This window comes from Virgibacillus ainsalahensis (assembly GCF_055380755.1).
On record NZ_AP043943.1, the window covers coordinates 1,499,454 to 1,730,139 of the forward strand.

The 230,686-nt window shown below is 37.1% G+C and carries 237 protein-coding genes, 1 other RNA gene and 1 riboswitch (1 of these 239 running past the window's edge); of the genes, 157 read left to right on the top strand and 81 right to left on the bottom strand.

All coding sequences use genetic code 11. The annotated features are described in order from the left end of the window. Window positions 1-137 precede the first annotated feature (137 nt). The 97 genes from rplS to ACZ427_RS07590 all read left to right on the top strand — a co-directional run bounded on the left by rplS (window position 138) and on the right by ACZ427_RS07590 (window position 95,252). Window positions 138-482, top strand: a complete 345-nt coding sequence (gene rplS / locus ACZ427_RS07110) for a 50S ribosomal protein L19 (protein WP_461179671.1) — start codon at window positions 138-140, stop codon at window positions 480-482. A gap of 149 nt (window positions 483-631) precedes the next feature. After that, complete coding sequence (gene lepB / locus ACZ427_RS07115; RefSeq protein ID WP_461179670.1) at window positions 632-1,189, top strand: signal peptidase I; 558 nt, start codon at window positions 632-634, stop codon at window positions 1,187-1,189. 150 nt (window positions 1,190-1,339) lie between these two features. After that, window positions 1,340-2,188, top strand: coding sequence for a ribosome biogenesis GTPase YlqF (gene ylqF / locus ACZ427_RS07120; protein ID WP_461179669.1), 849 nt, complete (start codon window positions 1,340-1,342; stop codon window positions 2,186-2,188). A gap of 77 nt (window positions 2,189-2,265) precedes the next feature. Beyond that, window positions 2,266-3,045, top strand: a complete 780-nt coding sequence (locus ACZ427_RS07125) for a ribonuclease HII (protein ID WP_461179668.1) — start codon at window positions 2,266-2,268, stop codon at window positions 3,043-3,045. 14 nt (window positions 3,046-3,059) lie between these two features. Continuing rightward, a complete protein-coding gene (locus ACZ427_RS07130) occupies window positions 3,060-4,865 on the top strand; it encodes a hypothetical protein (protein ID WP_461179667.1) in 1,806 nt (601 codons plus the stop codon). Then, the gene (locus tag ACZ427_RS07135) at window positions 4,862-5,161 is read left to right on the top strand and encodes an EscU/YscU/HrcU family type III secretion system export apparatus switch protein (protein WP_461179666.1); all 300 of its coding nucleotides are present in this window, start codon (window positions 4,862-4,864) and stop codon (window positions 5,159-5,161) included. Before ACZ427_RS07130 ends, ACZ427_RS07135 begins: the two co-directional genes overlap by 4 nt. A gap of 76 nt (window positions 5,162-5,237) precedes the next feature. Continuing rightward, window positions 5,238-6,398 carry an ADP-forming succinate--CoA ligase subunit beta gene (sucC, locus tag ACZ427_RS07140; RefSeq protein WP_461179665.1) on the top strand — a complete coding sequence of 387 codons (1,161 nt, stop codon included), beginning with the start codon at window positions 5,238-5,240 and terminating at the stop codon, window positions 6,396-6,398. Between the two features lie 77 nt (window positions 6,399-6,475). Further along, a complete protein-coding gene (gene sucD, locus ACZ427_RS07145; protein ID WP_461179664.1) occupies window positions 6,476-7,378 on the top strand; it encodes a succinate--CoA ligase subunit alpha in 903 nt (300 codons plus the stop codon). Between the two features lie 81 nt (window positions 7,379-7,459). Then, entirely contained in the window at window positions 7,460-8,356 is an 897-nt protein-coding gene (gene dprA / locus ACZ427_RS07150; protein ID WP_461179663.1) for a DNA-processing protein DprA, read from the top strand. A 212-nt stretch (window positions 8,357-8,568) separates the two neighbouring features. Beyond that, the gene (gene topA, locus ACZ427_RS07155) at window positions 8,569-10,647 is read left to right on the top strand and encodes a type I DNA topoisomerase (protein ID WP_461179662.1); all 2,079 of its coding nucleotides are present in this window, start codon (window positions 8,569-8,571) and stop codon (window positions 10,645-10,647) included. Between the two features lie 103 nt (window positions 10,648-10,750). Next, window positions 10,751-11,065, top strand: a complete 315-nt coding sequence (locus ACZ427_RS07160; RefSeq protein WP_461179661.1) for a hypothetical protein — start codon at window positions 10,751-10,753, stop codon at window positions 11,063-11,065. A 260-nt stretch (window positions 11,066-11,325) separates the two neighbouring features. Next, window positions 11,326-12,240, top strand: coding sequence for a tyrosine recombinase XerC (gene xerC, locus ACZ427_RS07165; protein WP_461179660.1), 915 nt, complete (start codon window positions 11,326-11,328; stop codon window positions 12,238-12,240). A 17-nt stretch (window positions 12,241-12,257) separates the two neighbouring features. Beyond that, window positions 12,258-12,803 (top strand): ATP-dependent protease subunit HslV, encoded by a 546-nt coding sequence (gene hslV, locus ACZ427_RS07170; protein ID WP_461179659.1) that lies wholly within the window; start codon window positions 12,258-12,260, stop codon window positions 12,801-12,803. A 19-nt stretch (window positions 12,804-12,822) separates the two neighbouring features. Beyond that, window positions 12,823-14,217, top strand: coding sequence for an HslU--HslV peptidase ATPase subunit (gene hslU / locus ACZ427_RS07175; RefSeq protein ID WP_461179658.1), 1,395 nt, complete (start codon window positions 12,823-12,825; stop codon window positions 14,215-14,217). Between the two features lie 27 nt (window positions 14,218-14,244). Continuing rightward, window positions 14,245-15,024, top strand: a complete 780-nt coding sequence (codY, locus tag ACZ427_RS07180) for a GTP-sensing pleiotropic transcriptional regulator CodY (RefSeq protein WP_461179657.1) — start codon at window positions 14,245-14,247, stop codon at window positions 15,022-15,024. Between the two features lie 339 nt (window positions 15,025-15,363). Further along, window positions 15,364-15,765 (top strand): flagellar basal body rod protein FlgB, encoded by a 402-nt coding sequence (flgB, locus tag ACZ427_RS07185; RefSeq protein WP_461179656.1) that lies wholly within the window; start codon window positions 15,364-15,366, stop codon window positions 15,763-15,765. 2 nt (window positions 15,766-15,767) lie between these two features. Further along, on the top strand, window positions 15,768-16,220 hold the full coding sequence (gene flgC / locus ACZ427_RS07190) for a flagellar basal body rod protein FlgC (RefSeq protein ID WP_461179655.1): 453 nt from the start codon (window positions 15,768-15,770) through the stop codon (window positions 16,218-16,220). Window positions 16,221-16,241: 21 nt separating this feature from the next. Then, window positions 16,242-16,550 carry a flagellar hook-basal body complex protein FliE gene (fliE, locus tag ACZ427_RS07195; RefSeq protein ID WP_461179654.1) on the top strand — a complete coding sequence of 103 codons (309 nt, stop codon included), beginning with the start codon at window positions 16,242-16,244 and terminating at the stop codon, window positions 16,548-16,550. A 176-nt stretch (window positions 16,551-16,726) separates the two neighbouring features. Next, window positions 16,727-18,319 carry a flagellar basal-body MS-ring/collar protein FliF gene (gene fliF, locus ACZ427_RS07200; RefSeq protein ID WP_461179653.1) on the top strand — a complete coding sequence of 531 codons (1,593 nt, stop codon included), beginning with the start codon at window positions 16,727-16,729 and terminating at the stop codon, window positions 18,317-18,319. Between the two features lie 12 nt (window positions 18,320-18,331). Further along, a complete protein-coding gene (fliG, locus tag ACZ427_RS07205; protein ID WP_461179652.1) occupies window positions 18,332-19,345 on the top strand; it encodes a flagellar motor switch protein FliG in 1,014 nt (337 codons plus the stop codon). Next, on the top strand, window positions 19,338-20,069 hold the full coding sequence (gene fliH, locus ACZ427_RS07210; protein ID WP_461179651.1) for a flagellar assembly protein FliH: 732 nt from the start codon (window positions 19,338-19,340) through the stop codon (window positions 20,067-20,069). Before fliG ends, fliH begins: the two co-directional genes overlap by 8 nt. After that, window positions 20,066-21,391: a flagellar protein export ATPase FliI gene (gene fliI, locus ACZ427_RS07215; RefSeq protein WP_461179650.1), complete on the top strand. Its 1,326-nt coding sequence runs from the start codon at window positions 20,066-20,068 to the stop codon at window positions 21,389-21,391. Before fliH ends, fliI begins: the two co-directional genes overlap by 4 nt. Continuing rightward, on the top strand, window positions 21,384-21,830 hold the full coding sequence (gene fliJ / locus ACZ427_RS07220) for a flagellar export protein FliJ (RefSeq protein ID WP_461179649.1): 447 nt from the start codon (window positions 21,384-21,386) through the stop codon (window positions 21,828-21,830). The genes fliI and fliJ overlap by 8 nt, the downstream gene beginning before the upstream one ends. Before the next feature lie 5 nt (window positions 21,831-21,835). Further along, window positions 21,836-22,417 carry a MotE family protein gene (locus ACZ427_RS07225; RefSeq protein WP_461179648.1) on the top strand — a complete coding sequence of 194 codons (582 nt, stop codon included), beginning with the start codon at window positions 21,836-21,838 and terminating at the stop codon, window positions 22,415-22,417. A gap of 29 nt (window positions 22,418-22,446) precedes the next feature. After that, entirely contained in the window at window positions 22,447-23,766 is a 1,320-nt protein-coding gene (locus tag ACZ427_RS07230) for a flagellar hook-length control protein FliK (RefSeq protein ID WP_461179647.1), read from the top strand. A gap of 9 nt (window positions 23,767-23,775) precedes the next feature. Continuing rightward, entirely contained in the window at window positions 23,776-24,243 is a 468-nt protein-coding gene (gene flgD, locus ACZ427_RS07235) for a flagellar hook assembly protein FlgD (RefSeq protein WP_461179646.1), read from the top strand. Between the two features lie 18 nt (window positions 24,244-24,261). After that, the gene (locus tag ACZ427_RS07240) at window positions 24,262-24,639 is read left to right on the top strand and encodes a TIGR02530 family flagellar biosynthesis protein (protein ID WP_461179645.1); all 378 of its coding nucleotides are present in this window, start codon (window positions 24,262-24,264) and stop codon (window positions 24,637-24,639) included. 90 nt (window positions 24,640-24,729) lie between these two features. Beyond that, on the top strand, window positions 24,730-25,521 hold the full coding sequence (gene flgG / locus ACZ427_RS07245) for a flagellar basal body rod protein FlgG (protein WP_461179644.1): 792 nt from the start codon (window positions 24,730-24,732) through the stop codon (window positions 25,519-25,521). Window positions 25,522-25,566: 45 nt separating this feature from the next. After that, complete coding sequence (locus tag ACZ427_RS07250; protein ID WP_461179643.1) at window positions 25,567-25,785, top strand: flagellar FlbD family protein; 219 nt, start codon at window positions 25,567-25,569, stop codon at window positions 25,783-25,785. Continuing rightward, on the top strand, window positions 25,772-26,197 hold the full coding sequence (gene fliL / locus ACZ427_RS07255) for a flagellar basal body-associated protein FliL (RefSeq protein WP_464883548.1): 426 nt from the start codon (window positions 25,772-25,774) through the stop codon (window positions 26,195-26,197). Before ACZ427_RS07250 ends, fliL begins: the two co-directional genes overlap by 14 nt. Before the next feature lie 38 nt (window positions 26,198-26,235). Further along, on the top strand, window positions 26,236-27,234 hold the full coding sequence (fliM, locus tag ACZ427_RS07260) for a flagellar motor switch protein FliM (RefSeq protein WP_461179642.1): 999 nt from the start codon (window positions 26,236-26,238) through the stop codon (window positions 27,232-27,234). Next, complete coding sequence (fliY, locus tag ACZ427_RS07265) at window positions 27,224-28,372, top strand: flagellar motor switch phosphatase FliY (RefSeq protein WP_461179641.1); 1,149 nt, start codon at window positions 27,224-27,226, stop codon at window positions 28,370-28,372. Before fliM ends, fliY begins: the two co-directional genes overlap by 11 nt. A gap of 24 nt (window positions 28,373-28,396) precedes the next feature. Then, a complete protein-coding gene (locus ACZ427_RS07270; RefSeq protein WP_461179640.1) occupies window positions 28,397-28,759 on the top strand; it encodes a response regulator in 363 nt (120 codons plus the stop codon). Window positions 28,760-28,810: 51 nt separating this feature from the next. Next, window positions 28,811-29,446: a flagellar biosynthetic protein FliO gene (locus tag ACZ427_RS07275; RefSeq protein ID WP_461179639.1), complete on the top strand. Its 636-nt coding sequence runs from the start codon at window positions 28,811-28,813 to the stop codon at window positions 29,444-29,446. Further along, the gene (gene fliP, locus ACZ427_RS07280; protein WP_461179638.1) at window positions 29,439-30,104 is read left to right on the top strand and encodes a flagellar type III secretion system pore protein FliP; all 666 of its coding nucleotides are present in this window, start codon (window positions 29,439-29,441) and stop codon (window positions 30,102-30,104) included. The genes ACZ427_RS07275 and fliP overlap by 8 nt, the downstream gene beginning before the upstream one ends. A gap of 31 nt (window positions 30,105-30,135) precedes the next feature. After that, window positions 30,136-30,405, top strand: a complete 270-nt coding sequence (gene fliQ, locus ACZ427_RS07285) for a flagellar biosynthesis protein FliQ (protein WP_461179637.1) — start codon at window positions 30,136-30,138, stop codon at window positions 30,403-30,405. 3 nt (window positions 30,406-30,408) lie between these two features. Next, window positions 30,409-31,188, top strand: a complete 780-nt coding sequence (gene fliR, locus ACZ427_RS07290; protein ID WP_461179636.1) for a flagellar biosynthetic protein FliR — start codon at window positions 30,409-30,411, stop codon at window positions 31,186-31,188. A 1-nt stretch (window position 31,189) separates the two neighbouring features. Continuing rightward, the gene (gene flhB, locus ACZ427_RS07295; protein WP_461179635.1) at window positions 31,190-32,269 is read left to right on the top strand and encodes a flagellar biosynthesis protein FlhB; all 1,080 of its coding nucleotides are present in this window, start codon (window positions 31,190-31,192) and stop codon (window positions 32,267-32,269) included. A gap of 17 nt (window positions 32,270-32,286) precedes the next feature. Continuing rightward, complete coding sequence (flhA, locus tag ACZ427_RS07300) at window positions 32,287-34,320, top strand: flagellar biosynthesis protein FlhA (protein WP_461179634.1); 2,034 nt, start codon at window positions 32,287-32,289, stop codon at window positions 34,318-34,320. Next, window positions 34,317-35,438 carry a flagellar biosynthesis protein FlhF gene (gene flhF, locus ACZ427_RS07305; RefSeq protein WP_461179633.1) on the top strand — a complete coding sequence of 374 codons (1,122 nt, stop codon included), beginning with the start codon at window positions 34,317-34,319 and terminating at the stop codon, window positions 35,436-35,438. Before flhA ends, flhF begins: the two co-directional genes overlap by 4 nt. After that, the gene (locus ACZ427_RS07310) at window positions 35,428-36,330 is read left to right on the top strand and encodes a MinD/ParA family protein (protein WP_461179632.1); all 903 of its coding nucleotides are present in this window, start codon (window positions 35,428-35,430) and stop codon (window positions 36,328-36,330) included. The genes flhF and ACZ427_RS07310 overlap by 11 nt, the downstream gene beginning before the upstream one ends. Then, entirely contained in the window at window positions 36,302-37,348 is a 1,047-nt protein-coding gene (locus ACZ427_RS07315) for a protein-glutamate methylesterase/protein-glutamine glutaminase (protein WP_461179631.1), read from the top strand. The genes ACZ427_RS07310 and ACZ427_RS07315 overlap by 29 nt, the downstream gene beginning before the upstream one ends. A 49-nt stretch (window positions 37,349-37,397) precedes the next feature. Continuing rightward, window positions 37,398-37,853, top strand: coding sequence for a chemotaxis protein CheW (locus ACZ427_RS07320; protein WP_461179820.1), 456 nt, complete (start codon window positions 37,398-37,400; stop codon window positions 37,851-37,853). A 4-nt stretch (window positions 37,854-37,857) separates the two neighbouring features. Then, window positions 37,858-38,493, top strand: coding sequence for a chemotaxis protein CheC (locus tag ACZ427_RS07325; RefSeq protein ID WP_461179630.1), 636 nt, complete (start codon window positions 37,858-37,860; stop codon window positions 38,491-38,493). Next, on the top strand, window positions 38,486-38,983 hold the full coding sequence (locus ACZ427_RS07330; protein ID WP_461179629.1) for a chemotaxis protein CheD: 498 nt from the start codon (window positions 38,486-38,488) through the stop codon (window positions 38,981-38,983). The genes ACZ427_RS07325 and ACZ427_RS07330 overlap by 8 nt, the downstream gene beginning before the upstream one ends. Before the next feature lie 35 nt (window positions 38,984-39,018). Beyond that, complete coding sequence (locus tag ACZ427_RS07335; RefSeq protein ID WP_461179628.1) at window positions 39,019-39,798, top strand: FliA/WhiG family RNA polymerase sigma factor; 780 nt, start codon at window positions 39,019-39,021, stop codon at window positions 39,796-39,798. Window positions 39,799-39,955: 157 nt separating this feature from the next. Then, window positions 39,956-40,294 (top strand): DUF6115 domain-containing protein, encoded by a 339-nt coding sequence (locus ACZ427_RS07340; RefSeq protein ID WP_464883549.1) that lies wholly within the window; start codon window positions 39,956-39,958, stop codon window positions 40,292-40,294. A 197-nt stretch (window positions 40,295-40,491) separates the two neighbouring features. Next, complete coding sequence (rpsB, locus tag ACZ427_RS07345) at window positions 40,492-41,256, top strand: 30S ribosomal protein S2 (RefSeq protein ID WP_461179626.1); 765 nt, start codon at window positions 40,492-40,494, stop codon at window positions 41,254-41,256. 95 nt (window positions 41,257-41,351) lie between these two features. Next, window positions 41,352-42,236, top strand: a complete 885-nt coding sequence (gene tsf / locus ACZ427_RS07350) for a translation elongation factor Ts (RefSeq protein ID WP_461179625.1) — start codon at window positions 41,352-41,354, stop codon at window positions 42,234-42,236. Between the two features lie 253 nt (window positions 42,237-42,489). Beyond that, the gene (gene pyrH, locus ACZ427_RS07355) at window positions 42,490-43,212 is read left to right on the top strand and encodes a UMP kinase (protein ID WP_461179624.1); all 723 of its coding nucleotides are present in this window, start codon (window positions 42,490-42,492) and stop codon (window positions 43,210-43,212) included. Window positions 43,213-43,214: 2 nt separating this feature from the next. Then, window positions 43,215-43,772: a ribosome recycling factor gene (frr, locus tag ACZ427_RS07360; protein WP_461179623.1), complete on the top strand. Its 558-nt coding sequence runs from the start codon at window positions 43,215-43,217 to the stop codon at window positions 43,770-43,772. 214 nt (window positions 43,773-43,986) lie between these two features. Continuing rightward, window positions 43,987-44,748 carry an isoprenyl transferase gene (locus tag ACZ427_RS07365; RefSeq protein WP_461179622.1) on the top strand — a complete coding sequence of 254 codons (762 nt, stop codon included), beginning with the start codon at window positions 43,987-43,989 and terminating at the stop codon, window positions 44,746-44,748. A gap of 15 nt (window positions 44,749-44,763) precedes the next feature. Continuing rightward, a complete protein-coding gene (locus tag ACZ427_RS07370; RefSeq protein WP_461179621.1) occupies window positions 44,764-45,561 on the top strand; it encodes a phosphatidate cytidylyltransferase in 798 nt (265 codons plus the stop codon). A gap of 109 nt (window positions 45,562-45,670) precedes the next feature. Further along, window positions 45,671-46,930: an RIP metalloprotease RseP gene (rseP, locus tag ACZ427_RS07375; protein ID WP_461179620.1), complete on the top strand. Its 1,260-nt coding sequence runs from the start codon at window positions 45,671-45,673 to the stop codon at window positions 46,928-46,930. Window positions 46,931-47,036: 106 nt separating this feature from the next. After that, on the top strand, window positions 47,037-51,326 hold the full coding sequence (locus tag ACZ427_RS07380; RefSeq protein WP_461179619.1) for a PolC-type DNA polymerase III: 4,290 nt from the start codon (window positions 47,037-47,039) through the stop codon (window positions 51,324-51,326). 188 nt (window positions 51,327-51,514) lie between these two features. Further along, window positions 51,515-52,381 (top strand): STAS domain-containing protein, encoded by an 867-nt coding sequence (locus ACZ427_RS07385; protein ID WP_461179618.1) that lies wholly within the window; start codon window positions 51,515-51,517, stop codon window positions 52,379-52,381. Between the two features lie 273 nt (window positions 52,382-52,654). Then, window positions 52,655-53,125, top strand: coding sequence for a ribosome maturation factor RimP (rimP, locus tag ACZ427_RS07390; protein ID WP_461179617.1), 471 nt, complete (start codon window positions 52,655-52,657; stop codon window positions 53,123-53,125). Window positions 53,126-53,141: 16 nt separating this feature from the next. Beyond that, the gene (gene nusA, locus ACZ427_RS07395) at window positions 53,142-54,239 is read left to right on the top strand and encodes a transcription termination factor NusA (RefSeq protein WP_461179616.1); all 1,098 of its coding nucleotides are present in this window, start codon (window positions 53,142-53,144) and stop codon (window positions 54,237-54,239) included. Window positions 54,240-54,244: 5 nt separating this feature from the next. Further along, the gene (gene rnpM, locus ACZ427_RS07400; RefSeq protein WP_461179615.1) at window positions 54,245-54,535 is read left to right on the top strand and encodes an RNase P modulator RnpM; all 291 of its coding nucleotides are present in this window, start codon (window positions 54,245-54,247) and stop codon (window positions 54,533-54,535) included. Further along, window positions 54,525-54,824, top strand: a complete 300-nt coding sequence (locus ACZ427_RS07405) for a L7Ae/L30e/S12e/Gadd45 family ribosomal protein (RefSeq protein WP_461179614.1) — start codon at window positions 54,525-54,527, stop codon at window positions 54,822-54,824. The genes rnpM and ACZ427_RS07405 overlap by 11 nt, the downstream gene beginning before the upstream one ends. 20 nt (window positions 54,825-54,844) lie before the next feature. Beyond that, complete coding sequence (infB, locus tag ACZ427_RS07410; RefSeq protein ID WP_461179613.1) at window positions 54,845-57,007, top strand: translation initiation factor IF-2; 2,163 nt, start codon at window positions 54,845-54,847, stop codon at window positions 57,005-57,007. Continuing rightward, window positions 57,004-57,282 carry a DUF503 domain-containing protein gene (locus ACZ427_RS07415; RefSeq protein ID WP_461179612.1) on the top strand — a complete coding sequence of 93 codons (279 nt, stop codon included), beginning with the start codon at window positions 57,004-57,006 and terminating at the stop codon, window positions 57,280-57,282. Before infB ends, ACZ427_RS07415 begins: the two co-directional genes overlap by 4 nt. A gap of 47 nt (window positions 57,283-57,329) precedes the next feature. Then, window positions 57,330-57,671 (top strand): 30S ribosome-binding factor RbfA, encoded by a 342-nt coding sequence (gene rbfA / locus ACZ427_RS07420; RefSeq protein WP_461179611.1) that lies wholly within the window; start codon window positions 57,330-57,332, stop codon window positions 57,669-57,671. An 80-nt stretch (window positions 57,672-57,751) separates the two neighbouring features. Continuing rightward, a complete protein-coding gene (truB, locus tag ACZ427_RS07425; RefSeq protein ID WP_461179610.1) occupies window positions 57,752-58,648 on the top strand; it encodes a tRNA pseudouridine(55) synthase TruB in 897 nt (298 codons plus the stop codon). Between the two features lie 22 nt (window positions 58,649-58,670). After that, window positions 58,671-59,618: a bifunctional riboflavin kinase/FAD synthetase gene (locus ACZ427_RS07430; protein WP_461179609.1), complete on the top strand. Its 948-nt coding sequence runs from the start codon at window positions 58,671-58,673 to the stop codon at window positions 59,616-59,618. Between the two features lie 129 nt (window positions 59,619-59,747). Continuing rightward, a complete protein-coding gene (gene rpsO / locus ACZ427_RS07435) occupies window positions 59,748-60,017 on the top strand; it encodes a 30S ribosomal protein S15 (RefSeq protein ID WP_461179608.1) in 270 nt (89 codons plus the stop codon). A gap of 168 nt (window positions 60,018-60,185) precedes the next feature. Further along, window positions 60,186-62,303 carry a polyribonucleotide nucleotidyltransferase gene (locus ACZ427_RS07440; protein ID WP_461179607.1) on the top strand — a complete coding sequence of 706 codons (2,118 nt, stop codon included), beginning with the start codon at window positions 60,186-60,188 and terminating at the stop codon, window positions 62,301-62,303. A gap of 256 nt (window positions 62,304-62,559) precedes the next feature. Further along, window positions 62,560-63,504, top strand: a complete 945-nt coding sequence (locus ACZ427_RS07445; protein ID WP_461179606.1) for a polysaccharide deacetylase family protein — start codon at window positions 62,560-62,562, stop codon at window positions 63,502-63,504. A gap of 30 nt (window positions 63,505-63,534) precedes the next feature. Continuing rightward, complete coding sequence (locus ACZ427_RS07450; RefSeq protein WP_461179605.1) at window positions 63,535-64,758, top strand: M16 family metallopeptidase; 1,224 nt, start codon at window positions 63,535-63,537, stop codon at window positions 64,756-64,758. 70 nt (window positions 64,759-64,828) lie between these two features. Next, window positions 64,829-65,062: a YlmC/YmxH family sporulation protein gene (locus ACZ427_RS07455; protein ID WP_461179604.1), complete on the top strand. Its 234-nt coding sequence runs from the start codon at window positions 64,829-64,831 to the stop codon at window positions 65,060-65,062. Between the two features lie 171 nt (window positions 65,063-65,233). Beyond that, the gene (gene dpaA, locus ACZ427_RS07460; protein WP_461179603.1) at window positions 65,234-66,106 is read left to right on the top strand and encodes a dipicolinic acid synthetase subunit A; all 873 of its coding nucleotides are present in this window, start codon (window positions 65,234-65,236) and stop codon (window positions 66,104-66,106) included. A gap of 1 nt (window position 66,107) precedes the next feature. Continuing rightward, window positions 66,108-66,698, top strand: coding sequence for a dipicolinate synthase subunit B (dpaB, locus tag ACZ427_RS07465; RefSeq protein ID WP_461179602.1), 591 nt, complete (start codon window positions 66,108-66,110; stop codon window positions 66,696-66,698). A gap of 60 nt (window positions 66,699-66,758) precedes the next feature. Then, window positions 66,759-67,805 (top strand): aspartate-semialdehyde dehydrogenase, encoded by a 1,047-nt coding sequence (asd, locus tag ACZ427_RS07470; RefSeq protein ID WP_461179601.1) that lies wholly within the window; start codon window positions 66,759-66,761, stop codon window positions 67,803-67,805. Between the two features lie 12 nt (window positions 67,806-67,817). Beyond that, a complete protein-coding gene (gene dapG, locus ACZ427_RS07475; protein ID WP_461179600.1) occupies window positions 67,818-69,059 on the top strand; it encodes an aspartate kinase in 1,242 nt (413 codons plus the stop codon). Between the two features lie 6 nt (window positions 69,060-69,065). After that, window positions 69,066-69,932, top strand: a complete 867-nt coding sequence (dapA, locus tag ACZ427_RS07480; protein ID WP_461179599.1) for a 4-hydroxy-tetrahydrodipicolinate synthase — start codon at window positions 69,066-69,068, stop codon at window positions 69,930-69,932. Between the two features lie 144 nt (window positions 69,933-70,076). Continuing rightward, window positions 70,077-70,811, top strand: a complete 735-nt coding sequence (locus ACZ427_RS07485; protein WP_461179598.1) for a ClpP family protease — start codon at window positions 70,077-70,079, stop codon at window positions 70,809-70,811. Continuing rightward, window positions 70,808-71,026 carry a YlzJ-like family protein gene (locus tag ACZ427_RS07490; RefSeq protein ID WP_461179597.1) on the top strand — a complete coding sequence of 73 codons (219 nt, stop codon included), beginning with the start codon at window positions 70,808-70,810 and terminating at the stop codon, window positions 71,024-71,026. The genes ACZ427_RS07485 and ACZ427_RS07490 overlap by 4 nt, the downstream gene beginning before the upstream one ends. 315 nt (window positions 71,027-71,341) lie before the next feature. Next, window positions 71,342-73,633 (top strand): DNA translocase FtsK, encoded by a 2,292-nt coding sequence (locus tag ACZ427_RS07495; RefSeq protein WP_461179596.1) that lies wholly within the window; start codon window positions 71,342-71,344, stop codon window positions 73,631-73,633. 216 nt (window positions 73,634-73,849) lie between these two features. Beyond that, the gene (locus ACZ427_RS07500; protein ID WP_461179595.1) at window positions 73,850-74,575 is read left to right on the top strand and encodes a GntR family transcriptional regulator; all 726 of its coding nucleotides are present in this window, start codon (window positions 73,850-73,852) and stop codon (window positions 74,573-74,575) included. Between the two features lie 190 nt (window positions 74,576-74,765). After that, entirely contained in the window at window positions 74,766-76,052 is a 1,287-nt protein-coding gene (gene yfmF / locus ACZ427_RS07505; protein WP_461179594.1) for an EF-P 5-aminopentanol modification-associated protein YfmF, read from the top strand. Next, window positions 76,045-77,328 carry an EF-P 5-aminopentanol modification-associated protein YfmH gene (gene yfmH, locus ACZ427_RS07510; protein WP_461179593.1) on the top strand — a complete coding sequence of 428 codons (1,284 nt, stop codon included), beginning with the start codon at window positions 76,045-76,047 and terminating at the stop codon, window positions 77,326-77,328. The genes yfmF and yfmH overlap by 8 nt, the downstream gene beginning before the upstream one ends. Window positions 77,329-77,336: 8 nt before the next feature. Next, on the top strand, window positions 77,337-78,053 hold the full coding sequence (ymfI, locus tag ACZ427_RS07515) for an elongation factor P 5-aminopentanone reductase (RefSeq protein ID WP_461179592.1): 717 nt from the start codon (window positions 77,337-77,339) through the stop codon (window positions 78,051-78,053). Between the two features lie 80 nt (window positions 78,054-78,133). Beyond that, entirely contained in the window at window positions 78,134-78,394 is a 261-nt protein-coding gene (locus tag ACZ427_RS07520; RefSeq protein ID WP_461179591.1) for a DUF3243 domain-containing protein, read from the top strand. A 187-nt stretch (window positions 78,395-78,581) separates the two neighbouring features. Beyond that, complete coding sequence (locus ACZ427_RS07525) at window positions 78,582-79,373, top strand: DUF3388 domain-containing protein (protein ID WP_461179590.1); 792 nt, start codon at window positions 78,582-78,584, stop codon at window positions 79,371-79,373. Between the two features lie 96 nt (window positions 79,374-79,469). After that, a complete protein-coding gene (locus ACZ427_RS07530) occupies window positions 79,470-80,384 on the top strand; it encodes a RodZ domain-containing protein (protein WP_461179589.1) in 915 nt (304 codons plus the stop codon). 64 nt (window positions 80,385-80,448) lie between these two features. After that, window positions 80,449-81,027, top strand: coding sequence for a CDP-diacylglycerol--glycerol-3-phosphate 3-phosphatidyltransferase (pgsA, locus tag ACZ427_RS07535; RefSeq protein WP_461179588.1), 579 nt, complete (start codon window positions 80,449-80,451; stop codon window positions 81,025-81,027). Then, window positions 81,027-82,271: a competence/damage-inducible protein A gene (locus tag ACZ427_RS07540; RefSeq protein ID WP_461179587.1), complete on the top strand. Its 1,245-nt coding sequence runs from the start codon at window positions 81,027-81,029 to the stop codon at window positions 82,269-82,271. The genes pgsA and ACZ427_RS07540 overlap by 1 nt, the downstream gene beginning before the upstream one ends. Window positions 82,272-82,447: 176 nt before the next feature. After that, window positions 82,448-83,485 carry a recombinase RecA gene (recA, locus tag ACZ427_RS07545; RefSeq protein ID WP_461179586.1) on the top strand — a complete coding sequence of 346 codons (1,038 nt, stop codon included), beginning with the start codon at window positions 82,448-82,450 and terminating at the stop codon, window positions 83,483-83,485. A 303-nt stretch (window positions 83,486-83,788) separates the two neighbouring features. After that, complete coding sequence (rny, locus tag ACZ427_RS07550; RefSeq protein WP_461179585.1) at window positions 83,789-85,351, top strand: ribonuclease Y; 1,563 nt, start codon at window positions 83,789-83,791, stop codon at window positions 85,349-85,351. 533 nt (window positions 85,352-85,884) lie between these two features. Beyond that, window positions 85,885-86,682, top strand: a complete 798-nt coding sequence (locus ACZ427_RS07555) for a TIGR00282 family metallophosphoesterase (RefSeq protein WP_461179584.1) — start codon at window positions 85,885-85,887, stop codon at window positions 86,680-86,682. 105 nt (window positions 86,683-86,787) lie between these two features. Further along, entirely contained in the window at window positions 86,788-87,048 is a 261-nt protein-coding gene (locus tag ACZ427_RS07560) for a stage V sporulation protein S (protein ID WP_461179583.1), read from the top strand. A gap of 151 nt (window positions 87,049-87,199) precedes the next feature. Continuing rightward, window positions 87,200-88,756, top strand: coding sequence for a tRNA (N6-isopentenyl adenosine(37)-C2)-methylthiotransferase MiaB (gene miaB, locus ACZ427_RS07565; RefSeq protein WP_461179582.1), 1,557 nt, complete (start codon window positions 87,200-87,202; stop codon window positions 88,754-88,756). Between the two features lies 1 nt (window position 88,757). Then, window positions 88,758-89,186 carry a YlbF/YmcA family competence regulator gene (locus tag ACZ427_RS07570; RefSeq protein WP_461179581.1) on the top strand — a complete coding sequence of 143 codons (429 nt, stop codon included), beginning with the start codon at window positions 88,758-88,760 and terminating at the stop codon, window positions 89,184-89,186. Between the two features lie 362 nt (window positions 89,187-89,548). Continuing rightward, window positions 89,549-90,106: an outer spore coat protein CotE gene (locus tag ACZ427_RS07575; protein WP_461179580.1), complete on the top strand. Its 558-nt coding sequence runs from the start codon at window positions 89,549-89,551 to the stop codon at window positions 90,104-90,106. A gap of 169 nt (window positions 90,107-90,275) precedes the next feature. After that, on the top strand, window positions 90,276-92,852 hold the full coding sequence (gene mutS / locus ACZ427_RS07580; protein ID WP_461179579.1) for a DNA mismatch repair protein MutS: 2,577 nt from the start codon (window positions 90,276-90,278) through the stop codon (window positions 92,850-92,852). Window positions 92,853-92,903: 51 nt separating this feature from the next. After that, on the top strand, window positions 92,904-94,754 hold the full coding sequence (gene mutL / locus ACZ427_RS07585; protein WP_461179578.1) for a DNA mismatch repair endonuclease MutL: 1,851 nt from the start codon (window positions 92,904-92,906) through the stop codon (window positions 94,752-94,754). A gap of 261 nt (window positions 94,755-95,015) precedes the next feature. After that, window positions 95,016-95,252 (top strand): recombinase family protein, encoded by a 237-nt coding sequence (locus ACZ427_RS07590; protein WP_461179577.1) that lies wholly within the window; start codon window positions 95,016-95,018, stop codon window positions 95,250-95,252. Window positions 95,253-95,496: 244 nt separating this feature from the next. Here ACZ427_RS07590 and ftsZ read toward each other — a convergent pair whose 3' ends face one another. Then, complete coding sequence (gene ftsZ / locus ACZ427_RS07595; RefSeq protein WP_461179576.1) at window positions 95,497-96,645, bottom strand: cell division protein FtsZ; 1,149 nt, start codon at window positions 96,643-96,645, stop codon at window positions 95,497-95,499. A gap of 380 nt (window positions 96,646-97,025) precedes the next feature. Between ftsZ and ACZ427_RS07600 the strand changes: the two genes are divergently transcribed. The 15 genes from ACZ427_RS07600 (at window position 97,026) to ACZ427_RS07670 (ending at window position 111,800) form a co-directional block, all read left to right on the top strand. Next, the gene (locus tag ACZ427_RS07600; RefSeq protein ID WP_461179575.1) at window positions 97,026-97,181 is read left to right on the top strand and encodes a hypothetical protein; all 156 of its coding nucleotides are present in this window, start codon (window positions 97,026-97,028) and stop codon (window positions 97,179-97,181) included. A 185-nt stretch (window positions 97,182-97,366) separates the two neighbouring features. Beyond that, window positions 97,367-97,915 carry a DUF420 domain-containing protein gene (locus ACZ427_RS07605; protein WP_461179574.1) on the top strand — a complete coding sequence of 183 codons (549 nt, stop codon included), beginning with the start codon at window positions 97,367-97,369 and terminating at the stop codon, window positions 97,913-97,915. Between the two features lie 240 nt (window positions 97,916-98,155). Further along, on the top strand, window positions 98,156-98,332 hold the full coding sequence (locus tag ACZ427_RS07610; protein WP_461179573.1) for a hypothetical protein: 177 nt from the start codon (window positions 98,156-98,158) through the stop codon (window positions 98,330-98,332). A 1,329-nt stretch (window positions 98,333-99,661) separates the two neighbouring features. Then, window positions 99,662-100,111, top strand: coding sequence for a Dps family protein (locus ACZ427_RS07615; RefSeq protein WP_461179572.1), 450 nt, complete (start codon window positions 99,662-99,664; stop codon window positions 100,109-100,111). A gap of 25 nt (window positions 100,112-100,136) precedes the next feature. Continuing rightward, complete coding sequence (gene miaA, locus ACZ427_RS07620; RefSeq protein WP_461179571.1) at window positions 100,137-101,072, top strand: tRNA (adenosine(37)-N6)-dimethylallyltransferase MiaA; 936 nt, start codon at window positions 100,137-100,139, stop codon at window positions 101,070-101,072. Between the two features lie 36 nt (window positions 101,073-101,108). Further along, a complete protein-coding gene (gene hfq / locus ACZ427_RS07625) occupies window positions 101,109-101,333 on the top strand; it encodes an RNA chaperone Hfq (RefSeq protein ID WP_461179570.1) in 225 nt (74 codons plus the stop codon). A gap of 113 nt (window positions 101,334-101,446) precedes the next feature. Beyond that, window positions 101,447-102,370 carry a stage V sporulation protein K gene (gene spoVK, locus ACZ427_RS07630; RefSeq protein ID WP_461179569.1) on the top strand — a complete coding sequence of 308 codons (924 nt, stop codon included), beginning with the start codon at window positions 101,447-101,449 and terminating at the stop codon, window positions 102,368-102,370. A 120-nt stretch (window positions 102,371-102,490) separates the two neighbouring features. Further along, on the top strand, window positions 102,491-103,732 hold the full coding sequence (gene hflX / locus ACZ427_RS07635; RefSeq protein ID WP_461179568.1) for a GTPase HflX: 1,242 nt from the start codon (window positions 102,491-102,493) through the stop codon (window positions 103,730-103,732). A gap of 5 nt (window positions 103,733-103,737) precedes the next feature. Beyond that, window positions 103,738-104,979 (top strand): methionine gamma-lyase family protein, encoded by a 1,242-nt coding sequence (locus ACZ427_RS07640; protein ID WP_461179567.1) that lies wholly within the window; start codon window positions 103,738-103,740, stop codon window positions 104,977-104,979. Between the two features lie 119 nt (window positions 104,980-105,098). Beyond that, window positions 105,099-105,488 (top strand): MerR family transcriptional regulator, encoded by a 390-nt coding sequence (locus ACZ427_RS07645; protein WP_461179566.1) that lies wholly within the window; start codon window positions 105,099-105,101, stop codon window positions 105,486-105,488. 99 nt (window positions 105,489-105,587) lie between these two features. Then, window positions 105,588-106,925, top strand: coding sequence for a type I glutamate--ammonia ligase (gene glnA / locus ACZ427_RS07650; protein WP_461179565.1), 1,338 nt, complete (start codon window positions 105,588-105,590; stop codon window positions 106,923-106,925). 40 nt (window positions 106,926-106,965) lie between these two features. Beyond that, a riboswitch (TPP riboswitch) is annotated at window positions 106,966-107,062 on the top strand. Window positions 107,063-107,151: 89 nt separating this feature from the next. Then, window positions 107,152-108,471 carry a solute carrier family 23 protein gene (locus ACZ427_RS07655; RefSeq protein WP_461179564.1) on the top strand — a complete coding sequence of 440 codons (1,320 nt, stop codon included), beginning with the start codon at window positions 107,152-107,154 and terminating at the stop codon, window positions 108,469-108,471. Next, the gene (locus tag ACZ427_RS07660) at window positions 108,471-109,556 is read left to right on the top strand and encodes a LuxE/PaaK family acyltransferase (protein WP_461179563.1); all 1,086 of its coding nucleotides are present in this window, start codon (window positions 108,471-108,473) and stop codon (window positions 109,554-109,556) included. Before ACZ427_RS07655 ends, ACZ427_RS07660 begins: the two co-directional genes overlap by 1 nt. A gap of 9 nt (window positions 109,557-109,565) precedes the next feature. After that, window positions 109,566-111,017, top strand: a complete 1,452-nt coding sequence (locus tag ACZ427_RS07665; protein ID WP_461179562.1) for an acyl-CoA reductase — start codon at window positions 109,566-109,568, stop codon at window positions 111,015-111,017. Window positions 111,018-111,032: 15 nt separating this feature from the next. Continuing rightward, window positions 111,033-111,800 (top strand): 3-oxoacyl-ACP reductase, encoded by a 768-nt coding sequence (locus ACZ427_RS07670; protein WP_461179561.1) that lies wholly within the window; start codon window positions 111,033-111,035, stop codon window positions 111,798-111,800. A 272-nt stretch (window positions 111,801-112,072) separates the two neighbouring features. On the opposite strand, the gene ACZ427_RS07675 is transcribed toward ACZ427_RS07670, so the two are convergent. From ACZ427_RS07675 to ACZ427_RS07685, 3 genes are all read right to left on the bottom strand, one after another. Then, window positions 112,073-112,246: a hypothetical protein gene (locus ACZ427_RS07675; protein ID WP_461179560.1), complete on the bottom strand. Its 174-nt coding sequence runs from the start codon at window positions 112,244-112,246 to the stop codon at window positions 112,073-112,075. Between the two features lie 206 nt (window positions 112,247-112,452). Further along, complete coding sequence (locus tag ACZ427_RS07680) at window positions 112,453-112,659, bottom strand: DUF1657 domain-containing protein (RefSeq protein WP_461179559.1); 207 nt, start codon at window positions 112,657-112,659, stop codon at window positions 112,453-112,455. A gap of 212 nt (window positions 112,660-112,871) precedes the next feature. Further along, the gene (locus ACZ427_RS07685; protein ID WP_461179558.1) at window positions 112,872-114,056 is read right to left on the bottom strand and encodes an NADH-dependent flavin oxidoreductase; all 1,185 of its coding nucleotides are present in this window, start codon (window positions 114,054-114,056) and stop codon (window positions 112,872-112,874) included. Between the two features lie 260 nt (window positions 114,057-114,316). On the opposite strand from ACZ427_RS07685, the gene ACZ427_RS07690 reads away from it, so the two are divergent. The 5 genes from ACZ427_RS07690 (at window position 114,317) to ACZ427_RS07710 (ending at window position 118,522) form a co-directional block, all read left to right on the top strand. Then, on the top strand, window positions 114,317-114,649 hold the full coding sequence (locus ACZ427_RS07690; RefSeq protein ID WP_461179557.1) for a glycine cleavage system H family protein: 333 nt from the start codon (window positions 114,317-114,319) through the stop codon (window positions 114,647-114,649). Between the two features lie 101 nt (window positions 114,650-114,750). Then, complete coding sequence (locus ACZ427_RS07695) at window positions 114,751-115,545, top strand: protein-ADP-ribose hydrolase (RefSeq protein ID WP_461179556.1); 795 nt, start codon at window positions 114,751-114,753, stop codon at window positions 115,543-115,545. A gap of 9 nt (window positions 115,546-115,554) precedes the next feature. Further along, on the top strand, window positions 115,555-116,439 hold the full coding sequence (locus tag ACZ427_RS07700; protein ID WP_461179555.1) for an SIR2 family NAD-dependent protein deacylase: 885 nt from the start codon (window positions 115,555-115,557) through the stop codon (window positions 116,437-116,439). 13 nt (window positions 116,440-116,452) lie between these two features. After that, window positions 116,453-117,484: a lipoate--protein ligase gene (locus ACZ427_RS07705; RefSeq protein WP_461179554.1), complete on the top strand. Its 1,032-nt coding sequence runs from the start codon at window positions 116,453-116,455 to the stop codon at window positions 117,482-117,484. 24 nt (window positions 117,485-117,508) lie between these two features. Next, entirely contained in the window at window positions 117,509-118,522 is a 1,014-nt protein-coding gene (locus ACZ427_RS07710) for an LLM class flavin-dependent oxidoreductase (RefSeq protein ID WP_461179553.1), read from the top strand. Between the two features lie 505 nt (window positions 118,523-119,027). Here ACZ427_RS07710 and ACZ427_RS07715 read toward each other — a convergent pair. Together ACZ427_RS07715 and ACZ427_RS07720 are read right to left on the bottom strand one after the other, a co-directional pair. After that, on the bottom strand, window positions 119,028-119,633 hold the full coding sequence (locus ACZ427_RS07715; RefSeq protein WP_461179552.1) for a spore germination protein: 606 nt from the start codon (window positions 119,631-119,633) through the stop codon (window positions 119,028-119,030). Between the two features lie 58 nt (window positions 119,634-119,691). Further along, window positions 119,692-119,994 carry a hypothetical protein gene (locus ACZ427_RS07720; RefSeq protein WP_461179551.1) on the bottom strand — a complete coding sequence of 101 codons (303 nt, stop codon included), beginning with the start codon at window positions 119,992-119,994 and terminating at the stop codon, window positions 119,692-119,694. 815 nt (window positions 119,995-120,809) lie between these two features. Between ACZ427_RS07720 and ACZ427_RS07725 the strand changes: the two genes are divergently transcribed. Next, complete coding sequence (locus ACZ427_RS07725; protein WP_461179550.1) at window positions 120,810-121,763, top strand: ketopantoate reductase family protein; 954 nt, start codon at window positions 120,810-120,812, stop codon at window positions 121,761-121,763. 181 nt (window positions 121,764-121,944) lie between these two features. Here ACZ427_RS07725 and lexA read toward each other — a convergent pair whose 3' ends face one another. After that, on the bottom strand, window positions 121,945-122,568 hold the full coding sequence (gene lexA / locus ACZ427_RS07730) for a transcriptional repressor LexA (RefSeq protein ID WP_461179549.1): 624 nt from the start codon (window positions 122,566-122,568) through the stop codon (window positions 121,945-121,947). A 283-nt stretch (window positions 122,569-122,851) separates the two neighbouring features. On the opposite strand from lexA, the gene ACZ427_RS07735 reads away from it, so the two are divergent. The 8 genes from ACZ427_RS07735 (at window position 122,852) to ACZ427_RS07770 (ending at window position 129,183) form a co-directional block, all read left to right on the top strand. Then, window positions 122,852-123,490, top strand: a complete 639-nt coding sequence (locus ACZ427_RS07735) for a YneB family resolvase-like protein (protein ID WP_461179548.1) — start codon at window positions 122,852-122,854, stop codon at window positions 123,488-123,490. A gap of 105 nt (window positions 123,491-123,595) precedes the next feature. Continuing rightward, complete coding sequence (locus ACZ427_RS07740) at window positions 123,596-123,829, top strand: DUF896 domain-containing protein (RefSeq protein ID WP_461179547.1); 234 nt, start codon at window positions 123,596-123,598, stop codon at window positions 123,827-123,829. A gap of 136 nt (window positions 123,830-123,965) precedes the next feature. Further along, window positions 123,966-125,969, top strand: coding sequence for a transketolase (gene tkt / locus ACZ427_RS07745; protein WP_461179546.1), 2,004 nt, complete (start codon window positions 123,966-123,968; stop codon window positions 125,967-125,969). Between the two features lie 404 nt (window positions 125,970-126,373). Continuing rightward, window positions 126,374-126,832 (top strand): sporulation inhibitor of replication protein SirA, encoded by a 459-nt coding sequence (sirA, locus tag ACZ427_RS07750; RefSeq protein WP_461179545.1) that lies wholly within the window; start codon window positions 126,374-126,376, stop codon window positions 126,830-126,832. A 45-nt stretch (window positions 126,833-126,877) separates the two neighbouring features. Continuing rightward, on the top strand, window positions 126,878-127,105 hold the full coding sequence (locus tag ACZ427_RS07755) for a YneF family protein (RefSeq protein ID WP_461179544.1): 228 nt from the start codon (window positions 126,878-126,880) through the stop codon (window positions 127,103-127,105). A 260-nt stretch (window positions 127,106-127,365) separates the two neighbouring features. Continuing rightward, a complete protein-coding gene (locus ACZ427_RS07760; RefSeq protein WP_461179543.1) occupies window positions 127,366-128,070 on the top strand; it encodes a cytochrome c biogenesis CcdA family protein in 705 nt (234 codons plus the stop codon). Between the two features lie 66 nt (window positions 128,071-128,136). After that, window positions 128,137-128,565 (top strand): Na(+)/H(+) antiporter subunit B, encoded by a 429-nt coding sequence (locus tag ACZ427_RS07765; protein ID WP_461179542.1) that lies wholly within the window; start codon window positions 128,137-128,139, stop codon window positions 128,563-128,565. 141 nt (window positions 128,566-128,706) lie between these two features. Further along, complete coding sequence (locus ACZ427_RS07770) at window positions 128,707-129,183, top strand: CcdC family protein (protein ID WP_461179541.1); 477 nt, start codon at window positions 128,707-128,709, stop codon at window positions 129,181-129,183. Between the two features lie 87 nt (window positions 129,184-129,270). Here the strand turns inward: ACZ427_RS07770 and ACZ427_RS07775 are convergent, their stop codons facing one another. Beyond that, window positions 129,271-129,747: a DUF2621 family protein gene (locus tag ACZ427_RS07775; protein WP_464883550.1), complete on the bottom strand. Its 477-nt coding sequence runs from the start codon at window positions 129,745-129,747 to the stop codon at window positions 129,271-129,273. A 294-nt stretch (window positions 129,748-130,041) separates the two neighbouring features. Between ACZ427_RS07775 and ACZ427_RS07780 the strand changes: the two genes are divergently transcribed. The 7 genes from ACZ427_RS07780 to ACZ427_RS07810 all read left to right on the top strand — a co-directional run bounded on the left by ACZ427_RS07780 (window position 130,042) and on the right by ACZ427_RS07810 (window position 136,417). Beyond that, entirely contained in the window at window positions 130,042-131,163 is a 1,122-nt protein-coding gene (locus tag ACZ427_RS07780; protein WP_461179539.1) for an ATP-binding protein, read from the top strand. A 268-nt stretch (window positions 131,164-131,431) separates the two neighbouring features. Further along, entirely contained in the window at window positions 131,432-134,140 is a 2,709-nt protein-coding gene (acnA, locus tag ACZ427_RS07785; RefSeq protein ID WP_461179538.1) for an aconitate hydratase AcnA, read from the top strand. Window positions 134,141-134,414: 274 nt separating this feature from the next. After that, window positions 134,415-135,017 (top strand): TlpA family protein disulfide reductase, encoded by a 603-nt coding sequence (locus tag ACZ427_RS07790; protein WP_461179537.1) that lies wholly within the window; start codon window positions 134,415-134,417, stop codon window positions 135,015-135,017. Between the two features lie 73 nt (window positions 135,018-135,090). Continuing rightward, a complete protein-coding gene (locus ACZ427_RS07795) occupies window positions 135,091-135,219 on the top strand; it encodes an FbpB family small basic protein (protein ID WP_461179536.1) in 129 nt (42 codons plus the stop codon). Window positions 135,220-135,335: 116 nt separating this feature from the next. Further along, window positions 135,336-135,566, top strand: coding sequence for a small acid-soluble spore protein Tlp (gene tlp, locus ACZ427_RS07800; protein ID WP_461179535.1), 231 nt, complete (start codon window positions 135,336-135,338; stop codon window positions 135,564-135,566). A 123-nt stretch (window positions 135,567-135,689) separates the two neighbouring features. Then, window positions 135,690-136,112: an acyl-CoA thioesterase gene (locus ACZ427_RS07805; protein ID WP_461179534.1), complete on the top strand. Its 423-nt coding sequence runs from the start codon at window positions 135,690-135,692 to the stop codon at window positions 136,110-136,112. A gap of 2 nt (window positions 136,113-136,114) precedes the next feature. Continuing rightward, window positions 136,115-136,417 (top strand): hypothetical protein, encoded by a 303-nt coding sequence (locus ACZ427_RS07810; RefSeq protein WP_461179533.1) that lies wholly within the window; start codon window positions 136,115-136,117, stop codon window positions 136,415-136,417. Window positions 136,418-136,452: 35 nt separating this feature from the next. Here ACZ427_RS07810 and ACZ427_RS07815 read toward each other — a convergent pair whose 3' ends face one another. The 3 genes from ACZ427_RS07815 to plsY all read right to left on the bottom strand — a co-directional run bounded on the left by ACZ427_RS07815 (window position 136,453) and on the right by plsY (window position 137,934). Further along, the gene (locus ACZ427_RS07815; protein ID WP_461179532.1) at window positions 136,453-136,740 is read right to left on the bottom strand and encodes a HesB/YadR/YfhF family protein; all 288 of its coding nucleotides are present in this window, start codon (window positions 136,738-136,740) and stop codon (window positions 136,453-136,455) included. 267 nt (window positions 136,741-137,007) lie between these two features. Then, window positions 137,008-137,229, bottom strand: a complete 222-nt coding sequence (gene yidD, locus ACZ427_RS07820; RefSeq protein ID WP_461179531.1) for a membrane protein insertion efficiency factor YidD — start codon at window positions 137,227-137,229, stop codon at window positions 137,008-137,010. A 123-nt stretch (window positions 137,230-137,352) separates the two neighbouring features. Beyond that, window positions 137,353-137,934 (bottom strand): glycerol-3-phosphate 1-O-acyltransferase PlsY, encoded by a 582-nt coding sequence (gene plsY / locus ACZ427_RS07825; protein WP_461179530.1) that lies wholly within the window; start codon window positions 137,932-137,934, stop codon window positions 137,353-137,355. Between the two features lie 226 nt (window positions 137,935-138,160). On the opposite strand from plsY, the gene ACZ427_RS07830 reads away from it, so the two are divergent. The 17 genes from ACZ427_RS07830 (at window position 138,161) to cysK (ending at window position 160,885) form a co-directional block, all read left to right on the top strand. Continuing rightward, window positions 138,161-139,231, top strand: coding sequence for an ABC transporter ATP-binding protein (locus ACZ427_RS07830; RefSeq protein WP_461179529.1), 1,071 nt, complete (start codon window positions 138,161-138,163; stop codon window positions 139,229-139,231). Then, entirely contained in the window at window positions 139,224-140,750 is a 1,527-nt protein-coding gene (locus ACZ427_RS07835) for an ABC transporter permease/substrate-binding protein (protein ID WP_461179528.1), read from the top strand. Before ACZ427_RS07830 ends, ACZ427_RS07835 begins: the two co-directional genes overlap by 8 nt. A 13-nt stretch (window positions 140,751-140,763) precedes the next feature. Then, the gene (locus ACZ427_RS07840; protein ID WP_461179527.1) at window positions 140,764-141,180 is read left to right on the top strand and encodes a CoA-binding protein; all 417 of its coding nucleotides are present in this window, start codon (window positions 140,764-140,766) and stop codon (window positions 141,178-141,180) included. Window positions 141,181-141,468: 288 nt separating this feature from the next. Next, the gene (gene parE / locus ACZ427_RS07845; RefSeq protein WP_461179526.1) at window positions 141,469-143,424 is read left to right on the top strand and encodes a DNA topoisomerase IV subunit B; all 1,956 of its coding nucleotides are present in this window, start codon (window positions 141,469-141,471) and stop codon (window positions 143,422-143,424) included. Between the two features lie 63 nt (window positions 143,425-143,487). Continuing rightward, entirely contained in the window at window positions 143,488-145,941 is a 2,454-nt protein-coding gene (parC, locus tag ACZ427_RS07850; RefSeq protein ID WP_461179525.1) for a DNA topoisomerase IV subunit A, read from the top strand. Window positions 145,942-146,038: 97 nt separating this feature from the next. Beyond that, window positions 146,039-146,686, top strand: a complete 648-nt coding sequence (locus ACZ427_RS07855) for a TetR/AcrR family transcriptional regulator (protein ID WP_461179524.1) — start codon at window positions 146,039-146,041, stop codon at window positions 146,684-146,686. Between the two features lie 77 nt (window positions 146,687-146,763). Next, a complete protein-coding gene (locus ACZ427_RS07860) occupies window positions 146,764-147,906 on the top strand; it encodes an acyl-CoA dehydrogenase family protein (protein ID WP_461179523.1) in 1,143 nt (380 codons plus the stop codon). A 23-nt stretch (window positions 147,907-147,929) separates the two neighbouring features. After that, a complete protein-coding gene (locus tag ACZ427_RS07865; protein WP_461179522.1) occupies window positions 147,930-149,621 on the top strand; it encodes an AMP-binding protein in 1,692 nt (563 codons plus the stop codon). A gap of 11 nt (window positions 149,622-149,632) precedes the next feature. Further along, window positions 149,633-150,988: an acetyl-CoA carboxylase biotin carboxylase subunit gene (locus ACZ427_RS07870; RefSeq protein ID WP_461179521.1), complete on the top strand. Its 1,356-nt coding sequence runs from the start codon at window positions 149,633-149,635 to the stop codon at window positions 150,986-150,988. 12 nt (window positions 150,989-151,000) lie between these two features. Further along, the gene (locus tag ACZ427_RS07875) at window positions 151,001-151,213 is read left to right on the top strand and encodes an acetyl-CoA carboxylase biotin carboxyl carrier protein subunit (RefSeq protein WP_461179520.1); all 213 of its coding nucleotides are present in this window, start codon (window positions 151,001-151,003) and stop codon (window positions 151,211-151,213) included. A gap of 141 nt (window positions 151,214-151,354) precedes the next feature. Further along, the gene (locus ACZ427_RS07880; protein ID WP_461179519.1) at window positions 151,355-152,884 is read left to right on the top strand and encodes an acyl-CoA carboxylase subunit beta; all 1,530 of its coding nucleotides are present in this window, start codon (window positions 151,355-151,357) and stop codon (window positions 152,882-152,884) included. A 128-nt stretch (window positions 152,885-153,012) separates the two neighbouring features. Beyond that, entirely contained in the window at window positions 153,013-153,483 is a 471-nt protein-coding gene (locus ACZ427_RS07885) for a CBS domain-containing protein (protein ID WP_461179518.1), read from the top strand. A gap of 152 nt (window positions 153,484-153,635) precedes the next feature. Beyond that, on the top strand, window positions 153,636-157,217 hold the full coding sequence (locus tag ACZ427_RS07890) for a dynamin family protein (protein ID WP_461179517.1): 3,582 nt from the start codon (window positions 153,636-153,638) through the stop codon (window positions 157,215-157,217). After that, on the top strand, window positions 157,218-158,081 hold the full coding sequence (locus ACZ427_RS07895) for a 5'-3' exonuclease (RefSeq protein WP_461179516.1): 864 nt from the start codon (window positions 157,218-157,220) through the stop codon (window positions 158,079-158,081). It begins immediately after the preceding gene. Between the two features lie 405 nt (window positions 158,082-158,486). After that, window positions 158,487-159,317 (top strand): gamma-glutamylcyclotransferase family protein, encoded by an 831-nt coding sequence (locus ACZ427_RS07900; protein WP_461179515.1) that lies wholly within the window; start codon window positions 158,487-158,489, stop codon window positions 159,315-159,317. A 188-nt stretch (window positions 159,318-159,505) separates the two neighbouring features. Then, window positions 159,506-159,952 (top strand): PH domain-containing protein, encoded by a 447-nt coding sequence (locus ACZ427_RS07905; RefSeq protein ID WP_461179514.1) that lies wholly within the window; start codon window positions 159,506-159,508, stop codon window positions 159,950-159,952. Window positions 159,953-159,961: 9 nt separating this feature from the next. Next, the gene (gene cysK, locus ACZ427_RS07910; protein WP_461179513.1) at window positions 159,962-160,885 is read left to right on the top strand and encodes a cysteine synthase A; all 924 of its coding nucleotides are present in this window, start codon (window positions 159,962-159,964) and stop codon (window positions 160,883-160,885) included. A gap of 531 nt (window positions 160,886-161,416) precedes the next feature. Here the strand turns inward: cysK and ACZ427_RS07915 are convergent. Continuing rightward, on the bottom strand, window positions 161,417-162,943 hold the full coding sequence (locus ACZ427_RS07915) for an FAD-dependent oxidoreductase (protein WP_461179512.1): 1,527 nt from the start codon (window positions 162,941-162,943) through the stop codon (window positions 161,417-161,419). Window positions 162,944-163,088: 145 nt separating this feature from the next. Here ACZ427_RS07915 and ACZ427_RS07920 point away from each other — a divergent pair, with 145 nt between their 5' ends. Then, the gene (locus ACZ427_RS07920) at window positions 163,089-163,358 is read left to right on the top strand and encodes an acylphosphatase (protein ID WP_461179511.1); all 270 of its coding nucleotides are present in this window, start codon (window positions 163,089-163,091) and stop codon (window positions 163,356-163,358) included. 115 nt (window positions 163,359-163,473) lie between these two features. On the opposite strand, the gene ACZ427_RS07925 is transcribed toward ACZ427_RS07920, so the two are convergent. The 13 genes from ACZ427_RS07925 to ACZ427_RS07985 all read right to left on the bottom strand — a co-directional run bounded on the left by ACZ427_RS07925 (window position 163,474) and on the right by ACZ427_RS07985 (window position 172,523). After that, window positions 163,474-163,713 (bottom strand): indolepyruvate ferredoxin oxidoreductase subunit alpha, encoded by a 240-nt coding sequence (locus tag ACZ427_RS07925; RefSeq protein ID WP_461179510.1) that lies wholly within the window; start codon window positions 163,711-163,713, stop codon window positions 163,474-163,476. Between the two features lie 430 nt (window positions 163,714-164,143). Then, the gene (locus tag ACZ427_RS07930; RefSeq protein WP_461179509.1) at window positions 164,144-164,695 is read right to left on the bottom strand and encodes a histidine phosphatase family protein; all 552 of its coding nucleotides are present in this window, start codon (window positions 164,693-164,695) and stop codon (window positions 164,144-164,146) included. A 129-nt stretch (window positions 164,696-164,824) separates the two neighbouring features. Continuing rightward, on the bottom strand, window positions 164,825-165,031 hold the full coding sequence (locus tag ACZ427_RS07935; RefSeq protein ID WP_461179508.1) for a DUF6501 family protein: 207 nt from the start codon (window positions 165,029-165,031) through the stop codon (window positions 164,825-164,827). A gap of 63 nt (window positions 165,032-165,094) precedes the next feature. Then, the gene (gene msrA / locus ACZ427_RS07940) at window positions 165,095-166,057 is read right to left on the bottom strand and encodes a peptide-methionine (S)-S-oxide reductase MsrA (protein WP_461179507.1); all 963 of its coding nucleotides are present in this window, start codon (window positions 166,055-166,057) and stop codon (window positions 165,095-165,097) included. A gap of 81 nt (window positions 166,058-166,138) precedes the next feature. Beyond that, a complete protein-coding gene (vrrA, locus tag ACZ427_RS07945) occupies window positions 166,139-166,591 on the bottom strand; it encodes a VrrA/YqfQ family protein (RefSeq protein ID WP_461179506.1) in 453 nt (150 codons plus the stop codon). A 466-nt stretch (window positions 166,592-167,057) separates the two neighbouring features. Further along, window positions 167,058-167,252, bottom strand: coding sequence for a YozE family protein (locus tag ACZ427_RS07950; protein WP_464883580.1), 195 nt, complete (start codon window positions 167,250-167,252; stop codon window positions 167,058-167,060). Between the two features lie 37 nt (window positions 167,253-167,289). Continuing rightward, window positions 167,290-168,054: a twin-arginine translocase subunit TatC gene (gene tatC, locus ACZ427_RS07955; protein WP_461179504.1), complete on the bottom strand. Its 765-nt coding sequence runs from the start codon at window positions 168,052-168,054 to the stop codon at window positions 167,290-167,292. Window positions 168,055-168,124: 70 nt separating this feature from the next. Continuing rightward, on the bottom strand, window positions 168,125-168,322 hold the full coding sequence (locus ACZ427_RS07960; protein WP_461179503.1) for a twin-arginine translocase TatA/TatE family subunit: 198 nt from the start codon (window positions 168,320-168,322) through the stop codon (window positions 168,125-168,127). Between the two features lie 21 nt (window positions 168,323-168,343). Beyond that, window positions 168,344-168,550, bottom strand: coding sequence for a twin-arginine translocase TatA/TatE family subunit (locus ACZ427_RS07965; protein WP_461179502.1), 207 nt, complete (start codon window positions 168,548-168,550; stop codon window positions 168,344-168,346). A gap of 151 nt (window positions 168,551-168,701) precedes the next feature. Then, window positions 168,702-169,190 (bottom strand): dihydrofolate reductase, encoded by a 489-nt coding sequence (locus ACZ427_RS07970; RefSeq protein WP_461179501.1) that lies wholly within the window; start codon window positions 169,188-169,190, stop codon window positions 168,702-168,704. 30 nt (window positions 169,191-169,220) lie between these two features. Beyond that, on the bottom strand, window positions 169,221-170,174 hold the full coding sequence (locus ACZ427_RS07975) for a thymidylate synthase (RefSeq protein WP_461179500.1): 954 nt from the start codon (window positions 170,172-170,174) through the stop codon (window positions 169,221-169,223). A gap of 91 nt (window positions 170,175-170,265) precedes the next feature. Then, entirely contained in the window at window positions 170,266-170,853 is a 588-nt protein-coding gene (locus tag ACZ427_RS07980; RefSeq protein ID WP_464883551.1) for an HD domain-containing protein, read from the bottom strand. Continuing rightward, complete coding sequence (locus tag ACZ427_RS07985; RefSeq protein ID WP_461179498.1) at window positions 170,853-172,523, bottom strand: formate--tetrahydrofolate ligase; 1,671 nt, start codon at window positions 172,521-172,523, stop codon at window positions 170,853-170,855. The genes ACZ427_RS07980 and ACZ427_RS07985 overlap by 1 nt, the downstream gene beginning before the upstream one ends. Before the next feature lie 337 nt (window positions 172,524-172,860). Here ACZ427_RS07985 and ACZ427_RS07990 point away from each other — a divergent pair, with 337 nt between their 5' ends. Next, a complete protein-coding gene (locus ACZ427_RS07990; RefSeq protein ID WP_375053123.1) occupies window positions 172,861-173,061 on the top strand; it encodes a cold-shock protein in 201 nt (66 codons plus the stop codon). A 20-nt stretch (window positions 173,062-173,081) separates the two neighbouring features. On the opposite strand, the gene ACZ427_RS07995 is transcribed toward ACZ427_RS07990, so the two are convergent. The 9 genes from ACZ427_RS07995 to ACZ427_RS08035 form a co-directional block, all read right to left on the bottom strand. After that, window positions 173,082-173,438, bottom strand: a complete 357-nt coding sequence (locus ACZ427_RS07995) for an isoprenylcysteine carboxylmethyltransferase family protein (RefSeq protein WP_461179497.1) — start codon at window positions 173,436-173,438, stop codon at window positions 173,082-173,084. Between the two features lie 169 nt (window positions 173,439-173,607). Further along, a complete protein-coding gene (locus ACZ427_RS08000) occupies window positions 173,608-174,693 on the bottom strand; it encodes a type III polyketide synthase (protein WP_461179496.1) in 1,086 nt (361 codons plus the stop codon). A 58-nt stretch (window positions 174,694-174,751) separates the two neighbouring features. Then, a complete protein-coding gene (locus ACZ427_RS08005) occupies window positions 174,752-176,251 on the bottom strand; it encodes a carboxypeptidase M32 (protein ID WP_461179495.1) in 1,500 nt (499 codons plus the stop codon). A gap of 2 nt (window positions 176,252-176,253) precedes the next feature. Continuing rightward, entirely contained in the window at window positions 176,254-177,390 is a 1,137-nt protein-coding gene (locus tag ACZ427_RS08010; protein WP_461179494.1) for a THUMP domain-containing class I SAM-dependent RNA methyltransferase, read from the bottom strand. A gap of 224 nt (window positions 177,391-177,614) precedes the next feature. Continuing rightward, window positions 177,615-177,990, bottom strand: an RNA gene (rnpB, locus tag ACZ427_RS08015) — RNase P RNA component class B. 77 nt (window positions 177,991-178,067) lie between these two features. Further along, window positions 178,068-178,388: a cell division regulator GpsB gene (gene gpsB, locus ACZ427_RS08020; RefSeq protein WP_461179493.1), complete on the bottom strand. Its 321-nt coding sequence runs from the start codon at window positions 178,386-178,388 to the stop codon at window positions 178,068-178,070. Between the two features lie 182 nt (window positions 178,389-178,570). Then, window positions 178,571-178,972, bottom strand: coding sequence for a cytidine deaminase (locus ACZ427_RS08025; RefSeq protein ID WP_464883552.1), 402 nt, complete (start codon window positions 178,970-178,972; stop codon window positions 178,571-178,573). 64 nt (window positions 178,973-179,036) lie between these two features. Continuing rightward, the gene (locus ACZ427_RS08030) at window positions 179,037-179,396 is read right to left on the bottom strand and encodes a DUF1798 family protein (protein WP_461179492.1); all 360 of its coding nucleotides are present in this window, start codon (window positions 179,394-179,396) and stop codon (window positions 179,037-179,039) included. A gap of 35 nt (window positions 179,397-179,431) precedes the next feature. After that, a complete protein-coding gene (locus ACZ427_RS08035; RefSeq protein WP_461179491.1) occupies window positions 179,432-179,713 on the bottom strand; it encodes a hypothetical protein in 282 nt (93 codons plus the stop codon). Between the two features lie 568 nt (window positions 179,714-180,281). On the opposite strand from ACZ427_RS08035, the gene recU reads away from it, so the two are divergent. Beyond that, entirely contained in the window at window positions 180,282-180,872 is a 591-nt protein-coding gene (recU, locus tag ACZ427_RS08040; RefSeq protein WP_461179818.1) for a Holliday junction resolvase RecU, read from the top strand. A gap of 18 nt (window positions 180,873-180,890) precedes the next feature. Further along, window positions 180,891-183,719, top strand: coding sequence for a PBP1A family penicillin-binding protein (locus ACZ427_RS08045; protein WP_461179490.1), 2,829 nt, complete (start codon window positions 180,891-180,893; stop codon window positions 183,717-183,719). Between the two features lie 233 nt (window positions 183,720-183,952). On the opposite strand, the gene nth is transcribed toward ACZ427_RS08045, so the two are convergent. The 13 genes from nth to ACZ427_RS08110 all read right to left on the bottom strand — a co-directional run bounded on the left by nth (window position 183,953) and on the right by ACZ427_RS08110 (window position 197,112). Further along, window positions 183,953-184,606 carry an endonuclease III gene (nth, locus tag ACZ427_RS08050; protein WP_461179489.1) on the bottom strand — a complete coding sequence of 218 codons (654 nt, stop codon included), beginning with the start codon at window positions 184,604-184,606 and terminating at the stop codon, window positions 183,953-183,955. A gap of 4 nt (window positions 184,607-184,610) precedes the next feature. Next, window positions 184,611-185,300 carry a DnaD domain-containing protein gene (locus ACZ427_RS08055; RefSeq protein WP_461179488.1) on the bottom strand — a complete coding sequence of 230 codons (690 nt, stop codon included), beginning with the start codon at window positions 185,298-185,300 and terminating at the stop codon, window positions 184,611-184,613. A gap of 200 nt (window positions 185,301-185,500) precedes the next feature. After that, window positions 185,501-186,793, bottom strand: coding sequence for an asparagine--tRNA ligase (gene asnS / locus ACZ427_RS08060; protein ID WP_461179487.1), 1,293 nt, complete (start codon window positions 186,791-186,793; stop codon window positions 185,501-185,503). 41 nt (window positions 186,794-186,834) lie between these two features. After that, window positions 186,835-187,359, bottom strand: coding sequence for a cell wall elongation regulator TseB-like domain-containing protein (locus tag ACZ427_RS08065; protein ID WP_461179486.1), 525 nt, complete (start codon window positions 187,357-187,359; stop codon window positions 186,835-186,837). A 333-nt stretch (window positions 187,360-187,692) separates the two neighbouring features. Then, on the bottom strand, window positions 187,693-190,500 hold the full coding sequence (dinG, locus tag ACZ427_RS08070) for an ATP-dependent DNA helicase DinG (RefSeq protein WP_461179485.1): 2,808 nt from the start codon (window positions 190,498-190,500) through the stop codon (window positions 187,693-187,695). A 104-nt stretch (window positions 190,501-190,604) separates the two neighbouring features. Further along, a complete protein-coding gene (gene panD, locus ACZ427_RS08075) occupies window positions 190,605-190,988 on the bottom strand; it encodes an aspartate 1-decarboxylase (RefSeq protein ID WP_461179484.1) in 384 nt (127 codons plus the stop codon). A 13-nt stretch (window positions 190,989-191,001) separates the two neighbouring features. Beyond that, a complete protein-coding gene (panC, locus tag ACZ427_RS08080) occupies window positions 191,002-191,871 on the bottom strand; it encodes a pantoate--beta-alanine ligase (RefSeq protein WP_461179483.1) in 870 nt (289 codons plus the stop codon). Between the two features lie 14 nt (window positions 191,872-191,885). After that, complete coding sequence (gene panB / locus ACZ427_RS08085) at window positions 191,886-192,713, bottom strand: 3-methyl-2-oxobutanoate hydroxymethyltransferase (protein ID WP_461179482.1); 828 nt, start codon at window positions 192,711-192,713, stop codon at window positions 191,886-191,888. Continuing rightward, window positions 192,703-193,707 carry a biotin--[acetyl-CoA-carboxylase] ligase gene (locus ACZ427_RS08090; protein WP_461179481.1) on the bottom strand — a complete coding sequence of 335 codons (1,005 nt, stop codon included), beginning with the start codon at window positions 193,705-193,707 and terminating at the stop codon, window positions 192,703-192,705. The genes panB and ACZ427_RS08090 overlap by 11 nt, the downstream gene beginning before the upstream one ends. Continuing rightward, entirely contained in the window at window positions 193,683-194,885 is a 1,203-nt protein-coding gene (locus ACZ427_RS08095) for a CCA tRNA nucleotidyltransferase (protein WP_464883553.1), read from the bottom strand. The genes ACZ427_RS08090 and ACZ427_RS08095 overlap by 25 nt, the downstream gene beginning before the upstream one ends. A gap of 16 nt (window positions 194,886-194,901) precedes the next feature. Continuing rightward, a complete protein-coding gene (gene bshA / locus ACZ427_RS08100) occupies window positions 194,902-196,026 on the bottom strand; it encodes an N-acetyl-alpha-D-glucosaminyl L-malate synthase BshA (RefSeq protein ID WP_461179479.1) in 1,125 nt (374 codons plus the stop codon). 12 nt (window positions 196,027-196,038) lie between these two features. Then, window positions 196,039-196,833 (bottom strand): 4-hydroxy-tetrahydrodipicolinate reductase, encoded by a 795-nt coding sequence (dapB, locus tag ACZ427_RS08105; RefSeq protein WP_461179478.1) that lies wholly within the window; start codon window positions 196,831-196,833, stop codon window positions 196,039-196,041. A 42-nt stretch (window positions 196,834-196,875) separates the two neighbouring features. Continuing rightward, window positions 196,876-197,112: a MazG nucleotide pyrophosphohydrolase domain-containing protein gene (locus ACZ427_RS08110; protein WP_464883554.1), complete on the bottom strand. Its 237-nt coding sequence runs from the start codon at window positions 197,110-197,112 to the stop codon at window positions 196,876-196,878. Between the two features lie 244 nt (window positions 197,113-197,356). On the opposite strand from ACZ427_RS08110, the gene ACZ427_RS08115 reads away from it, so the two are divergent. Continuing rightward, window positions 197,357-198,229 carry a YitT family protein gene (locus ACZ427_RS08115; RefSeq protein ID WP_461179477.1) on the top strand — a complete coding sequence of 291 codons (873 nt, stop codon included), beginning with the start codon at window positions 197,357-197,359 and terminating at the stop codon, window positions 198,227-198,229. A 31-nt stretch (window positions 198,230-198,260) separates the two neighbouring features. On the opposite strand, the gene ACZ427_RS08120 is transcribed toward ACZ427_RS08115, so the two are convergent. The 21 genes from ACZ427_RS08120 to ACZ427_RS08220 all read right to left on the bottom strand — a co-directional run bounded on the left by ACZ427_RS08120 (window position 198,261) and on the right by ACZ427_RS08220 (window position 216,426). Then, window positions 198,261-198,941, bottom strand: a complete 681-nt coding sequence (locus ACZ427_RS08120; protein ID WP_461179476.1) for a zinc metallopeptidase — start codon at window positions 198,939-198,941, stop codon at window positions 198,261-198,263. 66 nt (window positions 198,942-199,007) lie between these two features. Next, window positions 199,008-199,277 (bottom strand): sporulation protein YpjB, encoded by a 270-nt coding sequence (locus ACZ427_RS08125; protein ID WP_461179475.1) that lies wholly within the window; start codon window positions 199,275-199,277, stop codon window positions 199,008-199,010. A gap of 73 nt (window positions 199,278-199,350) precedes the next feature. Next, window positions 199,351-199,926, bottom strand: a complete 576-nt coding sequence (gene lhaT, locus ACZ427_RS08130) for a lipoprotein heptaprenylglyceryl N-acetyltransferase LhaT (RefSeq protein WP_461179474.1) — start codon at window positions 199,924-199,926, stop codon at window positions 199,351-199,353. 262 nt (window positions 199,927-200,188) lie between these two features. Further along, entirely contained in the window at window positions 200,189-200,968 is a 780-nt protein-coding gene (locus ACZ427_RS08135; RefSeq protein WP_461179473.1) for a c-type cytochrome, read from the bottom strand. A 15-nt stretch (window positions 200,969-200,983) separates the two neighbouring features. Continuing rightward, window positions 200,984-201,658 carry a menaquinol-cytochrome c reductase cytochrome b subunit gene (gene qcrB / locus ACZ427_RS08140; RefSeq protein WP_461179472.1) on the bottom strand — a complete coding sequence of 225 codons (675 nt, stop codon included), beginning with the start codon at window positions 201,656-201,658 and terminating at the stop codon, window positions 200,984-200,986. Window positions 201,659-201,664: 6 nt separating this feature from the next. Beyond that, window positions 201,665-202,177, bottom strand: a complete 513-nt coding sequence (locus tag ACZ427_RS08145) for a QcrA and Rieske domain-containing protein (protein WP_461179471.1) — start codon at window positions 202,175-202,177, stop codon at window positions 201,665-201,667. A 167-nt stretch (window positions 202,178-202,344) separates the two neighbouring features. Continuing rightward, complete coding sequence (locus tag ACZ427_RS08150) at window positions 202,345-202,803, bottom strand: YpiF family protein (protein ID WP_461179470.1); 459 nt, start codon at window positions 202,801-202,803, stop codon at window positions 202,345-202,347. Window positions 202,804-202,895: 92 nt separating this feature from the next. Then, complete coding sequence (locus ACZ427_RS08155) at window positions 202,896-203,471, bottom strand: ReoY family proteolytic degradation factor (protein ID WP_461179469.1); 576 nt, start codon at window positions 203,469-203,471, stop codon at window positions 202,896-202,898. A 51-nt stretch (window positions 203,472-203,522) separates the two neighbouring features. Further along, on the bottom strand, window positions 203,523-204,773 hold the full coding sequence (locus ACZ427_RS08160; RefSeq protein WP_461179468.1) for a tetratricopeptide repeat protein: 1,251 nt from the start codon (window positions 204,771-204,773) through the stop codon (window positions 203,523-203,525). A gap of 131 nt (window positions 204,774-204,904) precedes the next feature. Continuing rightward, the gene (gene aroA, locus ACZ427_RS08165) at window positions 204,905-206,194 is read right to left on the bottom strand and encodes a 3-phosphoshikimate 1-carboxyvinyltransferase (RefSeq protein ID WP_461179467.1); all 1,290 of its coding nucleotides are present in this window, start codon (window positions 206,192-206,194) and stop codon (window positions 204,905-204,907) included. Window positions 206,195-206,250: 56 nt separating this feature from the next. Continuing rightward, window positions 206,251-207,348: a prephenate dehydrogenase gene (locus ACZ427_RS08170; protein ID WP_464883555.1), complete on the bottom strand. Its 1,098-nt coding sequence runs from the start codon at window positions 207,346-207,348 to the stop codon at window positions 206,251-206,253. Window positions 207,349-207,406: 58 nt separating this feature from the next. Continuing rightward, on the bottom strand, window positions 207,407-207,784 hold the full coding sequence (gene aroH / locus ACZ427_RS08175; protein ID WP_461179465.1) for a chorismate mutase: 378 nt from the start codon (window positions 207,782-207,784) through the stop codon (window positions 207,407-207,409). Window positions 207,785-207,786: 2 nt separating this feature from the next. After that, a complete protein-coding gene (gene aroB, locus ACZ427_RS08180) occupies window positions 207,787-208,854 on the bottom strand; it encodes a 3-dehydroquinate synthase (RefSeq protein ID WP_461179464.1) in 1,068 nt (355 codons plus the stop codon). Continuing rightward, window positions 208,854-210,023, bottom strand: coding sequence for a chorismate synthase (aroC, locus tag ACZ427_RS08185; protein WP_461179463.1), 1,170 nt, complete (start codon window positions 210,021-210,023; stop codon window positions 208,854-208,856). The genes aroB and aroC overlap by 1 nt, the downstream gene beginning before the upstream one ends. A 1,050-nt stretch (window positions 210,024-211,073) precedes the next feature. Beyond that, the gene (locus tag ACZ427_RS08190) at window positions 211,074-211,847 is read right to left on the bottom strand and encodes a CheR family methyltransferase (RefSeq protein ID WP_461179462.1); all 774 of its coding nucleotides are present in this window, start codon (window positions 211,845-211,847) and stop codon (window positions 211,074-211,076) included. Between the two features lie 290 nt (window positions 211,848-212,137). Then, complete coding sequence (gene ndk / locus ACZ427_RS08195) at window positions 212,138-212,584, bottom strand: nucleoside-diphosphate kinase (protein WP_461179461.1); 447 nt, start codon at window positions 212,582-212,584, stop codon at window positions 212,138-212,140. 427 nt (window positions 212,585-213,011) lie between these two features. Further along, the gene (hepT, locus tag ACZ427_RS08200; protein ID WP_461179460.1) at window positions 213,012-213,983 is read right to left on the bottom strand and encodes a heptaprenyl diphosphate synthase component II; all 972 of its coding nucleotides are present in this window, start codon (window positions 213,981-213,983) and stop codon (window positions 213,012-213,014) included. Between the two features lie 99 nt (window positions 213,984-214,082). Further along, the gene (locus ACZ427_RS08205) at window positions 214,083-214,790 is read right to left on the bottom strand and encodes a demethylmenaquinone methyltransferase (RefSeq protein WP_461179459.1); all 708 of its coding nucleotides are present in this window, start codon (window positions 214,788-214,790) and stop codon (window positions 214,083-214,085) included. Between the two features lie 3 nt (window positions 214,791-214,793). Continuing rightward, window positions 214,794-215,594, bottom strand: a complete 801-nt coding sequence (locus tag ACZ427_RS08210; RefSeq protein ID WP_461179458.1) for a heptaprenyl diphosphate synthase component 1 — start codon at window positions 215,592-215,594, stop codon at window positions 214,794-214,796. Between the two features lie 120 nt (window positions 215,595-215,714). Continuing rightward, a complete protein-coding gene (mtrB, locus tag ACZ427_RS08215) occupies window positions 215,715-215,939 on the bottom strand; it encodes a trp RNA-binding attenuation protein MtrB (RefSeq protein WP_461179457.1) in 225 nt (74 codons plus the stop codon). 214 nt (window positions 215,940-216,153) lie between these two features. Continuing rightward, on the bottom strand, window positions 216,154-216,426 hold the full coding sequence (locus tag ACZ427_RS08220) for an HU family DNA-binding protein (protein ID WP_235794597.1): 273 nt from the start codon (window positions 216,424-216,426) through the stop codon (window positions 216,154-216,156). A 439-nt stretch (window positions 216,427-216,865) separates the two neighbouring features. Here ACZ427_RS08220 and istA point away from each other — a divergent pair, with 439 nt between their 5' ends. Further along, window positions 216,866-218,434 (top strand): IS21 family transposase, encoded by a 1,569-nt coding sequence (gene istA, locus ACZ427_RS08225; protein WP_461180033.1) that lies wholly within the window; start codon window positions 216,866-216,868, stop codon window positions 218,432-218,434. Then, the gene (istB, locus tag ACZ427_RS08230) at window positions 218,431-219,195 is read left to right on the top strand and encodes an IS21-like element helper ATPase IstB (RefSeq protein WP_464883432.1); all 765 of its coding nucleotides are present in this window, start codon (window positions 218,431-218,433) and stop codon (window positions 219,193-219,195) included. Before istA ends, istB begins: the two co-directional genes overlap by 4 nt. Before the next feature lie 167 nt (window positions 219,196-219,362). On the opposite strand, the gene spoIVA is transcribed toward istB, so the two are convergent. From spoIVA to ypeB, 13 genes are all read right to left on the bottom strand, one after another. Beyond that, on the bottom strand, window positions 219,363-220,841 hold the full coding sequence (gene spoIVA / locus ACZ427_RS08235) for a stage IV sporulation protein A (protein ID WP_461177860.1): 1,479 nt from the start codon (window positions 220,839-220,841) through the stop codon (window positions 219,363-219,365). A gap of 242 nt (window positions 220,842-221,083) precedes the next feature. Beyond that, complete coding sequence (locus ACZ427_RS08240; protein ID WP_461177859.1) at window positions 221,084-221,815, bottom strand: hypothetical protein; 732 nt, start codon at window positions 221,813-221,815, stop codon at window positions 221,084-221,086. 19 nt (window positions 221,816-221,834) lie between these two features. Next, entirely contained in the window at window positions 221,835-222,020 is a 186-nt protein-coding gene (locus ACZ427_RS08245) for a DUF2768 domain-containing protein (RefSeq protein ID WP_461177874.1), read from the bottom strand. A gap of 259 nt (window positions 222,021-222,279) precedes the next feature. Next, window positions 222,280-222,540: a stage VI sporulation protein F gene (locus ACZ427_RS08250; RefSeq protein WP_461177858.1), complete on the bottom strand. Its 261-nt coding sequence runs from the start codon at window positions 222,538-222,540 to the stop codon at window positions 222,280-222,282. A gap of 58 nt (window positions 222,541-222,598) precedes the next feature. Further along, window positions 222,599-223,636 (bottom strand): NAD(P)H-dependent glycerol-3-phosphate dehydrogenase, encoded by a 1,038-nt coding sequence (locus ACZ427_RS08255; RefSeq protein ID WP_461177857.1) that lies wholly within the window; start codon window positions 223,634-223,636, stop codon window positions 222,599-222,601. Between the two features lie 15 nt (window positions 223,637-223,651). Beyond that, the gene (gene der / locus ACZ427_RS08260) at window positions 223,652-224,962 is read right to left on the bottom strand and encodes a ribosome biogenesis GTPase Der (protein WP_461177856.1); all 1,311 of its coding nucleotides are present in this window, start codon (window positions 224,960-224,962) and stop codon (window positions 223,652-223,654) included. An 82-nt stretch (window positions 224,963-225,044) separates the two neighbouring features. After that, a complete protein-coding gene (locus ACZ427_RS08265) occupies window positions 225,045-225,227 on the bottom strand; it encodes a capping complex subunit for YIEGIA (protein ID WP_461177873.1) in 183 nt (60 codons plus the stop codon). Then, window positions 225,227-226,123, bottom strand: coding sequence for a YIEGIA family protein (locus tag ACZ427_RS08270; protein WP_461177855.1), 897 nt, complete (start codon window positions 226,121-226,123; stop codon window positions 225,227-225,229). The genes ACZ427_RS08265 and ACZ427_RS08270 overlap by 1 nt, the downstream gene beginning before the upstream one ends. Before the next feature lie 91 nt (window positions 226,124-226,214). Next, window positions 226,215-226,736: a YphA family membrane protein gene (locus ACZ427_RS08275; RefSeq protein ID WP_464883556.1), complete on the bottom strand. Its 522-nt coding sequence runs from the start codon at window positions 226,734-226,736 to the stop codon at window positions 226,215-226,217. 80 nt (window positions 226,737-226,816) lie between these two features. Then, on the bottom strand, window positions 226,817-227,947 hold the full coding sequence (rpsA, locus tag ACZ427_RS08280) for a 30S ribosomal protein S1 (protein ID WP_461177853.1): 1,131 nt from the start codon (window positions 227,945-227,947) through the stop codon (window positions 226,817-226,819). Between the two features lie 153 nt (window positions 227,948-228,100). Next, window positions 228,101-228,685, bottom strand: coding sequence for a lysophospholipid acyltransferase family protein (locus ACZ427_RS08285; RefSeq protein ID WP_461177852.1), 585 nt, complete (start codon window positions 228,683-228,685; stop codon window positions 228,101-228,103). Window positions 228,686-228,714: 29 nt separating this feature from the next. After that, entirely contained in the window at window positions 228,715-229,395 is a 681-nt protein-coding gene (gene cmk / locus ACZ427_RS08290) for a (d)CMP kinase (RefSeq protein WP_461177851.1), read from the bottom strand. 358 nt (window positions 229,396-229,753) lie between these two features. Then, a protein-coding gene (gene ypeB / locus ACZ427_RS08295; protein ID WP_461177850.1) for a germination protein YpeB crosses the window boundary here: on the bottom strand, window positions 229,754-230,686 show its 3' portion. The gene runs 402 nt beyond the window's last position; the window shows 933 of its 1,335 coding nt (coding positions 403-1,335); the start codon falls outside the window, past its right edge; its stop codon occupies window positions 229,754-229,756.

A 230,686-nucleotide genomic window follows, 5' to 3' on the forward strand; every position in this document is an offset into this window, starting at 1 on the left:
CATAAAATTTAGTTGAACTCTATTAATCATTATGTTATATTAATTATTGTGCTTAAAGATTGCCTTTAAGTCGTATAAACGATGTTCCGCTGTTCCTTAGTGAAGGATGAACATTGGTTTGGAAGGAGTGAAGTAGAATGCAAAATATTATTGCTGACATCACAAAAGATCAACTTCGTACGGACCATCCTGATTTCCGGCCTGGTGACACTTTGAAAGTTCACGTGAAGGTTGTTGAGGGAACCCGCGAACGTATCCAGGTGTTCGAAGGTGTTGTAATCAAACGTCAAAATGGTGGAATTAGTGAAACATTTACAGTAAGAAAGATTTCTTACGGTGTAGGTATTGAACGAACATTCCCTTTACATTCCCCTCGTATTGATAAAATCGAAGTTTCTCGTCGGGGTATTGTACGTCGTGCGAAATTGTATTATCTTCGTAACCTGCGTGGAAAAGCTGCTCGTATTAAAGAACGTCGCTAGTCCATGTAACCTTATAAAAATGATGCTGGAAAGGAGCTTGTCAATTTGCACAAGCTCCTTTTTGTATTATTTCTTAAAAGTTGAATGATAGCTCAAAACTCGACTACAATAATTAGTAGACATACAATGTAAATGTCGGAGGGGAATACATGGCAAATAAAAAGAGTGGAAAAAGTGACTGGTTTGATTGGGTAAAGGCACTGTTAATTGCGTTTGGTTTGGCATTTGCTGTTCGAATGTTCTTTTTTGCACCAATTGTAGTGGATGGTCCCTCGATGTTACCAACCTTAGAGGACAGGGATCAAATGATTGTTAATAAATTCATATATCGAATCAGTGAACCGGAACGTTTCGATATCGTAGTTTTTCATGCTTCTGCACAACAGGATTTCATTAAAAGGGTAATTGGATTGCCTGGTGAACATGTTGCTTATGAAGACGACGTGCTATACATTGATGGAAAAGCAGTAGAAGAACCATTTTTAAGTAAGCAAAATGATAACCAGGGAGTTTTCACCAATGATTTTTCACTGGAACACTTACCTGGTGGATATGAAACAATTCCTGAAGGCCATTTACTTGTGCTAGGGGATAATCGTGAAAATTCAACAGATAGTCGCATGTTGGGGGTTATCCCAGAGGATGAAATTGTAGGAAAAACAGGTTTAATCTATTGGCCGTTGGAACGAGTGCAAATTGTAGAATAAGATTGGGGTGGAATAACCGGGTAATTCAGGACCCCATAGCTTTTTTGTACACATGTATAAAGGGATGCCTAAGAACAAAAATCAGACGAACATAGAAATTTCAGGATGTTTTTGAAGGAAATTCAAACACCCTTTGAGGAGTAGGTAATAATGACGATACAATGGTTTCCTGGGCATATGGCAAAAGCCAGACGGGAAGTTGAGGAGAAATTGAAGCTTGTAGATTTTGTCATGGAGCTTGTGGATGCTAGAGCGCCATTATCCTCTCAAAATCCTATGCTACAACAAGTTTTGCAGAATAAACCGAAAATGGTTGTTTTGATGAAAAAAGACTTGGCCGATCATCGGGAAACGGAGAAGTGGATAGCTCATTTTAATGAAGAGAATATCCAGGCAATAGCTATAGATGTTAATGATAAAACAGATATTAAATACGTCATCCAACTGGCAAAAGAGCTCGGTCAGGAAAAAATGGATAAGTTAATGAAAAAAGGTATTCAACCACGTCCTGCCAGAGCAATGATTGTTGGAATACCAAATGTAGGAAAGTCAACGTTGATTAACCGTCTGGCAAATAAAAAAATTGCCAAGACTGGAGACAGACCAGGGGTTACAAAACAACAGCTTTGGATTAAAATAAAAAAAGATTTTGAACTACTGGATACACCAGGAATTTTATGGCCGAAATTTGAAGATGAAATCGTGGGTTATCGACTTGCTGCCATCGGAACAATTAAGGATCAATTGCTTTCACTTCAAGATATTGTTGCTTTCGTGATTCAATACATGCAGGAAAATTATCCGGATTTTCTTGAAAAGCGTTATGATGTAAGTCGTGACATGCAAGATATGTGGGAGATTTTTGTAGCTATTGGAAAACAGCGGGGAGCGTTGGAAAGTGGTGGTAATGTTAACTTTGACAAGGTTTCAGACATTGTACTACGCGATCTTCGTACAGGAAAACTCGGTAATGTTACATTGGAATCAGCTAAGGATTAAATGGCATGTATCTTTAAGGTGCATGCCTGTATTTTACATACTTATAAAATGAGCCGATATAAGATAGGGAGACAGGTATGAATAAAGTGAAAAATTCAATCGCAGAATTAAAAGAATTATTGGAAAATGATCATGCAGATGATGAGTTAATTAGCCGTTTACAGATGGATGAACGTAAGGGAGTTCATCAGTTAATTAAAACCTATGAAAAAAAGAAAATAAAGAAAGAAGCATTGGAGAAAAAATATTTGGAAATGTGCAGATATGAAAAACGCAGTATTGCAAATGGTTGTGAGTTTATAGTTGGAGTTGATGAAGCTGGAAGGGGACCGTTAGCTGGACCGGTTGTTGCTGCAGCTGTTATTTTACCACATGAATTTAAATTAATTGGTTTGAATGACTCAAAGCAGTTAAATGAAGCAACCAGAAATGAATTCTATACAATAATTAAAGAACAGGCTATCAGTTACGGAATTTCGGTTATCAGTAATCATATCATTGATGAAATAAATATCTATGAGGCTACCAAACAGGCAATGCGGGAAGCTATAAATCAATTAAATCCCGAGCCTGATCATGTATTAATAGATGCAGTTGAATTAAATGGATTGCCGTACAGTACGGAAGCAATTATAAAAGGGGATAGCAAAAGTGTTTCAATTGCTGCTGCCAGTGTGTTAGCTAAGGTGACACGTGATAATATGATGAAGGAGATACATAAGAAGTATCCTGCTTATGATTTTTCATCAAATATGGGTTATGGGACGAAGCATCATATGAAAAGCTTGGTAGAACACGGTACTACACCGTACCACCGGAAATCATTCGCACCGGTAAGAAATGTTGCTCATCAGTAAATAGGGGGGGTATCTTGAGCATTTCTCAGATAATCGGAAACAAATCTTCAAAAATAACTCAACCGCAACAACCATTGAGTCCCGGACAGATTATTCGAGGAAAAGTTTTAAAACTGTATCCTGATAATAAGGCACAGATACAGCTTAATGGACAGAATTTAATTGCTCAAATAGAGGCATCGTTATCTACTGATAGTAGGTATTATTTCCAGGTGCAAACAACAAAAGACGTTTTACATCTTAAAGTGTTAGGTGAGCATTTGAAAAATCAGGAGAGGAATAATGCTATAAAGCTTATGGGGCAAATGGGCTTGCAAGCCTCCAAATCCAGCCTGACTTTCGTGCAGACATTGATAAATGAGGAAATTCCTTTTGAAAAAAATCAACTTGTACAAGCGTTTCAATTACTGGACGGCGCAAAAAATAAAACACAAGGGCAACTTATTTTGAAAGAGATAGTCAAAAACAAAATGCCGCTTACTGCTTCAGTTTTCCAAGCGTTGCTTATCAAGCATTCGCATCATTTATCAGATCAAATGGAGTCCTCCCTGTACCAGTTGAAAAAGGATGCAAGTCAGACACAGCTAACACATCGGTTGAGCCAATTGATTGAACCTCCGTTAGCGTTCAAATCCACAATAGTTCAACGAATTATCACGGAGGTAACCGATAACAACCAGCAACTTTTTAATACGTTAAAAATTGCTGGTGCGGTAGAATCAGACATGGACTTTGAATTATGGAAGTCAAAATGGCAGTCATTGCCTATGATACAGCAAAAACAATTGAACAATCCGCAGAATTCCTACATTGAACTGCAGGTAAAAATTGACGAAAATAATATGATTGACTACTTTGAACAGATGAAGAAAAATAAATCTGCTTTGTTAAATCAATCACAGGAAATAATCCACACATATGGACATAAAATGATGGAAGCAAATGCAACAAACATGCCGTTATCTGCCCTTGACTATGCTCAACTAAAACAGCAGATTTCACAATCACTAATGCCTCTATTTACGAGTGACCAACAGCAGCAGCTGACAAATCTATTACAAAATAGACCTTCTCAATTACAGCAGCTTTTTTCAATGCTGCAAACATTAAATTCGAAACAAACATATGCGATGGCAGAGCAGTTTCTCGCAACTATTTATGAGAATAGACTGTTTCTGGCTGCTACTCCTCGTGATCAATTTTTAATACAGGTAAATAATACACTCCTATTTACTGGACTATCTTACGAGAATAATATAGCAAATGATAACTTTCAACAACAATCCATTACGGTGAAAGGGATGCTCATAAAATTACTACATCAAATTGGTAGTGGGAATCAAAACAATATTGCATATGACAGCTCCCGTCAGCTTCTGCACTTTATTAACGGATTGCAGCTGCAATCCGTTAATGAATCCAATCATTTCATTCAGGCGAATCTGCAAATACCTGCTGAAAGAATCGGTTTAATAAAGGATTTGGAGCTTGAATTTGAGGGGGCTAAGACAGAGAATGGAGAAATCAACAGTGATTTTTGTCGTATATTGTTTTACTTAAATCTTAAGAACCTAAAGGAAACCGTGATTGATATGAACATCCAACAGAGGGCTGTGGCTGTTACGATTTTTAATGATACAAATCTGGTAAAAGAGATGGCACAAACATTAAAACCGATATTAAAGTCAGGTTTGGAAGCTTTAAATTATCAGCTTTCAAATGTTTCATTTAAACCATTAGATCAGGTAGATGAGCATAGATTGCATAAACCTGAAAAATATACACATCTCTCTTATAAAGGAGTTGATTTTCGCATATGACCGAAAGAAGGAAGAAGGCTGCTGCACTTCGGTATGATCAAAACCGTGAAAATGCACCTGTGGTTGCGGCAGCGGGAAAAGGAAATTTGGCTGAAAGTATTCTGGAAAAAGCAAAAGCGAATAATATACCAGTATTGGAAGACGCTTCTCTTGTTGAACTTTTAGCTGAGCTAAATATAAATGAAACAATCCCGGAAGAACTATACAAGGCAGTGGCTGAAGTGTTTGCTTTTGTTTATCGGACAGATCAGCGACTGACTTCAAAAAATATTAACGAACAATTTAGTGACAAATAATTTCTTAATAAGTTGTGAAATTTGTAGATTTTTAATACAATAGGAATGCGAGAGAACATTGATGGGAGGATAAAGGATGAATATTCATGAGTATCAAGGCAAGGAGATTTTGCGTAACTATGGTGTAAACGTTCCCAACGGTAGTGTTGCATATACAGTTGATGAAGCTGTTCAAGCCGCAGAAAAGCTGGGGAGCGATGTTACAGTAGTTAAGGCACAAATCCATGCTGGTGGCCGGGGAAAAGCCGGTGGAGTAAAGATTGCAAAAAACATAGAAGATGTTCGTACATATGCGGATGAAATCTTAGGTAAAACATTAGTTACACATCAGACAGGGCCAGAAGGTAAGGAAGTTAAACGTCTATTTATCGAAGAAGGCTGTGATATTAAGAAAGAATATTATGTCGGTGTAGTTCTGGATCGCGTAACTTCCCGTGTAGTCATGATGGCTTCTGAAGAAGGTGGCACAGAAATTGAAGAAGTTGCTGCTGAGACACCGGAGAAGATTTTCCAGGAAGTTATTGATCCGGTAGTTGGTCTATTACCTTATCAAGCTCGCAGACTGGCATTCAATATTAATATTCCAGATGAATTACTAGGTCAGGCTGTTAAATTTATGACAAGCCTTTACAATGCGTTTGTGGACAAGGATTGTTCTATTGCGGAAATTAATCCACTTGTAACTACAGGTGATGGACAAGTTCTTGCACTGGATGCAAAACTGAACTTTGACGATAACGCGATGTTCCGTCAGAAAGACGTATTGGAATTGCGTGATCTGGAAGAAGAAGATGAAAAAGAAATAGAAGCTTCTAAATATGACCTAAGTTACATTTCCCTGGATGGAAATATTGGGTGTATGGTTAACGGTGCAGGGCTTGCTATGTCTACAATGGATATTATCAAGCATTATGGCGGTGACCCTGCTAACTTCCTGGATGTTGGGGGCGGTGCTACTGCTGAAAAAGTTACGGAAGCATTCAAAATCATTTTGTCCGATTCCAATGTAAAAGGAATTTTTGTTAACATTTTCGGTGGAATTATGAAATGTGATGTGATTGCTGAAGGTGTTGTGGAAGCAACGAAGCAAGTAGGGTTGGAAATCCCGCTGGTCGTACGTTTAGAAGGTACAAATGTTGAATTGGGTAAGAAAATTCTGGATGAATCCGGCCTGAATATTACATCAGCTGGTTCCATGGCTGATGGTGCAGAGAAAATTGTTTCCATGGTTAAATAGGAATAAAAAACCATTAATGTTGATTGTATCAGAAGTTTGATGAATTCGTACAGAACATGCAGAAAGGACGGACGAAAATGAGTGTATATGTAAATAAAGATACAAAAGTAATTGTTCAAGGGATTACTGGCGGAACAGCCAAATTTCATACAAAACAAATGCTTGAATATGGCACAAAAATCGTTGGTGGTGTGACACCGAAAAAAGGTGGTACAGAAGTGGAAGGGGTTCCTGTGTTTAACACGGTACAGGAAGCTGTTGAACAGACAGGTGCCACCGCATCTGTAATCTATGTACCCGCACCATTTGCAGCAGATGCAATAATTGAAGCGGCAGATGCAGAGATGGATCTTGCTATCTGTATAACAGAACATATTCCAGTTATGGATATGGTTAAAGTGAAACGATATCTGGAAGGGAAGAAAACCCGTTTAATTGGACCTAACTGCCCAGGTGTCATTACAGCAGATGAAAGTAAAATCGGTATTATGCCGGGATATATTCATAAAAAAGGTCACATCGGGGTAGTTTCACGTTCCGGAACGTTAACCTATGAAGCAGTTCATCAACTGTCAGAAGCTGGATATGGACAGACATCAGCTGTTGGAATAGGTGGAGACCCTGTAAATGGGACAAATTTTATTGATGTACTTGATGCGTTCAATGAAGACCCTGAAACAGAAGCTGTTGTTATGATTGGTGAAATCGGTGGTACCGCAGAGGAGGAAGCCGCTGAATGGGTGAAAGCAAATATGAAAAAGCCTGTGGTCGGCTTTATCGGTGGTGCAACGGCTCCTCCGGGCAAACGTATGGGACATGCCGGAGCAATCATTTCCGGCGGAAAAGGTACAGCGGATGAAAAAATCCGGGTCATGAATGAATGTGGTATTAAAGTTGCCAATACTCCTGCGGTAATCGGAGAAACTATGATTAGTGCCTTAGAGGAAAATGGTTTAAAAGAGAAATGTAAAACACATTAATAATATAACTACTATAGATAAGGATTCCAAATGTCTATATTTGGGTCCTTATCTAATATTTTAATAAAAGGGTGTGAGTATTTGAAATTGCTTCGAAACAGGTTGATTCATTTACAGCGTTGCCGGGGGATCACCCGAAGAGTCGTTCGAAAAATTCTCCAGCGAGATCCGACATTAGATCAGATTTATTCATTAACCCCCTCCCAGATTAATCAACTTTATTTTCTTCCTCCCAAAAATGCATCATTATTCTATTCAGATATTCATAATGACAACTTAAAACGGCAAATTTACCATGATTTGAATAAATATCCTGTCATCACAATAGTTGACGGAAACTATCCACATGTGATAAAAACAATAAAAGACCCGCCACTTGTTCTATATGCTATAGGAAACACTTCCTTATTATCACACACTCCATCCTTAAGTGTGATTGGTACAAGAAAACCTTCACACGAAGCAATGAGGAAAATGGAATACACAATACAGCCATTAATTGAAAAAGACTGGCTAATTGTAAGCGGTATGGCGAAAGGAATTGACAGCTACGCTCATATACTGGCATTAAGAAATCAGATGAAAACGATTGCTGTATTAGGTGGCGGATTTCACCATATTTATCCAAAACAGAATATGTCATTGTTTAATCAAATAGCGGAAAAAGGATTAGTGTTATCTGAATACCCTCCAGATACCCCTCCAAAAAAGTATCATTTTCCCGAGAGAAATCGTATTATAAGTGGATTAGGTTTTGGAACATTGGTTATTGAAGCAACTGAAAAAAGTGGAACACTAATCACTGTAGATCAGGCGCTGGATCAGGGAAGAGAGGTATATGCCATACCGGGGTCGCCACTCATTCCTCAGACGAAAGGATGCCACCGGATGATTCAGGATGGTGCTAAGCTTGTCATAGATTCTGATGATATTCTGGAAGATTGGGTAAGCTTTGGAAAACATTTATTTTATTCCTGAAAGACGTAGAGAGAAACGCATTCAGTTTTAAAACACATTTGTCACATATGTTTGACAAATATGTCGTATGTATTTAATATTAGTGACGATTTCGAAATTTTTTATTAGCAATTAGACAAGTATAAACTTACCCACTGCATAATTTCGGGCTAAGGTGCACACCTTGATGAAACTTTAAGTTTTCTAAGAACCTCATTTTGGGAGGAAATAGCATGTCAGATTATCTAGTAATCGTAGAATCGCCTGCAAAAGCGAAAACGATTGAACGTTATTTAGGAAAGAAATATAAGGTAAAAGCTTCGATGGGACACGTACGTGATTTACCAAAAAGTCAAATGGCTATAGATGTAGAAAATGAATATAAACCAAAATATATTACCGTCCGCGGCAAAGGTGATATAATGAAAGAACTTCGAACTGCCGCAAAAAAAGCGAAGAAAATATATCTTGCAGCTGACCCCGATAGAGAAGGGGAGGCTATCGCATGGCATTTGGCCCATGTTTTGAATGTCGATGAAAATTCCAAATGCCGTGTGGTTTTTAATGAGATTACAAAGGATGCCATCAAAGAATCTTTTAAAAACCCAAGAACCATAGATCAAGATTTAGTTGATGCCCAACAAGCAAGACGTATTCTTGATCGTTTGGTTGGTTATAACATCAGCCCATTATTATGGAAAAAAGTGAAAAGGGGCTTAAGTGCCGGCAGAGTTCAGTCTGTAGCTTTAAAAATGATTATTGATCGGGAAAAAGAAATAGAAAACTTTAAACCGGAAGAGTACTGGTCAATTGAAGCAAATTTTCAAAAAGATAAAGATGTTTTTGAAGGTGCTTTTTATGGGATCGATGGGAAGAAGCAGGAATTGAAGACAGAAAATGACGTGAAAAATATATTAAACCTGCTAAAAGAAAAGAAATTTAATGTAGATAAAGTGAATAAGCGGGAGAGAAAGCGAAATCCAGCTCAACCGTTTATTACATCTTCACTTCAACAAGAGGCAGCCAGAAAGCTTAACTTTCGTGCGAAAAAAACAATGATGGTTGCACAACAATTATATGAAGGAATTGACCTGGGAAAGAAAGCAGGCGGGATAACCGGCTTGATTACTTATATGCGTACAGATTCCACACGGATTTCTGAAACTGCAAAGCAGGAAGCAAAAACCTATATTGAAGAACAATACGGGAAAGAATTTCTTGGGAAGAGCAAAGCCGGTAAGAAGACAGAAGGTGCCCAGGACGCCCATGAAGCGGTTCGTCCGACTTCAGCATTAAGGGATCCGAAATCTTTAAAAGATATTCTATCCAGAGACCAGTATCGACTGTATAAACTAGTTTGGGAACGGTTTTTGGCAAGTCAAATGGCTCCAGCAGTAATGGATACAATGACAGTTCATTTATTAAATAATGGCATAGAATTTCGGGCGACCGGTTCAAAAATAAAATTCAAGGGATTTATGAAGGTCTATGTAGAAGGAACTGACGATAACAAAAAAGTAGAAAATAAATTATTGCCGGACTTAAAAGAAGGTATGGAGGTGGAGGCCAAAGAGATAAATCCAAATCAGCATTTTACCCAGCCACCACCAAGATATACAGAAGCAAGACTTGTAAAGACAATGGAAGAATTAGGTATTGGCCGCCCTTCTACTTATGCCCCTACACTTGATACAATCCAGCGAAGGGGATATGTGAGTATTGATAATAAACGATTTATCCCTACAGAGCTTGGAGGGATTGTGGGCGAACTGGTGAAGGAATTTTTCCCTGAAATCATCGATGTTGAATTCACAATGAAAATGGAAGATGACCTGGACTCCATTGAAAAAGGGAAAAACGAATGGATAAAAGTTATTGATAATTTTTATCAAGGTTTCAGTAAGCGATTAGACACAGCTGAAAAAGAAATGGAAAAAATCGAGATTAGAGACGAGCCTGCAGGCATTGACTGTGAAAATTGTGGCCATGAAATGGTATATAAAATGGGGCGTTACGGTAAATTCCTTGCTTGTTCAAACTTTCCAGAATGTCGAAATACTAAACCAATCCTGAAAGAAATTGGTGTCAAATGTCCGAAATGTAAGGAAGGAAATGTTGTGGAAAGAAAATCCAAAAAGCGCAGAAAATTTTATGGATGTGATCGCTTTCCAGAATGTGATTTCGTATCATGGGATAAGCCGATCCCCAGGCCTTGTCCAAAATGTGAATCTTTACTGGTTGAAAAGAAGACTAAAAAAGAAACCCAAATACAATGCACAAACTGTGAATATAAGGAAAGTGCACAAAATTAATAAACAGCTGTCCGGATAAAGCGGGCAGCTGTTATTTCTGTTCGTATTGAATTAGTTTCAAGTATAGAAAAAAGGGAAAACATTTTCTAAGGAGGTTTTACACGTGACACATAAAAAAAGCTATTTTGTTACAGTAGATACACAAGAGATTCGGGAAATATCCATTCCTGACAGTGGAATTGAATTTGAAATCAAAGCTAATGAGGAAGAGAAAGAAGAATTGGAAGCATTATTTATGAAAAAAAATAAAAATGCAGTAGATGCTGCCAATTATATACACAAACCATTTGATGAATGGGGAGCAGATGAAGAAAGAGATGCATATGATCAGCATATGATAGAGATTTATCGTATTGTTTATAAATTAGGTACTGAAAAAACAAAAGCAAAAATTAATGAATTAGGAATAATAAATTGAAAACGTGGAAATACCTTTATTAATGGTATTTCACAAACTTTTCACAGAAAATAATTTTCTAAAATAATTGAATAGTATTTTGTTGACTATTTATTTTGGGAAAGATATAATTGCCCATTGGTAAGATCATTTACTTGACAGCTATTATTTTAGAATATAGTAGATGTGGAGTTGATTCAGAATTTTGTTGCAATTTTGTTAAATTTATTGCAATCAGAAAATTTATGTGATATGATTTATTCGCTTGTCGAGGTGAGGCATTGAGTAATTTTGCAGATGATTGTGAAAGATTCGTTGAATATTTACAAATAGAAAAAAATGCATCTCCTTATACTGTGAAGTATTATCTGAATGATCTGAAAACGTTTTTTACTTTTTTAAAAGAAGAAGATATAAAGGATTTAGATATGATTGACCATAGGGTTGTCAGATTGTTTTTGACAAGACTGTATGACCGTCAATTAAGCAGGAGATCTGTTTCACGTAAAATTTCTTCATTAAGAAGCTTTTATAAGCTTCTGGAACGTGAACAGCTTGTTGATGCAAATCCTTTTATCCATATTGCCTTACCAAATACCAGTAAACCGATTCCCGGATTTTTATACATGGAAGAATTAGAACAACTTTTTGAAGTAAATGATTTAACCGAACCAATGGGCCAACGTAATCAAGCGCTTCTGGAGACATTGTACGCAACAGGAATAAGGGTGAGCGAATGTCAGGGGCTTACGCTTTCGGACGTTGATTTCTCAATTGGTACAATACTTGTAAAGGGTAAAGGCAGGAAAGAACGTTACATTCCATTTGGAAGTTTTGCTTCGGCTGCATTAGACCGCTACATAAAGGATGGAAGGGATAAATTGTTAAAAAAAACAAAAAACCCCTCCGATTTTATTTTTCTAAATGCCAGAGGGAATCCGTTGACTACAAGAGGTATACGGATGATTTTGAATAAAATAGTGGAAAAAGCAGCCTTAACCGTTCATGTGCACCCACATAAATTACGACATACCTTTGCTACACATATGTTGAATGAGGGAGCTGATTTACGGACAGTGCAGGAATTGCTTGGACATGAAAATTTATCCTCTACACAAATTTATACACATGTTACGAAGAGTCATTTGCGGGATGTGTACATGAGTAGCCATCCAAGGGCAAAAGATGAAACATGAGTAAAGGAGTGATGAAATTGGCGAATGAAATGCATGCTACGACGATATTTGCCGTTATGCATAAAGGCCAGTGTGCTATGTGCGGAGATGGTCAGGTTACACTTGGAAATTCTGTAGTAATGAAGCATAAAGCAAAAAAAGTACGTACATTATACAATGGCCAAGTATTAGCGGGGTTTGCAGGCTCTGTTGCTGATGCGTTTACTTTATTTGAAAAATTTGAAGCTAAATTGGAAACCTTCAACGGCAACTTGACTCGTGCTTCTGTGGAACTTGCAAAGGAATGGCGCAGTGATAAGGTATTACGAAAACTTGAAGCAATGCTGATTGTGATGAATAAAGAGAATATGTTTTTGGTATCCGGAACCGGGGAAGTGATTGAACCGGATGATGGTATTTTAGCGATTGGTTCCGGTGGAAATTTTGCCCTTAGCGCAGGGAGGGCATTAACTCGCTACTCTGAACAATTATCAGCCAAAGAAATTGCTCAGTCAGCTCTTGAAATTGCAGGGGAAATTTGCGTATTTACGAATGACCATATTACATTAGAAGTGCTTGATTGATAAGGAGGCCTTTCGAAACATGGGGATAAATTACACTCCAAAACAGATTGTGGGGCAATTGGATAACTATATCATAGGACAGAAAAACGCAAAAAAATCTGTAGCTGTTGCATTGCGAAACCGTTATAGAAGAATACATCTTGATGATTCAATAAAAGATGAGATTGTCCCTAAAAATATTTTGATGATTGGTCCTACAGGAGTAGGTAAAACGGAAATCGCACGAAGATTGGCCAAATTAGTTGGTGCGCCCTTTGTAAAGGTGGAAGCAACAAAATACACCGAGGTGGGCTATGTAGGACGAGATGTCGAATCCATGGTCCGCGATTTGGTGGAAATGTCAATGAGAATGGTAAAAGAAGAGAAAATGGCGAAGGTAAGAGACAGAGCGGAAATTGAAGCAAACAAGAAGCTTGTAGAACTGCTGGTACCTCAGGCCAAAAAGCAAAGCAACATAAAAAATCCATTTGAAATGCTGTTTGCCGGTCAGGATGACGAGGAAGACAGCGATGGGGATAATGACAAAAACGAAGATATACGAAATAAACGTAAGCGGGTCGAACATCAATTGGCCTTAGGTGAACTGGAAGATCATATCGTTACAGTGGAAATAGAAGAATTACCTCCTTCAATGTTTGACATGCTCCAAGGATCGGGTATGGAACAGATGGGAATGAACATGCAGGATGCGCTCGGCCAATTTATGCCGAAAAAATCAAAGAAACGTAAACTTGCAGTGAGTGAGGCAAGGAAAGTATTAACACAGCAGGAAGCTGGAAAGCTTGTTGATATGGAGGAAGTTGCCCAGGAAGCAATAAAACGTGCGGAACAGTCCGGGATTCTGTTCATTGATGAAATCGATAAAGTTGCTGTTAAACAAGATAATTCAGCAAGTGTTTCAAGGGAAGGTGTTCAGCGGGATATTCTTCCAATAGTTGAAGGATCTACAGTTGTTACAAAACACGGACCTGTGAAAACAGACCATATGTTATTTATAGCGGCTGGAGCATTCCATATGGCAAAACCATCCGATTTAATCCCTGAATTACAGGGAAGGTTTCCGATAAGGGTTGAATTGGAAAAATTGACAGTCGAGGACTTCAAGAAAATTTTAAGAGAACCATCAAATGCTTTATTGAAACAATATCAGGCATTGTTAAAAACAGAAGGTATAAATGTTATTTTTACAGACGAAGCTATAGTAAGACTTGCTGAAATAGCATTTGAAGTGAACCAGGACACAGACAATATCGGAGCAAGAAGGCTACACACTATACTGGAAAAACTATTAGAAGACCTATCATTTGAAGCACCGGATATAAACATGGAGAAAATTGAAATCACCCCGGCTTATGTTGATGAAAAATTAAGTACTATTGTAAAAAATAAGGATTTAAGTCAATTTATACTATAACGTTAACTAATGAAATGGAGGATTATAATGGAATTATTACAGAGAGCAAGAAAAATTAACGCAATGCTGCAGAAGGCTACAGGGAAATCAGTAAACTTTAATGATATGTCTGCTTCTTTACGAGATGTAATTACAGGTAATGTCTACATTGTAAGCAGAAGAGGAAAGCTGTTAGGATTTGCAATCAATCAGGAAATTGAAAACGAACGTATGAAAGGTATGCTTGAAGACAGAAGATTTCCGGAAGAATACATTCAAGGTCTATCCAACATTCATGAAACGACTGCCAACCTTGATATTGAAAGTCCGCAAACAGTGTTTCCTGTTGAAAACCGTGAATTGTTCAAAAATGGTTTAACTACCATCGTACCAATAATTGGTGGTGGTGAAAGACTTGGAACACTGGTATTAGGTCGAATTAATGACAGTTTCAATGATGATGACCTGTTGCTTGCCGAATATGGAGCAACTGTAGTAGGTATGGAAATATTACATGAAAAAACAGAAGAAATAGAAATGGAAGCAAGAAGCAAAGCAGTCGTACAAATGGCAATCAGTTCTCTTTCTTATAGCGAACTTGAAGCTATCGATCATATTTTTGAAGAATTAAATGGCAACGAAGGTTTGCTTGTTGCAAGTAAAATTGCAGACAGAGTCGGCATAACAAGATCCGTTATTGTAAATGCACTTAGAAAACTTGAAAGTGCTGGGGTAATCGAGTCACGTTCCTTAGGGATGAAAGGAACATATATTAAAGTTCTTAACAATAAATTCCTGGTAGAGCTCGAAAAATTACGTTCGAGATAATAAGTAAAAAAGCTAGAGGATTCTAGCTTTTTTTTATGAAACAAAGTAGGTCTTAATATATGGATATTTTCTACTAATGTTTTTTGTAAGGCTTAACAAATATATGCCATGTTTCAACAAAAAACGCTTTTAATTATTAGGGTTTTAAAGATATGGTTTAATAATATATAAATATTGAATTCTTTGTGACGTTTTATATGGGTATTTTTACCTGTAAAACTTTCTTTTTATGAAAAATGTCGAAAACGGATAGACTTTATCCCAAAGATAAATTAAAATATTCGTAGATATCATTACTTTTATGACCGTATATTTAAAAATGATTAAGGAGGAAGCACAGTGGACTTATTCGGAGGGACAATCCGTACATTAGAGAATTCACTTGATTATGCAACAGCAAAGAACCGAATAATTTCCGGGAACATTGCAAATGTCGATACACCTAACTATAAAGCAAAAGATGTGTCTTTTAAAAATGTATTAAATGATGTCAAGTCCAGTTCTTTCCAAGCAAAGAAGACTCATTCTGAACATCTATCTTTTATACAAAATCCTCAAACACAAACACCTTACAAAATAACAACCAATAATAATACAGTGTATAGTCATAATGGAAATAATGTTGATATTGATAAAGAAATGACTGAATTAGCAAAAAATCAAATCTACTACCAAGGTTTAGTGGATCGAATGAATGGTAAATTGGGTAGTCTCCAGACCGTTATCAGAGGAGGTAATTAACGATGTCAATTTTTAATTCGATTAATGCAAGTGCAAGTGCTTTAACAGCACAACGTCTGCGGATGGATGTTGTTTCTTCTAACATTGCAAATGCAAAGACAACCCGTGCCTCAATAAATGATAATGGTGACTACGAACCTTATCGGAGAAAAATGGTCACAGTGGAACCACAGGATAACAGCTTTCGATCTTTTTTACATAAAGCAACGAATACAGGTGACGCTTCTGAAGGTGTAAAAGTCACGGGTATTATTGAAGATGATGAACCGTTTAAACTCTCCTATAATCCTGTGCATCCAGATGCAAACGAAGATGGATATGTCGCTTTGCCGAATGTTGATCCCTTAAAAGAAATGGTTGATCTGATGAGTGCCACCAGGTCTTATGAAGCGAATATTACCAGCTTGAACGCTAGTAAAAATATGTTAATGAAAGCATTGGAAATTGGTAAATAATGAAATGAGGAGAATTGTTGAATGAATGATCTACTTATAAACCGCGCTGCGCAAACTGCGATACCTTATTCCTCCGCTAACAAACCGGATATAACACCAGGAGAAGCTCAGGCTAATTTTGCCGACACATTAAAATCTGCTATCGATAGTGTTAATAATACTCAAATCAAGTCAGATGAGAAGACGAACGCACTGGCCCAGGGCAATATTGAAAATTTGCATGATGTGATGATTACTGCCCAAAAATCAAGTGTTGCATTGGAAACAACTGTACAGGTGCAAAAAAAAGTTGTTGATGCATATAACGAAGTGATGAGAATGTCAATATAATATTCCATGAACAAACAGTAAACGTCCAGATCATAAAGTTTATTCACTTGGAATGACTTGATTATTTTTCACTTTGTACGTAAAATTCATCGGTTTAAGTATAACAGAATCTATGCTTTCGCCACCCATATTCGGTGTTAAGCTAAGATTTTCTAAGCAATTTGGCGGGGGAATATATGAAAGAGAAAATTACACAATGGAAAGAAACAGTGCAGACATTTTGGACAAAGCGAGATAGAAGCCAAAAAGGGATATTCATAGGATCCATACTTATTGTTCTTTTAATTATAGCAGGGGTAACCTTATTCACATCAAGCACAAACCTTGTTCCTTTATATAACAATTTGTCTCTACAGGAGGTAGGTCAAATCAAAACGGAGTTGGATGCAAGGGGAGTTCCTTATGAATTAGAAGACGGCGGAACAACCGTAACTGTCCCCAATGAGCAGATTGATAATCTGCTAGTGGACCTTGCCGCTCAGGGAATCCCGAACAATGGTAACATTGATTATTCTTTTTTTAGTGAGAATACATCCTGGGGAATAACGGATAATGAATTTAATATAATGAAGCTTGATGCAATGCAGTCAGAACTGGCTAATTTAATCCAGGGGATAGAAGGTATTAACGATGCTCAAGTAATGATTAATATGCCCGAAGATCCGGTGTTTGTGGATGAATCGGTGCAGGAGGCAAGTGCATCCATTGTTTTAAATACACAGCCGGGTTATCAGTTCGAGGGCAATCAGGTCAACACATTATACCACTTAGTTTCAAAAGCGGTACCACATTTGCCGTCGGACAATATCGTTATTATGAATCAATATTTTGAGTACTTTGACCGTCATTCACAAACTGCAAATGGGACGCAGGATGTTCATACATATCAACAGACGGTGAAGCAGGATATTGAACGTGATATTCAACGGAGATTGCAACAGATGCTTGGTGCAATGGTTGGCATGGAAAATGTAATTGTTTCCGTAACCTCAGATATTGATTTTACTCAGGAAAATCGAACGGAAGAGCTTGTTGAACCTGTTGACATTGAAAATATGGAAGGACTTCCAGTAAGTATAGAATCAATCCAGGAATCATATTCAGGTAATCCTCCTGTAGGCGGTATAGAAGGAACAGGGGATGAGGATATTGCAAATTACCAGGGTACTGAAGAAGGGGATAATGGAGAGTATGATTTAGAAAGAGAAACAATTAATAATGAATTTAATCGTATCCGAAAAGATATTGTAGAAAGCCCTTATAAAATCCGTGATTTGGGGATTCAGGTAGCTGTTGATAAGGTAGCAGATTCCAGTGGGAATGATGTTCAATATTTAACACAAGAAGATCAGAATACTGTAGAGGCAGGAATCACCTCTATATTAGATTCAATTATCAGTACATCGATTGATGGTGAAATTGAAGAAATTGTCCCAGAAGAAAAATTCTCTATTGTTTTTCAGGAGTTCACTGGTAATACATCATCACCGGAGGCGGAAAACCCTGTTATTCCTGCATGGTTATATATAACAGGAGCTATTTTACTGGCCATCGTTATTATATTAGCTCTTTTTCTGCTGCGTAATAAAAAAGAAGAAGAGGAAATTATTGAAGAAACTCACACAAAAGAACCATCTGTTGAAGTTCCTGAAATAGAAGAAGAACAGGAATCTGAATCAGTTGTCCGCAGAAAACAGCTGGAAAAAATTGCAAAAGATAAACCGGAAGATTTTGCAAAGCTATTAAGAAGCTGGATTGGAGAAGATTAGGGGGATAGTGAAATGGCAAGACAAAAAGAAGCATTAACAGGAAAACAAAAAGCAGCAATTCTTTTAATCTCCTTAGGTCCGGATGCCTCAGCTCAAGTGTATAAACATTTAACAGAAGAAGAAATTGAGAAATTAAGTTTGGAGATATCATCTGTAAAGAAGGTGGATTCAACCTTAAAGGAAGATGTTCTAAAACAGTTTCATCAAATCACCCTCGCTCAAGATTATATTTCACAAGGTGGGATTGGCTATGCAAAAACGGTACTGGAAAAAGCATTTGGTTCACAGGAAGCTTCCAATATCATCAATCGTCTTACGTCTTCCCTTCAGGTAAGGCCGTTTGAATTTGCAAGAAAAGCTGATCCACAACAGCTGTTAAATTTTATTCAAAGTGAACATCCGCAAACAATTGCACTTGTGCTCTCCTATCTTGATTCGGAACAGGCAGGGCAAATTTTATCAGAATTACCACAGGAAATGCAGGCCGATATTGCAAGACGGATTGCCACAATGGATTCCACCTCTCCAGAAATTATCAGTCAAGTGGAACAGGTTTTGGAGCGAAATATTTCATCCTCTCTGACAGAAGACTATACACAAACTGGAGGCATTGAGTCAGTTGTTGAAGTTTTAAATTGTGTGGACAGAAGTACGGAGCGTACTATACTTGACGCACTGGATGTACAGTCTCCTGAATTAGCGGATGAAATAAAAAAACGCATGTTTGTCTTTGAAGATATTGTCATATTGGACAATAGGTCTATCCAGCGTGTTATACGTGAAGTGGAAAATGAGGATTTACGACTTTCTCTAAAAATTTCCAGTGATGAAGTGAAAGATATTATTTTCAAAAACATGTCACGGCGTATGGCGGAAACTTTTAAAGAAGAAATGGATTACATGGGGCCTGTCAGATTAAGGGATGTTGAAGATGCTCAGTCCAGAATTGTAGCAACTATACGCAGACTTGAAGATATTGGAGAAATCGTTATTGCTCGAGGTGGAGGAGACGATATCATTGTCTAGGGAACAACATCTTCAAAATAAAATTATTAAGATTAAGCCAATTGAACTACCGGTAGAAACATCTCGAAATCGGCAGGAACAAGAGGAAATCATTGAAATACAGAATGAATTGCAGAATAGTCAGGAGCAGCTCCTATCCATACAGCATCAAAAAGAAAAACTTGTAAATGAAATGGAAAATGAAAAAAAACAATGGGGAAGAAAGAAACAGCAATTAATGGAGGAAGCGAAACAAGAAGGTTATCGTGCAGGTTTTTCTGAGGGGAGAGAAGAGAGTCTGGCCAAATATAAAAAATTGCTGGACAAGGCAAATTCTATAACGAATGAAGCAATCAAGGATTATCATTCAACGATTGATAAGAGTGAAGAAGCAATTTTGGATTTGTCTGTAAATGCAGCTGAAAAGATTATGAAACAACAAATGACCAACGTTCCAGAATCATTTCTTTCAATTGTAAAAGCGGCAATTGAGACAGTTAAAGATCAGTCGGTTATATCGATTAATTTGAACCCTGCCAATTATGAACATGTATTAAAGCAAAAAGATGAATTAGTACGCATTTTGGAAGGTGAAACAAAACTAGCTATCTATGTAACGGAAGAAATTAGTGAGAATGGTTGTCTGATCAGGCATCCATTCGGTGAAATAGATGCAAGTATTGATACACAATTGCAGCAAATCCGGGCTGTTTTGCATGAGATAGCAATGGAGAATAAAGAATGAATATAAAACCTTTTCTTACCGCAATGGAACAAGCGGATACATATAAGTACTTTGGGAAAGTTTTGCGTGTTGTAGGATTGATGATTGAGTCTCAGGGTCCTGAGGCAAATATTGGTGAAGTATGTTATATCCATACAGCCGATAGCAATAAGGCACCAATATTGTCAGAAGTTGTCGGTTTTAATAGAGAAAAAATAATTCTCATGCCCTATGCAGAAGTGGCAGAAATAGGACCAGGCTGTCTTGTGGAATCCACCGGTAAAGCATTACGAGTAAAAATAGGACGTGGATTGATAGGTAAAACCGTAGATTCAATAGGCAAAACACTAGATCATTCTATATTGCCTAAAGGATTGTCTAGTCATCCAACAGAACAGTCTCCACCAAATCCGATGCTGCGGCCGCCAATTACGGAACCAATACAAGTAGGAGTGAAGGTGATTGATGCGTTGCTGACAGTAGGTAAAGGGCAGCGAATAGGAATCTTTGCTGGTAGTGGCGTAGGAAAAAGTACATTACTTGGAATGATTGCCCGAAATAGTAATGCAGATATTAATGTCATTGCATTGATTGGTGAACGCGGAAGAGAAGTTCGGGAGTTTATTGAGAAAGATCTTGGCGAAGAAGGACTTCAAAAATCGATTGTTGTTGTTGCAACCTCTGATCAGCCCGCTTTGATGCGTATTAAAGGAGCTTATACTGCTACAGCAATCAGTGAATATTTCCGGAACCTGGGATATCACGTAAATTTAATGATGGACTCTGTTACCAGGGTTGCTATGGCACAAAGAGAGGTTGGTCTGGCTACAGGTGAGCCGCCAACTACCAAAGGGTATCCCCCTTCTGTGTTTGCAACCCTACCTAAACTTTTGGAACGTACCGGAACAAATCAGTATGGGACAATAACTGCTTTTTATACGGTTCTGGTGGATGGTGATGATATGAATGAACCAATAGCAGATACGGTCAGAGGTATTCTGGATGGGCACTTTGTAATGGATCGTAAACTCGCCGAACGTGGTCAATTTCCTGCTATAAATGTACTGAAATCAGTAAGCCGTGTAATGGGTCAAATTGTAGATGAAGAGCATAAGGAAATCGCACAGCAAATCCGTTCATTAATGGCTACTTATGAAGAAAATAGTGAACTGATTCATATCGGAGCATACAAACGTGGAACTGATCAGAGTATTGACAAGGCGATTACTTATTATCCCAAAATACAATCCTTGCTAAAACAGGATGTTTTTGAACCTCAAACACTGGCACAATCGATAGAAATGATGAAAACACTGCTACGTGGAGGTGTGGACAATGGCTGAAACTGCAACATTATCAAAAATATTGAATCTGCGTGAAAATGAAAAGAACAATGCACAAAAGATCTATCACCAGTCATTGGATGTGTTTGAAAAGGTAGCGACTCAACTATATAAACTGCTTAAAAAGAAGGAAGAAGCTGAAGTAACCTACGAAGCATATTTACATCAGACAACTTCATTGGAAATATTGAGAGAGCAAGTAGCTTATATTGAATGGTTGAATAATCAGATTATGAATCTTCAACATGAAGTACAGCATGCACGAACTGACATGGAATCAAAACAGCTTCAATTGACAAACGCGTATGTTGAAGTAAAGAAATTTGAAAAGATCATTGAAATTCGCAATCAATCGGAAAAAAACAAAGAACTAAAACTTGAAAAAGCCAGTATGGACGAAATTGCAATCCAACAATACTTAAGCTATAAAAACAGGTGAATGGTATGGCAAAACAAAAATCAGATGATAAAAAAACGAATCCAGTTCTATGGTTTCTCTTTGCTGTCCTAATCCCAATCATCGTCACAATAATGGTGGCATTTATTGTCGCCGCTGTTGCGGGTGTTAATGTTATTGACTGGGCAAAGGAAAAAGGGAATAATATCCCGGTTCTATCTTCATTCGTCACAACAGCGGAAGAAGAAAACCTGCAGCAGGAAGAGGAAGAAGAAGCAGTAATTGCAGATAAAGACACCGAAATACATCAATTAGAACAAAATGTAAGTGACCTCGAATCTACTATAGAACAATTGGAAGGAGAAATTCTCAGGTTGGAAAACAATAGCAATAATGCTGAAGGTGCGCAGGAGGAACAGAAAGAACCAGGTACGCTTCAGGAAATTTCAGGGTCTTTCAAGGATATGGATAATGAACAGGCCGCATTAATTATAGGGAACCTGGAAACAGAAATCTCGGTTTCCATTTTATATGAGCTTTCCAATGGTGTACGTGGTGAAATACTGGAAGCGATGGATCCTGAGATGGCTGCAGAGTTAACGCAACAATTCATTAATAGCGAAGAATAATAGCTATAGGCCTGAGAGGAGGTGAAGAGATGAAAGCGATTGGTATGCTGTTTCCACAAGTACAAGTACCAACAACATCTTCTAAAAACCAAACAACAAAAGGTGGTGATTCATCAGTATTTCAAACCTTATTAAACAATGAGACAATGCCGGGTACCTCATTAATACCACTGTTACCGGAAAATGATAAAGCATTAGCAGAAGAGAAAGTATCAAGCGAGTTCTCAGATGACAACAAGAACGACGAAGATATTTTAAGGAACCCAACAGCAAACAATGATGATATGTCAGTTAACGTAGAAGAAACAACTGCAGAAATGCAATTACAGTTGTTGAACATGGTTATTGATGCCAAACGACATGTTGCATCTGGTCAATCTGCAAATGGGGAAATTAATAATCAATTTAACTTAAACCAATTTATCCAGTTCGTTGGATCCAATGGAAAAATGCGCGCTGGTAATACGGACCAAACTCAAGCCTATAAGCTGATGTCAAAGATGGTTACAAGAATCGAAACATTGGTTTCACAACTGAATAATCAGCAGAATATCCAAAAGGATGCCCCTGAAATACTGGAGCTGTTACAAAAGTGGACAACGTTAGAGAAGAAGAGTAATAATAATCAGATGAATTACCTATCTTCTTTGAAACAAGAACGAACATACGCAGAGACATTTTTGTTGGACCTGTTGCAGTCTTTTCAAAAAAGAGAGGGGTTAGCTGATCGCCAACAATATAGTAGTGATGCAAGGGTAACCAGTACAGATGTGGCAAAATGGATAAGTAATACGTTGGAAAGTCATAATCATACAGCCATGGACAAAGCTGCAGGATCTCAAGTCCCTTCCGGATCTGTAATTCCCATGTCCAAGGTTGAACAATATGTGATTCATGTTAATCAGAGCCAGGGATCCCGGGAAATTGACAAACAGCTACTCGACCAATTTCAAAATATAATAAAGTCAAGCAAATTTATGGCTTTACCAAATGGAGCAAATCAATTATCCATTACATTGAGACCGGAAAATTTAGGTGACATGAGGGTACAAATTATACAGATTCAAGGAGAAATGACCGTTAAAATACTTGTTTCAACTCAAGCTGCAAAAGAAATGCTTGAATCCAATATCCATCAACTGCGTACGATGTTTTCACCACAGCAAGTAGTTGTAGAAAAACAGGAACAGAATACGCAGCAAGGTCAGGATATTCAGAAAGAATCAAATGAGGAGCAATCCACAGACCATGAGCAAGGGCAATCTCAGCAGTCACAACAGGATGAAAAACAGAACCAGGATGATGATTTTGAAACCCAGTTTTATGAATTGTTAAACGAGAAAGTGTAGGTGTGTAAATTGACAACAATTGATCCAAATTTATATTTGCATAATCAGACAACAGAGCGGACGCCGAGTCTGGAACTGGGGAAGGATGCCTTTCTTAAGATTCTAATGACACAAATACAAAATCAGGATCCGACAAACCCAATGGATGACCGGGAATTCATTTCCCAAATGGCAAGTTTCTCCTCGTTGGAACAGGTGATGAACATGAGCAATTCCATTGATAGACTGGTACAAAGCCAGATGGTTTCGCCAGTCATTCAATATAGTCATATGATTGGCAAGGAAGTTTCATACGAATCCTTTGATGAGGAAACAGGAGAAAAACTGGATGTTTTATCAAGTGAAGTCATTGCTGTCAGTCAACAGGAAGGATGGGCAATACTCGAACTTGAGAATGGTGAAAAGGTATATGCAGAAGCTATTTTAGAAATCAGTGAACCTGATTCTAAAGGTAATGATAAAGGAGAGGTTTCATAAAAAAGGAAGTGAATAAAAATGGATCATCGTATCCATCAAGTACCACATCAACAAGCATTACAGTTTCCTAATGTACAAAAAACAAAAAGCAAGCCACAAGCTTCTACAGATTTTAAAGATATTCTAATTGAACAGCAGAAACTGAAAGTCAGTAAGCATGCAGCAGAACGTTTGGATAAAAGAAATATACAAATAGATGATAGTCAATGGCAAATGATTAGTGAAAAAATACAGGAAGCAAAACAAAAAGGCATCACAGATTCATTAGTGGTTTTGGACCATGCTGCATTACTTGTCAGTGCAAAAAATAATACCATTGTGACGGCGATGGACCGAGAAGAGGCAACAAGCAGGATTTTCACGAATATTAATGGTACCATTTTGATCGACGAATAGGCTGGACCATAACGGAGGCCTTTAACAGCTGTTGACTGATTGATACAGCTTTAATGCTACATACAAAAAACGATAAAGGGGAGAAAAGATATGCTACGTTCCATGTATGCAGGAATTTCAGGTATGAAAGGATTTCAAACAAAATTAGATGTAGTCGGGAATAATATTTCCAATGTGAATACATCAGGATTTAAAAAAGGACGGGTTACTTTTCAGGACATGATGAGTCAAACAACATCAGGTGCACAAGGGCCAACAGGTACACGTGGTGGAGTGAACCCGGCACAGGTAGGACTTGGCTCGCAGGTAGGTACGATAGATAATATTCATACACAGGGCTTCCTTCAAACAACCAACAACCCGCTGGATTTGGCGATTGAGGGTGATGGAATGTTCGAATTGGAAGGTGATGGTACTACTTATTACACACGTTCGGGGAATTTTTATTTGGATGATGCCGGAAATATTGTGAATTCAGATGGCTATTATTTAGTAGGGACTGGCGAATCCCCTATTACTATTCCGGATGATGTCCAAAGTTTCAGTGTTCAACCGGATGGTACCGTTAATATTATTAACGCTGACGGATCCCCGAATACTGCTGGACAAATAGCACTGACCGTTTTTTCTAACCCTGCTGGACTTGAAAAAGCCGGCAGCAATTTGTTTCTCGATTCACAGAATGCTGGTATGGGTGATTCAGTTGCTCCTGGAGAGGATGGTACGGGTTCATTAGTAAGCGGATCTTTGGAAATGTCTAATGTAGACCTGGCCGAAGAATTCACAGAAATGATTACAGCACAACGCGGTTTTCAGGCGAACACCAGAATTATTACAACATCAGATGAAATCTTGCAGGAACTTGTGAATCTAAAACGATGATAGGAGGTAGGGAATGCTCTTATTAAGGGCATTCCCGCCAATAGTATGATTCAGCTGACACGTCTAAATGGAGAGGTATTTACATTAAATGCCATCATGATTGAACAAATTCAATCATTACCCGATACAACAATTACGTTAACCAACGGCAAAAAAATTGTTGTGAAAAATCCGGAATCAGAACTAATAACACGTATAACATCATTCTATCAAACAATCGGGATACAAATTGCTATGAAAGAACCAGGTGATGAAAGTGAGTAAAATGATGAAAGCAATGACTACTTCTATTGCAATTCTATTAATAGGTGGCGCAATTGCTGCAGTAGTTGTTTTAAACACGACAGAAGAGTCCAATGAGGGACAGGCGGAGTCAATTGATGACATGATCAAGTATTCCTATGAGTCTCCTGAAATAACAACTGACTTGGAAGATGGCAGTTTTGTAAGGGTTCAATTTCAAATTTTAACCGATAGTGATAAGGCAAAAGAGGAAATAGGCAAACGTGAATTTCAATTAAAAAATATTTTGATTAAAGAACTGGCAACAACGACAGAAGAGGATTTCAAATCAGGACTTTCCGAATTGGAGGATACCATCCGAACTAGACTTAATGAATTAATGGTCGAAGGGAAAATAACGGATGTTTATACAATACATAAAATTTTGCAGTAAGATTACTTGGACAACTCCACGATGGGGGGTGAGGGATTTTGGTAGATGAAGTTCTTTCACAAAATGAAATTGATGCTCTTTTATCTGCTATAACATCCGGTGAAATGGATGCAGAAGAATTGAAAAAAGAAGAACAGGAAAAAAAAGTTCGTGTTTATGATTTCAAACGGGCATTACGGTTTTCAAAAGATCAAATTCGAGGCATTACCAGAATTCATGAAAATTACGCACGTTTGTTGACAACTTTTTTCTCCGCACAATTGAGAACGTACGCCAATATTTCCGTTTCATCGGTAGATCAGATTCCATATGAAGAGTTTATCAGGTCAATTCCTAAGGAGACTGTATTAAATTTATACAACGTCTCACCACTTGACGGTAGGCTGATTATGGAGGTGAACCCAAATATTGCCTATGCCATGCTTGATCGTATTCTCGGAGGGAAAGGAAGTAGCATCAATAAAATTGATAACCTGACAGAAATAGAGAAACTGCTAATATCCCAGTTATTCGATAAAGCCGTAGTAAATCTTCAAGAGGCGTGGTCATCCATCATAGCCATTGAACCAGTCTTGGAAGATTTTGAGGTGAATCCGCAATTTCTGCAGTTGGTATCGCCTAATGAGACGGTAGTTGTTGTTTCGATGAATACAGAAATTGGAGAAACCAGTGGAATGATTAATATTTGCATTCCTCATATTCTTTTGGAACCTATCATCTCTAAACTTTCTGTTCATTACTGGATGCAGACAACGACAAAGAAAAGAGATACAGAAGCATTTGAAAAGATCTCAAACAATATTCAACATGCTCAAATTGATGCGAAGGCAATATTAGGGGAGACAGAAATGAATATACAACAATTTTTAAATTTGAACAGGGATGATGTAATTGCCTTAAATCAACAAATTGATCAGCCACTAACATTGACTGTCAATGATAAACCGAAATTTTATGTACAACCCGGTAAATTTAAAAATAAACTTTCTGTTCAGATACTGGAAGAAATGGAAGGGGTGGATGAAAATGATGAATGATGGAAAGCTTTCCCAGGATGAAATAGACGCTCTCTTAAAAGTAACTGCAGATGAAGAAATGGATGGTAATCAAATAGATAAACAAATAGAGCAATTATCCGAAAGTGAACAAGATGCCCTCGGTGAGATTGGCAATATCTCATTCGGCAGTTCTGCAACTACATTGTCGACATTGTTGAATCAAAGAGTAGAGATAACAACTCCTAGAGTTGCGGTTATCCAAAAAGAAGATTTAGAGAAGGAATTTACATATGAACCAGTAAGTATTGAAGTTAATTATACAGATGGATTCTCGGGTAAAAACATATTTGTAATAAAAACCCAAGATGCAGCAGTTATCTCTGACATCATGCTTGGTGGAGATGGTACGTCACCTGATAAAGAATTGATGGACATTCATTTAAGTGCCGTGCAGGAAGCGATGAACCAGATGATGGGTGCAGCGGCAACCAGCATGTCCACTGTTTTTAATAAAAAAGTGGATATCTCTCCACCAATTATTAAAAATGAGAGTAGTACAAGAAGTGTTCTGGATGAAGGAGCCTATGTAAAGATATTTTTTAATTTAAGAGTTGGCAGTTTAATAGATTCCAATATGATACAAATGATACCTTTTACATTTGCAAAACAAATGGCAGATCATTTATTAATTGACTCAAAAAGTGATGAATTAACTGCAAATGAAACAGCAGCTTCGATAGATGAACCAATTGAAACAACCAGAACCAGAATTGAAAAGCAACAGGAGAATGAACAGGAAAAAGATGAGCAAACAACTGAAGCACAACATCTGGGGGATATGTTTGACAAAAATGAAGCAACCATCCAACAGGCGACTTTTTCTGAATTTGAACAATTAGAATTAAATAAGGCGAAACAGCGTAATTTGGATATGCTTCTGGATATACCATTAAAGGTTTCCGTAGAACTTGGAAGAACGAAGCAAACAATTAAAGAAATTTTGGACTTGTCCTCTGGTTCGATTATTGAATTAGATAAACTGGCGGGAGAGCCAGTGGACATTCTGGTAAATGAAAAATTAATTGCCAGAGGCGAAGTGGTAGTAATTGATGAGAACTTTGGAGTAAGGGTGTCCGACATAGTAAGTCAAAGCGATCGCTTAATGAAATTGAAATAAAGATGATTACGAGGAGGAAGTTGTATGGCTGAACGTATATTAATTGTAGATGACGCGGCATTTATGCGGATGATGATAAAAGATATTTTAACTAAAAATGGTTATATAGTAGCAGGGGAAGCTCAGGATGGTGCTGAAGCAGTTGAGAAATATAAAGAACTCACACCGGATTTGGTAACAATGGATATAACAATGCCTGAAGTTGATGGAATTACTGCTTTGAAACAAATTAGAGAGCTTAACGCTGAAGCAAAGATAATTATGTGCTCAGCGATGGGACAGCAGGCAATGGTGATTGAAGCCATTCAAGCTGGAGCAAAGGATTTTATTGTTAAACCATTTCAATCAGATCGGGTAATTGAGGCCATACAAAAAGCGTTAAGTTAGAAACGAGTGAGTGTTTTGAGAAAAAAATTATGTATTAGCTTCTGTCTTGTCATGCTTTTTTTTGCAATCGGAGCGTTAAATACGATCCATGCAAGTCCAAATAATGTGTTGGAATGCATAGAGAATAATTTAGATTGTGAGGAAGAGCTGGAAGGACCACAAAATGAGCAAGAATCCAATCTTACAGAAGATTCAACAGTTTCGGCTGGCAACGGTTCAATGCTTTTCGAATTGGTGAAAATGTTCTTTGCTCTTGTTTTAGTCCTCGCACTTATTTATCTACTACTTAAGTTTTTAAGTAAACGTAATAAGATGGGGAATAAGGTGAAGGCCTTGGAGAATATGGGTGGCATATCACTAGGGCAGAATAAATCTGTCCAGATTATGCGAATTGGTTCAAGGTTATACCTGCTAGGTGTAGGAGAAAATGTGGAACTGCTTGAAGAAATAACCGATGAAGAAGTAATTAAAGACATATTACATCATGAAGAAAATGAAACAAATGATTTTTCAGCAAATACAATGTTAACTTCACTTCTACCATCAAAAACGGAGAAAGAAAAAAATTCTACAAACCAAACCGATAATCGCTTTAACAGCTTGTTTTCAAATGAACTGGAAAAACTCAAACAAACCAGAAAGAATCTAATAAACCAGCAAGCGAAAAAGGAAGATAGACATGAATGAATTCATTGATATGTTCTCCAGTTCAGATCCTGTTGCTGTTTCGACATCAATAAAATTATTATTGCTATTAACTGTTTTATCACTGGCACCAGGTATTTTAATCTTAATGACAAGTTTTACAAGAATTATTATTGTGCTCTCCTTTGTCAGGACATCACTTGCCACACAGCAAATGCCGCCAAATCAGGTACTGATAGGCCTTGCACTATTTTTAACATTTTTTATTATGGCACCAACGTTTGGACAGGTTTATGATGAAGCATTGCAGCCGCTCTTTGATGAGGAAATTACATTGGATGAAGCCTACGAAACTGCGAGTAGTCCAATCAAGGAATTTATGGCCGGGCATACAAGACAAAAGGATCTTATTTTATTTATGGATTATGCGCAGCTGGAAAGACCGGATAGTGTTCAGGATATACCACTGACAACCCTTGTTCCCGCATTTGCCATCAGTGAATTAAAAACGGCATTTCAGATGGGATTTATGATTTTTGTGCCATTCTTGATTATTGATATGGCTGTAGCAAGTGTTTTGATGTCGATGGGGATGATGATGTTGCCTCCAGTAATGATATCATTACCATTTAAAATTTTATTATTTGTTTTAGTTGACGGATGGTATTTGATAACACATTCCTTATTGGAGGGCTTCTAGTGCTGATGAGTAGGAAAGGAAGGTTTCTCTGATGACGAGTGAGTTTGTTTTAACCTTGGCAGAACGGGGTATCTATACGGTTTTGCTTGTTACTGGTCCCTTACTTATATTAGCACTGGCTGTTGGACTTTTAGTAAGTATTTTTCAGGCAACAACCCAAATACAGGAACAGACCCTTGCATTTATTCCAAAAATCGTAGCTGTTTTGGTAGGTTTAATTTTCTTCGGGCCGTGGATGTTGACAACTATGGTTGAGTTTACCGTAGATATATTTCAAAATTTGAATCAGTTTGTAGGGTAGATTATGTTTGAATTGATTGATATAAATAGTCTTCCTGTTTTTTTACTTATTCTTGTAAGGGTGGCAGCATTTTTTGTAACATTGCCACTATTTTCCTATAGGAATGTACCGGCTCCATTTAAAATTGGATTTAGTTTTTTTCTGGCATTCATTATATTTTATACCGTAGATGCAACTGTATTTACCATCGATGAAATGTATATATTTCTCATTGTAAAAGAAGTACTTGTCGGTTTATTAATCGGCTTGATTGCTTTTATTATTATTTCTGCTGTACAAGTTGCAGGAGGTTTTATCGACTTTCAAATGGGCTTTGCAATCGCAAATGTGATGGATCCACAAACCGGAGCCCAAAGCCCTTTAACAGGGCAGTATTTTTATATTTTTGCACTATTATTTTTATTATCGGTTAATGGGCATCATTTATTAATCGACGGGATTGTTAACAGCTATAATTATATACCAATTTCTAGGTTCATACCGTTTGAAAGTGAATCGATTGCTGATTTTATCATTGATGCATTCGGTAATATGTTTTTAATTGCATTTCAAATTTCCATACCAATTGTCGGTTGCTTATTTCTGGTGGATGTCGCACTTGGCATAATAGCGAGGACAGTGCCACAATTGAATGTATTTGTTGTTGGACTACCATTAAAAATTTTGGTGAGTTTTGCTGCTATATTGGTCTTCTTGAGTCTTTATATTGTATTGGCAAAAAATTTATTTGAAACAATGTTTGAGACAATGCGTGGACTCATGCAATTATTCGGAGGTGCTTAACTTGCATTTAAAACTGGATTTGCAATTTTTTGCAGGTGAGAAAACAGAAAAAGCAACGCCGAAAAAAAGACAGGATGAGCGAAAAAAAGGAAAGGTTGCTAAAAGTCAGGATGTAAACACAGCAATACTACTTTTATTTTCCTTTATTATTTTATTCGTTTTTGGAGGCTTCATGCTAACGAATATGATGACATTGTATGAGCATACATTCACTGAATTTATACATTGGGAGTTGACGGAAAACACCGTACATCAAATTTTTTCCGGTGCTGCTGTGGAAATGGCAAAAATGCTTGCACCAGCTATGCTGGTAGCTGTTATAGCAGGGTTAGTATCAAACTTAATGCAGATCGGATTCTTATTCACTAGCAAACCATTGCAATTTGATTTGAAGAAAATTGACCCGATTCAAGGGGCGAAGCGAATATTTTCGATGCGTGCATTAGTGGAACTATTAAAATCACTATTAAAAATCATTTGTATCGGTGCCATCACATTTACGGTTATCTGGATCTATAAAGATGAAATGATGATGACCGCTTTTACAAATGCCGAAAATGCTCTTGCTTTTTTTTCAAGAGTCACGATAACTATGGGGATTGCAGCAACAATTGCATTGCTTCTTCTTTCCATTATTGATTATACATACCAACGCTATGATTTTGAAAAAAATATGAAAATGTCAAAACAGGATATTAAAGATGAGTACAAGAATGTCGAAGGTGATCCGCTTATCAAATCCAAGATTAAAGAAAAACAGCGGAATATGGCCGCTCAGCGTATGATGAGTGAAGTGCCCAATGCAGATGTTGTAATTACCAATCCTACCCATTATGCAATAGCTATCAAGTATGACGAAGAAAAGGCTGCAGCACCATATATTTTAGCTAAAGGAACCGATCAAATCGCTCTAAAAATAAAAGAAATAGCTAAAAAAAATAATGTTGTTACCGTAGAAAACAGACCACTGGCCCGTTCATTATACAGTGCCCTTGAAATTGGTGATATAATCCCGGAACAGTTTTATCAGGCGGTTGCTGAAATATTGGCATATGTTTACCGAATAGAGAACAAAGTTTAAGCATGAGGGAGATTCCTATGAAAGCAAGTGATTTATCCGTATTAATCGGTGTTATTGTAATAATTATTATGTTGGTAATTCCATTACCGGGATGGATGCTAAGTATTTTCATTTTAATCAATATTACGTTATCACTTATCGTTATTTTAGTAGCAATGAATACACAGGAAGCCTTACAGTTTTCAGTTTTTCCTACGCTTATATTGTTATTGACGTTATTTCGGCTAGGATTGAACGTATCAACGACACGTTCAATCTTATCTGATGCCAATGCTGGCGGGGTTGTAGATACATTCGGGTCCTTTGTGATCGGTAATAATCCCCTTGTTGGATTTGTAGTATTTGTCATACTTGTCATTATCAATTTCCTGGTAATCACAAAAGGTTCAGAACGTGTATCTGAAGTTGCTGCTCGTTTCTCTTTGGATGCGATGCCTGGAAAACAAATGAGTGTTGATGCTGATTTGAATGCCGGTTTAATTTCTGAAAAACAGGCAAAAGAAAGACGACATAAAATCGAAAGTGAAGCAGATTTCCATGGTTCAATGGACGGTGCAAGCAAGTTTGTTAAGGGTGATGCGATTGCAGGTATTATCATCGTTTTAATTAATATCATCTTTGGACTTATTATAGGCATTATTCAACTTGGGATGCCTTTTGAGGAGGCAATTAATACATTTATGCGGTTAACGGTAGGGGATGGATTAGTCAGTCAAATCCCTGCATTATTAGTATCTACTGCAACCGGTATTGTTGTCACAAGGGCTACTAGTGAGGGCAACTTAAGTAATGAAGTGACAAAGCAGCTTACCCAATACCCAAAATTGCTTTTTATAGCTGCTGGTACGATTTTCCTGCTTGGATTAACGCCGATTAACTTTTTACTTACCACTGCCATTGCGGCCGTATTAACTCTCAGCGGTTATCTATTATTACAACATTACAAAAACCCTGAATCTCCGGAAGAAGATGAAGAGATTCAAGCAGAAAGTCAGGAAATGAAGGCACCTGAAAATGTTGTTACCCTGTTAAATATGGATCCTATCGAATTTGAATTCGGCTATGCTCTAATTCCATTGGCTGATACAAATCAGGGTGGAGATTTATTAGATCGTATTATAATGATACGCAGGCAACTGGCCATCGAATTGGGACTTGTTATTCCAGTTGTTCGAATACGGGATAATATACAGTTAAATCCGAATGAATATCGATTAAAAATAAAAGGCAATGAAGTTGCAAAAGGTGAGCTGCTACTTGACCACTATCTTGCTATGGCACCTGATATGGATGATGATCATATTGATGGAATCGATACAAAGGAACCTGCTTTTGGACTACCTGCAAAATGGATAATTGAGGAAGTGAAAGATGAGGCTGAATTGTCTGGTTATACGGTGGTAGATCCACCATCCGTCGTATCCACACATATTACCGAGGTAATCAAACAACAGGCACATACATTACTGGGAAGACAAGAAACAAAGCAGTTGATCGATCATTTGAAAGAAAACTATCCGATATTGGTTGAAGAAGTTTCACCAGAACCATTGGCGGTTGGTGATATTCAAAAAGTACTGGCAAAACTATTAAGAGAAAATATTTCTATAAGAAATTTACCGGTGATTTTTGAGACGTTGGCTGACTTTGCGAAAATGACAAATGATACCGACTTATTGGCTGAATATGCCAGACAGTCGCTATCATCTCAAATCACAAAACAGTATGTACAGGAAGACTTGTCCTTAAGGGTAATAACTGTATCAGGAAAAGTAGAGAAAATGATTGCAGAAAATATCCAGCAGACAGAACATGGCAATTTTTTATCGTTAGATCCAGAGTCACAACAGGTAATTATTAAAACAGTACATGAGGAAGTCGAAAAAATAACGTTACAGGAAGAAACTCCAGTAATACTATGCTCACCAGCAATACGAATGTATCTAAAACAGTTGCTGGATCGTTTCTTACCACAAGTAGTCGTATTATCCTATAATGAATTAGAACCAACTGTACAGGTTCAAAGTGTTGGGGTGGTGAATGTAGCATGAAGGTGAAAAAATATGTGGCGCCAACAATGCCGGAAGTGATGAACCAAGTCCGAAAAGATCTTGGTTCAGAAGCAGTAATATTAAATTCTAAGGAAATTCGGCGTGGCGGTATATTTGGTTTTTTTAAAAAGAAAAATATTGAAGTAATTGCTGGATTGGATCCACAGCCTGCGACACAACCCAAAAGATATGTGGACGTTAGGGAAAAGCTTCCGACTATAGATAAAGACATATCTAAAACTACCAATAATGAAATTATCAATGAGATAAAACACTTGAAAAAAATTTTTGAGCAGCAATCTTCAGAGCATAAAAACAGATATCAGTCTGACTATATGCTTGTTTATCAGCATTTGCTGGATCAGGAGGTAAATAAGGAACTGGCAATACAAATTTCGGATAAGGTGATAGAAGATCGTAATTATCCAGAGAAAAAACTGAACCTGGATGAAATAATGAATGTTACGGCAATGGAGATAAAGGAAAGGCTAAGTAATCTGTCATTCAATGGTATAATGTATGATAAAAAAATTGTGCAATTTGTTGGTCCGACAGGGGTTGGAAAAACGACAACGCTGGCAAAAGTAGCTGCAAAAAGTATATTAACAGATAAAAAGAAGGTTGCCTTTATTACCGCTGACACTTATCGAATTGCTGCCATCGAACAATTAAAAACATATGCACAAATACTGAATGTTCCAATTGAAGTTGCCTACACCATAGATGATTATAAAGCCGCGATCGAAAAGTTTGAATCCTACGATTTAATACTCGTTGATACTGCCGGCCGGAATTTCCGCAATGAAACATATATAAAGGAATTGCAAAAAACCATTGACTTAAGTTTGGATATGGCTAGTTATCTAGTATTATCCTTAACATCAAAACCTAAAGATTTAATGGAAATCTTTGATCAGTTTTATCATATCCCCATTAAGGAAGTAATTTTCACTAAAATTGATGAGACTAGACAGTATGGCAGCTTGCTAAACATTGCGCTGGAGAAAGAAATCGGTATTGCATATTTAACAAACGGGCAGGATGTCCCGGATGATCTAATCCCTGGAACCCCTGGGATAGTCGCCGATTATATTGCAGGTGATTATTATGGTACTTGACCAAGCTTCGAGCCTCAGAAGACAATTACAAGTGTTCGGCCAGCAGAAACAGGCAAAAACGCTATCTGTCATTAGTGGAAAAGGTGGAGTTGGTAAGTCGAACATAGCTTTAAATTTTTCATTAGAACTCATAAACAAGCAAAAAAAAGTTTTATTATTTGATTTGGATGTCGGTATGGGAAATATCGATATAATGATGGGATTACATGCAGCAAAGTCAATAACTGATATGTTTTCTGAACACTTATCAATCCATGATATTATCGAAAGAGGTCCGAATAATTTAGCATATATTGCAGGTGGTTCCGGGCTAAGTGATGTTTTTATAATGAACCAGGAAAAAAGAAACTATTTTTTACAACAATATCAAGAACTCGTACAAATGTATGATTACATTATATTTGATATGGGGGCAGGTGCTACAAAAGACAGTATCTTTTTCATACTTGCATCAGATGAATGTATTGTGGTGACAACACCAGAGCCAACATCTATTACAGATGCTTATAGTATCATAAAACATGTTGTAAACAGTAAAGCGAATATGCCAATATATGTAATCATAAATCGTTCATTTTCCCAAAAAGTTGGGTTAGAGTCATTGGAAAGATTCGGACAGGTTGTTCTCCAATTTTTACATATTAATATTCACAAAATGGGTATTCTTCCTGAGGATAAGGCTGTGTCCGAAGCAGTTTTAAATCAAATTCCATACATTCTATACAATGAAAAATCAGCTGTCTCAAAAGCAATGAAAGAAGTAACCGACAATTATGTTAGAAATTCGGGAGAAATAAATAAAATTGCTGCTCCCTCATTTATTCAAAAAATAAAACTACTTATAATGAAAGAGGTAAGAAAAGATGCATTCAATCAAAGTAGTAGTGATTGATGATTCACCATTTATGCGGAAAGTAATTTCAAATATTTTGGAAAGTGATAATCGAATACAGGTTATTGCCACCGCAAGAAATGGAGAAGAAGGAATAAATAAAATCAGATCTCTGAAGCCGGATGTAGTTACATTAGATGTTTACATGCCTGTAATGGATGGGATGGAGACATTACAACATGTCATGAAAACAAATCCGGTGCCCGTGATTATGCTTTCGAGTATTACGAAAGCAGGCACCAAAGATACAATTCAAGCCATATCAAATGGTGCAGTTGATTTCATAACAAAACCTTCTAGGGCAATTTCGCTGGATATCCATACAATTGGGCAGGAAATAATAAATAAAGTTATAATTGCCTCAAACGTTAATATGCAACGGTATAAAACAGGAATCACATCACAATATCTACATAAAACCGATTATACAGAACAGTTATTCGAAAAAACTATCATTGCTATTGGTACATCCACTGGCGGACCTAGAGCGCTTGAAAAAGTGTTGAAAGGGTTACCAGAAGGCTTTACTCCGCCAATTTTAATTGTACAGCATATGCCTCAGGGGTTTACAAAGTCGCTTGCAGAAAGACTTGATTCGTTATCATTTTACCATGTTAAAGAGGCAGAAGATGGAGAAATAATAAAAGCTAAATCAGCTTACATTGCACCGGGCAATTTTCATATGAAAATTAGAAAGACTGGTACGCAAGTTACAATTGAATTATCAAAGGATAAGCCAGTTTCCGGACACAGACCGGCGGTAAATGTTTTACTCGACTCTCTTTCAAATTTGAAAAACATTAATAAGATTGCAGTTATTTTAACTGGAATGGGCAGTGATGGTTCAACTGGAATAAGACACTTGAAAAATCATGATAGAAACACAATTGTTATTGCTGAATCAGAAGAAACAGCCGTTGTGTATGGCATGCCAAAAGCCGCTGTGAAGACTGGTTGTGTTAATTATATTGTGCCTTTGCAGAAAGTGGGGAACACTTTATCCAATCTGGTGAAATAGAATTTCAAGTGAAAAATTGTAAGGAGGAAACAGGGTGGAAAATAAACGAATGAAGAACAGAAAAGTCATTGTATTTCAGTTGGCAGATGAAGAATATGCTGTTTCTGTGCAACAGGTAGGTTCGATTGAAAGAATGCAACCAATTACAAGGGTGCCCCAAACCCCAGATTTTGTAATAGGAGTCATTAATTTACGCGGTGTTGTAACGCCAGTCATAGATCTTAGGATACGTCTTGGTATGGAGACAAATGCGTATAATGAATCTACCCGTATTATTATCGTATATCTTGATGATATGGAATTGGGATTGATAGTAGACGCAGCAAATGATGTTATTGATATATCAGAAGATGCAATAGAGTCTGCACCTGAAGTAATAAGTGCGGTTGACGATAACCATATAGAAGGTGTTGTTAATCTGGAAAATCGGTTGTTTATATTACTCAATTTACAGAAGGTACTAACAATTGAGGAAATGGATGATCTTACATCAGTGAAAGGATAATTGTATGGACTACATGAAACTTACCAGTATACAAAAGGATGCATTAAGAGAAATCGGTAATATTGGCGCCGGTAATGCAGCAACTTCCATGTCTGAATTAATAAATGAAAAAGTCGACATGCAGATTCCTGACGTCAATGTTGTTAGTTACGACGAAATGATGGAGTTAATGGGTGGACCTGATGAAATTATTGTTGGCGTATTTTTTCGCATTCAAGGTGAAGCTCCAGGTAACGTCTATTTTATTTTAAGTACGGAAGAGGCGGAACTGCTTGTAAGCAAAATGGCAAAAGATACAGATGTGAGCTTGCTGGATATTGAATGCTTGGATACATTCAAATCTTCTGCATTGCAGGAATTAGCTAATATTTTGACTGGATCTTATTTATCAGCGCTTTCTGATTTTACAAATATTAATATGCAACAGTCCGTACCTTATTTGAGTGTGGATATGGCAGGGGCAATATTAACCGTGGGATTGCTTCAAGGATCGCATGTCTCAGATTATGCAATTATTATAGATACAAAAATAAAACATGATGGCTTAGAGAATGGTATACATGGTAATTTCTTGCTGTTGCCGGACCCCGAGTCATTTCCGAAAATATTTAATGCATTAGGAATTGACCACTATGTATGATGCACGGACAGTTGTAAAAGTCGGAATTGCTGATTTAAACACAGTTTCTGCACCTGATACAATACGCACTTCCGGACTGGGTTCATGTGTAGGTGTTGTTATGTACGACGAAGCAAAAAAAATAGCGGGATTAGCTCATATCCTGTTGCCTGATTCAAGTTTGGCCAGGCGATCGATCCTAAATAAATATAAATATGCAGATACTGCGCTGCCATTATTAATTGAAAAATTAGTTGTAGCAGGTGCCAGAAAGTACGCTTTAAAAGCAAAGATGGCAGGCGGGGCTCAAATGTTTCAGTTTACATCCAAATCGGATATCATGCGAATTGGGGCAAGGAATATAGAAGCAGTCCAAGAAAAATTACAGGAATATCATATCCCTGTAGTTTCATCTGATTTAGGCGGTAAGGTTGGAAGAACAATCGAATTTGATCCGACTGTATGTGAATTGAAAATACGAAAAGTTAATAAAGAGGAAATGGTTATTTAATAAGCAAGATGAAAAGGTGAGGAGGATAAAATAGGATGAAGACAAGTAAATCTCCTCAGGAACAGCAACAATGGAGTAATTGGATCAAACATAGAGATAATGAAGCAGCAAATGAATTGATACAAAATTATATGTATTTAGTATCGTTTCACGTGGAGAGAATCTCAAACCATCTGCCAAACAATGTAAATAAAGATGATATAAAAAGCTTTGGCCTAATCGGGTTATATGATGCATTAAAGAAATTCGAAACGGACAGGGATTTGAAATTTGATACATATGCATCGTTTCGAATCAGAGGTGCAATAATTGATGGGTTAAGAAAAGAAGACTGGCTTCCCAGAACTTTAAGAGAGAAAACGAAAAAGATTGACCAAATAACTTATGAGCTAGAACAAACCTACCAACGTATGCCAACTTCAGAAGAGATCGCCGAAAAGTCCGGTATGTCAGCGAAAGAGATAGAATCAATCGTAAAAGATTCTTTATTTTCACATGTGTTGTCAATAGATGAAAAACCAAAGTCCGGTAACAGTGAACGGCAAGAGGGAATAGGTTATACAATCCCTGATGAAGGAACTGTTCTGCCTGAGTCAAATATGCTTGCAAATGAAGTGAAGAAAGAGCTGATGGAAGGAATAAAATCATTAAATGAAAACGAGCAAATGGTGATAAGCTTATTTTATTATGATGAATTAACGTTCACAGAGATAGGAACCGTTCTTGGATTAACAACATCAAGAATTTCTCAGATACATAAAAAGTCTATTTTTAAACTAAAAAATGCTCTCCTGAAAATTCAGGGATTGTATTAAATTAGAGGTATGATAGTAGTGACATAAACAAAAACCAATCAAACGAAGTGTCTTTAAAGCCGTTTTTAAAGGGGAATAATATTGTAAAATGATACCTTTTATATTAATAATTAGTTTTTTATTGCACATCACAACATTGTTTGCAGTTTATCAGCTTTTGAAACAGATAAATGTTCTAAAAAAGAAAAAAATAAGTGAGAGTGCGGAACTCTTTGAAAAGTATCTTCAAGAAATAAAAGATGAAAACAGCCGGTTGCAAGAGCATTTAGTAGAACACAAGACGGAAACGACAGATACATCCGAATCTATGCCAAGCTCCGTTGATGATGCCTTAATTGCCCATTCTCCATCAATTGATAATGCAGATAAAGTTGAAGCATCATTACAGGCGAGGATTCTTCAACTCCATAATAAAGGGTTATCCGAAACAGAGATAGCCCAAAAATTAAATTGCGGAAAAACAGAGGCCGCATTAATCATTAAAATTCATGCATAAAATATTTTTTACTTGATTCAATTCAACCAATGTGATATATTAATTTCTGGTGTAAATACTATATCCATAAATCATGTGGAAGAGTTAATACAACACACACGCTTCGTAATTTGTATATAGGTTGCCATTCACAATGACTGGTCTTTATGCAAAAATGATCTGAAGCGGAGGAAAAAAACCTTTAGGAGGAAATTATTATGGCAGCAATATCCATGAAACAATTACTCGAAGCTGGTGTACATTTTGGACATCAGACCCGCCGTTGGAACCCGAAGATGAAAAAATACATCTTCACAGAGCGTAACGGAATTTATATCATTGACTTGCAAAAAACTGTGAAAAAAGTCGATGAAGCGTACAATTACGTGAAAGAAATTGCATCAAACGGTGGTACAATTCTTTTCGTAGGTACAAAAAAACAAGCACAGGAATCAGTACGTGACGAGGCAACTCGTTCAGGAATGTTCTATATTAACCAACGTTGGTTAGGTGGTACACTTACAAACTTCCAAACCATCCGCAAACGTATCAATCGTCTTAAATCCATTGAAAAAATGGAAGAAGATGGTACATTTGACGTATTACCGAAAAAAGAAGTTGTTGATTTATTAAAAGAAAAAGATCGTTTGGTTAAGTTCCTTGGTGGAATTAAAGAAATGAATAAACTTCCAGATGCTCTGTTTGTTATCGACCCACGTAAAGAACGTATTGCGATTGCTGAAGCGCATAAATTAAATATTCCAATCATTGGAATTGTTGATACAAATTGTGATCCCGATGAAATAGATTATGTAATTCCAGCGAATGATGATGCAATCCGCGCGGTGAAACTTTTGACATCTAAAATGGCAGATGCGATTTTAGAAGTGAAACAAGGTGAGGAAACAGAAGAAGTAGAAACAACAGATGAATCTGAAGTGGAAACGGAAGCTGTTACTGAATCTAAATCAACTGAAGCATAAATTTGACAAAAAGGTGAAGGTGATAAGAGGATAGAAACCTTTTATCACCTTTTTTACACGTAAGGGAAGTATTAGAATTTAAAGGAGGATATATAATGGCTATAACTGCAAAGATGGTTAAGGAGCTGCGTGAAAAAACTGGCGCAGGTATGATGGATTGTAAAAAAGCACTACAGGAAACCGATGGTGATATTGAAAAAGCGATCGATTTTTTGCGTGAAAAAGGGATTTCCAAAGCTGCTAAAAAAGCGGATCGCATTGCAGCAGAGGGAGCTGCGTATGTTGAAGTAGATAATAATTCAGCTGTTCTCTTGGAAGTGAACTGTGAAACAGATTTTGTTACAAAAAATGATCAGTTCAAGCAATTATTAAGTGAATTAGGTAAACATATCTTAAAACAACAACCATCAACTGTTGAAGAAGCGCTACAACAAGAACTTCACGGTAATGGTGATACTGTAGAAGCATATATTAATTCAGCCATTTCAACAATCGGAGAAAAAATCTCCCTGCGACGCTTTACATTAGTCAATAAAACAGACGACGATGTATTTGGAACATACCTTCATATGGGTGGTAATATCGGTGCATTGACTTTGATCGAAGGAACGAAAGATGAGCAGACTGCAAAAGATGTAGCAATGCATGTTGCAGCAGTAAATCCACGTTATGTATCGCGCGATGCTGTGTCAAAAGAAGAAGTTGAACATGAGCGTGAATTGTTGAAAACACAAGCACTTAATGAAGGAAAACCAGAAAAGATTGTTGAAAAAATGGTAGAAGGTCGATTAGGCAAATTCTTCGAAGAAATTGTTCTATTGGAACAGAGCTTTGTTAAAGATCCAGACCAGAAAGTTAAAAAATATGTGGCTGACAAAGGTGCTTCCGTTAAATCATTCGTTCGTTATGAAGTAGGAGAAGGAATGGAAAAACGCGAAGAAAACTTTGCTGATGAAGTAATGAATCAAATCAAGAAATAAATAGAATGCTGTGTAGGGGACACTTGTTGTTCCCTATTTCTCAATAATCCAGAGAAGGATTAATCCCGCATGTAACTGATGGGCCAAACAAAGACATGACATCTTGTCACTTGCTGACATTAACCACGTTCTGTGGGTTACAACTAACGGTCGGCGGGGATGAAAGAACCTTTCTGCTGATTGAAGCTTCACTTTATAATGCATTCATTAAACAAATAGACCAATACTAAATTGAATTTCTATGGAGGTTATTATGACAACAGCTCGTTACCGTAGAATTGTACTCAAGTTAAGTGGAGAAGCCTTAAGTGGGGAACAAGGATATGGCATTGAACCAAAAATAATTCAATCCGTTTCAAACCAAGTAAAAGAAATTGCAGAGCTTGGAGTTGAAATTGCTATCGTTGTAGGCGGTGGAAATATATGGCGAGGAAAAGTTGGAAGTGAAATGGGAATGGATCGCGCAAATGCTGATTACATGGGAATGCTTGCAACAATTATGAATTCTCTTGCTCTTCAGGACGGCTTGGAAACGATAGGTATTCCTACACGTGTTCAAACATCTATAGAAATGCGACAGGTAGCTGAACCCTACATAAGGAGAAAAGCAATTCGTCACCTGGAAAAAAAGCGTGTTGTCATTTTTGCTGCAGGAACAGGAAATCCATTTTTCTCTACGGATACAACAGCAGCATTGCGCGCAGCTGAAATTGAAGCAGACGTAATTCTAATGGCTAAGAATAATGTTGATGGTGTGTATTCCGATGATCCAAAAATTAATAAAAATGCTAAAAAATATGATACGCTTTCCTATATGGAAATGTTAAATGAAGGTTTGGGAGTAATGGATTCAACTGCCTCTTCATTATGCATGGATAACGACATTCCATTAGTTGTATTTTCAATTACCGAAGAAGGAAATATTAAAAAAGTCGTACAAGGTGAATACATTGGAACGAAAATAAGGGGGAAATAAACATGTCAGAAGCTATAATGAAACAAACGAAAGAAAAAATGAAACAGGCAGTACAGGCTTTCTCAAAAAATCTGGCAACTGTAAGAGCTGGAAGGGCTAACCCTAGCCTGTTGGATAGTGTATATGTGAATTATTATGGTGCAAGTACTCCTTTAAACCAGTTAGCATCAATCTCAGCTCCGGAAGCAAGGCTGCTTCTGATTACACCATATGATAAATCTGCGCTTTCAGATGTGGAAAAGGCTATTCAAAAAGCTGATCTCGGAATTTCTCCATCCAACGATGGAAATGTAATTCGCATAAGTATTCCTGCTTTAACAGAGGAAAGACGGAAAGATTTAGTTAAGGTTGTTGGCAAATATGCCGAAGAATCCCGCGTCCAAGTGAGAAATGTCCGACGTGAAGCGAATGATCAATTAAAAAAACTAGAAAAAAATGGAGATCTTACAGAAGACGAATTGCGTGATGGTCAAGATAATGTCCAAAAAGAAACAAATAATCATATCGCAGAAATCGACCAGCTTGGAAAAAATAAAGAAAAAGAAATTATGGAAGTTTAATACAATACAATGTAGAATAAGATGTAGTAGCCCTCTTGTTTGTAAGGGGGCTTTTGTATTCTTATTCCAAAATAGGTATAATATATTAAGCTTTTAGTGGTATAATGATGATTCATCCAAGAAGAAGATTATTGTACTATAATCTTTTTTCCTTCATATAGATTAAAGTTGAAAGGATTGTAATGGATAATCAACAGCATTCGGAGGACGAAACATGTCAATGAAACTTCCTTTTTTTAAAAATAAACAAACTGAACTTAATGACGAATTTGACCTTGGGAATATTCCTGATCATGTTGCAATAATAATGGATGGAAATGGAAGGTGGGCGAAAAAACGCGGTCTGCCACGGATAGCTGGCCATAGGGAAGGCATTAAAGCGGTTAATCGGGTTGTAAGGGAAGCTGGTAAATGTGATGTTAAAGTTCTCACGCTTTATGCATTTTCTACGGAGAATTGGAAAAGACCAGCATCAGAAATTGACTTTTTGATGAAACTCCCAAAGGAATTTCTACACGTTTATCTGCCTGAATTAATGGAGAACAATGTAAGAATTGATACAATAGGAGATTTTGAGGCCTTACCTGAGCATACGAAAGAAGCCATTGAGTATGCAAAGGAGAAAACAAAGGGTAATAATGGATTATTACTCAACTTTGCATTAAACTATGGTAGTAGATTTGAAATAACCCAGGCAATAAAAAAAATTATGACAGATATAAACAGGTCTGAAATATCTCTTGAAGCATTGGATGAAAAGATTTTTTCAGAATACTTATATACCCAGGGTATTAATGATCCTGATTTACTTATTCGAACAAGTGGTGAACAGCGTCTGAGCAACTTCTTACTATGGCAACTGGCATATACGGAATTGTGGTTTACAGAAGTCTTTTGGCCGGATGTCAATGAAGAAGTTTTCAGGGAAGCGATTCAGGATTACCAACAGAGAAAAAGGCGTTATGGAGGTATTTAAGGTGATGAAAGATAAATGAAGCAACGGACGATAACAGCGTTATTGGCCATACTTATATTTTTGCCATTTATCATATTTGGCGGCTGGCCATTTATCCTTTTTGTGTATGCTTTAGCTACAATTGGTTTGATTGAGCTTATGAAAATGCATAAAATATACAAATATTCCGTTCCATCTATTTTAGCAATCGGTTTATTGTGGTTTGTGCTATTTCCGTATCAGGATAATTATGATTTACATTTATTTGCGTGGTTTACGCAGACCGAAGTTATCATGCTTTTTGTTTTACTATTATTGACATATACAGTATTGGTGAAAAATAAATTCACATTTGATAATGTTGGTTTTATTCTGCTAGCTGTTTTATATGTAGGTATGGGTTTCTATTATCTCATAGAAACCCAAAGAGCCGGACTTAACTACATATTTTATGCATTGTTCATCATATGGGCGACGGACACGGGGGCTTATTTATTTGGACGTGCTTTTGGAAAGAGGAAGCTATGGCCAGAAATCAGTCCTAAGAAAACAATTGAAGGAGCCCTCGGTGGTATTCTTATGGCATGCATAGTTGCAGTTATATTCCAGCTTATCTATCCATTTTCTTTTTCCATGACTGTTTTGATTGGGGCAACTATTTTAGCATCTGTATTTGGTCAAATAGGCGATTTGGTTGAATCGGCGTTTAAGCGACATTATGGTGTCAAAGATTCTGGTAATATCCTGCCGGGACATGGGGGTATTCTGGATCGTTTTGACAGCTTGCTATTCGTTTTGCCATTACTGCATTTTATAGGCTTTATACAAATGTAATAATATTTGCTGTAAAATATAAATATATTTATAAAGTCGGATAAAAGAGATAGCATTAATATAGTGTAAGTCAAAGTCTGTTTCTATACCAATTAAGGAGGTGCTTTATTTGACAACAGTTATAGCCTTTATATTCATGTTTGGCTTACTTGTGTTTATACATGAATGGGGTCATTTGATTTTTGCCAAACGCGCCGGAATGCTTGCACGCGAATTTGCCATCGGATTTGGACCGAAAGTGTTCTCATTTACGAGAAATGAAACATTATATACCATACGTCTGATACCCGCAGGCGGCTATGTTCGTGTTGCCGGGGAAGATCCTGAAATTATTGACTTAAAACCGGGACATCATGTTGGTCTTGAATTTAATGACGCCGGAAAAGTTAATAAAATTATTGTGAACAATAAAACAAAACATCCAAATGCTCGGGTTATAGAAGTAGAGCATGTAGATTTGGATCACCAATTGGTTATAGAAGGTTATGAAATTGATGAAGATGAAAAACTTCGATTCGAGGTAGACCCGAAAGCATTCTTTATTATGGATGAAAGAGAAACACAAATTGCTCCATATGACCGCCAGTTTGCTTCAAAACGACCAGGACAGAAAGCAATGCAGTTATTTGCAGGGCCGATGATGAACTTTATCCTTGCAATTGTCATCTTCATTATTTTGGGTATTGTACAAGGTGTACCTGCTGAACGTGCATTGATTGATGAAGTAGTGCCTGGTACCCCAGCAGAGGAGGCTGGTCTTGAGGCAAATGATGAAATAGTGGAAATTGAAGGGTCCTCTATTTCTACCTGGGAAGAATTTACGATGATTGTACGGGAAAGCCCTGGAGAAGAATTAAATATGTCTGTAGAACGTAATGGGGAGCAGGAAGCAATGACTGTTATCCCGGATGAAGTAGAAGCGGCACAAGGCATGACAATCGGACAGGTTGGTGTCCAAAGGGCTTTTGAAAAATCGTTTTTTGGAACATTTGAATATGGATTTACACAAACATATGAAACAACAAAAACAATTTTGACTAATTTAATGATGTTGATCACTGGACAGCTTCCTATAGATGTTTTATCCGGCCCTGTCGGTATATATGATGCAACAGATCAGGTCGTACAGTCAGGTTTTATGAATCTCATGATGTGGACAGCTATGCTAAGTGTTAATCTTGGGGTCATAAATCTTGTACCACTTCCGGCGCTTGATGGTGGACGCTTAATGTTTGTGGGTTTAGAAGCATTACGGGGAAAACCGGTGCCCCCGGAAAAAGAAGGTATATTCCATTTTATCGGTTTTGCATTATTGATGCTTCTGATGATTGTGGTCACATGGAATGATATACAGCGTTTGTTCCTGTAAAACTGGAATTACCTTACTAAAATTTGAGAACCCTTGTCTTTAACTTCCGGCAAGGGTTTTCTGATTTTATAGCTGAATTTTGTCAGCTGTATTAGGAGGAGCAACTATGGATATTTCAAAAAAAGAAAAAATGACTTTATTGTTAAAGCAGCTACAAATACCTGAAGAGTATGTAGAAAATTATTTTCAGGAAAGTTTTTTAGAAAAACTTGAAGTATTTAAGAAACTGAAAATATGGCATTTTCATCTTCATGTTAAACGTGTGCTACCTGTGGATATTTACCAATTGCTCTCAGTAAAATTGCAGGAATCGTTTCAGCAGGTCGCCAAAGTTGAATTAACGATAGAAGCTGAAGAAAGAGAATGTGATGAAGAGACAATTTGCGGATATTGGAAAAACTTTATTCAATCCATAACGAATCTTTCACCAGCCTATAAAGATTTAATCCATAATCAAATACCTCATGTTAACAATAACAAGCTTATGTTAACTGCAAGAAATGATGCAGAAGCTGCTGCATTAAAAAAACGGCTGGAAGAAAACTTTCGATTATATTGTAACAAGATAGGAGCATTATCTTATTCACTTGAGGTTCAGGTGAAAACGGACGAAGCTGACGTCATTAAATTTAAAGAACAAAAGGCTTTAGAAGACCAGGCAGCAGTTTTAAGGACCGTACAGGAAAAGGAAAAACGCGATCAGACAAAATCAGAAAATGGTAATAAACCATTGATTCTAGGATACAAAATACAAGATGAAGCGATACAAATGGAAGAAATACAGGATGAGGAGCGTCGTGTAATTGTTCAAGGATATGTTTTTGCGGTAGATATTCGTAAATTGCGTTCAGGTAGAAGTCTGTTAATTATAAAAGCCACGGATTATACTGATTCCCTGCAGATAAAAATGTTTTCGAAAGGGGATGAAGACGCAGAGAAATTTGAGACCGTCAAAGAAGGAATGTGGATTAAAGCAAGAGGAAGTATACAAACAGATATGTATACAAATGAATTAGCAATGATGGCAAATGATATTCATGAAATAAAAGTGGATTCACGGATGGACGAGGCTCCTACGGATGAGAAACGTGTGGAATTGCATGCACATACAACAATGAGTCAAATGGATGCCGTTGTTTCTCCTGAAATTTTAATCAAGCAAGCTGCAAAATGGGGACATAAAGCTGTAGCCATTACAGACCATGCAGGTGTTCAGGGGTACCCTGATGCACATGCTGCAGGAGAGAAAAACGGGATTAAAGTTTTATATGGTTTGGAAGCTAACCTGGTGGATGATGGTGTACCAATCGCCTATAACGAACAAGATACAGCTTTGGAATCCGGCACATATATCGTCTATGACGTGGAAACTACCGGACTTTCTGCGGTTTATGACACAATCATTGAGCTTGCTGCAGTCAAGGTACAACAGGGGGAGATTGTTGATCGTTTTGAGTCATTTGCAAACCCACATCATCCATTATCACAAACCACTATCGATTTAACAGGAATTACGGATGAAATGGTAAAAGATGCGCCTGAAATTGGTGATGTATTAAAGGATTTTCACGAGTGGATGAGTGACGGTATTCTAGTTGCCCATAATGCGAGTTTTGATATGGGATTTTTAAATCAAGGCTTAAAACAAATTGATTTTGAAGCCGTAACAAACCCCGTTATCGATACATTGGAACTAGCCAGATTTTTACTTCCTGAATTGAAAAATCATCGCCTTAATACGTTGTGTAAACATATGGATATTGAATTGACCCAACACCATAGGGCTATTTATGATGCGGAAGCTACTGGTTATCTGCTTTGGAAATTAGTTCAACGTTTATTAGAAAGAGAAATTATAAATCATAATCAGTTAAACAATCATATGGGTGAAGGTAATGCATATCAGCGTTCGCGTCCTTTTCACTGCATATTGCTGGCTAAAACACAGGAAGGCTTAAAAAATATTTATAAGCTTGTTTCCCATGCACATATCGACTATTTTTACCGTCAGCCAAGAATCCCCCGTTCGCTGTTACAAAAGTTCAGGGAAGGAATTTTGGTCGGATCCGGTTGTGATAAGGGAGAAGTTTTTGAAACTATGATGCAAAAATCAGCGGAGGAAGCGGAGAAGGTAGCCGAATTTTATGACTATATTGAAGTTCAGCCTCCCGCCAATTATGCCCATTTGATTGAAAAAGATCTTGTTCAGAATGAATCCCAAATTTTAGATATCATTACAAAACTGGTGGAGATGGGTAAACGCTTGGATAAAAAGGTAGTTGCGACTGGAAATGTTCATTACATTGATGAACATGATAAATTGTACCGTCAAATCCTAATCTCTTCTCAAGCTGGAAATCCATTAAATCGTCAGACCCTTCCAGATACGCCTTTTAGAACGACAAACGAAATGTTGGAAGCATTTAGCTTTTTGAGTGAAGATACAGCAAAGGAAATTGTTGTAACAAACACAAATGACATCACAGAGGAAATTGAAGAAATTTCTCCGGTTAAAGACGGGCTTTATACACCTACAATCGAAGGTGCGGACCAAGAAATACGTGATCTTTGCTATGGACGGGCCAAATATATTTACGGTGAAGAAGTCCCGCAGATTGTAGTGGACAGACTGGAAAAGGAATTGGAAAGTATTATTAGTAACGGTTTTGCCGTAATCTATTTAATTTCACAAAAACTTGTTAAAAAATCATTGAATGACGGCTATTTAGTAGGTTCCCGTGGATCTGTAGGTTCATCTCTGGTAGCTACGATGACAGAGATTTCCGAGGTGAACCCATTGCCACCACATTATGTCTGCTTGAATTGCCATTATAATGAGTTTATTACCGATGGTTCTGTTGGTAGCGGGTTTGATTTGCCGGATAAAGATTGTCCGACATGTAACGAGATACTGACGAAGGATGGACAGGACATACCATTTGAAACGTTCTTAGGTTTTAAAGGGGATAAGGTCCCCGACATTGATTTAAACTTTTCTGGTACCTATCAGCCAACAGCACATAATTATACAAAAGAGCTGTTCGGCATAGACAATGTCTATCGTGCAGGAACAATAGGTACGATAGCGGAGAAAACAGCTTATGGCTATGTTAAAGGATATGCCTCCGATAAGCAGCTTGTATATAAAAACGCCGAAGTCGACCGGTTAGTCCAAGGTTGTACTGGTGTGAAAAGAACGACTGGACAGCATCCCGGTGGTATTATTGTTGTGCCTGATGATAAAGAAATATATGATTTTACACCAATTCAATTCCCGGCAGATGATCGGAAAAGTGAATGGAGAACGACCCATTTCGATTTCCATTCCATCGATGATAATTTGCTGAAATTAGATATACTTGGACATGATGATCCAACGGTTATCCGGATGCTTCAGGATTTAAGCGGGATTGACCCGAAAACGATTCCTATAGATGATCCGGAAGTAATGAAAATTTTCTCGGGTCCGGAATCACTTGGAGTAAAACCAGAGCAGATTAATTGTAAAACGGGTACGTTGGGAGTTCCAGAATTTGGAACAAGGTTTGTAAGACAAATGCTTGAAGATACAAAACCTTCCACATTTGCTGAGCTTGTAATAATTTCCGGTCTGTCACACGGTACGGATGTATGGTTAGGGAATGCGCAGGAATTGATAAATGATGGTATCTGTGAACTCCCGGATGTTATTGGGTGTCGTGATGATATCATGGTTTATCTAATGCATAAAGGTCTTGATGCATCTCTTGCCTTTAAAATCATGGAATTTGTGCGTAAAGGGAAAGGGCTGCAGGATGATTGGATTACAGAGATGAAAAAGCATGGGGTACCGGACTGGTATATTGAATCCTGTAAAAAAATTAAGTATATGTTTCCGAAAGCTCATGCTGCTGCATATGTTTTAATGGCTGTAAGAATCGCTTATTTCAAAGTACACCACCCGATACTTTTTTATGCAGCCTATTTTACAGTAAGAGCTGATGATTTTGAATTGGACACCATGATTAAAGGCCCTGGAGTCATCAGACAGCGGATAGAAAGTATTACCGCCAAAGGAAATGATGCCGCACCTAAAGAAAAAAGTCTACTGACAGTATTGGAGATTTGCCTTGAAATGTGTGAGCGTGGATATTCATTCAGTAAGGTTGATTTATATAAATCAAGTGCAACTGAATTTATTGTTGATGGAAATACGCTCATACCGCCTTTTAATGCAGTTGAAGGGCTTGGTACAAATGCCGCACTTAATGTTGTAAAAGCACGCGGGGAAGGAGAATTCTTATCCAAAGAGGATCTTCGTGAACGGAGTAAAATCTCCAAAACAGTACTGGAATATCTGGATAATCATGGATGTCTGGAAGGTATGGCTGAAAAAAACCAGCTTTCATTGTTTTAATGTGCTAACGAAGCAGGAAATATTTTCTGCTTCGTCTTCTTTATAGAAGACTCTTGTTTCGTAAATTCTGTTGCTCTTTATCCCTAATAGTTGATATAATTATTTTTCTCTAGCTAACAAGAAAGCTACTTACATACAGCCTTATATTTTAGTAGAAATTGACTATACGTTAGGAAGGACGTGTATTTTTGGATATAACCTTTAAACAAGAATATGATTTGAAAACGTTTTTAAAAACAAACAGACAGGCTTTTGAAGATAAGTTATTGTCTGAGGCGGACAATGTCAAAGATAAGGTAGATGAAATCAAATACATAGGGAATATTAACTTGATTGAAAATGCGCATAAACTGATAATATTTGTTGTTGATCAAAAGAAACAGGAAGTCATCGACTTTGCTAAGCAGGAAGGTATAGCATGGGCTAAGAATTCATTGACGCTGTCATTCAAACTGGAATGGGTTCAATCAATACGAAGAACGCTATGGTATTTTTTAGCTGAGTATGACAGAAGGCAAATGGAAGAACCTAATCGTGATAAATTTTATGAAATAGAGAAAAAAGTAAACAATCTGGTTGATGAATTTTTTAAGGGTTTTTTTATAAATTATTCCAAATTCAAGGACGAATTAATTGAATCACAAAGAGTGCAGGTGGAAAACTTATCCGTTCCAATAATTCCAATCTCCTCCTCTGTCAGTATATTGCCTTTGATTGGTACAATCGACTCTCAACGTGCATCTGTTATCGAAGAAAAAGTCCTCGTTGAAATCGGAAAAATACGAGTTCAAACACTGGTTATGGATTTATCTGGAGTTGCAGAAATGGAAGCGGAGGCAACATCAAACTTTTTAAAATTGCTGGATGGTATTTCAATGATGGGATGTCGTGCAATTATTACTGGCCTGCATCCGGAAATAGTCGCGAACATTCTGGAATTGGATATAGAATTCCGCCAAAAGTTTGAGACAAAAGGAACGCTTCAAAAGGCTATGGAAAAATATTTTAAAGTAGAAAACAAAATAAATGAAATAAACCCGGCAGATTTGGTTTAAACGAACTTTTAAAGGGATATAATATTACAGATACCAAAGCTTGCATCGCCACAGCCCATGTGATATACTTTTTTTGGTAAGTAATGATACGTAAGGTTAAAAGAGTGGGCGTGCACCCACTCTTTCTTCATACTTCAATTTGACTTTGATTTACACTTCCCCTTGCCACATCTTTAGGCAGGGGTTTTATATTGATTTAGGAGTATTTAAATGAAAATTAGTATGTTTGTTTATAATAGAAAATAGCAAGGACGTAATAAAGGAGGATGAATATTGAGCTCCCAGGTAATAAAAACAACCGAAGAATTATTGCAGCCTATTTTAGAAGAAAAAGATTTGCAACTGGTTGATATTGAGTATGTAAAAGAAGGCAAGGATTGGTTTCTTCGTATTTCCATTGATAAAGCCGGTGGTGTCGATATTACTGAATGCGGAGATGTTTCGGAAGAGTTAAGTGAAAAGCTGGACGAAACAGACCCAATTAAGGAAGCGTATTTTCTTGAAGTATCCTCACCGGGTGCTGAACGCCCGTTAAAAACAAAGGATGACTTCCTTGAAAATCTAAATAAAAATATTTTCGTAAAATTATATGAACCTATTGATGGGCATAAGGAATATGAAGGTATTTTGAAGGATTTCATAAATGATAAGTTAACAATTGAGTACAAAGTAAAAACTCAAAAGAAATCAGTGGAAATTCCATTTGATAAAATAGCAAAAGCAAGACTTGCTGTAATGTTCTAAAGGGGGAAATTTAAAAGTGAGCAGTCAGTTGTTTGATGCGATTGATTATTTAGCAAAAGAAAAAGGGATTGACAAAGATATACTGTTGGAAGCGCTGGAAGCAGCATTGATTTCGGCATATAAGAAAAACTTTAAATCTGCCGGAAATGTACGTGTGGAACTCAATGAGGAATCCGGAAAAATGGCAGTCTATGCCAGAAAAACAGTGGTAGAAGAAATTGAAGATAACCAACAGGAAATTTCATTACAAGAAGCCAGAGAAATAAACCCTAACTATGAGATAGAAGATATTATTGAAGTCGAAGTGACTCCTAAAGATTTTGGACGTATTGCCGCCCAAGCTGCTAAACAAGTGGTTACACAGCGGGTTAGAGAAGCTGAACGTGGTGTTATTTTTAATGAATACTCAGACAGGGAAGAGGATGTAATGACAGGTATCATTCAACGTAAAGATTCCCGTTTTGTATATGTCAACCTTGGAAAAATAGAGGCGAAATTAGCAGAAGCTGAACAGATGCCTACCGAGGAGTACCATGTTCATGACCGTTTAAAGGTTTTTGTGACAAAGGTTGAAAATACCAGTAAAGGTCCACAAATTTATATTTCCCGTTCTCATCCAGGTCTCCTTAAACGGTTGTTTGAGATGGAAGTTCCAGAAATTTACGATGGAATAGTTGAAATCAAGTCTGTTTCCAGGGAAGCGGGAGATCGTTCCAAGATATCTGTCTATGCTCCAGACCCGGAAATAGATCCGGTCGGTTCATGTGTTGGCCAAAAAGGGCAACGCGTACAAACAATCGTTGATGAACTAAAAGGTGAAAAAATTGATGTAGTTGAATGGTCTGAAGATCCAGTTGTATATGTTTCAAATGCGCTTAGTCCCTCGAAAGTAGTGGAGGTAATCGTGGATGAAGAAGAAAAAGCAACCACCGTTATCGTACCGGACTATCAATTGTCTCTGGCCATCGGAAAACGAGGTCAAAATGCAAGGCTGGCAGCTAAATTAACCGGATGGAAAATTGACATTAAAAGTGAGTCAGAGGCAAGAGAAGAAGGACTCTTAACAGAAAATGAGGATGCTTATTCTGACAACGAAGAAGACTTGTTCGAATAAGGAGGATGCTAAAATTGGGTCGAAAAAGAAAGATACCTCAGCGGAAATGTATCATAACAAACGAAATGAAACCGAAAAAAGACTTAATTCGAATTGTAAAAAATAAAGAAGGAGAAGTTTTTATAGATCCAACCGGTAAGAAAAACGGACGGGGTTCTTATGTATCAAAAGATATTGATGTCATAAGGAAAGCTGAAAACATGAATATTTTAAATCGACACTTAGAGACAGAGGTAGACACAGCTATTTATGAAGAATTGAAAACTCTTGTCGACGGTAATCGAGATGAAAAATAACTATTTAAATTTGTTGGGACTGGCTGTTCGTGCTGGAAAATGTTCAACAGGAGAAGAAACAATCGTTAAGGATATTCAAAGAAAAAGAGCAAAGTTGATACTGCTGGCAAACGATATTGGTCCGCAAACACGAAAAAAAATGATAGATAAATGCAAAACTTATGATATACCATTTGTGATAGTGGATGACAGAGAGACGTTATCACATGCAATTGGAAAATCCCAGAGGGTAGCTATTGCTATTTTAGACGCAGGATTTGCTGCTAAGATTAAATCGTTACTCGGGTAATTAAATTCGGGGGTGAACGTATGAGTAAAATACGTGTATATGAATATGCAAAACAAAAAAATACGTCCAGCAAGGAGGTAATTAATTATTTGAAAGAATTAAATGTTGAAGTGTCCAATCACATGTCAACCATCTCTATGGATACAGTTGCTAAATTGGATAATAAATTTAATACTGAGTCTGTTTCAAATGCGAGCGATAAAAAACAGCTGAATAATGAAAGTTCTACCAACCAATCAAAACAGACTGTGAATAAAGTGGGAAATAAACAGGATAATAAAGAAAAAGCCAATAATAATTCCAAGAATCAGGGGCAGCAACGAAAAGGAAATAACAAAAACAGTAACCAGAATAAGAATCAAAAGGGCAATAAAGGAAAGAGAAACAAACATGTACCAAATAAACAGCCTGCACCGGTAGTCAAAGAAACACCAAAACATATTACGTACAGTGATACGCTGACTGTGAGCGATTTGGCAGAAAAACTGAATAAGGAACCGTCAGAAATTATTAAAAAATTGATGTTTATGGGTGTTATGGCAACAAAAAATCAGGATCTTGAAGATGATGCGATTGAGCTGATTTGTGCTGAGTTCGATGTCGAAGTTGAAAAAGAGATTATTTTGGAAGATACAGACTTTGATAAATATAGAATTGAGGAAGATGAAGCTAATCTAATTGAAAGACCAGCAGTTGTTACAATTATGGGGCATGTAGACCATGGTAAAACAACACTACTGGATTCCATTCGCCATACAAAGGTAACTGCCGGAGAAGCTGGAGGAATTACACAGCATATTGGAGCCTATCAGGTAGAGGATGATGGTAAGAAAATTACCTTTCTAGATACTCCTGGTCATGCGGCCTTCACAAGTATGCGTTCCAGAGGAGCTCAAGTGACAGATATTGCTATCTTAGTTGTTGCAGCTGATGATGGTGTTATGCCACAAACTGTAGAAGCGATTAACCATGCAAAAGCAGCTGAGGTCCCGATAATCGTCGCTGTCAACAAAATGGATAAGGAAGCCGCCAATCCGGATCGTGTAATGCAGGAGTTAACAGAATATGAACTTGTTCCTGAAGATTGGGGTGGTGATACAATCTTTGTTAATCTATCGGCAGTTAAAAGAGAAGGCATTGATGACTTGCTGGAAATGATTATACTTGTTTCTGAAGTGGAAGAATTAAAAGCCAATCCGAATACCTCAGCTTTTGGAACAGTAATTGATGCTCAACTGGATAAAGGCCGCGGTTCAGTCGCAACATTATTGATTCAAAATGGTACATTGCATGTAGGAGATGCAATAGTAGTCGGAAATACCCACGGGCGTGTACGGGCGATGGTTAGTGACATCGGCCAAAGAGTAACGGAAGCAGGCCCGTCAACTCCTGTAGAAATCACCGGGTTAGGTGGTGTGCCACAAGCTGGTGATCAGTTCCTCGTTTTTACAGATGAGAAAAAAGCTCGTCAAATCGGAGAAGCGCGGGAACAAAAACAAATCATTGAAAACCGTGGTGCACAATCAAAAGTCAGCTTAGATGACCTATTCGAACAAATTAAGCAGGGTGAAATGAAAGACATAAACATTATTATTAAAGCAGATGTACAAGGTTCCTCTGAAGCTCTCGCAGGTTCACTTCAGAAGATTGATGTTGAAGGTGTCAACATAAAAATCATTCACTCTGGTGTAGGTGCAATTAAGGAATCCGATATTATATTGGCATCAGCTTCAAATGCAATTGTAATTGGCTTTAATGTACGCCCAGATGCAAATGCGAAAAAAGCTGCTGAATCGGAGAAAGTGGATGTTCGCCTCCATCGTGTCATTTACACAGCAATTGAAGAAATTGAGGCAGCAATGAAAGGAATGCTTGATCCCGAGTATGAAGAAAAAGTCATCGGGCAGGTAGAAGTACGTGAGACATTTAAGGTTTCCAAAATTGGCACCATTGCCGGAAGCTATGTAACAGATGGTAAAATAACAAGAAATGCCGGTGTAAGACTGATTCGAAATGGTGTGGTTCAGTTTGAAGGTGAAATTGCTGCATTGAAACGTTTTAAAGACGATGTAAAAGAAGTTGCTCAAAATTATGAATGTGGAATTACAATTAAAAATTTCAACGATATTAAAGAAGGCGACATTATTGAGGCATACGTTATGGAGGAAATCGAACGTAAATGATTATCTATGCAGAAATAGAATGTATGATGTACGAGGGGCATTCACTAAAACAAAAACGCTCTATTCTTAAACGTTTGCTTACTAAATTACGTAATGAACTTAATGTAGCTGTTACAGAATTGGACTATCATGATTTATGGCAGCGTACAAAAATTGGTGTTGTGACGATTTCCACAGAATTAAAACATGCAGAACAGATTATAGAGGAAGCATTGAAACTGATTGACACGTACGCTGAGTTGGAGCGAACCATTACAAATATAGAGCGTATTTAATTACTGGCTTCCTAGAATTAATTAGCATTCTCTAATGAGGTGAAAAAATGGCTGACTTACGCGCAAATCGAGTAGCAGAACAAATGAAGAAAGAAATGGGAGAAATCCTTACACTAAAAATAAAAGACCCACGTGTAGGTTTTGTTACTGTAACGGATGTAGAGGTAACTGGTGATTTGCAGCAAGCAAAGGTATTTATCTCTGTATTGGGTGATGAGAAACAAAAACAGGACACCCTATTAGGATTGGCAAAAGCAAAAGGGTTTATCCGTTCAGAAATAGGCAGTCGGATTCGTCTGCGTAAAACCCCAGAATTAATGTTTGAATTTGACGAAGCTCATGCTTATGGTAATCGTATTGAGACCATACTGCGCGACCTGAATAAATAAACAATTGAAAATCTGACCCGGGATTAATATAGGGTCAGATTTTTCGATGTATTTTAAATACACGAATGGAGGTTGGGTATATGGATGGTATATTGCCATTATGGAAGCCAGCAGGGATGACTTCACACGATTGTGTTATGAAGGTACGTAAACTTTATAAAACAAAAAAAGTTGGTCATACAGGTACGCTTGATCCGGAAGTTGAAGGTGTATTGCCGTTATGCATTGGAAAGGCCACAAAAATTGTATCTTTTTTGACCGAAACAAAAAAGACTTATATTGCAGAAATAATGTTGGGTAAAGCTACAGACACAGAGGACGGGCAAGGAAACATAATAGAAGAGAAAACGGTATCAACTTTTCCTTCAGATGAAGTTATTGAAAATGTGCTACAATCATTTACGGGGGATATTATTCAAATTCCTCCAATGTATTCCGCAGTTAAAGTGAATGGAAAAAAACTCTATGAATATGCAAGAGCAAATAAAGAAGTGGAACGCCCCAAAAGAGTTATTACGATTCATAAGTTAATGAAATTACCGGAAACAAACAGTGACAACAATCGCTTTCGTTTTAAAGTGGTTTGTTCAAAAGGTACATACATTCGAACATTATGTGTGGACATTGGAAAAAAATTGGGATACCCTGCACATATGTCAGCATTAACCCGAACACAAACTGCTTCCTTCAACGAAAATAGTACGGTTACTTTTTCCGCGATAGAAGAAGCGGTGAAGGTAAACGAGCAACGTCAATTATTGCTTCCCATCCTTAAAGGATTAGAGCATTTAGATATTCTTTATGTAGATGAAGGAACAAAGGGGAGAGTACGTAATGGACAGAAACTTTCCATCCCTGAAAAGCCTTTAAATACTGATCCTTTTGTTGTTATGTATGAACAGGAGTTATTAGCAATCTATCAAACGCATCCGGAAAAGGCTGGACAAATTAAACCGGTTCGTGTTTTCAATGGATGAAAAGAAACGCAGGTGAATGATAATGAGAACATTTGAATTAACATACCCACATACCCTGGGATTGGAAGAATTGCCTGAAACAGTCAGTGCAATTGGTTTCTTTGATGGCATTCATAAAGGACACCAAAAAGTGATACAAACGGCTGTAAACGAAGCAAAAGAAAGGAATATGGAAAGTGCTGTAATAACATTTTATCCGCACCCATCGGTTGTGTTAAAGAAAGATACACAGCATGTAAGGTATATTACGCCATTTCGGGAAAAGAAAGATATTTTACAGAAAATGGATATAGACCGTCTGTATATTATTAAATTTAATAAAGAATTATCAATGCTGGCCCCGCAAGATTTTATCAACCACTTTATCATAGGATTAAATATAAAACATCTTGTTGCAGGTTTTGATTATTCCTTCGGTTATAAAGGAAAAGGCAATATGTACAACTTAGAGGACTTTACAAAAAATACATTTAGTTACACTGCAATTGATAAGGTTTCAGCAGATAATGAAAAAGTAAGCTCTACCCGGATTAGAGAGCTATTAGAAAATGGAATGATACATGAGGCGAACCTTTTACTCGGACGACCGCTGACTTTGGATGGGATTGTTATTAGAGGAGACCAGCGTGGCAAAGAAATTGGTTATCCAACAGCCAACATTCAGGTGAATCCTGATGCACTGTTGCCAAGACCCGGAATTTATGCAGTAAAGGTACTATATAAAAATGAAGTGTATGAGGGCATGGCAAATATAGGTACTAATCCAACATTTACTGCTGATCGTAAAGATTTATCAGTTGAGGTAAATATTTTTGATTATAATAACGATTTATATGGGGAAGAATTATTTGTCCAATGGCATAAATACATGCGGGCAGAAGAAAAGTATGATAGCGTTGAAGCGCTAGTTAGCCAGATTGCTGAAGATGAAAAAAATATTCGCAGCTATTTTGCAAATCAGGTTGAATAGGAATTTATACTTGCAATTCTTATCAAAAAGAGGTACGATTAACAACGTAGAACCATCGCTTGGCAAATTGTAACTCCGACGTTTGCTAGGGGAATGGGGATAGAAAAATAATAATAGGAGGTGAACCAGATGGCTATCACACAGGAACGTAAGAATGAAATCATTAATGAATATAAAGTTCATGACACTGACACTGGTTCTCCAGAAGTACAGATTGCTGTACTTACTGAAGAAATCACAACGTTAAATGAACATTTACGTGTTCATAAAAAAGACCATCATTCACGTCGCGGTCTTTTGAAGATGGTTGGTAAACGCCGTAATTTACTAAATTATCTTCGTAATAAAGATGTTACCCGCTACCGTGAATTAATTAAACAACTCGGCCTACGTCGCTAATTATTTCAAAAAGCAGGAGAAATCCTGCTTTTTTTATTAGGTAAGAAAGTACAAAATTTTTGTAGCTACATATTTTTACGAGGTTTTGTCTACATAAAATTTACATTTTAAGCTATAAACTATAAAATGAAGGTTAGAATGCTTTTATTGAAAGGAGCACTATGACTAATGTCAGAAGAAAAACAACTATTTTCTACAGAAATCGCTGGTAAAAAGTTTACGGTGGAAGTCGGTGAACTAGCAAAACAGGCAAATGGTGCATGTATGATTCATTACGGAGATACTTCCGTTTTATCTGTAGCAACAGCATCAAAGGAACCAAAGGATTTGCCATTTTTCCCTTTGACTGTAAACTATGAAGAACGTTTATATGCAGTAGGGAAGATACCTGGAGGATTCATCAAACGTGAGGGGAGACCAAGCGAAAAAGCCATTTTGACTTCCCGTTTAATTGACAGACCAATCCGTCCATTGTTCCCTGATGGATTTAGGAATGAAGTACAAGTAATTTCAACGGTTATGAGTGTGGATCAGGACGCTTCATCGGAAATTGCGGCAATGATTGGTTCCTCTATTGCGCTCAGCATATCTGATATTCCATTTGCTGAACCAATTGCAGGTGTCAATGTTGGACGGATTGATGGCGAGTTCATTATCAATCCAACCATTGATCAAGAAACAAAAAGTGATATCGAATTAACTGTAGCCGGAACAAAAGATGCCATTAATATGGTTGAAGCCGGAGCAAATGAAGTTCCCGAAGAGGTAATGCTTGAAGCGATTATGTTTGGACACGAAGAGATTAAACGATTAATTGCATTCCAGGAGAAAATTGTACAAGCTGCTGGTGTAAAAAAATCTGCTGTGACATTATTTGAGTTAGATGAAGAAATTACTGCAAAAGTAGAAGCAGAAGCAAAAGATAAATTAATTGAAGCAATTCAGGTAAAAGAGAAGCATGCGAGAGAAGAAGCCATCAGCAATGTGAAAGATCAAGTAATTGAAGCATATAAAGAAGAGGACGAAGAACTTATAAAACAGGTGAAAACTGTTTTGGATAAAATGGTGAAAGAGGAAGTCCGTCGTTTGATTACAAAAGAGAAAGTACGCCCTGATGGCCGTAAGCCGGACGAGATTCGTTCATTATCATCACGAATCAATGTACTACCAAGAACACATGGTTCCGGACTCTTTACCCGCGGGCAAACCCAAGCCTTAAGTGTGTGTACCCTTGGTGCATTGGGGGATGTACAAATTTTGGACGGTCTTGATCTGGAAGAATCCAAACGTTTCATGCATCATTATAATTTCCCGCAATACAGTGTTGGGGAAACAGGTCCAATCAGAGGGCCGGGCCGACGTGAAATTGGTCATGGGGCTTTGGGGGAACGTGCACTCGAGAAAGTCGTTCCATCAGAAAAAGACTTCCCATATACAATCCGATTGGTATCTGAAGTTCTTGAGTCAAACGGTTCTACATCGCAGGCAAGTATTTGTGCTAGTACATTAGCAATGATGGCTGCAGGTGTCCCAATCAAAGCACCAGTAGCAGGTATAGCGATGGGGCTTGTAAAATCCGGGGATGATTATTCCATTTTAACGGATATTCAGGGGATGGAAGATGCACTTGGCGATATGGACTTTAAAGTAGCTGGTACAGAAAAGGGTGTTACAGCACTACAAATGGATATCAAAATTGATGGATTATCCAGTGAAATACTGAAAGAAGCATTACATCAGGCAAAAATAGGACGTATGCAAATTTTGGAACATATGCTTACTACCATCAAAGAACCTAAATCACAGCTTTCTGAGTATGCACCTAAAATCTTAACAATGAAAATTAATCCTGATAAAATTCGTGATGTAATTGGGCCAAGCGGCAAACAAATTAACCAAATAATTGATGAAACTGGTGTTAAGATTGATATTGAACAAGATGGAGAAGTATTTATTTCATCGACAGATGCACCGATGAACGAAAAGGCGAAAAAAATAATTGAAGATCTGGTTAGAGAAGTCCAAGTGGGCCAAATGTATTTAGGAACGGTAAAGCGGATTGAAAAATTTGGTGCCTTTGTAGAGTTGTTTAAGGGGAAAGACGGCCTTGTTCACATTTCGGAATTAGCTGAAGAACGCACAAACAAAGTGGAGGATGTCGTGTCTATTGGTGATCAAATCATGGTTAAAGTAAAGGAGATTGATCGTCAGGGACGTGTAAATCTTTCTCGAAAGCAAGTTTTGATAGAAGAGAAAGAAAGAGCTGAAAAAGCAAAACAATCGTAAAAAAACAAGAAGCTGGTTTCCAGTTTCTTTTTTTGTCTGAGGAAACTATAAAATAGAAATGATGAGTCACTATTTAACTACAGGGTAAGAAATGTACAGCGAAAAAGCCCTAACTTGCAGGAGCGAGAAGGCTTTCAAAGTGTTCATATTTGTGGTCTATTGTCGGGGATAGATCTTTAATTTCGGAAAATAAATTACTTATCATGGTATACCTTGTCCCTCATGTTCATAGAAATGAACAAGGAGGGAGGATATTATGTACCGTTACAAGAAGATTATTAATTTGTTTGTGTTTATCATCATTATTTCGGTTGCGTTTAACCCAGATCATAATCCATTTGCTGTAACGGAAATAAATATGATAGCTCAGACAGCAAAATCAGAGGATTTATTATATAAAGAAATTCAAGATAAAAGTTCGAAGTATTCAAAACCTCCACAAAATGCCTATATTGATGAGGTATGGCACAAAACACCGGGGAGAAACGGAATAGAGGTTAATGTTGATAAATCTTATGATAAAATGAAAGATAAAAATTTGTTTGACGAAACACTGCTTGAATTTGAACAAACCTCTCCGGAAATCAGCTTAGATGATTTGTCACCTTCTCCAATATATCGCGGGCATCCGGAGAAAGAAATGGTAGCTTTTTTAATTAATGTATCGTGGGGGGCCGAACATATTCCGGATATATTAACAATTTTAAAAGAAAATAAAGTTAAGGCTACTTTTTTCATTGAAGGGAAATGGGCAAAAGAGAATGCAGAATTTGTGAAAATGATTAATGAGCAAGGTCATGTGATAGGCAATCATGCTTATAACCATCCAAACATGGCCAGACTCTCCCAGGATGAAATCATTGAACAACTGACACAAACGAATGAAATAATCAAAGCTACTACTGGGATAACACCAAAATGGTTTGCACCGCCCAGCGGAAGTTATACTGATGAGGTTGTTCGAAATGCGCATCAATTAAAAATGAATACGGTTCTATGGACGGTGGATACGATTGATTGGAAGAATCCGTCAGTTTCTGTTATGATAAATCGAGTAAACGACAAAATTCACCCCGGTGCAACGATTTTAATGCATCCCACACCTTCAATTGTGGAAGGCCTTGCACCGTTAATAAAAAATATAAAAAATAAAGGCTATGGGATAGGTTCAATTGATAAATTGTTGAATGAGGAAAGATAAAATGGTACTACTATACATAGGAGGAAAAGCATGATAGAAACACACACAAGCAAAAATGGATTACGAATCGTTTTAGAAAATATACCAGCAGTCCGTTCGGTAACGATTGGGATATGGGTGTTAACTGGTTCACGAAATGAAACAGAAGCCAATAATGGTATTTCACATTTTTTAGAGCATATGTTTTTTAAAGGCACTAAAACTAGATCTCCCCAGGACATTGCAGAAGAATTTGATTCCATTGGCGGACACGTAAACGCTTTCACTTCGAAAGAATATACCTGTTTTTATGCGAAGGTGTTAGATACGCATAAGGAATATGCTCTGGATATTTTGGCAGATATGTTCTTTCATTCGTCATTCGATGAAGAAGAAATGGAAAGAGAGAAAAAAGTTGTTTATGAAGAAATAAAAATGTATGAAGATACTCCTGATGATATTGTACATGATCTGCTTGCCCGTGCTTCCTATGGTGAACATCCATTAGGGTATCCGATTTTAGGTACACAAGGACATTTACAGTCATTCACTGCCGATAAATTAAGAAAATATATGGAGGAGCAATACACACCTGATAACGTTGTCGTTTCTGTCGCAGGTAATGTAGATACATCCTTCATTAATAAGATTGAAAGTTATTTCGGTTCTTATCAGACTAATTCTAACCAGATTGACATTAAAAGACCAACCTTTTTAGCCAATAATATTGAACGAAATAAAGATACAGAGCAGGCACATTTATGCTTGGGATATGATGGTCTCCCTATAGGCGACGAAAATATCTATAGCTTGATAATCATGAATAATGTGCTCGGTGGAAGCATGAGTTCAAGATTGTTTCAGGATGTGCGTGAGAAACAGGGATTGGCTTATGCTGTATTCTCTTATCATTCTTCCTTCCTGGATAATGGCTTATTAACTATATATGCCGGTACAGGAAATGAACAATTACCCTTATTAAAAGAGACAATTAATAAAACAATTGATTCGTTGATTAAAAATGGTTTAACAGATAAGGAATTAAAGAATAGCAAAGAGCAACTGAAAGGTAATCTCATGCTTAGTCTGGAAAGTACAAACAGCCGCATGAGCCGTAATGGAAGAAATGAGATGTTACTTCATCGTCATCGAACCCTTGACGAGATGGTCCAGGAAATTGATGCGGTTAATCATTCATCCATTAAGAAGGTCATTGATATAATATTTAACCAAACATCATCTACAGCTTTAATCGCGCCAGAAACTACAAGTTGACCTATGTGATAACATAGGTTTTTTTATTGGGCATATACATGTATAAACCTGACAAATTGGAGGTTAGCGGATGCGGTATAAAGATATAAGCGGAAAGGAAATTGTAAATATAAATCAGGGAACCAGGTTAGGGATTTTAGGTCAAACGGATTTGGAAATCAATGAAAAAACAGGACAGATTGAATCATTCGTTATTCCAAACTACAAATGGTTTGGATTAAAGAAAGAGGGGGAAGAAAAGAAAATTCATTGGAAATCGATTAGAAAAATTGGTGATGATATGATTATGGTTGAATTAGAGTAATTTGTGCGACTTACAATCTTAAAAACGTCACTCCTGTAAAAAGCTGGTATCACTTTATTGTGATACCAGCTTTTTATATTTCTTTTTAAAAATCGTAATCACTCTCAGCCTGTAACCACATAAGCTATAAAGAAATGATTTAGGATATTAGTCTGGAGGGTTATTACTATAATGAGTCAATTAATAGCAGTAATAGGCGGTGATGCCCGCTATCTGGAATTAATAAGGCAGTTGCAGACAACACCTGATACAACCATCATCTTAGTAGGCTTTGACAAATTGGAACAAGGATTTACAGGTTTGAAACAGATGGATTTTACAGATTTAGATAAAGAAGAGTTAGATGCAGTCATTCTTCCGATTACCGGCACAGATATGGAAGGTAATGTTGAAACAGTTTTTTCTGATCAGCCGATTCAATTAACGAGAAAATGGTTTCACCAATTGAAAAAAACAACACATATTTTTAGTGGAATTGCAAACGATTATTTGAAATCTGCAGCTGCTGAAGCAGATATTTCATTAATTCCATTATTGAATCGTGATGATATAGCTATTTATAATTCAATTCCCACAGCAGAAGGTACCATTATGATGGCAATTGAACACACAGACTATACCATTCATTCTTCGCGTGTGACTGTGGTTGGTTTTGGCAGAGTCGGCAATACCGTTGCTAATAAATTTTCTGCTCTAGGCGCAAAAGTATCTGTTAGTGCACGAAGCATAATGGATCTGGCACGAATTAATGAGATGGGTTTAACTGCGGTTCCTTTAGACGATTTACATGAACATACAAGTGAATGTGATTTATTAATTAATACAATTCCCGCACCTGTTGTGCAGAAGAAATCCATTCAGCAATTACCACCACATGCACTTGTTATAGACCTCGCTTCAAAACCAGGTGGAACTGACTTTGAATATGCACAACAACGTGGAATTCAGGCTATTTTAGCCCGCAGCTTGCCAGGTATTGTTGCACCGAAGACAGCTGGTAAGATTCTGGCTGATGTTATTAAACAATTTTTGAAAGGAGATTAACATGAGTTTAGAAGGAAAACGAATTGGTCTCGGGTTCACAGGGTCTCATCATATGCATGAAAAAGTTTATCCTCAAATTGAAAAATTAATTAACCAAAAAGCAGAAGTTATTCCAATCGTATCAAATACGGTGAAAAATACGGATACGAAACATGGAAAGGCTGAAGAACATATTGATAGAATTGAAACTCTGACAGGTAAGCGTGTTATCTCAACCATACCTGAGGCTGAGCCCTTGGGACCAAAAAATCCGCTAGATTGTATGGTGATAGCACCATTAACAGGAAATTCAATGAGCAAGCTGGCAAATGCACTGACAGACTCTCCTGTTCTAATGGCTGCGAAATCGACGATTCGTAACCACTCTCCTGTAGTTTTAGGTATTTCCACGAACGATGCGCTTGGGCTGAATGGGGTAAATTTAATGCGACTAATGGCAACGAAATTTATTTACTTTATTCCTTATGGTCAGGATAACCCATATAAAAAACCTAATTCTCTGGTGGCTAACATGGATTTATTAAGTAATACCGTTGAAAATGCGCTGCTGTATAAACAAATTCAACCCGTTATTATTCCTCATAACGACTAAAGTGTGATAAGATAATAAACTAAGAGTTTCTACTACATGATGCTGAAGGGAGTCATAAATATGACAGAGAAAAATACTTACAATATTGCAGTTGTTGGAGCAACGGGGGCAGTAGGCCAAAAAATCACGAAAATATTGGAAAATAAAGACTTGCCAATAAATGAACTAAAACTATTATCCTCTCAAAGATCAGCAGGGAAGAAAGTTCAATTTAAAGGAAAAGAATTGACGGTGGAAGAGGCAACACCCGATAGCTTTGCGGGTGTTGATATTGCTTTATTCTCAGCGGGAGGTTCGATTTCAAAAAAATTGGCGCCGGAAGCAGTAAAGCACGGTACTGTAGTTGTGGATAATACAAGTGCTTACCGAATGGATGAAGATGTTCCACTTGTCGTACCAGAGGTTAACAATTCAGATATTGCAAAGCATAAAGGTATCATAGCCAATCCTAACTGTTCAACAATCCAGATGGTTGCAGCCTTAAAACCGATAAAAGATGCCTATGGAATAAATCGTGTTATTGTTTCTACTTACCAAGCAGTATCAGGTGCCGGAACAGCAGCCAATGAAGAATTGGAAAATCAATCAAATGCATATTTAAATAATGAGGAAATGAAAGCAGAATTATTGCCAGTAAAAGGAGATAAAAAACATTATCCAATTGCGTTTAATGCGCTTCCACAGATTGATGTATTTCAGGAAAATGGTTATACATTTGAAGAAATGAAAATGATAAATGAAACAAAGAAAATCATGCACGAACCGGAATTATCGGTTGCTGCAACATGTGTACGATTGCCATTATTTACTTCTCATGCGGAAAGTATTTATATTGAAGTGGAAAAAGAAGGGCTAACGGTTTCCGATTTATGGAAGGAGTTAGATCGTGCAGCTGGAGTAGTATTGGAAGATGATCCAAGCACACAAACCTATCCTACCCCATTAAGTGCTACCAATAAAGAAGATGTTTTTGTAGGTCGTGTAAGAAAAGATTTAGATAACGAAAAAGGATTTCACTTGTGGGTAGTATCAGATAATCTACTAAAAGGAGCTGCCTGGAATACCATTCAGATTGCAGAGAGCTTAATAAAAAATAAATGGCTGTAAGGTAGTGTTACAATGCAGATATTAGTTCAAAAATTTGGTGGGACTTCTGTAAAATCAGAAGAGAACAGAGCGTACGTCATCAAACATATTAAAGCTGCATTACAAAAAGGATATAAATTGGTGGTTGTTGTCTCTGCATTAGGCAGAAAACCCGATCCCTATGCAACTGACACTTTATTAAGTTTGGTCGACGTTCCCACAAATCAAAATGCCAACAGAGAATTAGATATGATTATGTCTTGTGGCGAAATAATTTCTGCTGCCGTATTATCTAATGAATTAAAAAATCAGCATATAAAAGCAACCGCATTGACCGGTGCTCAAGCTGGAATTCTGACTACAGAAGATTTTACAAGGGCAAAAATAAAAAAAGTTAATCCTAATCGCATTTTTAATGAATTTGAAAATAATGAAGTCGTTGTAGTTGCTGGGTTTCAAGGAGAAACAATCACTGGAGACATGGCTACAATAGGCAGGGGCGGCAGTGATACAAGTGCGGCTGCAATTGCTGCTGCACTTGATTCGGACCGTATCGAAATATTTACAGATGTAAACGGTATTATGACGGCAGATCCAAGAGTTGTTAAAACTGCAAGGTCTCTGAATGTGGTTACGTATACTGAAATTTGTAATTTAGCGTATCAAGGTGCAAAAGTAATCCATCCTCGTGCAGTGGAAATTGCAATGCAGGCAAAAATCCCAATACGCATCAGATGCACTTATTTACAGGACACAGGGACACTAGTTACTTCAACCAGAGAGCAAAATCATAGAAACGATATCGGTGACTCAGCGGTGACCGGTATCGCTCATATGACAGAAATAACGCAATTAAAAGTTTCTACAAAAGAAGAAGCATATCACCTTCAACCGACAGTATTTAAAGCGATGGCAGAGGCAGGAATTTCAGTGGATTTCATTAATATTTCCCCAAGCGGTATCACCTTTACAGTTCCGGATTCTGTTACAGAAAAAGCTGAACACATATTAAAAAAACTGGGACTCTATTCTGAAATCACTAGACGGTGTGCAAAAATATCTGCGGTTGGTGCAGGAATGGCAGGGCTTCCTGGAGTTGTTTCAAAAATTGCAGAGGCTTTAACCAATAAAGGTGTACAAATATTGCAGTCTGCAGACAGTCATACAACCATATGGATTCTTGTCCATGATAAAGATTTGAAAACAGCGGTAAATGCGTTGCATGATGTGTTTGAATTAAGTATCAATAAACCAATTTATACAAGAGAAAGGTGATATGCTATGGATTTTGGTAACGTGCTGACGGCAATGGTTACCCCCTTTGACAAAAGCGGGAAAATGGATCTGGAACAAACAACAATACTCATTGAGTATCTACTTGATAATGGCACAGACGGTCTTGTGATAAACGGTACGACTGGCGAATCACCTACATTGTCAATCGAAGAAAAAATTGACCTTTTTAAACATGTAGTAAAGATTGTGAATAAACGTGTCCCTGTTATCGCCGGAACTACAAGCAATGACACTTACGCATCGATCGGTCTTACGAAAGAAGCGGAAAAAGTGGGAGTAGACGCTGTCATGCTTGTAGCTCCATATTATAATAAACCTACTCAACGCGGAATGTATGAACATTTTAAAGCGATAGCAAAAGAAACTTCTTTGCCCGTTGTACTTTATAATATACCAGGACGTTCCGTGGTAAATATTGATGCAGATACAATTATAGACTTAAGCAAGATCGATAATATTGTTTCCGTAAAAGAGGCTTCTGGAGATTTAGATTTGGCTTCGAAGGTAATCGAAAACACAAGTGATGATTTCAGTGTGTACAGTGGTGAAGATGGTTTAACGATACCAATGCTTGCCATTGGAGGGGACGGCGTTATCTCGGTGGCTTCTCATATTATTGGTAATGAAATGCAGAATATGGTAAAAAAATATCAACAAGGTGATGTTAAAGAAGCAGCTTCCTTACATCGACAATTACTGCCAATTATGAGAGGCATATTTAAGCAGCCTTCTCCTGCACCCGTAAAAGCTGCCTTACAGATGAAAGGTGTCGACACAGGCGGAGTTCGTTTACCTTTATTGGATCTTACGGAGCAAGAAGCAATCGATTTAAAGGGAATAATAGAAGGGTAAAAAAATATCGGCTGTATGGCCGATATTTTTTTCGTAGATAAGCGAACCGCAGTTCTTCGATGAAAGATTTTTTATCTGCATGTAACCTTCCATTTACGTTCATACTACCCATATAGGATTCAATAACAGAAGGAGTGTTCGTAAATGAGTAATGAATCAGAAAAAAAAGAGGGCCAAGGGCAGGGACAGGATGAAAAAAACAACTCTTCTTTAGTCCAAAAAATTCAACAACTGGGTCAAACAAACGTACCACAGGTCCCAGATTCAAATATTCATGTTCTAACAATTATCGGACAAGTGGAAGGTCATGTACAACTGCCACCTCAAAATAAAACAACGAAATATGAACATTTGCTGCCTCAATTAATTGCAATTGAACAAAATCCGAAAATTGAAGGACTTATTATTTTACTGAATACGGTTGGTGGAGATGTGGAAGCAGGTTTGGCATTATCAGAGATGATTGCCTCCATTTCTAAACCGACAGTATCTATTGTATTGGGAGGCGGGCACTCCATCGGTGTCCCGATTGCAGTGGCGACTGATTATTCCTATATTGTACCAACAGCTACAATGACAATACACCCAGTACGTCTGACAGGCTTGGTAATTGGTGTACCACAAACATTTGAATACCTGGATAAAATGCAGGAAAGAGTCATTAATTTTGTTGTAAATCATTCCAATATAAAAGAAGAAAAATTTAAGGACCTCATGTTCGCCAAAGGAAATTTAACAAGGGATATTGGTACAAATGTGATTGGTACAGATGCCGTTAAATATGGTCTAATAGATGGCGTTGGAGGAGTAAATGAAGCAATGAATAAAGTTAACGAATTAATTGGGAATAATGACCTTGGAGATCAGGTGATACAATGATATTATATACACCTCTCTCAGAAGCGGAAATTTTTCCTCATTCAACAGATGAATTTTCAAAAAGACACTTTGTTTCCCATGAAGGAAAGTCGCTATATGCAGAACAGAATACTGACGGTTCTTATCAGTTACTGCAATTGCTATCAACAAATCCACAAGATTTTTTGGAAGAAAAATATGCTCCTGGTACCATTTTTCATTTAAATCAACATTAAATGTAAACATAAAATGTTTTTAGCGTTACAAATATGGTTCTATTTATTAAAAAAATATTCTTTGATATAATTGGAATAACTATGTTGGATTGTAAACCCTTGCCATTTTATAGGCAGGGGTTTACTATTCATGTATACTTGGCAGTTAAGAGTATAATCTTGGTTCATGGTGGTTATACTGAATAATTTTTCCTATTCTAATAACAGTTGTTTTCATACAAAGTATAAAACTTCCTTACTGCATAAGTGCGGGCTTTGGTCTTTCGCCACAAGGGCTTGGCGAAAAGCTAAGTTTTCTAAATTGGGGTGAATAAAATGGCAAAAAAAAGAAAGAAAAGAAAAAATGGGAAGCTGAAGAAGAATGTGAAACTTGAATTACTGGGATTATTATTTATATTTCTGGCTATTTTCGGCAGTGGAGCCAGCGCCATAAGTGACGGTGCAATTCCAGGCGGACTGGAAAATATTTTCCGATTCTTCTTAGGTATCTGGTATTTTGTAGCATCAATCTTTTTACTAATTACCGGAATTATATTATTAATTAAAAGACGTTATCCGGACTATGTAAACAAGAAGATTATCGGATTCTATATTTTATTTGCAGGTATATTACTCGTGACACATATCCAAACAATGCAAAGTTTACTTGTTACAGCTGGTGAATCATCCATTCTTGGAGCTACATGGGATAATTTTTTTTCTTATGTAAATGGACAAGGTACGGCTATACAAACAGGTGGCGGTATGATCGGTGCCCTCATGTTTACATTTAGTTATTATCTGTTTTCATCGGTAGGTTCACAAATTTTTGCAGCATTTTCTATCATTATTGGTATCATATTTATGACTGATTTTTCATTGGGAGATTTCTTCGCTAAAATTTTAGACAAGATAAAAGCATTGTTCAAGAAATATCAGACACAATGGAAGAATGCCAGAATGGAGAAAAATAATCTTGAATCAGAAAATCAACAACAAGAAACAGTCACCGTAGAGGAGCAGCATCCTATACATGACGAGCCACTAATTCAGGATTTTACAGATTTAGCCTATTCTGAGCAAAAACCAGAGGTAAATCAAAGTAAAACTGAAGAAAATATTAATGAGGCGGAAGAGGAAGAGGAAGAGTCAGAAACGGATCATATTAGTAATATGCCGATGACAGAACCGGAAAATCATGAATATATACTGCCTTCTTCTGATCTATTGGCAGAACCTGCCCATAATTCCCAGCAACATGAAAAGTCACAAATTCAAAAGACAGTAAGGAAATTGGAGCGTACATTCCATAGCTTTGGTGTGAAAGCACGAATTACCAAAGTACATGTTGGTCCTGCAGTTACAAAATATGAAGTGTATCCGGAAGCTGGGGTTAAGGTCAGCAAAATTGTCAGTTTGCATGATGACCTCGCACTTGCCCTTGCTGCAAAGGATATTCGAATCGAGGCACCAATACCAGGGAAGTCTGCAGTCGGTATTGAAGTTCCGAACCAGGAGATTGCCATGGTTTCGCTTCGTGAAGTTTTAGACAGCTCGATTAATAAACAATCTTCTAAACTATTATTTGCTTTAGGCCGGGATATTTCAGGCGATGCAGTTGTCGGAGAACTTAATAAGATGCCTCATCTATTAATTGCAGGTGCAACAGGAAGTGGTAAAAGTGTGTGTGTAAATGGCATAATCACAACTATTTTAATGAGAACAAAACCACATGAAGTTAAATTGATGATGATTGATCCAAAAAAAGTAGAGTTAAATGTATATAATGGAATACCACATTTACTGGCACCAGTTGTGACAGATCCGAAAAAAGCTTCAAGAGCACTAAAAAAGGTAGTTTCTGAAATGGAAAGAAGGTATGAATTATTTTCGGACTCAGGAACACGTAATATAGAAGGTTATAATGAACACATTCGAAAATACAATCAGACAGTTGATGAATCAGAAGCTCAGCCGAACCTGCCATACATTGTTGTATTGGTTGATGAACTTGCCGATTTAATGATGGTTGCATCAAATGATGTAGAGGATGCAATTACAAGACTTGCACAAATGGCACGAGCTGCTGGAATTCATTTAATTATTGCTACACAGCGCCCTTCCGTAGATGTGATTACCGGTGTAATTAAAGCGAATATCCCTTCACGTATTGCTTTTAGTGTATCATCTGGCACTGACTCACGGACGATTCTGGATTCAGGTGGGGCAGAAAAGCTCTTGGGCCGTGGTGATATGTTGTATCTCCCGGTAGGAAATTCAAAACCGAAACGAGTACAGGGAGCATTTTTATCTGATGAGGAAGTAGAGCGAATTGTAGATCATTGTATTGATCAGCAAAAAGCTGTCTATCAGGAAGAAATGATCCCCGAAGATTCCAGTGAAGTGACAGAAGAAGTGGATGATGAACTTTATGGTGATGCGGTACAGCTGATTACTGAAATGCAAAGTGCGAGCGTCTCCATGCTACAGAGAAGATTCCGGATTGGTTACACAAGAGCAGCACGATTAATTGATGCCATGGAAGATAGAGGTATCGTTGGACCATACGAAGGGAGTAAACCGAGGACTGTATTAGTTACGGAATCCTCAGAGGAAAAAACTTCCTGATAAAATTTCTTAAGAGAGAATTCAGGAGATAGTATGTTGAACAGCGATTTGCTTTTAACATACTGTCTCCTGTTTGTTCTTTTTTAAAGAATCGTTAAGAAAGTTTACAGGCACTATTTAATAATTCTATTTAAAATGCTATATTAATATACAGTAAAACTAGTCAAACGTCTGAAGTCTTATTTCTAATTCTGATTTATACAGGGAGGGGAGCTTATGTCGATAAAATCAGATTCAAGACATCTTTATTTACAAGTAATTGATGAAATTAAACGAGATATTGAACATGGCATATATAAAGAAAAAGAAAAGCTTCCATCTGAATTCCAATTATCTAAACTGTTAGGGGTTTCGCGTGCTACTTTAAGGGAAGCATTACGCAATTTAGAGGAAGATAATGTTGTTACACGACGTCATGGTGTCGGTACATTTGTTAATCCAAAGCCAATTTATTCTTCAGGTATTGAACAATTAAATAGTGTGACATATATGATTGAACAATCCGGTAAAACGGCAGGATCTCAATATTTAAGTACAGAAATCCTGGAGCCGACAGAGGAAGACCGAAGCAAATTCGGACGCTCAGTAATAAATAAACTGGCAAAAATTGAACGTGTTAGAACAGCTGACGACCTACCTGTTGTGTTTTGTATTGATAAGATTCCAGAAAACTTAATTCCGATAGAGCGGGTTAATAAAGTAGATTCTTTATTTAAACTGATGGAAGAATATTCAAGCAAACATATCTCTTATGCTGTCACCTATATTGAACCAATAAGCTATCATGATCGTATCTATGATATTTTGAACTGTAAACCCGATCAGTCATTACTGTTGTTAAAACAAATGCATTATACAGATGAGGATGAAGCTGTCCTGTATTCAGCCAATTATTTCCGTTCCGATGTATTCAGCTTTCATGTATTAAGAAAACGATTATAAACCATTAGACCCCGGTTTTTCACAAAGGATACAGGCGTACACCAACCAATGCAGGAAGACTATCTTATCTGCTTAACAAATCGGACTTGCTGTGTAATTATAGCAAGTCCGATTTTTTTAACGTATAATGGATGGTAAATGGTAAAATTGTACAGAATAAAGTGGACCATATCATATTGGAGGACATAACATGAATAATATTGAAGAAAAAGTAGTTAATAAGGACGGGGTAAACCTCCATTTTATTGAAACCGGCAAGTATAAGACGATTAACATTGTAGCAAAATTGAAAGCGCCTTTAACACGTGACACAATAACAAAAAGGGCACTGCTTCCCTATATTTTAAAACAAGGCACCAGTAGTTACCCAGGTAGAACAGAACTTCAACGAAAATTAGATGATTTATATGGTGCAGTTCTTTCGATTGATGGCGGGAAGAAAGGTGAAAATCATATTATCAGCATACGCCTGGAGTTAGCCAATCAAAAATACATCGCAGAGGAATCTGGAATAATTGAGGAAGGCATAAAATTATTGAGTGAGCTATTATTTCATCCAAATGCATCGAATAACGCTTTTGAAAAGAACACCTTCAATCGTGAAAAAGACACCTTAAAACAAAAAATGAGCGCAATCCAGGATGATAAAATGAGCTATGCTAATATGAGATTGATTGATGAGATGTGCCAGGGAGAGGCTTATCAGCTTCATGTACATGGTTACGAAGAAGACTTGGATTCCTTAACACCTGAATCATTATATGACTATTATAAATCAGTTCTGGAAGAAGACCAGCTGGATATCTATGTATTGGGCGATTTTAATGAAGCAGAAGTAAGTAATAATATAGCCGCAACAATAAAAGGAAATAAGGCAAGTAAAAACACTCGTCAATCTGAGTCTGTTCAAAAACAGAATAAACCGAATGAAATTATTGAAAAGCAGCAGATTCAGCAGGCTAAATTACATATCGGGTATCGAACCAACACTACATTCCGCAATGATGATTATTTTGCTCTACAGGTGTTCAATGGAATTTTTGGTGGATTCCCCAGTTCGAAATTATTCATAAACGTCAGGGAGAAAAATAGCCTTGCCTATTATGCAGCTTCCAGAGTTGAAAGTCATAAAGGATTACTATTCGTATTCAGCGGCATTGCCCCAAAGGATTTTGAGAAAGCAAGAGATATTATTATACAGCAAATGACAGCAATGAAAGATGGAGATTTTACAGAAACTGAAATAAACGAAACAAAAGAATTAATTGTCAATCAGCTACTGGAAACATTGGATCACCCACAAGGGATAATTGAACTTTTATATCAGCAGGTTATAGCTGATAGGAAAATGACACCTGATCAGTTAATCAGTGGTATTAAACAAGTGTCCAAAGCGGATGTTGTAGCGGTTGCAGATAAAATTGAAGAAGATACGATTTATCTTTTAACAAGTGAAGGAGGAGATTCCAATGAATAAGCAAGCCTATCACGATATTGAGGAAACAATTCATACAGCAAAACTTGAGAATGGGTTAACAGTATTTCTCCTGCCGAAACAAGAAATGGCTAAAACATACGCTCTTTTCTCTACAAACTATGGTTCCATTGATCAACGATTCGTACCAATTGACCAAAATGAAAAGGTGACTGTCCCGGAAGGTGTCGCACACTTCCTGGAGCATAAATTGTTTGAGAAAGAAGATAGGGATGTTTTTGCTGATTTTGGTAAACAAGCAGCGTCTCCCAATGCGTATACTTCTTTTACCAAAACAGCTTATCTTTTTTCCGCAACCGATCATATTGAAAAAAATGTTGAGACATTAATTGATTTTGTACAGGATCCTTATTTTTCAGAGCAATCGGTTGAAAAAGAAAAGGGTATCATTGCCCAAGAAATCAACATGTATGATGACCAGCCGGACTGGCAATCATTTATGGGCACAATTAAAAGTATGTTTCAAAATCATCCGGTAAATATCGATATAGCTGGAACAGTGGAATCAATCACATCGATTACAAAAGACGACCTATACACATGTTACAACACTTTTTATCATCCTGAAAATATGACACTGTTTATTGCCGGAAATTTTGATGAGGATAACATGATGGATTTAATCCAAAAGAATCAACAGGCAAAATCGTTTAAAAAAATGGATGAGATTGAACGAGAATTTCCCGAGGAGCCTGCGGAAGTTTCCAAAGCAAATCACAAAATTACGATGCCTGTATCCATTCCTAAATGTACTGTTGGGATTAAGGAATCATCCGGGGAGTTAAGTGGAACCGAATTTTTGAAAAAAGATATATTTACAAGCATGCTGCTGGATCATTATTTTTCAAAGGGTGGAGCTTTTTATCAGGAGCTCTATAATGAGAAGCTTATCGATGGCAGCTTTTACTATGAAAATAATTTAGAAAAAAATTTCGGATATACACTGATTGGTAGTAATACAGATCAGCCTGAAGAATTTGCAGATAAAGTTAAAAAGTTGCTTCATACGACAAACTCAGCATCTATATCACAAGAGGAATTTGAACGGATGAAGAAAAAGAAAATCGGTCAATTATTACGTGCAATGAATTCCCTGGAATTTATCGCAAATAAATATACCCATTACAACAGTTTAGGGATAGATTTTTTTGAAGTGATTCCAGAAATTCAGGGAATGTCACGTGACGAAATGAATGAATTTCTTCAAAACTGGATTAAACCAGATCGTATGGCAGTATGTACAATCGCAGCAGAATAGGAGATATTATGGGGAAGAACGTATTAATTATTGGTGCAAGCGGCGAGATTGGAAACGCAATAGCTGAACACTTGGCAAAAGAAGGTTATCAGTTACTTCTGCATTATAATAAAAACCGGCGGATGATTGATCAGCTGAGAGCAAAAACCCCAGAAGAATCTGTCCTTTCTGTTATGCAGGCTGATTTACGCAATGAAACGGAAACAAAAAGGTTTCTCACACAACTCGTATTTCCCATTGACCATATTATCTTTGCAAGCGGAACAGCACAACATGGGTTATTTCAAGATACGAAGGAAGAGACGATGGATGATATGCTCATGTTACATGTTAAGATGCCCTGGCTGGTAACAAAGCATTTATTACCTTCAATGATCCAAAAGAATGCCGGAAAAATAATTTTCATAACATCAATCTGGGGTGATGTTGGTGCAAGCAACGAGGTTGTCTATTCTTCTGTTAAAGGTGCTCAAAACACTTTTGTAAAAGCTCTTGCAAAAGAGGTCGGCCCAAGTGGCATATCAGTAAATGCTGTAAGCCCCGGTTTCATTGAAACAAAAATGAATCAACATTTATCGAAAGAAGAGAAAGCTGAAATCATCTCCGATATTCCAATGCAGCGGGCTGGCCAGTCAGAGGAAATAGCTCATGTGGTGAAGTTTTTATTGGATAAAAAGTCGAACTATATCCATGGTGAAATTTTGAGCGTAACCGGTGGATGGTAAAAAGTATTCTTCAATATTTCGTGTATAAATAGAGAATTTAACCAAATACTATACCTGAATATATTGAAGGAGGCAGATGTATGTCAGTATTAGATAATTTTGATACATGGAAAGGGTTTTTGGCTAATAAACTTGAACAGGCTCAGCAGCAGGGCATGAGCCAGCAGACGATATCCAATGTGGCTCAAGAAGTTGGCGACTATCTCGCACAAAGTGTAGATGCAAAGAATGAAGAAGAAGCAGTTTTAAGGGAACTTTGGAATGCTGCTTCTGAAGATGAACAACAGGCAATTGCAAATACGATGATTAAGCTGGTGCAAAATAAAGGGAATACAAATTAATAGGTGTAAAAATGAAGAAGCTGTATACTCATTGTACAGCTTCTTTTTATATCTACCGGGCTTAGATTTCAGATTAGAATAAAAATCTCTTTTCTCTACACTGAAAATCATTTATAGTAGAGATATATTGCTTTTATGTAACGGATTGGGGTAACATTAATAAAGTATGGAAATAAAGGAGCTAATTATGGAAAAAACGGAATGGTACCTTGAATATGAAATTCAACATAACCGTCCTGGATTACTGGGTGATATTTCTTCTTTATTAGGGATGCTATCCATTAATATTGTTACTATAAATGGAGTGGAAAACGCCAAAAGAGGTATGCTTATTTTATCGAAATACGATGAGCATATAAGCCGGTTAAAAACGATACTGGAAACGATAGATATAATCAAAGTTACAAAAATACGAAAGCCAAAACTTAGGGACAGACTGGCTGTTCGTCACGGAAAATATATCCATAGAGATACGGATGACCGAAAAACTGTTCGTTTTGTACGTGAAGAATTAGGAATATTGGTAGATTTCATGGCCGAACTTTACAAACAAGAAGGCCATAAATTAATTGGAATACGTGGAATGCCCAGGGTAGGTAAAACAGAATCGGTAGTTGCTGCAAGTGTTTCTGCGAATAAACGCTGGTTATTTGTTTCCAGTACATTGTTGAAACAAACGGTTCGTAGCCAGTTGATTGAGGGTGAATACAACGAGGATAATATTTATATTATCGATGGAGTTGTATCTAAAAGACGTGCTAACGAAAAGCATTGGCAATTAATAAGAGAAATTATGCAACTACCTGCAATTAAAGTAGTAGAACATCCGGATATATTTGTTCAATCTACAGAATATAAAATGGATGATTTTGATTATATCATTGAATTGCGCAGTCATGAAGATGAAGAAATTACATACGAACCGTTAGAAAGACAGCAGAACGAACAACAGGACGGCTTTTCTATGTTTGGTTTTTAACAGATAAGAAAGTATGGATCTTTTTTTGCTGCATACATGTAAACAAAGTTTTCGTTAAAAAGCAAAAAGGTTTTCTGAAAATGGATGGTGTTATAGATGGAGATTGGAGAGAGACTAAAAGAAGCAAGGGAAACACAAAATTTATCGCTAGATAGTTTACAAGAAACAACAAAAATACAAAAAAGGTATTTAATTGCTATTGAAGAAGGGAACCTTCAAATCCTGCCCGGTAAATTTTATGCAAGAGCATTTATTAAAGAATATGCCACGGCTGTAGGACTTGATCCAAACGAATTATTGGAAGAACATAAAGAAGAAGTTCCTAAAACAGAAGATGAAAATAATCTTCAATATACACGGATTCAACGTACAAGGAAAGAAAACAACGCAGAAAAAAGCCCGGCTATTTTTTCGTTAATGCCTACAATAATCGTTGTTTTATTAGTAATCGGTATTTTCCTGGTTGCATGGTTTTTCATTCAGGAGGTCATGTCCAATGATGGATCGGAGCCTGTTGAAGAACCCAATGATAATATCGAGATAATCAATCCTGATGGTGAATCAGGAAATGACGGTGAAGGAACTGAAGATAACACAGAAGATACAGAGAACGTGAATGACTCTTCCTCTGAAGAAAATCAAGAAGATAATGAAACAGAAGAAGCTGAGCCTGAATTCAGCACGGTAGAGGAAGGTACGGGTAGTACCCCGGAATCCATCCTGGACTTTAATAATGCTGGAGAAGAAATCTCAGTGAGGGTTGAGTCAAATGGGGATTCATGGCTGGATATCGAGAATGATTCCGGTGAAGTTTTTTACAATGGCATGTTTTCCGAAGAAGATGACCCTATAGAAGCGGATCTAAATAGTGATGAGCGAATTTTATTTAATGTTGGAAATACACCTGCCGTTCAAATTTCCATAAATGGTGTAGAGCTGGATTATCCAGTAAATGCCGATGATTTTGTACATCAAAGAATCTGGGTAAATATAAACAGTGAATCAGAATAATAGGCTAAACCCTTCCCTGATGTGGAAGGGTTTTATACCTTATTGACATAGGAGGAATTTTGGCGTGAATATACCAAATAAAATTACATTATCCCGTATTTTTTTGATTCCGATTTTTATTCTTTTATTAAGTATTCCTTTCAACTGGGGAGAATGGAATATAGGGAACGAAGTCTTACCTGTATCCCATTTTGCTGCAGCATTGCTTTTTATCATCGCATCCACTACGGATTGGGTCGATGGATATTATGCACGTAAGTACAATTTAGTAACGAACTTGGGAAAATTCCTTGATCCATTGGCTGATAAATTACTGGTTTCTGCAGCATTGATTTTATTAGTGGAAATGGGGTTGGCACCAGCCTGGGTGGTTATTCTTATTATAAGCAGAGAGTTTGCTGTCACAGGACTTAGATTGGTGGCTGCAGGTGAAGGAATTGTGCTTGCCGCCAGCAGTATGGGGAAGTTGAAAACCGTTACCCAAATCGTAGCAATTGCTGCATTATTACTGCATAACTTCCCTTTTTCTTACTTCGCATTCCCATTTGCAACGGTTATGCTTTATGCAGCTTTATTCTTTACAGTGTATTCAGGTGTTGATTATTTTATAAAAAACTGGCACGTAATGAGGGATTCTAAATAATGAAAAATGTCAAAGCAGAAATTATTGCAGTAGGTACAGAACTATTATTAGGTCAAATAGCCAATACAAATGCACAATGGTTATCCGAACAGCTTGCATTATACGGAGTAAATGTTTACAACCATGCAGTAGTCGGCGATAATTTGCAAAGAGTAGAAGAAGCTTTTACACAGGCCGGGAATAGATCCGATGTTGTCATTGTAACTGGCGGGCTTGGTCCAACCGAGGATGACTTGACCCGTGAAGCATTTCAGAAGATAAGCATGCTGGAAATGGAAGAACATTTACCGTCGATGAAAAAGATTGAAGCTTTTTTTGAAAAACAGAAGGCAACGATGACACCAAACAATCGAAAACAAGCACGTGTTTTTGCCGGTGCTGATGTCCTTGAGAACGAGGTAGGAATGGCACCAGGTATGATTGTGAACCATTTTGGTAAAACTTGGGTATTCCTTCCGGGTGTCCCGAGAGAAATGAAATATCTGGTACAAAATGACGTTCTCCCATACATTAAAAAAATAACCGGTAATGAAGAGATTATTAAATCAACCATATTAAAATTCATAGGCATAGGAGAGTCAACGTTAGAACATGAGTTACATGATATCATACGAGCACAGAGTAATCCTACCATTGCCCCTTTAGCTCAAAATGATGGTGTAGTTATCCGTCTTACCGCAAAAGAAGTATCAACGGAAAAAGTGAATGATTTACTCAATGAAACAAAACAACAAATAATGGATAAAGTTGGTTCTTATTTCTTTGGCATCGATGATCAGACGATTGAAGAACAGGTTTTAACATTATTAACAGAGAAGAATATGCAAATTGCAGCAGCTGAGAGTTTAACCGGTGGCATGTTTACACAGAAACTAACCTCAGTTGAAGGGGCTTCGAATGCTTTGCAAGGAGGTATTGTCTGTTATGATACAAATGTAAAACAGGATGTTCTGGGTGTTTCTAAGGAAACTATTCAAGATAAAGGTACTGTCAGCAAGGAATGTGCTCTGGAAATGGCAGGTAATGTCAAAGATATGCTACATGCATCCATAGGTATGAGTTTTACAGGTGTTGCAGGTCCTGATGAAATAGAGGGGCAGCCTGTTGGTACAGTATACATTGCACTCTGTACGGATGATGGAGAAGAGTGTGTTGAAAAATTCACTTTTGAAGGCAGCCGTAATTCGATTAGAAATAGAGCGACAACAAAAGGTTTTGAACTTCTTTTTAAATACTTAAAATAATAATTTGCAAGCATTTTTGTAATAGAAATTTACTTTTCGGTTGAAATTCTATTCCATTATTCAATTTTTCAAGCATAATAATAGTGGAAAACAACAGAACGTTTATTCGTTTTTTTCTTGGCAAATCTACTAAAACAATGTATGATGTAAATAGATAATTAAAGGAGGCAATTATATTGAGTGATAAAAAACAAGCTTTAGATATGGCTTTAAGACAAATAGAGAAACAATTTGGTAAAGGCTCCATTATGAAAATGGGAGATCAGGGTGAACAGAAAATAGCAACTATTCCCAGTGGCTCATTAGCATTGGATGTAGCATTAGGAATCGGTGGATACCCAAGAGGTAGAGTTGTTGAGATATATGGCCCGGAATCATCCGGGAAAACAACGGTGGCTCTGCACGCTATTGCAGAAGCGCAGCGAAAAGGTGGACAAGCTGCATTTATTGATGCGGAGCATGCACTTGATCCAACATATGCCAGAGCGCTGGGAGTAGATGTAGATGAATTGCTGTTATCACAGCCGGATACCGGGGAACAGGCATTAGAAATCGCTGAAGCTCTTGTGCGCAGTGGAGCAGTTGATATTGTTGTAGTCGATTCCGTCGCTGCATTGGTACCAAAAGCCGAAATAGAGGGTGAAATGGGCGATGCTCACGTAGGGCTGCAAGCAAGACTAATGTCTCAAGCGTTAAGAAAACTGTCTGGAGCAATCAATAAATCAAAAACAACAGCAGTCTTTATTAACCAAATTCGTGAAAAAGTGGGAGTTATGTTTGGTAACCCGGAAACAACACCTGGCGGACGGGCGCTTAAATTCTATTCATCTATCAGATTAGAAGTGCGACGTGCGGAAACCTTAAAACAGGGTAATGAGATGGTTGGTAATAAAGCCAGAATTAAAGTGGTTAAAAATAAAGTAGCACCACCTTTTAAACAGGCAGAAGTAGATATTATGTATGGTAAGGGAATTTCAAAAGAAGGGGAAATTGTTGATGTCGGTTCAGACCTTGATATCGTTATGAAAAGTGGAGCATGGTATTCCTATAATGAAGAACGATTAGGTCAGGGCCGGGAAAATGCAAAACAATTTCTAAGAGAAAATAAAGATATAATGGCTGAAATTCATGATGCAATCCGAGTTCATTATAATTTGGATGATGAGCCTGATACGGAAGCTGAAGAAGCAAGCCAGGAAAGTTTTGATGTATAATCTAAAAAGATATTATCCTTTACTAGCCTTGGCAAGTAAAGGATTTATCTTTTTGTTCAGAATATAAATATGGGATTAACTGTGGTCATCGCCAGTATTTTTGTGATGGTTTTATCGTTCTGATAAAGAGTCCTTTTATTAAGAATTGTGACGTTTCCTTGACATTAGTGATACAGACAATTAAAATTGAATTGTATAATTTTATAATTTTTATTATAAGATGTATTGTTATTTTATGCATTGAACTTGGTACATGCCGACAATAATGAATTGTACAATTTTATAGCAATAGGAGGTGAAATCGTGGACATTATTCTTTTAATCATCTCCATTTTGCTTGCTCTAATCGTCGGTATTGTTGTTGGTTATCTGATTCGTAGATCTATTGCAGAAGCTAAAATTTCCAGTGCTGAAACCTTGGCGAAACAAATCGTTGATGAAGCACATCGAAATGCAGATTCCTCTAAAAAAGAGGCGCTTCTTGAGGCGAAGGAAGAAAATCATAAGCTACGCCAACAGACAGAAGATGAATTGCGTGAACGACGTTCGGAAGCACAGAATTTAGAAAACCGTCTGACACAAAAGGAAGAAAATCTGGACAGAAAAAGTGAAACATTAGACAAGCGTGAGCTCTTGTTGGAGAAAAAAGAACAATCGCTAACAGAACAACAACAACAAATTGAAGAAATGGAAAGCAAAGTGGAAGCAATGAAACAGAAGCAGCAAACTGAGCTTGAGCGCATTTCAGGATACACAACAGACCAAGCTAAGCAAATTATTTTAGAACGGATCGAGCAAGAGACTTCGCATGAGGCAGCATTAATGATAAAAGAAGCTGAAAATCGTGCAAAGGAAGAAGCCGATAAAAAAGCAAAGAATATTCTTTCGTTGGCCTTGCAACGTTGTGCTGCAGAACACGTTGCAGAAACAACAGTATCTGTTGTAAATCTTCCTAATGATGAGATGAAAGGTCGAATCATTGGACGGGAAGGCCGTAATATTCGAACATTGGAAACATTGACTGGAATTGATTTAATTATTGATGATACACCTGAAGCAGTAATTTTATCTGGTTTTGATCCAATCCGCCGTGAAACTGCTCGTATGGCATTGGAAAAACTCGTACAAGATGGCAGGATTCACCCTGCAAGAATTGAAGAAATGGTGGATAAAGCCAGACGCGAGGTGGATGACCATATACGGGAAATTGGTGAAGAAACTACATTCGAAGTTGGTGTGCATGGGCTCCATCCAGATCTAATTAAAATACTCGGTCGTCTGAAATATCGTACAAGCTATGGACAAAATGTCTTGAAGCACTCAACAGAAGTTGCATACCTCTCTGGCCTGCTTGCTGCTGAATTAGGTGAAGATGTATCTTTAGCAAGAAGAGCTGGTTTACTTCATGACATTGGTAAAGCCATTGATCATGAAGTTGAAGGAAGCCATGTTGAAATTGGAAAAGAGCTTGGAATGAAATACAAAGAGCATGAGGTAGTCATTAATTCGATTGCTTCCCACCATGGTGATGAAGAGGCGACGTCCATCATTTCTGTATTAGTGGCTGCCGCAGATGCATTATCTGCAGCACGTCCTGGTGCACGAAGTGAGACATTGGAAAACTACATCAAGCGTTTAGAAAAACTCGAAGAAATATCTGAGTCATTTGCCGGTGTTGAGAAGTCTTTCGCTATTCAAGCTGGAAGAGAGATTCGAATTATGGTCAAACCTGATGAAATTGATGACATTCATTCCGTCAGTATCGCACGTGATATACGGAAGCAGATTGAATCAGAGCTCGATTACCCAGGTCATATAAAGGTAACTGTTATCAGAGAAACAAGAACAGTGGAATATGCGAAATAAAAAGCTAACACTGGATAAAATAAAAGCGGTCATTGTGACCGTTTTTATTTTTTTGTCCGTTAACAAATAAAAAACTTTGGCGGACTTCCCCGCATGAGCAAGAACACGCATGGTGAGTTCCAGCTTTCAGCTCACATGACGTGTCAGTTCAACGTTACTCGTACCTAATCGAACTTCCTCTTACCTTAGGGTGCTCAAGACGCTTGCGCTTTTATTCATTAGATTTCAGAAATGTTTACTGAAATAATTTTTACCCACATAATCCTCCGAGCTCAGCTTCAATGTGCAGGAGGATAAGGATTGCTTCTAATCACCATTACACAGAAAAAGTGTTTCCTTTTCAATAGCATGACGGTTTTCATCCGTCATCGTCTATCCTAGACCTCTTCCTCATGAACAAGAATGCCTTTGTACACACCCTCTCTCTTGTTACGGGAGAAGGGCGTCCTGAACTTTTGTTGTGTAAAATTTTTTGACTTTGCATTCATGTTGTGAAAAACTGTTAATATTATATGAGATGGGATGATAAAACAATGAAAATACTATTTATTGGGGATGTTGTAGGTTCTCCAGGCAGGGATATGGTACAGGAATATTTACCAAAACTAAAAGAAAAATATCGTCCGAACATGACAATTATCAATGGAGAAAATGCAGCTTCCGGGAAAGGAATTACTGAAAAAATATATAAGCAATTTTTAGAATGGGGAGCCCAAGTTATCACCATGGGTAACCACACCTGGGATAAAAAAGAAATATTTGAATTTATTGATGATGCAAAGTATATGATTCGTCCGGCGAATTTTCCTGAAAATAACCCGGGAAAAGGATTAATTTTTATCAATATAAATGGTATAGAGGTTGCTGTGATTAATCTGCAAGGAAGAACTTTCCTTCCGGCGAGTGATGATCCTTTTCAAAAAGCGGATGAATTAATTGATGAGGCAAAAAAACGTACGAATATTATTTTTGTAGATTTTCACGCCGAAGCAACAAGCGAAAAACAGGCAATGGGCTGGTATTTAAATGGAAGAGTTAGTACGGTCGTCGGGACACATACGCATACACAAACAGCAGATGAACGCATTTTACCGGAAGGAACTGCATATATAACTGATGTAGGAATGACTGGACCCTATGATGGAATATTAGGAGTAGAGAAAGAAGCTGTTTTAAAAAGATTTTTAACTTCTTTACCGGTACGTTTTGAAATTACAAAAAAGGGTAGAAGACAATTAAATGGATTCTTAGTCACAATTGACAAAAACAGTGGAAAGGCAACGAAGGCAGAACGTATTTTAATTAATGACGATCATCCATTCTTCGGCTGACTGATTGAATTTTATGAATTTTTGATACGTAATAGTGAATAAGCTAACATCTCCAAGAATATAGTAGCAATAGAACTACAATAGCAAACGAAGGAGGTACTAGTAATGGAAGTATTAAAGGTTTCAGCAAAATCAAATCCAAATTCAGTAGCAGGTGCACTCGCCAATGTATTACGAGAACGTGGCTCGGCGGAGATTCAGGCAATCGGCGCTGGCGCATTAAACCAGTCCGTTAAAGCGGTAGCTATAGCCAGAGGGTTTGTAGCACCAAGTGGAGTCGATTTAATTTGTATTCCAGCATTCACCGATATTTTGATTGATAATGAAGAACGAACGGCAATTAAACTGATCATAGAGCCCCGGTAATAATAATGCTTATAAATTTTAAAACCTTCCAGTAGCATTAGGAAGGTTTTTTATTTGCCCTTCTTTAAGATATATTGTTAAATTTAACTATAACGTTTATACTGTAAGAATGTAAGCTTTACATATAGGTTTTGCAGAAAGGAGTTCAATTATGAACGAAGAACAGCGTAGAGACCAGGCCCAGATTAAACAAGTAGATAATATTGAACGAATTAAAAATACATCCAGCGATGAATTGATCGGTAAATATTTCCAAACAACGTATGAGCACCAGTCGCCTAATATAAATAAAGCAAGAAAACGACGTAAGGAAGACGTGCAGTTCCATTATGATTTTTCCATTCCTGAAGATATGCAAAACATTGGGAAGGGGAAGAAATTTCTTATCCGTACCTACGGCTGCCAAATGAATGAACACGATACAGAAGTAATGGCAGGAATATTAACAGAAATGGGTTATGAATCCACTTCTGATACAAACGACGCGGATATTATTTTACTTAATACATGCGCCATTCGAGAAAATGCTGAAAATAAAGTGTTTGGTGAAATTGGACATTTGAAACCTTTGAAACTCGAAAACCCGGATTTGATTATTGGTGTATGCGGTTGTATGTCCCAGGAAGAATCTGTCGTAGACCGTATTCTGAAAAAACACCAGCATATTGATTTAATCTTCGGAACACATAACATCCATCGCTTGCCACAACTTGTCAAAGAAGCACTTTTCGGTAAAGAAATGATTGTTGAAGTCTGGTCCAAAGAAGGAGATGTTATAGAAAATCTCCCGAAAGCCAGAAAAGGTAAAATCAAAGCCTGGGTAAATATCATGTATGGCTGTGATAAGTTTTGTACGTATTGTATTGTACCAATGACACGTGGTAAAGAACGCAGTCGCAGACCGGAAGACATTATTCAGGAAGTGCGCCATCTGGTGGCCCAGGGTTATCAGGAGGTTACCTTACTCGGACAGAATGTGAATGCATACGGTAAAGATTTTGGGGACCTTGAATATGGATTAGGTGATCTAATGGATGATATCCATAAAATCGACATACCAAGAGTCCGCTTTACAACTTCTCATCCTAGAGACTTCGATGACCGCTTAATTGAGGTATTGGCAAAAGGCGGGAATTTGCTTGATCACATTCATTTGCCTGTACAGTCCGGTAGTAGTGAAGTTCTTAAGAAAATGAATCGTAAATATACTCGCGAAGAATATATGGAACTGGTTCGTAAAATCCGTGAAGCAATGCCTAATGCAACACTTACCACAGATATCATTGTCGGATTTCCAAATGAAACGGAAGAACAATTTGAAGAAACAATGACACTGATGGAAGAAGTTGGTTTTGAGGCTGCTTACACGTTTATTTATTCGCCTCGTGAAGGTACACCTGCGGCACGAAAGAAAGATGATGTGCCTGAAGAAGTAAAGAAACAGCGGTTATACCGTTTGAATGAATTAGTAAATAAACAATCTGCAGCATCCATGAAGACATATGATGGAAAAGTTGTTAAGGTGCTTGTAGAGGGTGAAAGCAAGAAAAACCCTGATGTTCTCGCAGGGTATACAGAAAGAAATAAACTGGTTAATTTCAGAGGACCTAAATCATCAATTGGAAAAATTGTTGAAGTTGAGATTACCGAAGCAAAAACATGGTCTTTAGACGGTGTAATGGTAGAAAATACAGTTGAGGTGAACTAGAATGACTGATTATACACGGAAACAGGTACTTGATGAAGCAAAGAAATTAGCAGAAATGCTGGCAAACACAGAAGAAATTGACAGGTTTAAACAAGTCGAAGCAAAAATAAATGATAATAAAAAGGTCCAGCAATTAATTCAAAAAATTAAAACCCTGCAAAAACAAGCGGTTAATTTTCAGGCCTATGAGAAAACAGAAGCATTGAAAAAAGTAGAAACTGAGATTGATCGGCTGCAGGCAGAAATTGATGATATTCCAATTGTCCAGGAATTTAAAGAATCACAAATCGTAGTAAATGATGTATTACAATTAGTTTCGGGAACAATTGCCAGAGAGGTTACCAATAGTGTGATCGAATCAACTGGTGGTGACATTTTAGCAGGAGAAACCGGATCTAAATCAAAAAATAGTAATGGTTGTGCCCATTAAAATAAAGCGCCTTTTTCGACCTTAATGGAGACGCTGGAGCTGGAAGTTGCTTATCTTGGCAGTTAAGGATTGGCGTGGTTTTGCACCGCGATGTTACCATTTATCAAAATTTTTCTGCTGCATTAGTGTAACCAAGCTTGGAAAAATCCTGTTTTTCTAATAATACAATTTTAACTGCTATAAATTTATATTTTTTAATCAAACCAGGTGTAGAATTCATTCCACACCTGGTTTTTTAGTTAATGAAATGGAATGATTTAAACCCTGCAGAATTAGCTTTCCCCGCTTTTATTAATCAGCATGCACTTTAGGTGTTTGTCTTGCATAAAATGACAATGTAAAAAGAGGAGGTAAATGTAATTATGACTTTTCTTGATAAAGAATATAGAGAGATCATCACAAAAGCCGTAATTGGCAGAGGACGTAAGTTTACAAAAGAAACCCACACCATTTCACCATCACATAGACCATCCAGCATCTTGGGGTGCTGGGTGATCAATCATTTATATAATGCAAAGAAAAAATCAGAAGATACCGTTGAAATTAATGGGAGCTATGACATTAACATTTGGTATTCGTATAATGACAATACGAAAACAGAGGTTGTGACAGAAAGGGTAACCTATTCAGATACTATCCCACTCTCCGTCAAGGACGATAATTGCATTAATGATGATTATGATGTGATTGCCAAAGTAACCCAGCAGCCAAACTGCCTTGAATGTAAAATATCTAATAAAGGTCAAAAAATTGGTGTGGAAATTGAACGGGAATTTGTCGTGCAAGTTATCGGTGAAACGAAAATTAGTGTAAGGGTTAATCCAAAATGGGATAGTTACGATGATGATGATTGGGATTTTGAACTTACCGACGATGAATTGGAAGACGTTAAACCGGACTTCCTGGACAAAAAAGATTAAGGAAATACGAGGGATATACTCTCTCGTATTTTTTTCTATTAAGAATAAAATCTTCTTACTAATACGTTCAGGCTAATGATTAACGTAAAGCCATTCTCTTAAACAGTCGCCTTCACTTTTCTATGTATGCTATAATTGGAGAATATATTCGGCTTTTGGAGGATTAATAATGGCAAAACACACACCGATGATGGAACAATATTTAAAAATAAAAGCAGAACATAAAGATGCCTTTTTATTTTTTCGTTTAGGGGATTTTTATGAGATGTTTTTTGATGATGCAATAAATGCAGCAAGAGAGCTGGAAATCACGCTAACAAAACGTGATCCCGGTCAGAAGGAACCAATCCCGATGTGCGGCATACCGTACCATTCAGCAGAAAATTACATAAAAGTGTTAATCGATAAAGGGTATAAAGTAGCAATTTGTGAACAGGTGGAAGATCCTAAAACCGCTAAAGGCGTTGTAAAAAGAGAAGTTATACAGCTAATCACTCCAGGAACCGTAATGGAAAGTAATATGCTCAGTGAAGGGGAAAATAATTATATTACCAGCCTATCCCATTTTCAGGACGGCTCTTATGTTATTGTATACAATGATTTATCAACAGGAGAGAATCTTCTCGCACTGATTACACATGGTTGGGATGCTGTTGTTCATGAATTATATAATCAGCCGATAAAGGAAATCGTTACATCAACTGTTTTACCGGAAGACCTTCAGCTTCAATTACGTGAAAGACTGAATGTTCCTTTATCCTATCAGGATGATATTACATTCAATGCGGAATATCGGAGTCTTTGTGAAAAGTTAGATGATGAACGTCTATTGGAAGCTTTCAGTCGTTTATTAAACTATATTCAGCACACCCAAAAACGGTCGCTTGAACATCTCCAACCGGCAGAAGTGATTGAACTGAATCATTATTTATCACTCGATATGTATTCCAAACGCAATCTTGAATTAACAGAGACAATCATGAAAAAAGGAAAGCATGGGAGTTTGCTTTGGGTGCTTGATAAAACTGTTACAGCGATGGGATCAAGAATGCTGAAGAAATGGCTAGAGCGTCCTCTTCTGAACCAAAGTCGAATTGAAGACAGATTGGATATTGTAGATGGCTTTTATCAAGGTTTCATGGAAAGGGACGCCATACGGGAAATATTAAAATCAGTCTATGATTTAGAGCGTCTTGCCGGCCGTATCGCTTTTGGCAATGTCAATGCCAGAGACCTTATCCAATTAAAACTGTCACTTACAAAAATACCTGAATTAAAAGCAGCCTTAAATCAGTTCGGACAAGAAAAATTAAAAGAACTTGCTGATGCGCTTATTTTTCCAGATCATTTGGTTGAATTATTAGATTCAAGTTTAGTAGATGATCCGCCAGTTTCCATTAAGGAAGGTTCCTTTATTAAGGATGGATATAATGAAGTGCTTGATAAATACCGTTATGCTTCAAAAAACGGCAAAAAGTGGATCGCTGAACTGGAACAAAAGGAAAAGCAGGAAACAAAGATCAAATCGCTTAAAATTGGATATAATCGTGTATTCGGATATTATATTGAAGTAACAAAAGCTAATTTGCATCTTTTGCCGGAAGGAAAATATGAACGGAAACAAACACTAACAAATGCGGAACGTTACATTACACCAGAATTAAAAGAAAAAGAGCAGCTTATTTTGGATGCGGAAGAAAAAAGTGTGGATTTGGAATACAATTTATTCATTGAGATTCGTGATCAGATTAAAGAACATATTCCAGCATTGCAACATTTAGCGGATGCAGTTAGTACAATTGATGTTTTACAGTCTTTTGCGACAGTAAGTGAAGCGAATAATTACAAGCGTCCCCAGTTTGTGAACAAGCAGTTATCCATTAAAAATGGCCGGCATCCTGTAATTGAACAGGTTATGAAAGATGGGTCGTTTGTTCCGAATGATATTACCTTAAATGACGAAAAAAATATATTATTAATAACTGGTCCGAATATGTCTGGGAAGAGTACGTATATGCGCCAGCTGGCATTAACAGTTATTATGGGGCAGATTGGTTGTTTCGTACCATGTGAAGAAGCGGATTTAATTATTTTCGATCAAATTTTCACACGTATCGGAGCGGCGGATGACCTCGTGTCCGGTCAAAGTACATTTATGGTGGAGATGCTAGAAGCAAACCATGCGATAGCTAATGCAACAGATCGCAGTTTGATTTTATTGGATGAAATAGGACGGGGGACAAGCACGTATGATGGAATGGCCTTGGCCCAGTCGATCGTTGAATACATTCATAATAATATTCATGCCAAAACGTTGTTTTCAACACATTATCATGAATTGACATCATTAGAGGATTCGCTCTCCAACTTGAAAAATGTCCATGTACGAGCAGAGGAATATGAAGGTAATGTCGTATTTTTACACAAAATAAAAGATGGAGCTGCAGATGAAAGCTATGGTATTCATGTAGCAAAACTTGCTGACCTTCCTACAGATTTAATTGAACGGGCAGGCACTATTCTAAAGCAACTGGAAAATAATGAAAAATCACAGCCTACTGCCGAAAAAGAGGATTCAGGACAATTATCCTTCTTCGTGGAAGAAAAAACGCCTGTCAATCAGAAAAAGCCTCCTATTACGCAGGATAAGGTGATGAATGATTTAAAGAATCTGGACTTATTTGAAATGACTCCTTTAGATGCAATGAATACATTGTACAATCTGCAGAAAGAAGCGAAAAAATAGATTTTATTTCATAGCAACATGCCATGAATTTGCAAGGAAAGGAGTATTTGCATGGAAATCGTACAATTGCCAGACGCCTTGGCTAATAAAATAGCTGCTGGTGAAGTCGTTGAACGTCCTGCCTCTGTTGTAAAAGAACTAGTTGAAAATAGTATTGATGCAAAAAGTACATGGATTAAAATTGAACTTACAGAAGCGGGATTACAGCAGATCAAAATAACTGATGATGGTAATGGGATGTCAGAAGAAGACTGCGAAAGAGCCTTCCTTCGTCATGCAACCAGTAAAATAAAAGATGAAAACGACCTGTTTCATGTAAAAACACTGGGATTTCGTGGTGAGGCACTTGCAAGTATCGCTTCTGTCAGCAGGTTAACTGTTAAAACATCCCAAGGAAGCGAAGCCGGGACTTTATTGGAACTGGAAGGCGGAAAAATAATCAACAAGGCAAAAAGTGATGCAAGAAGAGGATCTGAAATCAATGTGGAGGAATTGTTTTTTAACACACCTGCACGTTTGAAATATATGAAAAGTCTTCATACGGAGCTTGGGCATATTACCGATCTTTTAAATAGATTGGCAATGTCTCACCCCGACATACGATTTGAAGCAATTCATAATGGAAAAGGATTATTCAAAACTTCTGGAACTGGGGATCTCTTACAAGTTGTTTCTCACGTTTATGGCATGGGTGTAGCGAAGAAAATGCTTCCAATTAAACAAGGCAGTCTCGATTTTTCCATAGAAGGGTATATTGCCAAACCTGAAGTGACTAGAGCATCACGTTCTTACATTTCTACCATAATTAATGGAAGATACATTAAGAGCATTCCATTAAATCAGGCAGTACTACGTGCCTATCATACATTATTGCCTATCGGACGTTCACCGATTGTCGTTCTCTCAATTAAAATGGATCCCATCTTAGTAGATGTTAATGTGCATCCAACTAAACTGGAGGTTCGTTTCAGTAAGGAAAAAGAGTTATTTTCGTTACTTGAAGAAGCGATAAAAAACAAATTTAGAGAAATAACGTTAATCCCTGAAATGCAGCAAAAACCTGTTAAAAAAGAAAAAACAGAGCAGCATAGCATGAATTTTGATCCTCCTGCCCAATCAGCGGATTCTCCCAGATGGGACACAAACGAAAAGGTAATTAATGAAATGCGATCAGATTTTAGCATCACTCCTGAGAAGAAAGCTGACACCCCTTCGCGGACATTTCCTTTTGAAGAGGTGATGAGTGATAAAACCGCGGAAAAAGAGACTTCTCAAAAGCAAGAATTCAATAATACTTCAGGGGAACAGAATGTTAAGCAACGAATTCCCACAATGTATCCAATTGGTCAATTGCAGGGGACCTATATTCTGGCACAAAATGAAAATGGTCTGTTCATGGTGGATCAGCATGCTGCTCAGGAAAGAATTAAATACGAGTTCTTCAAGAAAAAACTGGGGAAAACGATGAACGAATCTCAGGAGTTATTATTGCCATTAACTTTTGAATTCTCCAAGCAGGAAGCTATTTTCATAGAAAAATACAAAGAAGAACTGGAAAAAGTAGGTTTATTTTTTGAATCTTTCGGTCATCAGGCCTATGTTATACGTTCTCATCCAAACTGGTTCCCGGACGGTTTTGAAGAAGAAATCATTCGAGAAATGATCGAGCAGATTATGTTGGAGGAAAAGATTGATGTAGAATCCATTCGGGAAGATGCGGCTATCTTAATGTCATGTAAGCGATCGATTAAAGCCAATCACTATTTAAACCAGGAAGAAATGACTCATTTATTGGAAGACCTGCGTCTAACAACTGATCCCTTCACATGTCCCCATGGCAGACCAATTATTGTTCATTTTACCACGTATGAACTGGAAAAAATGTTCAAACGTGTGATGTAATTAATAAAGCGCCAAGAACCCTAATATGAAAAGGGTGAGGCGCTTTTGGTATTGATACGAGTGATTATTCTTTAAGCTATCTTGCAAACTGGACACAAGGAAAAGAATTAAAAGATAAAGCGAAGTTACTAGAAAAAGTAAGAGAACAGCAGTTGTTATGGAGCCTGAATTGATGAAGGAACAGGTGAAAAGTATGAATGATCATTGGCTATGCAAGGGTGAGTTCTAAAAAACAAAATCTTTGCTAGGCAAGTTCATGATTTGAAAGAATTTGGCTGTGATAAGATTTTTGAAGAAAAACAATCAGGTAAGAATTTTAGTGAACGTCCAGTTTATAAGGAAATGCGAAACAAGATGCGCTTTGGAGATGTTTTAGTAGTTCATGACCTCGGTCGATTTGGTAGAAATAAACAAGAAATTAAAGAAGAATGGGCTGTCTTAATGAAGGAAGAGGTAGACATTGTTGTTTTAAATATGCCAATTCTTGATACTAGCTGAGGAGCTAAGTCTATCACATTCTGAAATTATAAGGGCTAATTTTTTAACAAATTATCGAGGTGTTTGTCGGTCATTAAAAGACGAAACAATTTGTAGGGAAGCATAAACCTCCATCTTTCCCCACAGGAAAGATGATTGAAATTTGGGCGAAAAATATCTCAAGCATCCTGTTCTATACAAAAAAATAGCAAATGACCAGTCTGATAGGACTGATCATTTGCTTTCTCTTCATGTTATAGCCTTATTAACGCTTGCGGTTTCGATTCCTATTTCTTAAGAAAGTAGGAATATCCAGTGAGTCTTCTTCCGGTTTGGACTGTTGCGGCTGTTGTTGCTGGTAAGTTTCTCTTGATGTTTCCTCAGGTGCACTGGTGGCTGCCTGTTGATTGTGATTGATTACCGAACGCTGTTGTTTTGGCTGCTTTTCTGCCTGTTTGACATTTTCATCAAAACCGGTTGCAATTACGGTAACGATTATTTCATCCTTAAGGTTCTCATTGATGACGGAACCGAAGATCACATTCACTTCATTGTCGGCAGCTGAAGTTACAAGATCGGCAGCTCCCTGTACCTCATAAAGGCTTAGATTAGTTCCGCCGGTTATACTCATCAGAATACCATGAGCACCATCAATAGAAGTTTCCAATAATGGAGAGGAAACTGCCTTCTTAGCTGCTTCTGTCGCCCGTGTTTCTCCAGCAGCACTCCCAATTCCCATTAAAGCTGACCCTTTATCGACCATAATTGTCCTTACATCGGCAAAGTCAACGTTAATCAACCCTGGTTTTGCGATTAAGTCTGAAATACCCTGTACACCTTGTCTCAGTACATTGTCTGCTTCATGGAAGGCTTCCAGCATTGGTGTGTTTTTATCCACAATTTCCAGCAGGCGGTCGTTAGGTATGACGATTAGTGTATCAACTGCCGTTTTAAAGGCATCAATTCCAGAAATCGCCTGTGTTGACCTTTTTCTTCCTTCGAATGAGAACGGTCTGGTAACCACACCGAGTGTCAAGGATCCCAGGTTCTTGGCTATTTGAGCGATAACTGGAGCTGCTCCGGTACCTGTCCCTCCCCCCATACCTGCTGTAACAAAAATCATGTCTGCGCCTTGGAGGACTTCCTCGATTTGTTCCTCGCTCTCTTTTGCGGCTTTCTTTCCGACCTCAGGGTTTGCCCCTGCACCAAGCCCCCGGGTAAGCTCTCCCCCTATTTGCAGTTTCACTTCCGCCTTGGAGAGATTGAGTGCCTGTGCATCCGTGTTGACGGCAATGAACTCAACACCCTCTACTCCATGCTCTATCATACGGTTCACGGCATTATTACCGCCTCCGCCTACCCCGATTACTTTTATTGACGCCAGTTCCTCCATATTTGTATCAAACTCTAACATTCATCGTTCCTCCTAATTTGTAAAATTACAATGATTGAAGTAATTCTTCACCTTCTTTGCAAGGCAATGATATGACCCATCACATTGTCTATTAATCAAAAAAATTTCCTTTGCTTTCTTATTGTCATCAAAGGAATTCCATTAACACCATCGTATAATTATCAACTTTACCACATTATGAAGGTTATCAAAAAGGATAGCGCAAGTACATATTGTGGCTTTGTTTCTGATATAGCTTTTGATACTTTGGTAAACCTTAAATATTAGCAATTTTTAAAAGTTGTATCTAATCATATGACCTGTTTCAAAAACGATGGGAATGGAAGCGATGAAAAGCTTGTTTATGTTGCAGTTCCAAAACAATTATTTTATTTAAAAAATTGATCCGTGAGGTTGATGAAGATGCGTTTACTGTTGTTAATACAGTAAAAGATGTGAGTGGTGGTTCGCTTGCAAAAGCTCACTATCCAACACAAAAAACGTTTAATAGTGCAAAGGAAGAAAAACAGTACTATAAAGAAAAGGCCGAAGAATGACAAGAACATCAAACCCTTTATGTCCAAACGGAAAACATCTAATATGAATGCGGTATTATGACGAATTTTTGTCGAAAGGATGACATTTTCCGTTTTTAAAGGAAACGGACTCCTTTTGTATTGCTCTTTACAATTTATTTTCTTATGCTTACTAAAAGGCATTTTATATAGGAGTGGGATAACGTATGAGTAATGACATCAACAATGCTAAACAGCGCAATTACAATCCGCTGATTTGGTTTCTATCCATATTGATTGTAGGCGTTATTTTGGGAACGTATTTATTGCCAAAAAGTACAGATGACACAATAGGTGGCATCGAGTTAACGGTATTGCCGATGCTAAATGCTATCTTGAACAGCTTCACCTTTCTCTTTTTGTTAACTGCCTTAATCATGATTAAAAAGAAAAACATTAAAATGCACCGCAGATTCATCATTGCTGCATTCGTAACAACCTTTTTATTCTTCATTTCCTATTTAACGTACCACTCTATGGCTGAATCTACAAGCTACGGCGGAGATGGCGCTCTGATGTACATTTATTATTTTATACTCATTACACACATTGTTCTAGCTGCATTGATTGTGCCGCTTGCGCTGATCACACTTGGAAGAGGATTGAATATGAAAGTAGAAAAACATCGGAAAATCGCACGTTGGACAATGCCAATCTGGCTGTATGTTAGCCTTACTGGCGTATTGGTCTACTTAATGATTTCACCATACTATTAGGTACCCGGGTTTTAGGGAAGTCTCTTATCCTTCCCATGTCCTAAAATTGCAGGTATCTACAGTAAACCAAAAGAGAGGTAATCAATTATAGGTTTAAACAAAGATACACCATTAAAAATTAGAATTGATCAAAATATATACGACCACTCATACCAATTGTTGATATAATGCCCGCCTACTAGAATAATAATAGTTCGAAGATATTCTTCTATTTTAAAAAAACAAAAGGAGAGATAGCTAATGAAGAAATTTTTCTTAGGCATGGAAGATGAGTTGTTAATTGTTGAAGAAACGTCAGATGGGTATATTTCATCTTGTCATCTAAAAGGAACTCAACCAATCAGGCTGGCATCCGACCCTCAAAATGAAAGCCGTATGTATTGCGACACATACGGACACGGACTTTGGAAAAGTTAAGACGGCGGTGAAAGTTGGAGAGCGATCGGAAAGGCCAATCCTTATCATGAGCCAATGTTAGGTCAAGCTGGAACACTTTGAGTGCAATTGGGATTGCGATGTATTTATCTATTATATTCATGGAATCACCTCCCAGAACGTTCGTTCTCATTATAAGCGAAAGTGCCACAAAAATCAATTAGACATTGGCCATGGTGATGACAAGGATTTTAATGGTTAATATATGTGCAGGGTGACTTTAATCAATTAAACCTGAATTTCTGCAATTCGCCATAAGAAAAATACCACGGATACAAATAAGTTCAAGGGTGGTGGCGTTGTTGCTATATCAGCATCCAGACATATTGGCTCTCTACCCTGCACATATAGTTCGCACAGCTGGCTCAATCTATCCGCAATACCAACATTAATACTTATAAAACGCAATAAAGGGACTCATGGCGAATAAAGACATAAGATAAAACCGCCCTTACCATCTTTTTGAGCCGCCTGAATCAGGCCTGCCATGAACTGAGCCATCTCTTATATAAGAGCATTTTTTGTATTTAAATATCGCGAAACCCTTAGCCTGCATGCCCAAGGAGTGAGTCAAAGAAGCGTGTTTATCCAATTATGAAAGTTCTGCATTGGAAGCGGTACGGAGGGTGAGCAAGCTAGGAATAGAAGTCATTAACCAAACAGTATTAATTTGTACAGGTATTCGGTTTTAAAAATATTTTATAATTCTGATACAGTAGTTGATGAAATAGATTTTTGTTTAACTTTTTACTTAAGACTGGAGGGAGATTAATCTCACGAAAAACAATAACAACATGAAACTACATGAAACAATATAAGAATGACCAAATCGTTAAATGGATGTATTAAGGCCCTGCGAAAAGTAAAATAATCATAAAAAATCGGAGATGTGTTACGTATAACCATATTATTATTTGCTTACGTTCGCTTTCTTGGCGACAGTATCCAAAGTTAATCTATTGTACTCCCTTGACTAAAATTAATTTTGAAATGGCTTTTAATAAATCAAGTTATGCAAGTTATGATAAAGATTTTTGATTCTATAGCTCTATTATACAACTGAACACAGAAATGACCACATTTTAAGAAATCGAAAACAAATGTTCGTAAATCATTAATTGTGGTATATCAAAAGTTGTTATATAATTTTTCTTAGACACAACATCTGAAAAATAGTCATAAATGGTAACAATCAAACGTGTGATGTAACGTGTATAAATAACACATACCTTGTTAAGGATAAAATAGGAGCTCGAGGGCGGTCTAAACCCGACAAGCATTCTCTTATAAAATTTTTGAACGAGGTGTGTTATGGATAATCAAAAACTAATCAATTTCCTGAACCAATTATTATCGAATTACTTTGTCATGTATGTGAAATTGCACCGCTATCACTGGTTTATTCAAGGAAGACATTTCTTCGTACTTCATGAAAAATTTGAAGAAATGTATAACATGGCTGCAGAAAATCTGGATGAAATTGCAGAGCGGATATTGATGATAAACGGAAAACCACTTGCAACAATGGTTAAATTCCTAAAAGAAACAACACTGACAGAAGCCAATGCAGACGATAAGGAAGATGAAATGATTGCCCAGCTCATACAGGATTATGAACAGATTATTAAAGAGATTCGTACGGAGGGGATCCCCTATGCTGAAGATCAACAGGATGAGCCGACGATTGACATGCTGATTTCTATCCAGGCAAACTTGGAAAAATATAACTGGATGCTTAAAGCATACCAGGCATACGAATAAACGAATGTAATTTAGGGGAATACTGATGAAGAAGACAATTATTGTAATCGTTGGACCCACCGCAGTTGGGAAAACGAAATTAAGTATTGAGATTGCTAAACGATTTAATGGTGAAGTGATTAGCGGGGACTCCATGCAGGTTTATCGAGGACTTGATATCGGTACCGCAAAAGTCACAGAAGAGGAAAAGCAGGGAATTCCTCATTATATGATTGATATTAAAAATCCGGATGAAGAATTCTCTGCAGCAGATTTTCAATATTATGTTCAAACCCATATAGATGAGATTACTTCCCGTGGCAAACTCCCGATTATTGTTGGGGGAAGTGGCTTATACATACAGTCGGTATTATACGATTATAATTTTTCCGACCAAAAAAGAAATGAAGAAGTAACAAAACGTTACGAGAAAATCATAGAAAATGAAGGGATTACGCCATTATATAATCGCCTGAAAGAAATCTGCCCTAAGCAAGCTGAGAAGATTCACCCAAATAACCACAGGCGTGTCATTCGAGCATTGGAACTCTATGAAACAACTGGTTTAACAATGGAACAAAATCAGCAAGAGCAGACAATGAACGCATCCTACAATCACATTTTAATTGGGCTGGAAATGGAAAGAGAACTTTTATATCATCGTATTAATCTGCGTATTGATCAAATGCTGGAAAACGGATTACTAGATGAGGTGAACCAATTATATAAAGCGGGTCTAAAAGATAGTCAATCCATGAAAGCAATCGGCTATAAAGAATTCATACCTTACTTTGAAGGGGATCAAAGTCTTGACCGCACCATCGAATTATTAAAAAGGAACTCAAGAAGGTATGCAAAGCGGCAATTCACATGGTTTAAAAATAAAATGGACGTCAGATGGTATACGGTTGAACCGGAAACAATTCATGAAAAATCTACAATGATTTTAGATGACCTGGCAGGAATTTTAAAAGACATGTAGAAATATACAATATAGACAGAAAAGGGAGGAAGTTCGATGGCACAATCGGTAAACATTCAGGATCAATATTTAAACCAATTAAGAAAGAATCATCTTTCAACCACAGTTTTTCTTACAAACGGATTCCAATTACGAGGTGTGGTAAAAGCCTTTGATAATTTCACAGTTTTATTGGAAACAGAAGGGAAACAGCAGCTGATTTTCAAACATGCCATTTCTACATTTGCCCCAGTTAAAAATGTTACACTTGAAAAAGAATAATCATAGATAACGGACGCATCATTGCGTCCGTTTTGTATGTCTTTGTCTGAAAATAGGCGGTTGTCACAACTCTTTTACTCAAAGCGTATACTGTTTTGAATAGGAGTGATGGCATGGAGACTCAAATGATACAGAATCGAAATGGGAAAATTAATATTGTGCTTCATGACAATAATGAAGTGACATCAGAAGAGAGTAATCAAATACATTTTTTGGAAAACAATCCATTTGCACATATTGACCGGGAATTCTCTTCATTTATAGCGATGAATGAATTGAAAAAGACAATTAAGGAAGTTTATGCCACGATTGTAATTAACGAAAAACGTAAGCAAGCAGGATTAATTGGATCGAAACAAGTACTTCATATGCTTTTTAAAGGAAATCCCGGAACTGGTAAAACAACAGTTGCAAGAAAACTTGCTAAAGTATATTTTGACATGCAGCTACTGTCTAAAGGCCATTTTATCGAGGCGGAGAGAGCTGATTTGGTGGGGGAATATATCGGCCAGACCGCCCAAAAAACACGGGCAGTTATTCAAAAAGCAATGGGAGGAATATTGTTCATCGATGAAGCCTATTCCTTGGCACGCGGTGGTGAAAAGGATTTCGGCAAAGAAGCGATTGATACATTAGTTAAACATATGGAAGATAATCATAATGATTTTGTTTTGATTCTTGCCGGATATCCATATGAAATGGAACGTTTTTTAACGTTAAATCCGGGCCTTCACTCGAGATTCCCTTTTATCCTGGATTTTCAGGACTATGAAGTTAACCAATTAATGCAAATAGCAAAACAAATGGCTTCCGAAAGAGAATACAAGTTAACAAAGGAAGCAGAATGGGAATTAAGAACCCGGTTATATAAAAAATCACAAGAAATGAAAAGAAATTTTGCCAACGCCCGTTATGTACGCAATGTAGTTGAAAACGCGATAAGAAAACATGCAGTTAGGTTATTGGGCAAACATCATATATCCACGGAAGATTTGGTCCAATTAACAAGAAGTGACCTGCTGGCAGATGATAAATGATGACAATCTGATCATGGGCTTACGTTCTTTTGAGGTAGAAGAATTTCTTTGATATGATACCAATACGTAAAGTAAAATATACGGTTATCGAGCAGTATTTTACAGAAAGAGGTTACATTTATGACTGAAGAAGAAAGAATTTTAATAATAGCTGTAAATAATGATAATAAAAATACAGAACGTTTTCATTCTTCCTTAGAGGAGCTAAAATCATTAAGTAAAACAGCGGGAGGATCGGTGAAAGATGTTATCATCCAAAACCGCACCCGTATCCATCCAGCAACTTACCTCGGTGAAGGAAAAATAAATGAAATAAAGCAGAAAATAGATGAATTGGATATTAACTTGGTTATATCCAATGATGAATTATCTGCAGGCCAATTAAGGAATCTCACAAATCACTTCGGTATACGTTTAATTGATCGCAGCCAGCTTATATTAGATATCTTTGCTCAACGGGCACGTACAAAAGAAGGAAAGCTTCAAGTGGAACTTGCCCAGCTGGAATATATGCTGCCGAGACTACATGGTCAGGGTGCAGCATTGTCCCGGCTTGGCGGGGGAATAGGCACTAGAGGACCCGGTGAAACAAAGCTGGAAACAGACCAGCGTCATATCAGAAGAAGGATAGACGATGTGAAACGGAGATTAAAATTAGTTGTGCGTCAGCGTGAGCAATATCGAAAAAGACGAAAAGTAAATGATGTCTTCCAAATCGCGATTGTTGGTTATACGAATGCTGGTAAATCAACGCTATTTAACCAATTGACTAATAGTGATACGTTGGAAGAGAATCAGCTATTCGCCACACTCGACCCTCTAACAAGGCAAATGCAATTACCCTCAGGATTTCAAACATTGATTACGGACACAGTGGGATTTCTTCAGGAACTGCCTACCGCATTGATAGCATCATTTCGTTCCACCTTGGAAGAAGTTACAGAGGCTGATTTCTTATTGCATGTTGTAGATGGTTCCCATCCAGATCAGGAACAACAGCAGGATACCGTTCTAAAATTATTGGAAGAACTGGGGGCACATACCCTGCCAATACTTACTGTATATAATAAAAAGGATATGGTACAAGATGATTTCATACCGATAAACCATCCCTTTGTTCTCGTTAGTGCTTTTGAACAATCAGACATTCAAATGGTGATAGAAAAAATCGAAGGTATGCTCAAAGAACAATGGGACAAGTTTCAGATCCGTTTAGGTCCTGAAGAAGGGAAAACATTGAATAGATTGGAACATGGCACCATTATAACAGAAAAGTATTTTGATGAAGAAACAGTTCACTTTGTTGTAGAAGGGTATATTCGTAAGGAACATCCATTGAAAAGCATATTAAAGGAGCAGTAACAGTCATGATTGAACAATTGATAAAACAAGCTGAAGATGATTGCAAGACAAAGCATAAGGAAATTAACTCGATTGTTGAAATAAATCAAAAACGCGTCTTGGAGGCTTTCAAAAAAAATCGCATCAGCGATAGTCATTTTAACTCAACGACAGGTTATGGATATGACGATCTCGGCCGTGAAGGTATAGAAGCGGTTTATGCAGATGTGTTTGGGGGGGAAGATGCTCTGGTCAGACCACAGTTGGTTTCTGGAACACACGCCATTTCCACTGCATTATTCGGGCTATTGCGACCGGAAGATGAATTAATCTATATAACAGGAAAACCGTATGATACGTTGGAAGAGGTTATAGGGAAAAGGGGAAGCAGTGCCGGTTCATTAATAGATTATCATATAAAATATAATGAAATAAATTTAAAAGAAAATGGTACGGTGAATTTTGAAGCAGTGAATAAGGCGATTTCCAATCAAACAAAAGTTGTTGCTATCCAACGCTCGAAAGGCTATGACGATAGACCATCATTCACTGTCGATGAAATTGAAGAGATGATACGCTTTGTAAAGGAAATAAATAATGAATTAATTATTTTCGTCGATAACTGCTATGGAGAATTTGTAGAAGCTAAAGAGCCTTTACATGTTGGAGCCGATATTATTGCGGGTTCACTCATTAAAAATCCCGGTGGAGGAATTGTTCGTGCTGGCGGTTATATTGTTGGAAGAGAAGAACTTATTTTGCAATGTGCAAATCGATTAACCGCACCAGGGCTGGGTAAAGAAACTGGAGCAACGTTAAATATATTGCAGGAAATTTACCAGGGTTTCTTTTTAGCCCCACATATTGTAGGAGAAGCTTTGAAAGGCGCTGTGTTTACAGCAAGATTTTTAGAAATGGTTGGTTATACCACATCACCATCTTATCGAACGAAGCGGACAGATTTGATTCAGTCGGTAACATTTAATGACCCTGATCAAATGATAGCTTTCTGTCAGGCTATTCAGGAATATTCACCAATCAACTCCTTTGTAACACCGTATCCGAGTGATATGCCGGGTTATGAGGACAATGTAATTATGGCTGCAGGAACTTTTATTCAAGGGTCAAGTATTGAGCTATCTGCAGACGGACCAATCAGGGAGCCGTATATAGCTTTTGTACAAGGTGGACTGACTTATGCACATGTAAAAATAGCGTTAACACAATCAATTAACGTTCTTATAAAAAAAGGTTATTTGGTTTTATAAAAGGGTATAAGGTATAAGTAAACTTACTAATCAATTTGATGTCAGTAATCCTAACATCAAATTGACATAATACCTCACATATAATATTATCATTATATAAAGAAAAAGGGGGTCATACTATGAATGATCAAGAGCGTCGTTCTATGCCCTTGTTTGGAATCGGTATTGTGATTAAGCTTACAGAGTTAACAGCAAGACAGATTCGGTATTACGAAGAACACAGCTTAATTCATCCTGAGCGGACGTCAGGTAATCAGCGGTTATTCTCTTTTAATGATGTTGACAAGTTGTTGGAAATCAAAAATTTATTGGATAAAGGGCTTAATATAGCTGGTATTAAATCACTGTTAATATCTCAAAGGGAAGTGTTAGAAAATAAAACTCAGACATCGGACATTTCTGATAGAAAACTGAGAAAAATACTCAGAGATGAATTAACTGAAGCTGGAAGACATGGAAAAGCCAGCCTTAGACAAGGCGAGTTGTCCAGATTTTTTATCAAGCATTAGAAGGTTGTAGCGATTGAGGGCTATAATAAGGATATATACATATTTAGTAGCCGGAAAATTTCAATCATATACTTCATATAAAAATTAGGAGGAGAATGAATGGGAGCGAAATTTACAAAAGATGAAATTCTTAAACAAATTGAAGAGGAAAACGTAAGGTTTATCCGCTTACAATTTACTGACATGTTGGGAACTATAAAAAATGTGGAAATTCCACTCAGTCAGCTGGATAAAGCTTTAGATAACAAAATGATGTTTGATGGATCTTCGATTGAAGGGTTTGTTCGTATCGAAGAATCTGATATGTATCTTTACCCGGATGTAGATACTTTCGTTGTATTCCCATGGACATCGGACAAAGGAAAAGTTGCTCGCTTTATTTGTGATATTTATAATGCAGATGGAACACCTTTCGAAGGATGCCCCAGATATAATTTGAAACGAAATTTAAAGAAAATGGAAGAACTGGGCTTTGACGCTTTTAATATTGGGACAGAACCGGAATTCTTTTTGTTCAAATTGGATGAAAACGGTGATCCTTCATTAGACCTTAATGACCATGGAGGTTATTTCGATTTAGCCCCTACAGACCTAGGAGAAAACTGTAGAAGAGACATTGTTCTGGAATTGGAGGATATGGGATTTGAAATTGAGGCATCTCACCATGAAGTGGCTCCGGGACAGCATGAAATTGATTTTAAATATGCAGATGCCATACGACACGCGGATGATATCCAGACATTTAAATTAGTTGTAAAAACGATTGCGAGAAAACATAACTTACATGCAACATTTATGCCCAAACCTCTATTTGGTGTAAACGGCTCAGGAATGCATGTTAATATGTCTTTATTTAAAAATGGAGAAAACGCGTTTTTTGATACAAAAGGGGAATTACAGTTAAGTGACGTGGCATACCAATTTACTGCTGGGGTTATTAAACACGCAACTAACTTTACCGCTGTAACCAACCCTACAGTTAATTCTTACAAACGACTTGTTCCTGGTTTTGAAGCGCCATCTTACGTGGCATGGTCTGCATCAAACAGAAGCCCGTTAGTCCGCGTTCCTAAGTCAAGAGGGGTCAGTACAAGAATTGAAGCAAGAAGTGTCGATCCTTCTGCCAATCCATATTTAGCATTGGCTGTATTACTTGCTGCCGGTTTGGATGGTGTGGAAAATAAACTAACACCACCAAGCCCTGTAGACCGCAACATTTACGTAATGACGAAAGAGGAAAGAGAAGAAAATGGCATTAAAGATTTACCTTCGACTTTATTAGGTGCATTGGAAGAATTACAGAAAAATGAGGTAATTGTAAAAGCAATGGGGGAACACTTATATGAACACTTTATAGAGGCAAAGGAAATTGAGTGGGATATGTTTAGAACTACCGTACATCCTTGGGAGAGAGAGCAGTATCTGACCACTTACTAATTTTGAAGTTATGTAGTATTCTATAAAAAAATAAAAATGTCATCACCACTAGGGGAGCTATATGCTGAGAGAAGAACTTTCGACCCTTAGAACCTGATCTAGTTTGTACTAGCGTAGGGAAGTGGAGTGAATCTATTATTTGTTGAAATTTCTTCTCATATTTCTTCCTAAATAGAAGTCACCCACTACCACGGGTGGCTTTTTTGTATATTAGGGGGATTTAGAGATGGTGCTAGAAAAAAAGGGTGCGACTGTAACAGTGGGGGTGGAAGAAAAACTTTCACCTGCAAAAGGTTTCCTCTTTGGTTTGCAGCATGTTTTTGTATCCAACGTCTGGCTTGATCCGATTTATGTTGCAGCTTTAATCGGTTTACCATTGGGGTTATCAGCCAATATGGTAAATGCAATCTTTATTGCCGCGGGTCTCGTTACGCTGATTCAAGCGACGAAATTCGTCCGTTTGCCTGTCATTCAAGGTCCATCAGCAGCTTTTGATGCACTGATAATCAGTGCTGGTAAATCGGGGAATTTAGCGGCTGCGGGTGGTGGGATTATTGTAAGTGCTATTATTGTTTTCTTTTTGGCAATCACCGGTATGTTAAGCCGGATGAAGTCCTTCTTCACCCCGGTTGTCACCGGAACCGTAATTTTTATCGTAGGAGTTGCCCTTTCTAGTTTTACTTTAGAGTTATTTTTAGGCGGAACCTCTAGTTCGGAAACATTTCTTGACGGTGGAATTTTAACGATGTCGATCGCTACGTCACTCATTGTCCTTTTATTGTCCAATTTTGGCCAAGGAAAGTTACGTTCTTATTCATTCTTAATTGCCCTGGTAATAGGGGATCTCATCGGGCTTATGCTTGGGTATATTGATTTTTCTGTTATCACCGAGAGCGGTTGGATCGGTTTACCGCATTTTCTTCCCTATGGTGCACTTACGTTTGATTGGGTCACGTTCGGTGCTTTCTTTTTTGCTTACATCGTGGCAGTAATTGAGGCGATGGGGGTTTATCATGCCGCTGCTGAAATGGTTGATGTAAAGTTGGATGACAAGCGGATTCGTGGCGGGTTTGCCGGGGAGTCTATAGGTTCGTTGGCATCTACACTAATCGGAGGGTTCCCGACTACGGCTTACGGTCAAAACGTTGGTTTAATTCGCTTGACAGGCGTAGGATCGCGCCATGCTGTAAAAGTAGCTGCAGTTATTTTCCTTGTATTAGGCTTTGTACCGAAAGCAGGTGCGTTACTAGCTGTAACGCCACATGCTGTGGTAGGAGGAATCTTTTTACCGGCTGCCGCGTCGCTCATTTTCACGGGACTGAATATTCTAGGCGGGATGAAAAAGACGGACGCAAACTTTATGATTGCCGGCCTTTCCATTTTATTGGCTATTGCCTTACCGGACTTTTTTGTGAAGGTTGAAGGCGGAGTGGGTGATTTTCTTGGTAACACCATTTTAGTCGGAGGAGTAAGTGCGATTATATTACAACTTATACTGATTCAGCTCCCGGGTTGGTTCAGTTTTAAAAAAGGAGGAAAAAAATAATGAGACAACAGACAAAGCAGATTATTGATCAAATTCTTTCTTATATTAACAAATCGGATGTAGAGGAAACAGACTTTCAAGCGTTGGCATTAAAACTATTCTCTTACCAATTCGAATACAACCTTCCATATAAAAAATATTGCCAAAAAAGGAGGAAAACACCCCTGACGATCCAACACTGGCAGGAGATTCCTGCTTTGCCAATCCAAGCATTTAAGGAGTTAACTTTATCCTGTGAGTCAACAAATGAACCCGAAGCTGTGTTTTTGACTAGTGGCACGACAAATGCTCAGAAACAGGGACAACATATTCATCCTACTTTAGAAGTATGGGATACATCGATGAAGACTGCGTTTAATCAATTTGTTTTACCAGATCAAAAGGCAATGACCATTTATGTGATCTCTCCTGCTGAAGACTTGAATCAACAGTCTTCCTTGTCCCGCTATTTGACGATGGCGGTTAAGCATTTTGGTAAAGAAGACAGCAATTATTTTTTCAAAGAAGACGGGCTTGATATGGAGGCATTGACCACAGCTTTAAAAGAAAGTGAAAAGAAACAAGAACCTGTTTTACTGATGGGCGCTTCTTCCGCTTATGTTCACTTTTTAGATTATTGCAGGGAGAACGGTCTCACGTTCCAACTTACAGAAGGTAGTCGGATATTTGATACAGGCGGCTTTAAAGGAAAATCCCGTGAGATGCCTCGAAATGAAGTGTATGAATCTTTTGTGAGGACATTTGATGTTGATAAAAACAGCTGTATTAACATGTATGGAATGACGGAATTAAGTTCGCAAATTTATGAAGTAACAGCTCGAGAGCCCAATTTGGAAAAGTTGACCCCGGCATGGGTAAAGACGCTCGTTCTTGATCCAGATACATTGCAGCCGATGAAAGATGGAGAAGTTGGTGTGCTTGCCCATTATGATTTAGCTAATTGGAATTCCTGTATTGGAATTTTGACTGAGGATATCGGTTATCAGACGGACAATGGTTTTGTTCTTCTCGGACGTGCAAAGGGATCAGAAGCCCGTGGCTGTTCAATTGCTGTAGATGAACTTATGAAGGCTAATCGAAAGTAGGGAGCTTTGATGAACAAAGAACAATACGAGACAGGCGCTTATTTCATTCCCGAAACGATTCAACTGACGTCTTTTACAACACGGGAATTTGAATCTGGAGAAGAGAAATTAATTCTAAAATATCCTGATCTTTCAGGTGAAGATATTCAATTCATTTCGAAGACCATAAAGAAAAATCAAAAGATTTACCTGAAGGATCTCAAAATTGCTGAAGTGATAGATATCGTGGATACAGCTGTGCAAAAATGGCTAGATCCTGATTACCACCTGCGGAAATTTGCAGAGAAATGGCTCCCTGTCGTCACAGGCTATGACTCGGAGATGATTCGACTTGAATTAAAGCGATTCCTGCGAACGTTTCGTAAAAAAGAGCTGCTTCGCTTCATACTGGAGGAATTCGATGATCCAACTGTACTTGATGATTTTCGCCCCAGAAAAAAGGGCGGTTTCAGCAAAGCATTTGGCCCAAATCTTATCCTTCATTTTTTTTCAGGGAATGTTCCCGGACTCCCTGTGTGGAATTTGGTCATGGGCTTACTGGTAAAGTCGGGGCAATTGGGAAAAACTTCTTCTTCAGAACCCCTGATGCCTGTTTTATTTGCCCAATCTCTGGCCGAAGTTGATACAAATCTTGCCAGGGCGTTAGCAATCTTGCCTTGGAAAGGCGGTGAGTATGAGCTTGAGCAACCGGCAATAGCAGAAGCTGAAGCAGTGGTTGCCTATGGATCAAGTGAATCTGTTGAAAACATCAGGGATCGGGTTCCGGCACACAAACGATTTTTAAGCTATGGTCATAAAATTAGTTTTGCGATGATTGGGCAAGAGTCCCTGACAGCGGATCGTTATAAGGAAACAGCACATCGCTTAGCCGAAGATGTTTCCGTCTATGATCAGCAGGGGTGCTTATCCCCCCAAAGCATATATGTAGAAGAAGGTGGGGTAGTCAGTCCACGGGAATTTGCCCAACTCTTAGCTAAAGAAATGGATCATTACAACGACAAGAAGCCAAGAGCTATTATTTCAGACGAGGAAGCATTAGCGATTCGGTCACTTCGTAGCCAATATGAATTTCAAACAGAAAATGCTGTGTATTCCTGTCCTAACGATACCAGCTGGACGGTCATTTACCATCCAGAACCTGAATTTGAAGCCTCTCCTTTAAATCGGGCCGTCCATATATTTAGATGTACAAGATTAGAGGAGATTCCTTCGATTCTTTTGCCCTACCGCCAATATTTACAAACAGTCGGTGTAACTGTTGGACCAAGACGGTTATTCCAGCTGTCTGAACGGCTGGGGGAGGTGGGAGTTAACCGGATTTGTTCCGTAGGGAAAATGTCACAAGCACCTTCTGGATGGCATCATGACGGCCAGTTTAATTTATTGAATCTCATTCGTTGGACAGATATTGAAACGAGTGCTGAACAAAGCGCAGAGCTGTTTGACGCAGACTCAGAATAGAGGAGGTTTTAAAAAGTGAATTTGAAAGGAAAAATTACGCTTGTAACTGGGGCGAGCCGAGGCATTGGTGCCGCGATTGCAAAGGATTTTGGCGACGAAGGTGCGTTCGTTATCGTCAATTATCTCAAAAGTGAATCGAGGGCAGCGGCCATTGTCGATCATATTCAAGAAAATGGCGGGGAAGCCATATCAATGCAAGCGGATGTTACCGATGAAAAATCAGTGCAAGACATGGTCACAAAAGTTGTCGAATCCTTTGGCGCTATTGACGTGGTTGTTAATAATGCGTTACCTCACTACACATTCAACCCGAAAACGCGTAAAATGGCGTGGGAAATGAAGTGGCAAGATTATCAGAAACAAATTGAGGGTAGTATGGGGGGGACTTTTAACGTTTGTAAAGCGGTCATGCCCTATATGAAAGAGCAAAACAATGGGCGCATCATTAATATGATCACTAATTTAATAGATCTCCCTCTAGTTCCTTACCACGACTATACTTCTGCAAAATCAGGGCTTCTAGGGTATAGTCGCAACCTCGCAGTAGACTTAGGACGTTTTGGTATAACGGTGAACTGCGTAGCACCGGGATTGACGTATCCAACTGATTCCAGTCGAGAAACAAAAGAAGATGTCCGTGAAGAGATTGTCCGTCTTACTCCGATGGGTAAAATAGCTACCCCCACAGACATCACCGGGAGTGTCCTATTTTTCGCCTCAGATTGGGCATCATTTGTTACTGGGCAATGTATTCGTGTTGATGGCGGTTTGGTAATGGGATAGAGATTACAAAATATCGTACTTGTCGGTGCACAGGTGGGAGTAATTTTTTCCAAAAAGATGAAAGGTTCGCCAGACATCGGCTGCCCATTGCCATTCACCGTCTAAGATTATAAAGTTTTAATTCAATAACGGGTATCGCCAACATTTCGTAGGATTTTTGAAAATGTTGGCGCCCCCAATAGTAAGACTTCTGTTGTGATGAAGAACTTATAAAAAGAACTGATTTTAACTCTATATCTGGGCAGTCAGTCAAAAGTCTTCTTGACTAATTATTAGTGATTTCCGTTTTGTTGTTCTTCCTCTATCTCATTTTCTCCCTGATCTTGCTGTTCAGAAGGCTCTTCAGTGGGGTCTGGCTCCTGTTCATCAACTGTGCCACAACCGAACAATAGACCAGTGGATAGAATTGCTGCAAGCGTACCAAATATTAATTTTCTTAATTTCATTGTATTCACCTCGCTTAAGCATATCATTCCGTTTTAGTACTTTCCTACTTTTTGAATTTTTCATGAAATAATTAGCATATCAAAAAGCAAACTGAAAATAATTGCTAATTGATTTATTAAGCTTTAATGCATAGTTAGAATTCGTGAATGAATGGAAACTAAATGATTTTAATTGATTTTCTTTGCTCAAAGTTCCCTCATCACTTTTATTGTTGTTTATACTGAGGTTCTTCTTGCTCTATGTCATGAAGACGGGGAGTAAGATTATCAACAATCATTTGTGTCTGCTGAGCAGCATTTTGGTAAAGTTGTTTTGCTTCTTTATTCTCGGTTCCAAGAGCGAAGGTTTCTAAGCTTGCTTGGGCGCTTTTTAAACCAGCTAATGTTTGTTTTACTTGGGTTCCTACTGTCATAATGAATTCCTCCTTGATGAAATTGAATTAACAATCATAGGTTGACGATAAAGTGTTCCTTTTATGTATCCTAATATTTTCCATAGGAAGTAAATACAACAGACCCAATTCAATTATTTATGATGAAAAGCCAATTTATTACAGAAAAAACACCAAGCCTTACCTCTAAACGAGTTTAATAAGGATTGGTGTTTTTTTGTGATTGTCTAGCACTATTTATATAATCTGCGCAATTCTTGGCGGGCAACCTCTGAAAGCGATCCGCCAATATCCATTAATTCAACAATGTCTTTAAAGGCTCTTTCGGGAATCGCTAAATCGACTAGTTCTTCTGGAGAAAAACCTAAGTTAATCTCATCTTCCCGGCCTTCTTTTAATTTGGTAACAAAGTCAGGTTCGGTAACGAAAGGTGTAGACGCCCCGACCATATCAGAAAACCGGAAAGCTTCTAGTGCTTTTTCTGGTGAGTTGATGCCGCCAGTGGCCATAACCGGAATACGACTAGCAATATGTTCGTAAACAACTTGATTCATGAATTCATCTTTAAATTTACCTTGACGAATCGTTTGTTTATAAATATTTTTGCCCCAACTTGCAGTAGCTAAATATTGGATATTTGCTACTTCCATGATTCTATCCATGAAATAAAGGAAGTCTTCTACACTGTAGCCAATTTCATTGCCGCGTGTTTCTTCTGGCGTGCCGCGAAAGCCAAGGATAAAGTCAGCAGGTGCTTCTTCATCAATAACATTCTGAACAGCTCCCATCACTTCAATTCCAAAAAGTGCACGATTTTCAATATTTTGAGCACCGTATTCATCATCACGCTTATTTGAAAAGGTGGATAAGAACGTTTGAATTAATAAGCGCTGAGCACTTGAAATTTCAACTCCATCAAAACCGGCTTTAATCGCACGACGAGTTGCATCAGCATATTGGGTAATGACATGTTGAATTTTACGCTTGGTCATCGGTAAGACGGTATGTTCAACGGGACTTTTCAAGTTCATTTTACTTGGACCATAAACGACACCAAAATCCTTAAGCGATATTTTGGCGAAACGACCAGCATGAGTTAATTGAATAATTGCCTTAGCCCCATCTTTTTTCATTGCTTGAGCAAGTTGCTTGAGTCCTTGGATGCTGCGATTGTCATCGATACTAAAGCCATATTCAAACAATTGCCCATATTCTTCGATATACGCAGCACCTGTAACTTGAAGAGGTGCTGAACGAGCACGTCGCTTTGCATAAGCCAAATCTTCTTGCGTAACATAACCTTCAATGGTTGAAGAATTTGTAATCATCGGGGATAGGACAAAACGATTATCTAATTCAACACCATTTGGCAGGGTGATCGTTTCAAACAAAGGTCTGTATTCTTCTGTTGTCTTCATTTGTATATTATCCAATTCCCTCCATAATGCTGTATTTACTGTTAACTTAAAGCTATCACCTATGGTAAGTACTGTTAAATTAATACAGTTTTTCTGCCTGTAACAATAGATTTGTTCAAGATAAATTTATCATAGATTGTAATAATTAGCTATCTTAATAAATTTATTAAGAGAATAAGCTGCCTCGTTGGAGGTATTGCTAATACATGATATACTGAAATTTATTATGATGAAATTTAAATAAGAAAGAAGGATTAGTAGTGAGAAAACGAGCAAATTTTTTATTCATAGAAAAAAATGATGATGTTTATACGTTAACTATGACACCAGAAATACAAGATGATATTGGTACTGTTGGATTTGTTGAATACACTGATGGGGATACACTTAACGTAGATGATGCAATTTTAAACTTAGAAGCTTCAAAGACTGTTCTTGAACTAGATTCTCCATTAGCTGGCAAAATTGTTGAGCGCAATGAAGCGGCAATAAGTGAACCAACCCTTCTAAACTCAGCCAAAACTGAAGAAAATTGGGTAGTAAAATTAACAGAAGTGGACGAAGAAGCATTTAACCAATTAGAAGAAGCTTAATTAATAAATGCTTGACAGATCTATTCAATTTTTAATCAGAGAGCTGGTTAACAGTCGTAATAGGTCTGTTTTTTGTAAGTATATTTCGGAAGGAGCAGGATATGGATCAAGAAGCTAGATTAGATTATCTGATTGATTACTTATTGAACGAGAACCCAAACGCGAACGAACAAATGATTCGGGGTAATGCGGATATCGCAGAAGACAAAATAGCGTTGTTTCGGGGATTGTGTAATATCCGACAACCTGAACCGGTTACAGAACAATTTCTTAAGGTTCAAGATGCTTTCTTAGCACAGTGGAATAACGAACGAAACGTAACCTCATTGCATGATTTAGAAGCTTTTCAGCCGCAACTTTATTTATGGCAAGGTGATATTACGCGTCTGGCAGTTGATGCAATTGTTAATGCAGCCAACAGTGATTTGCTCGGTTGCACGCAAGCAAATCATCATTGTATCGACAATATTATACATACCCGTGCGGGCGTGCAATTGCGGTTAGCTTGTGATGAGCTGATAAAAGCACAAGCCCGCAAAGAGCCAATGGGGAAAGCGAAAATGACGAAAGCTTACAATTTGCCGTCAAACTTTTGTATACATACCGTCGGACCATTTATCGACCAACGTGGTGTCTCACCGTTAAAAGAGCATTTACTGGCTTCGTCTTATTATTCTTGTTTAACATTAGCGGATGAGTACCAATTAGGCACTATTGCATTTTGCTGTATTTCGACAGGTGAATTTAATTTCCCTAATCAACGTGCAGCTGAGATTGCGATTCAAACGGTGAAAGAATATATAAGAAACACCCAATCAAAACTTCATGTTATCTTTAATGTGTTTAAAGATGAGGATTTACAAATTTACCAGACATTATTAGCGGGAAAAGAATAGGGGATTGTTATGCAACAACTTAATAGACCTTGGCAGACATTAACGATGGAATCATCATTGTCACAAGCCAATTTATTAAACCAACTAATAGATGAAGCTGAGGCAATTATCATTGGGATTGGTGCGGGGATGTCTGCAGCGGCTGGATTTACATATGTAGGAAAACGGTTTACGAATGCTTTTCCAGATTTTCTAGCGAAGTATCGCTTCTTTGATATGTTACAAGCAAGTCTTTTTCATTTTGAAGATGATCAAGAGTATTGGGCTTTTCAAAGTCGTTTCAGTTTGTTGAATTACTTTGACCAACCAGTAGGACAAGCGTATGTTGATTTGCGCCACATGATGACGGGTAAAAATCATCATATTATTACAACGAATGCCGATAATGCGTTTTATGCAGCGGAGTTCGATATGGATAAAGTGTTTCGCATTCAAGGGGAATACGGGTTGTGGCAATGTTCTGAACATTGCCATCAGCAGACGTATCACGATGAGGCTTTAATTCGCCAAATGGTTGAGAAACAATCGAATATGAAGATACCTGCAAATTTAGTTCCTCATTGTCCGAAATGTGGAGCCGGTTTGGAAATTAACAAACGCAACGAAGAAAAAGGTATGGTCGAAGATGATCATTTCCATGAACAGAAAGAACGTTATCAACAATTCTTAAAAGAAAATCAGGATAAGAAAATACTCTTTTTGGAAATTGGGGTGGGACATACAACCCCACAATTTATTAAACATCCTTTCCAACAAATGACCGAAGAAAATGCGAAAGCGTTGTTTGTGACAATGAATCAAAAGGACTACTTCATTCCATATGCGATTCGTCCGCAAGCAGTACGAATTGATGAAGATATCGCTGAAGTGTTACATGCAATAGCAAGTGAATAATGGGGGATAGCAAATGTATTTAATTGAATCGAAACGTAATGGCGAATGGATTTATGACCCGGCAATGGCAATGGCATTACAGGAATATGTGAAAGACCATATTTTCTTGGATGATGATGTTTTGTTCCCATACATGATGCACCCGGCAGTTCAAATTGGAAAATTCCAGAATGCATACGAGGAAGTCAATCAGCCTTATATGGATGAACATAATATTAAAATCATTCGCCGTGAATCAGGTGGCGGTGCGATTTACCTCGATGACCGCAATATGAGTTTTTGTTTCTTATTTAATGGCGGTAATGACATTTATGGGAATTATGCACGTTTGTATGAACCGGCCGTTAAAGCACTTGAGAAGTTAGGTGTAGATAATGTAGAACATAAAGGGCGTAATGATTTAATTTTAGATGGTAAGAAAATTTCCGGTGCAGCGATGACCTTACAGAAGGGTCGCGTCTACGCTGGGTATTCGCTGCTATTAGATCCTAATTATGAAGCCATGGCATTCGTCTTGAATCCAAACCAAAAGAAAATTGAATCCCATGGCATTCAATCCGTCCGTAGCCGAGTAGGATCAATTCGTCCCCATTTAGCACCTGAATCCCAGGATATGACGGTCTGGGACTTTACGGATTATATGATTTGCCAATTACTTGGCGTGAATGATGTTAGTGAAGCAAAACGTTATGAATTAACGCCAGAAGATTGGGCGGGTGTCGATAAAATTGCCGCTGAGAAGTACAACAATTGGGATTGGAACTATGGTCGCTTTAACCAGTTCGAATATCGGTTAACAGAACGATTTCCAATTGGAACGATCGGTGTCGGCTTAACGATTGAGCATGCTAAAATTGCTGCCATCCAGATTACGGGTGACTTCTTCGGAACAAAAGATATAAAAGAAATAGAAGAAGTTTTAGTCGGGGTACGGTTAAGAAAAGAGGACTTATTAAACGCGTTGAAGCCTTTGGATTTGTCTAATTATTTCGGAAATGTAACGAAAGAAGAATTTGTCAGCTTTATCTTAAGTGAAAATGCATAAGCGCCATAGGAGATAGAAAGAAGGGTGAAATTGGTTAAATTAGGGATTTTGGATTACGCTCAAATTGATGAAGGCAGCAATGCCCAAAAAGCTTTGCAGAATACGATTAAGCTAGCTCAATTAGCAGAATCATTAGATTATGAGCGATTTTGGATGGCAGAGCATCATAATGTTCCAGCTTTTGCCAGTAGCTCACCGGAACTCATCATGATGCGTTTAGCAGATGCGACAGAACGGATTCGTATCGGTTCAGGTGGTGTGATGATTCCGCATTATAGTCCTTATAAAGTAGCTGAAAATTTTCGGGTTCTCGAGGCGTTTCATCCTGGCCGAATTGATTTGGGAATAGGCAATACGATAGGAACGGCCATTGTGAATCGGACGTTGAATGAGAATAAAAAGAGTAAACTCAATTACGAGCAGAGTATTGTTGATTTAACGAAGTATTTGAGCGGCCAAGTGGATGAAAACCATCGTTTCTTTGGGATTACGGCTAATCCTGTAATTTCAACCATTCCCCAGATGTGGGTGTTATCAACCAGTGTTAGAAATGCCAAAATGGCTGCTAAACTGGGCATTGGCTATACATTTGGATTATTCCCGCTTGCAGGTATTGATAAATTAAATATTGGCATTCAAGCAGCGGAGACGTATCGTAGTGAATTTAAACCTTCCTCTTTCATGCCAAAACCCAAAGTGTCGATTGCCCCGTTTGTTGTCGTTGCTGAAACGAATGAGAAAGCTAAAAGATACGCAGAAGCATTGGATTTCTGGTTACTCGGCACGGATAACTTTGGCTATTTGAAAGAATTTCCATCAGTTGAATCAGCCCGACAACATCCTTATACAGAAGAGGAAAAGGCAATCACTCAAGCAAATCGAACCCGGATGGTAGTGGGCGATATTGATAGTGTCACAGAACAGTTAAATGAGTTGATTACGCAATTTAAGGCTGATGAAATCCTGTTAGTACCGCTTATGCCAGGTTTGGAAGCCCGCAAGAAAGCGATTGAATTATTGGCTGGAGCATTTAATTAGAATTACTTAGAGTTCGGTATGTTGCGGCTAAGTTAAAAATCCTTACTGCTAATCATACACTAACTGTAACGAAGTGATTTTTGTGATTTTTGTGTTTTTTAATATTCCACAATAGGCCGCACCTGTTAAATAAGAGAGTGGCTTTTGTATGGGGGATATTCACCCAATTTGCAGCTACCCTTAATGAGCAGCGGCATTAATACTGATACTTATGATGTCCGCACAGGGTTACTCTGTTTGTAGTACTGGGGGTATAAGAAATCATCAAAAACAGATTACGTCTGATGCCGGTTTAAAAGTGATGCTGAAGGAACAAAAAATCAATGTGTACAAACATTGATTCCGTGGTATAATTAACATAGAAAGATGATAAGTGCATACAATAACAAGACCGCCCATGCTGATACATGGAACGGTCGCAATAGACTGAACCCCGACAAGAGGGGTTGGCAGCTCAGGAAAATAATCCCTCACTTACCGGCTAAAGTGCATGAGGGATTATTTTTTATGGTCTATCCATGTTGATCCGGTCAAGGCGCCTGCGCACTTCTTCAACGATCTTACCGTCAGCAATGCCATTCATATACATGATTGCGACATCGGTTTGTGTAGCAGTACCGACTTGCGTTGTTTCAAGCCAAAGATCGGGGTTTTTAATCTTCCTTCTGATTAAAGAGGTATTGGTGCGGATGGCTTCGGTAAATCCCTCTTGTGATCCGCGAACAGCCTGGTCGGCTGTCGGCTGCGTAATAGCTCGTTTTTCTCCTCCCTCTGTACTGACGGAAAGCCCTGTTGTATGCCCATCTATCAAAATGACTGTGCTGCCTGTTAAAATAGAAGAAAAAAGATCTTTGACATAATGGATATATTTTATGTTTCCAGCTGATAAGGATTTATTTTTCAAGACTTCTACAATGTTTTGACGAATGGAATCTTGAGATGCTGATTCGACTGAACTAAAGGATACGCTTACTGCATTCATAAGGTCCCGAAGCGCTTCGCCATCTACAAGTCCATCTGTATAAAAAATAGCAGCTTTAAGCTGATGGTCCTTATCAATATACAATTCTCTAACTACAATATCGCTACTGTTTCCTAATCCGCTTTTCACTTCATCGATATTTTTCTGTAAGCTCTCGGGGAGTTTTTTTCTTTCGATTTGGACTCATTCACTTGTCTTCGTTTATAGCGCATGTTGCTCTCCTCTTGTGGATTTTTTTGTTGCTGATAGTATGAACAGTAACAGGATAGTTTATGAACATATTTATATATAATATAAAGGTATTGATGGATAAAAATTTTTCTGGCTGAATCATTTCATTAATAAACAATGTTGTAAGCGGACTTCTAGCAACATTAATTTCACTGATTTTTTTCTTGAGGCACGATTCATCTGATAAAACCTTTGAAGCACCTGAATTCCTTTTGGTTATACCAATATGGGTTGGAGGTGTATTGACTGGATTGTTCATCTACAAAAGCCAATCTCAGAAGTTTATCTATTTATTTCTATCTATCGTTATCACTTGGCTATCAAACCCCTTGGATTACAGATCGGCTCACTATTCCTATACCACATAAACGTATTAGCCATTTACTTTTTGGATTATAGTCTAAACCTTTTTTAAAATAAAATCCGAGAAAAGGCATTATAAAGGCTGGATTTAGACATGAAGTTGCCATCATTTAAGGATAAATATTCTAAAAGATGAAATGCTATAAATGAACATCCCATTGATAGGCAATACCTATGATTTTTATAGATACATTGATATTGAATAATACTCTGTAGCTTTATACAATTACTAGTATCAGAATACTTTCCTTATTTGTAATATATTGAAAGGGTACACGATAGAATTTTTCTAAAAATAGTTAAGAAATATTAAACGCGCAGTTTTTGACGATTGTTAACAATAACCGTGGTTCGAAATCTCCAAAATATCAACACTTAGGGTTCGTTGAGATGGAGCTGAAAAACAAACCAACCAATTCTGAATTAAATTGGATCCTTCGTTGACTTGATGAATATTGCTGTGGCTTGAGGGGGCGTACGCTCGACAGTAGAACATTGATAAGAGTATTATCCGGGTTGAAAGAGCTAGCAAACGGCCGTTCCACAGTGAGTAATGTGCAGATTTGGAGGGGTTTAGATGAGAGTGTGTTATTAATAATATTCGGGATCCATATCGAGCGGGAATTGGATATATGCAGAATAGACGTAGTATTGGGGACTTAACGCTATGCAGTAAAATGTATAGAAATATGAATACGAGGAGGGTTCTTTATGAAAATAGTAGTTATTGGTTCCGGTGCAATGGGAATGCTCTTTGGCGGCAAACTAGCGCTGCACGGATATGATACTACAATGGTTGATGTTGTTCCAGCTGTTATAGAAAAAATAAATAACCTAGGTTTATATCTAGAAGCTGATGATGGAGACCATTTGATTCCTATCAAGGCTGCGTTTGCAGAAAATATAAAAGAAGATGTAGATTTAGTCATTTTATTTACAAAAACAGTCTATTCAAGATCTGCTTTAGAGTCGGCAAAAAAATTTTTAGGTAGAGATACTTATGTGCTTACTCTTCAAAATGGACTAGGGAATATAGAATTAATCAATGAATATGTCCCAAACGATCACATTATTGTCGGAGTTACAAATCATCCAAGTGATATCAAGAGAATTGGACATATCAGTTCACATGGTTCAGGATATACAAAAATTATGTCCGCAAATGGCAAAGAAAATAAAATGCTATCTATCATTAATGACGCATTTCAAGATGCAGGTCTAAATAGTCAAATTGTTCCAGATATAATGGTATCCATTTGGGAAAAAGTTGCTTTTAATGCAGCAATTAATTCAACTACCGCTGTGTGCAGAATAACATGTGGAGAAATAGCTGTTACTGAACAAGGGAAACATCTTGTTTACACAATTGCAAAAGAAGCTGTTGCAGTTGCAAATGCTCACGGAGTAGCAGCTTCAGAAGAAACAGTTATAAATAATTTAACAACAATATTTAGAATTCATAAAAATCATTTTACATCAATGTCTACAGATATTGTTAACAAAAGGAAAACGGAAAATGAATTCATTAACGGTGGAATTGTAAAAAAAGCTCGAGAAGTAAATGTGGAGGTTCCTTATACTGAGGCATTATATGATTTAATTAGTACAATTGAAAATACATATGACATGCAAAAACTTACTACAGATACTGAAAAGGCTAATTAACCAACTTCGGAAAATAAGATAGAAATAAAGTATTCAAAGCATATTTTGAGAGTTAATGCTTTCAGAAAATTTAAGAATAGAAAACTTATTGTCCATGTGACTGTAGAAATTCAGTACAACTTACTATCGTTTCACTTCTATACATAGAGAAAATAAAAAAGCTGCCTGTCTGGCGGCTTTTTTAATGAATGTTTCGGTATAACCCAATAACCTTTCCAAGAATGGTTACATTATCATAGATTAAAGGGTCCATTGTTGCATTTTCCGGCTGTAGGCGAATATGATCTTTTTCTTTAAAGAAACGCTTAACGGTTGCTTCATTTTCATCGGTCATTGCAACTACAATATCACTGTTTTGTGCTATATTCTGCTGCTTTACAATGACCATATCACCGTTTAAAATGCCTGCTTCTACCATACTGTCACCATCAATAACAAGAATAAATAATTTATCATCAGGACTTGCACTTGAACTAGGTAAGGGGATAAATTCTTCAATATTCTCAACTGCAGTGATTGGGAGACCTGCTGTTACTTTACCAATAACCGGTGCATATCTTGCTTCTTCCTTAGGAATATTACTGTCCTCTGATAAATCCAATACCTCAATTGCTCTTGGTTTGGTAGGATCTCTTCTTATATATCCTTTACTTTCAATTCTTGAAAGATGTCCATGGACCGTAGAGCTGGAAGCAAGACCTACCGCTTCTGCAATTTCACGTACTGAAGGTGGATATCCCTTTTTACTGACTTCATCTTTTATATAATCAAGAATCAGCTGCTGTCTTTTTGAAAGCTTATTCATCTATCAAACACCTCGCACATATAGTATTTATTAATGATAGTTTACCATCTATGTTTCAAAAAAACAAACGTAAGTTCGAGAAAGAGATTGACAGGACCGTATGTTCGTGTATACTATAATCACGACCAGAACAAAGGTTCTAAAACTAATAGGAGGCATGTTGATATGTTTGAAAAAATAACAAAAACAGACGCATTTTATTTAGTTGCATTTATAATAATGTTAGGGTTTTTATACTTTGCTATGATAACCAGTTGATTGTTTATAAGAAGGAGTTTTTGTTGTGAACGTTATAATATATTGCAGGGTCAGTACAAATAAAACAGAGCAGGAAACATCATTGGCCAGACAAAAGCAGGAATTGGAAGATTTGGCGGTTCGTTATAATTTTACAGTAACGGAATGTATAGAAGAACAGGCGAGCGGATATGAGATTGATCGGGAAGGGATTTTTCAAATGCTGGATCACTTCTCTTCCGGTGATGCAGACTGTCTATTAATACAGGATGAGACGAGATTAGGACGTGGAAATACAAAGATCGCCTTATTCCATCAGTTGCAGAAATTAAATATATTAATATATACCGCTATACATGACGGGGAATTAGAATTATCTGAATCAGATTCGATGGTTCTGCAAATCGTCGGTATTGTGGAAGAATATCAACGAAAAATCCATAACGCCAAAATCAGGAGAGGAATGAAAAAAGCAGTCAGTGAAGGATACGATCCAACCAGAAATTTATCTAATCAGGATAAAGCATCTGGAAGAGAACGAATACCTTTCCCTATTGAAGAAGTAGTACGACTAAGAGCAAACGATCTTACATTTGAGGAAATCACAAAAACGTTAAATAACCTTGGATTTTCTGTATCAAAAGCAACTGTGCACCGAAGATTTAAGGAATTTCAAAATACTTGATTCTCATATATAGGAAGGGTAATATAAAAGTTCAGAAATAATTATGATTGAAATATTTCTGAACTTTTTTTGAAATTACGTCTCTATTAAGGAGGTTCCTATCATATGTTATCAAAAGAAAAAATCGAACGGATTAATCAACTGTCAAAAAAGTCAAAGGAAGAAGGGTTGACTGCTAAAGAAAAAGAGGAGCAGAAAGTTCTTCGTGAAGAATATTTAAAAAATGTTCGAAGTTCATTTAAAAACCAGTTTAAATCTATGACAGTAATGGACCCTGAAGGAAATGATGTTACACCTGACAAGGTAAAAGATCTACAGGACCGAAATAAAAAACATTAGAAAATATAGGGTTTAAAGCGTTACCATAATAAATTTATCACACAAGTCTTTTCATAACACTTGTTAAAGACAATGTTTCATTATAAAATAAATATGTGAAAAAATAACAAGTTAAAAATAGTAAAGGAGATAATACATGTCTAACAACATCGAACAGCAATCTATAAATACAATTCGTACATTGTCTATTGATGCAATTGAAAACGCAAACTCAGGCCATCCGGGCTTACCGATGGGAGCTGCACCTATGGCCTATACATTATGGACAGATTTTATGAATCATAATCCAAAGAATTCCAAATGGTTTAACAGAGACCGTTTTGTATTATCTGCGGGTCATGGCTCAATGCTTTTATATAGCTTACTGCATTTATCTGGTTATAATGTCACGATTGATGATCTAAAAGGATTCCGTCAATGGGGATCAAAAACTCCAGGACACCCAGAAGTGAATCATACAGATGGTGTCGAAGCAACGACCGGACCACTTGGACAAGGTATTGCTATGTCTGTTGGTATGGCAATGGCTGAAGCTCATTTAAGTGCGAAATTTAATAAAGATGACATTAAGGTTGTAGATCATCATACGTATGCAATAGTCAGTGATGGAGATTTAATGGAAGGGATTTCTCATGAAGCTGCATCATTGGCAGGTCATTTGGGATTAGGTAAACTTATCGCATTGTATGATTCAAATGATATTTCGTTAGACGGTGAATTAAATCGTTCCTTCTCGGATAACTCAGAACAACGTTTTAAAGCATATGGATGGCAAGTTCTTCGAGTAGAAGACGGTAATGATACAAATGCTTTAAGAAATGCGATTAAAGAAGCCCAAGAAAATACGGATCAGCCAACACTAATCGAGGTTAAAACGATAATTGGTTATGGTTCACCAAATAAATCGGCTTCAGCTGCCTCTCATGGTGCGCCACTTGGTGGAGATGAAGTTAAACTAACAAAAGAATATTACAAATGGACACATGAAGATTTCCATGTTCCGGATGAAGTATATACTGATTTCGAAGCAAAAATAGTTAAACAAGGTGCTGAAGCAGAAAGTAGTTGGAATCAATTATTAGAAACATATAAAGGAAAATATCCAGAACTTGCAAAAGAGTTTGAACTTGCATTGAAGGGTGAACTTCCAGCAGGATGGGAAAAAGAACTCCCGGTATTTGAACCAGGAGAAGACACTCTTGCAACCAGAGCTTCTTCAGGTAAAGTGTTAAACGCAATTGCCAAAACAGTACCAAATTTCTTTGGCGGAAGTGCTGACTTAGCAGGGTCAAATAAAACAACAATTGAAGGGGAAGATGACTTCTCCCGTAAAAACCATGCGGGAAGAAATATTTGGTTTGGTGTACGTGAACATACAATGGGGGCTGCTTTAAATGGTATGGCCTTACATGGCGGTCTTAAAGTATTTGCTGGGACATTCTTTGTGTTCAGTGATTATTTAAGACCATCCGTTCGATTAGCTTCTATCATGAACGCACCTGTTACGTATGTATTTACACATGATTCGATTGCAGTAGGTGAAGACGGTCCTACACACGAACCGGTGGAACATTTAGCGGCATTGCGTGCAATTCCCGGCTTATCACTCATCCGCCCTGCAGATGCAAATGAAACACAAGCTGCCTGGAGATTATCATTGGAATCAAAAGATCAGCCGACTGCACTAGTGTTAACCAGACAAAACCTGCCAACACTGGAAGGAACCAAAGAAAAAGCTTACGAAGGTGTTAAAAAAGGTGCCTATGTAATAAGTAAATCAGAGAAAGAAACCCCTGATGCACTTTTACTGGCGACAGGTTCGGAAGTACAATTAGCAGTCGCCGCACAGAAAGAACTGAAGGAAAAAGGTACGGATGTAAGTGTTGTAAGCATGCCGTCCTGGGATCGTTTCAATGCTCAGGATGAAGCATATCAGAACGAAGTAATCCCTCCGCAGGTAAAAAGCCGTGTAGCAATTGAAATGGCATCCTCATTTGGTTGGGCGCGCTATGTAGGAGATCACGGTAAGGTATTAGGAATTGACACGTTTGGTGCATCTGCAAAAGGTGATAAAGTAATTGAGGAATATGGTTTCACAGTTGAAAATGTAATTAAATATGTTGAATCCGTAATTAAATAACTATATGTAAAAGATGGTTCCGATAGATGGAACCATCTTTTATTTTGTTTTTTTAAAAAAGACTATTGCTTTTTAAAACAGCAAGCGTTCTTTACGAGCGAGAAGGCTTATCACGATCCCTAAGGTGCGCGTAGTGTATTCCCATAGCGTGTAATCACACCAACCATAATTTCAAGTTACGTCGTATTTTATAACAAATACGAAGGTTAAGAGCAACAAACAATGCGACAGGAGCCTTTAATAAAAAGAAAAATTCTACTATATATGAATCAGTCATTACCAATACCTGAAACAAATAATGCACTATTGTGATTTTCGACAAAACTAGTGGGAGTTTGCACAATGAATTGACATTATTCTGAAATAGAATACGTATAATAGATTGTAAAAGGAGATTGATTTCAATGTATGAGTATTCTGTTTTTTGGATAAGAGAACAAATCGCTAAAAATTACTTTTATAAAAGTGATATCCTATATCGTTTTATTAATGATTATCAACATAACCAGAATCGTACTGATCTAAAAAGACAATTTAACTATATTACACATAATTTTTCGCAGCATAATATAATCTCTTATATCAAAAGATACTATAGTGATACGAATAAAGTTCAAATAACTAAATCCCAAATCGAAATAATAGAAGGAAATAAATTAATTACTTTACATGTGAGTAAAAAGCATATAAAATTCTCATGTGAAACATTACAGGATGCTGAGGATTTATTATTTCCTATGTTACGAAGTTTACAGCCAATTCTTTTTATTGTCGGAGTAAATATAGAAAATTTTGGCTGGATCTCACCTGTACAACGTGTTAGTAAATCACAAGATGAACAAGTGTTGTATTCTTATCTTTAATTTACTATACTGTATAGGAGACAACATGAAGGAGGAAAGCTTGGTATGAGCACGATTTGGGTTGTATTAATAGCTATTGCCACATTAATTGCTGGTGTAGCCCTTGGGTTTTTCATAGCCAGAAAATATATGATGAACTATTTGAAAAAGAATCCACCAATTAATGAGCAAATGCTTCGTACATTAATGATGCAAATGGGACAGAAACCATCCCAGAAGAAAATCAATCAAATGATGCGTTCTATGAATAATCAGAACCAATCAGGTAAGTAAAAAGCAATTATTGATTATTAAATGATAATATAATACATTGCTCAGGTACTCCTTTCTATTATAGTTAGGGGTATTTTATTTGCATATTTACGCATAATTTCTATAACGGAGAAATGTAAAACATTTGATTACCGAGGTTAACACTTATCAACTTGGCAGACATTTATCCTTAAAAGTTGCGGCAATTGTCAAATTCACTTACTCTTTTATCGGTATTGTTCTGTTAAAATGAATGCAGCAATATTATTAGGAGGATTACGATGGACGAAATAAATATATTTCTTGCTTTTGGGGCAGGATTTCTTTCCTTTGTCTCACCATGTGTATTACCGTTATACCCCGCCTTTTTATCTTATATTACTGGCATGAGTGTCAGTGAAATAAAAGATGATAATAAAAAACTTAATAAAAAAGCTTTATTACATACCTTGTTTTTTCTTTTAGGGTTTGCAAGTATATTTATTATGATTGGTTTTACTACTTCTTTTATTTCAGAGTTCTTACTAACAAATCAGGACCTAATCAGACAAATTGGTGCCATTTTAATTATTTTCTTCGGACTTGTAATTGTAGGAATTTTTAACTTTGAATTTCTCATGAAAGATAGAAAAATTCAATTCAAGAATCGCCCTGCAGGTTTTCTTGGTTCCTATCTTATTGGAACAGCTTTTTCACTAGGGTGGACCCCATGTACGGGACCTATCCTGGCAGTCGTCTTTTCCCTGGCTGCGACGAATCCGGATGTCGGAATGGTTATGATGATAAGCTATGTATTAGGGTTTTCTATCCCATTCATATTATTATCTCTGTTTATTGGTAAAATTTCATGGATAAAACGACATAGTTCCCGGATTGTAAAAATCGGCGGATATATTATGATATTTATGGGGATTGCTTTATTTTTTAACTGGACCACGAAAATCACCGCATTTTTGGCTGGATGGTTTGGCTTTTACGGCTTTTAATGGATTTTCACTCTAATTTATATTATTATTAGTAGTAATCAGCAACATTTAGAGGAGTTTTATTTTATGTATAAACCTAATAATCTTATATTGCGAACAACTACTTCTGTCATTGCGTTTATCCTATTGGGATTTTCTGTTTATTTATTTATCGCTGGTCATAATTCACCAGGTGGAGGGTTCGTTGGAGGATTACTGACATCAGGAGCGGTATTATTACTGTATATGGCCTATGGAAAAGAAGCTGTTGAAAAAATGCTTCCGATTAATTTTACAACATTAATACCGATTGGATTGGCTATTGGAGTTGGAACAGGGATAGGTTCATTTATATTCAATGTTCCATTTTTATCACAAACATTTGGTTACTTTACATTCCCAATTTTTGGGGAAATTGAGTTGGCAACTGCTATGCTCTTTGATCTTGGAGTATATCTGACAGTAGTTGGAGTAATGATGACGATTATTTTAACTATTGACAGTGATAAGGCATGACGAATAGAAAGAAAAATATAAATTGGCTCGAAGGATTTGGTTGTCGAAGCGTTTGGGGGAAAACGAGTGTTTGATAGGGTGAATTATTTCTCAAATGAATGTAATAAAAACCTGTCAAGCAGTTAGAAAGAGTGATTTAACATGTTTTGGTTAATAGCTAGTACCGTTGTTGCAGCTATCATGGCTTCAACAATGATTGTTGTTCGCTTACGAGCTGCAAAAAAACCGGCGTCTGTAAAAAAGATAATTTTACCACCATTATTTATGAGTACAGGTGCATTAATGTTTCTTTTTCCAGCATTTCATATTAATTTGATACAAATATTTGAAGCAATGTGTGTCGGCTTAGTTTGTTCCATTTTTCTCATAAAAACTTCCAAATTCGAAGTAAAGGACCAGGATATTTATTTAATCCCGTCCAAATTATTTGCTTTTATATTAGTAGGTCTATTGGTCTTCCGACTTATTTTCAAACTGGTTATTGGGAGTTCAATTTCACTTGGAGAGACAAGCGGCATGTTTTTCATTCTCGCATTCTGTATGATTGTAACATGGAGACTCTCCATGCTTTACAGATATTTACAACTTGAAAAAAACCTTAAATATCAAAGTACATAATTAAATGCGCTAAAACCAATTTGGTATTAGCGCATTATTTATTTGGTAAGCTATTTTTGATTAAAAGAAATTTCAAACGATCTGATTCTATTTATTATTATATCGCTCATACCAATTTTCGGCATAATCATCGTTGGATTTTTTAAACAAATGCTCATATGGTGTAACATCAATTTTTTTCTGGTTTAGCTTTTTTCTGAGAAATTTATGATCCCTCTTAGGGGTGGCTATAATATATCCTTCAATTACCGTATTTTGCGTGATCTTTTTCTCCCGTTTTTTAAGCGCGACCTCACCGATCTTACTTGCGATTTTATGTCTGGCTATATCTCTGAATAATTCTGGTACTGGGGACACTAATTCTTCCAGTAACGTTTTTTCGTCCGTATCCCACATATCCCTTGTTTTTTGCATGTAATATTCTTCCCAGTCCATGTCAGATCTTCCATCTTCTTTCGGCAATTTTTTTAAAAACTTCCGGAACATAAAAAATCCGCCAATCCCCATTAAACCAATCATTATAAATCCCCAAAGTACAATTAGATATTCCATGATTACTTCCATTCCCTCACCCATTTCGATATTTAAAAAGTGTCTAATTTCTTAAATTCCTATAATTAATTCTAAAAATAATTTATTTTTTGTTATTTTTATAGTAATATTACTAATAATTGGATACTATAAAACAAAAAACGGATTTTATGAAATAGTAGTTAATTTTATTATAATAGGAAAGAGTGTTACTAACAAGTGTCATAACACTGAGAAAAACACTATATAATCGGGTATTATATAAATATATGGCTTATTTTGTTTAAAATGATGATTGCCGACCGGTTAGGAAGGAGGAAGAACCTGATGCGGTACCACAAGCCCGAACAAAAAAGTAAAGAATCAGATAATTTACCGGATATAGATAATAAAGAAATTATTACTGACTTATCAAGGCTACCCACATCTGTTCTAACTTGGATAGGAAATAATGTGAAAGACGTTTTCATACTGTGGAATCAAAAGGGTGAAGCGATTTTCATCTCCGAATCATTCCAAAATCTACTCGGTTATAAACTATCTGACTATAAAACACTAACCTGGCATGAATTGCTATCACCTAAAGATGCAAGATACATACATAGAAACATAGATAAAAATACAAATGAGAATCAGGTTTTTAATGTAGATATTCTTAATAGCCAAGGAAAATATATCCTGTCAGAATGTACAATTGTAAAATTAAAGGATACCAATAGTGATGAATTTCATTATATTTCTTTAATAAAGGGTATTTCAGATCGAAAAGAATTGGAAGAAATGATGCTGCGTTATGAAAAAATGTCTGTTGCAGGGCAATTGGCTGCAGGAATTGCACATGAGATTCGTAACCCTCTAACTTCTATGAAAGGTTTTCTACAGCTTTTGCAAGCTGGTGTTAAAGGAAATGAAGAATATTATAATATCATGCTGGATGAGATAGTAAAGATGGAAACAATCACGTCAGAACTGTTATTCATTTCAAAACCATTAACAGAAAATATGAAAATGGAACCTGTGGATCAGATGGTTAATGAAGTTATTGTATTATTACAGACACAAGCAAAATTAAAAAATATTGATATTGAATATGATTATACATATAACGGACTTGTTTTTTGTGATCGTTCACAGATAAAGCAAGTTCTGGTTAATTTAATGAAAAATGCAATCGAAGCGATGGAGCAGCCTGGAACCATTAAAATCACCGCTGAAATTAAAGAAGACCAAGTTGAGTTAACAGTGATTGATGAGGGAAGAGGTATACCCAAAGAAATTATTCATAAATTGGGGGAACCTTTCTTTACAACAAAACAAAGTGGTACAGGATTGGGAATAATGATTACGAAACAAATACTTGAACGTCACGACGCGGTATTAGAAGTAGACTCAAACAAAGAAAAAGGTAGTAAATTCCGTATCATCTTCCCTCGAAACAATGGGCTATAACCTTAAGATTTCAGCATAATACAGTGTGTATAAGTAAAACTTATCGCTATAAATAAGTTTTTAATATATGCTAGTGAAGCAGAATCAATTGTTTTATAGTTGGTATTCATTTAAACTAAAGAATAGTAAGTTTATTTTTCTATGAGTTTCATAGAAATCATCAATTTGTTAATGAAACAAGTTTTTGTCATTTTTACCCGATTGATGAAGATAATTTAGTTTACAAAGGGTAAGGTGATAAAAAATATGTTTTGGGAGGGGAAAGAATATGAGTAATGATCATGCATTAAATGCTAAAAAACAATTTAATTCAAATGGTAAAACTTATAACTATTTTCAATTGAAATCAGTTGAAAAGGAAGGTCTGGGAAAAGTATCGCGTTTACCATTTTCCATTCGTGTGCTTTTAGAATCACTTTTACGCCAGCATGACGGTCATCAAATTAAAGATGAGCATATACAAGGTTTGGCGAAATGGGGAACAAGCGAAGGTGGTACAGATGTACCTTTTAAGCCGTCCCGTGTTATCTTGCAGGATTTCACTGGAGTTCCTGCAGTAGTTGACCTTGCCTCTTTACGTAAGGCAATGGTGGATATGGGAGGCGAACCTGATAAAATTAATCCGGAAGTTCCTGTTGACCTTGTCATTGACCACTCTGTTCAAGTGGATCAATATGGAACCTCCAATGCATTAAAAGCAAATATGGATCTGGAATTTGAACGTAATGCCGAGCGTTATGAGTTTTTAAACTGGGCACAGAAAGCTTTTGACAATTACCGTGCCGTTCCACCAGCAACAGGTATCGTTCACCAGGTAAATTTAGAGTATATTGCGAATGTAATTCACGGCTTGGAAAATGAAAACGGTGAATATGATGCATTCCCTGATACACTAGTAGGTACCGATTCCCATACAACCATGATCAATGGTTTAGGTGTACTTGGCTGGGGTGTTGGTGGTATCGAAGCAGAAGCAGGTATGTTGGGTCAGCCATCATTCTTACCAGCACCTGAAGTTATTGGAGTTAAGTTTACAGGAAGCATGCCAAATGGAACTACAGCTACTGATTTAGCTCTGAAAGTAACGCAGGTTTTACGTGAAAAGAATGTTGTAGGGAAGTTTGTCGAATATTTCGGTCCTGGATTACAAGATATGCCACTTGCGGATCGTGCAACGATTTCAAATATGGCTCCTGAATACGGGGCTACTTGTGGGTTCTTTCCAGTTGATGAAGAGGCACTGAGCTATCTACGCTTAACTGGCCGTAGTCAGGATCAAATTGACCTGGTTGAAACATATTGTAAAGAAAATGACCTTTGGTATTCTCCAGATCAAGCAGATCCTGATTACACTGAACTAATCGAAATAAATCTATCTGAACTGGAGCCGAATCTTTCAGGGCCAAAACGCCCTCAGGATTTAATTCCTTTATCAAACATGAAAGAAGAATTCAACAAAGCAATTACAGCACCAGAAGGAAATCAGGGTTTTGGGCTGGATAAATCGGAGTTCGATAAAGAAGTGACTGTTGAACATCCAAATGGCAATAGTTCGGTTATGAAAACTGGTTCACTTGCAATTGCAGCAATTACATCCTGTACAAACACATCAAACCCTTATGTTATGTTAGGTGCAGGACTATTAGCGCGAAATGCGATTGAAAAAGGCTTGAATGTACCGGATTATGTTAAAACATCATTAGCACCCGGCTCAAAAGTTGTAACACGATATCTTGAAGATTCTGGTTTAATGCCGTACCTTGATCAATTAGGGTTTAACCTGGTTGGATATGGTTGTACAACGTGTATCGGTAACTCCGGTCCATTACGTCCAGAAATCGAGCAGGCAATAGTTGACAGTGATTTGACTGTTTCTTCTGTTTTATCCGGTAACCGTAACTTTGAAGGCCGTATACACCCATTGGTCAAAGCAAATTATCTGGCTTCACCTCCATTGGTAGTTGCATATGCATTGGCAGGTACGGTTGATTTAGATCTTACAAAAGAACCATTAGGTACGGATTCAGATGGTAAACCGGTTTATATGAATGATATCTGGCCTAGTATGCAGGAAATTAAGGAACAGGTGAATAATGTAGTTACACCTGAAATTTTCCGTAAAGAATATGAAAATGTATTTGACTCCAATGAAAGATGGAATGAAATTGACACGACGGATGAACCATTGTTTGAATGGGACGATGATTCTACCTATATCCAGAACCCTCCATTCTTCGAGGGATTATCAAAAGATGCAGGTACGGTTGAATCACTAAATAAACTTCGTGCAATTGGTAAATTTGGTGACTCTGTAACTACTGACCATATTTCACCTGCAGGAGCAATCGCAAAAGATATGCCAGCTGGTAAACATCTACAGGATAAAGGAGTTTCACCTAGAAACTTTAACTCCTATGGATCACGACGCGGAAATCATGAAATTATGATGCGTGGAACATTTGCCAATATCCGTATTCGTAATTTACTGGCCCCTGGTACGGAAGGCGGTTATACAACATATTGGCCAACTGGAGATGTAATGCCAATTTATGATGCTGCTATGAAATATCAAGAGGATGGAACAGGCCTAATTGTATTAGGTGGTAAAGACTATGGTATGGGCTCATCTCGTGACTGGGCTGCCAAAGGAACCAACCTGTTAGGTATTAAAACTGTAATAGCAGAAAGTTTTGAACGTATTCACCGTTCAAACTTAGTCATGATGGGTGTTTTACCATTACAGTTCCAAAAAGGGGAAAGTGCCGATAGTCTGGGACTTACTGGTAAAGAAACATTTAACGTGGAAATTGATGAAAGTGTACGTCCACACGACCTCGTAAAAGTTACTGCAGTTGATGAAGATGGTAAAACAACTGAATTTAATGCAGTTGCACGTTTTGATAGTGATGTGGAAGTTGATTACTATCGTCATGGCGGTATTTTACAAATGGTATTGCGTGAAAAAATGGGTGCCTAATTATTATCTTAATAAATACCCTGTACAAATATATTGTACAGGGTATTTTTGTCTGGATAATGTGTCTTTATTTACAGTTAAGAAAGCATACAATTTTCTTACTCTGCATAAGTTCAGGCTAGGATCTTATGCCTTCTCTTCATATATGAATTCTTTTTGAACGATTATATGATAATCTTTACAAAATCAGGTAATACACTTAATATGTAGGATAATACGTCTTATAAATTATTTACAAAGCAAACGAAGCTTTTATAAACTAAGGGAGCAAAATATGTATAAAAAAATTCTCGGTATCGTTGTACTACTGGTATTAGGTGGTATAGTAGTGTCTGAGTTCATCGGGGAAAATACCGATAATCAGGCGGATAGTAATCCAAATGAATTTAATGTTACCGGTGACACAGACGCAGAAGGTGGAATGATAGCACCTGCTGAAAGTACCGGTATTGAACCTGGAAAACAGGCACCGGATTTTGAGTTAGAAACGCTGGATGGAGACAAATTGAAGCTTTCTGAACTACAGGGAAAAAAAGTTATTTTGAATTTCTGGGCAACTTGGTGTGGCCCTTGCCGTGATGAAATGCCGGAAATGCAAGAATTCTATGAGGAATATGGGGAAGAAATAGAAATTCTTGCGGTGAATTTAACGGATACTGAAAACAAAATATCAGATGTGTCAGAATACATTGATGAGTTTAGTTTTACTTATCCCATCCTACTTGATAAAGGCGGTACAGTCAGTGATGAGTATAAAGGAGCAGTTGCAGTACCAACAACATATTTCATAAATACTGATGGAGTCGTTCAAGCACCGAAAAAAACTGGACCGATGACATATGAATTTATGGAAGAAACAATAAATTCAATGGACTAATTGTTATAAAATTTGAAATTAGGGCGATACTTCTTAATAAAAGGAGTGAGCCGCTATTTCATTAAAGAAAAAAATGTCGTTTGATGAACTTGTCCGGGAGAATCGACAACAAATTTTAGAAGATCATTCATTACTAGAAAAAATTGAGCAAAATTTAGAAACGAAAATGCATCAATCGGTAAAACAAAAAGATATGCAATAAAATAAGCGCTTCCTGCGAAAAGATGTAGGAAGTGCTTATTTTTATGTAATCTTTTCCAGTATAAGTTTTTTCCAAAATGAAAAAATAAAAATAGTTCTAATGAAAGGAGAATAATTGTGACGGACAAAAACAGACCAAAACCAGATGATCGTAGTGATAATGTGGAAAAGCTTCAAAATATGGTACAGGATACCATACAGAATATAGAAGAGGCACATGAAACGATGAAATTTTCCTCGGGGAAAGAGAAGGAGCAAATAAAAGCGAAAAACAAAAGGCGGGAAGAAGCAATTGAGGGAATGCGTGATGAAATTAAAGATGAATATAATCAAAATGAAATGAAGTAATATATACAAACCTTGTATCACATTGTGGTATGAGGTTTTTTTATGAATGTAAGCATAATACAATTTTTTAACATGGTTTTATGATACGATTGAAAATGGAATAAAGGCAGAGGAGGAAGCAGTTTGAACAAAGTACGTACACCAATTGATGTAAGATATCAGGAAACAGATCAAATGGGCGTTGTCTATCATGCGAATTATCTCGTTTGGTTTGAAATAGGACGAACAAAATTCATTGAGAATTTAGGTCTTAGCTATATAGAAATGGAAAAAAGTAACATTGTTTCTCCTGTAACAGATGCTAATATCTCGTTTAAGAAACCTATACGTTATGGAGAGCAGGCATTCGTGGAAACATGGCTGGAAGCGTATAATGGTGTCCGTACAATATACGGATATAATATTAAGGGTGCAGATGATACGATTGCAGTCAGTGGAACAACAAAACATGTCATTGTAAAAAAGGACAATTTCCGTCCGTTATCACTGAAAAAAACTTTTCCAAAATGGCATGAAGCATACCTGCATCAGCTGGAAGGAGAATGATAATGGCATTTGGAGTGAACAGAAAAGAATTAAAAGAGTGGAAGAAAAATGTTGAAAATGGCCACATAGCCTTTTTAACTCACTACTGGCTGGATGATCGTTTTCCAGGCTGTGACACTGTTACTAAGGTCGGCTGTAATGATATTAAAAAATTACAAGCATGGGGAGAAACATATGGACTCCAACCAAGTTGGATTCATCTGGATGAGAAACATCCACATTTTGATTTGTTCGGTGTCCATCAGAAGGAGATACTCAAACGCGAAGGCCAGCTGGATCAGATGCAAAGATTTAAGATAAAATAAAAAGGCGTAGATACACACCTTTTTATTTTACGTATTTAATGATATTTAAAATCAGGTTCATTCAGTTTATGGTTTAAGTTTATTTTCAGATCTTTTTCGTCAAAGTACCATGCATCCTTATCCTCTATAAAAAATGTTATATTTTCAACTTCTGTGGATGCAACTATATTCTCTGGTATACTTTTAGTAACTCCCAATGAGAATCCTGGAACATTGCCGCCAAATCCCCCATATCTTACATAAAATCGCAGCTGGGCTGAGTCCGAGATGTCCAGTTCATTCTTATACCACTTAGCGGCTTCTTTGCTTATTTGTATTTCCATGGTAACAGCTCCTTTTCAAAATTCAGCTATTCATCTGTTTTTGTGAAACGTGATTATTGTTTAGCAGTTAGGAAACCAACATGGTGGCTAAGAGCATGCAGTCACCATCTTTAATGTATACAGCTAATTTAACCAGTAGTCTGTTTTCTAACTTTTCCCGTTGTGATAACAGTTGTTTTCATACAAAAAGTATGAAAACTTTCTTAATGCATAAGTACGGACTTTGGCCTTTTTTTGCTAACAGGTCTTGGCAAATGGCCAAGTTTTCTAATCTTTTCTTTCTGGAACCAAATCGACTCCACCAGGATGAAATGGATGACATTTACTAATCCTCTTAATTGTTAAATATCCCCCTTTAAGTGCCCCAAAACGTCTAAACGCTTCAAGTCCATATTCGGAACAAGTTGGAAAAAAACGGCAAGAGGGTAATGTGAGCGGGCTAATGGCTTTACGATAAAACTTTATCAACCCTATAAATATATATTTCATACATATTATCCTTTACTTTAATTTTCTGTTTCTGTTTATATACGTATAAAGGCAACAGTTTTATCCCTATACATCACTATACTAGAACTTTGTATTACTTCCAATTAATCGGTTTGCTCTCTATTACATCCAGGTGATTTTCGGCTCGGTTTTGTTCTTAATCCGTTTAAGGTTTTCTCTATGTCTGTAAAAAATAAAGGCGGTCAATAAAGCAGTCAGGATAATAAGTCCGACATCCCACATAATTATAGAAACAAACACGGCTACGATACCTGTAATGAGCGATGAAAGTGAAACATATTTCGAGATGTAAAGCGACAGCATGAAGCTTGTAATTATGATGAAAAATAATAAAGGGTTAAGTCCCAGAATGATTCCTCCCGATGTAGCAACTGCTTTTCCGCCTTTAAACTTTGCGAAAACAGGGTAGGTATGACCAATAACAGCAAACAGTCCAATAATTAGCCTGTTCACTTCTATGTCAACTAATAGAGGAATCAATACAGCGACAGTTCCTTTTAATATATCTGACAATGTTACAACAATACCCGCTTTCGTCCCTAAAACACGAAATGTGTTGGTGGCCCCAAGATTTCCGCTGCCATGTTCACGAATGTCCATTTTATAACCAATTTTACCAACAATAAGTGCAGAGGGTATAGAACCTAATAGATACGCAATAATAGCAAATAAAATATACTCCATAACTTTTCCTACTTTCCAGTTATTATCGAAAATAAATGCATTATGCTATTATTTTAGCATGAAGTCGTAAAGGAAAGAACCATAATTGAATGGTAAAGGCATTTTTTATTAAAATAATTCGTACCAAATGTTTATTTGTGGAAATTTGAGGGTAATAAAGTAATTGTATATTTGTCACAGTACCCATTATAATCATTAGAGAATTCAATAAAAAAGGAAGAGAGTTATGATAGAGTTTAAAAATGTAAATAAATCCTATCCAGATGGAACTCAAGCAATCAAAGATTTTTCTTTAAAAATAAACGACGGAGAAATAGTCACATTAATTGGACCGAGTGGGTGCGGAAAAACGACTAGCCTGAAAATGATTAACCGGTTAATCGAACCTTCATCAGGGAAAATTTACATCCATAATGAGGATATAGGTAAATTCAACATTCATGAGTTGCGCTGGAATATCGGTTATGTCCTACAGGAAATAGCTTTATTTCCACACCTTACTATAGAAGAAAACATTTCGATTGTACCCGAGATGAAAAAATGGACACGGAAAGCTAAACGAAACCGTAGTCAGGAACTTCTACAAATGGTTGGGTTAGATCCATCTACATATCAAAAAAGAATGCCTCAGGAATTGTCGGGAGGCCAGCAGCAACGTATAGGTGTTATTCGTGCATTGGCTGCAGATCCGGACATTATTTTGATGGATGAACCATTCAGTGCATTGGATCCAATAAGCAGAAGCCAATTACAAGATGACATTCGAAGATTACAAAAAGAAATAAAAAAGACAATCGTTTTTGTTACACATGACATAGATGAAGCTATGGCAATTGGTGATAAAATCTGTTTAATGAAAGATGGAGAAATCATCCAATTTGACACACCACAGCAATTGATTCTGCAACCAAAAACACAATTTGTTAAAGACTTTATCGGTGAACGGAAATCCCCCTGGCAAACAGCTGTGGATGTCATTGCCGATACAACAGAAAATTATATTATTTCTAAAGAAGTATATAAGAATGACAATTTTTCAAAAGAAAAAACGTACATGCTTCATGATAAAAATAAAATGTATATTGGTGCCGTCATTGATGGAAGGCTACAAGATGTAGAAACACTGAGTAATGATATGCCTTTGTATGAAGCAACGAACCTTATCCAATCCAGTAACCAGGATATTTATCCTGTGTTAAAAGGTCAAGAGCTGATTGGGGTTATCAGTTACAAGGAAATTGTGGCATTTTTAAAAAGCAGGGTGAAGGTGGAAAACGGGGGAATAATACATGAATGAATTTATAACCGTTTTTCAAAACAGGCAGAATCAGATGCTTGAAACGACTTGGGAACATTTACAAATGTCCCTTTTTGCATTGATTATTGCTATTGTTATAGCTGTACCATTAGGCATTATTTTAACAAGATATCCCCGTGTTGCCGATCCGATAATTGGTGTTTCCGCTGTATTACAAACCATACCAAGTTTAGCTGTTCTTGCATTTTTGATTCCGTTTTTTGGTATAGGTACAACCCCTGCAATCGTTGCGTTAACCATTTATGGATTGCTGCCGATATTGCGAAATACGTACACTGGGATAAAAGAAGTAGATTCCTCGATGAAAATGGCAGCAACAGGCATGGGTATGAATTCATTCAAACGATTGACAAAGGTTGAACTGCCGATGTCCATGCCTGTTATAATGGCAGGAATTCGTACATCGATGGTATTAATTGTCGGTACAACAACAATCGCTGCACTAATTGGGGCTGGTGGATTGGGTGAGCTTATATTACTTGGAATCGACCGCGGGGCTGATATAAATTTAATTCTGCTGGGCGCTATTCCAGCTGCTTTATTGGCAATCGCCCTTGATATTATTTTACGCGGGTTTGAACGTATTTCTAAGAAGTTTGGTTTTAAATCACTTATTGTTATGATGATTATTGCCGTATTTGTTGTCATATCACCTTTTATTATAAATACTTCAAATAAAGCTGATTTAGTTATCGGAGGAAAGCTGGGAGCTGAACCAGATATTTTAATCAATATGTATAAGCTTTTAATCGAAGAAGAAACAGAACTTGAAGTAGAACTGGAATCAGGTTTAGGCAAAACGGCATTTGTGTTTTCTGCCCTGGATCAGGGAAGTATTGATATATTTCCGGAATTTACCGGGACAGCCATCGTAACGCACCTTGAAGAAGAGGCGGACAGCAATGAGGCCCAGGAAGTATATGAACAGGCTAGAATAGGGATGAAGGAAGTATATGGAATGGAATTCCTTGAACCAATGGCATTCAATAATACATATACAGTTGCAACAACCGAGGATCTGGCCGAGCAGTATGATCTTGAAGAAATTGGTGACCTGAAACCTGTTGAAGATGAAATAACTGCTGGTTTCACACTGGAATTTAATGATCGGTATGATGGCTATGTGGGAATGCAGGATATATATAACCTTGACATTCGGAATGTACGTACAATGGAGCCTGGAATAAGACAGGATGCGCTTTCCAATGGAGAGGTTGACATCATAGATGCTTATGCAACAGACAGTTATATGATAGAATTGAATTTAGTGACATTGGAAGATACAGAAAATCTGTTTCCACCATACCAGGGGGCTCCTTTAATGCGGGAGGAAACCCTGGAGGAATATCCGGAATTGGAACCTATTCTTAATCAGCTTGGTGGTAAAATAACCGATGAAGAAATGCGTCAAATGAATTACGAAGTGGATTATGAGGATAAATCGCCGAATGAAGTGGCAAGAGAGTATTTAGAACGTGAAGGTTTACTAAAAAACTAAAGGAGGATATTTTATGGCTTGGGAAAACCCTACAAAAGAGACGTTGAAAGAGGTTTTGGAATCTGCTGAGACAATCGCTGTTGTAGGACTTTCTGATAATCCTGACAGAACGTCCCACCAAATTGCAAAAATCATGCAGGAAAACGGCTACAGAATCATTCCGGTCAATCCAACAGTGGACGAAGTGCTGGGTGAAAGGGCTTATCCTTCATTAACAAAGGTTCCGGAAAATATAGATATCATCAATGTATTTAGAAGGCCGGAGCATTTGCCTGCTATTGCCCGTGAAGCTGCACAAACGGATTGTCGTGTCTTTTGGGCACAACAGGGAGTTATTAACGAAGAGGCATATCATTATTTAATCGAGCAGGAATTCACAGTGGTAATGGATTTATGTATCAAAGTCCTTCATGCCGTTTTAGTGAAATAACAAAAAGGGAAAGGATGACGTTCAGCCGTCATCCTTTATTCTGTGGTATGCACGTATTATCCACTTATAGTATACTTAATATCGTATTCTCAGTTAATATGATATTAAGTATATTTATTTTCAGTTTAGGAAAGTTTTGGTTTATAATATAACATCGGTGACTGTTACCATTAGGTCTTGGCGGCAGGCCAAAATTATTGTAGATGTTTTACATTTAAAAACATCTGTTCTATTATAGAGAAAGTCAGCGTTATAAGATGTTCTAGAAAGAAAGGGGTCGACGAAGGATTGACTAATCAATCAACACAATATACAGATGATTCAATTCAAGTGCTTGAGGGGCTTGATGCTGTTAGAAAGAGACCCGGCATGTATATAGGCAGTACAGATCAGCGAGGGCTGCACCATTTAGTGTTTGAAATTGTTGATAATGCTGTCGATGAAGCATTGGCAGGATATGGTAATATAATAAAAGTAACGATTCACAATGATAACAGTATTTCAGTAGAGGATAGTGGAAGAGGAATTCCAACAGGCATGCACAGTACAGGGAAGCCAACGACGGAAGTAATTTTTACAGTTTTACATGCTGGCGGAAAGTTCGGTCAGGGTGGCTATAAAACGAGTGGAGGATTACACGGTGTTGGTGCCTCCGTTGTGAATGCGTTGTCGGAGTGGCTGGAAGTAACAATTTACCGTGAGGGCCATACATATTTTCAGCGTTTTGAAAATGGCGGTAAACCGACCGGAGCTTTAGAGAAGAAAGGTCCTACTAAGAAGAAAGGGACTGTTATTCACTATAAGCCTGATCCAGCAATATTTTCTGCAGTCATTTATGATTTTGAAACATTGTCAGAAAGATTGCGTGAGTCAGCTTTTCTATTAAAAGGATTAAAAATTGAACTAGTGGATAAACGTACAGAGGATAAGGAAGTATATCAATACCCTGATGGCCTCAAGTCATTTGTAACGTATCTGAACGAAGAAAAAGACACCTTGCATGAAGTGGTTTCCTTTGAAGGTGTACAGCAGGAACTGGAAGTAGATTTTGCTTTCCAATTTAATGATGGCTACGCGGAGAGCATGCTGTCATTTGTTAATAATGTTCGCACAAAGGATGGCGGAACACATGAATCTGGTGCTAGAACAGCAATAACAAGAACCTTTAATGACTATGCAAGAAGAACAGGTTTGTTGAAGGATAAAGATAAAAATCTGGAAGGAACTGATATCAGGGAAGGACTTACAGCAATTGTTTCTGTACGTATTCCAGAAGAAAAATTACAATTTGAAGGGCAAACAAAAGAAAAACTTGGAACTCCAACGGCTCGTTCCATCGTTGATGCAGTTGTTTCAGAAAAGCTTGCCTATTTCCTGGAAGAGAACAATGATATTTCAAATTTGCTCATAAAAAAGGCACTTAAAGCAAAAGAGGCACGTGAAGCCGCACGTAAAGCGAGGGAAGACGCGAGAACAGGGAAGAAAAAGCGAAGAAAAGACACAATGCTAAGTGGAAAGCTTACACCAGCTCAATCCAAAAACCCCAAAAGAAATGAACTATATCTAGTAGAGGGTGATTCAGCAGGTGGTTCTGCCAAACAGGGAAGAGATAGAAAATTCCAAGCTGTTCTTCCTTTACGTGGAAAAGTTATTAATACAGAAAAGGCAAAGCTGGAAGATGTTTTTAAAAATGAAGAAATATCTACAATTATTCACACCATTGGCGCTGGAGTGGGTGGAGATTTCGATATGGAAGATGTCCAATACGATAAAATTATCATCATGACAGATGCTGATACAGATGGCGCGCATATTCAAGTTCTTTTGCTTACTTTTTTCTATCGCTATATGCGTACACTTGTAGAACAGGGGAAAATATTTATTGCTTTGCCTCCTCTCTTTAAAATTTCCAAAGGTAAAGGAAAGAAGGAAAAAATCGTTTATGCTTGGAATGAAGAAGAAATGAAAAAAGCAGTAAAAGAATTCAAAAATGGATATATTATTCAGCGATATAAAGGTCTTGGTGAAATGAATGCAGATCAATTATGGGAAACTACAATGAATCCAGAGACCCGCACATTAATCCGAGTTACAATTGACGACCTTGCCAGAGCTGAACGAAGAGTTACTACATTAATGGGGGACAAAGTAGCTCCAAGAAGAAAGTGGATTGAAGGAAATGTAGAATTTGGCATGGTCGAAGATGCTAACATTTTAGAAAATAACAAAATTCATAGTGATTAGAAAAAAGCATAAAGCGTCCTTATCGATATGGTGCTTGAGCTAAATATATAAGGGGAGATTGGTTTGGCACAGCCTGAAAAATACTTGGACCTTCCTTTAGAAGAAGTAATCGGTGACAGATTTGGAAGGTATAGTAAATATATTATTCAAGAAAGAGCATTACCCGACGCAAGGGATGGTTTAAAGCCGGTGCAGCGGAGAATTTTATATGCAATGCATGAGGAGAGAAATACACATGACAGACATTTTCGTAAGTCGGCTAAAACAGTAGGTACCGTCATCGGTAACTATCACCCACATGGCGATTCTTCTGTATATGATGCTACAGTTCGATTAAGCCAGGACTGGAAAATCAGAAACGTATTAGTTGAAATGCATGGGAATAACGGTAGTATCGATGGAGACCCTCCGGCGGCAATGCGTTACACAGAGGCACGTCTTGCAAAAATAACATCCGAGCTTTTGCGTGATATTGATAAACAAACAGTTGATTTTATACCTAATTTTGACGAAACTACAGAAGAACCAATTGTATTGCCTGCTAAATTTCCTAATCTCCTTGTTAATGGTTCAACAGGAATTTCGTCTGGGTATGCAACAGATATTCCTCCACACAATTTGGAAGAAGTAATTGATGCGGTTATTATGAAAATGGATAAGCCGAATGTTACTGTCGACGATTTAATGTCAGTAATAAAAGGACCGGACTTTCCTACTGGCGGCATTATTCAAGGCATGGATGGTATTAAAAAAGCCTATGAAACCGGGCGGGGGAAAATAGTTGTCCGTGGGAAAGCAAAAATTGAAGAACTAAGAGGAAATCGCCAACAGATTGTTATTGATGAAATTCCTTATGAAGTGAATAAAGCAACCATGGTTAAAAGGATTGATGAACTCCGTATTGACCGTAAAGTTGAAGGAATTGCCGAAGTCCGTGATGAAACAGATCGTACCGGACTGCGTGTTGTTATTGAACTGAAGAAAGATGCAAATAGTGAAGGAATCTTAAATTATTTATATAAGAACACGGATTTACAAGTAACTTATCACTTCAATATGGTAGCAATTCAGGATAAAACGCCAAAATTACTATCATTGCCAAAAATTCTTGATGCCTATATTACACATCAGAAAGAAATTGTTATAAGACAGACAACCTTTGATTTAAGGAAGGCAAAAGACCGTGCACATATTGTTGAAGGGCTCATAAAGGCGATTTCGATTCTTGATGAACTACTGGTTACTATTCGCGAGTCAAAAGACAAACAGGATGCAAAAAAACGGATTATTGCTGCATATGACTTTTCAGAAGCACAGGCAGAAGCAATCGTTATGCTTCAGCTATATCGTTTAACGAACACAGATATCACAATGCTTGAAAAAGAGGCAGCTGAGTTGCAAAAAAGAATAGCTGAATTGGAATCGATCCTCAATAGTGACCAAAAACTTCATCAAACCATCAAAAAAGATCTGAGACAAATCAAAAAAACATTTTCTGATGCGAGAAGAACCATTATTGAAAAAGAGATAGAAGAGTTAAAAATTAATATTGAAGTAATGGTTGCCAGTGAAGATGTTATTGTCTCAACAACCAGTGACGGTTATATTAAACGGACTAGCCTGCGTTCCTATGGCGCTTCAAATGGCGAAGATCTTGGTATAAAAGATGGTGACCATCTCGTATCACTGGAGGAAATAAATACAACAGATAAAATATTTCTCTTTACAAATAAAGGAAAGTATTTATTTGTTCCAGTACACCAATTACCGGATATACGTTGGAAAGATATGGGTCAGCATATATCAAATATTGTATCTATTGATAAAGATGAACGGATTATTCAATGTATTCCTGTTAGGGAATTCATGGAGAATAACTATCTTATTTTCTTTACAAAAAATGGCATGATTAAGCGAAGCGAATTTAAATTATATGATGCGCAAAGGCATAACAAAGCTTTAATTGCATTAAACCTCAAAAACGATGATGAGGTTGTTGATGTTTATCAGACGAATGGTCACTCCGATGTATTTATCACATCAAATAAAGGATACGGTCTGTGGTTTCACGAATCTGAAGTGTCAACAGTTGGACAACGGGCAGCTGGGGTTAAGGCGATTCAGCTGAAAGATGAGGAGTATGTAGCGGGGGGCCAAGTGTTTGATGATTTAGACGAACCAAACCTTGTAATCCTAACGCAGCGCGGAGCGTGTAAACGAATGAAGCTGAAAGAATTTGAAAAAACAAGCAGGGCAAAAAGAGGCCTGGTAATGCTGAGAGAGTTAAAAAGCAAACCACACCGTGTAAAAGGATTTTTTGTTATTAACGAAAATGATTCATTACATTTCGAAACGTTGAATGGAGAAAAACACAGCATTTATCCATTGGAATTATCATTAAGTGATCGATACAGCAATGGTTCGTTCATTATCGATGCAGATAATAAAGGTCCTGTGGTTGATGTATGGAAAGAGGCTACTTATAATAAACCATTTGACGAACAACAAGAAAATTAAAAAAGAAGCGGCAGTTCATCAATAAAACTGTCGCTTCTTTTAAAATGAAAACGCTTTATATTTTCTGATAAGTATGATATTGTTAAATTATCTTTTTATGGGAGGAGGGTTTATAACGGATTTACGTCAAAAAATTATACAGTCATCTTTACTTTTGTTTGAAAAGCATGGGTTTCATGGTGTAACAGTAAAACAAATTGTTGAAGATGTTGGTACATCAAAGGGTGGTTTCTATCACCATTTCACCACTAAAGATGAACTGTTATTCGTTATCCATGACACATTTATTACGTATGTATTGGAGAAAGCGAAGATTGCCAATGAAACATATGATTCACCAACAAAGAAATTGCAAGCAATCGTTAAAGATTTTGTAAAAGTATTTGATATTTATAAACCTTATATCGTTGTTTTTTATCAGGAAAATGTTTATTTGAAATCCCAGTATGAACTACAAATTAAGAAAAAGCGTGATCAATTTAAACAGATGATTAAGCAAGCTATTCATGAAGGTAAAGAATGTGGCGAGTTCCGTGAGAATCTGCCGGTTGAGATAACTACGATGGCAATTTTAGGTATGGTTAACTGGACATATAAGTGGTACCAGCAATCCGGACACAAATCCATTGATGAAATCGGAGATATTTTTGTTGATTTAATATTGCATGCAGTTTTACAGATCGAAACAATAGCTGGCAAGGAATATGAAAACGTTCTCATTGAAAAGCCTTTCTTCTCGGCTTAGGCTTTATTACTTTCTATTATTATGATGGAGTCAGACCAACCAGTCGGTCTTACGTTGTAAATCACAGGAGGCATATCATGAATTTTGAATTATCAAAAGAACAGCTTATGATAAAAAAAATGGTGAAAGAATTTGCGGATGAAGTAATACAACCCAGAGCTATTGAAATTGATACAGAAGCAAAATTTCCAGTTGATATCTTCACTCAGATGGGTGAACTGGGATTACTGGGGATTCCTTTTCCCGAGAATTATGGCGGCTCAGGTGGAGATACGATTTCATACGCCTTAGCAGTTGAAGAAATTGGACGGGTATGTGGAAGCACCGGTCTCAGCTATGCTGCAGCTGTATCACTTGGGGCCAGTCCAATCTATTATTTTGGCACAGAGAAACAAAAGGAAGAGTTTTTAACACCATTAGCTGAAGGAAAGGCATTAGGATCTTTTGGATTGACGGAACCTAACGCTGGTTCAGATGCTGGTGGAACAAAGACAACTGCTACAATGGATGGTGATGACTATGTGATTAATGGTGAAAAATGTTTTATTACAAACGCCAGCTTTGCCAAAACAATTATTGTCACCGCCGTTACTGGTAAAAATGAGAACGGGAAAAACATCATTTCAGCAATTATCGTCCCAGCAGATACAGATGGAGTAAAAATAACCAGCAATTATGACAAAATGGGAGTACGCGGATCTGATACGGCAGAAATTGTGTTAGAAAACGTACGTGTACCAAAAGAAAATCTATTAGGTGATCCTGACAAAGGTTTTAAGCAATTTCTGTATACATTGGATGGTGGAAGAATTTCCATTGCAGCTCTCGGTTTAGGGATTGCTCAAGGCTCATTGGATAAAGCGTTAGGTTATGCGAAAGAAAGAAAACAGTTTGGGAAACCAATTTCCAGTTTCCAGGCCATTCAATTTAAACTTGCAGATATGTCTATGGAAGTTGAGCTTGCCAGAAACATGGTGCATAAAGCAGCCTGGTTAAAAGATAATGACAAGCCATTTGGCAAAGAGGCGGCCTATGCAAAGCTTTATGCTACAGAAACCGCTTTTCGTACAGCGAATCAGGCTATTCAAATTCATGGCGGATATGGGTATATGCGTGAATATGAAGTAGAAAGGTATTTACGTGATGCAAAACTATTGGAAATAGGTGAAGGAACATCTGAAATTCAGCGTTTAGTGATTGCTAGACAACTAGGTTGTTAGTAAAAAGCGAAAGGGGAAAATAAATGTCTCTTAATACGTTAACTGTTGGTGAATTGTTAGAAGAACAGGTGAATTTATATCCCGATCATGAAGCAGTCGTCTACCCAGAGTTAAATTTAAGAAAAACCTATAAACAGTTTGATGAAATGGTGAATCAGGCTGCTAAAGGATTCATGTCTTTAGGTATTGAAAAGGGTGAAAATGTTGCGATTTGGGCTGATAATAAACCTGAATGGCTGACATCCCAATTTGCTTCAGGAAAAACTGGTGCGGTACTCGTTACGGTAAATACCAGTTATCAAGCGAAGGAATTGGAATATCTTTTAAAGCAATCGGAAGCGACTACTCTAATAATGGCGGAAAGTTATAAAGGAAGTTCCTACCTGGATATTCTAAAAGAAGTGTGTCCCGAGCTTGAGGATGCTAAAAAAGGTCGGCTGCAATCAGATGTACTGCCTAATTTAAAAAATATAATTGTGATTGGGGAGAAGGATTATCCATATGCCTTTACATGGCAGGAAATAATAGATAGAGGGAATGAAGTCAGCACAGAAGAATTAGCACAACGTAAATACTCATTACATGATAGAGGGAATGAAGTCAGCACAGAAGAATTAGCACAACGTAAATACTCATTACATTATGATGATGTAATTAATATGCAATATACATCTGGAACTACTGGTTTTCCCAAGGGGGTTATGCTAACACATCATAATATCGTAAATAATGGAAGCCAAATTGCTGATTGTATGAAGCTGACAAATGAAGACAAATTATGCATTCCAGTTCCATTTTTTCATTGCTTTGGTTGTGTTTTAGGAGTACTAGCTGCAGTTTCGAAAGGTACTACGATGGTGCTTTTGGAACAATTCAACCCTGAAAAAGTATTACAGGCTATATCGGAAGAAAGATGTACCGGTCTCCATGGTGTGCCGACAATGTTTATTTCTGTGTTGAATCATCCTGATTTTAATGATTATGATTTATCAAATCTAAGAACAGGTATAATGGCTGGGTCTCCATGTCCAATGGAAGTAATGACAGATGTTATGAATAAAATGGGTGCAAAGGAAATTACAATTGCCTATGGACAAACAGAATCATCACCTGTCATAACTCAAACAAAAACAAATGATCCAATCGAATTGAAAGTAAGTACAGTATGCAAACCACATCCGAATGTCGAAGTGAAAGTAGTTGTGCCAGGAACAAATAATCAACAGGAGACTGGATTACCAGGGGAACTGCTTACTCGAGGTTATCATGTCATGAAGGGGTATTATAATAACGAAAAAGCAACAAATGAAGCGATTGATGAAGATGATTGGCTTCATACTGGAGATTTAGCTGTCATGTATGAAAATGGCTATCTTGAGATTACCGGGCGAATGAAAGATATGATTATACGTGGTGGAGAAAATGTCTATCCACGTGAAATAGAAGAATTTCTATATCAGCATCCTAATGTATTGGATGTTCAAGTCATTGGGATTCCAGATGAAAAGTATGGGGAAGAAATTTTGGCTTCGATTATTTTGAAAGATAATAAACAAACGACTCCAGAAGAAATCCGGGATTTTTGTAAAGGGAATATTTCCAGACATAAGATTCCAATGTATATTGATTTTGTCGATGAATATCCAATGACTGCAAGTGGGAAAATCCAGAAATTCAAACTGAGGGAACAAGCAATCGAGACAACTTCAAAATAAGGGGAGAGTTTATGATTAACAAAATACTCATAGCAAATCGTGGTGAAATTGCAGCTCGAATCATCCGGACTTGCAGGGAGCTTAATATTCAAAGTGTTGCAGTCTATTCAGAGGCAGACCAACATGCACCTTTTGTTACAATGGCCGATGAAAGTTTTTTGATTGGACCCCCTCGAGTGAATGATAGCTATTTAAATATGGGAAAAATAATTTCTGTTGCTAAAGAATCAGGCGTTGATGCAATTCATCCCGGGTATGGCTTTTTAAGTGAAAGTGATCAATTTGCTCAAAGATGCAGAGAAGAAGATCTGGTTTTCATCGGTCCTTCTAGTGATGTGATGAAACAAATGGGAAGCAAAATCGCTGCAAGAAAAGCGATGCAGAATGCAGGAGTACCTATTGTTCCAGGAACGGATGAAGCCATACCATCTGTTGAAGAAGCTGTTGAAATAGCCCAAACGATTGGTTACCCGATCATGTTAAAAGCATCTGCCGGTGGTGGCGGTATTGGCATGCAAGTAGTCGAATCAGATGAACAATTAACAAAGGCTTTTGAGAGTAATTCCGAGCGTGCCTTATCATTTTTCGGTGATGGGTCTATGTTTATGGAGAAGAAAATAGAGAATGCCAGACACATAGAAATCCAACTGCTGGCGGATCATCATGGCAATGTTGTTCATTTATTTGAAAGAGAGTGTTCCATTCAACGTCGAAATCAAAAAGTTATTGAAGAGGCTCCATCAACATTCATTTCAGAGGAAACGAGAATAGCCATGGGTGAGGCAGCAATCAGTGCAGCGAAATCGCTGGGTTATACAAATGCAGGCACCATTGAATTTTTAGTTGACGCAAGTGAGAATTTTTATTTCCTTGAAATGAATACGAGAATTCAAGTAGAGCATCCAATTACAGAAGAAATAGCGGGTCTGGATATTGTAGAAGCTCAAATTTATATTGCTGATGGTAATCGATTAAAAATAAAACAGGATGATTTAAAAATCAATGGGCATGCCATTGAAGTGCGAATTTATGCGGAGGATCCTATCACCTTTTTCCCGTCACCTGGACATATTTCATTATTTGAAACGCCAACCGGTGCTAATATCCGAAATGAAACATCCGTAACGGAAAATTATGATGTGACACCGTTTTATGATCCGATGATTGGAAAATTAATTGTAAAAGAAAAAACAAGAGACGAAGCAATAGCATCGCTAACAGAAGCACTCCTTCAGTATAAAGTGGAAGGAATTAAAACAAATATACCGATGTTGTTACAAATACTGGAAAATGAACACTTCCAAAAAGGAAATACTACCACAGCATTTGTCGAGAATCATTATTCACCTAAACAAAAAACAAAATGAGGAGGAATTATAATGCAGGAAATTAAAGCAAGTATGGCAGGAAATGTCTGGAAAATTGTTGTAAGCGAAGGAGAAAGTGTAGAGGAAGATCAGGATATCGTTATTCTTGAATCAATGAAAATGGAAATCCCTATAGCTGCCGAAGATGATGGAACAGTACAAGAAATAAAAGTAGCTGAAGGAGATTTTGTCAACGAAGGCGATATAATTGCGATAATTGATTGAAATCAACAAGGTAACCTGTACAACCAAAGCAGTGACAGCAGAGGGAGCATTACATAGGGGCTTGTGGAAACAGGTGACCTTCGCTTGAGGGTTTATTCGATGAATTTGTTAAATTGAGGGATTTTTAGCAGGAGGTAGACTATGTCTTATGTAGAAAATTTACAAGACCGAATTTCGAGAATAGAAAACGGTGGCAAGACGAAATATCATGAAAAGAACGCGGAACAAGGTAAGCTTTTTGTTCGCAAACGATTAGAATTACTATTTGATGAGGGTGTAAATATAGAAGATGCTTTTTTTGCAAACTGTATGGATGATTCATTGCCCTCAGATGGAGTAGTAACAGGAATTGGCAAAATTAATGGACAATCCGTATGTGTTATGGCAAATGATTCCACTGTAAAAGCAGGATCATGGGGTAAACGAACGGTGGAAAAGATTATTCGTATTCAGGAAACCGCATTAAAGCTGGAAATCCCAATTCTATATTTGGTTGATTCAGCTGGAGCTAGAATTACAGATCAAATTGAAATGTTCCCAGGACGTCGAGGAGCAGGACGAATTTTTCATAACCAAATCAAATTATCCGGCCGGGTCCCACAGGTTTGTTTATTATTCGGGCCGTCCGCTGCAGGAGGCGCGTATATACCTGCTTTTTGTGATATTGTTATCATGGTTGATGGAAATGCATCGATGTACTTGGGCTCGCCAAGGATGGCTGAAAAAGTTATCGGGGAAAAGGTCAGTCTTGAAGAAATGGGTGGAGCTAAAATGCATACCTCAGTATCCGGTGTTGGTGATGTATTAGTAAAATCCGAGGAAGAGGGCATCAAATATTCACGCAACTATTTAACATATTTTCCAGCTAACTTTAGAGAAAAGCCTGATAAAGTTGAACCAAAAGAAATAAAAGCAGTTGAGAAATCAATTACAGATTTAATCCCCGAGAATCCAAACGCTCCTTTCAATATGTATGATGTTATTGGCCAAATCATTGATGAAGACAGCTTTTGCGAAATAAAAAAGAAATTTGCTAAAGAATTAATTACTGGACTTGCAAGAATAGATGGTAAAACAATTGGAATTATTGCAAATCAGCCTCGGATGAAGGGTGGCGTACTATTTCCGGATTCAGCTGATAAAGCTGCAAAGTTTATTCAGTTATGTGACGCGTTTAATATTCCTTTATTGTTCCTGGCAGACGTTCCAGGATTTATGATTGGTACACATGTCGAGCGGGCTGGTATTATTCGGCACGGGGCTAAAATGCTGGCAACAATGAGTGAAGCAACGGTTCCGAAAATTTCAGTTATTGTTAGAAAAGCATTTGGAGCAGGATTGTATGCAATGGCCGGTCCGGCATTTGAACCGGACTGCTGTATTGCTCTTCCAACTGCACAAATTGCAGTAATGGGACCGGAAGCGGCTGTAAATGCTGTTTATGCAAATAAGATTGCAGAACTTCCCGAAGAAGATAGAGATACATTCATAAAAGAAAAGCAAGATGAGTATAAGGATGAAATCGATATTTATCGTCTTGCATCGGAAATGGTTATTGATGCTGTCGTGGAACCGGCAAATTTAAGAGATGAACTAACGCGCCGTTTTTCTGTATATGAAGCGAAAAATGTTAACTTTACACAAAGAAAACATGGTGTCTATCCAGTTTAAAGGATGAAAAAGCTTTGGTATAAATATAATACCAAAGCTTTTTTTGCGGTTAAGAGATGTTCTACTATGATATAATTAATCCAATTAACTATAACAATATTATGTTAATCAGGATACGGAGGGAAATAATGAAAATCAAAGAGTTTATGATTGAGGATGTAATTAGTGTGAAAGAAGAAATGACAATAAAAGAATTATTGGAAATCCTTGTATCCAACAAAATAGGGGGAGTTCCAGTGGCCAGTGATGATCATACATTACTGGGTATTATCAGCGATGGTGATGTTATTCGATACCTACAGCCACAAGGAAGAACTGTCTATGATATGTTCACCCTTATTTTAGTCAATGAAAAAGAAGATCTTGCTCACCGTTTAAAATATTCCATGACGCGTCAGGTAAAAGAAATAATGAGAGCCAAAAAAATCCAGTCCGTCAAACCTGAAGATAATATAGAAAAAGCATTAGATATTTTTTCGAAGTATCATATAAAAAAGATTCCGGTTGTTGATAACAGTAATCATATAGTTGGTGTTGTAAGTCGCGGTGATGTAATACAGTACATTACTTCTCATTTAATCGATGAATCAGAAGTGTAATTTAATTACATGACAAGGTAGAAAAAGCAAGGTTATTCTCGTATAATAAACCTTAGAATTGTTAATTGTGAAGGGAAATGACCAATTTGCTATTAAAAGATATAAATAAACCTCAAACGAAATCAAAAGATTTAGTAGCCTTGCATAAAGCTATGACTGAAAATAAAGATCCAATTAACGCAACAAAAATCATGGAAATGTTTGAAAAAAATCAGAAAGAAGAATTGATAGTCAGTTTCGCAGGCCATTTTTCTGCTGGAAAATCATCCATGATAAATTCACTTTTAGGAGAAGATATTTTACCCAAGAGCCCAATCCCGACAAGTGCAAATGTAGTAAAAATTAACTCCGGGGAAGGTGTAGCACGGGTATTTTTCAAACATCAGCTGCCTGTAGAATATCAAGAGCCTTACGATATAGATATGATAAAGGAATATTCGAAAGATAAAGATGCCATTAAAAAAATTGAGATTAGTACCGCAAAGAACCTTTTACCTGCAGGGGCATCTATTATGGATACTCCCGGAATTGATGCTGCAGATGATGCTGATCGTTTAATGACCGAATCTTCTATGCATCTGGTTGATGTATTGTACTATGTAATGGATTATAACCACGTTCAATCAGAGGTTAATCTACAATTTTTAAAGTCCGTTCAAAAGAAAAAAATCCCATATTATGTGATTATTAATCAAGTTGATAAGCATGATGAATCAGAAATAGCATTTGAAATGTTTAATGGTAGTGTTGTTCAAACATTTGATTTATGGGGGTTAAATCCAGAAGAGATTTTTTATTCCTCTATCCTTTATCCTGATACCGAATATAATCAATTCAACGAAATAAAGCGTACACTCTTTTCGATAATGGAGAGTGAGAAAGCATTTTACTTCAATATAGATAACGCGGTAAACCAGATCGTAAATGAACATAAACATTTTTTAAAGCTGCAATTTGAAGATGAGTTGTCGGTGCATCAAACAGATAATGATGTGAATCAAAGTAGTTTGGGGGTAATAGAAGAACTTGAATCTCAAGTAAAACTGCTTACTGATGAACCAGCGGAAATGAAGGAAGCCTTTACAAATGAACTGAAAAACACTTTAAAAAATGCCTATCTGATGCCATCCAGTTTACGGGACAAAGCTCAAAAATTTCTGGAATCACAGAAAAGTGACTTTAAAATCGGTTTATTTGGATCGAAAAAACGGACTGCAGAAGAAAGAGAAAGTAGAGCATCAGCCCTTTTATCATCCCTACAGGAGAATATAGAGGCATCTGTCCAATGGAAATTAAGGGACAAATTTATTAACATCTTAAAACGTTATGATATAAATGAACCAAAGCTTCAAAAACAGGTCCAGGAGTTATCGGTCACATACACAGAGAAAGATCTGTTAAATTTAATTAAACCAGGGGCACAGGTAAATGGGGATTATGTGTTAAATTATACAAATGATCTGGCCGCTGATATTAAGAGTAAGTATAAACGAGAATCACTTCAACTCTATGAAACTATTCATCGGTTTTTAACGCGTAAAAATAAAGAATTGATCGAGGAATACGAGAAGCAGCTTACACAGCTTCAGGAAGCCCGTGAGCTGAAAGCAAAGCAGGATTCTCTTCGAATTGAATTAGATGAGAAATATAGCTTTATAGATAATCAGCTTGATTCTGCCGTGATGGATCAGGAATGGTTGGAACTACTCCAAAGAGAGATTGAATCAAAAGAGCAGTCTGTACCTGCTGCAGATCATTTTGAACAAACCTGCAAGGAGGATATTCCAAAACCAATCGATCAGGTGGAAAATGAACCAGTAAAAGAAGAGATGAGACAAACCGATTCAATACAAAGAGTAACCGAAAGTGTCGATCAAACACTTCAAATAATTGAAGATTTACCTGGGTTTCAGGCATTTAGTCAGGATCTTGAGAGCAAGCACCACCGTTTAACAAACCGTTCCTATACAATCGCGCTTTTTGGTGCGTTCAGTGCAGGTAAATCATCGTTTGCGAATGCTTTACTCGGAGAAAGTGTATTACCTGTGTCTCCTAATCCGACAACGGCTGCAGTCAATCGTATTTGTCCTCCAACTAAATCAAATCCGCACGGGACTGTTGTTGTTACATTGAAAAATCATGAAACATTGAAAAACGATTTACTCATGATTACGAAGAATTTTTCACCGATGGAAACAGATTTTTCCGGATTATTGCAGTGGATTCAAGAGAAAGAAATTCATCAGGATGATCAATTAAATAAAATGTACCAGACGTATTTGAAAGCAATGATTGCTGGTTTTCAGGAAAATGAAACGTATATCGGAAAAAAAATAACAATCACACTAGAGGAATTTGCAGCATATGTAACGGATGAAACAAAGGCGTGCTATATTGAATCTATCGATCTTTATTATGATTCTCCACTGACGGATCAGGGGATTACGCTCGTTGATACACCTGGTGCTGACTCAGTGAATGCCCGTCATACAAATGTGGCGTTTGAATATATTAAACACGCTGATGCCATCCTGTATGTCACTTATTATAATCATGCACTATCCAGGGCAGATAAAGACTTTCTCATGCAATTAGGGCGTGTGAAAGAGGCGTTTGAACTGGATAAGATGTTTTTCATTGTCAACGCTGCTGATTTGGCAGCAAATCTTGAGGAACTAAAATTAGTTACCGATTATGTGAAGGAACAATTAATTCAATTAGGAATCCGATTCCCACGATTATACCCGGTTTCAAGTAAACAATCATTACAAAATAAACAAGATAAACAAGTACTGAATGAAAACATGCAGCATTTCGAAGAGGGATTTTATCAATTTATTCATAATGACCTGGCAGCACTGACCGTTAAATCTACGTTATGGGATATAAAACGTGTTCAACAGACAATGCGTCATTATATAGAAGCATTAAACATGAATGAGAAAGAAAAAGAAAAACAACAGCGTGATCTATTATCCAAAAAAGAATTATTAGAGGAAAATATTGCAACATTGGAAACACATGTCTATATTGAACAAATCGAACAAAAAATAGAGAAACAATTATTCTATGTGTTGGAAAGAATAACCATCAGATATCATGATATGTTTAAGGAAACCTTCAATCCGACTACAATAACGGAATCAGGCAGAAAGGCACAGACGCAATTGAGAACTAGTCTGCAGAACCTTATTGATTATGTTGGTTTTGAATTACTTCAGGAAATTCAGGCTGTTTCGTTAAGAGTTGAAAAGTTCATTCATCTACAGGCAACTGAAGTGTATGATGATATGCAACAACAGGAAAAAAAGATCGATGAGACGCTTGTTTTTCCAGAATTTGAACCTTCAGCAGTTGAAACTCCGGTATATGAACAAGCTTTCAAACAAATGGATACCTCTGAATTCAATCAGACACTTGCTAAATTTAATGGAACAAAAGCATTCTTTGTTAAGAATGAGAAGGAATTAATGAAAGAAAATATTTTTAGTGGCTTAGAACCCCAGGCAAAACAGTATTTGGAAGACAATAAGACGATTATGAGTACAGAATATTTAAGTCAATGGGAAGCTATCATCGAGGATATCAGAAGAGAAGCAGTGCAACATATACAACAGCATATTAACAGCTATCTGGAAATGATGAATGCGCCAATCGATATGATACGTCTATCTGAAAAACAACAGGAATTGGATTCAATTATAGATAAACATGATATAAAGGAAGTGCAATAAATGGAAAGAAAAAGAGTCTTGTTAGTTGATGGAATGGCCTTATTATTCCGCGGTTTTTTTGCTACAGCTTTCAGGGGAAATTATATGAAAACAAGCAAGGGCATTCCCACAAATGGTGTATATCAGTTTATGCGTTATTTTTTGGATGCAGTCGATACATTTCAACCCAGTCATATTATCTGTTGCTGGGATATGGGTAGTAAAACATTCCGTACAGAGATGTATGAGGGATATAAAGCGAACAGAGATGAACCGCCTGTAGAACTAATTCCGCAATTCGACCTTATTAAAGAAGTAGTCGAGGCCTTTAATATGCCGAATATAGGATTGGAAAATTTTGAAGCTGATGATTGTATTGGCACATTAGCTAAGCTGTACGGATCTGATAATGACGTTATCATCCTGACCGGTGATCAGGATATTCTGCAACTGGTAGATGAGGGAATACAGGTTGCAATTATGAAAAAAGGCCAGGGTAATTATGAAATATATGATCACATCAACTTTTTTGAGAAGAAAGGGATAACACCTGAACAAATCATAGATTTAAAAGGGTTAATGGGAGATTCGGCAGATAACTACCCAGGTGTAAAAGGAATAGGCGAAAAAACAGCCTTAAAACTTCTTCGGGAATATGAGAATATCGATAATTTGCTTGAAAACATTGAAAATCTGCCAAATGGGGTACAAACAAAGATAAAATCGAATATTGATATGCTTCATTTATCACGTTCACTCGCGGAAATTAAATGTGATGTCCCGGTTACTTGTGAACTGGATACCGCATTATGGAAATATGACAAATCTAAGGTTGGAGAAAAGTTTGCCGAACTGGAATTTAAAAATCTTGCCAACCTGATATAATCATTAGCCCTTGCAATGAAGTATAGAGCTCCTGCACGTAACTATGTGCAGGAGCTTTTTTAATTTCACATTAACAACTTCAAATGATAAAGATCTATGAACAAGGGGGAACACTAATATTCTTATACCCCTCCGAATATGTACCAGGATAATGAATCAACCCTAAATGAGAACTCTTGATTTATATATGGTTTCCCCCATATTTAGAGCCATTTCACAAAAAGGCTTTATACGGGATGGGCGTATATGTATATACCCTGGCCATTTTATGAAATACATAGTGGGGGTATATACAAAATATAGAGGGGTATATATTTTCCGGTTTTGACTGTTTTGGTTTTTCCATGTAAATTCAATAAAAGACATTTAATTACCCAAACAAATGGTAAAGAAGAGGAGGATATGATGAGTTGTATTTTTGTATATGGAACATTATTAAAAGGAGAAAGAAATCATTCGCTCTTAAAAGACGCAATATGCAGATATCAGCACGCTTGGATATATGGGAAATTATTTGATACAAATAGAGGATATCCGGTGATGAAACAGGATGATAAAGTAAAAATATACGGAGAGATTTACGAAGTGACTGGTGAACAATTGAAACAAATAAATAAGCTTGAAGGCTATAAAGAAACTGAAAGGACAGCAGCAACTGCATATAACGACATGAATGAAGCTTTACAGGTTGTAACTTATACAACCAGAGTCACTCCTGCTAATTCCAATAAGGTTGTTCCCTTTGGCAATTGGAAGGTTTATAACTACCTAAAGCATGAAAAAATATTTTACTTTGCCTATGGTTCGTGTATGGATGATGAACGATTTAAATTAGCTAAGGTTGATAAGTACTTTAAAGCAATCACTGGCAGAGGTGTTTTGGATGACCACGGATTTCGGTTCACAAGGGACTCTTCAGATGGCGGGAAAGCTGACCTGATTGAGTCGAGGGGAGAAATAGTAGAAGGTGTTGTTTATAAAGTCCCTTTGGAAGCTGTCGATTATTTATATGAACGAGAAGGTGTTTACAGTAATGCTTATCGGCCAGCCATCGTCCAACTCAAGCTCCATGACGGTGAAATAATAGAGGCAATTACATTTATAGGTGTCAGCAAGAGTAAGGAAACGAAACCTACCAACCGCTATGCAACCGAAATTATTCGTGGTGCCAGGGGCGTTTTAAGTCAAAACTATATCAAACAATTAGATCGGCGGATTAATCAGTTAATGATTTAATTTTTAAGTAATTCGATTGTGAGTGGAAGGACGGAAGTTAAGGCATTAAAGACAATCAATAACTCTTAAGGATATCTAATAAGGAAACTGTATCAAGTGATGAAGCTTCCTTATTCCGATAAAATATGTTGGTATATTCCCGTTTTTGAGATATAATTGGATTACTAACACGGTAAGGAGATTTTATAATGTATTTCCAGTCAAGAAAAGATACGTGGATTACGCTGCTGATATGGGGAATAGCTCTCATAGGTATTCTGGTACCTCTCCTGAGTGGATATTTATCAGGAGTATTGTTTGTGTTACCACTTTCTCTGCTTTTATTATGGTTTTGGTTTAGTACCGGATATAAGATAGAAGGAAATAAAATCAAGGTTAGATATGGACCGCTCCGTTTGAAAGTTAAAATTGAGGATATTTTGGAGATTAGAAAGGTGAAAAATATATTTGCTGCACCTGCATTATCGATCCATCGACTGGAAATTTATGCCGGAAGATATAACATTATTTCTATCTCCCCCCGCAATGAAAAGGAGTTCATTGATGAGCTTGTAAAAATCAACCCCAATCTTGAAAACAGTAAAAATTTTATAAAAAATAAACCACACAGTAATAGTAATAAAGGAAAGGAATGAAAGTTTTACATGAGAGTAGTCAATAATATAACAGAATTAATTGGCAATACACCTATCGTAAAATTAAATAAGCTTGTTCCTGAGGGGGCAGCTGATGTTTTTATTAAACTGGAAGCATTTAATCCAAGCAAAAGCGTAAAGGACCGGGCAGCCTATAATATGATTAAGGTAGCAGAAGAACAGGGACTGATTAAACCAGGGGACACAATCATTGAGCCAACAAGCGGAAATACCGGGATAGGCTTAGCCATGAACGCCTCAGCAAAAGGGTATCATGCAATAATGGTTATGCCTGATAACAGTACCATGGAACGAAGAAACATTTTAAAAGCCTATGGTGCAGAAGTCGTATTAACTCCAAGCGATGAGAAAATGCCTGGAGCGATAAATAAAGCGCTTGAGCTGCAAAAAGAAATACCTGGATCCTTCATTCCTCAACAATTTAAAAATACAGCAAATCCTGATATCCATCGAACAACAACTGCACTTGAGATTTATGAACAAATGGACGGAAAACTTGCTTCCTTTGTCTGTACTGCCGGCACAGGTGGAACTGTAACTGGTACAGGCGAAGCTTTAAAAGAAAAATTACCTGGATTACATATTGCAGTTGTCGAACCAAAAGGATCTCCAGTTCTATCAGGAGGAAAACCCGGAAAGCATAAGCTTGTAGGAACAAGCCCGGGTTTTGTACCGGAAATTTTAAATACTGACGTTTACGATGAAATTATTCAAATAGAGGACGATGATGCTGTAAATATCTTAAGAGAACTCGCACAGATTGAGGGGATATTTCTTGGCCCTTCAGGCGCGGCGGCAGTTTTTGCTGCCATTAAGGTTGCAAAAAAATTAGGAGAAGGGAAACAGGTTGTATGTATTGCCCCTGATTCAGGAGAACGATATTTGAGCATGGATTTATTTGATGAGCAGTAAGAGGCATAACCCCCATCTGATATGAAGGTGGGGGTTTGCTATGGATTTTATAATTTATGTGTGCAACTTGAATTTAAGGGAATTAAAACCAATTACTTTTAATAACCGATTGATTACACAAAATCTTTTATAAAAGTTATATTAATCAGATTTAAAACAAGTGATGTCGGTACAGGAAATTCAAGACGGAATTAGAACTAATGGAATTAAAACTGAAAAAATTTTGTAATTGATAAACAAGTTATAGAATGATTTGTTTATCTAAAGGTCTATTAATTTTAATGTTGAAATAAAGACCAGGAGAAAAAAGTTTGGAAACAGAGAGGGAAGTGTAAAACTATTTTCTAATGCACCCCTCCATTTTTAAATATTTTCTAGTTTACATAATATTTATTATAGGAAGTTATATAATTAGAGGTAATTCCCGTCTCATTATTAAAGTATACTTGTGATAGTGAGATAAAATAAAAAAATTACGCCATAAACAGTATAAAAATTTATAGCGTAATTTTTTTATTTTAGTTATTATAGTTAATCATTTTCAATTTTAGTTAACGGTTCTTTTGCTGGACCTTCAATTACATCACCTTCATATGAAAATCTCGATCCATGACACGGACAATCCCACGTACGATCTCCAGAATTCCATTCGACTTCACATCCTAAATGTGTACAGGTCGTATCAACCATGTGAAGTTTTCTGTCTGTATCTCTGTATACGCCTGTGCGTTTACCTTTGATCCGTGTTATAGTAGCATCATCACCAGCAAGCTCATTAATATTACTTTTAGTGTTTTCCAGCTTACCTTTAATCATATGCTTTGCTACATCCGCATTAATTCTTGTGAATTTCCTTACAGCTGGATCTGCCTGAAATCTTGATGGCATGAATACTTCTTTATAGGGATTATCTCTATTTAAAATATTATCCGTTAGTATAGTTGCAGCGATCGTTCCATTTGTCATGCCCCATTTGCGAAACCCTGTTGCTACCAGGATATTATCCTCGTTTTTTGTGATAGGCCCAATATACGGTACTTTATCTAAAGTTGTTAAATCTTGGGCTGACCAGCGATAGGAAAAATCCTTAATACTAATATACTTCTTTGCAAATTCTTTTAATTCATTATAATGAGTGATTGTTGATTCACCTTGACCTGTTTTGTGATTCTCCCCACTTACAATCCAGAGCTCCTCCCCATTCATATCCGCTTTTCGTATGGATCTAGTCGGTGATTCTGCATTGATGTACATACCTCCGGGAAATTTTTTTGTAGATTTGAAACCGATTACATAAGAACGTTCAGCATACATTCTAGTAAAATAAAAACTTTCCTTATCATAGAACGGAAAATGTGAAGCAGAAATTATATAGTTACATGTAACACGATGACCATCCTTTATGTAAATACTCGGTTTTTCATTAAATTCCACGTCTGTTGCAATAGTTTTTTCATAAAATTGTGCGCCATTATTAATACTTTCTTCAGTAAGGACTTTTAAATATTTCAAAGGATGAAATCTTGCCTGGTTTTTCATACTTAATGCTGCTTTTAATGGTACATTAAATGGCATCTTATCGGCAATTTCACTATCTATTTTAAGTTGGTCATAGGCTTTTTTTTCATTTTCCAAACGTTGAATATATGATTCTGCATTCGTATAGATATAGGCATCTTCTTCTTTATAGTCACAATCGATATGATGTTGCTCGATTGTTTCTTTAATAAATCGCTTGGCTTCTTCAGATGCTTGATAATATTGTGATGCTTTGTCTATACCGAAATGCTGGATCAATTCATCATATATAAGTCCATGCTGGGCTGTTACTTTTGCAGTGGTATGTCCGGTAGTACCGTTTAGAATTTCTCCGGCATCAAGCAATATTACTTTCAAATTTTGTTTCGATAGCAAGTAAGCTGCTGTTATTCCTGTAATGCCACCGCCAACAATCCCCACATCGGCATGAAGTGACTTGTCAAGTTTTGGAAAGGAAGGTAGTTTAACGGAATCACGCCAGAAAGGTTCTGGGTATTGTGGGATTTTAGATTCATTCATTTATAATCGCTCCTTATTAGATTGTGCTGTACATATTATTATCTTTGAAGCTGAAAATATGTATTTGGTCTAATGCATTGCGTTTAGTTTTAAATAACCACACCAGGGTTATATAGAAAGTAAGATAAATTTATGAGGTGATTGTTTGAATAAACATTTGGTAATATACGGACGTGTTCAGGGGGTTGGATTTAGATACACGGCTCAACAAAAAGCACTGGAATATGATTTAACCGGCTGGGTACAAAACAAATTAGATGGTTCAGTGGAAATGGTAGTAGAAGGTGAGGAAAAGCAAACTTATTCATATGTCGAAGAACTGAAAACAGGACTCAACCAATTTATTCAAGTTGATCATATCAAAATAAACACTTATACAGAAAACAAAGGATATAAAGATTTTTCCATAAAATAAACAGCTGCCAAATTTTTATGGCAAAAGCTTAGCCTGAACTTATACAGTAAGAAAATTTTATGCTTTCTTATTACTAAAAAATGCCGCTAACCAAAATTGGTTAGCGGCATTCCTCCTACTGTTCTTCGAAAAACCTTTGATTTAACGCAATATATTCGTTCTCTTCCTGAGGAACCTCATCTTCCATATAGATTGCTTCAACAGGACATACGGCTTCACATGCTCCACAATCAATACAAATATCCGGATCGATGTAGAACATATCTTTCCCTTCCTCTATACAATCAACAGGACATACTTCCACACATTCTCCTGATTTTTCATCTTTACAAGGTGATGTAATTACAAATGCCAAGTAAATCTCCTCCTTCTAAATCGTACTTAACTAATCTACCTTCTATTATTTATTATACCTTAGTTCCTGCTAAAAATAAATTATTCATTTATTTCAATGTCTGTTATAGAATTTAATTTTCGTAGGAGAAGATGTGAGAGAAACATGGAAATTTCTATACGTAAGGGATTCATTATGGTATATAGTCAATCATTTGGAATCACGCTTTTACTAGGGGAATCAGCGAGTATTGTGAATGACTATGCTCGTTGGGATATATACCTATTCAATATATTAACAGCTATATAAAGATTGGTTTATTAGAAATTACAGAAGATCTGAATTTACTATAGAACTCGATAGCGAGTGTAAACCCACTTGGTATCGAATAATTCCCGGAAATGTATGAAGAGAGTCTGGGAATCCTGTTGGTAAACTTGTGCGTATGATTCTAAACATTCCATAAGCACTCCAGGGAAAAATAATCATTATGGTAATTAATTAGAAACACATCCGGATTTCGGAGTTCTTTCCATTGTTGAAATCCAAAATCTGGATCATATTGGTTTAATAATAAAGCCAATAAATTACCATGGCTTATTATAATAATATTTTCTATTTCTTTACTTGAAAAAATGTCTTCCATCACAATGTTTGCTCTAGCAATGACTTCATTGGCAGATTCGCCACCTGGTAAAGCAAAATCTCGATGATAGAAGGAATGTTCGACCACATCCATCCAATCATCAACTGGATCTTCACTTAATATCCGTTCTGTAAGCCGATCATCAATATTGATTTCTATATCTTCTAATTCTGCAAATGGTTTAATACTTTCAATAGCGCGTAGATAAGGACTTGAGATTATTTTATCAAACTTAATATTTTGTTCACTGAAAAATTCTGAGAGAAGATAAGCTTGTCTTATACCAATCGTTGTCAGTGGTGAATCCTTGTGTTGGCCATCAGCAGTACAATGACGGACAAAATAAATTTTTTTCATTGTGAATCATCCCCTCTTCTTGAATTTAATCAGCTGAAACTGATTTCGAAATAGTAAATAAATTATAACATCAATCTACAGAATAGAGAATAGTTCATGTATAAAAAATAACAGGGTTGTCCTCCCCTGTTATTTTATTTCCTTAAAATACTCTTTAAGGAATCCCCCGATTCTATTACTATTGTCTATAATAAAATAAAATTCATCGGTTTCATTTTTAACCTCATATTTTTCCCCGGGCGTTAATTTATTATCAACCACGAATTTTTTTGCATTTGCATGTACACATTCTATTTGTTTGATTGTCTTTGTGTTCTCCCAGTTGAGGTGGATCATTTGTTTTCCTTCTTTCTTTTGAAGAGTAACTGATTTAACAACTTTTTATTATTTTTGGCTCACTTACTTTTTAAACAAATATAAATATTTCTCATAGCCTTCTTCAGTCATTTTATTTTTAGGAATAAATCGCATTGCTGCTGAATTCATGCAATAACGTAATCCCCCTGCTTCCTTTGGTCCATCTTCAAATACATGGCCAAGATGGGAGTCGGAAGCTTTACTTCTTACTTCGGTTCGTATCATGCCATGTGTTGTATCCGTATTTTCTTTCACCTCATAATTGTCGATCGGTTTTGTAAAGCTTGGCCAACCACAGGAAGCATCGAATTTATCTTTTGAAGAGAACAATACTTTACCGGAAACAATATCAACATATATTCCTTCTTCAAAATTATCCCAGTATTCATTTTGGTATGGCGTTTCCGTTCCATTTTCTTGCGTAACATGATATTGTATTGGCGATAGTTGTTCTTGTAATTTTGATTTATCCATTTTTTCCTCCCATGTGTTTTTTATAAAATCCTCTCTGCCCGATCCTTTTTTATATAAACGGTAATGAAAAGATTGCTTCTTATAGTAATCCTGGTGTTCATCTTCGGCAACATAGAATGGCTTAGCAGGTAAAATTTCAGTGACAATCGGCTTAGAAAATTTTCTGCTTGCTCCTAATTCTTCTTTTGACTTTTCAGCAATTTTCTTTTGCTCTTCATTATGGTAAAAAATGGCTGTTTGATAGGACTCTCCTCTGTCATTAAATTGTCCCCCGGGATCTGTGGGGTCAATCTGCTGCCAAAATGTAGAAACAAGCTGCTTATATGACATAATACTCGGGTCGTATGTTATTTGTACTGCTTCAACATGGCCTGTAGAATTTGAACAAACTTCTTCATACGTCGGATTTTCTACTGTTCCTCCCGTATAACCTGAAACAATACTAATAACGCCTGGACGCTCGTCAAACGGCTCTACCATACACCAAAAGCATCCACCAGCAAACGTTGCGATTTCTTTTTCGGCTGTCATAATAATTAATACCTCCAATACTTCATGCTTACCTCTATTTTTCCGTTTATTCAATAAAAAATCAAGCTGTGAGACTTATATTCAGATAAATAGTTTCGGACTGGAAGTTCCATCTCCGCTACTTTGTTCAGAATGCTTTCCAATATCCTTTATGGTTTCATCTTGTTGTAGAGAGTTTTCTTCTTTTTCCGGGATATCATTTGTGTCTGGCATATCACTTGTATTTTCAATTTCCTTAAATGCTTTCATCATTCGATACATTGCAGGAAGATTTTTAACCATCGGTCCATATTCCTCTATGATTGGAGCAGTGGTTTGAACTACCTTTAAAACCTGTTGAACATTATTTAATGTTTTCGATACACCATCAACTCCCCTGTTCATAAGTCCATCTTGTAATTGTTTTGGACGTACGCTTTTTCTGTTATTTGTATTTGGATACCTGTTTAAACGTTGGTTCGGAAACAAAAAATTATTATCAGGCTGTTGCCATTGGCTGGGATGAAAATCTCTGTTACCTTGTGTCGGAAACATACTCATACTCCTCCTTATTATTAACAATCCGTTACGATATTGTATGTACATAATGAAAAAGCGTATAGGCACAAGTACTTTAGAGCTTTATTATTAAAGCAAATAAAATAATCGATTATTTCCCGGGCAACCGCATATAGTAACAATTAACTACTTTTATAACGCTGTTTTTGACGAAAGTGAATGAAAAATGAAAGTAACTGTATAATGATCAGATTGATAATGTTCTCTTTTTTGTAAATTAGCTATAAATAAATTACTGTATTTTGATCTATACTTATGAAATAATTACTAACCTTGACCACTGTTATGGCAGCTTTCCATCAGGTATCTGATAATTGATCAAACGTTTGTTTAATTTTTTCTGACAGTAAACAAAGTACTGATGATTGTTTTAGATTTTTAGGATCTTCAGCCTTTTTTATTTATGAAAAAAATAGCCATGGAAATACATCCAGGGCTATTGCTAGTTCTCTTTTTCTTTATATATATCCCAAAGGTCGTCGAATACCATCAATGCGTTCGCAAAAGGCGTGTTCCACTCTAGATACCTGCTTATTTCATCATAGTCTTTTGAATGTTTGGGGAAGCTATGATCAAAAAAAGCCCAATCAGCCAAACGACTGTAATCATCTGGATTCTTGTTTCCCCTATATGACATTAGAAACTGATAAAAAAATTTCAATTTACTCACTCCATCACGTCAAGCTATCATTGTTCATAAATTCTTCATGTTTTTTCTGTTTTTTACGATAGACAGTTGCAGAAAGATAAATACTGATTTCATATAGCAAAACCAATGGTATAGCAATAATAATCGGCATGATTAAATCCGGTGGTGTAACCATTGTTCCAACAATAATCAATATAAAATATGCATACTTTCTCGATTTCCGCATGAAATCAGGTGTTAATACACCTAAACTTGTCAAAAACATAGCAATAATAGGTATTTCAAAAATCACAGCAAATGGAACGGTTATACGTAATAAAAATTTAAAATATCTTTCAACCGTGAACATCTCCGTAAACATTCCAGCATTTAGATTGAGCAAAAAAGGAAAAATTAATTTCACAAACATAACATAACCAAATACTAATCCGCCGATAAACAAAAGAAAGATAAAAGGAATATAAGCTAACGAGGCTTTCCGTTCATTCGGTGTTAGACCAGGTTTTATGAACAGCCAAACCTGGACTGTTAATAGCGGGAGTGTCGCCACAATTGCAACTAACCCGGCCATGGAGAAATTGACCCAAATGATTTCGCCGGGGCTTATAAGGGTTAAGGTAGTATCTAAATCTTTTGTAAAAAATTCTATTATGTATTCAACATAAATAAAACCGACACCGAAAAATATAATAAAGAAAATAGCTGTTACAATCAATCTGTTTCTCAATTCGGATAAATGCCCAGTAAGGTTCATTTCTTTATCTTCTTCATGTATATGTTCGTCAGCCATTGTTTCACACTCCCAGTCAAATAACGTAAAAGAAGATGCAAGGCTACGTCCCTTACACCTTCACACCGCATCAATTTTTAGTTGATGTATTATTATCTTGCGTTTTTGATGTATTATCTTCCGATGCAATATTATTGGTTGCTTTCTTAAATTCACGTAAGGTCTGGCCCGCAGCTTTACCAATTTCAGGTAATTTGGAGGGACCAAATATGACTAAAGCGACAATAAGAATTAAAATTAACCCAGGGACACCAATACTGCTTAACATTATCTTTCACTCCCCAAGATCTTATTTAGATTCGTTACCTTGAACGATATCTTTTGTTTCTTTTATTTCTTCTGTTACATCACTTGTAAGATCATTTGTTGACTTTTTAAATTCACTTAAGGTTTGGCCCGCAGCTTTACCAATTTCCGGCAGTTTCTTTGGTCCGAAAATCACCAACGCTATAACCAATATTAATATTAATCCTGGAATTCCTATACTTGATAACATTATTACACCTCTTTTATAAACGACATAAGGTATATCTAATTATGAGAAATATACGTAACGCTCAAACGAGTTCTTGTAACATGTATAGTTTAACATGTTTATCTTCATTTAAACAAGCTATAGTTATTTGCTGCTTTTAGGCAATCGATGATTATGTTCTATCATATTGCAGAAAATAATAATCATAGGGATTTGTTTCATTCTTCTCCCCTTTTAAATTGGAAGTAAGGTTCCAATCATCCTCTGAGAAATTCGGGAAATAAGTATCGCCATCGAAGACTTCATCAATTAATGTTATATACATCCGATCAGCATATTCCAGAACCTGTTCAAATATTTTTCCGCCTCCGATTACGAAATATTCTCTATCAGGGTTTTCATTATTCCATTCCTTAATTATTTTCAAATCATGAATGACGTCAACCGCTTCTGGATAATCCGTCTGTTTTCCTGTGATAACAACATTTTTCCGGTTCGGTAATGGCCCCCGCATCGATTCAAATGTTTTTCTTCCCATAATAATCGTTTGTCCAGTTGTCTTTTCTTTAAAAAATCGCAGATCCTTTGGCAAGTGCCACGGCAAATCTTGATTCATACCAATCACATGATTACGGTCCATAGCTAACAGCAATGAAATCATTATCAACTTCCTCCTTCCTTTATTAGTGGTTTATACAGCGATTGGTGCCTTGATCGCCGGATGCGGGTCATAATCAATTAGTTCAAAATCTGTTAGCTCAAAATCAAAGATAGATGTTTTTTCTTTGTTTATTTTGAGCTTGGGGAATGATCTAATTTCACGACTGAGTTGTGTATTTACTTGCTCCACGTGATTTGAATAAATATGTGCATCTCCCAGTGTGTGGACAAATTCTCCAGGCTCTAACTCACATTCATGTGCTATTAAACACGTCAAAAGAGCATAACTCGCAATATTAAACGGCACACCAAGGAAGATGTCTGCACTTCGTTGGTATAACTGACAGGATAATTTTCCATCAGCTACGTAAAATTGAAACAGTGTATGGCATGGAGGTAATGCCATAGTGGGTACGTCTTCTGGGTTCCATGCAGAAACAATATGTCTTCGTGAATCAGGATTGATTCGGATAGATGTAACTACCTCTTTCAATTGATCAATCGCTTCATCTTTAGAAGTTTTCCAATTCCGCCACTGTTTTCCGTAAACAGATCCAAGGTCGCCATATTCTTTTGCAAAATCATCATCTTTCAGGATCTTTTCCTTGAAAATATTCATCTGTTCTTTATATTGTTCATTAAATTCAGGATCCCGCTGACTCCGATTTCCAAAGTTCGTCATATCAGGTCCTGTATAATCTTCACTTGCTATCCACTTTTCAAACGCCCATTCATTCCAAATATTATTATTATTCTCGAGCAAATAACGAATATTCGTATCCCCTTTAATAAACCATAAGAGTTCACTGGCAACCAGTCGGAATGGTACTTTCTTCGTTGTTAATAACGGAAAACCATCACTTAGGTCAAAACGCATTTGATGACCAAACACGGAATAAGTCCCAGTATCTGTACGATCCGCCTTCCTATTTCCGTTATCCAAAATATGCTTACATAAATCCAGGTAAGCTTGTTCACCTTTCACTTATAATCTCCTCCATTTATTAAGAAACTTCTCGTTCATATGTTATATATGTATTTTATCACTAAGTTTGTATCAATTTCCATCATCTTTTCTACCATTCCTTATAAAATTGCTCTAGAAAGCTTTCCATAAACCTGTGTCTTTCTTCAGCAATTTCTTTAGCAGTTGGTGTATGCATTCTATCTTTTAATTTCAGTAATTTATCATAAAAATGTTGGACTGAAGTAAATTCCATCTCTTTATGATAAATCAATTGTCCCTTTGCTCCACCATATGCAAAGGTCCGTGCTATACCAATAGCACCTATTGCATCGATTCGATCTGCATCCTGTACAATTTTCCCTTCAAGTGTGGCGGGTGTATTTCCTTTACTGTAGGAAACATCATTAATTGCTTCTTTAATCTGTTTTATTTTCTGACTGGATAAATCGATGGATGCCAGGAAGGTCATCAGATTTTCTAAAGCATCTTCCGGATCAGGAAAAAGCTTTGCATCTCCAATGTCATGCACCCAGGCTGCTGTTTCACAGATGAAAGAATCTGCTCCCTCTTTAGTGGAAATATGTTTTGCTAATCGAGCTACACGTTTCATATGATTATAATCATGGCCAGTTGCATCAGCAGAGAATTGTTTGTATACATAGTCCTGGATTGCTTGCAGTTGATTATCTTTCATCATTAAAATAACCCAACACCTTTTCCATCTTCAGTTACATCCATATTTAATGCAGCGGGCGATTTTGGCAACCCGGGCATTGTCATTACATCACCGGTTAAAACAACAATAAATCCTGCACCAATAGATGGACGTAGTTCTCTGATATTAATTGTAAAACCATTTGGTCTCCCTAATAGATTTGGATTATCCGAAAGAGAATATTGCGTTTTTGCCATGCATACAGGAAGATGACCCCACCCTTGTTTTTCATAATATGTAAGTTGCTTTTTTGCTTTCGGTGATAATTCGATATCATCTGCACCATAAACGTTTTGAGCTATTTTCCTGATTTTTGTTTCGATTGTTTCATCCAGGTCATAAAGTTTATTAAAGTTTCCTTTGTCTGATTTAATTTTAGTTATTATTTTTTCAGCTAAAGGAATCCCGCCTTCTCCTCCGTTTGCCCATACATCCGTTAATGCCACATCCAGTTCACGATCTCTGCACCAATTATCTATGAAATTTATTTCTGCTTCTGTATCTGTCGGAAATTTATTAATAGCAACCACGAACGGCAGACCAAACGTTTTGATTGTTTCAATATGCTTCTCTAAGTTTTCCATACCTGCTTCTAAGGCATTGACGTTTTCTTCTGTCAGATTGTCCTTTGTCAATCCACCATGCATTTTTAAGGCACGAATTGTTGCGACGATTACGACAGCGTTTGGATCAAAGTCACCAATACGGGATTTTATATTGAGAAATTTCTCTGCACCAAGATCCGCACCAAAACCAGCTTCTGTTACGACATAATCTCCTAATTTCGCGGCAATTTTTGTAGCCATAATACTATTACAACCATGTGCAATATTGGCAAATGGACCGCCGTGCAGAATGGCTGGTGTATTTTCAGTCGTTTGTACCAAATTTGGCTTTAAAGCGTCTTTCAGCAATAATGTTAAAGCTCCTTCCACTTTCAAGTCACTCACTACTACTGGTTTCTCATCATACGTGTAGCCAATTACAATGTTTGCAATTCTTCCCTTTAGATCTTCAAGGCCTGTGGCTAAGCATAATATAGCCATCATTTCAGAAGCAACCGTAATTGTAAACCCGTCTTCTCTCGGGCCACCGCGTGATGGCCCACCTAAACCAACAACAATTTGACGTAATGCCCGATCATTCATATCAATTACGCGTTTCCATTCAATTCTCCTTGGATCAATACTTAGTTCATTACCATGATGAATATGATTATCTATCATTGATGCGAGAGCATTATTTGCGCTTGTTATAGCATGAAGATCCCCGGTAAAATGTAAATTGATATCTTCCATTGGGAGTACTTGAGAATAACCACCACCTGCAGCTCCACCCTTTAACCCCATTACAGGGCCTAAAGATGGCTCCCTTAGCGCGATGACAGCGTTTTTCCCAATCTTATTAAAAGCCTGACCTAAACCAACCGTTACCGTAGACTTCCCCTCTCCTGCCGGTGTTGGATTGATTGAGGTAACTAAGATTACTTTCCCATTTGTTTTGTTTTTTAATTTATTCAATAGTTTATCCGATAGTTTTGCTTTCCTGTGACCATAGGGTTCCCAGTCTTCTTCCGTCAGATTAAGTTCTGCTGCAATGTCTTTAATCGGTTTAAGACTGGTCTGTTGAGCAATCTCTATATCTGTTCGCATCTAATTACCTCCTTATTTTTTCATATACCATAAGTGTACCTTTTTTTATATTACTTTTCACTTTTTATGAAAATTCTATGTGTATAAATTTTCTATTAAGTTAAAAAATATTCTTTTTAAGTAAAAATATGGAGTCTATTTCTTGACTGAGCAATATAAATAAGCTATATTAGGGTCAAGCAAAGAAGATGTATGGAATCATTAAAGACAGGCAGCTTCTATAGAAGTGGGTGTAATAGTGATCCTACACTTCTATAGGTGCTGCCTATTTTGATGTTCCGGCTATCGACTTTGTATTAACACGTTTAACGTGAAAGTTTTTAGGAGGATTATTTACATGGAAAATGGAGTAGTTAAGTGGTTTAACGCAGAAAAGGGGTATGGCTTCATTCAATTGGAAGAAGGAAATGATGTATTCGTTCATTATTCTGCTATCCAGGAAGAAGGCTTCAAAACATTAGAAGAAGGACAAGAAGTTTCTTTCGAGATTGTCGAAGGTGAACGTGGCCCACAAGCTGCAAATGTAACAAAAAAATAATGCATATATAAGTGGTAATCTTAATCGATTACCACTTTTTTTGTATCCTTGAACGCTCTTTCTTCAATAGGAATTCGTACAGTTAATAAAAGAATATGCAAGATTGGAAATACAATCGCCGTAATATATGCATCAAATAACAAGGGAATGATGAATAGTTCAATCCCAACTATGATGTAATTTGGATGTTTAACATACTTGTATGGTCCTTCCTTTACTAAAGAAAATTGTGGAGAGATAATAATCTTCGTATTCCAAAACCTGCCCAATGTATAAATACACCAAAACCTGAGGCTTTGTGTAATGATAAATAAAGTTAACAGAAAGTAACTTAATCGCACATAGCCTACGTCACGTATGATAATTTCCGATAACATAAAAAGGAAAAATAGAACATGGAGAATGACAAAAAACTTATAATGTTCTCATCCCTTTTCAACCCCGCCTCTGGCTCTCATCCATTTTTCATTTCTTCTTGCAATAACTAATTCAATCAAACGTTGCAATATAATAATAATCAGAAGAATCCACATATATACCGGCATCTTAAGTCCACTCCAATAATAACAATTCAGAACTAAACCCCGGTCCCAGTGCAGATAAGATACTTAATTCATTTGGGTTGACATCATCCTTCATTGCTTCTTTGAGTACATAAAATACAGTAGCTGAAGACATATTCCCATGGTTTGCCAAGACATTATAAGGATGCATTAACTTCCTGCGTGTAGTTTGAACGACCCCTTCCATCGCATCCAATACCTTTTTTCCACCAGGATGCGCAATAAATGAATGAATCTTTTCTTCATTCAAACCTATAGCTTGTAAAAATGAATAAATATGACCACTCCAAAAGGAACGAACCAAAGCAGGAATACTTTTTGAAAAAACAACTTCTAAACCACTATTCGTAACATCCCAACCCATAACAGAGGTACTTCCTTTTTTAGTCCTTGAACTTGATTGAATAATTTTCGGTGTGCTCTTTTTGTGAATTGAAAGTAATGGAGATGCTTCACCAATAGCCAAAACAGCACTCACGCCGTCACCAAAAAGGGCACTGCCAATTAGGTTGCTTTTTTTCACATCATCTTTTTGGAACGTAAGACTACACAATTCAGCGCATATGATTAATGCTGTTTTGTCAGGATGAGCTGTGAGCCAATCAAAAGCTCTCGATAATCCGATCGCACCACCTGCACACCCAAGCCCCCATAATGGCATGCGACTCGTTTCCTCACGAAAAGGTCGTTCATTAAACAAATAAACATCCATAGAAGGTGTTGCAATCCCTGTACTGGAAACGAATATAATCATATCAACTGCTTCATATGGAATATCCTGTTTTAAATAATCCTTGTTGGTTAAACAATGATCAACAGCATCAAGCATAAGCTTCTTCGTATATGTTTGGTAAAGGTCGTTCCTTTCTTTAAAAGAATGGTTCTGCTTTAACCATTCCTTATCTACTACGAATTGCCGTTTTTGCACAGCAGCATTATCAAATACAGGCAACAATCGTTTTATATGTGTTTGAGAATCGGAAAATACCTCTAATACCAATTCCTTCACTTCTTTTTGTGAAAGCTCATATTCAGGGATTCCAACGCCAACCGAACTGATGTAAGTCATAGTGCCACCCTTTTGTAGTACGATTTTTTGTTATGATTCCCCATTTATAATAAAAATATTAAAGATCGTAGATGGCTGTGTATTTATTTGTTAGATAATTAACCAGGTATTCGGGATTTAATTTTTCATTTGTAACATCCTCAACAATTTCCAGTGGTTTTTTCATTTTACCAAATTGGTGGACATTTTCTTTCAACCAGCTTGTTAACTGACTATATTCATTATTAAGTATGATTGAATTAAGATTATTCTCTTTTGAAAATGTATGATGAAATTGCGCTGCATACATGTACCCTAATGCATAAGAAGGAAAATAACCGAAGTCGCCGCCGGCCCAGTGAATATCTTGCAGTACTCCTTCTCTGTCCGTAGGTGGAGTAATTCCCAGATAATCATTCATTTTTTCATTCCACAAGTAAGGTAAATCTTTAACCTGAATGTCCCCATTTATTAATGCTTTTTCAAGTTCATAACGAACCATTATATGTAGGGAATAAGTTAATTCATCTGCTTCAATCCGAATCAATGAAGGTTTTACTTCATTTACAGCTTTGTAAAAAACATCTAAAGGTATCTGTTCGAAGTGATCAGGAGCGTAAGATTTAAATAAGTCATAGTTGCTTTCCCAGAATGCTTTATTTCTGCCAATAAAATTTTCCCAGAACAGCGATTGTGATTCATGGATTCCCATAGAAGTTCCTGATGATAATGGTGTATTTGCAAGCTTTGAACTGATATTTTGTTCATATAGTGCATGTCCACCTTCGTGGATGGTTCCAAATACCGCCATGCGAAAGTCTTCTTCATCATACCTGGTGGTAATGCGCACATCATTTTGATTTAAGGCAATAGCAAAAGGATGAATGGTTTCGTCAAGTCTTCCTGAAGTGAAATCATAGCCCATCTTCTCTAAGATTTCCATAGTAAAGGCTTTCTGATTCTTTTTTGGAAAAGGACTGGTCAAAATGGAAGAATCAGGTTTTGTATTGCTTTCTTTAATTTTATCGACTAAACTGCTGAGAGAACTCCGTAGTGCAGGAAACACGTTATCCAATACTTCGGTTGTTACCCCTGGTTCATAATTATGTAAAAGGGCATCATAGATGTTGTCCTCATAGCCCCAATATTCAGCGAATTTTTTATTATATTCCACTAGTTCTTCCAAATAGGGCTGAAATAAAGAAAAATTATCTTTCTCTCTTGCCTCTTGCCAAATGGATTCCGCTTTTGACTGTAACTTCACATAATCTTTGTACTCTTCCTTAGGGATTTTCCTATTTCTTTCATAGGCTTCTTCAGACACATTCACTGCTTTTTTAATCACTTCATCATCCGAGTGAACCTTTAAAATATCAATAAAATATTTTATTTTTTCGGATGTTTCCAACTGGTGTATTTTTTCTGCCAAAAATCCTACAACTTCGGAGCGTTGTTCCGCTCCGCTTTTTGGTATCTTTGTACGCATGTCCCAATGTGTCAGCATCATAACTTCCTGATACGAGCTTAATTCTTTCAACAATTCCTTGTAATCTTTTTCCAATAAATACGTATTATCCAAACTTATTCCCCCTTAATCTTTTTTCCGAAATATTGATAATAGTCGGTACGAATAAAACCATTAAACAGTTTTCGTTTCTTCGTTGCTTTCTCTCCATAATATTTCTCGAAATCTTCAAATGCAGTCATGATATACACACTCCAACTGGGGTGAGCTTTCATCACACTACCCAGCTGCTGATATATTTTTGCTATATTCTCTTTATCTCCCAGCCGCTGTCCATAGGGAGGATTACCTATGATATACCCGTTTTTACTACGTATAAATAAATCTTCCGCCCGCATCTGTTTCCATGTGATTAAATCTGCTAATCCTGCCTCCACAGCATTGTCATTTGCTATCATCACGAGTTTATGATCAATATCCGATCCGGTAATGTCCAGTTTTTGATCATAATTTGCCTTGTCTTCTACCTCTTCAAATGCTAAATCCCAATATTTGCTTTTAATAAGCGGCCAATTTTCCGAGACAAATTCACGGTTGAAGCCTGGCGCGATGTTTTGGCCGATTAGTGCTGCTTCAATTGCAATTGTTCCTGACCCGCAAAATGGATCAATCAATGGAAATTCAGGCTTCCAATTGGTGAGCATAATGAGGGCTGCAGCCAATGTTTCCTTTAATGGAGCCTCTCCCTGGCCAACCCGATATCCCCTTTTATGGAGACCAGCACCTGATGTGTCAATGGTAAGAGTGACTGTATCTTTCAGCAGTGCTACCTCTACTTTATACAACGCACCGGATTCAGGCATTTTAGAAGCAAGACCGTATTTGAGTTTTAAACGTTCCGCAATAGCCTTCTTGACAATTGCCTGACAATCCGGAACACTGTACAGTTTAGATTTCACAGATTTTCCGCTAACCGGAAATTGTCCTTCTTCAGCAATAAATGCTTCCCATGGGAGGGCTTTTGTTGATTCAAATAATTCGTCAAAGGTCACAGCCTTAAATTTACCCACAAGTACTTTGACGCGATCAGCGGATCGAAGCCACAAATTACAGCGGGGAATCGCTGATACTGGAGCTTCAAAAATCACCTTTCCATTATCCACCTCAACATCATAGCCTAATTCTTTCACTTCATTAGCAACAACCGATTCAAGCCCCATAGCTGCGGTTGCAATTAAAGTAACATTTTGCATAAAACTTATCCCTTCATTTTTAAATTAAATTAATTTTAGTTTACCATATTTTGTTTTAATAAATGAAAACATAACCACTGTGTTTGGAAAATCTCAGTTTTTGGCGCAATCTAATAACAGGTCGCCTTATAGATTTATTCTTTCCCAAGGAAAAACAAAAAACCTTTCCAATAGCATTACTGCCATTAGAAAGGTTGGTTTATCTATTGCAAGACCGTTAAATACTCGATAAGCCATGTTCTGTTCCATTGTACTTCATGCGGTGGTCAGCCTCGTACGCCGGTTGTAATCATCTATCTACAAGTAACACTTGTCTCCAATTCGGTTGAATTCCCTACTAAAGAGTGCCCCTACCAATATTTGGGTTGCTCACTCGCGGGGTTTACCTCGTTCCACCTGAAGTGTTTCCACTTCAGCTACGTCACTGTGGCACTTTCAAGGAACGTATTCCATATCATCACTGACTTAGGAATTTTTCCTGCCGTTAACCCTTAAGGTTACCCTGACTTATGATTTCGTCAAGCGCGAACACTACAAACCTCTCAGTTTGTGTGAGCATGGACTTTCCTCTGTATATAAATACAGCGATTACCTGAGTATTTAACTTTTAAACAGAAATATAGTCTAACACATATAAACAAATCATTCAACAGAAGGAAAAAATCAGTTCTTCTCTACTAAGAACCATTAACATTTTCCGCTTCTGTATATTTTTTTCCGAACACTGCTTTTTCTAAATTTGAAAGTCTCTTGAGTACGTCATAATTCACTTGCTGAGTTTGTTGGGAAGAACGGGACCTGCTTTGATCCTGCGAGCTTTTTTTAAATCTTTCAATTTCCTGTTGCAATCTTTCAATTTCCTGTTTAAATGCGTCGTAATCCTGAATAACCACATCAAGAAATTCATCTACTTGTTCTTGATTATAACCACGCATGGCTGTTTTAAATTCTTTCTCCAGGATATCTTTTCCATTCAGTTGTACGCGATTTAGACTCATATTACATTCACCTCGTATTTTCCGCTTGTTTTTGTTAGCAACTAACCACATGTCAATTTTATTATTTTTTACTGCTACTCGTAAGTATAATTTCTAGTTTTATAAATTATATCATAAAAAAGGAAACTGAAAAATCAGTTCCCAATTATTATTGCCCTAATTATAATTATAAACGTAATGATTTATTTATCAAGTAAATCATTTGGTGTGAAAGAAAATGGCAATAAATTCTCCATGGAGAGTGTTTTTATATCCTGATTTAGATTTGTCAAATGAATTTTCATTTCACCATCAAAAAATTCACTCATTACCTGACGACAGGCACCACATGGCGGAACAGGCCGTTTTGTATCTGCGGCAACAGCCATCTCCAAAAATTCAGTTTCCCCTTCGGAAATGGCTTTAAAGATGGTTACACGCTCGGCACAACAGGTTACGGAGTAAGCAGCATTTTCAATATTAAAGCCTGTATACAGCTTACCCGATCTGGTTAATAGAGCTGCTCCTACAGGGAATTTGGAATATGGCACATATGCATGTTTTCTAATGTTGATTGCTGCTTCAATCAAGTTATTATTTTTCATAAATAATCTCCTTCGCATTTCTCGTTGTAGTTTTAAGAAATTATTTGTAGTCACAAACGTCGTTTTATTCACTCTTTAATTCACTTAATAATTGATCAAAAATGTAATGAATGGAATGATTAAGTTCCATATACCTTTTTCTTTTCACATCATGATAGTAGCTGTGCATCATAAGTAATTCCATGTTTTCACGTGTTGAGGTGATTTGTTGGGGGTGTACATTTACCTTCCTTGCTTTTACAACGGATAAGGCGTCTTCCTCCCATTTTTCTAGACGTTCATAAATAGGAGTGGTATCTTCTTTCACCAGTGAAAAAAACTTTATATCTTTTTTATCCTCAGGAGGTGGGTTATTTTCGTACCTTTTCATTAAACGATTCAGGTTTGTTTTTAATTGTTCAGTTTGTTCTTTTAATGTCATCATGCAAGAACCGCCTTTATTTCTAAAATGTAATCTCCTTATACTGTACCATTTTCAGAAGGAAATGACACTTTTTTAACTGAAATTCTTGTTTTGTTAATTTCAGTCAGCTGATGCTGGAATCTCTCCCACACCTCTTTATCCACTTGCATCGTTAACTTTTGATCAATGACTCTGATTTGATCTGCCATCCGTTGAAGAGATGCTTCCAATTCTTCATGGTTTACACCAGATGTTTCCGCCACAGAATTTCTCGCTGCTAATGCCATTTTAATCACCCTTTTTATTTGACTTAACTTACTTATTCTTGATTCAAACACAGCCTCCTTCCTGTTCGACAAAACTAGAAATAAAGGTACAAAACAACAAAATAAATGATTATTTAACTAAAAAGAGACACACTAACCAATAAAGGAGGTTTGAAAATGAGCCATAAAAAAAGAGAGCCGAAAACAACCGAGACCAAAAGAGATAAATCATTAAAAACTGGTGATAAAAAATTGGATGGCCCGAATAGACCATCAACGTAAACAACTAAGTAAGAAAAAAAGGGGCTTGCTACTATTACAGCAGGCCTCTTTTTCATAATTTGTAGCGAATAGCCGTTACCCCCCCTATTTCCAGATTTACATACGAATACTATGTTGTTTTGGATTTCTTAGTAAATACCAGGATATGCTGAACAATCTTTAAATACGGAACGTTTTAATAAACAGGTACGGAAAATTCTATATAAATGTAGTGATTTGTAATATAATGGATATATGCAACCTTCATCTTGCAGAATTTAATACAGTATTCTACAATGTCTCTCTGATTAATGCTTTATTAATTATCACGTGAATGGTTTTCTGATATGATACTGTAATATGCAGGAGGGATTATTTGATAAATTATCCGAATGGAAGAAAGAAACTCCAACCAAAAAACAAGCCAGCAGGAACAATAAATAATAAATATAGTAACCGTGGTATGACACTAGAGGATGATATTAATACAACAAATAAATTTTATTTGGAGTCAGAGAAGGCAATCATTCATAAAAAGCCCACTCCTGTACAAATCGTAAAAGTGAACTATCCGAAAAGGAGTGCGGCAGTAATAACTGAGGCATATTTCAAACAGGCGTCCACTACTGATTACAACGGTTTATATCGCGATAAGCATATAGATTTTGAAGCTAAGGAAACAAAGAATAAAACAATGTTCCCCTTAGCGAATATCCACGATCATCAAATGAAACATATGGAGTCGATTGTTCGTCATGGCGGTATTTGTTTTTTAATTATACGGTTTTCAGCATATGATGAAACATATTATTTTCAGGCAGAGAAACTTTTTCCATACTGGTACGACAAATTAAGTGGTGGTAAAAAATCCGTCCCCTATGAAAATATAAAACAAGAGGGATATCTTATTCCATTGAAATACCAGGAAAGAGTAGATTATTTGACAATAATAGATAAGCTTTACTTTTAGAACGGAGGAAAATGAGCTATGGCAAACAACAGCCAATCTCGAACAGCAAGAAGAAAACAGAATAAAAACAAAAAGAAACCTTTATGGAAAAAAATAGTATTTACATTATTAATAGTATGTTTAGTAATGGGAATTGGAGCAGCGGGATTGACCACCTATTGGATTGCAACAGCGCCGGATGTTGATGCATCTATGCTTTCCGATCCTTTTCCATCACAAATATTGGACAAAGATGGAGAAGTTTTCGCTTCCCTCGGAGCGGAAAGCCGGACAAAAATTGAATTTGACGATTTACCTGAAGTATTGATTGATGCAGTAACCGCAACGGAAGATGCAAGATTTTTTGATCACCCTGGTGTCGATATCAGAAGGGTTGGCGGTGCAATTGTCGCTAATATAACAGATGGCTTTGGTTCTGAAGGAGCCAGTACAATTACACAACAGGTTGTTGAAAAGTCATTTTTAACACCGGATAAGAAAATCAGTCTTAAAGTCCAGGAGATGTGGCTGGCCCTTAAACTGGAACAAGAGTATTCAAAAGAAGAAATAATGGAAATGTATCTGAATAAAATTTATTACGGAAGTGGAGCATATGGCGCAGCAAAGGCTGCGGAAATATATTTTGGCAAGACGGACTTAAATGAACTCACATTACCGGAGGCCGCTATCCTTGCGGGACTCCCACAACGTCCATCAGCCTATAATCCTTTTGAAAATCCTGAATTAATGAAAGACAGAATGAACACGGTATTATCGTTGATGGTTCGACACGGTAAAATTTCCGAAGAACAGGCAGAGGAAGCTAGCCAGGTTGATATTACCTCCTTATTAACGGATTCAAGACCTGATTCGGTACAATACGAGGCATTTTTGCAGCAGGTTAATGATGAAGTCAGTGAAAAAGTGGATGGAGCAGATATATATACAGACGGACTTACAATTCATACGACATTAGATACAGATGCACAAGAGCATGTGGAACATCTGTTATCTGATGAGTCTCCGATAAGTTATCCGGATGAAGATCTTCAGGCAGGTATGACAATCCTCGATACAAAAAACGGGGCAATCCGTGCCATAGGAGGAGCTCGAGGAGGATTGGAAAATGATGGGTGGAACTATGCGATTGATGGTGGCCGGCAGCCTGGTTCGACGATAAAACCAATTGTCAATTATGGACCGGCAATTGAATATAATAATTGGTCAACCTACCATCAATTTAATGATAACGGCGCATACCAAGTAGGTGACCACACGTTTAGCAATTTTGACAATCAGGCCCATGGCTGGGTATCCATGCGGACAGCTTTAAGTAAATCTTATAATATACCCGCTCTACAAACACTTGAGGAAGTTGGCTTGGACAATGCATCTACATTTTCTGAAAGTTTAGGAATACCATTGGAGACAACACAGATCGGGGAGGCAATTGGTGGAACAAGCACAAGTACCACTCCTCTACAGATGGCAGGTGCCTATCGCCCATTTGGAAATGAGGGAATCTATAATGAGCCTTATGCTGTAACAAAAGTTGAATTCCCTGATGGAGAAACGGTTGAACTCCAGCCGGAACCTGAGGCAGTAATGGCTGACTCTACTGCTTATATGATTACCGATATACTGAAAACTACGATGTCAGAAGGAACAGGTACATCAGCAAACGTTCCCGGACTTGCTGATGCTGGAAAAACAGGTACAACCAATCTTGATGATGGTAGTGCCGGGGATGCCTGGTTCAGTGGTTATACAACAAATTATACAATAGCAATTTGGACAGGATATCCGCAAAATGATCCATTAACTGATACTTCCATTTCGCGGCAACTGTATAAAAATGCAATGAACGAGATTTCAGCAGGTATCGATACACCTGATTTTGAAAAACCTGATTCGGTTGTTGAAGTGGAAGTGGAAAAAGGTTCCAATCCCGCTGCATTGCCAAGTCAATATACACCGTCTTCTGAAATTGTAACGGAATTGTTTGTAAGAGGTAGTGAACCGACCAGTACTTCAGAAAAATTTGATCAGCTTGATCCTGTAGATAGTCTGAGCGCTGAATATAATGAGGATTCAAATTCAGTAAATGTTGAATGGAACTATGACTCAGATGCTGATGTTTCATTTGAAGTAAGCGCAAGTGAAAATGGTGGACAAATGCAAAGCTTATCGTCCACGACAGATACATCCCTGGAAATTTCGGATGTAGAACCAGGAACAGATTATGAGATCCAGGTTGTTGTAGTAGATAACAATGATGAATCCAATACAAGTGAAGCAAGGTCGACTTCTATTACAGTACCAGACGGTGAGAATGATGAAGATGACGGCAGCGATATAGGATCTGTCGAAGGTTTAAGTGGAACATACAATGAAGAAAATCAAATCATTGATGTTTCCTGGCAGTATAATGGCCCGGCAGCAGAATTTGAGGTAAGTGTAAACGGCCAGACACAAACAGTATCTTCAAACGGTATGGAAATTAGCGGTATTCAGCCTGGACAAGCATATACGATTAATGTTACTCCTATCGGGGCAAATGGAGATAGTGAGGAGCTCCGTGGTGAGACACAAAGTACAGAAGTCACCGTACCGGAGGAAGAAACCGATAATGAAGAAGAGAACAGTAATGAGGAAGAGAACGCTAACGATGAGGAAACGAATAACGAAGAAGAGAATGGCAACGAAGAAGAACCAGATACCCCTGTAGAAAACGGTAGTGAAGAAGAATCTGATAATGAGGAAGAGAACAATAATAATGAAGAAGGTTCTGGTAGCGGCGAAGAAACGACGAATGAAGAAGAAAACAATAATGAAGAACAAGATAGTAACGAAGAAGGTTCTGAGTAATAACTGATTCTATTAGAAAACTTGGCATTCGCTATAGTTAGGCGGATTGCCCAAATCCACACTTATCCAGTAAGAAAGTTCTTACCTGCCAAAAAAGAGGTAACCCCTAATTTTAGGAGTTTACCTCTTTTTTGTTTATGAAAATCAAATGTATACAGCATATCAAGGTAAACCGGTGCTTGTTCACAAACAGGAAAGTATAAGACTCTCCTCTTTTTTAGTGCATCCTTTAATCAACTATTTATCTTTTTCAAGCGCTTCTGCCCTTCCCTACATATATCAAGTAATGGGCACTCCGGACAGTTTGGATTTCTTGCCTTGCAATGATACCTTCCAAAGAATATCATTCGATGATGTGTTTCGCTCCATTCTTCTCGTGGTACTTTACGCATCAGTGTTTCTTCTACTTCAACCACAGAATCCTTCCAACGGCATATTCCCAATCGCTTGGATACACGTTCTACATGTGTATCAACGGCAATTGCAGGTTCATTGAATGCTATGGAAGCAACTACATTAGCAGTCTTCCTTCCAACCCCGGCAAGTTTCATTAATTCTGCTTTCGTTCTTGGTACTTGTCCTTCGTATTCATCAAGTAATACCTGACATAGTTTCTGTATGTTTTTTGCCTTTGTACGGTACAGTCCAATTGATTTAATATCACGTTGTAGTTCTTCCAAGGATACAGCTACATAGTCCTCAGGTACCTTATATTTTTTAAATAAATCAGCCGTTACCCTGTTTACAAGTGCATCGGTACATTGGGCAGATAACAAAACAGCAATAACCAGCTCGAATGGATTAGAGTGATTCAGTTCTCCTTCTGCGTTCGGAAACATTTCTTTCATCTCATCCAAGCAATGTCTTATCTGCTTCTTATTTAACATAATCTCAGTCTTCCCCTTCCAACCAATTATAATAAAATGATGTATCTCTTTTTGTTGTATTTTCCTGCTTTTTTTCCTGTTTATGATGGAAGTTTTTACTTGCTTCTCTTGCCTGTTCCACGGAATGAATTCCTTTCTTTTTCCATTCTCTCAGGATTCGATCAATATATTTAAAATTCAATTTCCCCATTAATACAGATTCCCGAAGACCCGCTTTAATTAAGGATGGAGCGATTTTATCTTCGTCAAGCCAGGCATTTATTGTTTCAATTTCAAATGGAGATAGCGGTCTGCCAAACTCCTGTTCAAATAATATGAAAATAGTGCCATCTAATTGTTCTTCTTGTTCTTCCTTCGGCTGCTGTTCAGTTGTATATAGTTTTTTCCAAAGCGGATTAAGGGAATAAGCTTCACTTATCTGGTTTTTTTCATTTTCTTTCTGATTAATCAACAGAAAGTTTTTCTGGATTAGTTTACGTAAGATGTTTGCACAATCTTTTTCATTAATCGTTAAATGTTCTGCGATTTCATAAGGTGTTGGAAAGTCATTTTCCTCTTGCAGAAATCGGTGTAATTGTAAAATTACCATTACCTCTATTTCATTAAGACCCAGTGAAATATAACCCGTAAGTAATTTTTGGGGAACCGGCAACTGATTTAATAAAATTTGCTGTAATGAAAAAGAATTTGTCATGTTAATATAGCACCTCACTTATAGTATAGCATGAATCTTATTTTTAGAGTGAAACGACAATCAGCTGGGGCCTTTAACGCCCCAGGATGTGAAATTTTAATGTGACGGTGGCACGAATAGTAAATCCCAGACCATAGGCCAATGATAAAAATCCCTTGCTTTACTTATTTGCAAGGGATTTGTTGATTAAACAAAATGTTTTATGGATAGAGTCGGTTTAGAAGTCTTGGAAATGGAATCGTTTCTCTTACATGATCTACACCAGATAACCAAGCTACAGTTCTTTCAAGGCCTAGCCCGAAACCGGAATGTGGCACACTGCCATACTGACGAAGTTCCAGATACCATTTATAAGCAGGGCCGGTCAACCCATGTTTTTCATACCGTTCTTTCATTAGTTCCAAATCATCTATCCGCTGTGAACCACCAATAATTTCCCCATAACCTTCAGGGGCAATTAAATCAGCACATAAAACGACATCCGGTCTCTCCTGATCCGGTTTCATATAAAACGCCTTTATTTCTGCAGGGTAATTCGTAATAAAGACAGGTTTATCAAACGTTTCAGCAATAGCGGTTTCATGTGGAGCACCGAAATCTTCTCCCCATTCAATATCAGTAAAACCTTTTTCCTTCAGCAATTCCACTGCTTTATCATATGAAATTCTAGGGAAGGGAGCTTTTATTTTTTCCAGTTTTGATCTATCTCTTTCCAATATATCTAATTCAAGTTTACAATTTTCCAAAACACCCTGGACAATAAAACTTACATATTGTTCCTGAATTTCAAGACTTTCTTCGTGGTCCACAAAAGCCATTTCCGGTTCAATCATCCAGAACTCAATCAAATGCCTTCGTGTTTTTGACTTCTCTGCGCGAAATGTCGGTCCAAAGGAGAACACTTTTCCAAATGCCATAGCAGCAGCTTCCATATATAATTGGCCGCTCTGCGAGAGATAAGCTTCTTCATCAAAATATTGTGTTTTAAATAATTCAGTTGTACCCTCAGCAGATGACCCCGTAAGAATTGGTGGATCAATTTTCACATACCCACCATCATTGAAAAATTGATATGTTGCCCGAATGATTTCATTACGAACTTTCATTATGGCATGCTGTCTTTTAGACCGGAGCCACAGATGTCGGTGATCCATTAAAAATTCCGTACCATGTTCTTTTGGTGTTATCGGATATTCGGTTGCCTCATGAATCAATTCTATTTCACTGACTTGCAATTCGTAACCAAAAGGAGACCTTGTATCTTCCACTATTTTTCCGGTTATGTACATGGAAGATTCCTGGGTCATGTTTTTAGCCAATTGGAAGGTCTCTTCACTTACATCATTTTTTGCTACAACACCTTGAATAAAACCTGTTCCATCACGAAGCTGAAGAAATGCGATTTTACCACTTGAACGTTTATTGGAAAGCCATGCGCCAATCGTGACAGTCTGTTCATTATAATTTGGCACATGTGAAATAGTTGTTTTCAAATAAATTACCTCCATTAATTAACTTTAATGTAAATCGTTTTCTAATTAAACATCGAATTAAGACGGTATTGTTTATGTTGTGCCCCATCATAGATGGATACATAAGCGAATACATAGTTGTTTGCTTCATCGTAATATGTTATTTCCCATAATTCATTTCCATCATCCAATGCTGGTACGATTTCAATTAATTCACAGCCGTTACATTGTTCGCTCCATTGGCTCTGAATCTCTTCTTCAGGAATTATTTCATTCCTGTCAATTGTAGTCAGATTCTTTTCTCTTCCTGCTAAAGGATAAAAAATTATCTTTTCTTCATTATCCTCATTTTTCCCAAAGACGACATGGTATGCTTCAGAGCCATTAAATTGTTCGATTTTAGATACTTCAGTAAGTGAAGTAGCACCAAGGAGCTGTGCTTCTGTTTCAGCATAAGCTGAATTTTCATCCTTTTGAATATCCTTATATAGAAATATGGCGAATATCAAACAAATTAGAGCAAATATAGCAATTGCCAGCAAACTCCATTTAACCCAGCCAAACTTTGAATCTTGATTATTGTACATTATTTTCACCCAAATTTAAATCAGTCATCATATCTTCCTTTTATGCTCATTTTATCCAGCTTCCACCATTTGTGATACATTCTTCTTGTTTTATTAAAATTTGCAAATCATAAATGATGTGGCATATGCAAACAATATGTATCATGTTGATGTAAATGATATGAAACATATTAGTTACTTGTAAGCCATACAGAAATGTGTTTCATTATTTTATTCAACAAATTTCTTCCATCCCATACCTTTATATACTGATGCTTATTAATGAAGCATCAGTATTTTTTTTAGACTTTATCGGATAAGAGTTAAGAGGCTCATTGCTCATAAAGGTTTATTTTAAAACCACTTCCTGGCTGCTTCCATTAGTTTATTGGTAGAATCAACCGTTATTGGTACATCAGGAATTGATTCAGTAAAGAATTTTCCATAACGGGATTTTGTGACCCTTGCATCACATACAAAGACAATACCTCTATCGCTTGTGGAGCGGATCAATCTTCCGAATCCCTGTTTGAACCGAATCACAGCGTTCGGTAGTGCTAATTCGAAAAAGGCGTTTTTACCATTATTTTTAAGCTGGTTTGATTTTGCTTCAAATATTGGGTGGTCTGGTGGCTGAAATGGCAGTCGAACAATCATCAGGCATGATAAATCTTCACCAGGTATATCCACACCTTCCCAAAAAGAGCTTGTTCCCAAAAGTATGGCTTGATCAAAGTTTTGAAAATTTTTCTTTAGCCGTGTTCTGCTGCCGCTTGATACTCCTTGTGCAATAATAACATATTTATCGATATCAATCGTTTCTTTCAAAATCGCATGCGTTTTTTTCAGCATGTCATAGGACGTAAACAAAACGAGCATTCTACCATCCGTTATCTCGGCTAAAGAAATAATGGCTTCACATGTTGCATAAATAAAATCATCGATATTCCCATGTTTAATATCCGGAAAGTCATCCGGGATAAGAAGCTGAACCTGATCCTGATATGAAAAAGGTGAATTAATTTTCTTTGTTACTATACGTTCTGAATTCAGTCCCAGTCTATTTTGAATAAACGAAAATGAATTTCTCATTGTTAATGTTGCACTTGTTAAAATAACACTTGCTTTTTTATCGAAAAAGTCATTTGCGAGTAATGTAGACACATCGGTTGGCTCACTGTATAAATAAACTGCATTTTTTGCACCGTATGTCTCAATTTCAATCCATTTAACCTGTGACTGTCCTTCTGAGTTTTCCATTATAAACAACTGTTCAATACGATCAATAAATGACTGGAGGAGTTGTATGTTTACATTGATCTCTTCCCTATCGTATTTATCCAGGATTTCTTTTTTATCAAAGTATTGCCCTATTATCGTAAGTATATGAATTAAATCACGAATAAAAAAGGTTAACCTTGTAGCCATTTCTTTAATTGGATTCCACTTTTCAGGGTACTCCTTAGCCGATTCAAAACGGTATTGTGTTCTTCCTATATCACTTAATGATTTATTATTTCTTTTTTGATCGACTACATATTGAAACAGTGTACGAAATAAATCATCGATTTCATATTTCGCCTTTGCAAGTATATCATCCCATTGTTCTAATGGTAATTCACTCTGATTAAACATGTAATTCTTGAGGATTTTTCCTAATGTTTTTGCTTCTTCAATGCTTCCGAGTTGATTGAGGCTGTATTGAATATTAATATAATCGAGTTTCAGCCCATAATGTCGTGATACAGTTTCCTCCAAATGATGAGCTTCATCAATAATTACCTTGTCATAACTTGGGAGAAATTGGTAATCATTAAACATATCAGTACATAATAAAGAATGATTTGTAATAATAATATTCGCCTGCTGCGCTTTTCTGCGTGCATTCTGGTAAAAGGATCTGGAAAACCATGGTGATTGTGGGTCTATATAACCTTCTGTATCGGTTGAAATTTTTTTGAAAAATAAATAACCACTTGATGGTAATTGAATTTCATCTATATCACCAGTATCCGTTTCTGTTAACCAAACAAGGAGTTTAGCTTTCGTAAGAGCACTATCATAATTATCTTCTTGTTCTATAGCCAGTTCCCGCTCAAACTTCTCCATGCTTAAATAGTGACTCTTCCCTTTTAGTAGTGCTGTCTTAAAAGGAATCGTGATTAACTTTTGAATTAATGGTATCTCCTCTTCCAATAACTGTGATTGTAGTTGAGTCGTATATGTACTGATGACGATTCGCTTTTTAGATCGAACAGCTTCATAGATTGCAGGAATCAGATAAGCGACTGACTTTCCGGTGCCGGTTTCCGCTTCGATTAAAGCATGTTCTCCTTGTCGAAATGTATCATAAATCACTTCCGACATGTCACGCTGACCTTCCCGCTTTTCATACTTTCTCATGTTTTTTTCCATTGTGCCGTCTGATTCATAAATATCGTCTAAATAGTCCCCATATGATGTTTCTATTTCCGGTGCTGAAACTCTAGAATTTTCTATGTTTTTGAAAGCAAGACCTCTAAATGTAGCAATACCTTCTATTTCCTCCGTAGAAAACGCTAAATCCTGTTGCCTTTTGTTCAGTAGCTCATAGAAGTCTGATTTAAAATGCTTTTCCAATTTTAATAGATGATCAATGGTTTCATACGGTAAAGAGGTAAGCTTTTCTTTTAACTTTATAAATAACTTTGCTGTTACATATGCGTCTGACAAAGCTCTATGCGGATCATTATGATATATTCCCAGGTATTCCGCCAACTGACCTAATTTGTAGCCAGGTGCTTTTGGATATAAAATCCTTGCAAGTTCTACTGTATCAAGTACAGGGTTTCTTAATTGCTGTATACCATTATTTGCTAACTCTGTGTTTATAAAGCCCAAATCAAAAGGCACATTATGGGCGATTAGGTAAGCGTCCGTGAATATTTCAGTGATATCGTTTGCCTTTTTCTTAAAAGAAGGGGCATCAGCAACATCTTCATCAAATATTCCAGTTAAATTAGATATAAATGGTGGAATTGATTTATCAGGTTTGAGTAAGGTGGAAAAATGCCCCGTTATCTCATTGTCTTCAATTACAACAATACCAACTTCAATAATCTGGTCCCCTTTTGCCGGGGAATGTCCAGTAGTTTCAAGATCTATTACAACATATTTATCCATAGTACCACCTTACTTTCTATATACCATATCATTGATGTGTATTGGAAAACAGCAAAACTCTTATCTTAAAGTTAGATAAGAGCTTCTACATCAGCGATCCAGATCTACATTTCTGTCAATGGAGATTCCTGTTCAATCAACTGCTCTATTTCATTCTTATCATTCATAATCGCTACTTTAGGTTTATATGATGCCAGCTCTTCATTAGAAATAATTGCATAAGAAACTATAATAACCGTATCATCCTTTTGTACGAGCCTGGCAGCTGCGCCATTTAAGCACACAACCCCTGAGTCCCTTTTCCCAGGTATAACATAGGTTTCCATTCGGGCACCATTATTATTATTTACAATTTGTACTTTTTCGTGCGGTAATATATCAACTTTCTCCAATATTGATTCATCGATTGTTACACTTCCAACATAGTTTAAATTGGCTTCTGTAACTCTGGCGCGGTGAATCTTCCCTTTCATCATCGTGCGAAACATAGTAATCCCCCTGCTATATCTGATCAATAAGTTTTCCGGTTTTATCAAAAATAAGGTTATCGATTAACCTGGCATGTTTAAAAAATACTGCAATTCCCAGTATAACCTGTTGGTCGATTACACGCACAGATTCCAGTTCCGGATAGCTTAATAATTCAACATAATCCACGGTACCGCTAGTTTTGTCTGTTAATATATCCATAACCTCTTTAACTATAATATCAGGATTTTTTTCACCGTCAACTATGAGTTTCTGCCCTTCTCTTAATGCTTTATACAATGACGTTGCTTCTCTTCTTTCCGTCTCACTCAAATATACATTTCTGCTGCTTTTTGCCAATCCATCGGTTTCCCGACTGGTCGGTACTCCAATAAGTTCTATTGGAAAATTAAAATCCCTAATCAGTACATCAACTACTGCAGCCTGCTGAGCATCTTTCATGCCAAAATAGGCTCTGGTTGGCTGTATAATATTAAATAACTTTGTTAATACAGTAATAACACCATCAAAATGCCCTGGACGGGATTGTCCACATAAGACTTCAACCCGCTGATGGATAGACATTGAAATAGCCATTTTATTCGGGTACATCTCTTTTTTTTCAGGAATGAATAAAACATCAACCCCTGCCTTTTTAGCTAGTACTGTATCGTGTTCCTCATTTCGAGGATACTCTTCATAATCTTCATTTGGCCCAAATTGTAATGGGTTAACAAATATACTGGAGACCAAAATGTCATTGTCTTTTTTTGCCTGTTCCATCAAACTTATGTGCCCATCATGGAAAAAGCCCATTGTCGCAACAAAACCTATTTGTTGATTCTGTCTTTTCCATTCACTTGTCATTTTTTGCATCGCTACGACCGAACGAATAATTTTCATATGATATCCTCACTTTAATCTGTTGGCAAACTGTTTTTATCTTTTATTAAAAATGAATGTTCATCCGTGGGGAAAGATGCTTCCTTTACATCCTTCACATAGGACGTAATCGCGTCTGTACTTTGTACACCTATATCATTATAGGGTTTCACGAATTTAGGCAGGCGATCAACACCATATTTAACGATATCATGATAAACCAGTACCTGACCATCACAATTGATTCCCGCACCGATACCAATGGTCACAATATCAAGTGATTCGGTTACTATTTCCGCCAGTTCTTTCGGTACACATTCCAAAACCAGTGCAATCGCACCATATTCCTCAACTTGTTTTGCGTCATGAAGGAGTTTTTCTGCTGTTTTTTTATCTTTCCCCTGAACTTTAAATCCACCAAGGATATTTACCAATTGTGGGGTCAGCCCTAAATGTGCCACCACCGGAATTCCGGCATCCGCAAGCCGTTTTATTAATAATAGATTTTCCTCAGACGCCCCTTCAATTTTTAAAGCCTGTGCCTGTGTCAGTTGAAAAATATCCCTGGCGTTTTTCATGGATTCTTCCAACGAAACATGATAAGACATAAAAGGCATATCGACTACTGTAAACGTGTCAGGAGCACCACGTCTTACAGCTTTCCCATGATGTATCATATCAGCTACAGTAACATTAACGGTAGAGTCATATCCCAATACGACCATACCTAACGAATCACCTACTAATATCATGTCAATACCGGCTTCTTCAGCGGTTTTGGAAGAAGGATAATCATAAGCAGTTATCATTGATATTTTTTCACTTTTTTGCTTCATTTGTTGCAAATCCAGTCTATTTAACATTCTCATCCCCCTCTTTATTAAACCATTCAATTTCTGCAGAATATAGTTTCATTGTTTCTCCATCCTCAGTTTTTGTAAGCATGGCCCCATCTTCCGCAATCCCCATAAATAATCCTTCCCATTTATCTTTCCGTGTCTTAATTGAAATTGTTTCACCTATTTTGAAACCATAGCTTTCCCATTTACTTTTAATTTCTGAAAAACCGTTTTCAATGTATATGTCATATGCATTTTCAAATGTCATTAAAATTTCCTGGATCAACTCATTCACATTCCACTTTGTATTTGTCTCTAATTTTAAAGAGGTTGCTTTGTTTTGGAGATCTTGTGGGATATCCTCAATTTCGTGATTTACATTTAGACCGATACCAATAACGATATAGTTGATTTGATCCTGTTCTGCTTGCATTTCCGTTAGAATTCCAGCAGATTTTTTATGATTTATCAAGATATCATTCGGCCACTTAATGAGCGGTTTTGTATTTGTATAAGAACGCAGGACATCTGCTATAACAGTCGCAGTCAACAATGTTAATTGAGGCGCAAGATACGGTAATATTGCAGGTCTTAAAATAATACTAAGCCATATCCCTTTATCTTTTGATGAATGCCATTCACGATCCATTCTACCCCTTCCCTTTGTCTGCTCATCAGCAACGATAATCGTACCATGTTTAGCATGATTCTGTGCAGCCTGATGCCCTACAACCTGTGTAGAAGGAGTTGTTTCTTTATGTATAATGTTTTTTCCTAACCATTTTGTCTCTAATCCCCAATGAAGCGTATTTTCAGTAAGTTTATCTGGGAAACCTAAAATTCGATAGCCCTTTTTCGGTTTCCCTTCAATTTCATATCCATCTTTTTCAAGTTCTCTCATATGTTTCCAGATTGCATTGCGGGATATTTTTAATTGATTAGAAAGAATCTGTCCGGATATATAACTATCTTTATTATTCGCTAAAATATTAATTAGTTTATTTCGGGTGGATTCCATATTATCCATTCCTTTATTTCAATTTTTCTATTAATCAATGTGCCTGTAACAATTTTTTGTTCAATTGAATGAATTATATCCTTCAACCATGGTCCCCTTTTTAAATCTGGAAACAGATTTGCTATTTCATTTCCATCAATAACGATATCTTTTTTTGAATGAATGGGGAGGCTTCCGTCAATCTGTTTCATCTCCTGAAAATTGAAAGGAATGCTCGGATGCAGTCCATTAATTAAACGTACAAATCCATGATAATAAGCGGAATCCAGTTGGTAGACAAGCCATCGATCCAGCTGATTTATTTTATAGTAATCGTATGCTCTTACCAATTGAATTGCTTCGTTCTTTGTCCTATTCGAACATTTCCATTCTTTTCCCCATTTTACCACACTAATCTCCGGTTCAAGAATATGTAACAGTGCAATTATTTCTCCAAGCGAATATAGTGTGTTCATAGACTTTGGCAGCAAATCCATGATATATGGATATTTCATCATCACAGGAAGATGTTTATATACTCCAGATTCCTTTAGATACGCTATTCCGTTAATTATAAATCTCCCGGCAAATAATTTGGTGATCTCATTTACTACCCGTTCCACTGCAAGGTTTTCTATATCCTGTTTACATTTTTTCATCTCATTGAATGTTTCAGGGTGAATTGCAAAACCCAATTGACTCGAAAAACGGAGTGCACGAATGATACGTAAGGGATCTTCCTGAAATCGCTCAAAGCCGTCCCCCACTGTCCGGATCATTCTATTCTGTAAATCTTTTTCTCCATCAAACAAATCAATAATATTTCCGTTTTTATCCATTGCTAATGCATTAACGGTAAAATCCCTCCGCTCAAGATCCTGCTCAATGTTACGAACAAATTCCACAGAATCCGGATGCCGCCTGTCCGTATACGTGCCATCAACCCTGAATGTGGTTACTTCATATGATTCGTGCCTATAACGGACAATGACTGTTCCGTGCTCAATGCCAACAGGAATAACCTTTTGAAAGATTTGCTGGATCATTTCGGGAGATGCTGATGTTGCAATATCAATATCTCCCATTGGCCGTTTTAATAGAAAGTCACGTACACAGCCCCCCACAAAAAAAGCTTTATGGTTATGTTCTTCCAACTTTTCTAAAATAGGTCTGGCTGAATGAAATTCTTCTATAAGCAAATGGATCACCCTATTTTTAATTTTTTAGCACATCGTCATACAAATCCAAATATTGGTCGACAATTTTTTTTGAATTGAAGTTTTCCCATGCATGGCTATGTGCTTTTTTTGAGAATTCTTCTAAAAGTACTTCATCATTCAATAATTGAACTGCATATGCTGCAGCAGTTTTAATATCTCCCAATTCAACTATGTAGCCTGTCTCATTATGAACGATTACTTCTGGAATGCCTCCGACATTTGTACCGATTGCCGGTACTTTACAGGCCATCGCCTCCAATAGGACCAGACCGAAACTCTCTTTTTCTGATAATAACAATTTTAAATCAGATATTGACAATAAATCACTGATATTTTTCTGTTTCCCCAAGAACAATACGTTATCTATAAGTCCAAGCTTATGAACAAGCTGAATCGCTTCAGAATATTCCGGACCGTCTCCGACCAAAAGAAGTTTACTGGGAACATTTTCTGCAATCTCATGGAAGGTATTGATGACATCTTTTATTCGTTTTACCTTGCGAAAATTTGAGATATGAATGATGACTTTTTCATCCGGTCGAATTCCGTATTCTTCTTTGACATAGGGTAATTCCTTTTTAGAATACTCCTCTTCGTTAACAAAATTGTAAATGACCGAGATTTCCTTATTAACTTGTAACATATCCATTGTTTGGCTGACTAAACTTTTGGAAACTGCAGTTACTGCATCAGATTGCTCAATTCCATGCTTTATCATTTTTTTGAAAGTGTGGTCAATTCCTAAAACGGTAATATCCGTTCCATGCAGGGTTGTAACGATTTTTACATCATGTTCGGCAATATCTTTTGCCAAAATAGCACAAATGGCATGTGGCATGGCGTAGTGTACATGAAGGATATCCAATTTTTCCTGGTCAATCACTTCAGCCATCTTTGTTGCTAATGCAAGATCGTATGGCGGGTATTGAAATACCGGATAATGATTGAGTTCAACCTCATGGAAATAGACTTTTGGATAAATCTGATTTAAACGAAACGGCAAACTGGATGTTATAAAGTGAATTTCATTTCCCTGTTCCGCTAAAAGCATTCCCAATTCGGTTGCAATGACACCTGATCCACCAACTGTGGGGTAGCAGGTGATGCCTATCTTTTTCATTCTAAACGCTCCCTAGAGTACATTTTCCAGTCCATAAACAAGCTCGTCCAATTCCATCACTTTCTTAATGGAAAATTTTATACCGTCCATAAATGATTCGCGATTATACGAATCATGTTTAACGGTTAACGTTTGACCAGGGCCACCAAATATGACTTCCTGATGTGCAACAAGACCCGGCAGGCGCACACTGTGGATTCGCATTCCGTCATATTCTGCCCCTCTGGCTCCCTGGATTGTCTCTTTTTCATTTGGATGTCCCTGAATGGTTGAGTTTCTTGTTTCTTTTATAAGTTCAGCTGTCTTTATTGCAGAACCGGATGGAGCATCAAGTTTTTTATCATGGTGCTTTTCAATAATATCTACATTTGGCAGGTATTTGGCAGCCATTTGAGAGAATTTCATCATTAGTACGGCACCAATCGCAAAGTTTGGTGCAATAATAGCACCTATCCTCATTTCTTTTGCGATGCTTGTAAGTTCATGTAGCTGATCAGTCGTAAAGCCGGTCGTTCCAATTACAGGACAGACATTATTTTCCAATGCCAACTTTGTGTGTTCATAAGCGACATCGGGTACCGTTAAATCCACGAATATGTCTGCTTCTACATGTTGAAAGCATTCAGTGACATCTTCGAAAATAGGTACATTTAAATTAGGCATTGTTTCAATATTCATTATCTTTTTCCCATTATTTTTACGGTCAATGCAGGCCACTAACTGAAATTCGACTTCTTCATCCACCATTTTAAGTGCTTCTGAGCCCATTTTCCCTCGTGGCCCGGCTATAATTACTTTGATCGTCATTGCTGTTTGCCTCCTAGTGTATGAATTATAAAATAGAGTGTTTTAATCTTTATGTGTCCAACGATCCTTATCGCGGGTTTCAATTTTGTTGATTGCTATATCAAATGCCTCAGATAAATCGATTTCCAATGAGTTAGCAAAACAGGATAGGACAAAAATGATGTCACCAAGTTCCTCTTCGATGGTTTTTTCTTTTTCAGTTGTTTTTTTCGGCTTTTCCCCATGATAGTGATTTACTTCACGAGCCAGTTCCCCCACCTCTTCCGATAACCTTGCCATTAAACTTAGCGGTGAGAAATATCCTTCTTTAAATTGAGCAATATAATCGTCTACTCGTTTTTGAATTTGATTTGTGTTATATGTAGGTGTATTAATAGTAAGTTCCCCTTTAATCAAATTTAATCTACTATTATGTTAGCTAATACATTGTGTTTTGACAAATTTTTTCTTCTAAATAGGGAAAATTAAAATTGTTCTACTTTAACTCATTGATTATAATAAGAAGTTGATAGGAGGAGTTACCATGTTTTTCAGGTTGAAAATTAAAAATATCCTGTTTATCCTTTTAGGTTCAGCTATATTCTCATTTGGAATCGTTCATTTTAATATGCAAAACAACCTTGGTGAAGGCGGATTTACGGGTATTACTTTATTGCTTTACTTTTTATGGGGCTGGGATCCTGCTATCACTAATATTCTTCTGAATATTCCTGTGTTTCTTATCGGATGGAAATTCCTTGGACGTAATACATTTATCTATACGATTATTGGCACCGTTGCTGTTTCGTTGTTTTTAAGTATATTCCAGGCAAATCAGTTCACTATTTACTTGCAATCAGATATGACATTGGTAGCTCTTTTTGCAGGGGTTTTTATCGGTGTTGGTCTGGGTATCGTATTTCGATATGGAGGTACTACAGGCGGTGTCGACATCATTGCACGGCTTGTTAATAAATATGCCGGCTGGAGTATGGGAAGAACAATGTTTTTGTTCGATTTTGTCGTCATTTCTACTTCTGTATTAGTTATACTGGAATTGAGAGAAGGTATGTATACACTTGTTGCAGTATATGTTGGAGCCAGAGTGATTGATTTGATTCAGGAAGGAGCATATGCTGCACGTGGAGCAACAATTATTTCAGGTCATAGTGAAAAAATAGCGAAAAAAATCAATGAAGACATGGACCGTGGAGTAACGATATTGAATGGGAGAGGCAGCTTTTCCGGTGAAAATCGTGACGTATTATATTGTATTGTAGGCAGAAACGAAATTGTACGTATGAAGCATATTATAAACGATATAGATCCACACGCTTTTGTAGCTATGAGCTCCGTTCATGATGTGATGGGTGAAGGGTTCACACTGGATGAAAATAAAAATCCGATTGATAATTAAAAAAGAGGACGTTAACCCGCCCTCTTCATTACTACTCTCTCTGTGCTAAAAAAATCATAACAAATCTTAACAGCTCAGCAACAGCCACTAAAGCGGCGGCTACATAAGTCATTGCAGCAGCATTTAATACTTTCTTCGTTTCACGTTCCTCGTTATTCCTAATAACACCTGTAGCGACCAATTGACCCATTGCCCTATTGGAAGCATCAAATTCCACTGGAAGTGTTACCAACTGAAATAGAACGGCAGCTGACATAAAGATAATACCCAGAAAGAGCATATTTGTCATTTGGAAAAATATACCTGCTAAAATAAAGATGAATGAAATATTTGAACCAAAGCTGGCAACAGGGACCAACGCGCTTCTGAATTTCAAAAAGGCATATTCCTGCTGATCCTGGATAGCATGTCCGACTTCATGGGCGGCAACAGCGGAAGAAGCCATTGAACGTCCATTATAAATACCATCTGAAAGATTAATCACTTTCTTTCTTGGATCATAGTGATCCGAAAGTGTGCCTTTTGTTCGTCCAATCTGAACACCATGTAAACCATTATCATCTAATATTTTACGAGCTACTTCCGCTCCTGTCATACCGGATGAAGTTGCTTTCTTTGAATACTTTTTATAAGTACTTTTCACTTTTGACTGTGCCCACATGGGTATAATCATCAAAAGGGCAATATAGATTAAATAACCACCCAAACCCATTTACATTCCTCCATTAAGTGTAAATTATTTATTTACCTAAGGTCAATTTTAGTCAAAATCCAGCTTTCAGTCAATCATTTTGTCCTTCTCATCTTGTTTCTTTTCTCCTTTATATTTTCTCCAACTTACATAGGTTAATGTAATGGCAATACATCCTCCAATAATACCTGCCGTCCAGAAAAAAGGTGTAAGATCGGAATTTTCTTTTGCTGAAGAGGATGAGGCCGGTGTAGTCGAATCAGCCAAAATCGCTGAATCTGAAATCTGCAAATGAATAACGATCACTATGAAGAGGATGGCTGACAAACAGGCGTATCTTATAACTCTTCTTGCCATAGGGATCACCTCATATAGTTCTTCTTCTTATAATTTATGATCAGGTATGGTGATATATGCCAATCCTTTACCTTTATATTTTATTCTCAGGTTTTACCGTCAGTTTATAAGCAATAAAAATACATAATATGCTAAGCCAGAACGTAAAATAGCCAATCTCATTCATATAATTTGTGAGAGAAGAATAAGTGGGCATCATTCCAAATACATAATCAATAATATCATTATGCAGTGTCCATATTGTAGCAACAGCAATATGTTTACATTTAATTTTATAAAATGGGGCATAAAGCAATCCTTGAATCGCCATAGCTCCATGGGAAGCCATTAGCATATAGCCCTGCCATCCCAGTGACCCCTCTACTGCCATTGTCAACAAATTCATCACAACCGCCCATATTCCGTACTTTAATAATGTAATAATCGCAAGCGCTTCAATATAAGGAACATTTTTTTTAAATATAAAAAAGAACAGAAAGATAGTAAAAAACAAAGTAGCTGTAGGACTATCTGGTACAAATAACAGAAAAATATCCGGTGTAATTGACAACTGTCCCCGGTACCATATATATCCATAAATCGTACCAAAAAAGTTTACAAAAAATAAGCAAAGTAAAAACCATTTATCAAGTAATATGTATTTAATCATTTTGGCAATCCCTTCTACCATAGAATCCGATGGTATTAATTAAGAAAAGCGCGCACTTTGGTCATCCTAAGGGAAGATGAAGTTCGACGAAGAGCGTCATATCTGCGGCAACCCCGGACTGAACTTTGTCCATTGTTTCGAAATCAGACGCGGCTGATTATACAATAAGAAGTTATATTGATAGATCATCAACTCCCTCTGCTTGTAAAAAAGCACCTTCACCAATCGATCTTGGCAAAGGTGCTTTTATTTAATATGTTCGTTATTCTGCTGCCTGTTCATTTACGGAAGTAATAAATTCTGCTAGTTGCTGTAATTCTTCATCCGTACCGCTAAACTGATCTGCAGGCATCGAACCTATTCCATCTGTTGCTATTGTAGAGATTTCCTCAGTTGAACGATCAATCCCGATTAATGATGGTCCAGCTGCTCCACCTTCCAATGACTCACCATGGCATGTCATACAATTACTTTCATATACAGCATATCCAGGATCCTCTGTATCAATTTCAACTTGAGCATCAGGTACAGGTTTATTGGCTTCTGCACGCGATTCCCAGTCTACTACAGCAGCTGAAGTATAGGTTAACCAGATTACAGAAACTAAACCTATCAACATCATTCCAACAGCTATAGGACGTTGGTGCGGTCTGCGTCCTGGTCCATTGTCTAAAAATGGTGCGAGTAGTAATGCGCCAAACGCAAGCCCAGGGAGCACCAATATCCCCATTAACGTCCAATCCCCACTGGCAAATTCATATTTCAGCAGTTCATATAAGAACAGGAAGTACCAATCCGGCAATGGTATATAAGCTGCATCCGTTGGATCTGCTACCCCTTCCAGAGGTGATGGATGTGCTAAAGTCAAGCATAAAAATCCAACAAGAAACACAGACCCTGCCAACCATTCCTTTAATAAAAAGTTGGGCCAAAAAGCTTCTGTTCTACCGGGATATTCAGAATAATCTTTCGGTATATGTGGATTAGTTTCAGTGGAGATTCGCGAATCTCCTACAAATTTCATTCCTTTACCCTTTTTCACAGTTTCCCCTCCTTTTTATAGTGGTCCGGAAATACCTTGTTTACGTATTAAGATAAAGTGTATACCCAGCAGTGCAAATAAAGCAGCCGGCAGGAAGAAAACATGGATTGCAAAGAACCTTGTTAATGTCTGTGCCCCAACGATCTCCGGGTCACCAGCAAGCAAAGTTTTTAGTTCCTGGCCTATAAACGGAACCTGCTCTGCGATTTCAAGCCCTACCTGTGTAGCAAAATATGCTTTATTATCCCACGGAAGTAAATATCCTGTAAAACCAAGTCCAAGGATTACAAAGAATAATAATACTCCCACCATCCAGTTAAGTTCACGCGGCTTCTTATATGCCCCCTGGAAGAACACACGGCATGTATGTAATAACAGCATTACAACTACAACACTGGCCCCCCAGTGGTGCATTCCGCGAACGATTTGGCCATGTGCTACTTCTGTTTGTAAATAGTAAACAGATCTCCAGGCATTTTCGATGTCCGGAACGTAATACATAGTTAAAAACATTCCAGAAAGAATTTGAATAACAACAACGAAAAACGTCAAGCCACCGAAGCAATAGACAAAAGCTGAGAAATGGTGGGCCGGGTTTACATGTTCCGGCACTTCATGGTCTGCGATATCCCGCCATATTGGCGTAACATCTACACGTTCGTCTATCCAGTCATAAATTTTTTGCAGCATAAATAATTACGCCTCCCCTCTTGGTATTGCATCACCTAAAAATAGCATTCCATTTTCTACACTATGTTCATAAACATCCAGTGGCGATAATGGCGGAGTACCTGGCACGTTGGTACCATCTTTGTAGTATCGTCCATTATGACACGGGCAGAAAAATTCGTTAGGGAATTGTTCACTGCCCTCCCAGGAAACAACGCAACCCAGGTGCTTACAGACTGGAGAAAATGCTTGAATTTCATCATTTTCATCTTTGAAAACCCAGGCTGATTTGCTGACTTCTGATTCATACCAGCCATCTACCTGCTCTATTGTCCAATCAACGCGTTGCGGCTCTGTAGTTATATCATCCACTGATAAACCAACATTAGCCATATCACCAGCAGAAGACTCTTGCAATACAGGATCTATTGCCATACGTATATTTGGAACAAGCAAACCTGCTGCCATGAACCCGCCAAGACCTGTAAGCGTATAGTTTAAAAACTGTCTACGGGATACTTGCTGCTTCTTTTCACTCATGATTTTCCCCCCTCTTTACAATAATCACGGACAATTGTTATTTAATCAGATTACTAGGACAATACAATGATAGCGCAAACTTATTAACTGGTCAATAAATAATGATATTATTCAACATAATTATGGATAAAATTTTCCAGATTGAACAAATTGTAGTTTTGTGGATTTTACCAATAAGCTCGAATCAATTCACTAATTTGTTCAACCTGGCCTCGAACCAGCTGGTGCATTTCCTTCGAATATAAATCCCCGGATTGATTCGCTGGTAACCAAAGTACGGTTCCTTCCAATGCTTGTTCTTCTTTCTTCCATGCAGCATCAAATGTAACAAAAAAGATATTAGTAAACGGTTGATTCTTCACATCTTCAACCCATGAATTTATTCTATCAATTTCATTTTCCTTGTTGGATGATTTTAAGTAATAATAGTTAGGAGTAAGCATAATTCTTCCCGTTAATTCTTTTTCAATTTCGTTGGACAATACTGAAAGCAATTCATTTTGGAAAGTGTTTTTGTCAAGCTCACTATCGTTTGAGAATTGAAAGGGTATTAAGGGCATTAATAATGTATCTATGTACTCTTTTGCCTCCATGTAATTTGGTATGTCGGTCTTTGACCATTTCATTATACATCACCGATCCTTAAATATTTTTAACACATCGTTTTAGATATACTATCATTATTAAATCTTATATGAAACCTACAAAAAAAATCAACCTATTGCTTTTGCAATTTAGGTTGATTAGAGATGGAGGATTCCAGTTTATTTAACTGGTTTACTAATTTTAAAAACCTCTTCTGATCCATTTCATCCAAAGACTTATCGATTTCTCTCATTAACGAATTCCTTTTAAATTCAAATAGCGAGTCTTCCAATAAGCGTTCGGCAACAAGCTGGTCTTTTTCTGTAATATAATAATTATCCGGAATAAAAGGGTTTTCTTCCAAAACCGAAACATAGAAAGAACTTTGGTTTGCATTCTTGAAATTAAGTTGAAGATATAACGGTTCCTGCGCGTTTAAGCGGATATCATGAAACGATTTTTCTGCGTCTGTTGTTACTAGATGACTTTTATAGAAACGAAAAGGTGTTTCCTTGGAACAATGAGTAGACATCATTATTCCCCTGGAACAAAACTTTACTTCTCTTACGAAATGAACCTTATCCAAAATTTCTTGATGATTAACCAAATAATTTAAAATCCAAACACTTTCACGTTTTTTAAGTTGATAATGATTCAGGAACCACTGAATAAATCTTTTTTTATCTTGTACAGAAATAGGAGTTTGCATGTTTTTCAGATACCTCCTTCATAATCCATCCATCTAAATCGATCAGTTTCACTAACCTTCTCTTCCCAGTCTTAATCTGTTCAGAAATTCTACAGTTTCTTCATCCATAGGAATTTGTTCCAAATATGCCTCAAAAACAGGAATTGCTTTTTCGGTCCTCCCTTCTTCGACAAGGAAATATCCATATTCTTTCAGGAAGTCACTATCATCTTTAAGACCATTGTATGCTTCCTTATAGTAATTTAATGCATCTTCATACGATTCCAATTCATTATATGCCCGAGCCAGCTCCCAATCGTAAACAGAATCATCCGCACCGGTATTTTTAAGTTCGAGTATTAATTCTACTATACCAGAGAAATTTTCCACCGTTTTGTATAATTCAATTAAAAATAATATTGCTTCCTTATAATCCGGATCTAATGCAATCGCCTCTTGTACTAAAGTAACACTTTCTGAATCCTCATCCAGCTGATGCGCCAATACCCCAGCTAAGAAATAAAGTTCCTTATTGAATTCATCAATTTCCAGACCTTTCCTCGCTGTATTATACGCCTCTTTTATCATTCCTTCTTCTTCATAAACTTTGGATAACTGATAATATACCGTGTGGTAATAAGCATCAATTTCAATGACATGTTCCCATGATTTAATGGCTATATCTTTCCGTTCGGCCTGATAAGCAGTAAATCCGTATTTAAATAGTGAATCCGGATTTTCACTTTCGGCGTCTTGAAAAAATTGGAGCGCCAATTCGTATTCACCTGAAGCCGCATGCGCCTCTGCCAGACGATCATTAATTGAAACATTAGCCAGTTCCTTTGTTTTTGGAATTATTTTTTCATAATAGGTAATAGCTTTTCTATATTCACCAATTGAGAATAATAATTCCCCTAATGCAAAATCAATCACAACTTCATTCGGATCATACTGCTTTGCGGTTAATAATTTTTGCTCTGCAACTTCGAAAAGTCCTTGTGCCTGATATAAATCTGCTAACTGGATTAATGCCTGAATATAGGCGGGGTCATCATCTTTAATTTCATTCAATAAATTGATGGCAGTTTCGTCATCTTCTAGTTCAGTATATATATCTGCAAGCAGAATCTTAATGTCAGTTTCTTCTGGGTACTGCTGGAGCAAATCATTTAAAATTGCACTAGACTCCTGTAAAAATCCCCATTGTTTATATAGCTCTGCAATCGTGTATTTTTCTTCCTCATCTGCCAATGGTAAATAATTTTCCAAAAGTTCTATGGCTTCATTTATCTGATTGTTTTCCACTAAATTTACAGCTTCCATTATGGTGTCCATTAGGAACATCCTCTCTATAAAACATACAAAAGTGACGTTACGATATGTTTCATCATACCGAAAACCATTTTTATCTTCAAATAAAAGAAAAGAATCCGCAAATATGCAGATTCTTTCTTTTAGCTTACTAATTTTTTTAAGTCTTCAAAGAAATCCGGATATGAAATTGCAATAGGAGTAGCATCATCGAGAATCACTTCTTCTTTTGTAATCAATGAAGCAATAGCGGCCATCATTGCAATCCGATGATCGTTATAGGAAGATACCTTACCACCTCTTAGGGAAGTTTTTCCTTTAATAATCATACCATCTTCAGTTGCTTCAATATTTGCTCCTAATGTGGACAAAACTTCGACAACAGCTGAGATTCTGTCCGTTTCTTTGACACGTAACTCTTCTGCATTACGAATAATTGTTGTTCCTTCTGCTTGAGTAGCAAGAAGCGCAATCACGGGAATTTCATCAATTAATTTTGGAATAATACCTCCTTCAATTACTGTATTGTGCAGGTTTGTATAGCTAATTGTCATATCTCCAATCAGTTCCCCGCCAACCGTTTGCTGGTTATAGATTTGAATGGAAGCTCCCATATTTTCAAGTACATCCAAAACTCCGGTTCTTGTAGTATTTAAACCAACCCTCTTTAATTTGACTTGGCTATTTGGAACAATAGCTGCCGCAATAATAAAGAAAGCCGCAGAAGAAATATCCCCTGGAACGTAAATATCAGTTGCTTTTAAGCTATCGTCATTTGTAACGGTTGTTACTAGCCCCTCGGTTGAAACCCCAGCTCCAAAAGCTTGAAGCATATTTTCGGTATGATCCCTTGTAGCTGCCTTTTCGGTAACTTTTGTTCCACCACTTGAAAGCAAACCTGCAAGCAGAACTGCTGATTTAACCTGTGCACTTTTTACTGGTAGTGTATAATGTATCCCGCTTAACTTCTCTCCCCGGATGGATAAAGGTAAGTAACGTCCATTGCCCCTACCATCAATTGAAGCTCCCATTTCTTCAAGCGGATTAACAACTCGATCCATAGGACGGTTGGATAATGACGGGTCTCCATACACTGTAGTAAAAAAAGGTAATCCAGCCAGTAAACCAAGCATAAGTCTTGCAGTTGTCCCTGAATTGCCGAAATAGATGGGTTCTTCCGGTTCCTTTAATCCAGTAATCCCTTTTCCTTTAATACTAAGGGTAGATCCTTTCTTTTCAATATCAACTCCCATCGCTTGGAAAGCGTGGACAGTACGCATGCAATCTTCCCCATCTAAAAAGTGTGTAACCTCTGTTGTCCCGTTTGCTATTGATCCAAGTATCACTGCCCGATGGGAAATTGATTTATCCCCAGGCACCTCAATTTCACCAGATAAGGGAGCAGAACAGGGTTGTAGTATTATTTCACTCAATTGATTATACTTCCTTTCTTCTTATCACAAGATATTATAGATATAATCCAGTGGAATTACTGGGTCATCACATCATAACCATTAATCAGTAACAGGTTATAGCTGTCCATTTGGAATTTTTCAGAAGGGAGACTTAATCGTAATGCTCCTGTAATCCCCTCTCGTATTTCTAAAATTTGTATATTCTTGATGCTTATACGCTCAGAAGCAAGCAACTGAACAACTGAAGCAAGCGCACCTGGCTGGTCCTGTATATCAACATACAAATCATAAAAGGAAGGAATTGCTCCTTTTTCGGATTTTTCCAAACCATCTCTGTACGTTTTAGCATGGTCGAGGTATGAAATCATTTTGGATTTATCGTTTTTGTCCACCAAATCTTTTAAAGTTGACATCTCTTTTATCCATTCTTCTAATAAATTAGACATTTTTGCTTGATTATGATAAAAAATATCCTGCCACATTTGTGGATTACTTGAAGCAATTCTAGTAATATCACGGAACCCGCCCGCTGCAAGCTTAGGTAAAAAAGCGTGTTTATTTTGCCATTTCTTTGCCTGATGCACGAGAGAAGAGGCAATTAAATGCGGGAAGTGGGAAACTACACCCGTCATTTCATCGTGTTCATTTGGTTCCAAGGTGATAAATTTACTATTTGTATTTAGTAATATTGCTTTAAGTTCATCGATTTTTGATTGTGTACTTCTTACCGAAGGCGTCAGCACATAAATGGCATTCTCAAATAAATGGGACTTTGCAGCGTGAACCCCTTTTTTATGAGAACCGGCCATCGGATGACCGCCGATAAAAGTTATATTTCTATTGGACAACTTACTTGCCTCATTCAGGATAGATCCTTTGACAGATGCTACATCAGATACGATAATTTCTTTTTCCAATGGAATACTGTCCAATTGTTTCATCAATCGAATTGTTTCTGATATTGGAGCTGCTAAAATAACAAAATCAGCTTGCTTGACTGCCTGCGAGAAATCTGTTGCAGCTTCATGAATGATTTCATTGTTTTTTGCATATTCCAATGATACATCACTAACGTCATAACCAATTATATAATTCTCTTTGCTTATGAACATGCTTTTTGCTAATGAACCACCTATTAAGCCAAGCCCGGCAATTACTATTGTACGCTTCACATTTAAATCTCCTTGTTCGTTTGTTAGCATGAATAATGTTTAAATTAGTTGTGTTTTTTTAATGCTCCCCAAAACTCTTCAGCAAATCCGGACGTAGTTGAATTGCCTCATTATGAAAAACATGTTGAATATTCTCCTGTTTTTCATTTGTATTGACAACCATCATTACCCGTACACATAATGGCAAACTGTTTGGTACCTCAATTTCCTGCATGCACATTACTGGCACAAACGTCCATCCGGGCAGTTCCCTTAACGCCCTTGCAGGGAAACCGGCGTTAAGGTCCTTCGTTACGGAAATAAATATATGGGAAATATTGCTTGCTTTGACATTATTTTTGCTTACCATTTCTTTAATCAGTTCTCTTGTATTTGAAATGATTTGATTTTCTTCATTCTTTTTAACTGTTGTAGCCCCTCTTATTCCCCTTGTCATTCTCACACCAGCTTTCCAAAAAAAGATTTTAAATACATTAAAAGATCATCTTCATCCAATTGAACAACAATAGGTTCACTTATTGTTTGTAATAGAACCATTTGAATGGTGTTGTTTACATTTTTTTTATCTGACTTCATCCGGTGAATTAACGCTTTACAATCCAAATTACTGACATCCAACGGGTATTCATTTGCTTTTAACCAGTTTTTCAACGTTTCAAATGGGAGATTGGTGGAATATAGCTTCTCACTAATCAAAAGTGAGAATAAAATTCCTATCGCAACTGCCTCCCCATGAGATATTTTTCCATAGCCCAACTCTGCCTCCAAAGCATGACCGAGAGTATGTCCAAGGTTTAAGTATTTACGTATCCCAGCTTCTTTTTCATCAGATTCGACAATGGAAGCTTTGATTTTGATGCCATTATATAAATGTTCGGTCATTTGTTGAGCTGTTATATTATTTAAATTAATTTCTATCAGCTTATTGTAGAATCCTTCATCGGCAATTAAGGCTTCTTTTATCAATTCGGCATATCCTGAGCGAATTTCCTTTTCATTTAACGATTCCAAAGTCTGTACATCATAGATGACGGCTTTTGGTGCATAAAAATTGCCAATCATATTTTTCCCCAGTGGATGATTAATCGCTACTTTTCCACCCACACTGCTATCGTGAGCAAGAATTGTAGTCGGCAGTTGTATATAATCGATACCCCGCATAAATGTAGCTGCGACAAATCCTGCTAAGTCACCAACTACTCCACCGCCTAATGCGACAACTAGAGACTGCCGGTCTAATTCGGACTCTATAGCCTTCGTATGGACCTGTTGAAAAGTTTCCATACTTTTCGATTGTTCTCCAGCAGGAATAATCGCAGTATACACTTTCTCTTCTGAGAAACTTTGTACAATTTCGTTTAAATATAATTCTGACACTTTATCATCTGACACGATTAGTACATTAGAATATTCATTTTCAATCAATTGCTTTAATTGAAAGCGAATATGATTCCCAATAAAAATAGAATACGAATGTGAACTGGATTGAACAACAATTTTCTCCACTAAAAGCACCTGATTTCTTCTCTATAATCAGAGATAGCCTGTTGGAGTTTTGGAAATTGATCACTGGAGAATTGCTCCGATATTGCTTTGGCCAGCTCGAATGCCACAACATGTTCCATAACGACTGACGCAGCTGGCACCGCACATGCATCTGATCTTTCTACAGTTGCTTTAAACGGTTCTTTCGTTTCAATATCAACACTTTGAAGTGGCTTGAGCATTAAAGTAGGAATTGGTTTCATGACACCTTTAACAACTATAGGCATTCCAGTTGTCATTCCACCTTCAAATCCTCCCAGCCGGTTTGATTCACGATAATAGCCATTCTTCTCATCCCATGCTATTTCATCATGTACTTCACTGCCGTTCTTTTTCGCCGCTTCAAAACCTATTCCGAACTCCACACCCTTGAAAGCATTAATACTGACCACACTACCGGCAATTTTACTGTCTAATTTGCGGTCAAAATGTACATAGGATCCAATACCCGCTGGCATTCCTTCTACATATACCTCCGTAACACCGCCAATGGAGTCCCCTTCTTTTTTCGCCTGGTCAATAGCATCCATCATTTGTTGCTCGACATTTTTATCTAAAACCCGTACAGGAGAATTTTCGGAAATTGTCTTTCTTTCCTTCATCGACAGAGATTCTATCTCCTCTGCACGAATTCCTGCAATTTCTTTCACATAACCACAAACTTCTATGCCTAGGTGTTTTAAGAACGTTTTTGCCACAGCACCTGCTGCAACCCGTACCGTTGTTTCTCGGGCAGAAGATCGCTCCAATACATTTCTCATGTCGCGATGGCCATATTTTAATGCCCCGTTTAAATCTGCATGACCTGGTCTTGGCTTGGTTACAACACGTCTCATTTTAGCATCTTCTTCTATTGGGTCTTCTCCCATAATATCTGTCCAGTGTTTGAAATCATCATTATGTACAACTAGCGATATAGGTGAACCAAGCGTATAACCATGTCTTACCCCACTGGTAATATCTACTAAGTCTTTCTCAATTTGCATTCTTTTTCCACGACCATGGCCTTTTTGCCTGCGCAATAAAGAGTCGTTAATATCTTCTTTCAACAAAGGCATCCCTGCTGGAATACCTTCCAAAATTGTTGTGAGTTGTTTACCATGAGATTCTCCTGCAGTTAAATAGCGCAATGAATATTCTCCTTTACTTCAATTAATTTTCTAATAACTATATCATATATCGCTTTATTTTTGGTAAAAAGTTTTGAAAAAGATGATGAATACTGATTAATTTCAGTTTTTAAATATTTTATGCTTACTAAACTGCTCGAGCAAAGGAGCAAGTGCCTTAACATCCTAAGGAATTGCATAAGTAAGTACTTACAATGGCGTTTTAGTACTAGACGTGGCTTACATTGCAGTAAAAATGGATACTGGTAACTTTTTATACAACTGTTATTAGAACGAGAAAAATTATTCAGTATAACTACCATGAACCAAGATGATACCTTTTTCTGGTTGGCTCTTTTGGTAAATTTCTTTAACGTCGCATTTGATATAAAAGACGAAGTAACTGCTGGGTTGATCTTCACTGCGGGACCGCCTGAGCACCTTAGAGCACGGCTTCAGCCGCCTCGAGAAACCCACTCTACGGGGTCTTCAGACACGTGCTGTTCTGAGCAGGACAAGGAAAGCTTCGGCAGCGTTACATCGCACGAAGAAAATGTGTACACATTTTCGAGGAGTCAACGGTCCTCCACTCCAATCAACCATCTTAAAAGTGCATGACTATGTTTGTTATATAATCAAGCAATATAAGTGTTTTGATGAAGTTGCGGGATTATCTTAATAGCGAAGGAAATACACGAAGACTCCAGCGGGAGAAAAGGCATCGGTGAGACCCCGCAGTGCGACGGCACGAGGAGGCTCACCAGCCGCCCGCGGAAAGCGTAGTGTATTTCCGCAGCGGGGGTAAAAGTACCAACATTCATTTCAAGTTACTTCGTCTTTTATATCTTTTTCGACGTTAAGGAGCAACGAGTCTTTTCGGTGGGACGAGTAATCGCAGTCCCAAGTCTTTTTGATGGGACAAGTAATCGCAGTCCCAATCTTTTAGAAAACAGCCTTCTGGTTAAATTAGCTGTTTTCATTATAGATGGTGACGGCATGTTTTTAGCCACTATGCTGGTTTTTCACCTTATTAAAAACCCCGTATCCTCTTTAAAAAGAATACGGGTCCTTTTAATTTTTTTGATAAAAGAATGTGTCTATTAAATGTAACTGATATATAGCGGGACTAAAAATTTGTTCTGTACTGCCAACAAATAAAACACCATGCTTTTTTAGTGCTTTACTGAAATTATGATATATATTTTCCTTGGCTTCATCTGTAAAATAGATTAAAACATTGCGGCAAACGATAAAATCTATATTACTTGGATATCTACTTGAAAGCAGATTGTGTTTTTTAAACCGGACATTCTTTTTTAAATCAGGGTTAATATAGTATAACCCATTTTTCTCAATAAAGTACTTACGCTTTAAATTGGAAGGAAGCTCCTTGAGTGCCTTTTCCCTATAAATGCCAGCTTTTGCTTTTGCAAGAACATTTTCATCGATATCTGTTGCCAGAATTTGAAAATCAATTTGAGGAAAATATTCCTTTAGCATTATTGCAATGCTATATGGTTCCTCTCCAGTGGAGCAGGCTGCGCTCCAAATTACCAATTTTCTATTATTCTTTATCAGTATTGGAAAAATCTCGCGTTGTAAGACGTCCCATCTTTTAGGGTTCCGATAAAATTCAGAAACATTAATTGTTAAACGATCAATAAATTCATGTAATAAAACTTCTTCACTGTTTAGTGCGTCAAAATAGGAACTGAATTCCGAAAAACCGTGTTTATTCCTTAAGGTAATAATACGCCGTTTCATTTGTTTCTCTTTATATAAATTAAGGTCAATCCCCAGCTTTAACTTGATGCTCGAGATAAAGTCTATGTATTCGTCTGTCATTCTCCATGCCTCTTCTGCTTAGGTATCCTCCACCTACTTTAGTGGAATGCTTTTAATTTATTCCATTTTAAAAAGCCCTCCGTGTAAAACGGAGGCTTTCTAAAACAAGTAAGAATGTATAAATAATTGGCCATATCAATTCCTTGTCAGTAAATGACTCGGACAGTTCCAGCCCCATTCCCCTCAGGGGCTAAATCAAGAACTCCCTCATGAGCTAGAACGCGCATGTTGAGTTCTTGCTTAAAGCTATGCTTTAGGATGATCAAGGTGCCCCGACTTTTGCTCAGTAATTAGTATATCCATTCGCTATCCTGTTTTGAATAAGATACCAGTTCATCTTTATCAAACCACAGATCAATTTCTTTTACGGCACTTTCAGAGGAATCAGATCCATGAATGATATTCTTTCCTACCGTCATACCGAAATCACCACGTATTGTCCCGGACGCAGCTTCCTGCGGGTTAGTGACGCCCATCATACCACGAGCTGTCTTAATAATATCTTCACCTTCCCAAACCATTGCAAAAACAGGACCGGAAGTAATGAATTCTACCAGTTCTCCAAAAAAAGGTTTCTCTTTATGCTCACCATAATGTTTTGCTGCCAGATCATCAGATATTACCATGAGCTTAGCTCCTCCAAGTTTAAAACCTTTTGCTTCAAACCTCTTTACTATTTCCCCTACTAGATTACGCTGTACTCCGTCTGGTTTGATCATTAAAAATGTTTTCTCCATACTCGCACCCCTCATTATGTATATTTTTTGTAACCGATAACATTCTATCAAAATTTGAATCAAAAGCGCAAGTGCATTGAACGCCCCCTGGCGTATAAAGAAGTCCAACTATAAACGCCAACACACGGGAAACATCGAACTGTCCCTCTTCACACAAAAAAAGAAATGGTCCAGTTCTAGCTCTTTACTCCCTCGAGACCTTAAGCAGAAACTCCTACGTGAGCAAAGAACGCCCATGTTGAGTTTCTGTTTTCAGTCAACAAGACGTGGGTCAGTTCCGCCTCGTTCACGTATTAGTGGCCCTCTTAGTCAAACTTACTCTGCTCTCAGGGTGTTCAAATCACGAACTGAGCTTTTGTTCATGTGATGGTACTCCTAAAAGGTTCCCTATCCTGTAGTGGTTTCTTTTTGCAAAATACCTATGACTTTAGGAGCGTCTTTTCCCAATATATCTTGCGATGTTCTGTAACGTTTGTTTCGCTCTATTATCCGGCAATCCATCCAATGCATAAAGAGCTTTTTGCAAATATAAATCACTTAATCGATAAGATTGTTCGATTGCATTTGTATTTTTCAAGCTGGTTAACAAAGCAGCCATATCACTATCCATAACCGTGTCGGATTTTTCAAACGTATTTTTCAATAACGCTTCAAAATGCTCGTTTTTCATCGCATATAAAACCGGCAGTGTAATATTCCCCTGAAGTAAATCATTCCCAACCGGTTTGCCTAACTCATTTGCAGTAGAGGTGAAATCAAGAATATCATCAATAATTTGATAGGACATGCCTATAAAGTAACCATATTGATATAATTTTTTCGCCTGATTCTCGGGCACACCACTGACAATGGCACCTAATTTACAGCTGGTTGCGATTAATAATGCTGTTTTTCGTTTAATCCTTCGCAAATAATTCCGAAGTTGCTGATTCCAGTTGTATTTGTCTTTTATTTGTTCAATTTCTCCAACACAAACCTCAACGATCGTTTTGGCTAACAAATGATGTGCATTTGCCTGTTTAATCGTTGTTATTTCCTCTAATGCACGTGCCAGTATGTAATCACCGGTATACATAGCAACACGGTTGCCGTACTGATGCTTTATTGTAGGTTTTCCCCTGCGCAGCTCTGCATTGTCAACAACATCATCATGGACAAGTGTTGCCATATGAATTAATTCCAGAGAAACAGCTACTGTATTAATCCGGTCTATATCATAATCTCCAAATTGACCGGACAACATCACAAAAACAGGACGAATCCTTTTCCCCCCTGCCTGTAATAACTCAGTGGAGGCTTCGCTTAATACAGGATGTTCTGCCTGTATGACTTCGTTTAAGGATTCTTCTATTACGTCTAAGTCTTTTTTTAAATATCCATATGTTTTAGCTATTTTCATGTGTGTCACCTTTTATTTACACTTTAAGTAAGTTGGTTTTATCAATTAAAGCATTAACCATCTTCCCTCGTGTTACATCAAAATTTTTAATAAACCTGTTCATTTTTTAAAGCCCATATGCATAGCTGCTACTCCACCTGTATAGCTTTTAACCCGGACAGAGGAAAAACCTGCCTCCAAAAACATTTGCTTCAATTCATTCTTATCTGGAAAGTTTTTAGCTGATTCATTTAACCATGCGTATTCCTTGTAACTTTTAGCGAATAATCTGCCAATCACCGGCATAATAAATCGAAAATATAAATAATATAATTGCCTGTATCCTATTAAAGTAGGTTGTGAAGTTTCGAGACAAACAACCTTTCCCCCGGGTTTGACAACACGATAAAGTTCTTTTAAGACGACCTTGTAATCTGGTACATTTCTTAAACCAAATCCTATTGTAACATAATCAAATGTATCATTATCAAAAGGCAGTTCCATAGCATTACCATGTAATAGGCTAAGCTGATTCAGCTCCAATTCTTTCTTCTTTTCTTTGGCAACAGATAACATATTTTTACTGAAATCCAGGCCGGTCACTTCCCCGGTCTTCCCTACTGCTTCTGCCAATGAGATAGACCAGTCCCCTGTACCGCAACATACATCCAGTGCCTTGCTGCCTACTTCAACCTTCATGCGTTTCATAACATCTTTACGCCATGCCTTATGTCTTTGAAAAGAGATAATAGAATTCATTGAGTCATATTTTGAATATATTTTTTCAAATACATGATGAACACGTTCTTCCTTCGACTGTTCTGTCATTGCCTATCCTTCTTCCGCCATTGTGGTATTTTTATACATATGTTTGGATATCACGGGGATGAGGTGGTTTTTATAAGCTCTATGATGATTAGGAAGCTTTAATAAAGATTGGTCCAATTCCCTCAGGTTTGTTGCGATGGTTGTATCTATTTTATTTAAGATTTCTGTATACGTGTGATTGGAGGGTGTTGAACCCAACCAAATTTCAATCATTTGAGAATAACCAATGTCGTCTATTCTCTCTTTCACTTGAATTAACTTATTTGTAATTAACCATTTACCCGAAAATACAACAAGCGACATATCACCCAGATATTTTGCAACATGAATAATTAATAAAGATTCCACTTTTTCTATCATATCGATATACTCTTGGAATGAAAACTCTTCGCCACAGTATATTCTCATTTTATATTCATTAACCTCTTTTATCGCAGATGCTAATATATGTATAAATTCAAAATCGTCTATTTCTGATAGAAGTAAATAATAAAGCCCACTATAATAATCCCCTGCTAATACGTTTAATTGTATCGGAACATTTTGTCCATTATTTTTATCCAATTCATTTGACTCAGGTACTAGATCATGAGTGTCCAACGCTATTTGAGCCAACATTGTCGTAAGTATATACCGTTCTTTTTGCCTTTCTGATAATGCAGTGTTATTTATAATTGCAGCTAAAAGTTTAAGCTTTTCTTCATCAATAATGGGCTTCTGTATAAATCTATCCAAGTATGTATGGTGAATTTTATCGTTAATTAGTGCCTTATAATGATGAATGTCTGTACTAGATGTATTCAAAACAAATCACCTTAGCCCTTTCATCCCCTCAATAATTGATGTAGCTATTATAGCATAATATATGTATGACCGATAATAAAGAATTTTGATGAAAGGAAGTGCACTGCTCCCGGGAAATTATTAATTGTTTTCCATTTCCCCATGACTTGTTTGTATAATTGCTTTTCCTCTAACTTTAACAGCAGATGTATGCTCTGTGAATTGGGCAATCATAACTTCATCTTTATCTAACTTTTCTGAGTGATGAAATTTGGTGTTACTTCCCCTTGTCAAGCCTATCACGTTTACTCCGTCTTCTAATGCTTTAATAACAAAGAAATCAGATTTGAAAGTTGAGTTTTCCATTATTTACCTCCTACATTAGTCTTCATTTGACCACGTCATTGAAAAAGGAGAAACACTTTTTTCACTTGTAATGTTTCTCTCGAGAAATTTTCTGATCTTAGCTTCTGGTTGTGGCTAAACTGTAATCAACATAGCAGCATATTGATTGCTTACATTTTCTACTCTATTTAAAAAGGGGTACGTATAAACGCACCCCTTTTTAGCCCTATGTAAATTATTTCACACTATCTTTAAGGGCTTTACCTGGTTTGAAAGCAGGAACTTTACTTGCAGGAATTTCGATCTCTTCTCCAGTTTGTGGATTACGACCCTTACGAGCTGAACGCTCACGTACTTCAAAGTTACCAAATCCGATTAACTGTACTTTTTCACCATCTTTAAGTGAATCCATGACAGATTCAAAAACTGCATCTACTGCTTTTGTAGCGTCTTTTTTAGAAAGCTCGCTTTTTTCAGCTACAGCATTAACTAAGTCTGTTTTGTTCATGACATTCACCTCCTCCCAAAAGTTTCAATCGACATTGGAACAAAATGTAACTCTTAACATTTGTTTACCAATTTGCCAGCATTTATACTAAGTTATCACCTAATTCATTAGATGACAAGGCTTATAATAACCGAGTTTGTTACAAAATTCAACAATAAGTATCCATTTTTTCCATATTTATTTAATAAAACCGCTATTTTTTATTAAAAATCGATAAAATGGTTACAAATCAAGTAACAATGGCTTCATATAAGCTTTCCTGCTCAGTAAAGATATACGAGAAGTTATAATAGATTCCTTGTGACTGCTAAACTAGAGTAGACAGTTTTTGCTAGATAAAAAGAAACACTTATTTACCCAAATATACCAATAAAATATAGATACTTTCCATTGTAAAATGTTTATATCCTATAACATACAACAGTGGAGGTAGCAGAAGGTGGATAAGTGGGAAATGTATATGGAAATAAGTCAGTTAATCAAAAAGGGATTCAGTAAGACGAAGGTGGCAGACAAGCTAGGAATATCAAGATCAACAGTATATCGTTATCTAAAAAAGTCTCCTTCGGATATGACTGAGTGGGTAGATTCACTTCAAACGAGGAGTAAGAAATTAGATACTTATAAAGAGCTGATATTATCTTGGTTGAGGGAACATCCAGATATGTCCGCCGCACAAGTAGAAGATTGGCTAAAAGAGAAGTACGAAGATTTAAAAATAGGTGAAAGTACGGTTCGATCATATGTTAGAGAGCTTCGAGAGGAATATAAAATAAAGAAGGAAACTTCACCACGAATATATGAGGCTATACCCGATTCACCTATGGGTGAACAAATACAAGTTGATTTTGGTCATACTAAACAGAAAGCAGTCGATAATAAGGAAGTAAAACTAAACTTTATAGCTTTTGTATTATCTAATTCTAGATATAAATATAAAGAATGGTTAGATAGGCCTTTCACTACTCAAGATGTCATCAAAGCACATGAAAATGCATTTAGGTGGTTTGGGGGAATTCCAAGTGAATTAGTATACGACCAAGATAGTTTAATAGTCGTCAGTGAGAATGGCGGGGATTTAATTTTAACGCAAGAGTTCCAACAATATAAAGAATCTAGGAATCTAACCCTTCGTGTTTGCCGCAAGGCGGATCCAGAGAGTAAAGGAAAAATCGAAAATGTAGTTGGTTTTATTAAACATAACTTCGCTAAACATCGAGTATTTCATAACATTGATTCTTGGAATGAACAGGGTTGGGAATGGCTCAATAGAACTGGAAACTATAAAATTCATCATACAACAAAAAAGAGACCGGTCGAAGTGTTTTCCCTGGAAAGACAACACTTAAGACCAGTCACCAAAAATCTAGATATAAAATATAGCTATGAAAATAGTATATCAAGATGTGTCCATAAGGACAATACTATTCGTTATTTATCTAATCGTTATTCCCTTCCATTGGCGACGTTTGGCAAGTATGAAACTGTCTGCATTAAGGAAACCGAAGAAAAGGAATTAATCATTTATAGCCCTAAAACAGGTGAAATCATCGCAAAGCATAATATCCCTGACGGGAAGGGGTTATTGATTAAAGATAGGAAGCATAGCCGAGATAGAACAAAAGGTATTGATGCATTTATGAATACCGTTTCCCAGCAATTTAATGACAATGAGATAGCTTATGGTTATCTACAAAAAGTAAAAGAAAAGTACCCTCGATATATTAGGGATCAGCTTCAAATGATATTAAAAGAGACAAAAGTAAATAACAGGGAAATTCTATCGGCAGCATTGAATGAGTGTATAAAAAAGAACCTTTATGGTGCAACAGATTTTAGCGATGTCGTCGCCTATGTAAAACAACACCGACAAGTTGAAGACACAGTGACTGACACCGCTGAGAATGTAACACACTTAAAAGGGGTTTCTGGTTTGGTTATGGAGACGGAGACTCAAAAAAGAGAAGTGGATACTTATACTGCCATATTGGAAGGTGAGTCAATATGAGCCAGTTGAACCAATTGAAAGAGTTGATGAAGACTCTACGTTTAGCAGAAACAGCGAATCACCTTCCTACATTAATTAGAGAAGCTGAGCAAAAGGATTCATCCTTTACTCAGTTCCTCTTAGATGTAGCAAAATATGAACAAACTAGGAGAGAAGAAAAGCAATTAGAAAAACGATTTAAATGGGCTACATTTCCTTTCCAAAAGACATTAGAAGAATTCAATTTAAAAGAACAGAAATCATTGAGCAACAAACATTTGAATAGATTGAAGGATTTAACGTGGATAGAACAGTTACACAATATCATTCTATTAGGACCACCAGGTAGTGGGAAAACTCACATTTCAATCGGGTTGGGTATTGAAGCGTTAAACCAAGGTTACAAGGTTATCTTTACTACGATGGGAGACCTTGTCCACGTACTGAAAACGGAGGAAATTACTCGTAAATCACAGACGAGAATGAAAAGAATAAGAGATGCAGATTTAGTCATTATCGATGATTTGATGTTTATGGCAATGGATCAACAGGAAGCAAATATGTTTTTTCATTTGATCAATGATTTATATAATCAGTCATCCATTATTTTAACATCAAATAAAGGACCAAAAGAATGGGGTGAATTATTAGGAGACCAAGCAATTACAACAGCAATATTAGATAGAATTTTACATCGGGTTGAGATTATTCATTTAAATGAAGATAGTTACCGAATGAAACATAGGTCGACCATATTTGGGCAAGAAAGTGTTTCAAATTAATGAGCATAAATTGTGTCTTTTTACTTGACGGTCACATTCCTGCCGGTTCAAATAAAATTTTATTAAAAAAAATACAGATTATCAAATGAAATATGAACTTTTTTATTTTCCAGAGCTAAAAAGGTTTATACTTTTAAAACATAAAAAAAGCAGCTAATGCATAGCTGCTACAAAATAATTGCTATTAAACCACCGGAGCCTTCGTTAATAATCCTTTCCAATGTATCTTTTAACTTATATCTGGCATTTTCTGGCATCAGAGATATTTTACCCTGTATACCTTCTCTTACAATGGAACTGAGCGACCTGCCGAATATATCAGACTCCCAGATTGATAAAGGATTTTCTTCAAAATCCTGCATTAGATATCTTACCAATTCCTCACTTTGCTTCTCTGTACCGATGATTGGTGAAAATTCCGATTCGACATCTACTTTTATCATATGAATCGAGGGTGCTACAGCTTTCAATCTGACTCCGAACCTCGACCCCTGCCTGATTATTTCCGGCTCATCGAGTATCATGTCTTCTAATGAAGGGGCGGCAATACCATATCCAGTTTGTTTTACCATCCTTAGTGCTCCAGACACCTGATCATACTCTCTTTTAGCATGGGCAAAATCCTGCATCAATTCCAGCAAATGATCTTTGCCACGAATTTCTTCACCTACAATTTCTTTTAAAACCTGGTCATATAAATAATCAGGTGCATGTAAATCAATTTCGGCTACCCCATCACCCATTTCCATCCCAGCTATGTTTGCATGGTTAATGTATTCATATTCCGAAAAATCACCAACAATTTCATCGACATCTCTTAACCGTTTAATATTTTTAACCGTCGTTTGAATAGCTTCCTGATAATTTTCTCTAAGCCAGTGATCTTCATCAAGTACCATCACCCAGCTAGGAAGATTTACATTCACCTCAAGGACAGGAAATTCGTAAAGTGCTTCCCTCAACACATTATAAACATCATGTTCTGTCATTGACTCTATACTCATGGAAAGTACTGGTATGTCATACTTGTCTGATAAATCCTGACGTAAGGATTCCGTAGTCTGAGTCGTCGGATTAAGAGAGTTAACAATCATAATAAATGGCTTGCCCACTTCTTTTAATTCGTCAACTACTTTGGCTTCTGCATCAATATAATCGTTGCGTGGAATATCTCCTATTGTCCCATCTGTCGTAACCACAACTCCTATTGTTGAATGCTCCTGTATTACTTTCCTTGTACCGATTTCAGCTGCATCGTGAAAAGGTATTGGGTCTTCATACCATGGGGTGTGTACCATTCTTGGTCCGTTCTCGTCTTCAAACCCTTTCGCACTTTCTACAGTGTATCCCACACAATCAACCAAACGAACATTCACATCAAGCGAGTCATCTACATTTACAGAGACAGCCTGATTTGGAATGAATTTGGGTTCTGTTGTCATTATTGTTTTTCCTGCTGCACTTTGGGGTAATTCATCGTGTGCTCTTACACGTTCACTTTCTTCTTCAATATTAGGAAGAACGACCAATTCCATAAATTTCTTAATAAATGTTGATTTCCCTGTCCTTACAGCTCCTACTACTCCCAGATAGATGTCCCCATTCGTTCGCTTTGAAATATCATTAAAGATATCAATTTTCTCCAAAAGATCCCCTCCCGATCTTCGTACGTTTAAGATATGAACAGATTACGAATAATTGACATTACAAGTCTATGATGTTGTCCTATCACAATATGACTTAAATATCATCAAAATAAGAAAACGTCTAACTTAAAGCACGGAATTATAAAAGCTTAAAATAAAAATTCCCTTGCAACACTATATGTTACAAGGGAATTAATATGCTATATTTATTCAATGCGAAAGGGGATGAGCCATTAAGTGGCTTACTTACCATCAGTTGTCGAAAATACGGGTTCCCCATTCTCTATGGTATAGGGAAGTGAATAGGCGGGAACAAACGGGGACTTATCTGCTAATAGATAACGAATGTCATCCCCTTCCCCGTAATCATGTTCATATTCATTGAGCGCATTATTCAAATCAATCCGGTAATCTATAAACAAATTACCATTTACATCCATAATAACAGGGAGATTTTCACCGGAAAATGGGCTGACTACCGTAGGTGCTGTATCATAGCCCAATTCTTTATAATCGATGTTGTACACATCTTCCGCAATTTCATCACCGAAAGGAGGATAAATATGTTCGTTGCGGTAAATATCCAATTGTACATTTACACTTCGGATTGTATCCGTATTGCGTAAATCAATTAATTTCACCTGGGGATTATCATCTGGTGTTATGATTGTATATTGATAAACGCCACCATTTTCGAAAGCATTACCAGGAATTTCAGATAGAGAATTGGTTTCTTTTAAAGCATTAAAATCAATTAGATATTTCTGAAAGATAGGTGTGTCATTTTCTTTTGTCTTAATAGGAACGAGACCGCCTGATTCCTCTCTATACTTTTCCACTGCATTTTGAACATTTTCCAATTGCTGCTCATTTGGAACCTGATTTTCAGATTTTTCGCTGTCAGGATATAAACAACCGCTCAGAAAGAAGGTCAAAATTAATAGACTGAAAACATGAATATATGTAATTTTCATTTCCTGGCCTCCTTATGCCTTACATTGTTGGACCGCTAAACACAATATAAAAAATAATTAATGCACCTAAAATAAATAATAGATATGCAAGTATGGATACAATTACGGAGAAAAAGCCCTTTAATTTATATCTACTTAATAAAATAAGTCCCATTGCCAAAATTAAAAAAGCCATCCCAATAAATGATACCCACATTTTGTCCATTGCGCTCACTTGCTTCACTCCCAACTTTAAAATACTAACCTATTGCACAAGGTATTATAACACAATGTTTTTACTTCTTAGTATCATAATGTTTTTTCGAAATATTTATAATTAATCACATGAAAAATCCGAGATGAAGGGGGCTAGCCTCATCTCGGTCTGACTAAATAATGTCCACAGCAACTCTATCCATGAATGCTTGTGCGATTTATTTTATGCAAGTATACACAGTATTGCATCCTCACTTGCCCAAGTACCGTTAGTTTTTAAAAAGTTTATTTAATGTGTTCATATCCATTGGCATTTTGTTTTTTGTAATGGATTGAACAAGACTATCCTCTTTTTCCCTGGATAATGGTTTATTCGCCATTTTTGACAAATGACGGACCAGATTTCTTACCGTTTTTTCATCGGAAAAATCAGCATTTTTAACAGACTCCGCAACTTTATATATGTCATTCGGATTCACATCAGCATTTTTCTGGATTTTGTCGAAAAGTCCTTTCTGAAAATTATTCACATGTTCTCCCCCTTGCTAAGTTAATTCAACATATTATATGCAAGAGGGATGCTCCCTGTTATTGTGCGTAACGCTCTGTTAATAACTTTGCAAGATCGTCCATTTCCTCGCGCTTTGTTCTGTTCATGAGTTGTTCCACAACATCTTTCGGGGCTTTTTCTTCAAATAATATTTGATGGAGTCCGGAAGTTACCGGCATTTCCACTTGTTGCTCCATAGCAAATTGATGTGCAGCTTTAACAGTCCTTACACCTTCAACAACCATTCCCATTTCTTCTAGCACTTCATCCAGTTTATGGCCTTTACCCAACAAGTTTCCAGCACGCCAATTCCTGCTATGTGTACTGGTGCAGGTTACAATTAAGTCACCAACTCCTGATAATCCTAAAAAACTAAGTGGGTTTGCGCCCATAGAAGCCCCTAACCGGGCTAATTCTGCCAATCCTCTTGTTATGAGTGCTGCTTTGGCATTATCACCATATCCCAGTCCATCCGAGATTCCCGCGCCAAGGGCAATGATATTTTTCAATGCTCCGCCAAATTCTATTCCTAGAAGATCCGGGCTTGTATATACACGAAAAGCTTCATTAATGAATAAATCCTGAGCATGTTCTGCATTGCTTTCATTAAGGGAAGACACTGTGACGGTTGTTGGTTGCCTTAAAGCAACTTCTTCAGCATGGCTCGGTCCAGACAATACGACGATGTCTTCATATTTGTATTGATGCATTTCCTCACTAATCATCTCTGAAACTCTTTTTAATGTAACAGGTTCAATTCCTTTGGAAGCATGTATCAGCATTGGCTCATGTTGAAGCACTTCATTTAGCTGCTTACACACATCGCGTATGGCTTTCGTAGGCACTACAATCACGATTGCATTTACATCCCGTACTGCTTCTTCCATCTTATGAAAAGCCTTGATTTTTTCTGGGATTTCAGCATCCAGATAACTCTCATTCCGATGTTTGTTATTGATGGAATCAACTTGGCTCTTACGGTGTGACCACAACCGTACATTATGACCATTATCTGAAAGAACGATACTTAATGCTGTTCCCCAGCTCCCTGCGCCTAATACTGCAATATTTGTCATAAGACTCTCCCCCCTTTATTGTCTTCTTCTTGCAAATATTTTTATTGGTGTTCCTACAAATCCAAATGCATCTCTGATTTTATTCTCTAAAAATCGCTTGTATGAAAAATGCATTAATTCAGGGTCATTGACAAACACCACAAAACTAGGTGGTTTGACACCCACTTGTGTAGCATACAATACCTTTAATCTTCTTCCTTTTACCGTTGGTGTCGGGTTCATAGCCAGTGCATCCATAATGACATCATTCAAGACATTTGTAGGTACCCGTTTAGAGTGGTTCTCACTTGCCAATTTTATTGATGGGATTAAAGTATGCAACCTTTTCCTGGTTTTTGCAGAAAGAAATACAACAGGTGCATAATCTAAATACTGAAAATGCGCGCGTACATTAGTCTCAAATTCCTTCATCGTTTTTTCACCAGCTGTGATAGTATCCCATTTATTTACAACAATAACAATGGCACGTCCTGCCTCATGTGCATAACCTGCAATCTTTTTATCCTGTTCTCTAATTCCAGTTTCAGCATCAATTAAAACAAGAACGACATCTGAACGTTCAATTGCTTTTAACGCTCGTAAGACACTGTATTTTTCTGTTGTTTCATAAACTTTCCCCCGTTTACGCATACCCGCTGTATCAATAATGACGAAATCCTGTCCCTCTTTGTGTAAGTTAGTATCCGTTGCTTCCCTTGTCGTCCCTTCTACTTCACTGACGATTACACGTTCTTCATTTAACATGGCATTGACCAAAGATGATTTCCCAACATTTGGCCGTCCGATTAGACTGAAATAAATAGTATCTTCATTTTCTTCTTCTTCACTTTTTTCCGGAAAATGATGAACCACTTCATCCAAAAGATCGCCCAGGCCTAATCCGTGAGAACCGGAAATTGGGTAAGGCTCACCAAATCCCAATGAATAATATTCATAAATATTTTCACGCATTTCAGGATTATCAATTTTATTTACTCCAAGTACAATTGGTTTGTTTGATTTAAATAACAGTTTTGCCACTTCGTCATCAGCCGCTGTAATCCCTTCTCTTCCATTAACTAAAAAGACAATCACATCAGCTTCATTAATTGCTATTTCAGCTTGATGACGCATCTGAACCAATAAAGGCTCATCTCCGATTTCTATTCCACCGGTATCAATAAGATTAAATGTATGTGTTAACCATTCTGCTTGTGCATAGATTCTGTCTCTTGTTACTCCAGGTATATCTTCTACAATTGAAATTCTTTCACCGACTAATCTATTAAATATTGTTGATTTTCCAACATTGGGTCTCCCCACAATAGCTACAACTGATTTCCTCATGAAAGGAACATCCTTTCTCTATACGTTCATTTTCCTAGCATTAATACATTTTAGCAAATGTAGAAGATATTAACAATTGTTTTCAGTGCTTCACAATAATAAAGACTTCATCGCTAAGCGAATGTGCTATCCCATCAGTAATTGCTTCCAGATTCGCAGCAAATTCTTCTAATTCCTTGGCATTATTACAAAAAAAGGTCGGTGCACCACCTGAAATTCTTGTTCTGTTTGTTGTAATTACTGCTAATATAGCTTTTTCTAACATCAAGGGTTATTCTCCTCCTTATTATGTGACTTAGATTCTGAAGGCATTCGAATCGCATTTTCCAGCACAGGAACCGCTCCTATGATGTCAATAGCTTTATTTACATCCCTTACTTGTGGAAGAATGAAAATGCCTATACGTCCATCATCCAGATCACGTTTGATTAATGGTGTTAAAGCAGGGGTCCCGGAATCTCGAAAGACTCCCAAAGATATGGAAACATCATACAATATGGCCTGCCGTTGACCAAAATTTGCAATCGTAGTAATTACATTCATATTTTTGGGGACTAACACAAATCCCATTCCATATTTAAGGATCTCCTCCTGTCTCTCAGCAATCCCGATATTCATAATATAAATATTATCAACATAGAGCCCTGCACCTTCGAAATGCAGATCTTTGTGCTCAATATCAACGATATCTTTTATTGTGGAACCACTCATCAACATCCTTCCAATGATTAAACATGCTATTGTACTTATAACAGCTAAATATAGATTCCAAACAATAAAAACGAGCGTAGCAATCAAAGCTGTGAAAATAACAATATAATTTCTGCTTTCAAATGAAATAGCTATTCCTTCGATATATGTGTTTCCACGTGAAACCAATTCAAATCCATCAACTTCAGTTAACGTATTTCTCTCCATGTTCCTTACGTCCCTGAACTGAGTTGCAGCAACAGTTAATAAGGTGATTGCAGTAAACTCCATTTCCATAATGGCTGGAACAGCAAGAGCACCTAGCGACGCAGCTATAAACCCAAGAGACAAGTGAATAGTTTTACCGTGCAAATATGTAGGGTACTGCCTATAATCAGTCTTCAACATAATAATTCTTGCCAGTGTCCCACTAATAATCCCGAAGATAATCGGGAGTAAATATTCATTCATTTTACCACCCCGGATTCCTGTTTATAATTATGTAAGAATGAAAATACCTTGTGTGTCCCTTTATGTAGTATGTCTGTAAAGATAAGTATTACTACAATAAATAATAAATTATCAAAAAAACGAGTTCACCCACTGCTACGTTAATACCATAACTTTTCAACGTGAGACCATAAATCAACTCACCACAGGAGACGCCTAGCAAGCAAACTCCGATTTGACTGTAAATTCCTCTGACTAATATGATGATCAACAAAAAAAGAATAAATGAAATGAGAATGATTCTAGGCAAAAAAACCCACGCAGGAGAACTTTGCTCCCAAAATCTTACTGCTGCATATCCAATCATGATTGTGAAGGTTGAAATTAAGAGGTACACTGGATTCGGAAGTCTGACAAGCAAAAGAGTGGCACCAAATACAACTACTATAAATGTAAGTGAAAGGGAATAACTTAGAACGGGGACATAAATCTTTGAACAGACAATGGATATTAATATCCAACAGGCCAAAAGCGTTCTTCCATTATTTTTTTCCATTAAAAAAGTTACAACAATCCAGAAAGTCCAGCTAAACCAATAAAATAAAAAACCACTTACCACAATATCACCTTCCATTAGGCATTATTACTAAGTAACAAAGGTTTTATACTAAAAAAAGGCTCTTCCGAGATAGGAAGAGCCTAGTAAAATTCATTTTATTTATATTTATTAAGTTTGTCACCGAGTAAGTCACCAAGCTGGAATCCGGACTGCTCCTCATCCTTTTCATATTGTTTATAGTCCTTAGCTTCCTGTTCCTGCTCCAATTCTTTTATACTTAAAGATATACGTTCTTCTTTTTCATTTACATCCAATACTTTAACTTTCACTTGCTGGCCAATTTCAAGCACTTCCTGTGGAGTTCCGATATGCCGGTTTGCGATTTGTGAAATATGGACAAGTCCTTCTACTCCAGGCTGTACTTCCACAAATGCCCCGAAGTTTACCAAGCGTTTAACAGTTCCTTCCAGTATATCACCTGATGATACACGGTCCCCGATATCAGCCCATGGCCCAGGGAGGGTACTTTTATGTGATAAAGAAATACGTTCATTATCGCGATCTACGGATAATATTGCAACTTGAATTTTATCGCCTTCTGAGACTACGTCAGATGCGTTCTCTACATGCTCGTGAGCAAGTTGGGATATATGGACAAGTCCATCTACACCACCGATATCAACAAATACTCCAAAGTTTGTCAAACGTTGCACTGTACCTTCCAATACTTGTCCTTCTTCCAATGATTGGAGAACTTCATTTTTTTGTTCCTTAGCTTCGTCTTCTACTACTGCTCTGTGTGATAGTATAATCCTGTTTTGCTCTTTATTTAAATCAGCAATTTTAACAGTTAAGGTTTTGTTTTTGTAATCGGAAAAATCGTCAACGAAATAAGTTTCTACCAGTGATGCCGGAATAAATCCGCGAACACCCACATCAACAACCAATCCGCCTTTTACAATTTCTTTTATTTCCGTTTCAAATACTTCATTGTTATTATATTTTTCTTCCAGATCCCTCCATGCTTTATCTGCATCTACTGCTTTTTTGGAAAGAACTACTTCATCGTCATCTACTTTTTTCACTTTTAATGTAAGTGTTTCCCCCTCTTTCACTACATCGCTGGTGAATTCTACATGTAGACTTGATAGTTCACTTATCGGAAGTATACCTTCTGTTTTATACCCTACATCAACAAGAACCTGTTTTTCTTCCACTTTTACAACCGTTCCAGTTACAGTATCTCCTACATTTAATTCTACTAATTCATTGTTTAATTCACTCATTTACATTGCCCTCCTATATACAGTTCAAAACCACAATGATTATCACTTGTTATCATTGGTATTTTCTGTAAGTTTACGAATTATTGATGAAACAATAAAAATCCTCTTTTTTATAACTTCTAATAATTACAATTATTTGTCAAGTAAAGTTGTTTATGATTGATGATTTTCTTTAAGGATTTTTATTTCTGACATAATACCTTCAGCAGTTTCCTTTGCCGAAGCTTTTGATGTCCGATAAGACTCTATGTCCATTGGTTTACCATATATAACTGTGAGTCTTTTACCAACTTTGTATGACCCGATAATAGCACATGGTATGATAACAGCCTTAGAACGTAACGCAAAAAAACCAGCACCTGCCAATGGCTGTCCAAGTTCCCCAGTTTTACTTCTGGTACCCTCGGGAAACAGACCTAAGGTTTCATTGTTTTTTAAAATTTCAAGACCTTTTCGTAAAGCATTCCGATCACTCAATCCCCGTTTCACAGGAAATGCATGGATGCCCAATAATAACTTGCCCAAAAAACGCTTTTCGAACAATTCACCCTTTGCCATAAAATAAATATCTCTTGGTGATGTGATACCGACCACAGGCGGATCGAGATTGGAAATGTGATTGGAACAAATAATAACAGGCCCATTCTTTGGTACATTTTCTTTGCCGATTATTTTAATGCGATACAAGGGAAAAAATATAACAGCAACTACATATTTCGCTACTTTATAAAGACTCATATTCACACCCCTTCAATGATGTATTTTATTTAACCATTCATTATTTTTGAAACTTCTATCAGAATTTTTTCAGCTACCTCGCTGATTGTCAAGGATGTGGTGTCAATTTCCAAAGCCCCTTCTGCTTTTAGTAATGGAGAAGCTTCACGTTCGGAATCGATAAGATCTCTTTGTTCAATTTCCTTTCTTAATTCCTCCATATCAGATGAAAAACCTTTTTTCAGGTTTTCTTTATATCTTCGTTTTGCTCGTTCTTCTACGGTTGCAATAAGGAATATTTTCACTTCAGCATCAGGAAGAACATGCGTACCAATATCTCTGCCGTCCATTACAACACCACGATCTACTGCTAAAGCCTGTTGCCTTTCGACCATTTCCTTTCTTACAACTGAATGCTTGGCAACAAATGAAACATTATTCGTAACATTTTGGGAACGAATTTCTAATGTTACATCATCATTATCCAATAATACGATTTGACCCTCGTCACTTTGGCTTAATCTAATATCTGTTTTGCTCAGTAATTCAAGTAAAGATTTTTCATTATTCAAATCAACATTATTTTGAATGGCCTTAAGGGTTAAGGCGCGATACATTGCTCCCGTGTCTATGTAAATATAAGAAAGTTCTTCTGCTACCATTTTCGCTACTGTACTTTTCCCAGCTGCGGCGGGTCCGTCAATTGCTATTGCCAGTTCATTTTGTTTCATAGATCCAAGTCATCCCTCTCGATTTTCAAATAAAAGTTATGCAAAGAACATAAGTAAAAACCTGACGCAAAATGCCAAGCTTTTGTTTAAGCATGCGCTTTATAAATCATAACATACCTTATAAAAAATAGTATATTACTTTCTCTGCAGATAAGAAAGCATAAATGTTTTATTCTTCAGCCTCCGTCTGGATATATTTAAATTCGCCATACCTATAATTATTACAGTAAAATTTAGAAAACTTGGCTTTTGCTAAGCCTTTTTGGCAAAAGCCTCAGATTGCGCTTATGCAGTTGTTTTCACACAAAAATTTTATGCTTTCTTAACTGCAAAAAAAGAGAAAGGCATAAGCCTCTCCCTAATATATACCTGCATAATTTATCTCTTTACCATCCAATTTTTCCACTTTTTCTTCGCTTCCATCCATTGCATTAATAAAAATTCTATATGTTTCATTGTCTAATGTTCCTAGAAATTCGTAAGTCAATACTTCATCACCCAAGTCATTATCGATTACAGCCAGGAATTCTTCCTGTATCTCCACATTGGGATTTACCCTTTCTTTCGCTTCTGATTCGGTAATTTCCGGTTCTGGAATATCTCTGTCTGAATGATTCATAAAATAGTTTCTTGCCGTAAAACCGAGAATGTCTCCATTATCCAATCCAACTTTAATTTCCATCGCATCGGAGTAAACCCGCACATCGTCTTGTGTGTATAAGAAGGAATAAACACCAATATTATCATATTCACTGCTATCAAATAACTCCAATTCATCAAATTCAAATTGTTCCAAATAGGTTTCAGCCTTCTTCATTCCTTCATTTAAGCTCAATTTTTTTTCATTTATCGTTCGATCTACCAAGAATGTAAGCGGATGACCTCCTTGGACAGACATATCCATATACGCTCTCTTCTCTCCATTATGGTAGGAAATACTGTACATTGGTATGTCAGATCCTTCACCGCTTTCTGTAATGTTGAAATTTTGTTTATTGTTAACATTAAATAGTTCCTTGGCACGATTCAATGCCTCTTCTTCGCTAATGTCATTTCCATTTAAAGATTTAAACTCGTGCTCTTTTGAAGAAGTTCCTGTTATTGCATTGCTCTCAGAAAATCCTTCCACTTTCTTTTCCACTGTTTTTAATCCATCGATGATTGTATTGTCCATTTGCTCATCTTCATTAGCTAAAGCTAGCTGAACATCCATCCAGCGTAAATTATTATCTAAGGCAACATGCTGGACTTGACGCAGTTCATCTTTAATATCTCCAGATTGCTTGTACAA

Excerpts from the sequence above, each read along its gene's own strand:
- rplS (WP_461179671.1), top strand. The coding sequence starts at position 138 with ATGCAAAATATTATTGCTGACATCACAAAAGATCAACTTCGTACGGAC.
- lepB (WP_461179670.1), top strand. The coding sequence starts at position 632 with ATGGCAAATAAAAAGAGTGGAAAAAGTGACTGGTTTGATTGGGTAAAG.
- ylqF (WP_461179669.1), top strand. The coding sequence starts at position 1,340 with ATGACGATACAATGGTTTCCTGGGCATATGGCAAAAGCCAGACGGGAA.
- ACZ427_RS07125 (WP_461179668.1), top strand. The coding sequence starts at position 2,266 with ATGAATAAAGTGAAAAATTCAATCGCAGAATTAAAAGAATTATTGGAA.
- ACZ427_RS07135 (WP_461179666.1), top strand. The coding sequence starts at position 4,862 with ATGACCGAAAGAAGGAAGAAGGCTGCTGCACTTCGGTATGATCAAAAC.
- sucC (WP_461179665.1), top strand. The coding sequence starts at position 5,238 with ATGAATATTCATGAGTATCAAGGCAAGGAGATTTTGCGTAACTATGGT.
- sucD (WP_461179664.1), top strand. The coding sequence starts at position 6,476 with ATGAGTGTATATGTAAATAAAGATACAAAAGTAATTGTTCAAGGGATT.
- topA (WP_461179662.1), top strand. The coding sequence starts at position 8,569 with ATGTCAGATTATCTAGTAATCGTAGAATCGCCTGCAAAAGCGAAAACG.
- hslU (WP_461179658.1), top strand. The coding sequence starts at position 12,823 with ATGGGGATAAATTACACTCCAAAACAGATTGTGGGGCAATTGGATAAC.
- codY (WP_461179657.1), top strand. The coding sequence starts at position 14,245 with ATGGAATTATTACAGAGAGCAAGAAAAATTAACGCAATGCTGCAGAAG.
- flgC (WP_461179655.1), top strand. The coding sequence starts at position 15,768 with ATGTCAATTTTTAATTCGATTAATGCAAGTGCAAGTGCTTTAACAGCA.
- fliE (WP_461179654.1), top strand. The coding sequence starts at position 16,242 with ATGAATGATCTACTTATAAACCGCGCTGCGCAAACTGCGATACCTTAT.
- fliF (WP_461179653.1), top strand. The coding sequence starts at position 16,727 with ATGAAAGAGAAAATTACACAATGGAAAGAAACAGTGCAGACATTTTGG.
- fliG (WP_461179652.1), top strand. The coding sequence starts at position 18,332 with ATGGCAAGACAAAAAGAAGCATTAACAGGAAAACAAAAAGCAGCAATT.
- fliI (WP_461179650.1), top strand. The coding sequence starts at position 20,066 with ATGAATATAAAACCTTTTCTTACCGCAATGGAACAAGCGGATACATAT.
- fliJ (WP_461179649.1), top strand. The coding sequence starts at position 21,384 with ATGGCTGAAACTGCAACATTATCAAAAATATTGAATCTGCGTGAAAAT.
- ACZ427_RS07225 (WP_461179648.1), top strand. The coding sequence starts at position 21,836 with ATGGCAAAACAAAAATCAGATGATAAAAAAACGAATCCAGTTCTATGG.
- ACZ427_RS07230 (WP_461179647.1), top strand. The coding sequence starts at position 22,447 with ATGAAAGCGATTGGTATGCTGTTTCCACAAGTACAAGTACCAACAACA.
- ACZ427_RS07240 (WP_461179645.1), top strand. The coding sequence starts at position 24,262 with ATGGATCATCGTATCCATCAAGTACCACATCAACAAGCATTACAGTTT.
- flgG (WP_461179644.1), top strand. The coding sequence starts at position 24,730 with ATGCTACGTTCCATGTATGCAGGAATTTCAGGTATGAAAGGATTTCAA.
- ACZ427_RS07250 (WP_461179643.1), top strand. The coding sequence starts at position 25,567 with ATGATTCAGCTGACACGTCTAAATGGAGAGGTATTTACATTAAATGCC.
- fliL (WP_464883548.1), top strand. The coding sequence starts at position 25,772 with ATGAAAGTGAGTAAAATGATGAAAGCAATGACTACTTCTATTGCAATT.
- fliY (WP_461179641.1), top strand. The coding sequence starts at position 27,224 with ATGATGAATGATGGAAAGCTTTCCCAGGATGAAATAGACGCTCTCTTA.
- ACZ427_RS07270 (WP_461179640.1), top strand. The coding sequence starts at position 28,397 with ATGGCTGAACGTATATTAATTGTAGATGACGCGGCATTTATGCGGATG.
- ACZ427_RS07275 (WP_461179639.1), top strand. The coding sequence starts at position 28,811 with ATGCTTTTTTTTGCAATCGGAGCGTTAAATACGATCCATGCAAGTCCA.
- fliP (WP_461179638.1), top strand. The coding sequence starts at position 29,439 with ATGAATGAATTCATTGATATGTTCTCCAGTTCAGATCCTGTTGCTGTT.
- fliQ (WP_461179637.1), top strand. The coding sequence starts at position 30,136 with ATGACGAGTGAGTTTGTTTTAACCTTGGCAGAACGGGGTATCTATACG.
- fliR (WP_461179636.1), top strand. The coding sequence starts at position 30,409 with ATGTTTGAATTGATTGATATAAATAGTCTTCCTGTTTTTTTACTTATT.
- flhA (WP_461179634.1), top strand. The coding sequence starts at position 32,287 with ATGAAAGCAAGTGATTTATCCGTATTAATCGGTGTTATTGTAATAATT.
- flhF (WP_461179633.1), top strand. The coding sequence starts at position 34,317 with ATGAAGGTGAAAAAATATGTGGCGCCAACAATGCCGGAAGTGATGAAC.
- ACZ427_RS07310 (WP_461179632.1), top strand. The coding sequence starts at position 35,428 with ATGGTACTTGACCAAGCTTCGAGCCTCAGAAGACAATTACAAGTGTTC.
- ACZ427_RS07315 (WP_461179631.1), top strand. The coding sequence starts at position 36,302 with ATGCATTCAATCAAAGTAGTAGTGATTGATGATTCACCATTTATGCGG.
- ACZ427_RS07320 (WP_461179820.1), top strand. The coding sequence starts at position 37,398 with ATGAAGAACAGAAAAGTCATTGTATTTCAGTTGGCAGATGAAGAATAT.
- ACZ427_RS07325 (WP_461179630.1), top strand. The coding sequence starts at position 37,858 with ATGGACTACATGAAACTTACCAGTATACAAAAGGATGCATTAAGAGAA.
- ACZ427_RS07330 (WP_461179629.1), top strand. The coding sequence starts at position 38,486 with ATGTATGATGCACGGACAGTTGTAAAAGTCGGAATTGCTGATTTAAAC.
- ACZ427_RS07335 (WP_461179628.1), top strand. The coding sequence starts at position 39,019 with ATGAAGACAAGTAAATCTCCTCAGGAACAGCAACAATGGAGTAATTGG.
- rpsB (WP_461179626.1), top strand. The coding sequence starts at position 40,492 with ATGGCAGCAATATCCATGAAACAATTACTCGAAGCTGGTGTACATTTT.
- tsf (WP_461179625.1), top strand. The coding sequence starts at position 41,352 with ATGGCTATAACTGCAAAGATGGTTAAGGAGCTGCGTGAAAAAACTGGC.
- pyrH (WP_461179624.1), top strand. The coding sequence starts at position 42,490 with ATGACAACAGCTCGTTACCGTAGAATTGTACTCAAGTTAAGTGGAGAA.
- frr (WP_461179623.1), top strand. The coding sequence starts at position 43,215 with ATGTCAGAAGCTATAATGAAACAAACGAAAGAAAAAATGAAACAGGCA.
- ACZ427_RS07365 (WP_461179622.1), top strand. The coding sequence starts at position 43,987 with ATGTCAATGAAACTTCCTTTTTTTAAAAATAAACAAACTGAACTTAAT.
- ACZ427_RS07370 (WP_461179621.1), top strand. The coding sequence starts at position 44,764 with ATGAAGCAACGGACGATAACAGCGTTATTGGCCATACTTATATTTTTG.
- ACZ427_RS07380 (WP_461179619.1), top strand. The coding sequence starts at position 47,037 with ATGGATATTTCAAAAAAAGAAAAAATGACTTTATTGTTAAAGCAGCTA.
- rnpM (WP_461179615.1), top strand. The coding sequence starts at position 54,245 with ATGCTAAAATTGGGTCGAAAAAGAAAGATACCTCAGCGGAAATGTATC.
- ACZ427_RS07405 (WP_461179614.1), top strand. The coding sequence starts at position 54,525 with ATGAAAAATAACTATTTAAATTTGTTGGGACTGGCTGTTCGTGCTGGA.
- infB (WP_461179613.1), top strand. The coding sequence starts at position 54,845 with ATGAGTAAAATACGTGTATATGAATATGCAAAACAAAAAAATACGTCC.
- ACZ427_RS07415 (WP_461179612.1), top strand. The coding sequence starts at position 57,004 with ATGATTATCTATGCAGAAATAGAATGTATGATGTACGAGGGGCATTCA.
- rbfA (WP_461179611.1), top strand. The coding sequence starts at position 57,330 with ATGGCTGACTTACGCGCAAATCGAGTAGCAGAACAAATGAAGAAAGAA.
- truB (WP_461179610.1), top strand. The coding sequence starts at position 57,752 with ATGGATGGTATATTGCCATTATGGAAGCCAGCAGGGATGACTTCACAC.
- ACZ427_RS07430 (WP_461179609.1), top strand. The coding sequence starts at position 58,671 with ATGAGAACATTTGAATTAACATACCCACATACCCTGGGATTGGAAGAA.
- rpsO (WP_461179608.1), top strand. The coding sequence starts at position 59,748 with ATGGCTATCACACAGGAACGTAAGAATGAAATCATTAATGAATATAAA.
- ACZ427_RS07440 (WP_461179607.1), top strand. The coding sequence starts at position 60,186 with ATGTCAGAAGAAAAACAACTATTTTCTACAGAAATCGCTGGTAAAAAG.
- ACZ427_RS07445 (WP_461179606.1), top strand. The coding sequence starts at position 62,560 with ATGTACCGTTACAAGAAGATTATTAATTTGTTTGTGTTTATCATCATT.
- ACZ427_RS07450 (WP_461179605.1), top strand. The coding sequence starts at position 63,535 with ATGATAGAAACACACACAAGCAAAAATGGATTACGAATCGTTTTAGAA.
- ACZ427_RS07455 (WP_461179604.1), top strand. The coding sequence starts at position 64,829 with ATGCGGTATAAAGATATAAGCGGAAAGGAAATTGTAAATATAAATCAG.
- dpaA (WP_461179603.1), top strand. The coding sequence starts at position 65,234 with ATGAGTCAATTAATAGCAGTAATAGGCGGTGATGCCCGCTATCTGGAA.
- dpaB (WP_461179602.1), top strand. The coding sequence starts at position 66,108 with ATGAGTTTAGAAGGAAAACGAATTGGTCTCGGGTTCACAGGGTCTCAT.
- asd (WP_461179601.1), top strand. The coding sequence starts at position 66,759 with ATGACAGAGAAAAATACTTACAATATTGCAGTTGTTGGAGCAACGGGG.
- dapG (WP_461179600.1), top strand. The coding sequence starts at position 67,818 with ATGCAGATATTAGTTCAAAAATTTGGTGGGACTTCTGTAAAATCAGAA.
- dapA (WP_461179599.1), top strand. The coding sequence starts at position 69,066 with ATGGATTTTGGTAACGTGCTGACGGCAATGGTTACCCCCTTTGACAAA.
- ACZ427_RS07485 (WP_461179598.1), top strand. The coding sequence starts at position 70,077 with ATGAGTAATGAATCAGAAAAAAAAGAGGGCCAAGGGCAGGGACAGGAT.
- ACZ427_RS07490 (WP_461179597.1), top strand. The coding sequence starts at position 70,808 with ATGATATTATATACACCTCTCTCAGAAGCGGAAATTTTTCCTCATTCA.
- ACZ427_RS07495 (WP_461179596.1), top strand. The coding sequence starts at position 71,342 with ATGGCAAAAAAAAGAAAGAAAAGAAAAAATGGGAAGCTGAAGAAGAAT.
- ACZ427_RS07500 (WP_461179595.1), top strand. The coding sequence starts at position 73,850 with ATGTCGATAAAATCAGATTCAAGACATCTTTATTTACAAGTAATTGAT.
- yfmF (WP_461179594.1), top strand. The coding sequence starts at position 74,766 with ATGAATAATATTGAAGAAAAAGTAGTTAATAAGGACGGGGTAAACCTC.
- yfmH (WP_461179593.1), top strand. The coding sequence starts at position 76,045 with ATGAATAAGCAAGCCTATCACGATATTGAGGAAACAATTCATACAGCA.
- ymfI (WP_461179592.1), top strand. The coding sequence starts at position 77,337 with ATGGGGAAGAACGTATTAATTATTGGTGCAAGCGGCGAGATTGGAAAC.
- ACZ427_RS07520 (WP_461179591.1), top strand. The coding sequence starts at position 78,134 with ATGTCAGTATTAGATAATTTTGATACATGGAAAGGGTTTTTGGCTAAT.
- ACZ427_RS07525 (WP_461179590.1), top strand. The coding sequence starts at position 78,582 with ATGGAAAAAACGGAATGGTACCTTGAATATGAAATTCAACATAACCGT.
- ACZ427_RS07530 (WP_461179589.1), top strand. The coding sequence starts at position 79,470 with ATGGAGATTGGAGAGAGACTAAAAGAAGCAAGGGAAACACAAAATTTA.
- ACZ427_RS07540 (WP_461179587.1), top strand. The coding sequence starts at position 81,027 with ATGAAAAATGTCAAAGCAGAAATTATTGCAGTAGGTACAGAACTATTA.
- ACZ427_RS07555 (WP_461179584.1), top strand. The coding sequence starts at position 85,885 with ATGAAAATACTATTTATTGGGGATGTTGTAGGTTCTCCAGGCAGGGAT.
- ACZ427_RS07560 (WP_461179583.1), top strand. The coding sequence starts at position 86,788 with ATGGAAGTATTAAAGGTTTCAGCAAAATCAAATCCAAATTCAGTAGCA.
- miaB (WP_461179582.1), top strand. The coding sequence starts at position 87,200 with ATGAACGAAGAACAGCGTAGAGACCAGGCCCAGATTAAACAAGTAGAT.
- ACZ427_RS07570 (WP_461179581.1), top strand. The coding sequence starts at position 88,758 with ATGACTGATTATACACGGAAACAGGTACTTGATGAAGCAAAGAAATTA.
- ACZ427_RS07575 (WP_461179580.1), top strand. The coding sequence starts at position 89,549 with ATGACTTTTCTTGATAAAGAATATAGAGAGATCATCACAAAAGCCGTA.
- mutS (WP_461179579.1), top strand. The coding sequence starts at position 90,276 with ATGGCAAAACACACACCGATGATGGAACAATATTTAAAAATAAAAGCA.
- mutL (WP_461179578.1), top strand. The coding sequence starts at position 92,904 with ATGGAAATCGTACAATTGCCAGACGCCTTGGCTAATAAAATAGCTGCT.
- ftsZ (WP_461179576.1), bottom strand. The coding sequence starts at position 96,645 with ATGTTAGAGTTTGATACAAATATGGAGGAACTGGCGTCAATAAAAGTA.
- ACZ427_RS07605 (WP_461179574.1), top strand. The coding sequence starts at position 97,367 with ATGAGTAATGACATCAACAATGCTAAACAGCGCAATTACAATCCGCTG.
- ACZ427_RS07610 (WP_461179573.1), top strand. The coding sequence starts at position 98,156 with ATGAAGAAATTTTTCTTAGGCATGGAAGATGAGTTGTTAATTGTTGAA.
- ACZ427_RS07615 (WP_461179572.1), top strand. The coding sequence starts at position 99,662 with ATGGATAATCAAAAACTAATCAATTTCCTGAACCAATTATTATCGAAT.
- miaA (WP_461179571.1), top strand. The coding sequence starts at position 100,137 with ATGAAGAAGACAATTATTGTAATCGTTGGACCCACCGCAGTTGGGAAA.
- hfq (WP_461179570.1), top strand. The coding sequence starts at position 101,109 with ATGGCACAATCGGTAAACATTCAGGATCAATATTTAAACCAATTAAGA.
- spoVK (WP_461179569.1), top strand. The coding sequence starts at position 101,447 with ATGGAGACTCAAATGATACAGAATCGAAATGGGAAAATTAATATTGTG.
- hflX (WP_461179568.1), top strand. The coding sequence starts at position 102,491 with ATGACTGAAGAAGAAAGAATTTTAATAATAGCTGTAAATAATGATAAT.
- ACZ427_RS07640 (WP_461179567.1), top strand. The coding sequence starts at position 103,738 with ATGATTGAACAATTGATAAAACAAGCTGAAGATGATTGCAAGACAAAG.
- ACZ427_RS07645 (WP_461179566.1), top strand. The coding sequence starts at position 105,099 with ATGAATGATCAAGAGCGTCGTTCTATGCCCTTGTTTGGAATCGGTATT.
- glnA (WP_461179565.1), top strand. The coding sequence starts at position 105,588 with ATGGGAGCGAAATTTACAAAAGATGAAATTCTTAAACAAATTGAAGAG.
- ACZ427_RS07655 (WP_461179564.1), top strand. The coding sequence starts at position 107,152 with ATGGTGCTAGAAAAAAAGGGTGCGACTGTAACAGTGGGGGTGGAAGAA.
- ACZ427_RS07660 (WP_461179563.1), top strand. The coding sequence starts at position 108,471 with ATGAGACAACAGACAAAGCAGATTATTGATCAAATTCTTTCTTATATT.
- ACZ427_RS07665 (WP_461179562.1), top strand. The coding sequence starts at position 109,566 with ATGAACAAAGAACAATACGAGACAGGCGCTTATTTCATTCCCGAAACG.
- ACZ427_RS07675 (WP_461179560.1), bottom strand. The coding sequence starts at position 112,246 with ATGAAATTAAGAAAATTAATATTTGGTACGCTTGCAGCAATTCTATCC.
- ACZ427_RS07680 (WP_461179559.1), bottom strand. The coding sequence starts at position 112,659 with ATGACAGTAGGAACCCAAGTAAAACAAACATTAGCTGGTTTAAAAAGC.
- ACZ427_RS07685 (WP_461179558.1), bottom strand. The coding sequence starts at position 114,056 with ATGAAGACAACAGAAGAATACAGACCTTTGTTTGAAACGATCACCCTG.
- ACZ427_RS07695 (WP_461179556.1), top strand. The coding sequence starts at position 114,751 with ATGGATCAAGAAGCTAGATTAGATTATCTGATTGATTACTTATTGAAC.
- ACZ427_RS07700 (WP_461179555.1), top strand. The coding sequence starts at position 115,555 with ATGCAACAACTTAATAGACCTTGGCAGACATTAACGATGGAATCATCA.
- ACZ427_RS07705 (WP_461179554.1), top strand. The coding sequence starts at position 116,453 with ATGTATTTAATTGAATCGAAACGTAATGGCGAATGGATTTATGACCCG.
- ACZ427_RS07720 (WP_461179551.1), bottom strand. The coding sequence starts at position 119,994 with ATGAACAATCCAGTCAATACACCTCCAACCCATATTGGTATAACCAAA.
- ACZ427_RS07725 (WP_461179550.1), top strand. The coding sequence starts at position 120,810 with ATGAAAATAGTAGTTATTGGTTCCGGTGCAATGGGAATGCTCTTTGGC.
- lexA (WP_461179549.1), bottom strand. The coding sequence starts at position 122,568 with ATGAATAAGCTTTCAAAAAGACAGCAGCTGATTCTTGATTATATAAAA.
- ACZ427_RS07740 (WP_461179547.1), top strand. The coding sequence starts at position 123,596 with ATGTTATCAAAAGAAAAAATCGAACGGATTAATCAACTGTCAAAAAAG.
- tkt (WP_461179546.1), top strand. The coding sequence starts at position 123,966 with ATGTCTAACAACATCGAACAGCAATCTATAAATACAATTCGTACATTG.
- sirA (WP_461179545.1), top strand. The coding sequence starts at position 126,374 with ATGTATGAGTATTCTGTTTTTTGGATAAGAGAACAAATCGCTAAAAAT.
- ACZ427_RS07755 (WP_461179544.1), top strand. The coding sequence starts at position 126,878 with ATGAGCACGATTTGGGTTGTATTAATAGCTATTGCCACATTAATTGCT.
- ACZ427_RS07760 (WP_461179543.1), top strand. The coding sequence starts at position 127,366 with ATGGACGAAATAAATATATTTCTTGCTTTTGGGGCAGGATTTCTTTCC.
- ACZ427_RS07765 (WP_461179542.1), top strand. The coding sequence starts at position 128,137 with ATGTATAAACCTAATAATCTTATATTGCGAACAACTACTTCTGTCATT.
- ACZ427_RS07770 (WP_461179541.1), top strand. The coding sequence starts at position 128,707 with ATGTTTTGGTTAATAGCTAGTACCGTTGTTGCAGCTATCATGGCTTCA.
- ACZ427_RS07775 (WP_464883550.1), bottom strand. The coding sequence starts at position 129,747 with ATGGAAGTAATCATGGAATATCTAATTGTACTTTGGGGATTTATAATG.
- ACZ427_RS07780 (WP_461179539.1), top strand. The coding sequence starts at position 130,042 with ATGCGGTACCACAAGCCCGAACAAAAAAGTAAAGAATCAGATAATTTA.
- acnA (WP_461179538.1), top strand. The coding sequence starts at position 131,432 with ATGAGTAATGATCATGCATTAAATGCTAAAAAACAATTTAATTCAAAT.
- ACZ427_RS07790 (WP_461179537.1), top strand. The coding sequence starts at position 134,415 with ATGTATAAAAAAATTCTCGGTATCGTTGTACTACTGGTATTAGGTGGT.
- ACZ427_RS07795 (WP_461179536.1), top strand. The coding sequence starts at position 135,091 with ATGTCGTTTGATGAACTTGTCCGGGAGAATCGACAACAAATTTTAGAA.
- ACZ427_RS07810 (WP_461179533.1), top strand. The coding sequence starts at position 136,115 with ATGGCATTTGGAGTGAACAGAAAAGAATTAAAAGAGTGGAAGAAAAAT.
- ACZ427_RS07815 (WP_461179532.1), bottom strand. The coding sequence starts at position 136,740 with ATGGAAATACAAATAAGCAAAGAAGCCGCTAAGTGGTATAAGAATGAA.
- yidD (WP_461179531.1), bottom strand. The coding sequence starts at position 137,229 with ATGAAATATATATTTATAGGGTTGATAAAGTTTTATCGTAAAGCCATT.
- plsY (WP_461179530.1), bottom strand. The coding sequence starts at position 137,934 with ATGGAGTATATTTTATTTGCTATTATTGCGTATCTATTAGGTTCTATA.
- ACZ427_RS07830 (WP_461179529.1), top strand. The coding sequence starts at position 138,161 with ATGATAGAGTTTAAAAATGTAAATAAATCCTATCCAGATGGAACTCAA.
- ACZ427_RS07835 (WP_461179528.1), top strand. The coding sequence starts at position 139,224 with ATGAATGAATTTATAACCGTTTTTCAAAACAGGCAGAATCAGATGCTT.
- ACZ427_RS07840 (WP_461179527.1), top strand. The coding sequence starts at position 140,764 with ATGGCTTGGGAAAACCCTACAAAAGAGACGTTGAAAGAGGTTTTGGAA.
- ACZ427_RS07855 (WP_461179524.1), top strand. The coding sequence starts at position 146,039 with ATGGGAGGAGGGTTTATAACGGATTTACGTCAAAAAATTATACAGTCA.
- ACZ427_RS07860 (WP_461179523.1), top strand. The coding sequence starts at position 146,764 with ATGAATTTTGAATTATCAAAAGAACAGCTTATGATAAAAAAAATGGTG.
- ACZ427_RS07865 (WP_461179522.1), top strand. The coding sequence starts at position 147,930 with ATGTCTCTTAATACGTTAACTGTTGGTGAATTGTTAGAAGAACAGGTG.
- ACZ427_RS07870 (WP_461179521.1), top strand. The coding sequence starts at position 149,633 with ATGATTAACAAAATACTCATAGCAAATCGTGGTGAAATTGCAGCTCGA.
- ACZ427_RS07875 (WP_461179520.1), top strand. The coding sequence starts at position 151,001 with ATGCAGGAAATTAAAGCAAGTATGGCAGGAAATGTCTGGAAAATTGTT.
- ACZ427_RS07880 (WP_461179519.1), top strand. The coding sequence starts at position 151,355 with ATGTCTTATGTAGAAAATTTACAAGACCGAATTTCGAGAATAGAAAAC.
- ACZ427_RS07885 (WP_461179518.1), top strand. The coding sequence starts at position 153,013 with ATGAAAATCAAAGAGTTTATGATTGAGGATGTAATTAGTGTGAAAGAA.
- ACZ427_RS07890 (WP_461179517.1), top strand. The coding sequence starts at position 153,636 with ATGACTGAAAATAAAGATCCAATTAACGCAACAAAAATCATGGAAATG.
- ACZ427_RS07895 (WP_461179516.1), top strand. The coding sequence starts at position 157,218 with ATGGAAAGAAAAAGAGTCTTGTTAGTTGATGGAATGGCCTTATTATTC.
- ACZ427_RS07900 (WP_461179515.1), top strand. The coding sequence starts at position 158,487 with ATGAGTTGTATTTTTGTATATGGAACATTATTAAAAGGAGAAAGAAAT.
- ACZ427_RS07905 (WP_461179514.1), top strand. The coding sequence starts at position 159,506 with ATGTATTTCCAGTCAAGAAAAGATACGTGGATTACGCTGCTGATATGG.
- cysK (WP_461179513.1), top strand. The coding sequence starts at position 159,962 with ATGAGAGTAGTCAATAATATAACAGAATTAATTGGCAATACACCTATC.
- ACZ427_RS07915 (WP_461179512.1), bottom strand. The coding sequence starts at position 162,943 with ATGAATGAATCTAAAATCCCACAATACCCAGAACCTTTCTGGCGTGAT.
- ACZ427_RS07930 (WP_461179509.1), bottom strand. The coding sequence starts at position 164,695 with ATGAAAAAAATTTATTTTGTCCGTCATTGTACTGCTGATGGCCAACAC.
- ACZ427_RS07935 (WP_461179508.1), bottom strand. The coding sequence starts at position 165,031 with ATGATCCACCTCAACTGGGAGAACACAAAGACAATCAAACAAATAGAA.
- msrA (WP_461179507.1), bottom strand. The coding sequence starts at position 166,057 with ATGACAGCCGAAAAAGAAATCGCAACGTTTGCTGGTGGATGCTTTTGG.
- vrrA (WP_461179506.1), bottom strand. The coding sequence starts at position 166,591 with ATGTTTCCGACACAAGGTAACAGAGATTTTCATCCCAGCCAATGGCAA.
- ACZ427_RS07950 (WP_464883580.1), bottom strand. The coding sequence starts at position 167,252 with ATGTCATATAGGGGAAACAAGAATCCAGATGATTACAGTCGTTTGGCT.
- tatC (WP_461179504.1), bottom strand. The coding sequence starts at position 168,054 with ATGGCTGACGAACATATACATGAAGAAGATAAAGAAATGAACCTTACT.
- ACZ427_RS07960 (WP_461179503.1), bottom strand. The coding sequence starts at position 168,322 with ATGTTAAGCAGTATTGGTGTCCCTGGGTTAATTTTAATTCTTATTGTC.
- ACZ427_RS07965 (WP_461179502.1), bottom strand. The coding sequence starts at position 168,550 with ATGTTATCAAGTATAGGAATTCCAGGATTAATATTAATATTGGTTATA.
- ACZ427_RS07970 (WP_461179501.1), bottom strand. The coding sequence starts at position 169,190 with ATGATTTCATTGCTGTTAGCTATGGACCGTAATCATGTGATTGGTATG.
- ACZ427_RS07980 (WP_464883551.1), bottom strand. The coding sequence starts at position 170,853 with ATGATGAAAGATAATCAACTGCAAGCAATCCAGGACTATGTATACAAA.
- ACZ427_RS07985 (WP_461179498.1), bottom strand. The coding sequence starts at position 172,523 with ATGCGAACAGATATAGAGATTGCTCAACAGACCAGTCTTAAACCGATT.
- ACZ427_RS07990 (WP_375053123.1), top strand. The coding sequence starts at position 172,861 with ATGGAAAATGGAGTAGTTAAGTGGTTTAACGCAGAAAAGGGGTATGGC.
- ACZ427_RS07995 (WP_461179497.1), bottom strand. The coding sequence starts at position 173,438 with ATGTTATCGGAAATTATCATACGTGACGTAGGCTATGTGCGATTAAGT.
- ACZ427_RS08000 (WP_461179496.1), bottom strand. The coding sequence starts at position 174,693 with ATGACTTACATCAGTTCGGTTGGCGTTGGAATCCCTGAATATGAGCTT.
- ACZ427_RS08010 (WP_461179494.1), bottom strand. The coding sequence starts at position 177,390 with ATGCAAAATGTTACTTTAATTGCAACCGCAGCTATGGGGCTTGAATCG.
- gpsB (WP_461179493.1), bottom strand. The coding sequence starts at position 178,388 with ATGAGTCTAAATCGCGTACAACTGAATGGAAAAGATATCCTGGAGAAA.
- ACZ427_RS08025 (WP_464883552.1), bottom strand. The coding sequence starts at position 178,972 with ATGAAAAATAATAACTTGATTGAAGCAGCAATCAACATTAGAAAACAT.
- ACZ427_RS08030 (WP_461179492.1), bottom strand. The coding sequence starts at position 179,396 with ATGATGACATTAAAAGAACAAACTGAACAATTAAAAACAAACCTGAAT.
- ACZ427_RS08045 (WP_461179490.1), top strand. The coding sequence starts at position 180,891 with ATGGCAAACAACAGCCAATCTCGAACAGCAAGAAGAAAACAGAATAAA.
- nth (WP_461179489.1), bottom strand. The coding sequence starts at position 184,606 with ATGTTAAATAAGAAGCAGATAAGACATTGCTTGGATGAGATGAAAGAA.
- ACZ427_RS08055 (WP_461179488.1), bottom strand. The coding sequence starts at position 185,300 with ATGACAAATTCTTTTTCATTACAGCAAATTTTATTAAATCAGTTGCCG.
- ACZ427_RS08065 (WP_461179486.1), bottom strand. The coding sequence starts at position 187,359 with ATGTACAATAATCAAGATTCAAAGTTTGGCTGGGTTAAATGGAGTTTG.
- dinG (WP_461179485.1), bottom strand. The coding sequence starts at position 190,500 with ATGGATAAATATGTTGTAATAGATCTTGAAACTACTGGACATTCCCCG.
- panD (WP_461179484.1), bottom strand. The coding sequence starts at position 190,988 with ATGTTTCGCACGATGATGAAAGGGAAGATTCACCGCGCCAGAGTTACA.
- panC (WP_461179483.1), bottom strand. The coding sequence starts at position 191,871 with ATGAAAATTATTCGTTCGGTCGTAGCGATGCAAAAAATGACAAGTGAA.
- panB (WP_461179482.1), bottom strand. The coding sequence starts at position 192,713 with ATGTTAAATAGACTGGATTTGCAACAAATGAAGCAAAAAAGTGAAAAA.
- ACZ427_RS08090 (WP_461179481.1), bottom strand. The coding sequence starts at position 193,707 with ATGGAATCCACCCGAAATAAACTAATTAATATTTTAGCGAATAATAAA.
- bshA (WP_461179479.1), bottom strand. The coding sequence starts at position 196,026 with ATGAAAAAGATAGGCATCACCTGCTACCCCACAGTTGGTGGATCAGGT.
- dapB (WP_461179478.1), bottom strand. The coding sequence starts at position 196,833 with ATGACGATCAAAGTAATTATAGCCGGGCCACGAGGGAAAATGGGCTCA.
- ACZ427_RS08110 (WP_464883554.1), bottom strand. The coding sequence starts at position 197,112 with ATGGCAAGGTTATCGGAAGAGGTGGGGGAACTGGCTCGTGAAGTAAAT.
- ACZ427_RS08115 (WP_461179477.1), top strand. The coding sequence starts at position 197,357 with ATGTTTTTCAGGTTGAAAATTAAAAATATCCTGTTTATCCTTTTAGGT.
- ACZ427_RS08120 (WP_461179476.1), bottom strand. The coding sequence starts at position 198,941 with ATGGGTTTGGGTGGTTATTTAATCTATATTGCCCTTTTGATGATTATA.
- ACZ427_RS08125 (WP_461179475.1), bottom strand. The coding sequence starts at position 199,277 with ATGGCAAGAAGAGTTATAAGATACGCCTGTTTGTCAGCCATCCTCTTC.
- lhaT (WP_461179474.1), bottom strand. The coding sequence starts at position 199,926 with ATGATTAAATACATATTACTTGATAAATGGTTTTTACTTTGCTTATTT.
- qcrB (WP_461179472.1), bottom strand. The coding sequence starts at position 201,658 with ATGCTGCAAAAAATTTATGACTGGATAGACGAACGTGTAGATGTTACG.
- ACZ427_RS08145 (WP_461179471.1), bottom strand. The coding sequence starts at position 202,177 with ATGAGTGAAAAGAAGCAGCAAGTATCCCGTAGACAGTTTTTAAACTAT.
- ACZ427_RS08150 (WP_461179470.1), bottom strand. The coding sequence starts at position 202,803 with ATGAAATGGTCAAAGACCGACATACCAAATTACATGGAGGCAAAAGAG.
- ACZ427_RS08155 (WP_461179469.1), bottom strand. The coding sequence starts at position 203,471 with ATGCAAACTCCTATTTCTGTACAAGATAAAAAAAGATTTATTCAGTGG.
- ACZ427_RS08160 (WP_461179468.1), bottom strand. The coding sequence starts at position 204,773 with ATGGAAGCTGTAAATTTAGTGGAAAACAATCAGATAAATGAAGCCATA.
- aroH (WP_461179465.1), bottom strand. The coding sequence starts at position 207,784 with ATGACAAGGGGAATAAGAGGGGCTACAACAGTTAAAAAGAATGAAGAA.
- ACZ427_RS08190 (WP_461179462.1), bottom strand. The coding sequence starts at position 211,847 with ATGACAGACGAATACATAGACTTTATCTCGAGCATCAAGTTAAAGCTG.
- ndk (WP_461179461.1), bottom strand. The coding sequence starts at position 212,584 with ATGGAGAAAACATTTTTAATGATCAAACCAGACGGAGTACAGCGTAAT.
- hepT (WP_461179460.1), bottom strand. The coding sequence starts at position 213,983 with ATGAAAATAGCTAAAACATATGGATATTTAAAAAAAGACTTAGACGTA.
- ACZ427_RS08205 (WP_461179459.1), bottom strand. The coding sequence starts at position 214,790 with ATGACAGAACAGTCGAAGGAAGAACGTGTTCATCATGTATTTGAAAAA.
- mtrB (WP_461179457.1), bottom strand. The coding sequence starts at position 215,939 with ATGGAAAACTCAACTTTCAAATCTGATTTCTTTGTTATTAAAGCATTA.
- ACZ427_RS08220 (WP_235794597.1), bottom strand. The coding sequence starts at position 216,426 with ATGAACAAAACAGACTTAGTTAATGCTGTAGCTGAAAAAAGCGAGCTT.
- istB (WP_464883432.1), top strand. The coding sequence starts at position 218,431 with ATGAGCCAGTTGAACCAATTGAAAGAGTTGATGAAGACTCTACGTTTA.
- ACZ427_RS08240 (WP_461177859.1), bottom strand. The coding sequence starts at position 221,815 with ATGAAAATTACATATATTCATGTTTTCAGTCTATTAATTTTGACCTTC.
- ACZ427_RS08245 (WP_461177874.1), bottom strand. The coding sequence starts at position 222,020 with ATGGACAAAATGTGGGTATCATTTATTGGGATGGCTTTTTTAATTTTG.
- ACZ427_RS08255 (WP_461177857.1), bottom strand. The coding sequence starts at position 223,636 with ATGACAAATATTGCAGTATTAGGCGCAGGGAGCTGGGGAACAGCATTA.
- der (WP_461177856.1), bottom strand. The coding sequence starts at position 224,962 with ATGAGGAAATCAGTTGTAGCTATTGTGGGGAGACCCAATGTTGGAAAA.
- ACZ427_RS08265 (WP_461177873.1), bottom strand. The coding sequence starts at position 225,227 with ATGTTAGAAAAAGCTATATTAGCAGTAATTACAACAAACAGAACAAGA.
- ACZ427_RS08270 (WP_461177855.1), bottom strand. The coding sequence starts at position 226,123 with ATGAATGAATATTTACTCCCGATTATCTTCGGGATTATTAGTGGGACA.
- ACZ427_RS08275 (WP_464883556.1), bottom strand. The coding sequence starts at position 226,736 with ATGGAAGGTGATATTGTGGTAAGTGGTTTTTTATTTTATTGGTTTAGC.
- rpsA (WP_461177853.1), bottom strand. The coding sequence starts at position 227,947 with ATGAGTGAATTAAACAATGAATTAGTAGAATTAAATGTAGGAGATACT.
- ACZ427_RS08285 (WP_461177852.1), bottom strand. The coding sequence starts at position 228,685 with ATGAGTCTTTATAAAGTAGCGAAATATGTAGTTGCTGTTATATTTTTT.
- cmk (WP_461177851.1), bottom strand. The coding sequence starts at position 229,395 with ATGAAACAAAATGAACTGGCAATAGCAATTGACGGACCCGCCGCAGCT.